At 65.1% G+C, this 227376-nt stretch carries 203 protein-coding genes, 2 tRNA genes and 2 pseudogenes (1 of these 207 only partly in view); 89 read left to right on the plus strand and 118 right to left on the minus strand.

The window, feature by feature from the left end:
• A partial coding sequence (locus C4S73_RS04420) for a DNA translocase FtsK (protein ID WP_280177570.1) occupies positions 1-213 on the plus strand: 213 nt, incomplete at its 5' end.
• Between the two features lie 128 nt (positions 214-341).
• On the opposite strand, the gene C4S73_RS04425 is transcribed toward C4S73_RS04420, so the two are convergent.
• From C4S73_RS04425 to C4S73_RS04450, 6 genes are all read right to left on the minus strand, one after another.
• Positions 342-758 carry a DUF1236 domain-containing protein gene (locus C4S73_RS04425; RefSeq protein WP_103871304.1) on the minus strand — a complete coding sequence of 139 codons (417 nt, stop codon included), beginning with the start codon at positions 756-758 and terminating at the stop codon, positions 342-344.
• Between the two features lie 133 nt (positions 759-891).
• A complete protein-coding gene (locus C4S73_RS04430; RefSeq protein ID WP_146071272.1) occupies positions 892-1143 on the minus strand; it encodes a hypothetical protein in 252 nt (83 codons plus the stop codon).
• A 166-nt stretch (positions 1144-1309) separates the two neighbouring features.
• Entirely contained in the window at positions 1310-2584 is a 1275-nt protein-coding gene (locus C4S73_RS04435; RefSeq protein ID WP_103871805.1) for an NAD(P)/FAD-dependent oxidoreductase, read from the minus strand.
• Between the two features lie 50 nt (positions 2585-2634).
• Entirely contained in the window at positions 2635-3756 is a 1122-nt protein-coding gene (locus tag C4S73_RS04440; RefSeq protein ID WP_244595436.1) for an amino acid ABC transporter permease, read from the minus strand.
• A gap of 1 nt (position 3757) precedes the next feature.
• Positions 3758-4930 (minus strand): amino acid ABC transporter permease, encoded by a 1173-nt coding sequence (locus C4S73_RS04445; RefSeq protein WP_103871306.1) that lies wholly within the window; start codon positions 4928-4930, stop codon positions 3758-3760.
• Between the two features lie 85 nt (positions 4931-5015).
• Entirely contained in the window at positions 5016-6038 is a 1023-nt protein-coding gene (locus C4S73_RS04450; RefSeq protein WP_200827949.1) for an amino acid ABC transporter substrate-binding protein, read from the minus strand.
• A gap of 321 nt (positions 6039-6359) precedes the next feature.
• On the opposite strand from C4S73_RS04450, the gene C4S73_RS04455 reads away from it, so the two are divergent.
• The 11 genes from C4S73_RS04455 (at position 6360) to C4S73_RS04500 (ending at position 16425) form a co-directional block, all read left to right on the plus strand.
• Positions 6360-7820 carry an amidohydrolase family protein gene (locus C4S73_RS04455; protein ID WP_103871807.1) on the plus strand — a complete coding sequence of 487 codons (1461 nt, stop codon included), beginning with the start codon at positions 6360-6362 and terminating at the stop codon, positions 7818-7820.
• A 117-nt stretch (positions 7821-7937) separates the two neighbouring features.
• On the plus strand, positions 7938-9119 hold the full coding sequence (locus tag C4S73_RS04460) for an acetyl-CoA C-acyltransferase family protein (protein ID WP_103871308.1): 1182 nt from the start codon (positions 7938-7940) through the stop codon (positions 9117-9119).
• A gap of 147 nt (positions 9120-9266) precedes the next feature.
• Positions 9267-10055: an enoyl-CoA hydratase/isomerase family protein gene (locus C4S73_RS04465; protein ID WP_160115664.1), complete on the plus strand. Its 789-nt coding sequence runs from the start codon at positions 9267-9269 to the stop codon at positions 10053-10055.
• A 116-nt stretch (positions 10056-10171) separates the two neighbouring features.
• Entirely contained in the window at positions 10172-10372 is a 201-nt protein-coding gene (locus C4S73_RS28125; protein WP_160115665.1) for a hypothetical protein, read from the plus strand.
• A complete protein-coding gene (locus C4S73_RS04470; RefSeq protein WP_160115666.1) occupies positions 10369-11145 on the plus strand; it encodes an SDR family NAD(P)-dependent oxidoreductase in 777 nt (258 codons plus the stop codon). The genes C4S73_RS28125 and C4S73_RS04470 overlap by 4 nt, the downstream gene beginning before the upstream one ends.
• Positions 11146-11158: 13 nt before the next feature.
• Entirely contained in the window at positions 11159-11926 is a 768-nt protein-coding gene (locus C4S73_RS04475) for an SDR family NAD(P)-dependent oxidoreductase (RefSeq protein WP_160115667.1), read from the plus strand.
• A 4-nt stretch (positions 11927-11930) separates the two neighbouring features.
• The gene (locus tag C4S73_RS04480) at positions 11931-12779 is read left to right on the plus strand and encodes a branched-chain amino acid ABC transporter permease (protein WP_103871312.1); all 849 of its coding nucleotides are present in this window, start codon (positions 11931-11933) and stop codon (positions 12777-12779) included.
• Complete coding sequence (locus C4S73_RS04485) at positions 12776-13780, plus strand: branched-chain amino acid ABC transporter permease (RefSeq protein ID WP_103871313.1); 1005 nt, start codon at positions 12776-12778, stop codon at positions 13778-13780. The genes C4S73_RS04480 and C4S73_RS04485 overlap by 4 nt, the downstream gene beginning before the upstream one ends.
• Positions 13777-14487, plus strand: a complete 711-nt coding sequence (locus tag C4S73_RS04490; protein WP_103871314.1) for an ABC transporter ATP-binding protein — start codon at positions 13777-13779, stop codon at positions 14485-14487. Before C4S73_RS04485 ends, C4S73_RS04490 begins: the two co-directional genes overlap by 4 nt.
• Positions 14487-15182: an ABC transporter ATP-binding protein gene (locus tag C4S73_RS04495; RefSeq protein WP_200827923.1), complete on the plus strand. Its 696-nt coding sequence runs from the start codon at positions 14487-14489 to the stop codon at positions 15180-15182. The genes C4S73_RS04490 and C4S73_RS04495 overlap by 1 nt, the downstream gene beginning before the upstream one ends.
• A gap of 67 nt (positions 15183-15249) precedes the next feature.
• Positions 15250-16425, plus strand: coding sequence for an ABC transporter substrate-binding protein (locus C4S73_RS04500; RefSeq protein ID WP_160115668.1), 1176 nt, complete (start codon positions 15250-15252; stop codon positions 16423-16425).
• An 81-nt stretch (positions 16426-16506) separates the two neighbouring features.
• On the opposite strand, the gene C4S73_RS04505 is transcribed toward C4S73_RS04500, so the two are convergent.
• The 3 genes from C4S73_RS04505 to C4S73_RS04515 are packed head-to-tail and all read right to left on the minus strand — an operon-like array spanning position 16507 to position 21686.
• Positions 16507-18321 carry an acyl-CoA dehydrogenase gene (locus C4S73_RS04505; protein WP_103871317.1) on the minus strand — a complete coding sequence of 605 codons (1815 nt, stop codon included), beginning with the start codon at positions 18319-18321 and terminating at the stop codon, positions 16507-16509.
• 7 nt (positions 18322-18328) lie between these two features.
• Positions 18329-20452 carry a 3-hydroxyacyl-CoA dehydrogenase NAD-binding domain-containing protein gene (locus C4S73_RS04510; protein WP_103871318.1) on the minus strand — a complete coding sequence of 708 codons (2124 nt, stop codon included), beginning with the start codon at positions 20450-20452 and terminating at the stop codon, positions 18329-18331.
• A gap of 13 nt (positions 20453-20465) precedes the next feature.
• Positions 20466-21686 (minus strand): acyl-CoA dehydrogenase family protein, encoded by a 1221-nt coding sequence (locus C4S73_RS04515; protein WP_103871319.1) that lies wholly within the window; start codon positions 21684-21686, stop codon positions 20466-20468.
• A 316-nt stretch (positions 21687-22002) separates the two neighbouring features.
• On the opposite strand from C4S73_RS04515, the gene C4S73_RS04520 reads away from it, so the two are divergent.
• The 4 genes from C4S73_RS04520 to C4S73_RS04535 all read left to right on the plus strand — a co-directional run bounded on the left by C4S73_RS04520 (position 22003) and on the right by C4S73_RS04535 (position 26134).
• A complete protein-coding gene (locus tag C4S73_RS04520) occupies positions 22003-23181 on the plus strand; it encodes a thiolase C-terminal domain-containing protein (RefSeq protein ID WP_103871320.1) in 1179 nt (392 codons plus the stop codon).
• Between the two features lie 4 nt (positions 23182-23185).
• The gene (locus C4S73_RS04525) at positions 23186-23605 is read left to right on the plus strand and encodes a Zn-ribbon domain-containing OB-fold protein (RefSeq protein WP_103871321.1); all 420 of its coding nucleotides are present in this window, start codon (positions 23186-23188) and stop codon (positions 23603-23605) included.
• A gap of 77 nt (positions 23606-23682) precedes the next feature.
• Positions 23683-25080, plus strand: a complete 1398-nt coding sequence (locus C4S73_RS04530) for a phenylacetate--CoA ligase family protein (RefSeq protein ID WP_160115669.1) — start codon at positions 23683-23685, stop codon at positions 25078-25080.
• A gap of 4 nt (positions 25081-25084) precedes the next feature.
• Positions 25085-26134: a phosphotransferase family protein gene (locus tag C4S73_RS04535; protein WP_103871323.1), complete on the plus strand. Its 1050-nt coding sequence runs from the start codon at positions 25085-25087 to the stop codon at positions 26132-26134.
• A gap of 14 nt (positions 26135-26148) precedes the next feature.
• On the opposite strand, the gene C4S73_RS04540 is transcribed toward C4S73_RS04535, so the two are convergent.
• A complete protein-coding gene (locus C4S73_RS04540; protein ID WP_103871808.1) occupies positions 26149-26934 on the minus strand; it encodes an SDR family oxidoreductase in 786 nt (261 codons plus the stop codon).
• Between the two features lie 126 nt (positions 26935-27060).
• On the opposite strand from C4S73_RS04540, the gene C4S73_RS04545 reads away from it, so the two are divergent.
• Entirely contained in the window at positions 27061-27573 is a 513-nt protein-coding gene (locus C4S73_RS04545; protein WP_160115670.1) for a MaoC family dehydratase, read from the plus strand.
• A gap of 155 nt (positions 27574-27728) precedes the next feature.
• Positions 27729-28460 carry a FadR/GntR family transcriptional regulator gene (locus C4S73_RS04550; RefSeq protein WP_200827924.1) on the plus strand — a complete coding sequence of 244 codons (732 nt, stop codon included), beginning with the start codon at positions 27729-27731 and terminating at the stop codon, positions 28458-28460.
• A 163-nt stretch (positions 28461-28623) separates the two neighbouring features.
• On the opposite strand, the gene C4S73_RS04555 is transcribed toward C4S73_RS04550, so the two are convergent.
• Positions 28624-30234 (minus strand): GMC family oxidoreductase, encoded by a 1611-nt coding sequence (locus tag C4S73_RS04555; RefSeq protein ID WP_103871326.1) that lies wholly within the window; start codon positions 30232-30234, stop codon positions 28624-28626.
• A 111-nt stretch (positions 30235-30345) separates the two neighbouring features.
• On the minus strand, positions 30346-31830 hold the full coding sequence (gene pdxR / locus C4S73_RS04560) for a MocR-like pyridoxine biosynthesis transcription factor PdxR (protein ID WP_103871327.1): 1485 nt from the start codon (positions 31828-31830) through the stop codon (positions 30346-30348).
• Between the two features lie 157 nt (positions 31831-31987).
• On the opposite strand from pdxR, the gene C4S73_RS04565 reads away from it, so the two are divergent.
• The 7 genes from C4S73_RS04565 (at position 31988) to C4S73_RS04595 (ending at position 39989) form a co-directional block, all read left to right on the plus strand.
• The gene (locus C4S73_RS04565; RefSeq protein WP_103871809.1) at positions 31988-33094 is read left to right on the plus strand and encodes a mandelate racemase/muconate lactonizing enzyme family protein; all 1107 of its coding nucleotides are present in this window, start codon (positions 31988-31990) and stop codon (positions 33092-33094) included.
• Complete coding sequence (locus C4S73_RS04570) at positions 33091-34584, plus strand: aldehyde dehydrogenase family protein (RefSeq protein WP_200827925.1); 1494 nt, start codon at positions 33091-33093, stop codon at positions 34582-34584. Before C4S73_RS04565 ends, C4S73_RS04570 begins: the two co-directional genes overlap by 4 nt.
• Before the next feature lie 23 nt (positions 34585-34607).
• A complete protein-coding gene (locus C4S73_RS04575) occupies positions 34608-35906 on the plus strand; it encodes an NAD(P)/FAD-dependent oxidoreductase (protein ID WP_103871328.1) in 1299 nt (432 codons plus the stop codon).
• A gap of 156 nt (positions 35907-36062) precedes the next feature.
• Positions 36063-37118, plus strand: a complete 1056-nt coding sequence (locus tag C4S73_RS04580) for an ABC transporter substrate-binding protein (protein WP_200827926.1) — start codon at positions 36063-36065, stop codon at positions 37116-37118.
• Entirely contained in the window at positions 37115-38260 is a 1146-nt protein-coding gene (locus tag C4S73_RS04585) for an ABC transporter ATP-binding protein (protein WP_103871330.1), read from the plus strand. Before C4S73_RS04580 ends, C4S73_RS04585 begins: the two co-directional genes overlap by 4 nt.
• Positions 38257-39171, plus strand: coding sequence for an ABC transporter permease (locus C4S73_RS04590; protein WP_103871331.1), 915 nt, complete (start codon positions 38257-38259; stop codon positions 39169-39171). The genes C4S73_RS04585 and C4S73_RS04590 overlap by 4 nt, the downstream gene beginning before the upstream one ends.
• Positions 39172-39173: 2 nt before the next feature.
• Positions 39174-39989, plus strand: coding sequence for an ABC transporter permease (locus C4S73_RS04595; RefSeq protein WP_103871332.1), 816 nt, complete (start codon positions 39174-39176; stop codon positions 39987-39989).
• A gap of 153 nt (positions 39990-40142) precedes the next feature.
• Here the strand turns inward: C4S73_RS04595 and C4S73_RS04600 are convergent, their stop codons facing one another.
• From C4S73_RS04600 to C4S73_RS04610, 3 genes are all read right to left on the minus strand, one after another.
• The gene (locus C4S73_RS04600) at positions 40143-40766 is read right to left on the minus strand and encodes a cupin domain-containing protein (protein WP_160115671.1); all 624 of its coding nucleotides are present in this window, start codon (positions 40764-40766) and stop codon (positions 40143-40145) included.
• 26 nt (positions 40767-40792) lie between these two features.
• Positions 40793-41671, minus strand: a complete 879-nt coding sequence (locus C4S73_RS04605) for an alpha/beta hydrolase (protein ID WP_160115672.1) — start codon at positions 41669-41671, stop codon at positions 40793-40795.
• Positions 41672-41759: 88 nt separating this feature from the next.
• Positions 41760-43460: a thiamine pyrophosphate-binding protein gene (locus C4S73_RS04610; protein ID WP_103871335.1), complete on the minus strand. Its 1701-nt coding sequence runs from the start codon at positions 43458-43460 to the stop codon at positions 41760-41762.
• A 165-nt stretch (positions 43461-43625) separates the two neighbouring features.
• Between C4S73_RS04610 and C4S73_RS04615 the strand changes: the two genes are divergently transcribed.
• Positions 43626-44345 carry a FadR/GntR family transcriptional regulator gene (locus C4S73_RS04615; RefSeq protein ID WP_103871336.1) on the plus strand — a complete coding sequence of 240 codons (720 nt, stop codon included), beginning with the start codon at positions 43626-43628 and terminating at the stop codon, positions 44343-44345.
• A gap of 31 nt (positions 44346-44376) precedes the next feature.
• Here C4S73_RS04615 and C4S73_RS04620 read toward each other — a convergent pair whose 3' ends face one another.
• The 9 genes from C4S73_RS04620 to C4S73_RS04660 all read right to left on the minus strand — a co-directional run bounded on the left by C4S73_RS04620 (position 44377) and on the right by C4S73_RS04660 (position 52877).
• Positions 44377-45210, minus strand: a complete 834-nt coding sequence (locus C4S73_RS04620; protein ID WP_244595437.1) for an ABC transporter permease — start codon at positions 45208-45210, stop codon at positions 44377-44379.
• 34 nt (positions 45211-45244) lie between these two features.
• Positions 45245-46189: an ABC transporter permease gene (locus tag C4S73_RS04625; protein WP_103871338.1), complete on the minus strand. Its 945-nt coding sequence runs from the start codon at positions 46187-46189 to the stop codon at positions 45245-45247.
• Positions 46190-46276: 87 nt separating this feature from the next.
• Positions 46277-47869 carry an ABC transporter substrate-binding protein gene (locus tag C4S73_RS04630; RefSeq protein WP_200827927.1) on the minus strand — a complete coding sequence of 531 codons (1593 nt, stop codon included), beginning with the start codon at positions 47867-47869 and terminating at the stop codon, positions 46277-46279.
• 89 nt (positions 47870-47958) lie between these two features.
• On the minus strand, positions 47959-48417 hold the full coding sequence (locus C4S73_RS04635; protein WP_103871340.1) for a RidA family protein: 459 nt from the start codon (positions 48415-48417) through the stop codon (positions 47959-47961).
• Positions 48410-49426, minus strand: coding sequence for an NAD-dependent epimerase/dehydratase family protein (locus C4S73_RS04640; protein ID WP_103871341.1), 1017 nt, complete (start codon positions 49424-49426; stop codon positions 48410-48412). The genes C4S73_RS04635 and C4S73_RS04640 overlap by 8 nt, the downstream gene beginning before the upstream one ends.
• Positions 49413-50546 carry a mandelate racemase/muconate lactonizing enzyme family protein gene (locus tag C4S73_RS04645; RefSeq protein ID WP_103871342.1) on the minus strand — a complete coding sequence of 378 codons (1134 nt, stop codon included), beginning with the start codon at positions 50544-50546 and terminating at the stop codon, positions 49413-49415. The genes C4S73_RS04640 and C4S73_RS04645 overlap by 14 nt, the downstream gene beginning before the upstream one ends.
• A 361-nt stretch (positions 50547-50907) precedes the next feature.
• Positions 50908-51573 (minus strand): L,D-transpeptidase, encoded by a 666-nt coding sequence (locus C4S73_RS04650; RefSeq protein WP_244595438.1) that lies wholly within the window; start codon positions 51571-51573, stop codon positions 50908-50910.
• Positions 51574-52248, minus strand: coding sequence for a DsbA family protein (locus tag C4S73_RS04655; RefSeq protein WP_425290312.1), 675 nt, complete (start codon positions 52246-52248; stop codon positions 51574-51576). It abuts the gene before it with no gap.
• A gap of 35 nt (positions 52249-52283) precedes the next feature.
• Positions 52284-52877, minus strand: a complete 594-nt coding sequence (locus C4S73_RS04660) for a thioredoxin family protein (RefSeq protein ID WP_146071274.1) — start codon at positions 52875-52877, stop codon at positions 52284-52286.
• A gap of 98 nt (positions 52878-52975) precedes the next feature.
• On the opposite strand from C4S73_RS04660, the gene C4S73_RS04665 reads away from it, so the two are divergent.
• From C4S73_RS04665 to C4S73_RS04680, 4 genes are all read left to right on the plus strand, one after another.
• A complete protein-coding gene (locus tag C4S73_RS04665) occupies positions 52976-53638 on the plus strand; it encodes a response regulator (RefSeq protein ID WP_103871345.1) in 663 nt (220 codons plus the stop codon).
• Positions 53635-54981, plus strand: a complete 1347-nt coding sequence (locus C4S73_RS04670) for an ATP-binding protein (protein WP_103871346.1) — start codon at positions 53635-53637, stop codon at positions 54979-54981. Before C4S73_RS04665 ends, C4S73_RS04670 begins: the two co-directional genes overlap by 4 nt.
• Positions 54982-55195: 214 nt before the next feature.
• Positions 55196-56413 (plus strand): MFS transporter, encoded by a 1218-nt coding sequence (locus C4S73_RS04675; RefSeq protein WP_103871347.1) that lies wholly within the window; start codon positions 55196-55198, stop codon positions 56411-56413.
• Between the two features lie 308 nt (positions 56414-56721).
• Positions 56722-56970 carry a hypothetical protein gene (locus tag C4S73_RS04680; protein ID WP_146071275.1) on the plus strand — a complete coding sequence of 83 codons (249 nt, stop codon included), beginning with the start codon at positions 56722-56724 and terminating at the stop codon, positions 56968-56970.
• A 90-nt stretch (positions 56971-57060) separates the two neighbouring features.
• Here C4S73_RS04680 and C4S73_RS04685 read toward each other — a convergent pair whose 3' ends face one another.
• The 6 genes from C4S73_RS04685 to C4S73_RS04710 form a co-directional block, all read right to left on the minus strand.
• The gene (locus C4S73_RS04685) at positions 57061-58041 is read right to left on the minus strand and encodes a peptide ABC transporter ATP-binding protein (protein WP_103871349.1); all 981 of its coding nucleotides are present in this window, start codon (positions 58039-58041) and stop codon (positions 57061-57063) included.
• Positions 58038-59063, minus strand: a complete 1026-nt coding sequence (locus C4S73_RS04690) for an ABC transporter ATP-binding protein (RefSeq protein ID WP_103871350.1) — start codon at positions 59061-59063, stop codon at positions 58038-58040. The genes C4S73_RS04685 and C4S73_RS04690 overlap by 4 nt, the downstream gene beginning before the upstream one ends.
• Before the next feature lie 4 nt (positions 59064-59067).
• Positions 59068-59979 carry an ABC transporter permease subunit gene (locus tag C4S73_RS04695; RefSeq protein ID WP_103871812.1) on the minus strand — a complete coding sequence of 304 codons (912 nt, stop codon included), beginning with the start codon at positions 59977-59979 and terminating at the stop codon, positions 59068-59070.
• Between the two features lie 13 nt (positions 59980-59992).
• On the minus strand, positions 59993-61003 hold the full coding sequence (locus tag C4S73_RS04700; protein WP_103871351.1) for an ABC transporter permease subunit: 1011 nt from the start codon (positions 61001-61003) through the stop codon (positions 59993-59995).
• Positions 61004-61152: 149 nt separating this feature from the next.
• Positions 61153-62769, minus strand: a complete 1617-nt coding sequence (locus C4S73_RS04705; RefSeq protein WP_103871352.1) for an ABC transporter substrate-binding protein — start codon at positions 62767-62769, stop codon at positions 61153-61155.
• A gap of 79 nt (positions 62770-62848) precedes the next feature.
• On the minus strand, positions 62849-64441 hold the full coding sequence (locus C4S73_RS04710; protein WP_103871353.1) for an ABC transporter substrate-binding protein: 1593 nt from the start codon (positions 64439-64441) through the stop codon (positions 62849-62851).
• Positions 64442-64862: 421 nt separating this feature from the next.
• Between C4S73_RS04710 and C4S73_RS04715 the strand changes: the two genes are divergently transcribed.
• Positions 64863-66233: a DUF1254 domain-containing protein gene (locus C4S73_RS04715; RefSeq protein ID WP_103871354.1), complete on the plus strand. Its 1371-nt coding sequence runs from the start codon at positions 64863-64865 to the stop codon at positions 66231-66233.
• Between the two features lie 32 nt (positions 66234-66265).
• On the opposite strand, the gene C4S73_RS04720 is transcribed toward C4S73_RS04715, so the two are convergent.
• The 16 genes from C4S73_RS04720 to C4S73_RS04795 all read right to left on the minus strand — a co-directional run bounded on the left by C4S73_RS04720 (position 66266) and on the right by C4S73_RS04795 (position 84474).
• Positions 66266-67582 (minus strand): hypothetical protein, encoded by a 1317-nt coding sequence (locus C4S73_RS04720; protein ID WP_103871355.1) that lies wholly within the window; start codon positions 67580-67582, stop codon positions 66266-66268.
• Positions 67583-67673: 91 nt separating this feature from the next.
• Positions 67674-68945 (minus strand): alpha/beta hydrolase, encoded by a 1272-nt coding sequence (locus C4S73_RS04725; protein ID WP_103871356.1) that lies wholly within the window; start codon positions 68943-68945, stop codon positions 67674-67676.
• Positions 68946-69201: 256 nt separating this feature from the next.
• Positions 69202-69453, minus strand: coding sequence for a hypothetical protein (locus tag C4S73_RS04730; RefSeq protein WP_103871357.1), 252 nt, complete (start codon positions 69451-69453; stop codon positions 69202-69204).
• Between the two features lie 92 nt (positions 69454-69545).
• The gene (locus tag C4S73_RS04735; protein ID WP_146071276.1) at positions 69546-69989 is read right to left on the minus strand and encodes a hypothetical protein; all 444 of its coding nucleotides are present in this window, start codon (positions 69987-69989) and stop codon (positions 69546-69548) included.
• Positions 69990-70076: 87 nt separating this feature from the next.
• On the minus strand, positions 70077-71096 hold the full coding sequence (locus tag C4S73_RS04740) for an HAD family hydrolase (RefSeq protein ID WP_103871813.1): 1020 nt from the start codon (positions 71094-71096) through the stop codon (positions 70077-70079).
• A 115-nt stretch (positions 71097-71211) separates the two neighbouring features.
• Complete coding sequence (locus C4S73_RS04745) at positions 71212-72540, minus strand: BatD family protein (RefSeq protein WP_103871359.1); 1329 nt, start codon at positions 72538-72540, stop codon at positions 71212-71214.
• Entirely contained in the window at positions 72537-74123 is a 1587-nt protein-coding gene (locus C4S73_RS04750) for a VWA domain-containing protein (RefSeq protein WP_103871360.1), read from the minus strand. Before C4S73_RS04750 ends, C4S73_RS04745 begins: the two co-directional genes overlap by 4 nt.
• Positions 74120-75133, minus strand: coding sequence for a vWA domain-containing protein (locus tag C4S73_RS04755; protein WP_103871361.1), 1014 nt, complete (start codon positions 75131-75133; stop codon positions 74120-74122). The genes C4S73_RS04750 and C4S73_RS04755 overlap by 4 nt, the downstream gene beginning before the upstream one ends.
• On the minus strand, positions 75120-75632 hold the full coding sequence (locus C4S73_RS04760; RefSeq protein WP_103871362.1) for a DUF4381 domain-containing protein: 513 nt from the start codon (positions 75630-75632) through the stop codon (positions 75120-75122). The genes C4S73_RS04755 and C4S73_RS04760 overlap by 14 nt, the downstream gene beginning before the upstream one ends.
• Positions 75633-75634: 2 nt before the next feature.
• Positions 75635-76654 (minus strand): DUF58 domain-containing protein, encoded by a 1020-nt coding sequence (locus tag C4S73_RS04765; RefSeq protein WP_103871363.1) that lies wholly within the window; start codon positions 76652-76654, stop codon positions 75635-75637.
• Positions 76651-77625, minus strand: a complete 975-nt coding sequence (locus tag C4S73_RS04770) for an AAA family ATPase (protein WP_103871364.1) — start codon at positions 77623-77625, stop codon at positions 76651-76653. Before C4S73_RS04770 ends, C4S73_RS04765 begins: the two co-directional genes overlap by 4 nt.
• Before the next feature lie 25 nt (positions 77626-77650).
• Complete coding sequence (locus C4S73_RS04775; protein WP_244595439.1) at positions 77651-80200, minus strand: fused MFS/spermidine synthase; 2550 nt, start codon at positions 80198-80200, stop codon at positions 77651-77653.
• 84 nt (positions 80201-80284) lie between these two features.
• Positions 80285-81928 carry an arylsulfatase gene (locus C4S73_RS04780; protein ID WP_103871366.1) on the minus strand — a complete coding sequence of 548 codons (1644 nt, stop codon included), beginning with the start codon at positions 81926-81928 and terminating at the stop codon, positions 80285-80287.
• 95 nt (positions 81929-82023) lie between these two features.
• Positions 82024-82956 (minus strand): formylglycine-generating enzyme family protein, encoded by a 933-nt coding sequence (locus C4S73_RS04785; protein WP_103871814.1) that lies wholly within the window; start codon positions 82954-82956, stop codon positions 82024-82026.
• A gap of 279 nt (positions 82957-83235) precedes the next feature.
• Positions 83236-83703 carry a hypothetical protein gene (locus tag C4S73_RS04790; RefSeq protein ID WP_146071277.1) on the minus strand — a complete coding sequence of 156 codons (468 nt, stop codon included), beginning with the start codon at positions 83701-83703 and terminating at the stop codon, positions 83236-83238.
• Positions 83704-83835: 132 nt separating this feature from the next.
• Positions 83836-84474: a response regulator gene (locus C4S73_RS04795; RefSeq protein WP_103871368.1), complete on the minus strand. Its 639-nt coding sequence runs from the start codon at positions 84472-84474 to the stop codon at positions 83836-83838.
• Positions 84475-84908: 434 nt separating this feature from the next.
• On the opposite strand from C4S73_RS04795, the gene C4S73_RS04800 reads away from it, so the two are divergent.
• Positions 84909-86954, plus strand: a complete 2046-nt coding sequence (locus tag C4S73_RS04800) for a histidine kinase (protein WP_146071278.1) — start codon at positions 84909-84911, stop codon at positions 86952-86954.
• Between the two features lie 24 nt (positions 86955-86978).
• Here the strand turns inward: C4S73_RS04800 and C4S73_RS04805 are convergent, their stop codons facing one another.
• Positions 86979-88367, minus strand: coding sequence for an amidase (locus tag C4S73_RS04805; protein ID WP_103871370.1), 1389 nt, complete (start codon positions 88365-88367; stop codon positions 86979-86981).
• Positions 88368-88502: 135 nt separating this feature from the next.
• Between C4S73_RS04805 and C4S73_RS04810 the strand changes: the two genes are divergently transcribed.
• Positions 88503-89501 (plus strand): NHL repeat-containing protein, encoded by a 999-nt coding sequence (locus tag C4S73_RS04810; protein WP_200827928.1) that lies wholly within the window; start codon positions 88503-88505, stop codon positions 89499-89501.
• Between the two features lie 155 nt (positions 89502-89656).
• Here C4S73_RS04810 and C4S73_RS04815 read toward each other — a convergent pair whose 3' ends face one another.
• From C4S73_RS04815 to C4S73_RS04825, 3 genes are all read right to left on the minus strand, one after another.
• Entirely contained in the window at positions 89657-90307 is a 651-nt protein-coding gene (locus C4S73_RS04815; RefSeq protein ID WP_103871816.1) for an aspartate/glutamate racemase family protein, read from the minus strand.
• Positions 90308-90417: 110 nt separating this feature from the next.
• Entirely contained in the window at positions 90418-91659 is a 1242-nt protein-coding gene (locus C4S73_RS04820) for an aminotransferase-like domain-containing protein (protein ID WP_103871371.1), read from the minus strand.
• A 73-nt stretch (positions 91660-91732) separates the two neighbouring features.
• A complete protein-coding gene (locus C4S73_RS04825; RefSeq protein ID WP_425290313.1) occupies positions 91733-92227 on the minus strand; it encodes an Lrp/AsnC family transcriptional regulator in 495 nt (164 codons plus the stop codon).
• A gap of 241 nt (positions 92228-92468) precedes the next feature.
• Between C4S73_RS04825 and C4S73_RS04830 the strand changes: the two genes are divergently transcribed.
• The 9 genes from C4S73_RS04830 to C4S73_RS04875 all read left to right on the plus strand — a co-directional run bounded on the left by C4S73_RS04830 (position 92469) and on the right by C4S73_RS04875 (position 103238).
• Positions 92469-93632, plus strand: coding sequence for an MFS transporter (locus tag C4S73_RS04830; protein WP_103871818.1), 1164 nt, complete (start codon positions 92469-92471; stop codon positions 93630-93632).
• 806 nt (positions 93633-94438) lie between these two features.
• Positions 94439-94927: a GAF domain-containing protein gene (locus C4S73_RS04840; protein WP_103871373.1), complete on the plus strand. Its 489-nt coding sequence runs from the start codon at positions 94439-94441 to the stop codon at positions 94925-94927.
• A 430-nt stretch (positions 94928-95357) separates the two neighbouring features.
• The gene (exbB, locus tag C4S73_RS04845) at positions 95358-96455 is read left to right on the plus strand and encodes a tonB-system energizer ExbB (RefSeq protein WP_425290320.1); all 1098 of its coding nucleotides are present in this window, start codon (positions 95358-95360) and stop codon (positions 96453-96455) included.
• A gap of 3 nt (positions 96456-96458) precedes the next feature.
• Positions 96459-96914: a TonB system transport protein ExbD gene (gene exbD, locus C4S73_RS04850; RefSeq protein ID WP_103871375.1), complete on the plus strand. Its 456-nt coding sequence runs from the start codon at positions 96459-96461 to the stop codon at positions 96912-96914.
• Entirely contained in the window at positions 96911-97774 is an 864-nt protein-coding gene (locus C4S73_RS04855; protein ID WP_244595440.1) for an energy transducer TonB family protein, read from the plus strand. Before exbD ends, C4S73_RS04855 begins: the two co-directional genes overlap by 4 nt.
• 479 nt (positions 97775-98253) lie before the next feature.
• Positions 98254-99465: an ABC transporter substrate-binding protein gene (locus C4S73_RS04860; RefSeq protein WP_103871377.1), complete on the plus strand. Its 1212-nt coding sequence runs from the start codon at positions 98254-98256 to the stop codon at positions 99463-99465.
• 165 nt (positions 99466-99630) lie between these two features.
• Entirely contained in the window at positions 99631-101526 is a 1896-nt protein-coding gene (locus C4S73_RS04865) for an ABC transporter permease (RefSeq protein ID WP_103871378.1), read from the plus strand.
• Positions 101523-102326 (plus strand): ABC transporter ATP-binding protein, encoded by an 804-nt coding sequence (locus C4S73_RS04870; RefSeq protein ID WP_244595441.1) that lies wholly within the window; start codon positions 101523-101525, stop codon positions 102324-102326. Before C4S73_RS04865 ends, C4S73_RS04870 begins: the two co-directional genes overlap by 4 nt.
• Positions 102327-102533: 207 nt before the next feature.
• A complete protein-coding gene (locus C4S73_RS04875) occupies positions 102534-103238 on the plus strand; it encodes an ABC transporter ATP-binding protein (protein WP_200827929.1) in 705 nt (234 codons plus the stop codon).
• 82 nt (positions 103239-103320) lie between these two features.
• On the opposite strand, the gene C4S73_RS04880 is transcribed toward C4S73_RS04875, so the two are convergent.
• The 7 genes and pseudogenes from C4S73_RS04880 to C4S73_RS04910 form a co-directional block, all read right to left on the minus strand.
• Positions 103321-104181, minus strand: coding sequence for a UPF0280 family protein (locus C4S73_RS04880; protein WP_103871380.1), 861 nt, complete (start codon positions 104179-104181; stop codon positions 103321-103323).
• A 91-nt stretch (positions 104182-104272) separates the two neighbouring features.
• Complete coding sequence (locus C4S73_RS04885) at positions 104273-105766, minus strand: 6-hydroxynicotinate reductase (protein ID WP_103871820.1); 1494 nt, start codon at positions 105764-105766, stop codon at positions 104273-104275.
• Between the two features lie 351 nt (positions 105767-106117).
• A pseudogene (locus C4S73_RS04890) lies at positions 106118-108697 on the minus strand (molybdopterin-dependent oxidoreductase); the annotation flags it as partial.
• The gene (locus C4S73_RS04895; protein ID WP_103871381.1) at positions 108694-109578 is read right to left on the minus strand and encodes an FAD binding domain-containing protein; all 885 of its coding nucleotides are present in this window, start codon (positions 109576-109578) and stop codon (positions 108694-108696) included. The pseudogene C4S73_RS04890 and the gene C4S73_RS04895, both read right to left, overlap by 4 nt.
• A 28-nt stretch (positions 109579-109606) precedes the next feature.
• The gene (locus tag C4S73_RS04900; RefSeq protein ID WP_103871382.1) at positions 109607-109921 is read right to left on the minus strand and encodes a 2Fe-2S iron-sulfur cluster-binding protein; all 315 of its coding nucleotides are present in this window, start codon (positions 109919-109921) and stop codon (positions 109607-109609) included.
• Positions 109921-110979 (minus strand): NAD(P)/FAD-dependent oxidoreductase, encoded by a 1059-nt coding sequence (locus C4S73_RS04905; protein WP_103871383.1) that lies wholly within the window; start codon positions 110977-110979, stop codon positions 109921-109923. Before C4S73_RS04905 ends, C4S73_RS04900 begins: the two co-directional genes overlap by 1 nt.
• Before the next feature lie 121 nt (positions 110980-111100).
• Positions 111101-111610, minus strand: coding sequence for a MarR family winged helix-turn-helix transcriptional regulator (locus C4S73_RS04910; RefSeq protein WP_200827930.1), 510 nt, complete (start codon positions 111608-111610; stop codon positions 111101-111103).
• Positions 111611-111770: 160 nt separating this feature from the next.
• Between C4S73_RS04910 and C4S73_RS04915 the strand changes: the two genes are divergently transcribed.
• Genes C4S73_RS04915 through C4S73_RS04925 form a run of 3 tightly spaced genes read left to right on the plus strand, consistent with a single transcriptional unit; the run spans position 111771 to position 114184 of the window.
• The gene (locus tag C4S73_RS04915; protein ID WP_103871384.1) at positions 111771-112967 is read left to right on the plus strand and encodes an amidohydrolase family protein; all 1197 of its coding nucleotides are present in this window, start codon (positions 111771-111773) and stop codon (positions 112965-112967) included.
• Positions 112968-112975: 8 nt separating this feature from the next.
• The gene (locus C4S73_RS04920; protein ID WP_200827931.1) at positions 112976-113563 is read left to right on the plus strand and encodes an amino acid synthesis family protein; all 588 of its coding nucleotides are present in this window, start codon (positions 112976-112978) and stop codon (positions 113561-113563) included.
• A 36-nt stretch (positions 113564-113599) separates the two neighbouring features.
• The gene (locus C4S73_RS04925) at positions 113600-114184 is read left to right on the plus strand and encodes an amino acid synthesis family protein (protein WP_103871385.1); all 585 of its coding nucleotides are present in this window, start codon (positions 113600-113602) and stop codon (positions 114182-114184) included.
• Positions 114185-114333: 149 nt separating this feature from the next.
• On the opposite strand, the gene C4S73_RS04930 is transcribed toward C4S73_RS04925, so the two are convergent.
• From C4S73_RS04930 to C4S73_RS04945, 4 genes are all read right to left on the minus strand, one after another.
• Positions 114334-115635, minus strand: a complete 1302-nt coding sequence (locus tag C4S73_RS04930; RefSeq protein ID WP_103871386.1) for an NAD(P)/FAD-dependent oxidoreductase — start codon at positions 115633-115635, stop codon at positions 114334-114336.
• An 11-nt stretch (positions 115636-115646) separates the two neighbouring features.
• Positions 115647-116378 carry an amino acid ABC transporter ATP-binding protein gene (locus C4S73_RS04935; protein ID WP_103871387.1) on the minus strand — a complete coding sequence of 244 codons (732 nt, stop codon included), beginning with the start codon at positions 116376-116378 and terminating at the stop codon, positions 115647-115649.
• Between the two features lie 32 nt (positions 116379-116410).
• Positions 116411-117073 (minus strand): amino acid ABC transporter permease, encoded by a 663-nt coding sequence (locus C4S73_RS04940; protein WP_103871388.1) that lies wholly within the window; start codon positions 117071-117073, stop codon positions 116411-116413.
• Positions 117074-117277: 204 nt separating this feature from the next.
• Positions 117278-118033, minus strand: coding sequence for an ABC transporter substrate-binding protein (locus C4S73_RS04945; protein ID WP_103871389.1), 756 nt, complete (start codon positions 118031-118033; stop codon positions 117278-117280).
• 137 nt (positions 118034-118170) lie between these two features.
• Between C4S73_RS04945 and C4S73_RS04950 the strand changes: the two genes are divergently transcribed.
• The gene (locus tag C4S73_RS04950) at positions 118171-118761 is read left to right on the plus strand and encodes a helix-turn-helix domain-containing protein (RefSeq protein ID WP_103871390.1); all 591 of its coding nucleotides are present in this window, start codon (positions 118171-118173) and stop codon (positions 118759-118761) included.
• 292 nt (positions 118762-119053) lie between these two features.
• Here the strand turns inward: C4S73_RS04950 and C4S73_RS04955 are convergent, their stop codons facing one another.
• The 9 genes from C4S73_RS04955 to C4S73_RS04995 all read right to left on the minus strand — a co-directional run bounded on the left by C4S73_RS04955 (position 119054) and on the right by C4S73_RS04995 (position 127826).
• Positions 119054-120475 (minus strand): M20 family metallopeptidase, encoded by a 1422-nt coding sequence (locus tag C4S73_RS04955; RefSeq protein WP_103871823.1) that lies wholly within the window; start codon positions 120473-120475, stop codon positions 119054-119056.
• Positions 120476-120578: 103 nt separating this feature from the next.
• On the minus strand, positions 120579-120968 hold the full coding sequence (locus C4S73_RS04960; protein ID WP_103871391.1) for a winged helix-turn-helix domain-containing protein: 390 nt from the start codon (positions 120966-120968) through the stop codon (positions 120579-120581).
• A 65-nt stretch (positions 120969-121033) separates the two neighbouring features.
• Positions 121034-122128: a molybdenum ABC transporter ATP-binding protein gene (modC, locus tag C4S73_RS04965; RefSeq protein WP_103871392.1), complete on the minus strand. Its 1095-nt coding sequence runs from the start codon at positions 122126-122128 to the stop codon at positions 121034-121036.
• On the minus strand, positions 122125-122823 hold the full coding sequence (modB, locus tag C4S73_RS04970) for a molybdate ABC transporter permease subunit (RefSeq protein WP_425290314.1): 699 nt from the start codon (positions 122821-122823) through the stop codon (positions 122125-122127). Before modB ends, modC begins: the two co-directional genes overlap by 4 nt.
• On the minus strand, positions 122820-123623 hold the full coding sequence (gene modA, locus C4S73_RS04975) for a molybdate ABC transporter substrate-binding protein (RefSeq protein ID WP_425290315.1): 804 nt from the start codon (positions 123621-123623) through the stop codon (positions 122820-122822). The genes modB and modA overlap by 4 nt, the downstream gene beginning before the upstream one ends.
• 181 nt (positions 123624-123804) lie before the next feature.
• Complete coding sequence (locus tag C4S73_RS04980) at positions 123805-124320, minus strand: cupin domain-containing protein (RefSeq protein WP_103871394.1); 516 nt, start codon at positions 124318-124320, stop codon at positions 123805-123807.
• Between the two features lie 90 nt (positions 124321-124410).
• Positions 124411-125940 carry an MFS transporter gene (locus C4S73_RS04985; protein WP_103871395.1) on the minus strand — a complete coding sequence of 510 codons (1530 nt, stop codon included), beginning with the start codon at positions 125938-125940 and terminating at the stop codon, positions 124411-124413.
• Positions 125941-126136: 196 nt separating this feature from the next.
• Positions 126137-126994 carry a 3-mercaptopyruvate sulfurtransferase gene (gene sseA / locus C4S73_RS04990; RefSeq protein WP_103871396.1) on the minus strand — a complete coding sequence of 286 codons (858 nt, stop codon included), beginning with the start codon at positions 126992-126994 and terminating at the stop codon, positions 126137-126139.
• A 115-nt stretch (positions 126995-127109) separates the two neighbouring features.
• A complete protein-coding gene (locus tag C4S73_RS04995) occupies positions 127110-127826 on the minus strand; it encodes an alanyl-tRNA editing protein (protein ID WP_103871397.1) in 717 nt (238 codons plus the stop codon).
• A gap of 220 nt (positions 127827-128046) precedes the next feature.
• Here C4S73_RS04995 and C4S73_RS05000 point away from each other — a divergent pair, with 220 nt between their 5' ends.
• The gene (locus C4S73_RS05000) at positions 128047-128847 is read left to right on the plus strand and encodes an SDR family NAD(P)-dependent oxidoreductase (protein ID WP_103871398.1); all 801 of its coding nucleotides are present in this window, start codon (positions 128047-128049) and stop codon (positions 128845-128847) included.
• A 7-nt stretch (positions 128848-128854) separates the two neighbouring features.
• On the opposite strand, the gene C4S73_RS05005 is transcribed toward C4S73_RS05000, so the two are convergent.
• The 3 genes from C4S73_RS05005 to C4S73_RS05015 form a co-directional block, all read right to left on the minus strand.
• Positions 128855-130303: a cryptochrome/photolyase family protein gene (locus tag C4S73_RS05005; RefSeq protein WP_103871399.1), complete on the minus strand. Its 1449-nt coding sequence runs from the start codon at positions 130301-130303 to the stop codon at positions 128855-128857.
• A gap of 110 nt (positions 130304-130413) precedes the next feature.
• Positions 130414-130788: a hypothetical protein gene (locus C4S73_RS05010; RefSeq protein ID WP_103871825.1), complete on the minus strand. Its 375-nt coding sequence runs from the start codon at positions 130786-130788 to the stop codon at positions 130414-130416.
• Between the two features lie 211 nt (positions 130789-130999).
• A tRNA-Asn gene (locus tag C4S73_RS05015) sits at positions 131000-131074 on the minus strand.
• A 169-nt stretch (positions 131075-131243) separates the two neighbouring features.
• Here C4S73_RS05015 and C4S73_RS05020 point away from each other — a divergent pair.
• The 4 genes from C4S73_RS05020 to C4S73_RS29140 all read left to right on the plus strand — a co-directional run bounded on the left by C4S73_RS05020 (position 131244) and on the right by C4S73_RS29140 (position 134505).
• Positions 131244-131317: transfer RNA gene (locus C4S73_RS05020), tRNA-Cys, on the plus strand.
• A gap of 240 nt (positions 131318-131557) precedes the next feature.
• The gene (locus C4S73_RS05025) at positions 131558-132199 is read left to right on the plus strand and encodes a protein-L-isoaspartate O-methyltransferase family protein (RefSeq protein WP_103871400.1); all 642 of its coding nucleotides are present in this window, start codon (positions 131558-131560) and stop codon (positions 132197-132199) included.
• A 160-nt stretch (positions 132200-132359) separates the two neighbouring features.
• Positions 132360-133760, plus strand: a complete 1401-nt coding sequence (locus C4S73_RS05030) for a TolC family outer membrane protein (RefSeq protein WP_244595442.1) — start codon at positions 132360-132362, stop codon at positions 133758-133760.
• A gap of 178 nt (positions 133761-133938) precedes the next feature.
• Positions 133939-134505 carry a PopZ family protein gene (locus C4S73_RS29140; RefSeq protein ID WP_483189219.1) on the plus strand — a complete coding sequence of 189 codons (567 nt, stop codon included), beginning with the start codon at positions 133939-133941 and terminating at the stop codon, positions 134503-134505.
• A 317-nt stretch (positions 134506-134822) separates the two neighbouring features.
• Here the strand turns inward: C4S73_RS29140 and C4S73_RS05045 are convergent, their stop codons facing one another.
• Entirely contained in the window at positions 134823-135308 is a 486-nt protein-coding gene (locus C4S73_RS05045) for a pyridoxamine 5'-phosphate oxidase family protein (protein WP_103871404.1), read from the minus strand.
• 175 nt (positions 135309-135483) lie between these two features.
• On the opposite strand from C4S73_RS05045, the gene dps reads away from it, so the two are divergent.
• From dps to C4S73_RS05075, 6 genes are all read left to right on the plus strand, one after another.
• Positions 135484-135963 (plus strand): DNA starvation/stationary phase protection protein Dps, encoded by a 480-nt coding sequence (gene dps, locus C4S73_RS05050; RefSeq protein ID WP_103871405.1) that lies wholly within the window; start codon positions 135484-135486, stop codon positions 135961-135963.
• A 131-nt stretch (positions 135964-136094) separates the two neighbouring features.
• Complete coding sequence (locus C4S73_RS05055; protein ID WP_103871826.1) at positions 136095-138914, plus strand: valine--tRNA ligase; 2820 nt, start codon at positions 136095-136097, stop codon at positions 138912-138914.
• A 240-nt stretch (positions 138915-139154) separates the two neighbouring features.
• Positions 139155-139709, plus strand: coding sequence for a YqaA family protein (locus C4S73_RS05060; RefSeq protein ID WP_146071279.1), 555 nt, complete (start codon positions 139155-139157; stop codon positions 139707-139709).
• Positions 139710-140003: 294 nt separating this feature from the next.
• Complete coding sequence (gene ilvD, locus C4S73_RS05065; protein ID WP_103871407.1) at positions 140004-141734, plus strand: dihydroxy-acid dehydratase; 1731 nt, start codon at positions 140004-140006, stop codon at positions 141732-141734.
• 64 nt (positions 141735-141798) lie between these two features.
• Positions 141799-142671, plus strand: coding sequence for a tetratricopeptide repeat protein (locus C4S73_RS05070; RefSeq protein WP_244595443.1), 873 nt, complete (start codon positions 141799-141801; stop codon positions 142669-142671).
• A gap of 65 nt (positions 142672-142736) precedes the next feature.
• Positions 142737-143108 carry a hypothetical protein gene (locus C4S73_RS05075; RefSeq protein ID WP_103871409.1) on the plus strand — a complete coding sequence of 124 codons (372 nt, stop codon included), beginning with the start codon at positions 142737-142739 and terminating at the stop codon, positions 143106-143108.
• Between the two features lie 30 nt (positions 143109-143138).
• Here C4S73_RS05075 and xth read toward each other — a convergent pair whose 3' ends face one another.
• Together xth and C4S73_RS05085 are read right to left on the minus strand one after the other, a co-directional pair.
• Complete coding sequence (gene xth, locus C4S73_RS05080; protein WP_103871827.1) at positions 143139-143924, minus strand: exodeoxyribonuclease III; 786 nt, start codon at positions 143922-143924, stop codon at positions 143139-143141.
• 171 nt (positions 143925-144095) lie between these two features.
• Positions 144096-144542: a BA14K family protein gene (locus C4S73_RS05085; protein ID WP_103871410.1), complete on the minus strand. Its 447-nt coding sequence runs from the start codon at positions 144540-144542 to the stop codon at positions 144096-144098.
• A 247-nt stretch (positions 144543-144789) separates the two neighbouring features.
• Here C4S73_RS05085 and C4S73_RS05090 point away from each other — a divergent pair, with 247 nt between their 5' ends.
• Positions 144790-145365: a TIGR00645 family protein gene (locus tag C4S73_RS05090; protein WP_103871411.1), complete on the plus strand. Its 576-nt coding sequence runs from the start codon at positions 144790-144792 to the stop codon at positions 145363-145365.
• Between the two features lie 64 nt (positions 145366-145429).
• Here the strand turns inward: C4S73_RS05090 and trpE are convergent, their stop codons facing one another.
• Together trpE and C4S73_RS05100 are read right to left on the minus strand one after the other, a co-directional pair.
• Positions 145430-146965, minus strand: coding sequence for an anthranilate synthase component I (gene trpE / locus C4S73_RS05095; protein ID WP_103871412.1), 1536 nt, complete (start codon positions 146963-146965; stop codon positions 145430-145432).
• Positions 146962-148887: a SurA N-terminal domain-containing protein gene (locus C4S73_RS05100; protein WP_244595444.1), complete on the minus strand. Its 1926-nt coding sequence runs from the start codon at positions 148885-148887 to the stop codon at positions 146962-146964. Before C4S73_RS05100 ends, trpE begins: the two co-directional genes overlap by 4 nt.
• 238 nt (positions 148888-149125) lie before the next feature.
• On the opposite strand from C4S73_RS05100, the gene tpiA reads away from it, so the two are divergent.
• The 8 genes from tpiA to C4S73_RS05140 all read left to right on the plus strand — a co-directional run bounded on the left by tpiA (position 149126) and on the right by C4S73_RS05140 (position 156124).
• Positions 149126-149887, plus strand: a complete 762-nt coding sequence (tpiA, locus tag C4S73_RS05105) for a triose-phosphate isomerase (protein WP_103871413.1) — start codon at positions 149126-149128, stop codon at positions 149885-149887.
• A gap of 142 nt (positions 149888-150029) precedes the next feature.
• Positions 150030-150428 carry a preprotein translocase subunit SecG gene (gene secG, locus C4S73_RS05110; protein ID WP_103871414.1) on the plus strand — a complete coding sequence of 133 codons (399 nt, stop codon included), beginning with the start codon at positions 150030-150032 and terminating at the stop codon, positions 150426-150428.
• A 221-nt stretch (positions 150429-150649) separates the two neighbouring features.
• Positions 150650-152278: a CTP synthase gene (locus C4S73_RS05115; protein ID WP_103871415.1), complete on the plus strand. Its 1629-nt coding sequence runs from the start codon at positions 150650-150652 to the stop codon at positions 152276-152278.
• Between the two features lie 245 nt (positions 152279-152523).
• Entirely contained in the window at positions 152524-152925 is a 402-nt protein-coding gene (locus C4S73_RS05120) for a DUF350 domain-containing protein (protein ID WP_103871416.1), read from the plus strand.
• Between the two features lie 16 nt (positions 152926-152941).
• Positions 152942-153547, plus strand: a complete 606-nt coding sequence (locus C4S73_RS05125) for a DUF1190 domain-containing protein (protein WP_103871417.1) — start codon at positions 152942-152944, stop codon at positions 153545-153547.
• Between the two features lies 1 nt (position 153548).
• The gene (locus tag C4S73_RS05130) at positions 153549-154718 is read left to right on the plus strand and encodes a glutathionylspermidine synthase family protein (RefSeq protein WP_103871418.1); all 1170 of its coding nucleotides are present in this window, start codon (positions 153549-153551) and stop codon (positions 154716-154718) included.
• A gap of 71 nt (positions 154719-154789) precedes the next feature.
• Complete coding sequence (locus tag C4S73_RS05135; RefSeq protein ID WP_103871419.1) at positions 154790-155677, plus strand: VOC family protein; 888 nt, start codon at positions 154790-154792, stop codon at positions 155675-155677.
• 42 nt (positions 155678-155719) lie between these two features.
• On the plus strand, positions 155720-156124 hold the full coding sequence (locus tag C4S73_RS05140) for a DUF350 domain-containing protein (protein ID WP_103871420.1): 405 nt from the start codon (positions 155720-155722) through the stop codon (positions 156122-156124).
• Between the two features lie 13 nt (positions 156125-156137).
• Here the strand turns inward: C4S73_RS05140 and mdoH are convergent, their stop codons facing one another.
• Both mdoH and C4S73_RS05150 read right to left on the minus strand, forming a co-directional pair.
• On the minus strand, positions 156138-158282 hold the full coding sequence (gene mdoH / locus C4S73_RS05145) for a glucans biosynthesis glucosyltransferase MdoH (RefSeq protein WP_103871829.1): 2145 nt from the start codon (positions 158280-158282) through the stop codon (positions 156138-156140).
• Positions 158283-158311: 29 nt separating this feature from the next.
• Complete coding sequence (locus tag C4S73_RS05150; RefSeq protein WP_103871830.1) at positions 158312-159877, minus strand: OpgD/OpgG family glucan biosynthesis protein; 1566 nt, start codon at positions 159875-159877, stop codon at positions 158312-158314.
• 324 nt (positions 159878-160201) lie between these two features.
• Here C4S73_RS05150 and glmU point away from each other — a divergent pair, with 324 nt between their 5' ends.
• Together glmU and glmS are read left to right on the plus strand one after the other, a co-directional pair.
• Entirely contained in the window at positions 160202-161617 is a 1416-nt protein-coding gene (gene glmU / locus C4S73_RS05155; RefSeq protein WP_103871831.1) for a bifunctional UDP-N-acetylglucosamine diphosphorylase/glucosamine-1-phosphate N-acetyltransferase GlmU, read from the plus strand.
• A gap of 120 nt (positions 161618-161737) precedes the next feature.
• Complete coding sequence (gene glmS / locus C4S73_RS05160; protein WP_103871421.1) at positions 161738-163564, plus strand: glutamine--fructose-6-phosphate transaminase (isomerizing); 1827 nt, start codon at positions 161738-161740, stop codon at positions 163562-163564.
• Here the strand turns inward: glmS and C4S73_RS05165 are convergent, their stop codons facing one another.
• On the minus strand, positions 163565-163963 hold the full coding sequence (locus C4S73_RS05165) for a YbaN family protein (RefSeq protein ID WP_244595445.1): 399 nt from the start codon (positions 163961-163963) through the stop codon (positions 163565-163567).
• Between the two features lie 135 nt (positions 163964-164098).
• On the opposite strand from C4S73_RS05165, the gene C4S73_RS05170 reads away from it, so the two are divergent.
• The gene (locus C4S73_RS05170; RefSeq protein WP_103871423.1) at positions 164099-164812 is read left to right on the plus strand and encodes a DUF502 domain-containing protein; all 714 of its coding nucleotides are present in this window, start codon (positions 164099-164101) and stop codon (positions 164810-164812) included.
• Between the two features lie 23 nt (positions 164813-164835).
• Here C4S73_RS05170 and C4S73_RS05175 read toward each other — a convergent pair whose 3' ends face one another.
• On the minus strand, positions 164836-165672 hold the full coding sequence (locus C4S73_RS05175; RefSeq protein ID WP_103871424.1) for an AraC family transcriptional regulator: 837 nt from the start codon (positions 165670-165672) through the stop codon (positions 164836-164838).
• A gap of 101 nt (positions 165673-165773) precedes the next feature.
• Positions 165774-167876 (minus strand): ATP-dependent DNA helicase RecG, encoded by a 2103-nt coding sequence (gene recG / locus C4S73_RS05180; protein WP_103871425.1) that lies wholly within the window; start codon positions 167874-167876, stop codon positions 165774-165776.
• 145 nt (positions 167877-168021) lie between these two features.
• Here recG and C4S73_RS05185 point away from each other — a divergent pair, with 145 nt between their 5' ends.
• From C4S73_RS05185 to C4S73_RS05195, 3 genes are all read left to right on the plus strand, one after another.
• Positions 168022-168318: an FAD assembly factor SdhE gene (locus C4S73_RS05185; protein WP_103871426.1), complete on the plus strand. Its 297-nt coding sequence runs from the start codon at positions 168022-168024 to the stop codon at positions 168316-168318.
• Positions 168319-168525: 207 nt separating this feature from the next.
• Positions 168526-172074, plus strand: a complete 3549-nt coding sequence (mfd, locus tag C4S73_RS05190; protein WP_103871427.1) for a transcription-repair coupling factor — start codon at positions 168526-168528, stop codon at positions 172072-172074.
• Between the two features lie 478 nt (positions 172075-172552).
• On the plus strand, positions 172553-173704 hold the full coding sequence (locus C4S73_RS05195; protein WP_103871428.1) for an IS4 family transposase: 1152 nt from the start codon (positions 172553-172555) through the stop codon (positions 173702-173704).
• 143 nt (positions 173705-173847) lie between these two features.
• Here the strand turns inward: C4S73_RS05195 and C4S73_RS05200 are convergent, their stop codons facing one another.
• The 16 genes from C4S73_RS05200 to C4S73_RS05275 form a co-directional block, all read right to left on the minus strand.
• Positions 173848-175509, minus strand: a complete 1662-nt coding sequence (locus tag C4S73_RS05200; protein WP_103871832.1) for a TRAP transporter large permease — start codon at positions 175507-175509, stop codon at positions 173848-173850.
• Between the two features lie 152 nt (positions 175510-175661).
• Positions 175662-176261 (minus strand): TRAP transporter small permease subunit, encoded by a 600-nt coding sequence (locus C4S73_RS05205; protein ID WP_103871833.1) that lies wholly within the window; start codon positions 176259-176261, stop codon positions 175662-175664.
• A gap of 460 nt (positions 176262-176721) precedes the next feature.
• The gene (locus C4S73_RS05210) at positions 176722-177852 is read right to left on the minus strand and encodes a 5-methyltetrahydropteroyltriglutamate--homocysteine S-methyltransferase (protein WP_244595446.1); all 1131 of its coding nucleotides are present in this window, start codon (positions 177850-177852) and stop codon (positions 176722-176724) included.
• Complete coding sequence (locus tag C4S73_RS05215) at positions 177849-178616, minus strand: ABC transporter ATP-binding protein (RefSeq protein ID WP_103871835.1); 768 nt, start codon at positions 178614-178616, stop codon at positions 177849-177851. Before C4S73_RS05215 ends, C4S73_RS05210 begins: the two co-directional genes overlap by 4 nt.
• Before the next feature lie 28 nt (positions 178617-178644).
• On the minus strand, positions 178645-179397 hold the full coding sequence (locus tag C4S73_RS05220; RefSeq protein WP_103871429.1) for an ABC transporter ATP-binding protein: 753 nt from the start codon (positions 179395-179397) through the stop codon (positions 178645-178647).
• Positions 179394-180425 carry a branched-chain amino acid ABC transporter permease gene (locus C4S73_RS05225; protein ID WP_103871430.1) on the minus strand — a complete coding sequence of 344 codons (1032 nt, stop codon included), beginning with the start codon at positions 180423-180425 and terminating at the stop codon, positions 179394-179396. The genes C4S73_RS05220 and C4S73_RS05225 overlap by 4 nt, the downstream gene beginning before the upstream one ends.
• Positions 180426-180429: 4 nt before the next feature.
• Positions 180430-181284, minus strand: a complete 855-nt coding sequence (locus C4S73_RS05230) for a branched-chain amino acid ABC transporter permease (protein ID WP_103871431.1) — start codon at positions 181282-181284, stop codon at positions 180430-180432.
• 156 nt (positions 181285-181440) lie between these two features.
• Positions 181441-182622: an ABC transporter substrate-binding protein gene (locus C4S73_RS05235; RefSeq protein ID WP_103871432.1), complete on the minus strand. Its 1182-nt coding sequence runs from the start codon at positions 182620-182622 to the stop codon at positions 181441-181443.
• A 402-nt stretch (positions 182623-183024) separates the two neighbouring features.
• A complete protein-coding gene (locus C4S73_RS05240) occupies positions 183025-183372 on the minus strand; it encodes a RidA family protein (RefSeq protein WP_103871433.1) in 348 nt (115 codons plus the stop codon).
• Positions 183373-183436: 64 nt separating this feature from the next.
• Positions 183437-184897: an NAD(P)/FAD-dependent oxidoreductase gene (locus C4S73_RS05245; RefSeq protein ID WP_103871434.1), complete on the minus strand. Its 1461-nt coding sequence runs from the start codon at positions 184895-184897 to the stop codon at positions 183437-183439.
• Positions 184894-185226: a (2Fe-2S)-binding protein gene (locus C4S73_RS05250; RefSeq protein ID WP_244595447.1), complete on the minus strand. Its 333-nt coding sequence runs from the start codon at positions 185224-185226 to the stop codon at positions 184894-184896. The genes C4S73_RS05245 and C4S73_RS05250 overlap by 4 nt, the downstream gene beginning before the upstream one ends.
• Positions 185219-186352, minus strand: coding sequence for an NAD(P)/FAD-dependent oxidoreductase (locus C4S73_RS05255; protein ID WP_103871436.1), 1134 nt, complete (start codon positions 186350-186352; stop codon positions 185219-185221). Before C4S73_RS05255 ends, C4S73_RS05250 begins: the two co-directional genes overlap by 8 nt.
• Before the next feature lie 6 nt (positions 186353-186358).
• On the minus strand, positions 186359-187159 hold the full coding sequence (locus tag C4S73_RS05260) for an ABC transporter permease (RefSeq protein ID WP_103871437.1): 801 nt from the start codon (positions 187157-187159) through the stop codon (positions 186359-186361).
• Positions 187160-187238: 79 nt separating this feature from the next.
• The gene (locus C4S73_RS05265; protein WP_103871438.1) at positions 187239-188105 is read right to left on the minus strand and encodes an ABC transporter permease; all 867 of its coding nucleotides are present in this window, start codon (positions 188103-188105) and stop codon (positions 187239-187241) included.
• On the minus strand, positions 188102-189145 hold the full coding sequence (locus C4S73_RS05270; protein WP_103871836.1) for an ABC transporter ATP-binding protein: 1044 nt from the start codon (positions 189143-189145) through the stop codon (positions 188102-188104). The genes C4S73_RS05265 and C4S73_RS05270 overlap by 4 nt, the downstream gene beginning before the upstream one ends.
• Before the next feature lie 26 nt (positions 189146-189171).
• Complete coding sequence (locus C4S73_RS05275; RefSeq protein WP_103871439.1) at positions 189172-190209, minus strand: ABC transporter substrate-binding protein; 1038 nt, start codon at positions 190207-190209, stop codon at positions 189172-189174.
• 120 nt (positions 190210-190329) lie between these two features.
• Here C4S73_RS05275 and C4S73_RS05280 point away from each other — a divergent pair, with 120 nt between their 5' ends.
• From C4S73_RS05280 to C4S73_RS05290, 3 genes and pseudogenes are all read left to right on the plus strand, one after another.
• Positions 190330-191244 (plus strand): LysR substrate-binding domain-containing protein, encoded by a 915-nt coding sequence (locus tag C4S73_RS05280; protein WP_103871837.1) that lies wholly within the window; start codon positions 190330-190332, stop codon positions 191242-191244.
• Between the two features lie 57 nt (positions 191245-191301).
• A pseudogene (locus tag C4S73_RS05285) lies at positions 191302-191454 on the plus strand (IS481 family transposase); the annotation flags it as partial.
• A gap of 106 nt (positions 191455-191560) precedes the next feature.
• Positions 191561-192880, plus strand: coding sequence for an NAD(P)/FAD-dependent oxidoreductase (locus C4S73_RS05290; RefSeq protein WP_103871440.1), 1320 nt, complete (start codon positions 191561-191563; stop codon positions 192878-192880).
• A gap of 183 nt (positions 192881-193063) precedes the next feature.
• On the opposite strand, the gene C4S73_RS05295 is transcribed toward C4S73_RS05290, so the two are convergent.
• From C4S73_RS05295 to kduI, 6 genes are all read right to left on the minus strand, one after another.
• The gene (locus tag C4S73_RS05295; protein WP_103871441.1) at positions 193064-194344 is read right to left on the minus strand and encodes a TRAP transporter large permease; all 1281 of its coding nucleotides are present in this window, start codon (positions 194342-194344) and stop codon (positions 193064-193066) included.
• Between the two features lie 4 nt (positions 194345-194348).
• Entirely contained in the window at positions 194349-194882 is a 534-nt protein-coding gene (locus tag C4S73_RS05300) for a TRAP transporter small permease (RefSeq protein ID WP_103871442.1), read from the minus strand.
• A gap of 121 nt (positions 194883-195003) precedes the next feature.
• A complete protein-coding gene (locus C4S73_RS05305) occupies positions 195004-195987 on the minus strand; it encodes a TRAP transporter substrate-binding protein (RefSeq protein WP_103871443.1) in 984 nt (327 codons plus the stop codon).
• A gap of 95 nt (positions 195988-196082) precedes the next feature.
• Positions 196083-196424 (minus strand): cupin domain-containing protein, encoded by a 342-nt coding sequence (locus C4S73_RS05310; protein ID WP_103871444.1) that lies wholly within the window; start codon positions 196422-196424, stop codon positions 196083-196085.
• A complete protein-coding gene (gene kduD / locus C4S73_RS05315) occupies positions 196421-197185 on the minus strand; it encodes a 2-dehydro-3-deoxy-D-gluconate 5-dehydrogenase KduD (protein WP_103871445.1) in 765 nt (254 codons plus the stop codon). The genes C4S73_RS05310 and kduD overlap by 4 nt, the downstream gene beginning before the upstream one ends.
• On the minus strand, positions 197185-198039 hold the full coding sequence (gene kduI, locus C4S73_RS05320; RefSeq protein WP_244595448.1) for a 5-dehydro-4-deoxy-D-glucuronate isomerase: 855 nt from the start codon (positions 198037-198039) through the stop codon (positions 197185-197187). Before kduI ends, kduD begins: the two co-directional genes overlap by 1 nt.
• A 207-nt stretch (positions 198040-198246) precedes the next feature.
• Between kduI and C4S73_RS05325 the strand changes: the two genes are divergently transcribed.
• Positions 198247-198978 (plus strand): GntR family transcriptional regulator, encoded by a 732-nt coding sequence (locus tag C4S73_RS05325; protein WP_103871447.1) that lies wholly within the window; start codon positions 198247-198249, stop codon positions 198976-198978.
• A 20-nt stretch (positions 198979-198998) separates the two neighbouring features.
• Here the strand turns inward: C4S73_RS05325 and C4S73_RS05330 are convergent, their stop codons facing one another.
• The gene (locus tag C4S73_RS05330; RefSeq protein WP_103871448.1) at positions 198999-200036 is read right to left on the minus strand and encodes a zinc-dependent alcohol dehydrogenase; all 1038 of its coding nucleotides are present in this window, start codon (positions 200034-200036) and stop codon (positions 198999-199001) included.
• Positions 200037-200252: 216 nt separating this feature from the next.
• On the opposite strand from C4S73_RS05330, the gene C4S73_RS05335 reads away from it, so the two are divergent.
• Positions 200253-201200 carry a sugar-binding transcriptional regulator gene (locus C4S73_RS05335; RefSeq protein ID WP_103871838.1) on the plus strand — a complete coding sequence of 316 codons (948 nt, stop codon included), beginning with the start codon at positions 200253-200255 and terminating at the stop codon, positions 201198-201200.
• Positions 201201-201206: 6 nt separating this feature from the next.
• Positions 201207-202658 (plus strand): xylulokinase, encoded by a 1452-nt coding sequence (gene xylB / locus C4S73_RS05340; RefSeq protein ID WP_160115673.1) that lies wholly within the window; start codon positions 201207-201209, stop codon positions 202656-202658.
• A 20-nt stretch (positions 202659-202678) separates the two neighbouring features.
• Here the strand turns inward: xylB and C4S73_RS05345 are convergent, their stop codons facing one another.
• The 12 genes from C4S73_RS05345 to C4S73_RS05400 all read right to left on the minus strand — a co-directional run bounded on the left by C4S73_RS05345 (position 202679) and on the right by C4S73_RS05400 (position 216781).
• Entirely contained in the window at positions 202679-203470 is a 792-nt protein-coding gene (locus C4S73_RS05345; RefSeq protein ID WP_160115674.1) for an inositol monophosphatase family protein, read from the minus strand.
• Positions 203471-203492: 22 nt separating this feature from the next.
• Complete coding sequence (locus C4S73_RS05350; RefSeq protein ID WP_244595449.1) at positions 203493-204365, minus strand: phosphodiesterase; 873 nt, start codon at positions 204363-204365, stop codon at positions 203493-203495.
• Between the two features lie 78 nt (positions 204366-204443).
• The gene (locus tag C4S73_RS05355) at positions 204444-205721 is read right to left on the minus strand and encodes an ABC transporter substrate-binding protein (RefSeq protein ID WP_103871452.1); all 1278 of its coding nucleotides are present in this window, start codon (positions 205719-205721) and stop codon (positions 204444-204446) included.
• A 60-nt stretch (positions 205722-205781) separates the two neighbouring features.
• On the minus strand, positions 205782-206546 hold the full coding sequence (locus tag C4S73_RS05360) for a carbohydrate ABC transporter permease (protein ID WP_244595481.1): 765 nt from the start codon (positions 206544-206546) through the stop codon (positions 205782-205784).
• Positions 206547-206671: 125 nt separating this feature from the next.
• Positions 206672-207589, minus strand: coding sequence for a carbohydrate ABC transporter permease (locus C4S73_RS05365; protein WP_200827934.1), 918 nt, complete (start codon positions 207587-207589; stop codon positions 206672-206674).
• Between the two features lie 2 nt (positions 207590-207591).
• A complete protein-coding gene (locus C4S73_RS05370; RefSeq protein ID WP_103871455.1) occupies positions 207592-208776 on the minus strand; it encodes an ABC transporter ATP-binding protein in 1185 nt (394 codons plus the stop codon).
• A gap of 77 nt (positions 208777-208853) precedes the next feature.
• The gene (locus tag C4S73_RS05375) at positions 208854-209675 is read right to left on the minus strand and encodes a metallophosphoesterase family protein (protein ID WP_103871456.1); all 822 of its coding nucleotides are present in this window, start codon (positions 209673-209675) and stop codon (positions 208854-208856) included.
• 220 nt (positions 209676-209895) lie between these two features.
• A complete protein-coding gene (locus C4S73_RS05380; protein ID WP_103871457.1) occupies positions 209896-212172 on the minus strand; it encodes a glycoside hydrolase family 31 protein in 2277 nt (758 codons plus the stop codon).
• Between the two features lie 171 nt (positions 212173-212343).
• Complete coding sequence (locus C4S73_RS05385) at positions 212344-213420, minus strand: ABC transporter ATP-binding protein (protein WP_103871458.1); 1077 nt, start codon at positions 213418-213420, stop codon at positions 212344-212346.
• 16 nt (positions 213421-213436) lie between these two features.
• On the minus strand, positions 213437-214489 hold the full coding sequence (locus tag C4S73_RS05390) for a carbohydrate ABC transporter permease (RefSeq protein WP_103871459.1): 1053 nt from the start codon (positions 214487-214489) through the stop codon (positions 213437-213439).
• Positions 214486-215496, minus strand: coding sequence for a carbohydrate ABC transporter permease (locus tag C4S73_RS05395; protein WP_425290316.1), 1011 nt, complete (start codon positions 215494-215496; stop codon positions 214486-214488). Before C4S73_RS05395 ends, C4S73_RS05390 begins: the two co-directional genes overlap by 4 nt.
• A gap of 4 nt (positions 215497-215500) precedes the next feature.
• Positions 215501-216781, minus strand: coding sequence for an ABC transporter substrate-binding protein (locus C4S73_RS05400; RefSeq protein ID WP_103871460.1), 1281 nt, complete (start codon positions 216779-216781; stop codon positions 215501-215503).
• A gap of 234 nt (positions 216782-217015) precedes the next feature.
• On the opposite strand from C4S73_RS05400, the gene C4S73_RS05405 reads away from it, so the two are divergent.
• The 11 genes from C4S73_RS05405 to C4S73_RS05455 form a co-directional block, all read left to right on the plus strand.
• Complete coding sequence (locus C4S73_RS05405; RefSeq protein ID WP_244595450.1) at positions 217016-218026, plus strand: LacI family DNA-binding transcriptional regulator; 1011 nt, start codon at positions 217016-217018, stop codon at positions 218024-218026.
• A 49-nt stretch (positions 218027-218075) separates the two neighbouring features.
• Positions 218076-218528 (plus strand): GFA family protein, encoded by a 453-nt coding sequence (locus C4S73_RS05410; RefSeq protein WP_200827935.1) that lies wholly within the window; start codon positions 218076-218078, stop codon positions 218526-218528.
• A 140-nt stretch (positions 218529-218668) separates the two neighbouring features.
• Positions 218669-220006, plus strand: a complete 1338-nt coding sequence (locus tag C4S73_RS05415) for a hemolysin family protein (RefSeq protein WP_103871462.1) — start codon at positions 218669-218671, stop codon at positions 220004-220006.
• Between the two features lie 140 nt (positions 220007-220146).
• Positions 220147-220965 (plus strand): chromate resistance protein ChrB domain-containing protein, encoded by an 819-nt coding sequence (locus tag C4S73_RS05420; RefSeq protein ID WP_103871463.1) that lies wholly within the window; start codon positions 220147-220149, stop codon positions 220963-220965.
• An 8-nt stretch (positions 220966-220973) separates the two neighbouring features.
• The gene (gene chrA / locus C4S73_RS05425; protein ID WP_103871464.1) at positions 220974-222374 is read left to right on the plus strand and encodes a chromate efflux transporter; all 1401 of its coding nucleotides are present in this window, start codon (positions 220974-220976) and stop codon (positions 222372-222374) included.
• A gap of 461 nt (positions 222375-222835) precedes the next feature.
• A complete protein-coding gene (locus C4S73_RS05430; protein ID WP_103871465.1) occupies positions 222836-223933 on the plus strand; it encodes an ABC transporter ATP-binding protein in 1098 nt (365 codons plus the stop codon).
• 11 nt (positions 223934-223944) lie between these two features.
• Positions 223945-225063 (plus strand): ABC transporter ATP-binding protein, encoded by a 1119-nt coding sequence (locus tag C4S73_RS05435; RefSeq protein WP_103871466.1) that lies wholly within the window; start codon positions 223945-223947, stop codon positions 225061-225063.
• Complete coding sequence (locus C4S73_RS05440; protein WP_103871467.1) at positions 225047-225949, plus strand: carbohydrate ABC transporter permease; 903 nt, start codon at positions 225047-225049, stop codon at positions 225947-225949. The genes C4S73_RS05435 and C4S73_RS05440 overlap by 17 nt, the downstream gene beginning before the upstream one ends.
• Positions 225950-225964: 15 nt before the next feature.
• Positions 225965-226834, plus strand: coding sequence for a carbohydrate ABC transporter permease (locus tag C4S73_RS05445; RefSeq protein ID WP_103871841.1), 870 nt, complete (start codon positions 225965-225967; stop codon positions 226832-226834).
• Positions 226834-227130: a DUF2160 domain-containing protein gene (locus C4S73_RS05450; RefSeq protein WP_103871468.1), complete on the plus strand. Its 297-nt coding sequence runs from the start codon at positions 226834-226836 to the stop codon at positions 227128-227130. Before C4S73_RS05445 ends, C4S73_RS05450 begins: the two co-directional genes overlap by 1 nt.
• A 101-nt stretch (positions 227131-227231) precedes the next feature.
• Positions 227232-227376, plus strand: partial view of an ABC transporter substrate-binding protein gene (locus C4S73_RS05455; RefSeq protein WP_200827936.1) — the 5' portion only. It continues 1583 nt past the right edge of the window; only the first 145 of its 1728 coding nucleotides appear in the window; it begins with the start codon at positions 227232-227234; its stop codon lies beyond the right edge, outside the window.

Here is a 227376-nt window from a genome sequence, read left to right on the forward strand (position 1 = left end):
AGCGAGGACCCTTACGACCAGGCGGTCGCGGTGGTCCTGCGCGACAAGAAGGCCTCGACCTCCTACATCCAGCGCCGCCTGCAGATCGGCTACAACCGCGCCGCCTCGATCATGGAGCGGATGGAGAACGAGGGCATCGTCGGCCCCGCCAACCACGCCGGCAAGCGCGGGATCCTCGTCGAGACCGGCCGCGCCCGCGAGGATGAGGATTGAGGTGCTGCGCCCTATCGCCTGCGCGTCGGCAACGCCGCCTGTCTGTGTCGTTGGCACAAGCGTCAGCGGTGATCATGGCACGCAATGGGCCCGCCCCTTGCGGAGCGGGCCCAACCGCAAATTTCAGGTCAGTTGATGATCTGAACGATCCGACGCGTCTTGGGTTCGACCAGGACGGTTCGGTTGTTGACGACGGTGTAGCGGTACTGGGTTTCGCCGAATTCGCGCGGAACTTCGCGATAAGTTACGCCCCTTTCCGGCAGCACCGCTCCCACTGCGACCGGCTCGGCGTAGGTGTAGGACGGAACGCGCTGTTCGACGACATAGCTCTGGAAGCGCGGGGTCTGATCGCCGATAATACCGCCGACAACCGCACCGCCCACGCCGCCGACCACCGCGCCTACGGGACCGCCGACGATCGCGCCGCCAACTGCGCCTGTCGCCGCGCCACCAGCTGCGCCGCCCTGCGCCCCTTGAGGGTTCTGCGCGAAGGATGTCGCCGGAATCAGTGCAAGAACGGTCACAAGAGCAAGTTTCTTCATCATGATCGGTCTCCTTTTAGATGACAGAACTTGCAGCAAAACGATATCGGCGCAAAAAGGTTCCCCGCATGAGTTTCAGGGCGCATTTCTCATTCGCCGACAGCAGTCGAGCAACCTGTCGCGGAGTTGCTTTTGCCTAGATGTCGCTTTGCGCAATACCTAGTTTTTGCCAGAGCTGCGTCTTGTCGAGGCATGAGACGTCATACGTCACTTGCTTGCCTTTCAACTCCGCGCGCGTGGCGAATTGCCTGGTCATCGCCTTCGTTATGTCATCGATCCGGGATTCGCATGATTCGAGAGTTGTAAAACCCATGTCGCTGATCCGAGAAGCCGTGCATGTCGGCTCACCTGATACGCAGGCCATAATGAGCATCGTAAAGGCATCCATGAATTCACTCCCGAAGCAGCGCTGAACCAGGGACCTCAATCCGGTCAAATGTGACGCTTCATAGTTACCCTGGGGTTACCGAAGCACCGGATGTGCTTGCGAGCAAAATCCAGGCCAGTACGCGTGAGCGGCTCCGCTGCTGGCGCGGTCGAGGAGCGACTGCGCATCAGCGCTCGCGCAGCCAATCCATCATCTGATAGCGCCAATAGGTCGCCTGCACCGCGACGGTGCCGAATACGCCACCGTTCCAGACAAGACCGAAGGGCGCGAACAGCCGATGGCGATCGCTGGTCTGCAGAATGCCCTCGGCAACGACGCGACCGCCAATCGCCGTGGTGTTCAGTCCGTGGCCGCCGAAGCCGAGGCAATGCCAGACATGCGGGCTGAGCTGGCCGATCTGCGGCATCAGATGGCGCGCATAGGACATCAGGCCCGACCATGCGATCTCGACCTTCAGCCCTTCGAGCTCGGGATAGGTCGAGATCATCGTCCGGCGCAACAGGGCGGCGAGGTCATGCGGCTCGCTCGTGCGGGTGGTGATGCGGCCACCCCAGAGCAGACGCTGCCCGCCATCGATGAGACGGTAGTAATCCCCGGCCCGGCGGTCGTCGCTGACGGCTGCGCGCGTGGCGACGGCCTTGCCGATCAGCTCGGGTGCCGCCTCGGTCGTCAGCACATAGGTCGCGATCGGCAACTGGCTCGCGCGCAGTTTTGGCACGATCGTGTCGGTGTAGCCGCCACAGGCGAACACCACCTGGCGCGCGCGCACCTCGCCCGATGCGGTGACGAGACGTTTCTGAGGACCGGCGAGTTCTGCCGAGACGACCCGCGATCCCTCGACGATACGACCGCCCCGCATTTCAATGGCGTCCGCCAGGGCGCGTGCATAGTTCAGCGGATGAATATGGAAGGAGTGCGGGTCGAACAGCGCCTGATGGTATTTCGAGGAGCGCAGGACGTCGCGAACCTGTTCCGTCGGCCAGAAATCGACGCCGTGACCGTGGTCCTCCGCCAGCCGGTCGCGGGCCCGCTTGAGGCTGTCGCCGCTGTCATATCTGACGACGCCGATCTTGCCGGGCCGCGGGTCGGCACTGCCGATATCGAGTTCGCGGATGTTGTCGGAGACGATGCGCATGCCTTCGATCGAAAGACCGTAGAGTTCGCGTGCTTTCGCTTCGCCGATGGCAGATGCGATCGAGGCATGGCTGCGCGCATAGCCCGGCCCGACAAAGCCGCCATTGCGGCCCGATGCCCCCCAGCCGACCGCCTCGGCCTCGAGTACGATGACCGAGCGCCTTGCCTGCGCAAGCTCATAGGCGCAAGTGAGGCCGGCGAGCCCGCCGCCGACGATACAGACATCGACTTCGGAGCGGCCCTGCAGCGGGAGCCTGCCCTTGGTCGTGGCGGCCGTGCGGGCATAGAAGGTATCGGGATAGGTCAGCATGGTGCCCGGCAAGGCCCTTGTCGGAAGGAGAGGCGAGGCAGCCCGGCTCAATGTGCCGGACTGCGATCATGATCGGTCTTGAGTCGTCGCTCGAGGAAGCGGCTATAGGACCCCATGCCGTAGCTGAACAGGGCATAGACCAGCGCAGCGAAGACATATCCCTCCATCACCGCGATACCCTGCCAGTTCGGGTCGCGCAGCGACGCACGGACGGTGTCGAGGAAGTCGAGCAGGCCGATGATGGTGACCAGCGTGGTGTCCTGGAAGAAGCCGATGAAAATGTTGACCAGCGGCGGAATCACGATCTTCAGCGCCTGCGGCAGGATGATCTTGCGCATCGACAGCCAGTAGCCGAGGCCAAGCGCCGCGGCCGCCTCGTGCTGGCCCTTCGGGACCGCCTGCAGCCCGCCCCTGACCGTCTCGGCGATATAGGCCCCGGCGAAGATGATGATCGCGGTCTGCGCCCGCAGGAGTTTGTCGACGGTGATGCCATCGGGCATGAACAGCGGCAGCATCACCGAGGCCATGAACAGGATCGAGACCAGCGGCACGCCGCGGACGACCTCGATGAAGATGATGGCGATGACCTGGATGGCCGGCAATTTCGAGCTGCGCGCCAGCGCCAGCACCACGCCGAGCGGAAAACCGAACGCCAAGCCGACCGAGGACAGCATGAAGGATAGCGGCAGGCCACCCCAATTGGTGGTGCTGACGACGGGCAGGCCGAACACGCCGCCATACATCAGCGCGCCGCAGATCACCGGCACGGCCAGCCAGAGCCATAACAGCCGCCGCGACCAGAAACGCGGGATCATCGAGACGATCATCGCGCCGAGGAACAGCGCGACCGCAAGCGCCGGTCGCCAATGCTCGTCGTAAGGGTAGAAGCCGAAGATCATGAAGCGCAGCTTCGCCGCCAGGAAGGGCCAGCAGGCGCCGGACCCGGCCTTGCAGGCTTGCGGCCCGCCTTCCAGCACCGCGCGCGTCACGAGCCAGCCCCAGGCGGCGGTGAGCAGGCGATACATCAGCCACAGGCAGGCGAGCGTGATCACGGCGTTCATCGGCGTGCCCAGGAAGGGCTTCACCCGGGCTGTCAGCGCGCGCCCGCGCGGCGGCGGCAGATCCTCCCGCGCCAGGTTGAGTGTCTCCATTTCCGCGACGCTGGCCATCTCAGCGCTCCACCAGCGCGACGCGGGCATTGTACCAGTTCATGAACAGGGAGATCGTGATCGACATGCTCAGATAGACCAGCATGAAGATGGCGATGCCCTCGATGGCCTGACCCGTCTGGTTCATCGTGGTGTTGGACACCATCACGAGGTCGGGATAGCCGATGGCGATGGCGAGTGACGAATTCTTGAAAGTCGACAGATAGGAACTGGTGAGCGGCGGCACGATCACGCGCAGCGCCTGCGGCAGCACGACGAGCCGCATGGTCAACCTGTCGCGCAACCCGACCGCGCGCGCGGCCTCCCATTGGCCGCGCCCGACTGAAAGAATGCCGGCCCGCACGACCTCCGCGATTCCAGCCGAGGCGGACAGGCCAAGGCCAACCAGCAGCGCCGTGAACTCCGGAGTGACCTGGACACCGCCGGTGATGCGGAACCGGCCTTTTTCCGGCCAGTTGACCACGAGATCGGGCTGAAGAAGCAGGATCGCCAGCAGGGGAGGTCCGAGAAGCGCTACGAGGATGAGCGGCCATGCAGTCTCGCTTTGCCCGGAGGCGACGCGCCTGCGGCGCAGCATCGAGGCCGTGAAGAACCCCAGTACGATGCCCAAAATCACAGCGACGAGCACGCCGGTATGCGCCGGCGACCAGCGCAGCGACGGAACGATCAGTCCGCCATTGCTGAGGAAGACCTCGGGCAAGGGCTGCCACGCCTCGCGCACGGGCGGGAACACCGCAACGATCAGCGCGTACCACAGGAACAGGTAGAGCAGCAGCGGCACGTTGCGCAGCGCCTCGACATAGATCAGCGCGAGGAAGGCCAGCAGCGGATTGCGCGACAGCCGGGCGATGCCGACAAGCAGCCCGAGCAGCGTCGAAAGCGTGACCGCGAAGATCGACACCCAGATCGTGTTGAAGATGCCGACGAGCAGTGCCCGCGCGTAAGTGTCGCTGGAATCATAGCTGATGAACGACTGGCTGATGACAAAACCAGCGGGCCGCGAGAGATAGGCAAAGCCGGTGGCGATGTTCTGCTCGGCCAGTTTGCGCGAGACGTTGCCGAACAGATAGAGCCCGACGCCGACGACGAATGCCACGGCGACGACCTGGTAGAGCACGGCGCGCACGCGCACATCGTAGAGCAGCCGCACCGGACTGGATGCAGAGGAAGCCATCGAGCTGTTCCAGGCTGGAGGGCCGCCGGCAACGGAGCGCTGCCGGCGGTCTCAGGTCAAACGAGGGAACGCACGCTGGCTATGATCACCGGAATGGTGGCGAGTAGAGCAGGCCGCCCTTGTTCCAAAGCTGGTTTGGGCCGCGGGTGAGGCCCAGCGCGGTCTTCTCGCCGAGGCTGCGCTCGAAGATCTCGCCGTAATTGCCGTTCTGCTTGATGATGTTATAGGCCCATTTGTTGTCGAGATTCAGCATCTTGCCGAGATCGCCGTTGACGCCGAGCATGCGCTGGACCTCGGGATCCTTGCTCTTCAGCTGCTCGTCGACATTGTCCTTGGTGACGCCATATTCCTCGGCCGCGATCAGCGTGTTGACCGACCAGGAGACGATGTCGCGCCAGTTGCTGTCGTTCTGGCGAACGACGGGCGCGAGCGGCTCCTTCGAGATCGTTTCCGGCAGGATGATGAACTGCTTGGGATCGTTGGCGACGGCGCGCACCGAGGCGAGGTCGGAACGGTCGGTGGTGATGACGTCGCAGCGGCCCGAGAAGAAGGCGTTGCGCCATTCATTGTTGTCCTCGAAAACCACCGCCTCGTATTTGATGTTGCGCGGCTTGAAATAGTCCTCGAGGTTCTGGAGCGTCGTCGTTCCCGGCAGCAGGCAGATCGCAGCCTGCGACAGCTCCGAGGCGTTCTTGACGCCGAGCTTGGTCGAAACCATCAGACCCTGCCCATCGTAGAAAACGATCGGCGCGAAATCGAGACCGAGCGAGTTGTCGCGCGAAAAGGTCATGGTCGTCTGGCGCGAGAGCACGTCGATCTCGCCCGATTGCAGCGCCTGGAAGCGGATATTGGTGTTGAGTGGGACGAACTCGACCTTGTCGGGGGCTCCGAAGACAGCGGACGAGACTGCACGGCAAACATCCGTGTCGAACCCCTGCCGCACGCCCTTGTCGTCGGCATAGGAATAACCGGCCGAACTCGGGGACACCCCGCAAAGCAGCTTGCCCCGCTTCTTGACGGTATCGAGCGTCGCCTGTGCCGAGGCTGGCCCCGCGAAGACGGCAAATACGGCGGCAGCGATACCAAGCGCAGCAATTTTAGTGATCATCTTCGGCATTGTTCACTCCCCTGGGCCCGCCTTTTTTCCGGCGTGTGGAAGCGAGCCTATTGACGGCCGAAAACAACTTCAAGTGTCCTGGCTTGCACGGTCGTCATGCGGTGGAACCCCGTTCCATCTACACCGGCAAGGTGCTGCAATCTTCTGTGAAGACCGGGCGCCAGCAAGGGAATCCATCGCGAGCATTGCCAAACCAGATCGTCACTGAGGATTCTCGGAATCCGCAGTAAACCGATACTTTCTTCTGCAAGGGCCGGCGACGAATGCCGTTCCGCAATAAACGAATGGGGCAGGAAACGAATGGGTCAGGACATGAACAACGACCAGGGGCAGGTCACGACGACGGTCATCCGGAATTGCGACTGGATCGTCGCTTGGGACGCCGCCACATCATCACATGTCTATCTGGAGAACGCGGATTTCGCCTTCGCCGGCAACGAGATCATCCATGTCGGGCCGGGCTACCCGGGAACGGCGGAGGTCGAGCAGGACGGCCGGGGCGTGATGCTCATGCCCGGCTTCGTCAATATTCATAGCCATCCGGGCCATGAGCCGGGCTGGAAGGGCATGCTGGAGGAGTTGGGGAGCAGGCGCCTCGGGCAGAGCTCGCTGTACGAATTCATGCCGGTGTTCAATATCGGTCCGAAATACGCACGCCATGCCTGCCGGGTGGCGATCTCGGAACTGCTGCGCAGCGGCGTGACCACCATCTGCGATCTCGCAGCGCCTCGCGAGGATTGGGTCGGCGATTACGAACCAACGGGCATTCGCGCCGTTCTCTGGGCCATGCATCGCTCGGGCGCCTGGCGGACTCGCAACGGGCATTCCGTCGAGTACGATCTGGACACCGAGCGGGGCGACCGGCTGATGCTGGAGGCCATCAAGGTGGCCGACGACGCGAGCAAGCATCCCAGCGGGCTGATCAGCGGCTATTTCGGCCCGGCACAGATCGACACCTGCACTGAGGGCCAGATCATGGGGGCTCTCGAAGCCGCGCGGGAGCGGGGCCAGCCTATCCAGATCCATGCCGCACAGAGCATCGTGGAGTTCCAGGAAATCGTCCGCCGCACCGGCTGCACGCCGATCGAATGGCTCGAGAAGATCGGCGCGCTCGGTCCCGACACGGTGATCGGGCACTGCATCTTCCTCAACGACCATCCATGGCTGCATTGGCCGCAGGGCAATGATTTCCAGCGGCTGGTCGAGAGCGGCGCGCAGGTCGCCCATTGTCCCGTCGTCTTCGCGCGCCGGGGCATCGCGCTGAATACGCTCGCCCGCTATGTCGATGCGGGGATTCCCGTCGGCATCGGCACCGACAGCTTTCCGCACAACATGCTGGATGAGCTGCGGATGGCTTGCTACGCCGGCCGCATCGTTGCGGGCAGCTTCACCGCAGCGCCGACGTCATACGCCTTCAGCGCCGCGACCCATGTCGGCGCAGACATCATTCGCCGGCCCGATCTCGGCCGCCTGGCCGTCGGCTGCAAAGCCGATTTCTCCATCGTCGATATGGGCAATCCCTATATGCAGCCGGATTACGACCCGATCCGCAGCATCGTCTATTCCGCGAATGATCGCGCGATCCGCGACGTCTACGTGGACGGTCGGCAGGTCGTCGCCAACGGCCAGCTGCTTCACTTCGACATCGGGAACGATATCGAGATGCTTCGTCAGGGGCAGCGGGACGTCATCAAGACGGCAGCTGAGCGGGATTGGGCCGGACGGCAGATCGAGGAGCTCACACCTCGCGTCTACGCGATTAAAAAGAGCTGATTGCCCTCCGCTGCGTGCGCATACAGCAAAGCTGTTGATTGTCCGACAACCCGACATTAATGTCGGCCGTGTCGCAATCGACGCGCATGCCCTTGCGCAAACGTTACGGAGTGATCGATGACCGAGGTCTTCATCCTGGCTGCCCAGCGCACCGCCATCGGCACCTTCGGTGGCGCGCTGAAGGACATCGCGCCGGCCGAACTGGCGAGCACGGTCGTGAAGGCGGCGATGGAGCGCAGCGGAATCGCATCCCAGCAGGTCCAGCATGTTGCCTGGGGTCAGGTCATCCAGACGGAGCCGCGGGACGCTTATATTGCCCGCGTGGCCGCCGTGAACGGCGGCATTCCGGTCGAAACTCCGGCATTCACGGTGAACCGGCTGTGCGGCTCGGGCCTGCAGGCCGTGATTTCGGCCGCGCAGACGATTTTGCTGGGGGATGCCGATGTCGCGCTAAGTGGAGGCTCGGAGAGCATGAGCCGGGCTCCCTTTCTGTCGCCATCCATGCGTTGGGGCGTCAAGATGGGCGACGCGCCGATGGTCGATATGCTCGACGGGGCGCTGCGAGACCCCTTCGGCCGCATCCTGATGGGCGTGACTGCGGAGAACGTCGCCGCGCGCTACAATGTCGACCGCGAGGCACAGGATGCTCTGGCGGTTGAAAGCCATCGTCGCGCCTCGCACGCGATCAGGGAAGGCCGCTTCAAGGAGCAGATCGTCGGCATCGAGATCAAGACGCGTTCCGGCCCGGTCAGCTTTGTCGAGGACGAGCACGTCAGGCATGACGTCAAGGCCTCCGATCTCGCGGGGCTGCGCACCATCTTCAGGAAGGATGGCGGCTCCGTCACGGCCGGAAACGCATCGGGCATCAATGACGGCGCGGCGGCGATCGTTCTTGCCGGGGAGGAGGCGGTTCGGCGCAACGGGGCAAGGCCACTCGCGCGGCTTGTCGCCTACGCCCATGCCGGTGTCGAGCCGGACTATATGGGCATCGGCCCGGTTCCGGCGACACGCAAGGCCTTGGCGAAGGCCCGGCTGACCGTGCGAGATCTCGACGTGATCGAGTCGAACGAGGCCTTCGCGGCCCAGGCCTGCGCGGTCGCCCGCGAGCTCGATTTCGACCCGGCTGTCGTCAATCCCAATGGCAGCGGCATCTCGCTCGGCCATCCTGTCGGTGCGACAGGCGCGATCAATGTCGTCAAGGCCGTGCACGAATTGCATCGGACGGGCGGTCGCTACGCGCTCGTCACGATGTGCATCGGCGGTGGCCAGGGCATCTCGGCCATCTTCGAACGCGTCTGAGGCCGCATCGCTCCCGCGGCGGGCGCAATAATCCCGCGACGCGCGCCTGCACTCTCTTGATCGGGGAACGGGCTGATGTTAGCGTCTTCTTTGTCGGACAAGTGGACAGTTGGTTCGAGGCGAATGCTCTCTCAGGATGATACCCTGTTGAACGAAGGCGAGAATGTCAGGCTGGAGCGATCCGGCGGCCATGTCCGCTTGTCGTTCCAGCGTGCGGAGAAGCTCAACCCGCTGGACTGGGCGACGGTCCGCGAGCTGAAGCAGGCTGTCGAAACCATCGAGGCCATGCCCGATGTCTTCGTCGTCAGCATTATCGGCAGCGGCCGCAGCTTCTCGGCGGGTGGCGATCTCGACGGCTACCTGAAGCTCTATCGCGAACCCGCGCAGTTCTCCCGCTTCCTGGAAGATTTCTTCGCGATGCTGGCTGGTATCGAGAGTTCCCGGAAAATCTATGTCGCGCTGATCAACGGCGTTTGCGTCGCCGGCGGGCTCGAATTGCTGCTGGCCTGCGATGTTGTGCTCGCGGCGGATACCGCGCGGATCGGGGACGGCCACCTCAATTTCGGCCAGCTTCCGGGTGCCGGCGGCTCGCAACGCCTGCCGCGCGCGATCGGCATGCTGCGCGCCAAGCATCTCATGCTGACCGGGCAACTGCTGAGTGCGGCAGAAGCGCGGGAGATTGGGCTCGTCAATGAGGTCGTGCCCCATGCCGAGCTTGAACAGGCGCTCGACCGGCTCATCGAGAAACTGGCGGATAAGAGCCGGGTCGGCCTGGCCTCGGCCAAGCATCTCGCCAACAAGACGCTGACAACCGACCTCGAGGCTGGTCTGCGCTACGAGATCGATTTTGTCTTGAACTACGCGACCACGGTGCCGGACGCGACAGAGGGTTTGCTTGCCTTCAAGGAGAAGCGCAAGCCGTCCTATCAGAGCTGAATATCGGGCGGTCGCGCGGCTCGCGCGGCGGGCCCTGGCGACAAAATGATGTGAGAAGGCCCGGGCGCGGTTAGAGCCGCGCGACAAGAGGCCGATGATTGGGAAGGAAGCTGCCGATGGGCGATGAGCGTCGCCATGAGAGCCGTCCTGAGGACGAGCATGCGATTCTGATCCGCATGCTCGCCGATGCAGAGCGGCTGTGCCGGACCACCGACCCGCTGCTGTGCGGGCAGGCTGCGCAATTGCGCGGCCGCATCGCCGCCATGCTCGAGATCGCAACGCCACCGGCTGTCCTGCTCGCGGAGGCGCGCTCGTGAACGGCCGACTTCAGGGCAAGGTCGCGCTGATCACCGGGGCTGGTTCCGGTCTCGGCAAGGCCGTCGCGCAGCGCTTCGCGGCAGAGGGCGCGCGGGTCGTCGTCACCGATATCGCCGACGAAGCCGGCCGTGCCGTCGCGGCCGGGATCGGCGAGGCCGCTGCCTTCATTCACTGCGACCACACCGTGAGCGAGCAGTGCAATCAGGCCGTCGCCTTCGCGCTGGACCGTTTCGGCGCGCTCGACATCCTGCACAACAATGCCGGCGGCCCCTTTACCGGCAGCTTCGAGACGATCGACGACGAGTTGATGGAACGCGTGCTGCGCGTCAATCTCGTCGGCGTGTTGAAGATGACCCGCGCCGCACTGCCGGCGCTGCGCCAGAGCGCTACAGGCAATCCCGCGGGGGCTTGCCTGCTCTTCACCTCGTCGTTGCAGGGGCTCAAGGCAAAGCCGAATTTCAGCCTCTACACGGTCGCCAAGCACGGCATTGTCGGTCTGGTGCGCAGCCTGGCGCTGGAACTCGCGCCGCAGAACATTCGCGTCAACGCGATCTGCCCGACCGTGACGGAAACGCCGATGCTCCAGGCCTTCCTGCCGGGCATGGCGAATGACCGGGACGAGGCGATGAAACGCTTCCGCTCCACCATTCCGCTCGCTCGCATGCCGGAGCCGGAGGATATCGCGGCAGCCGCCTTGTTCCTTGCCTCCGACGAGGCGCGTGTCATCACCGGCGTCGCCTTACCGGTCGATGGCGGGCAGATGGCGATGTGACCGGGCCATGTCCATGAAATCGCAACCCTTTAGCCTCGAAGGTCTCGCGGCGGTCGTCACCGGCGGTAGCGGCGGCATCGGTTCCGCCGCGGCGCAGGCCATGGCTGAGGCCGGCGCGGATATCGCCGTGATCGGCCGCAACCGGGCCAAGCTCGAACGCACGGCGAAGGCCGTCGAGGCGGCGGGCCGGCGCTGCCTCATCGTTGAAGGCGATGTGACCGACGAAAACGCCGTACAGGCCGCGCGCAAAGCGGTCGTTGCGGCCTTCGGCCGGGCCGATATCCTGTTCAACAATGCCGGCGTCACCTCTCCGAAGCTGCTCGCGGAGACGTCGCTGAGCGAATGGCGGGAGGTCGTCGACGTCAGCCTGACCGGCGCCTTTCTGTGCTCGCGCGCGTTCGCGCCGGTCATGGCTGAGAACGCCTATGGCCGCATCATCAATATGGGATCGATCCTGTCGGGGAGAGGCATGGCGAACCGCACGGCCTATTGCGCCGCCAAGGCCGGGCTCGCCAATTTCGGAGCGGCCATGGCTTTCGAGCTGGGCCACCAGGGTGTCACGGTCAACACGGTCGGCGCCACCGTGATCGTCACCGATCTCAATCGCGAGCTGATCCGCACGCAGCCCCAGCTCTACGACAAGGTGCTGTCGCGCTCAGCAATCGGGCGGCTGGGCGAGGTCGACGACGTCACCGGCCTCATCGTCTTCCTGGCGTCCCGCGCCGCTTCCTACATCACCGGCCAGACCATCTATGTCGATGGCGGCTATACCGCAGGCTAGGCGAATGGCGATCCAACTCCTCAACGGTGTCGTCTATGGCGGCTTGCTCTATCTGCTGGCGGTCGGCCTCGTGCTGATCTTCGGCTTGCGCGAGGTGGTGAATTTCGCCCATGGCGCTCTGTTCATGCTCGGGTCTTATGTCGGCTACACCTTGGCCGCTTCCGGGCAGTGGTGGCTGGGCCTGCTGGTCTCGGTCGTCTTCATGGCGGCTGTCGGCTGCGTTCTCGACGCCCTGGTCTTCCGCAGCCTGCGCAAGCACGACCATATCGTCACCGTGCTGATCACCTTCGGGCTGCTGCTCATCCTCGAGACCGTGGTCACCGTCACCTGGGGCAAGGCCTATCTGAGCTATCCCGTGCCCAAGCTGCTGGCCGGCACCGTCGAGATCGCCGGCTCGCCATTCCCGATCTACCGGCTCTTCATCATCGCCGTCAGCCTGCTGGTCGCCGCTGGTCTGGCGGCCTGGCTGCGCTTCACGCGGATGGGGCTTTATGTCCGCGCCGCCAGCACGAATGCCCATGTCACCTCGATCCAGGGCATCGACGTCGACCGGCTCAGCCTCGTCGTCGTCGGGCTCGGCACCGCGCTGGCCGGCCTTTCGGGCGTGGTCGCCGGACCGCTGCTGACCCTGTCGCCAACAATGGGCAACTACATCCTGATCGATTCCTTCATCGTCGTGGTCATCGGTGGGCTCGGCAGCTTCGGCGGCGCCTTCATCGCGGCCCTGCTGATCGGCCAGATCCACAATCTCGGCGCGATCTATCTTCCCTGGGCTGCGACCATGCTGCCCTTCCTGCTGATGATCGGCATCCTGATCTGGCGGCCAACGGGTTTTGCGGGGTCGCGGACATGACCTCTGTCGTCGACAAGGCCGCACCCGCCAAAAGGCCGGCCATGCCAGGAACGGCGCGGATTCTGGGCTTCGCCGCGCTGGCGCTCGCTCTGGGCGTCGCCATGCCCTGGCTTGTCTCATCCAAGCTGACGCTCTCCCTGACGACGCAGGCCATCGTCGACGCCCTGCTCGCGACAAGCGTCGGCTTCCTGGTCCTGCAGAACGGACGCGTCAGCTTCGGCCAAGCGGCGTTCTTCGGACTTGGCGGCTATGCCTTCGGTGTTCTCGTCGCGCGCCAACTGGTGGCGCCGGAACTTGCGCTCCTTCTCGCGCTCGCGCTGCCGACGCTGGTCGCCTTCCTGCTCGGCCTCGTCTTCGCGCGAATCGCCGGTGTGGCTCATGCCATGCTGACGCTCGCGGTTGGCCAGGCCTTCTATGAGATCGCCTTCCGTTGGCGCGAGCTGGCCAAGGGCGATGACGGCATGTCGTTCGATCTGCCGCCGCGCATCTTCGGCTTTGCTTCGAGCTCGCTGCAGGACCCCGCGGTGATGGTCGTCGTCGCTTGGTCGGCCCTGGTTCTGGCGCTCGCCGGGCTCGCTTTGTTCGTCAACAGCCGCATCGGACAGATCGCCGCCGCCGTGCGCGACAATGAGGAACGGGCGCGTTTCATCGGCCACGATACCGCCATTCCGCCTGCGGTCGTCTATGCCATCGCGGCCTTCCTGGCGGCACTCGCCGGTGTGCTGCAGGCGACCTATAACGGCTATATCGCGCCGCAGATGTTCCACTGGAGCCTGTCGGGAACGGCCTTGATCATGGCTGTCGTCGGCGGCGCCCAGTTCATCGTCGGCCCGGCGATCGGCGCCGTGTGCTTCTTCTTCCTCAAGGATTTCGCCGGTCGCTTCGCCGAATTCTGGCCGGCGATCGTCGGCACCGTCCTCGTCGCCGTCACGCTTCTGATGCCCCAGGGCATGGTCGGGCTGGCGTTCCGGCTCTGGGCCGCGCGGCGGAGCAAGCCATGAGCGCGAGCATCGCGATCCAGGGCCTCGGCGTCGAGCGGCGCTATGGTGGGTTCCGCGCCCTGAAGGGCGTCGACATCGCCGTGAAGCGCGGCGAGATCCGCGGCCTGATCGGGCCCAATGGCGCCGGCAAATCAACGCTGATCGACGTGCTGTCGGGCCGCGTGCGCGGGCAGCCGGGCAAGGTTCTGCTGGACGGCAAGGATATCTCCGCCCTGAAGCCGCAGGAGCGCCGCCGGCTTGGCCTCGCACGTTCCTTCCAGCGCACGAACATCTTCCCGGCTCTCAGCGTCGAACAGCAATTGCGCATCGCCTCCTGGGCGGTGACCGATGCCGGAATCGAGGAGGTGATGGCCGAGCTCAACCTCACGGCCCTGGCGCGGACGCCTGCCGCCGAGATCAGCTATGGCGATCAACGCCGCCTCGACCTCGCTCTCGCGCTGGTCGGACGCCCGAGCGTCCTGCTGCTCGACGAGCCGGCCGCCGGTCTCACTGTCGAGGAATCGCACGGGCTGGCGACGATCCTGCGCGATCTCGCCAATCGCTGGAACGTCACGGTGCTGCTCGTGGAGCACGACATGCAGGTCGTCTTCAGCATCTGCGACGGCATCACCGTGCTGCATCTCGGCCAGACGCTCGCCGAGGGCGGTGTCGCGGAAATTCGCGCCGACAAGCGCGTCGTCACGGCCTATCTCGGAACGGAGGCGTGATGTCGCTGCTCTCCTTTCACGACGTCCATGCGCTCTATGGGCAGGCCCGCATCCTGAACGGCGTATCGTTCGATATCGGCGCCGGCGAGCGGGTCGCGCTTGTCGGGCGCAACGGCGTCGGCAAGACCACGGTCGTCAATACGTTATGCGGCGTCACGCGCATCGAGCGCGGCCATGTCGCGATTCGCGGCAAGGCGATGCGCGATCTCCAGCGCTATACCGCCGCGCAGAACGGCATCTCGGTCGTGCTGCAGGGACGCGGCATCATCACCAACCTGACGGTCGAGGAGAACCTCCTGCTCGGCGCGGCGACCGGCCGACGTGGCCCCTGGTCGCTTGCATCGGTCAAGCAGCTGTTCCCGATCCTGGAGGAGCGCAAGGCGAGCCTCGGGCTCGCGCTCAGCGGCGGCCAGCAGCAGATGCTGGCGATCGGCCGCGCGCTGATGGCGAACCCTGACCTGCTCATCCTCGACGAGCCCAGCGAGGGGTTGGCGCCGGTCATCGTCGACGAACTCGCCGAACTCCTCGTCAGGCTCGGCAATGACGGGATGGGCATCCTGCTGATCGAGCAGAGCGTCGGGCTGATCAGGCGCGTCGCCGAGCGGTTCTATGTCCTGTCCAAGGGGGCCGTCGCCGCTTCGGGCCCGCTTGCCGATATCGGGGCGGAGGAGTTTCAGCAGCACATCGCGATCTAGCCAATCCGTCACAGAAACGGGGCGAACAACGCCGCAATCAAGTTCAATCCCAGGGAGGAACGAAGACATGTCCAGGACAATGATGATGACGGGCCTTGCTCTGGCCGCCGCACTTTCGGCTGCGGGCGCCAGAGCCGCCGATCCGCTCAAGATCGGCGTCGCGACCGATCTTTCGGGCACCTATGCGTCGCTTGGCGACGAGGTGATGCGGGCGACCCGCTTCGCCATCGACGAGGCCAATGCAGCCGGCGGCGTCGACGGGCGCAAGGTCGAATTCAAATCCTACGACACCGAAGCCAAGCCCGACCTCGCCCGCCGCCAGGTCGAGAAACTGGTGATGGAGGGCTATCCGGTCGTGACCGGCATGATCGCTTCCGGCGAGGGGCTGGCGATCGCGCCGCTGATGGAGCGCTGGGGCTCGATCTACATTTCCGTCGTCAACAAGGCCGACGAACTGACCGGCGCCAACTGCGCCAAGCGCGTCTTCCGCGTCAATACGCAATCGGCCATGGACGCCGCGACCGTGAAGCCGTGGCTGAAGGAGCGCAAGGAGAAGAAATGGGCGGTCGTCGCTATCGACATCGCCTGGGGCCGGGGCTCGGCGACGCTCTTCTCCGAAGCCGTGAAATCGACCGGCAAGGAGATGGTCGCGGAACTCTTCCCGCCGGCCAACACCAACGATTTCGCGCCCTATATCGAGCAGATCAAGAAGGCCGGTGCCGAGGGCGTCTGGGTCGTGCTCGCAGGGCGCGACGCCATCAATTTCGCGCAGCAGTCCAAGCAGTTCGGCCTGACCGACGCGATCACCGTGGCCGGCGTGAGCTTCACCACGGACGGCACGGTCAAGACCTTGGGCGACGCCGCCAAGGGTGTCTTCGGCATCATCAATTACTCGTCGACGCTCGACACGCCGGAGAACAACAGCTTCGTCAAGGCCTGGACCGAGAAGTACAAGGTGCCGCCGACCAATTTCGAGGGCGAGGCCTATCTCGGCTACCAGGTGCTGTTCCAGGCGGTGAAGGACGCCAAGAGCGTCAAGACGGACGACATCGCCAAGGCTTTGCCGGGCAAGACCTATGACACGATCATGGGCAAGCTCGTGATGCGCGCCGAAGACCGCCAGCTCCTCAAGCCGAACTATTTCGGCGTGGTGGAGATGGTGAATGGCGAATTGCGGCCTGTGGTCAAGACGACCGTCAGCGCTGCCGACGTCGCGCCGGCGGTGGCCTGCAAGGTGAATTGAGCCGGCTCACAGCAAATGAAAAGGCCGGGACGCTGTCCCGGCCTTTTTATTTGGCGCCACTGCTAATGTTGGTCTTTGTCTTCAGAATTCGTCGAGCGGCATCAGGCCCGCCGTCGTGTTGAGGCTCGCGACGAAGGCGAATTGCTGCTGTGCCTTGGGGAGTTCGGCCTCGAAGAAACAGCGGCAAGCCCTGAGCTTCCCGCGCGCGAAACTGTCCTGCTCGTCAAGTTTAGCGGTGACCGCGCAGGCCTGATCCAGCCAGAGCCAGGCGACGACGACATGGCCGAAGCCGGAGAGGAAGACCGAGGCGTTGATCAGGGCCTGAGCCGGGTCATCGAGCGAGGCGAGCACGGCGATCGTCGCGCGCGCCTCGGCCCAGCCTTCGCGCAGCCTGACGGCGAGGTCGGCGAGCCGCGCGTCATTTTCGGCTTTGGCGGCCGTCTGCTCGATTTTTGCTTCCAGCAGCTCCAGCGCCTGCTCGCGATCGCGCAGGATCTTGCGGCCCAGCAGATCGATGGCCTGGATGCCGTGCGTGCCCTCATGGATCGGGTTGAGGCGGTTGTCGCGATAGATCTGCTCGACGTCGAAATCGCGCGTATAGCCGTAGCCGCCATGGATCTGGATCGCCAGATCGTTGGCGGCAAGGCCGAATTCGGAGGGCCAGCTCTTGGCGACCGGGGTTAGCAGGCCAAGCAGCGCTGTGGCGCGAGCCTGCTCCTGGGGCGTCGTGGCGGTCGTCTCCTGATCGATCAATTCGGCACAATAGAGGATGAGCGCCAGCGCGCCCTCGGCATAGCTCTTCTGGGCCAGCAGCATCCGGCGCACATCGGCATGTTCGATGATCGGCCGCTGTTTGGCCGCCGGGTCCTTGCTCTCACCTATCAGCGGACGCCCCTGCGGCCGCTCGCGCGCATAGCCGAGCGACTGGCGATAGCCGCGCACGGCCAGCGCAGCCGCACCGAGACCGACCGAAATGCGCGCCTCGTTCATCATCTGGAACATCAGCGCGAGCCCGCTGCCGGCCTCGCCGATACGGTAGCCTATGGCGCCGGCGGCCCCGGCCGGCCGATGCCGCGTCCCCTCGCCGAAGTTCAGCAGGCAATTCGTCGTCCCGCGATAGCCCATCTTGTGGTTGAGACCGGCGACGGCGATGTCGTTGCGCGTCCCGTCCGGCAGGATTTTTGGCACGGCGAAGAGCGAGATGCCGCCGACCCCGGGCAAAAGTGCACCGGACGCGTCAGGGATTTTGGCGAGGACGAGGTGGACGATGTTCTCGGAGATGTTCTGGTCGCCGCCCGAAATCCACATCTTCGAACCCGAAAGCCGGTAGCGCGGGCCGAGCGCGTCGGCCCCATCGGGCACCGCCCGGGTCGTGATGTCGGCCAGCGACGAGCCGGCCTGCGGCTCCGACAGGCACATGGTGCCGAGCCAGCGACCTTCGATCTGGGGCAGGGCGAAGGTTTCGATCTGGGCGGGCGTGCCGAAGGCGCAGAGGAGGCGGGCATTCGCCGTGGTCAGCATGACATAGGCGGCTGTCGCGATGTTCGCCGCCATGAAATGCGCCATCGACGCTGTCTGCACGAGCTTGGGCAGTTGCAGCCCGCCGACCTCGCTGGCGAAATCGCTGGCGAAGAGGCCCATTTCGGCCGCGGCCGTCAGCGCCTGCTTGATTTCGGGGATGACACGAACCGTTTCACCGTCCAGCACCGGCTCGTTCTGGTCGGCCTTCTTGTAATGCGTCGCGAAGCGGGACGCGGCGAGCTTCGCGCTGACATCGAGGACCGCGTCGAAAGTCTCGCGCGAATGCTCCGCGAAGCGCGGATGTCGCGTCAGCCGCTCGGCATCGAGCCAGTCATAGAGCAGGAAGGCAAGGTCGCGCTCGTCGAGATAGCTCATGCAGCCCTCACGCGCCCTGGCGTTCGCGATCGAGATCGCCGAAGCTTCTGCCGCTTTCCGCCAGTGCCGCCAGCAGCGGCGCGGGCGTCCAGTTGGCGTCGCCGCCGGCATGAAGCGCCAGGATCTCCTGATGGATCGCCTTGAGCCCCACCATATCGGCCCAGAACATCGGCCCGCCGCGCGCGGCCGGGAAACCCACGCCCTGCGTATAGGCGACGTCGATATCCCCGGCTCTTTGCACGGTGCCATCGGCCAGCGCGAAAGCGCCTTCGTTGACGATGGCATAAAGGGCGCGCTTGACGATCTCTTCATCGGAAATAGCGCGCCGGGCTAGGCCCAGCCGGGCCGACTCCGCCAGGATCATCGCCTCGACGGCAGGATCGTCCTCCTTCTGCCGCCCGCCGGCGGCATAGCGATACCAGCCGGCTCCGGTCTTGGAGCCAAGGCGTCCCTGCTCGACGAGGAGGTCGGCCAGGCGCGAATAGCGCATCGCCGGGTTCCAGTCCTTGAGCTGGCGCTGGCGAACATGCCAGGCGACGTCCTGGCCGGCCATGTCGAGCATGGTGCAGGGTCCCATCGCCAAGCCGAAGCCCGTCAGGGCCTTGTCGACTTGCGCGGGCAGGGCGCCTTCCTCCAGCATCAGGTCGACCTGGCGCAGATAGGGATAAAGCAGCCGATTGGCGAGGAAGCCGTCGCAGACGCCGACGACGACAGGTGTCTTGCCGACCTGCCGGGCGAGCCGGATCACCGTCGCCAGGACCTGCGCATCGGTCTCATCGGCCCGGACGATCTCGAGCAGCCGCATGACATGCGCCGGGCTAAAGAAATGCAGGCCAACCACATCTGCAGGCCGCGAGGTCGATCGCGCGATGACATTGACGTCCAGTGCCGAGGTGTTGGTTGCGAGGATCGCGCCCTGCTTTGCCAGCTTGTCGAGTTCGGCGAAGATCGCCAGCTTGACCGCCATCTCCTCGAACGCCGCCTCGATGATGAGGTCGGCATGCGAGAGGGCCGGCATATCGGTTCGCCCGGTGATATCAGCCAGTCGCTGCTGCGCTTGCGACGTTGAGAGATCGCCCTTCGCGACGGCGCGATCGTAGACGTCCCGGATGCGTTTCAGCCCGCGCTCCAGCGCCGTCGGGTCGCGCTCGATCAGCGTCACCGGGAAACCGGCATTGGCAAAGACCATCGCGATGCCGGAGCCCATCGTGCCGGCGCCGATAACGCCGACCGTCTCGATAGCGCGCGCTCTCGTAGTCTTGTCGACGCCGGGAGCATTGGCAGCCGCGCGCTCTGCGAAGAAAAGATGTCGCAGCGCGCGCGAGGCCGTCGATGCCATCAAGCCGAGAAACAGCCTGCGCTCCTGCGCGAGCGCTTCGGGGAATGGCAGCTGGATCGCGCCGGCCATGCTGTCGAGCGCCGTCCGCGACGCTTCCGCATGCGGGCTTTTCGCCGGAATGGCGGCGCGCGCCGTCTCGATCGCCTCGGCAAGCCCCGAGAGAGGAGGGCGCTTGGCGGTCGCGGTCTGTCCGGAGGCGGCGAGCTTGGCGATCAACTCCAGCGCCGCGGCCATCACGTCCGGGCCGAGGCGGTCGACGATGCCGGCCGCCAGGGCTTCTGCCGCGGCGAGTGTCCGGCCGCTGGCGATCATGTCGGCTGCGATCATGGGCTGTGCGATGCGCGACAGGCGCTGTGTCCCACCACCGCCGGGCAGAAGCCCGAGCTTGACCTCGGGCAGGCCGATGCGGGCCGTATCATCCGCGACACGGCCATGACAGGCCAGCGCCAGTTCGAGCCCGCCGCCGAGAACGGCCCCGCGCAGCGCCGCGACCACGGGAACGGGCGAGGCCTCGATCGCGGCATGGACATCGTTCGGATCGGGGGCTGTCGGGTCGAGCCCGGAATCGAATTCCTGGATATCGGCCCCGGCCGAGAAGTTGGCGCCCTCGCCGGCAATCACCACGCCGGTGACGCCGTTGATGACGGAGCGCGACAGTGCGGCCACGAGATCGCGACGCACATTGGCGCTGAGGCTGTTCACCGGGGGATTGGCGATCGTGAGGATGGCGATGGTGCCGGCCATATCCGTGCGGACGGAGGCCGAAGAGGTGACAGAGGCGGAAGAGGTCATGCCGGTTCGTCCTTCACCAGGCCCAGAGATTGGTCTGCTTGGCCAGTTCGAGGCGGGCGATCTGGTCGATATGGACCTCGTCGGGCCCATCGGCGAGCCGCAGGGTTCGGGCGAGCGCCCAGCCTTCCGCCAACCCGAAATCGCCGCTGACGCCACCGCCGCCATGGATCTGAATCGCCCGGTCGAGCACGGCCTGTGCCATGCGCGGCGCGACGACCTTGATCATCGCAATCTCGGCGCGGGCCGCCTTGTTGCCGACAGTGTCCATCATATGGGCGGCACGCAGCGTCAGCAGCCGCGCCTGCTCGATTTCCATCCGGCTCTGGGCGACCGCCTCGCGCAGCATGCCCTGCTCCGCGATGGGCTTGCCGAAGGCCACGCGGTCGCGGGCGCGCGCTACCATCGATTCCAGCGCCCGTTCCGCCAGCCCGATCGCGCGCATGCAGTGGTGGATGCGCCCCGGCCCGAGCCGGCCCTGCGCGATCTCGAAGCCGCGCCCCTCGCCGAGCAGCATGTTGTTGGCCGGCACCCGCACATCGGTGAAGGTGATCTCGAAATGTCCGTGCGGCGCATGATCGTAGCCGAACACGGTGAGCGGGCGCACGAGTTCCACGCCGGGCGTATCGAGCGGCACGAGGATCATCGACTGGCGCCGGAACGGCTCGGCATCCGGGTGCGTCAGCCCCATGAAGATCAGGATCTTGCAGCGGCGGTCGCCCGCTCCCGAGGTCCACCATTTGCGGCCGTTGATGACGTAGTCGTCGCCATCGCGGATGATGCGCGAGGTGATGTTGCGCGCGTCGGAGGATGCGACCTGCGGCTCGGTCATCGCGAAACCGGAGCGGATTTCGCCGGCCAGGAGCGGTTCGAGCCAGCGCGCCTTCTGCTCGGGGGTGCCGTAGCGCGCGAGCACCTCCATGTTCCCGGTATCCGGCGCGCTGCAGTTGAACACTTCGGCCGCGATCGGCGAGCGCCCCATGATCTCGCAGAGCGGCGCGTATTCGAGATTGCTCAGCCCGGCGCCGCCACCGTGATCGGGCAGGAAGAGGTTCCAGAGGCCGGCTGCTTTCGCCTTCGCCTTCAACGCTTCCATGATCGGCGGCGAGGTCCAGCGGTCTTCGCTGCCGGCCGCCTGATCGAAATAGACGCGTTCATTGGGATAGACGGCCTCGCTCATGAAGGCGCGCAGCCGCGAGATCAGGTCGCTCACTTTCGGGGAATGATCGAAATCCATCGTCCTGCACTCCGCTGTGGACCTGATGTCCGCGATCATCCCTATCCGATGTCGCTTTGTCGGACAATACAACAAAGATTGGCAACGCTATTCTGGGCCGATGAGAAGCGCGAATTCTCTTTAAGTATATGAAAATGAATGATTTATTTGATGCTCTGGAAAGGTTTAAGGCCTTCCGCGTAATGGCCGCGCGGCCTGACGAGGTCTTGCTATCTGTCCGGTTGTCGGGCAAAGATCGATCAACGGAGCGCTCGCGGCGCTCTGCTCCGGCGGTGAGGCGCGAACCGTTCCGCGCCCTTTCAGACGAAGGCAAGTCATGGGATCCGCTCGCAAATCGGCTTATGCGCTCAAGGACAAATACGCGATCGTCGGCATCGGCACGACGGACTACTCGGCCAATTCCGGCCGGACGGTTCGTGCTCTCGCCATCGAGGCCTCCGCTAACGCGATCGCGGATGCGGGGCTGAAGCCCGCCGATATCGACGGCATCGTCAGCTACAACTTCAACGACTCGGCGCCCGCGATCGCGGTGGCGACCGGGCTCGACATTCCCAATGCCGGCTATGCGGTCGATTTCCTGGCCGGCGGCAATGCTGCCAACCTGATCGTCCTGTCGGCGGTCGCGGCCATCGAGGCCGGGCTGGCCGACACCGTGGTGTGTTACCGGGCCATGAACGGCCGCTCGGGCTTCCGGCTCGGCGGCGGTCGCGAGTTCCGGGCGCTGGGGCCGACCCAATTCACCGCCCCCTTCGGTTGGATCACCTACCCCCAGGCGATGGCGATGTGGTGCCGGCGCTATCAGGTTGAATATGGGCTGACGCCCGAGCAGCTCGGCAATGTCGCGGTGACGCTGCGCGAGAACGCGGTGCTCAATCCCCGTGCGATGCAGCGCAAGCCGATGAGCATGGATGACTATCTCGCCTCGCGCATGATCGTCGATCCGTTCCGCCTCTACGATATCTGCCTGGAAACAGACGGCGCCTGCGCCGTCGTCGTGACCACCGCCGAGCGCGCCAAGGACATGAAGCAGAAGCCGGTCTACATCATGGGCGGGGCCTATGGCGGCGGCCCGCAGCAGGGCGACGACCTGTTCGACTGCATTCGCTGGCCCGACCACTCCAAGAACTACAGCCACTATATCGCGGACGATCTCTGGCGCAGCGCCGGTATCGGCCCGAAAGATGTCGATGTCGCCGAGATCTACGACTGCTTCACCTACAGCATCCTGATGCAGCTCGAGGGCCTGGGCTTCTGCGGGCTCGGCGAAGCCGGCAGCTACATCGCCGACGGGCACATCCGGCGTGACGGCAAGCTGCCCGTCAACACCCATGGTGGCCTCCTCTCGGAAGGTTACATCCATGGCTTCAACCATGTGATCGAGGCGGTCGAGCAATTGCGCGGCCAGTCCGGCCCGCGGCAAATCGCCGATGCGGAGATCGCCCTCACCACCGCAGGCGCCATGACCTGCGGCAGCGCAATGATCCTGAGGAGGTAGGGTGATGTCGTCGGCCGAAACCTACGAGAAGCCGATCCCGGTTCCCGATCCCGATACCGCACCGTTCTGGGCCGGCTGCCGCGAAAACCGGCTGCTGATCCAGCATTGCGAGGCCTGCGGACACAATCAGTTCCCGCCGAGCAATCTCTGCGCCCATTGCGGCGCAGGCGGTCTGTCCTGGAAACAGGCCTCGGGGGCTGGAAAGGTCTTCAGCTGGATCGTGGTCCGGCACCCCGTGCCCAAGCCGGTCTACGCGCAGGACGTGCCTTACGTTGTTGCGCTGGTGGAGCTTGCCGAGGGCGTGCGGATGCCCTCCAACATCATCGGCTGCTCGCCCGAGGATGTGGTCGCGGACATGCCGGTCAAGGTCACCTTCAAGCAGGTGACGGACGAGGTCGTCCTGCCATTGTTCGAGCCCGCCTGAGCGGGCGAATGGATTGGGGCGATGCGAGGCAATCGCACGCCCTCGAGTTTTGCGGGAAACGTCACGGAACGAAGGCGATGAACTCCTCCTCCGCCATTATCGCGCGCATGGGCGCGCTCGGCCGCGACGAGATGCAGGCGCTGCAGCTGGCCAAGCTGCGGCGGCAGCTCGAACGGCTGCAGGCCAGCAGCGGCTTCTATCGCCATAGGTGGGAGAAGGCGGGAATGCGCCCGCAGGATATCCGCTCGTTGGCGGATCTCCGGCGGATTCCCACCATGACCAAGGCCGATTGCCTCGCCGACCAGAATGAGCACGCGCCCTTCGGCAGCCGCCTCGGCATTGCCCGCGAGGATGTCGCGCTCATCTGCATGACCGGCGGAACGTCGGGGCAGGGGCAGGAACTCTACGGCCGCTCGCAGCGCGACCTCGTCATGCAGGGCTATTTCCATCAATTGCCCTGGCATATCGTCGGCCTGCGCCAAGGCGATATCGGCCTCAACTGCGTGCCCTCGGGCGGGCTCACCACCGGTGGCTGGGGGCCGACCGAAGGCTTCCGCGCAGCCGGCGCGTTGCCGCTGACCGTCGGCGGCACGATGAGCACCGATGCCAAGATCGACCTGATGTGCCGCTTCGGCGAGATCCATTTCATCTATGCCTCCACCAATTACCTGCACACGCTGACGGAGGCCTTGCGTCGGCGCGGCATCGACCCGCGCAAGCAATTCCCGACGATGAAGGCCCTTTTCATTGCGGCGGAGGGATATCCGGTCGAATGGGCGCTGCAAGTCCAGGAATTCTGGGGCGCCAAGCTGCATGAAGGCTATGGCAGTACGCAGGGCGCGGGCTTCATCTGCTCGACCGGCGAACAGGGCGTGGTCGCACCCGACGGAAGCCGCGCGCCGATGCAGTGCTTCGACTGGCATGTTCTCGTCGAGGTGCTCGACCCCGAGACCGACGAGCCGGTCAGGGAAGGCGAGTTCGGCGAGGTGGTGCTGACCAATCTCGACATCGAGGGCTCGGCTGTCGTGCGCTTCCGCACCCGCGACCGGGTGCGGCTGCTGCCGCTGGCTTCTGCCGCCAATGGCCGCGCCTGGACCTGCATCGAGAGCGGCACGATCGGCCGCTACGACGACATGATGAAGATCCGCGGCAACAATGTCTGGCCATCGGCCGTCGATCTCGCCGTTTTCGCCCATCACGAGGTCGCCGAATACATCGGCAGTGTCTTCGTCGATGAGCGCGGACGCACCGAGGTTCTGGTGAAGATCGGGCTGAAGCCCGAACATGCCGCCGGTAGCGAGAAGGAGCGCGCCGCAACGCTCCGGCGCATTCAGGCCGCGATCAAGGAACGCACCAACGTGTTGATGAAGACGGTCGAGGTTCCGCGCGACGAGTTGCCCTTCTTCGAGAACAAGGCCAGGCGCTGGAAGGACGAACGCCCCAGCGGCTACCAGCTCGCCGACAAGGCTTCGTGAGGCCATGACCACCATGCAAGCTCCCGCAAGCGCCGAGCGGTCCTCGCTCGAGGCGGCGCTGCCGCGGCTCGAACAGGCCCTGCGCGGCAATGACGTCATCGGCGCTGCCGAGCATGTGGTGATCGAGCGCCAGTTCGAGGCGGGTCAGTCGAACCCGACCTATCTGCTGCGGGCCGGCGAGCGCCGCATCGTGCTGCGCAAACAGCCCTACGGCCAGCTATTGCCGCGCGCCCATGATGTCGTCCGTGAGCACAACATCATCAAGGCGCTCCACGGGGTGGGTTTTGCCGCGCCGCGGCCGCTCTTCGCCAGCGAGGATCGCGAGATTATCGGCACGAGCTTCTTCGTGATGGATTATGTCGCCGGCGCCGTCCATTCCGACCCGGCCTTGCCCGAACATGCCCCGGCCGAGCGCCGGGCGGTTTACCAGGCGATGGCTGGCACCATGGCGCGGCTTCACCGGGTAGATCCTGCGGTTCTGGAACAGGCCGGCATCAAGCCGCGCGGCGATTTCATCGGCCGGCAGGTCGGCGTCTGGCGTGGCGCCTATCTCGCCGCGCAGACGCAGGACGATCCGCGGATCGAGGCCGTCGGGCAATGGCTTATCGACCGCAAGCCCACGGCGGAGAACATCGGCATCGTCCATGGCGACTATCGCATCGAGAACCTGATCTTCAGGGGCAACGAGGTCGCGGCGGTGCTCGACTGGGAATTATGCACTGTCGGCGAGCCGCTGGCCGATCTCGCCTATTGCTGCATCTGGCACCACCTGCCGCAGATCGTGCTGAACGGTCTCGCCGATCAGGATCTTGCCGCGCTCGGCATCCCCGATGAGGCGGAGTTCCTTGATTTCTACGCACAGGCATCCGGGATCGATGCGGCGCCGACGCGCGGCTATTTCCTCGCCTTCGCCTTCTATCGGCTCGCCGCAATTCTGCAGGGCGTCTACAAACGGGCGCTCGACGGCAATGCGGCGTCGCCGCAAGCGCTGACGCGCGGCAGGGTCGCCGAGCTGTGCCTCACGCAGGCTGCTGCCTTCGCCGCCCGCGCCTAAGGCGGGGACGTCGCTCAGATCGCCGTGTAGCCGCCGTCGATCGCCAGCACCTGACCGCTGATATGGGCGCTTGCATCGGAAGCGAAGAGCAGAGCGGCGCCCTTGAGATCCTGCGGTCCGCCAAGCTCGCCTCGCGGCGTATGAGCGACAAGCTGCGCCTCGTGCTGACCCAGCGTTGCAGCGGTCAGCTTCGAGGGAAAGTAACCCGGCGCGAGCGCATTGACGGTAATGCCGAGCGGGCCCCATTCGGCGGCAAGGGCACGGGTGAAATTGATCAGGCCACCCTTGGCCGTGTTGTAGCCGATCGTGCCGACGAGATCGGGGTGATGGCCACGCAGCCCCTCGATCGAGGCGATGTTGATGATCCGGCCACGCTTCGACGGCACCATCCAGCGTTTCGCCACGGCCTGCGTCAGCAGGAAGATGCCGGTGAGGTTGACCGCCATGACCTTCTGCCAGCCCTCCAGCGGGTGGTCGACGGTCGGCGCGCCCCAGGACGTCCCGGCATTGTTGACGAGAATATCGACCTGGGAATGGCGATCGGCGATCCAGTCGCAAAGCTTCGCTGCGCCATCGGCCTGCGAAAGATCGCAGGGGAAGCCATCGGCCTCGATGCCTTGCGCCCTGAGCGAGGACACCGCCGTCTCCAGCTCGGAGGCCTTGCGGGCTACCAGAACGACGCGCGCACCGAATTCGCCGAGCGCCTCCGCGATTTGCAGGCCGAGTCCGCGGGAGCCACCGGTGACGATGGCGACCCGGCCGGTCAGGTCGAGCAGGGCATGCAGGGGGCTGGACGACATGGCAAGGCTTTCGGCTTCGATGCGGCCAAGGCTGCCCGCGTGTTGACCACCATTCATTTCTGTTGGACAAGTCAATAACCCGACAGATGATGAAAGCAAGCCCGAAGCGCGGGCTCCGGAATGGCGATGACGAAGGCGGAAACACAAGGGGACGGGGATATGGCGGGGGAGGTCGATCGCTGGCGCGTGCCCTTCGTCGTCGGGCAGGAACTCGCCGCCGAAATCGTCTTCACGCCTGACTCCGTCCGGGCCTTCGCGACGCTGACCAACGACACCAATCCACTCCATCACGACGCGGCGCTGGCGGCGGAGACACGGTTCGGAGGTTTAATCGCCAGCGGCACCCAGACGACCGGCCTGCTGCTCGGAAGCCTCGCCAATCACATTTTCCCAGATAACGCATCGCTCGGGCTCGGCTGCGCCTTCCAGCTCAGGAAAGCGGTGCCGGCCGATGCGGTCATGATGGCGCGGTGGATCGTCCGGACCATCACGCCGAAGCCGTCGCTGCGCGGCGTGATCATGACCCTTGAAGGTGGCCTCTTCGACAAGGCGGATATGGCGTTCGTCGAGGCGACGGCAACGATCGCGGTCATGCCGCACGAGGCCCTGAGCCGCGATGCCGGGCGCGGATCGAATTAGCCGATGCGGATCATCAACAGCGATGGCGGTGGACATTCGCATCCAAGGCCAGGCTGCCTGCAGTCTGCAGCAATCCGGCAACGCAAGACGTGCTATGGCGGTTTTTCGATTAGCCTTCCGATCTTCACCTGACCATGCCCAGCGATGGTAGTGCCGTGACAAACCAGACCTTCAAGAAGCTCGATACCGCTCCCGTCTACCGCCTGGTCTTCGACACGATCGAGCAGCAGATCGTGAAGGGCGAACTGAAGCCCGGCGTCCTGCTGCCGACCGAGACCCACCTCGCCGAGCAGTTCGGCGTCAACCGCTCGACCGTGCGAGAAGGCATCCGCATGCTTGAGGAGAGCGGCCTTGTCCAGCGCAAGTCGGGCCAGCGGCTGCAGGTCACCCTGCCGCATATCAACGCGACTGCGGCCCGCACGAGCCGCCTGCTACGCCTGCACGAAGTCACCTTCCGCGAATTGTGGGAGGCATCGATCGCCATCGAGCCGGTCGTTGCCCGCTATGCGGCCGAGCGCATCACGGCGCCGGAACTGGCTCTGCTTCAACAGAATGTCGCGGAGATGGAAAAGGCGATCAACGATCATGTCGAGGTCGTCAGGCTCGACATCGTCTTCCACGATCTGATCGCCCAGGCGGCGCGCAATCGCGCACTAGGCCTGGCGCGCGAGCCGATCAGCCAGCTCTTCATGCCCGCGGGCAAGGCCATTCTCCCGCGCCTCAAGACGCAGAAGCGCATCATCGACGCTCATCACGCCCTCCTGAAGGCTCTGAAGGAGCGCGACGCCGACGAGGCCGCTGCCTGGATGCATCGCCATATCGCCGATTTCAAGCGTGGTTTCGAACAGACCGGCCTCGATATCGACAGGCCGCTGGAGAGCTTCTGAAAAGCTGCCTGCGAAATCAGTTGGCGTCTCTTTCTCGGCGGCCGGTCCCTGAGATCGCTGGCCATGCGGAGCGGGTTGCAGTTGGCGGGCATGCCCCATCCTGCGCCGCTTCAAAGCAAGCCGGGCCTGTCATTGCGACAGCGGCGCCTACGATGCGCTCTCTTCAATGCGCGAGCATGAATTCGGCCGCGCGCTCTCCGACCATCATCGCCGGAGCGTTGGTGTTGCCTGAGGGGATCGTCGGAAAGACCGAGGCGTCCGCGATGCGCAGGCCGCTGAAACCGTGCACCCTGAGCTTGGCATCGACGACGGAATCCGCTGGATCTGGCCCCATGCGACAGGTTCCGCAGGGGTGGAAGACGGAATAGGCCTGTTGCCGGATGGCCTCGAGCTGCGCTTGGTCATCGGCGCAGTCTGGTCCCGGGCGGACTTCGCTCTCGATCAGTGCGGCGAAGGTCGGGGTCGATGCCAGGCGCCGCAGGAAGCGTGCACCGACGAGCATGTCGCGGATATCCTGTTCATCGGAGAGATAGTTCGGTTCGATTACCGGCGTGGTGTGAGGATCGGACGAGCGGATCGCGACATGGCCGCGGCTGTGCGGCCGGCAGGGCGAGACGCTGGTGCTGAAGCCGGAGAATGGATCCGGCTTCATCAAGGCGCGCACGCCGGGCAGGGCGCGCTCATAGCTCAGCGGGGAGAAATAGAGCTGCATGTCCGGGCGGTCGAGCCCCGGCCGTGTCTTGAAGAAGCCGCCGCCCTGATTGACGCTGAGCGACAGCGGGCCGCTGCGGTGAAGCACATATTTCAATGCCATCCCGACGCGGCCGGACCAGGAGAGCAGCGCTTCGTTCAGGCTCGGTTGCCGCGAGCGATAGACATGGTCGTAGCAGAGATGGTCCTGAAGATGCGCACCCACGGCTGGCAATGCGTGCACAGGCGATATTCCGTATCGCGCGAGAAGTTCGGGAGCGCCGATGCCGGAGAGCTGCAGGAGCTGGGGGGAATTGATTGCGCCGGCCGCGACGACGATCTCGCCTGTCGTACGGAAATTGACGCGCTGTCCATCGCGCCAGCCTTCCACTCCGACCGCGCGGCGCCCTTCGAACAGAATGCGCGAAGCCAGAACGTCGGTCTCGACCTTCACGCGTCCGGTCTTGCGGGCCGGGTGCAGATAGGCGCGCGCCGCCGATTCGCGCAGGCCGCCCCGCGTCGTGATCTGGTAGATGCCTGCGCCCTCACAGCTTTCGCCGTTGAGATCGGCGTTGAAGGGCAGGCCGGCTTCCTGCGCCGCCTTGACGAAGATCGGCGTCAGGGGATGGACCGCCGACGCGATGTCCTCGACATGCAGGGGGCCGCCCGCGCCATGCCAGGCCGAGGCGCCGAGCGCGTGATCCTCCATGCGGCGATAGGCGGAGAGGACCTCGCGCCAGCCCCAGCCGGGATTGCCCATGCGCTCCCAGCCGTCGAAATCCTCGGGCTGGCCGCGCATATAGACCATCGCGTTGATCGCGCTCGATCCGCCCACGACCTTGCCGCGCGGCTGGTAGATCTCACGGCCGGCGAGGCCGGGCTGGCTTTCGGTCCGGTACATCCAGTTCAGGCGCGGGTGGTAGAAGGTCCTGCCGTAGCCGATCGGCAGATGCAGCCAGGGGTTCAGGTCCCGTGGCCCGGCCTCCAGCACGAGGATGCGGCCCCGCCCGGCCAATGCGAGGCGTCCGGCCAGCGCGCAGCCGGCCGAGCCGGCGCCGATGACGATGACATCCCATTCCTCCAAGACGGACTCCCTGCCGCTTCCGGCGTTGGCTGAGCATCAGGCTCTAGGGTGAATTGGGCTTGTCGCTAAGGGCCATTCTGTTCGAAGCGCCAGTCCAATCGATATCCGAGATCAGGCCGATGCGAGATCGTCGATCGCCTGTCGCAGCCCCAGGACGCCGGCCTGGATCTGCACAGGCGTGAAGCCGCTGAAGCCGAGGACGAGCCCGTCGCGCTCCACCGGCTCCAGCCCAAAGCGACTGATCGGCGCCACCGTGATGCCGCGTCGAGCCGCAGCCTGCGTAACCGCGACGGCGTCCAGACCATTGCGCAGGAAGCCTATGGTGTGCATGCCGGTATGGGTGGGTATGACCGCGAGATCACCTGTCAGATGCTCGCCGGCGGCCTCGATCAGCGCTTGATGCCGCTCCTGATAGAGCTTGCGCATGCGCCGGACATGGGTGGCGAAATGTCCCTCGACGATGAAGTCGGCGACGATGCCCTGCAGGGCCGTCGGCACGCCCGGCGAATAGGCGTCGAGGCAGATGCCGATCTGCTCGGCGAGCTGGGGCGGAGCGACGAGGAAGCCGAGGCGCAGCGACGGAAACAGCGTCTTCGAGAACGTGCCGACATAGATCACACGGCCGGTCAGGTCGATGCTGGTCAGCGTCGCCATAGGCGCGCCCTGGAAGCAGAACTCTCCGTCCCAGTCATCCTCGATGATCCAGGCGGAACTCGCCTGCGCCGCCTCCAGCAAGGCAAGCCGCCGCTCCAGGCTCATCTTGGCGCCAAGCGGTTGCTGATGAGCCGGCGTGACGAAGGCGAGCTTGAAATCCGGCGCGCGGCGCAGGCCTTCCTCCACGACGAGTCCGGCCTCGTCGACGGGCACGGGCACAATGTCGGCGCCCGACAGGATCAGGCTGTTACGGGCGCCGATCGCGCCTGGATTCTCGAACCAGACCTTGTCGCCGGGATTGATCAGCGTCGCGGCCAGCAGCTGGAAGGCCTGCTGCGCGCCGGCGACGATGAAGATTTGCTGCCACTCGCAGGCGATGCCGCGATTGAGCCGCAGATGGGCCGCGATCGCCTGGCGCAGCACGGCTTCGCCATGGGGATCGGGATAGCCGAGGACCTGATAGCGGGGCTTGCGCCAGTGCCGGCCGGAGAGCTTGGCCCATTGCGCCATCGGGAAGGCGTCAAAGGCGGGCATTGCCGTGGTGAAGGCGCGCGGCTGGTGTGGCAGGCGTGCGCCGAACAGTTTTGAGGCCGAGTCCATGGCCTGCGCCAGCCGGACTTTCGCCGTCGGCACGGCGATCGCCGCTGTGGCAGGCGCCAGGCGTTCGCTCGCCAGCGCCTGGCTGACATAGGTGCCGGCACCCACACGGGTCTCGACAAGGCCTTCGGCGGCGAGCCGCTCGAAGCTCTCGACGATGGTGGTGCGGGCCACTCCAAATTCCTGCGCCAGCGTACGCGTTGCGGGCAGGCGCTCGCCGACCTTGAGCGCACCGGTCAGGATCAGTTCGCGCAAGCCGACGCAGATCTGGATGCTGAGCCCATACGGCCCGTCGCGATCCAGCACGATCGATTGCAGCAGGACGCCTTCTTCGCGTTTGACCATATCGTCTCCAAGTCAGCGATTCCCCATCCTTGGAGATTGGACTGCTGCTTTCGTCAGAATGGACCTTGGGCTCAGACCAATTTCAAGTCCCTTTCTGACCCGCGACGCCGCCTCGCAATCTCGCAAGGGCACGGCGATGGATTTGGCGGCGGCAGACATGAAGATCACCCGGCTCGAAAGCTTCACGACGCCCGATGTCGGCTTTGTCCGCGCCACCTGCGAGGATGGAAGCCAGGGCTGGGGGCAGTTCTCGCCCTATAACGCCGACATCACGGCGACCGTCTTCCACCGTCAGGTCGCCCGCTGGGCAATTGGCGAGGACGCCTTCGCGATCGACGACCTCATCGCGACGATCGGCGAGCGCGAGCACAAGTTTCCGGGTTCCTATCTCTGCCGGGCCATGACCGGTCTCGATACCGCGCTCTGGGACCTGCGCGGCCGGAAAGAGCGCAAGAGCGTGTGCGAACTGCTCGGCGGCACGCCGCGTCCCTTTCCCGTCTACGCGTCCAGCATGAAGCGCGGCGAGATCACGCCGGAGGCGGAGGCCGAGCGCCTCGCCCGGTTGCGCGACATCCATGGCTACCGCGCCTTCAAATTCCGGGTCGGGCGCGAATGCGGTCGCGATCAGGATGAGTGGCCCGGCCGCACCGACGCGATCGTGCCGCAGGTCCGGGCCGCACTGGGCCAGGAAGCCACGCTGCTCGTCGATGCCAATAGCGGCTATTCGCCGGCCAGGGCGATCTCTGTCGGCCGTATGCTGCAGGACCATGGCGTGGCGCATTTCGAGGAGCCGTGCCCGTATTGGGAGCATGCCTGGACGCGCGAGGTCCGGGAGGCGCTCGATATCGACGTGACCGGCGGCGAGCAGGATTGCGACCTGGCCGTCTGGCGCGCGATGATCGAAGGGCGCGTCGTCGATGTCGTGCAGCCGGACCTTTGCTATATCGGCGGTGTCGGGCGGATGCTCACTGTGGCGCGCTGGGCCGCCGAGGCCGGCCTGCCGGTGACGCCGCATTCGGCCAACCAGTCGATGGTGACGGTGTTCACGCTGCATGTCATGGGCGCGCTCGCCAATGCCGGTCCTTATGTCGAGTTCTCGATCGAGGGGCCTGACTACTACCCTTGGGAGCAGGGGCTGCTGCGCAACCCTCCCAAGGCTCGCGACGGCATGGTCGCGATTCCTTCCGAGCCGGGCTGGGGCGTCGAGATCGAACCCGACTGGCTCGATCGGGCGCAGTATCATGTGACCGAGGTCTCGGCGTGACGGGCGACCGGGCGAAACTGGTCGAGGAAGCGCAACGCACCGGCACGCTGGCGGGTCTGCCTTGCGGGCACTTCATCGGGGGCCGCTTCGTCGCATCCATGTCGGGGCAGGAGATGGAGAGCTTCGACCCGGGCCGAGGTGTTGCGTTCGCCAGGGTTGCAGCGGGTGCGGCCGGGGATGTCGAGGCAGCAGTGGCTGCAGCGCGCGCGGCATTGTCAGGCCCCTGGTCGCGCATGAAGCCTGCCGCCCGCGGCGAAATCCTGATGCGCGCGAGCCATCTGCTGCGGGAGCGGGCGGCGCGTTTCGCCGTCGTCGAGACGCTCGATTCCGGAAAGCTGCTCGCCGAATCGGAGGGCGATGTCGGCGGCGTCGTCCGCGCTTTCGCCTATTATGCCGGCGCGGCCGACAAGCTGCATGGCGACAGCGTGCCGCTCGGCCCTGACTATGTCGGGGTGACCATCGAGGAGCCGGTCGGCGTCGTCGCGCAGATCGTGCCATGGAACTATCCGCTCTCGACGGCGGCGCGCGGCATCGCGCCTGCGCTGGCCGCCGGCTGCACGCTTGTCGTCAAGCCGGCCGAGCAGACGCCCTTCACGACATTGATGCTCGCGGAGCTGCTGCACGAGGCCGGCCTGCCAGACGGTGTGCTCAACGTCGTCGTCGGCACGGGGGCCGAGGCAGGCGCGGCGCTCGTCTCCCATCCCGGCATCGACCACATCACCTTCACCGGCTCCGTCTTGACGGGCCAGCGCGTCATGCGGGCGGCGGCTGAGCATGTGACGCGGCTTCAGCTCGAACTCGGCGGCAAATCGCCCATCGCGCTGCTGGCCGATTGCGAGATCGAGCCGGCGGTCGAGGGCGTGATCGGCGCGATCTACGAGAATGCCGGCCAGATCTGCTCGGCCGGCTCGCGCCTGATCCTGGAGCAGTCGATCGCGGCGAAGGTTCTTGACCGGCTCGTCGCACGTGTCGGAGCGATGCAGCTCGGCCACGGCCTGAGCGATGCGGCTATCGGGCCGATCAACTCACCGCAGCAGCTTGAGCGCATCGAGGCTCATGTCGAGCGGGCGCGTGCGGCCGGCAACCGCATCCTCTTCGGTGGCGGCATCGTGCCGGCGGAGCAGAGCGGCGGCGGCTGGTTCTATCGGCCTACCATCATCCTCGCCCGCGACCCGGACGATCCGCTGGTGCAGGAGGAGATTTTCGGCCCGGTCCTGACGGTTCAGATCGTGGCGGACCTGGAGGAGGCCATCGCGGCTGCAAACGCGACGCCCTATGCGCTCGTCGCGGGCATCTACACTCGCGACCATGCCAAGGCCTGGCGCTTCGCGCGAGCCGTCGATGCAGGCCAGGTCTACATCAACGAGTTCTTTGCCGGCGGCATCGCCATGCCCTTCGGCGGTAACCGTAAATCCGGCTTTGGCCGGGCCAAAGGCATGGCGGGCTTGCGCAGCTACTGCAAGCTCAAGAGTGTCGTGGCGCGGCTCTGAACCGGCCGGGGGGAAACGACGGAATGTCGAGCGAGCTGTTTACCGCCGATTTCAAGGCGGCACCCTATTGGTGGGACGGGGTCCCACGGCCGGAATTGCCACGTGCGGAGCCTCCGAAACAGGCCGATGTCGTGGTCGTGGGCTCGGGTTATACCGGCCTGCATGCCGCGCTCCAGACGGCGAGGGGCGGGCGCAGCACCGTGGTGCTCGACGCCGAAGCTGCAGGCTTCGGCTGCAGCACCCGCAATGGCGGCCAGATCTCGACCAGCATCAAGCCGAGCCTGGATGTCCTGGCGCGCCGCCACGGCCAGGAGCGCGCATTCGCGATCCTGCAGGAGGGCCATCGCTCACTGCGCTGGATCGGCGAGTTCATCCGCGAGGAAGCGATCGACTGCGATTTCGGCGTGGTCGGGCGGTTTCACGCGGCTCACTCGCCCGGCCAGTACGAGGAACTCGCGCGGCGCGTCGACAAACAGCCCAAGGGCCTCGAGGTCGACTGCCATGTCGTGCCGCAGTCCGAGCAGCGCAACGAGATCGGCTCGGACCTGTACCATGGCGGTGCGGTCTATGCCGGCCATGCCTCGGTCAACCCGGCGCGCTACCATCAAGGCTTGCTGGAGCGCGTCATGGTTGCCGGCGCCGAACTCGTCCCGTTCTGTCCGGCGACCGCGATCACCCGGCAGGGCAACGGCTTCGTGGTCGAGACGCCGCGCGGCACAATCCGGGCGCGCGACGTGATCATCGCCACCAACGGCTATACCGGGCCTCCGACCGGCTGGCTGCGCCGCCGCGTCATTCCGATCGGCAGCTACATGATCGCGACCGAGGCGCTGGATCCCGCGCTGATGGACCGGCTGATCCCGAAGAATCGCATCGTCAGTGATACCCGCAAGGTCGTCTATTACTACCGCGCCTCGCCCGATCGACGCCGCATCCTGTTCGGCGGCCGCGTCTCGCTCAGCGAGACCGATCCGCGGCGGAGCGGGCCAAAGCTCCACGCCGATATGAGCGCGATCTTCCCCGAGCTGGCGACGAAGCGCATCAGCCATTCCTGGTGCGGCTTCGTCGCCTACACCTTCGATGAACTGATGCATGTCGGGCGCCATGACGGGCTCCACTACGCCATGGGCTATTGCGGGGCGGGCGTTGGCACGGCGAGCTATTTTGGCATGCGGCTCGGCCAGCAGGTCCTCGGCCTGCCGGAAGGGAAAACGGCCCTTGACGGCCTGCCGTTCCCGACGCGCCCATTCTACAGCGGCAATCCCTGGTTCCTCGCGCCTTCGGTCTTCTACTACCGCTGGCGCGATCGCCTGGCGCGATGAGGCTGCGCGGATTGGCATTCCCGAATTCTCAGAATGGACCTTATGGCCAGACCAATTTCAACAAATTCTGCATGCTCACAGCGGTGGGAAAATGGGTCGCCATGGCGACTGCGGGACCGCCGATGGACATGCGCCTTTCAGCTCAGGAGATATGACATGCCGTGCCCACCGATCCTGCCGTCGCGATCGACTCTCGCCCTTCTCCTGAGCCTGGCCGGCGCAATGCCCGCCTTCGCGCAGGAACTCACCGTCGTGTCCTTTGGCGGCTCCTATCAGGAAGCGCAGAGCAAGGCGCTGTTCGTACCCGCCGCCAAGGCGCTGGGCATCAAGCTCAAGGAAGAGACCTATAGCAGCATCGCCGACCTGCGCCTCAAGGTGAAGGCCGGCGCCGTGACCTGGGACGTGGTTGCCAGCGGCTCCGGCAGCGCGGCGCGCGCCGGCTCCGAGGGCATCCTCGAAAAGCTCGACTACAAGGTCATCGACACGTCGAGCTTCGTGCCCGGCACCGCGCAGGATTACTGCGTGGGCGGCGACGTCTTTTCGACGGTGCTGGCCTGGAACACCAAGACCTACGGCCAGAACGGCCCGCAGAACTGGGCCGATTTCTGGGACATCAAGAAATTCCCAGGCAAGCGGTCCTATCGCAAAGGTGTCGCCGGAGCGCTCGAACCCGCTTTGATGGCCGACGGTGTGCCCCCGGAGAAAGTCTACGAAGTCCTGTCGCAGCCCGGCGGCGTCGAGCGGGCGATCAAGAAAATCCGCGAATTGAAGCCGCATATCGCAGTCTGGTGGAGTTCTGGCGCCCAGCACGCCCAGCTCATGAAGGATGGCGAGGTCGACATGATCACCGGCTGGAACGGGCGCTTCGACGTCGCCGCCAAGGACGGTGCGAAGGTCGCCTATACCTTCAACCAGGCTTTGCTCGACTATGACTGTTTCGCCGTCGCCAAGGGGGCGCCGAACAAGGATCTGGCGATGAAGTTCCTGGCCGAAATCAGCAAGCCGCAATATCAGGCCGAATTCACCAAATACATCACCTACGGCCCGACGAACAAGAAAGCCTATGATCTCGGCACGATCGACGCGGCCTATGCCAGGACTCTGCCGTCCCACCCGGACAATGCCGCCAAGCAGGTGCCGATCGACCTCGACTGGTACACCAAGTTCGAGACGCAAGCCTCTGCGGCATATCAGAACATGCTGACCGAATGAGGTCGGCGGCTGACCCCGGCGAGCGGGAGGCTGCGGTCGCAGCCCCGCTCGCCTCTCCGTCGGGGAAGGCACTGCCCATCGCCGTCCGGCGATTGAGCAAGGCCTATGGCGCCGTCTCCGTGCTCGACGATGTCGATCTCGACGTCAGGCCGGGCGAGTTCCTGACCCTGCTCGGCCCGTCGGGGTCGGGCAAGACCACCCTGCTGATGGCGATCGCCGGCTTCCTGCGGCCCGACAAGGGTAGCATCCGCTTCGGCGAGCGCGAGGTCGTGCGGCTCGCGCCGCATAAACGCGAAATCGGCATGGTTTTCCAGAACTATGCGCTGTTTCCGCATATGGACGTCGCCCGCAATGTCGGCTTTCCGCTGCGGCTGCGGCGCGTGCCGGCGACCGAGATCGCCCGGCGCGTCGAGGCCGCGCTGGAGATGTTCCAGCTCGGCGGCTATGGCGGCCGCAGCATCAACCAGCTCTCGGGCGGCCAGCGCCAGCGCGTCGCGCTCGCCCGTGCCATCGTCTTCGAGCCGCGCATCATCCTGATGGACGAGCCGCTCTCGGCGCTCGACAAGCAGTTGCGCGAGCGCATGCAGATCGAGCTGCGCCAGCTGCACGATCGCCTCGGCACCACCACGGTTTATGTCACGCACGACCAGCGCGAGGCGCTGACCATGTCGGACCGCATCGCCGTGCTCGATCGCGGGCGTATTGCCCGGATCGACACACCGCGCGCGATCTACGATCAGCCCGGCAGCCGCTTCGTCGCGGAGTTCATCGGCGAGTCCTCGTTTCTCGATGTCGAGATCGTGGATGGTGTCTGCCGGGCCGCCGGCTCCGTCGTCCGGGCGCCGAAGATCCCGGCGGGGCAGGGGCGATGCGTGATGATGCTGCGGCCGGAACGGCTGCGCATCCTCGACGGCAGCGAGACCGAGGCGATGAACCGCTTCGACGGCAAGGTCCAGAGCGCGATCTATCAGGGCGACACGCTGCTCCTGCAACTCGTGCTGGCAGATGGCAGCCAGGTCGGCCTGCGCATGGCGACGCGGGGCGACGATGCCGAGCCCCCCGCTTCCGGTTCCCCGATCGCCGTAGGCATTGCCGTGGGCGACACCGTACTGCTCGCTGACGAGGGAAGGGCGCGGACATGAGCGCGCTTGGCCTGAGCGTCGCTGGCGAGGTTGTCGACGATTTCCATGCGGCCGCCCTGCGCCGCGACCACTGGCGCGAACGGCTTGGACTGGCGGCGCTCGCGGCCCCGGCGCTTCTGCTCGTCACCGTCACGGTCTTGCTGCCGGTTGGCTGGCTGTTCGGCCTGTCCTTCTTCGACGATGCGGGCGCGCCGAGCCTGGAGCACTATCGGCGCATGCTGGCCGAGCCTTCCTATGGGCGCACCTTCCGCACCACCTTCGAGATCAGCCTGGCGACCACGGCGATCTGCATCCTGCTCGGCTATCCGCTCGCCTATTTCCTGTCGCAGCTGCCGCGCCGTGCCGCCAATCTCTGCATGATCGCCGTGCTGCTGCCGTTCTGGACCTCGCTCCTGGTGCGTACCTATGCATGGCTGGTGCTGCTGCAGCGCAGCGGGCTCATCAATACATGGGGCATGCAGCTCGGCCTCTGGAGCGAGCCGCTGCAGCTCGTCCACAATGTCGGCGGCACGCTGATAGGCATGGTGCATATCATGCTGCCGTTCCTCGTCCTGCCGCTCTACGGAACGATGCGGGCGATCGACCGCGATATGCTGCGGGCGGCTTCCAGCCTCGGCTCCACCCCGGCTCATGGCTTCTGGAGCGTGTTCTTTCCGTTGTCGCTCCCGGGCCTCGCGGCCGGATCCGCGCTCGTCTTCGTGCTCTGCCTCGGTTTCTACGTGACGCCGGCGATGCTGGGCGGCGGCAAGGTGACGATGGTCTCGAACCGCATCGCCAATGATATCGAACTGTTCTTCAACTGGGGGGCGGCCAGCGCGCTGGGTGTCGTGCTGCTGGTGATCACGCTCGTCGTGCTCGTCCTGACGGCCCGGCTGTCGCGCGGCGCCGGCCTCTTCGGCGGGGGGCATTGAGCATGAGCTGGTTCGATCGCCCCGCGAGCGATACGCAGATCACGCACGGATCGAGGCTATGGCTCTACGGTCTCGGCGTTCTGGTGCTCGCCTTTCTGGCGCTGCCGACGCTGATCGTGATCCCGATGTCGTTTTCGCAGTCGCAGTATCTGGAGTTTCCGCCGAGGCAATGGTCGCTGCGCTGGTACGAGGCCTATTTCTCGTCGCAAAGCTGGATGGCGGCTACGGCAACGTCGCTCAAGGCTGGAATCTGCACCGCGCTGCTGGCGACACCGGTCGGAACGCTCGCGGCCTATGGGCTGCATGTCTCTCGGCTGCGATTCACAGGGGTCGTGATCCTGGCGCTGCTGACGCCGACGATCGTTCCGGTCATCCTCGTTGGCATCGCACTGTTCTATGCCTTCGTGCAGCTGAAAATGGTCAATTCATTTCTCGGGATCGTGCTGGCACATACGGTGCTCGCCGTGCCGATCGTGATGATGATCGTCGGCTCGGCTCTGAAGAGCTTCGATCTCGACCAGGAGCGTGTCGCGCGCAGCCTGGGCGCGACACGAACGCAGGCTTTCCTTCAGGTGACGATGCCGCAGATCAGTTTCGCCATCGTCACCTCGGCATTGCTCTCATTCCTGACCTCCTTCGACGAGGTCGTCGTCTCGCTCTTCGTCTCCGGAGGAGACAACTCGACGCTGACGCGCGCGATGTTCATGGCCCTGCGCGACCAGATCGATCCGACCATCGCGGCGATCTCGACGATCATGATCGTGCTGACGTCGGTGCTCCTGGCAGCCTCGCAGATGCTGGGCAAGGCGAAGGATTAGCGCAGAGCCGTTCAGGAGACGGGCGTCCACGACCCGCGCGGAATCGGCAACGCAGCCGAGACGAAACAGCGCGCGGGAGGCTCAAGGTCTGCAACCGGCCCGCTCCGGGGCCGTGCTATCCCTGTCGACCGATGGCTGGCTTGGCGACGCCTCTCAGATGGGCTGCTCGCCAAATAATGTCAGCGTCACGATCCGAGGCTTCGCGGCCTCGTCGGGCGTGGCTGGGACAAACGAGCTCTCTCCGCCCGCGAGCGCCATGGGCAGCACCATCACGCGGATAAACGCGTTTACGCCGCCGCTTATGTTGAGCCCCACGACCGTCTCGCATCCGCTCTCGAACCAGGCTTGGCCGGCCTCGATTCGATCGAGGTGATCGCCCACTTCCGCGAGCAGCAGACCGGATTCAAGCCTCCTGATGCCTGGCCCGCGATGATGATGGGCCGGGGTTTGGGCCCCCGCCGGCGCTTCGACGCGATCGGCGCGGATCATGCAATGGCTGTCGGGGAAAGGCGTCAGGCGAGACAGCACCGGTGACAGTCCCTCGCCGCGGCGCGCAGGCAGCGCGCCTGGCGCGATCTCGAAGATCCAGGTCAGGCCCGAAGCCGAGACGGCGGCGCCGCCTTTGGCGAAGGCGCCCTGGCCGGGCTCAACATTTCTCCCTGAAACAACCGCGCCACTCGCGGCGGCGTAGATGAAAGCATTGCCGCCCGGCGCCACGGTGCAATGAGCGCCGGCCGCGAGATCGTAAACGGTCATTCGCCAGTTCGCGCCAGTCATCGTCCTCGACCTCCTCGCTGTCGCCGTTATCGAGCGGGCCTGGCCCGCGCCATGACCGCGTCGAGGATCGCGCTGCCCCCATCCATGAACTCGTTCAGGATGTCGAAATGCCCCCAGCGCGGCAGCGTGCGAACCTCCGGATTCATGCCGCTGCGATGAAGGTGGTGCGAGTAGCGATAGGTCTGCTCGATCCAGTGCCAGGGTTCGAGCCCCCCGGCGAAGAGGGTGGTCGGGCATTTGACGCAGACGGGCCGGCGCTCGACATCGCGTTTCCGTGCGATCTCCTCGGTGAGGCGCACCTCCGCATTGACGCTGGTTCCCATCACCGGGCGGGGGTCGTAGATGCCGCTGATCAGGACCGCGCCGACGATGAATGCGGGATCGATGCCTTCCGCCTGCCAGTCATGCGCCATGCATTCGGCGACCAGATGCGCGCCGGCCGAGTGGCCGGAAAGGCTGATGCGGTGGGGATCGCCGCCGAACCGCGCCGCTTCGCGCCTGATCCAGCCCACGGCGGCAATCGCCGATTCCGCTACGCCGTCGAGGGTTGAAGCAGGGCAGAGTTCGTAATTGGCGATGACGACCGTGATGCCGGCCTGTACCAGCGGCGCGGCGACGAACGCGAAATTCTGCTTGTCCTGCGCCCGCCAGTACCCGCCGTGGAAGAAGACATGGACAGGGGCCGGCCCGCTCCGATCTCGAGCGGGATAGATGTCCAGCTTGCGCAGCGGATGGTCGCCATAGGCCTCATCCGCATGACGCTCGAGCTGCGACAGGGCTGCGGCGTTGGTCGCGGCCCTGCTGGCCTGCGCGTCCTTGAAATCGGGAAACGCCGCCTGCGGATTGTACTGGAACTCGTGCTCGGCAGGCGTGAGCGATGACCAGATGGGCTGCAGGACAGGCATGGGCTGTACGGAAGACATGGACTGTACGGAAGACATGGACTGTACCGAAGACATGGCGATCCTCGTTTTGGCAATGCGGCCGGGGACGTCAGTTCGCGGCTGCGAGACGGGCGAGCGATGTCTTGCGTAGCGTCGAGAGCGTGGTGCGGACCGACAAGGCCTCCGGGTCGGTTATCAACTCGATCAGCGCGCTGCCTGCCGCGCCCTGAGCGCGATCGAACGCTGCCGCGAAATCGGCGGTCGCCTCGACCCGTTCTGCGTGGAGGCCATAGGCTCTGGCGAGAGTTACGAAATCGGGATTGGTCAGCGCGGTGCCGCTTTCGCGCGTCGGATAGTGTCGCTCCTGATGCATGCGGATAGTGCCGTACATCCCGTTGTTCACGACGATGAAGAGGATTTTCAGCCCGTATTGTGCGGCTGTGGCCAGTTCCTGGCCGTTCATCATAAAGCAGCCGTCGCCCGCAACCGACACCACCTCCCGCTTCGGGAAAGCGAGCTTGGCGGCAATCGCCGCGGGAACGCCATAGCCCATGGCGCCCGACGTTGGCGCAAGCTGAGTGCGGTAGGTCGTGAAATGCCAGTGGCGATGCAGCCAGCCGGTATAGTTTCCCGCTCCCGAGCACATGACTGTGTCCGGGGGAAGCGCGGCCCGCAATTGCACGATGACCTCGCCGAGATTGACGCCGCCGGGCTGTTGCGTTGGGGCAAGGCTCGCCTCGTAGTCGGCGCGGCAGGCGCGCGCCCAATCGGCCCAGACCGGTGCAGCCACAGGGGGCTTTGCCGCGAGCGCCGCGATCACGGTCGGGGCGGCTGCGTTCACCGGCAGGTCGGCCTGATAGACGCGGCCGAGTTCGTTCGGGTCGGGATGGACATGGACCAGAGATTGCTGCGCAAGGCGAGGCGGCGTGAGCAGGGTGTAGCCCGCCGTCGTCATCTCGCCGAGTCGTGGCCCGAGCACGAGCAGAAGATCCGCCTCGCCGAGCCGCTTGGCCAGGCTCGGTTCGGCACCGATGCCGAAATGTCCGACGAAGCAGGGTTCCCGGTTCGGCAGGTAGTCCTGGCAACGCAGCGACACGGCGACCGGCAACTGGTTCTGGCCGGCGAAGGCGACAAGGTCGCGCCCGGCCTGTTCCGTCCAGCCACCACCGCCGGCAATGACTAACGGCCGCTTGGCTCCGGCGATCAGCGTCATGATGTCGTCGACCTGGTCGGTCCGAGGTCCTGCCGGGATCGGCTCTGCGCGGCGCCCGAGATCGACCGTCCCGTCGACCAGATCGTCGAGCATGTCCTCCGGAAGCGCCAGCACCACTGGGCCAGGGCGGCCGGCCATCGCCGTCTGGAAAGCGCGATGCAGATATTCGGGTATCCGCGCGGCATCGTCGATCTGGGCCACCCATTTCGCCAGCGGCGCGAACATGGCGCGGAAATCGACCTCCTGAAACCCCTCTCGATCGGAGAAGGAGCGCGCGACCTGACCGATGAAAAGGATCATCGGCGTGGAGTCCTGGAACGCCGTGTGGACGCCGATCGAGGCATTGGTCGCGCCCGGCCCGCGGGTGACGAAACAGATGCCGGGACGCCCGGTCAGCTTGCCATGGGCTTCCGCCATGTTGGCGGCGCCCCCTTCCTGACGACAGACAACAAGTTGTATCTGGTCGCGCGTGTCGTGGAGAGCGTCCAGAACCGCGATGTAGCTTTCACCGGGCACGCAGAACACGCGGTCGACCCCCTGGAGCTGCAGGCAGTCCACCAGAATTTGTGCGCCGGTCCGGCTCTCTCGTTTCGCCATGCGAATGTCCTCACGCTTCCTCAAGCCATTGCTGAACCAATACCATCCAATCCAAACCAATGGCTACCGATTTTCCACTCGGCTACCGCGCCACGATGACTTTTGAACATTTGGTTCAAATGCTGTATCGATAACGCGCATTGGCGGGACCAAACCAAACCAAACATGATCGATAATCTGGCCAGACATCCGGACGAGACCAGTTCGCGCCTGAAATCCGACTCCGACAGCCTGGCTATCTATGAGAGCCTGAGAAGTTCGATCGTCGATGGGCAGCTGCGCACCGGAACCCGGTTGCCTACCGAGCGCGCTCTGGCCTCGCGCTTTGGCGCGGCACGCAACACCGTGCGTAGAACGATGAACCAGCTCGCCGATGAGGGGTTGATCGAGCGTCATGTCGGGCGCGGAACCTTCGTCGCCCGCAGCAAGGCCAGCGGCGCCTCGGAGGCCGCAGCGGAGCCCAATTTCAGCCTCGGCGAGTTGCTCGAGGCGCGGCTGATGTTCGAGCCGACGCTGGCGGAATTGGTCGCGGAACGAGCGACTGATGAAGACCTCGCGGCCCTCTCGACCTATCTGGAAGCGCTGCGCAATGCCACGAGCTGGAGCGAGTTCAAGGAGGCGAAATACGCGCTCCATCTCGCCATCATCCGTGCCTCCCGCAACAGCTTTCTGATCTCTGTTTTCGAGCAGATCATCGCGTCGCGGCGCAAGGCGGGCTGGGGCCGGCCCGGAGGGCATCCGCTGCCAATCAGCGCCGTCCGTGAGGCAGCCGCACGCGACAATGCCGCGATCATCGATGCGCTGAGACTGCGCGACGCGGTCAAGGCGCGCGAGCTCATCAGCGGTTATCTCCTGCGTACGCTGATGTCGGTCAGCGAGAGCTGAGACCAGCCCCACTTCTGGGAACGGTCCCGCGTCAGCGCCGATCCATCTGCCGCTGCAGGCCGCGGCCAACCAGCATCAGCGCCAGCGCCGTCACCAGGATGGCGAGACCGGGAAAGGCCGACATCCACGGCGCCAGCAGGATGTAATCCTTGCCTTGCTGCAAGATGGCGCCCCAATCCGGCGTGGGAGGCTGCACGCCCAGACCCAGAAAGCCGAGCGCCGACTGGATCTGCAGCATAAGCGGAAACAGCACCATGCATTGGACGAGAATGACCGGCACCACGTTGCGCGCGACGTGCCGGAAAAGAACCAGGGGCTCCGACATGCCGATGCTGCGGGCCGCCTCGACATAGGTCAGGCTGGCCTCTGCCATAGCGCCCGAGCGCGCGATACGGAAGAACAACGGCACATAGACGACTGTCAGCGCCAGCACGAGATTGATGGTGTTCGGGCCGAGTATGCCGGTCACCATGACGCCGAAGATGATGGGTGGAAAGCTCAGGAGCACGTCGATCAGGCGGCCGAGCAGCATGTCGATGCGCCCGCCGATGAAGCCCGACACCAATCCAAGCGCGCCGCCGATCGCCGCCGCCGCGAACAGGGCCGAGGCACAGATCGAAAGCGTGATGCGCGCGCCGTGCACGACACGCGCGAGAACGTCGCGGCCGACATCGTCCGTGCCGAAAGGATGCGCCGAGGAAGGCGCTTCCATCGCTTTATCCACGTTGATGGCCAGCGGCGAATGAGCCGTGAACAGGCCGGGGAACAGCACGACCAGCAGCACCAATGCGAGCAGGACCAGGCCGAACGCCAGATCGGGCTGACGCCGCAAGCGGGCGGCGGCCGTCGACAAGCGGCCGAGCATGGATTTTGGCATCCCGGATTTGCTCATGACGGACCTAGCTCAGCCGAACGCGGGGATCGATGATCCGATAGGAGAGATCAACGGCAAGATTGACGAGCATGGCGATGACGACGACCGCCAGCAGGCCGGCCTGGAGAACGGGATAGTCGCGTGTCTCGATCGAGGACAGGAGCAGCCGGCCGAGGCCCGGCAAGGCAAACAGGCTTTCGATGATCACCGCACCCCCGAGGATCTGAATCAGGATCAGGCCCATGAAGGTGACCAGCGGAATCGCGATATTGCGCAGCAGATGCTTGAAGAAGATGACGCGCGTCGACACGCCTTTGGCGATCGCGGTACGCACGTAATCCTGCCCAAGGGCGGAAATGATGCTCTGCCGGACGAACTGGCTGTAGGCGGCGGCCTGCAGCAGGGCGAGGCTTAGCACCGGCAAGGCCATGATCGACAGGTTCTCGAAAAGCGATTGCGTCGGCGGCACGTACATGAGCGGCGGAGACCAGTCGAAACCGGAGGAAACGCCGACCAGCAGCATCAGCCCGATCCAGAACACGGGCGCCGCCAGCCCGAGCAGGTTGAGGGCCTGGACGGTGCGATCGATCGCGCCCCCCTCATGCATCGCGGCGAGGATACCGAGCGGGACGCCGATCAGGGTCGCCAGAAACAGCGTTGCGAAAGCAAGCTGGATGGTCACTGCCAGCGCAGCGCCGATCATGCCGAGAACGGGCTGCCCGCGTGTCCAGCTCGTGCCGAAATCAGCCGTGAGGACGCGCGCGAGCCAGCCGAAATACTGTCGCCAGATCGGCTGATCGAGACCGAAGAATTCGCGTAGCGCCTTGGCGGCGACGGGGTCGCTGGTCTGCCCGAGCATCTGCCCCACGACATCGCCCGGCACCGAGCGCACCAGCAGAAAGACCACCAGCGAGGCCAGCAACGCTGTCACCGCCGAGGCGGCCAGCCGTTTCGCGAGATAGATCGCCATAAAATCCGCAACTCCCGAACTTCGATGGCAAGGGGCATCGCCCCTTGCCGGAATTGAGACGCGGCGCCCGCCGCATGAGAGGCGCGATCAGGCGATCCAGGCGCGCGCCAGGCCGTAATACCAGCCGGTCGGGTGCTGGTCATAGTTGCGGACCTTGTCGTTCCTGACCACCATATGGTCGGCCGAGAACAGCATGATCGTCGGCACGCTTTCGGCCATGACCTGCTGATAGCGGGTGTAGATCTCACGCCGCTTGGCGGGATCGTTCTCGGTGCGTCCCTCGTCGAGCAGGGCGCTGGCCTTGTCGTTCTTCCAGTTCCGGAAATCCGCGCCTTCCGGCGCCTTGTGGAAATGCCGGTAGAACAGCAGATTCGGGTCGGGGACGGTCGCCCAGTCGTTGAAGGTGAAACCCATCTGCTTCGACTGGAAGTTTTTCACCCAGACGCCAAGTTCCACACGCTGGATCGAGAGATTGATGCCGATCTTGCCGAGTTGCTCGCGCAAGGTGACGGCGGCAGCATCCATCCAGTCATAGCCGATGATCGAGGTCAGCGTCAGCGCGAAGCCGTCGGGATGGCCGGCCTCGGCCAGAAGCTTCCTGGCGGCGGCGATATCGACTTTCTGGTTGGGCAGCTTGTCGAGCGGAACACCCCAGCTCTCCTGCATGCCGGCAACCATCGTGCCGATGACGTTGCCGAGCCCGCCAATCGAGGCGCGCATGATCTCGTCCTTGTCGACGGCAAGCGAGATGGCGCGGCGCACCCGCTCATCGTCGAGCGGCTTCAATTCGGCCCCCAGATCGATGGCCTTCTGGTTGAAGGATGGCTTGCGCTCGACCACCAGCCCGGCGACGCCCTCGACCTGCTTGACGTCCTGGGGACGGGCCAGCGTGGCAATGTCGATGCGCTTGTTGCGCAGGCCCACCAGCAGGCTCGCCGCATTCGGCACGAAGACGAAGTTGATGCGGTCGAGATAGGGGACGCCTGGCTCCCAATAATCGGCATTGCGGACAAGTGTCGCGTTGCTGTTGGGCTTGAACTCCGCAAGCTTGAAGGGGCCCGTTCCGACGCTGGCCTGATTGAGCTTGGTCTTGGCGTCGGCGGCCTCGAAATATCCGGCCGGAACCACGCCGCCATATTTGTTGCCGAGCGTCATCGGCAGCGCAGCGTTCGGCGCCGAGATGGTGATCTTGACGGTCAGCTCGTCGGTCGGCTCGATCGCGGTGATCATGGCGAAATCGCCAGCACCGGGCGAGCCGTTCTTGGCGTCGCGGATGTAGTTGTAGCTATAAGCCACGTCCTTGGCGGTCATCGCCTCGCCGGAGTGGAACTTCACCCCTTTGCGCAGGCGGATCGTGTAGACGAGCCGGTCGCTGGACAGATCGAAGCCTTCCGCAAGCAGCGGCATCGCCGTGCCGTCAGGGCTTTCATAGAATAGGCCCTGATAGATCAGCACGGTCAGCCGGATGCGGGCATCGGCGGCCTGATGAAACGGGTCGAGGCCTGGCGGCTCCACGAGCAGCCCCATATTGAGAGTGCCGCCCGATTTCGCGTCGGCCGCTTTCGGGCCATAGAGATCGGCAGCGGCAGCCGGGCGGATGATCGCAGCAGCCGCAGCCAGCCCGCCCATCGCCAGCAAAGTGCGGCGGTCGATCAAACCGAACATATCAGAACTGGACATGGTCTTTCCCCTTATCGGGCTTCGGTTCGGACCGGTGTGATCCTGGGATCGCCGGGCGCCCTTGGCCGGTCTCCCGTCAGTCGGCGGCATCAATCGCGATAAGCCACCACCATCTCGATCTCGACGGCGGCATCGCGCGGCAGTTCGGCCACGCCAACGGCAGAGCGTGCATGCCGACCCGCTTCGCCCAGGATTTCGCCCAGCAGATCGGATGCGGCATCCAGAACCTTGGGCTGATCGTTGAAGCCGGCCGCCGAAGCGACGAAGCCCGTCACCTTGAGAACGCGCTCGATCCGGTCGAGCGAGCCGAGCGCCTGCTTGAGACAGGCCAATCCCTGCAGAATACAGATGCGCGCTTCTCCGCGCGCCGTTTCCAGGGAAACGGCTCCGCCGGCCTTGCCCCGAGTCCGCACCTCGCCATCGACCTTTGGAAGCTGGCCCGCGACATAGGCGATACCCCGGTGCAAGGTCACCGGCACATAATTGAAGGAAGGGGACGCGGCCTCCGGCAGGACGATGCCGAGTTCGACGAGGCGCTGCTCAATCATGGGCCTGTTCCGCTTCCGGGGAGAGAAGATCGTCGACGAGACCGCCAAGATCGTATCGAGGCGTGAACTTCGTTTCGTTGGCAAACCGGCTGCCATCGGCCAGCGGTAGAAGCAGCGCCGGCTCGATCTGGTCGAACACGATGTCTGCCCCGGGTCGCCGGGCGCGGACAGCCTCGATGATATCGACGATGCTCGCCTCGAAGCCCTTGATGTTATAGGCCGACCTGACCGGCCCGGGCTGGCGCAGGATGGCCAGCATCGCGGCGGCGGCATCAACCACATGCATCAGGTCGATCTGCCGATCGTGAAACGTCACGCGCGCCGGACGGTTCTCGCGCGCAGCCGCAAAGACCTCGGAAATCGAGCTCGCCGCGCCCTGATACCAGAGCCCGGGGCCGAGGATCAGCGGTAGCCGCATGCTGACGATCTCGACGCCGTGCCTTCGTATCATGAAGTCGGAGAGCACCTCGGCCATCTGCTTGGTCACGCCATAGACGGTGGTCGGGGCGCAGATATCGTCTTCATCGACATGGCTCGTCGCATAGGCCGATGCCGGGCCATAGACCACTGCCGAACCGGTCCAGACGATACGACTGACGCCCGCCCGGCAGGCGGCTTCGACCAGCCTGCCATGCCCTCGGACATTGACCTCGAAGGCGGCGTCGGACTCGGCCTCTCCCGCACGCATCAGGCCTTGCCTGCCGACGCTATGCGCCACACATGAAATCACCTGCGTCGGTTTGAACTGCGAAAAAGCTGCATCAAGAGCATCGTGGTCGCTGATGGAGCCCTCGAAGACCTCGTAGCGGCCGGCCATGTCGGCAAGCCTGTCTTCCGGCATGGCAGGCCCGAACAGAACCGGCATATGACCCGCATGGATAAGAGCGCGCACGACATGGGAGCCGACGAAGCCCAGCCCACCGGCGACCAGCACGACGCCGGCCTTTGCAGGCGCCGAGACAATGGAGCGGGCCGGCAGGGCGATATCGATTGCATCAACGGAGGACATGGCGCTCCACCTCGTTCCAGTCGATTTCGATACCCAGACCTGGTGCGTCCGGGACCACGATGACGCCGCCTGCCTGCGCGAGGGGGTTGCGAAGGATCGAATCCCGCAACGGGTTGCTGCCCAGATCGTATTCGACCAGGTTCGGCCGCGGGATATTGCTGGAATGCGGGTAGACCGGCAGCGACGCGACGAAATGGACGGCTGCGGCCAGCCCGACGCCGGTGCCCCAGACATGCGGCGACAGCCGCAGATGCTCCATCATGGCGAGTTGAGCGATCTGGCGGCCTTGCCAGAATCCGCCGCAGAGCGAGAGATCGGGCTGCACGACATCGACTGCGCGACGATCGATCAACCGCTTGAAATCGAAAGCGGTGTAGAGCGCCTCGCCGGTCGCGATCGGCACCGGGCTCCAGCGCTGCAGCAGCTCATAGCCAGAAAAATCCTGAGGGGCCAAGGGCTCCTCGACCCAGCCGATATTATATGGCGCCATTCGCGTGATGCTCTCGCGCGCGACATCCAGCGTGTAGTTGGAATTGATATCGACCAGGATTTCGACGTCGGAGCCGAGGATGCGGCGGGCCGCAGCCACGCGCTCCTCGTCATTGGCTGGGGAGACGCCGATCTTGATCTTGACCGAGCGATGACCAGCCTTGGCCATGGCCTCGATCTGAGGCTCGAAATCGCGCGCGCTGTTTTCGGTGAGATAGCAACCCGAGGCATAGATCTGCACTTCGTTGGCCTGCTTGCCGCCGATCAACCGGTTCACCGGCAGACCCAGCACTTTGCCGGCCGCATCCTTGGCGGCCATGTCGATGCCGGAAATGCACCAGGTCATGGGGCCCTGCACGCCGAAGTGGTAATGCCGGGCCAGCATCAGCGAATAGGCGTGCTCGACATCGTGCACATTGGTTCCAACCAGATAGCTCTTCACGAGCGGCAGCATGGCCAGATTGACCTGCGGCATGCCCCAGCATTCGCCGATGCCTTCGGTCCCATCGGCGAGACGCAGACGAACCAGCGTCGTCGCCCGCGCCGTCGCAAGCGACTTCGCCATTCCGTAGGCGCTGCCGGCGGGAAGCTGCGCTTGCAGCGGAATGAACGAGATGTCGTCGATAACCATGCGCCCTCGCATGCCGCCACCGCAGCCAATGCAGATCAATTCAGGCCAATGTTGAACCAATTCGCGAACGAGCGCAACAGCCGCATAGGGCCGGGCTGTTAAATCCGCTCGATGTTTGGAGGCCGACCGTCAGCCGGGACGGCAACGCCCAATCCCGGCCAGTATCGATTGCCGAAGGACGTATCGGGGCGGCCGCTAGTTGTGAGCTCTCAACAGGTTGTCCATCCGGTCCTGCCATGCGCCCGAAGAGCTTCGACAGATGCGCCTGGTCGGCCAGACCGCAGAGCAGAGGACAAACGAGCGCGGTTTCCAGTCACCGGCCAATCGCCGACAGGAGTGACCGCGCCCTCCGGCCCGCTTATCAGAGAACCACCACCTTCGATCCGTCGGCGATGCGGTTATAGAGGTCGATGACGTCCTGGTTCATCATGCGGATGCAGCCCGAGGATACCGCTTCGCCGATCGTCCAGGGCTCGTTCGTGCCGTGGATGCGATAGAGCGTGTCCCGGCCGTTCTTGAACAGGTAGAGCGCGCGTGCGCCAAGCGGGTTGCTGGCTCCGCCCTCCATTCCGCCGGCCCAGCGGGCGTAGCGCTTGGGCTCGCGCCGGATCATGTCCTGCGTCGGCGTCCAGCGCGGCCATTGCCGCTTGTGATTGACGGTCGCCGTGCCGGAGAACTCAAGCCCGGCCTTGCCGACGCCGACGCCATAGCGCAGGGCCTTGCCGCCTTCCTGGACCAGATAGAGGAAGCGTTCGTGGGGATCGATGATCACGGTGCCTGGCTGGTGCTTGGTCTGGTAGTCGACGAGCTGGCGCATGTTCTGCGGCTCGAGATCGGCCAGCGAGACAGCCGGGACGCGGAATTTCTCCGTGGTCACGGCCGCATAGCGCGCGTCCTGGAGAGGCTCGGCCCTGGAAAGGGCTGCGTTACCCATGACGGCAGGAGCGGTCGTGGTGCAGCCGGCCATGAAGGCCGACACCGCGCAGGCTGCGACGATCTTCTTCACTGAAGCGAGCGGGGAGGTCATTCAGCGGGCCGCCTGCTTGCCGCGCGCATCGGCGACGACCTGCTTGAACCCTTCATAGTCCAGCGCCGATGTCCTGAAAGGTCCGACCAGATAGGCGGGCGTGCCCTGCAAGCCGATCGATTCGGCCTGGGCCAGATTGCGCTTCAGCAGGGTCGTGATCGCTTCGCTGTTGGCGGTCAGATCGGCCTGGAGCCGGGTCATGTCGATGCCGGACGCCTCGACCGCTGCCAGCATCGTCTCCTTCGTGACCCTTCGACCGGAAATGCCCATCAGCGCCTTGTGGGCGGTGTCGTAGCGGCCCTGATATTTCGCTGCGAGCGCGAGTTGCGCCCCATAGACCGAGGCGTCCGACAGGACCGGCCAATCCTTGTAGACGAGGCGGATCTTGCCGTCGGTCTTGACGATGCGCTCGAGATCCGGCGCCGATTTCTTGCAGAACGGGCAGTTGTAATCGAGGAAGGCGACGATGGTGACGTCGCCTTTCGGATTGCCGGAGACGGGCGCATCGGGATCGTTGAGGATCGCCTCGACATCCATCTCCTGCGCCTGCGCCGGCCCAAGCGACAGAGCGGCCAGCGATGTGGCGGCCAGCATCGAGACGTGAAGGAAGGAACGGCGGCTGGGAGGCGTGTAGCTGGGAGACATGGAGCCGGGAGGCATGGAGCAGGAAGACATGGGCAAGTCCTTGGTGAATGCGATGAGGCCTGGGTTCAGGCGGGTTCGGCAAAGGGCAGAAGCCGCGCGACCATGGCGTCGGCGCTGATGCGGCCGACCGAGCGGGTGTCGGGAAGCTCCCGGCCGGTTCTGGTGTCGGCGATGAACAGCGTCGGCGGCCCTTCGGCGTCGAGATGGCGCAGCAGGGTGCGGCTGTCGGCGTCCATGGCGGTCACGTCGACGCGGATGAAAGCGAGCTGGCCGAGCAGCGTCAGAACGCGAGGGTCGACGAAGACGGTGCGGTCCAGCACCTTGCAGACCGCGCACCATTCGGCGCCGATATCGATGAGCGCGACCTTGCTTCGGCGGCGCGCGAGGCGCAGTGCGTCGCGATAGTCGGAGATGCTGCGTGCCGTGGCGAGACCGGCGGTATCCGTTGCCAGGGCAGTCCCAGCTGCGAGAGCGCTGCCGGCGAGCATCGGCAGGCCGACGCATATCGCCCTTCGAAGCGCGGATATCTGCGCGGTGTCGCTGCTGCCTTCGATCGTGGTATCGGGCGCGGGTGGCTGTGAGCGTGCGGGCCACGCCGATGCCGCCCATTCGCGGCAAAGCCAGTAGAATCCGTGATGGTCTCGGGAAATCCCGTTCAATGTCGCCGTCTCCGCCGCTCTGTGGCGGGGGCTGTCGGAACTTCACCTTAAGCCAGCCTTAAGGCTGGCCCGGCAGGTCGCGATCGAAGGAGACGCCGATGCGCATTCTCGTGGTGGAGGACGACCCGGTTCTGGCCGATGGGCTCAAGGTCGGGCTCGCGCTGGCTGGGATGACGGTCGATGGCGTCGCCAACTGTGTCGACGCGCGGGCTGCGCTGGCGGCATCCGAATTCGATGCCGTGGTGCTGGACCTGATGCTGCCCGATGGTTCGGGTCTCGACGTGCTGCGCGCGCTGCGCGCCGGCGGCGACCGCACCCCGGTGCTTCTGCTGACCGCGCTCGACGAACTTCCCGACCGCATCAAGGGCCTCGACACCGGCGCCGACGATTATCTCGGCAAGCCTTTCGATCTCGACGAACTCGGCGCGCGCGTGCGTGCCATCGTCAGGCGTGGCAACGGCCGGGCGGCGCCATGTCTCGTCACGGGCGGAATTATGCTCGACCCGGCGACGATGACGGTGACGCTGCATGGCGAGCCGGTGTCGCTGTCGCGCCGGGAGTTCGCCGTGCTGGCAGCCCTGATGGAGCGACCGGGCACGATCCGCTCGAAAGGCGAGATCGAGGACCGGCTCTATGGCTGGCAGGAGGAGGTCGAGAGCAACGCGGTCGAGGTGCATGTCCATAATCTGCGCAACAAGGTCGGGCGCGAGACCATCGAGACCGTGCGCGGCATCGGCTACAAGATGAGGGCGGTGCCATGACATCCTTGCGCGGAAGGCTGTTCGCCATCCTGCTGGCGGCAACGGGGCTGATCTGGCTGAGCGCCGTGATCTGGGTCTATGCCGGCACGAAGGCCGAACTCGAACATGTGCTCGACACCCGCCTGCAAGAGGCCGCCCGCATGGTGAACTCGCTGGTGGCGACCGCGGACATGGCTGCGGGGGGCACCGTGCTGCCCAGCTTGCAACTGGACGCCGCCAATTACGAGCGCCAGCTCTCCTGCCAGATCTGGTCGATCGACGGCCGTTTGATGGCGCGCTCGAGCGGCGCTCCCGATGGCCGCCTGACCGAGGTGACGTCAGGCTTCTCGGACCGGGTCGTCGATGGTGAATCCTGGCGGGTCTACGCGATCGAGAACAGCGCAACCGGCGCGCGGGTCATGGTCGGCGACCGGCTCGGCCTGCGCGACCGCCTCGTCGCCGACCTGATCAAGGGCGTGCTGGCGCCGGCCCTGCTCACGGTCCCGCTGCTGGGCCTCATGATCTGGCTATGCCTTGGCCGGGGGCTGCTGCCGCTGCGGACGATGGCCGGGGAGCTGCGGAAACGCGACGCCGACGACATGAGCCCGATCGCGACGGGCGATGCGCCAGCGGAAGTCCGGCCGCTCATTGCCGCGCTGAACGGGCTTTTCGGCAAGGTCGACGCCGCGCGCCGGCATGAGCGGGAGGTCACCGCCTTCGCAGCCCATGAACTGCGCACGCCGCTCGCGGGGCTGAAGACGCAGGCCCAGATCGCCCTGGCCGCGCCCGATGCCGCTGTCCGGAACGGGGCGCTGCAGCAGATCATCGTCTCGGTCGATCGCACGGCACGTCTCATGCGCCAGTTGCTGGTGCTGGCAAAGCTCGATGCCGGCGAGATGCCGGACGGCGGCGAAACTGTGAATGTCGGGCATCTTCTGGACGAGATCGCGGCGGCTGCGACCTCCAATGGTGCGCATATCGAGATCGACGCCAGCCTGCATGGCCGCGACATTCGCGCCGACCGGGAACTGCTGACACTGGCGCTGCGCAATCTCCACGAGAATGCCGTGCAGCATATGTCGGCTGGCGGAACGGTGCGTTGGCGCGCTGCTTCCGGAAAAGTGGGTTTCGAGGTCGAGGATGAGGGTCCAGGCATTCCCGAGGAGGAGCTGCCATTCGTCACACGACGCTTCTTCCGGGGGCGGCACAAGAGTGCGGTTGGAACAGGGTTGGGACTGGCCATCGCGGATGCGGCGGCCAGGCGTCTGGGTGGAACGCTCGTCCTGGCGAACCGCGACGACCGAAGCGGAGTGCGGGCGACGCTCACTTTGCCTCAAACGGCTTCGGTCCCGCTGCGACCATAGGCCCGATGCGATGTCGAGATCGACCGACGCAAATCCGCTCTGCGTTCTACCTCTCTCGTCGGCTAAGCGCTGCGTGATAAGTTCGATGATGAAGCCATCCTGATTCCGTCTTCAGCACAACTATCCTGCCGGCCTTTTCGACTGTCGCATCCTGTCCGGGCAAGCCAGCCCCGGCTCATGCGCCGGGCCAACCGGCAACCGCGCGAGAAATTCGATGAATCTCAACAGCCCGGTCAGCGTCTCCCAGCGCGCCGCCATGCCCGTGCTGATCGCGCTGAGCGCGACGCATCTGCTGAACGACATGATCCAGTCGCTGATCCCGGCGATCTACCCGATCATCAAGACGGCCTATGCGCTGGATTTCGGCCAGATCGGTTTGATCACGCTGACCTTTCAGGTCACGGCGTCGTTGCTGCAGCCGGCTGTCGGCTACTACACGGACCGCAATCCGATGCCGTATTCGATGGTCGCCGGCATGGGCTTCAGCCTGGTTGGTCTGATTGGGCTCGCTTATGCCGGAAGTTACGCGCTGCTGCTGGTCGCCGCGGGCTGCGTCGGTTTGGGTTCGTCGATCTTTCATCCAGAGGCGACGCGGATGGCCCGCAATGCGTCGGGCGGGCAGCACGGACTGGCTCAGGGCATCTTTCAGGTCGGTGGTCAGACAGGCGGCGCGCTCGGCCCCTTGCTGGCCGCCTTCGTGATCGTGCCGAGGGGGCAGGGCAGTCTGGCCTGGTTCTCGTTCGCGGCGCTGGTCGCGATGATGCTGATGGTCTGGACGGCCGGACGATATGCGCTGCTTCAAAAGCAGCAGAAGGCGAAGCCAATCGCCGGTCTGTCGGCTGGGTCGACGACGCCGCACAAGCGTCCGTTGCCGGTCGTCATCCTCGCGATAACGATCCTCGTCATCCTGCTGTTCTCGAAGAACGCCTATTCGGCCAGCTTCAGCTCGTTCTACACGTTCTACCTGATCGGGAAGTTCGGGGTTTCGGTCCAGACCTCGCAAGTCATGCTGTTCCTGTTCCTGGCGTCTTCGGCTGCCGGCGCGTTGGGCGGCGGCATGCTGGGCGACAGGATCGGGCGCAACAAGATCATCTGGTTTTCGATCCTGGGGGCCCTGCCGTTCACGCTGGTGCTGCCATTCGCCGACTTGTTCTGGACGGGCGTGCTGACCGTCATCATCAACCTGATCATGTCGAGCGCCTTTGCCGCCATCCTGATCTACGCGATGGAGCTTCTGCCCGGCCGGATCGGGCTGATCGGTGGATTGTTCTACGGGCTGTCATTTGGCCTGGGCGGGATCGCCGCCGCCATCCTGGGAGAGTTCGCGGACCGGCTCGGTATCGAGGCCGTCTACCGCATCTGCTCGTTTCTCCCCGCCATCGGGCTTCTGGCCTGGTTCCTGCCGAAAATGACGGAGGAACGCGCTTCGTGAGGGCACGCTGTGTTTTCGTGGAGACGCGGGTCATCCCGGCCGGAGCGAAGCGCAGAGCCGGGATCCATGCCTGAATATCGACCGCAAGCGCTCCGGAATGGATCCCGGGTCAAGCCCGGGATGACTGCGTGTTTCCGAGTGAAATCAGCAATCTCCAAGGCCGCGCTCTGAGGGCCGGGGAGGTTTGATCGCAGACGGCTTTCCTTGACGCAAATCAACCGTCTCACGTTTGTGATCGGCGGCATCAGGCCGCCGACTTGCGAACCGCGCCTGTCTCTTGTCTGTTAGAAAAAACGCAGGAGGAGACGATGCCGGTTCCTTCCATGCGCGGCGTTCCCGGAGCGCCCGCGCTTCTCGATTCCGTCTATGAAAAGGCCTGGGCGGAGATTTGTGCCCGCGGCCGGTTCGTTTCCGACGGCGAGAGCAACCGGGAATGGCTCGGCTATATCATCATCGGGCTTTCAATCGCCGGTATTCCCGGCGATCTCGCCGGGATGGCGGTCGACCAGTTTGTCGCGACCGTGCCGCCATTGGCGCCGCTCGAACCTCGCGCATAACCGCTTGCCGCCGGGCTCGTCATGCCCGGCATGACGTCGAGCTCGCCCCCCCTGACACCATGCAACTGACCGCGCCGATGGCCAGCCATCTCAGGCCGCCTCGGCCAGAAACTGTTCGGCGTAGTGGCAGGCGATGAGGCGCTGGTCCAGTTGGCGGATCGGCGGGCGCTCCGCGCGGCAAAGATCCGTGACATGCGGGCAGCGTGTCGAGAAGACACAGCCTTTCGGCGGATCGAGCGGCGAGGGCAGTTCGCCGCGAAGCACGATGCGCTCACGCTTTTCGGTCGTCACGCGCGGTGTCGAAGCCAGCAGCGCCTGCGTATAGGGATGCAGCGGCCGTGCGAAGACCGCGTGCTTCGGGCCATGTTCGATGGCATGGCCGAGATACATCACCATGACGTCATGGGCGATGTGCCGGACGACGCCGAGATCATGCGAAATGAACAGATAGGCGAGCTGCAACTCGTCCTGGAGATCGGCGAGGAGATTGAGCACCTGCGCCTGGATCGAGACGTCGAGTGCCGAGACCGGCTCGTCGGCAACGAGCAGCTTCGGCGACAGGATCAGCGAGCGCGCGATCGCGATGCGCTGGCGCTGGCCGCCCGAGAACATGTGCGGGTAGCGACTGTAGTGCTCGGGACGCAGGCCGACCCTGGCCATCATCGCGCGGGCCTTCTCGGTGCGCTCAGGCTTGCTCAGGCTCGTATTGATCAGCAGCGGCTCTTCGAGGATCGCGCCGACGCGCTTGCGCGGGTTGAGCGAGCCATAGGGGTTCTGGAAGACCATCTGCACGGTGCGGCGCAGGCGTCGCTTCTCCGAGGAGGGCGGATGAATCGCGTCGAGCCCGTCGAGCGTCAGGGCGCCGGAGGTCGGAGCCTCGATCAGCGTCGCCATCCGGGCGAGGGTCGATTTCCCGCAGCCGGATTCACCGACGACGGCGAGCGTCTTGCCGGCCTCGACGGTGAAGGAGACATGGCTGACCGCCTGCAGGCTCGCGGGCGCGCGAAACAGGCCGCGGCGCACGGCGTAGGTCTGCGTCAGTTCTTTCGCTTCGATGACCGGATGCGTCACGGCGTGGGCTCCGTCGAAACGAGTCGGCTGTCGCCAGCGGCGCGCATGGCGTCACGCTGCGGATCGCCCAGCGGATAGTGGCAGCGGATCTGGCCGTCCTGCCAGGGACGAAGCTCCGGCTGGACCTGCCGCGAATGATCGGTGGCGTAGGCGCAGCGCGGGCCGAACAGGCAGCCCTTGGGCCGGTCGTGCAGCCCCGGCACCATGCCGGGAATGGTTGCGAGCCGGTGCTCACCCTCGCTGCGCTCCGGCAGGGCGGCGAGCAGGGCAGCCGAATAAGGATGCTGCGGGGCCTCGAAGAGCGAGGCGACCTTGCGCTCCTCCATGATCTGGCCGGCATACATCACCATGATGCGCTGGGCCGTCTCGGCAACCACGCCCATATTATGGGTGATCAGGACCAAAGCCATGCCGCGGTCGCGCTGGAGCGACATCAACAGGTCGAGGATCTGGGCCTGGATGGTGACGTCGAGTGCGGTCGTCGGCTCGTCGGCGATCAGCAGGCGCGGATTGCAGGCGATCGCCATCGCGATCATCACGCGCTGGTTCATGCCGCCAGACAGCTGGTGCGGATAGGCCTTCATCCGGCTCTCGGGCGCGGGAATGCCGACCTGCTCGAGGAGTTCGATCGCGCGGTGACGCGCCGTCTTCTTGTCCATGCCCTCATGCTTCCTGAGGGTCTCGATGATCTGGAAGCCGATGGTGAAGCAGGGATTGAGGCTGGTGCTCGGCTCCTGGAAGATCATCGCGACATCCTTGCCGGTGAGCTTGCGGCGCTCCCGGTCGGACATGGCGAGCAGGTCACGCCCGTCGAACATCAGGCGGTCGGCGGTGATCTTGCCGGGATAGGCGACGAGGCCCATCAGCGCGAGCATGGTGACCGATTTGCCGGAGCCGGATTCGCCGACGACGCCGAGGATTTCACCCTCGTCCAGAGTCATGCTGACTCGGTCGACGGCCTTCAAGGTTCCCGACGATGTCGGGAATTCGACGCTCAGATTCTTGATTTCAAGCAAGGGCATGGCGTCAACGCTTCAGTTTTGGATCGAGGGCGTCGCGCAGACCGTCGCCGAGCAGGTTGAAGGCCAGCACGGTGATCAGGATCGCCAGGCCCGGCAGCGTCACCACCCACCATGCGCGCAGCACGAATTCGCGCGCATCGGCCAGCATCGTGCCCCATTCCGGCGTTGGCGGCTGTGCGCCCAGGCCCAGGAAGCCGAGCGCGGCAGCATCAAGGATCGCGGTGGACACGCCGAGCGTCGCCTGCACGATCAGGGGAGCGGCGCAGTTGGGCAGCACTTCGCTGAACATCAATCGCAAGGTGCCGGCGCCGCTGACCTTGGCGGCGATGACATAGTCCTTCGAGGTTTCGGCGATGACGGCGGCGCGGGTGATGCGGACATAATGGGGCAGGACCACGATCGCCACTGCCAGCATCGCGTTCATCAAGCCGGGGCCGAGGATCGCGACGATGACGATGGCGAGCAGCAGGCTCGGCATCGTCAGCACGATGTCCATCAGCCGCATGATCGCGATTTCGGTGATACCCTTGAAGAAGCCGGCGACGAGGCCGAGCACGATGCCGATCGCCATCGCGATCGCGACTACGACGATGCCGATGACCAGCGACAGGCGCGCGCCGTAAAGCAGGCGCGAGAGGATGTCGCGGCCGATCGCATCGGTGCCCAGCGGGTAGCTGATAGAGCCGCCTTCCTGCCAGAAGGGCGGTTTCAGGAAGACCTTGTCATTGGTGAGATAGGGCGAGTGCGGGGCCAGCACATCGGCAAAGACCGCCGCGAGCAGGACGAGCACGATGACGATGAGGCCCGCGACCGCGCCGCGATTGGCGCTGAAATAGCTCCAGAACTCGCGCAGCGGATGCGGCGGCGTGCCGGCCGGAACAGTTGCGGATGGGGTTTCGAGTGTCTCTGCGGTCATGATCGATGCCCCCTCAGCGCGCATGTCGGATGCGGGGATTGATCAGCCCGTAGAGCAGATCGACCAGCAGGTTGACGCTCATGACGACGACGCCGATCAGCAGCGTGCCGCCCTGCAGGATCGGATAATCGCGCCGGCTGATCGCCTCGATCAGCCATTTGCCGACGCCGGGCCAGGAGAAGATCGTCTCGGTCAGGATCGCACCGGTGAACAGCGCGCCGACCTGCAGGCCGATGACCGTGATGACGGGGATGAGCGCGTTGCGCAGCGCATGGAGCGCGACCACGCGCAGCGGTGCCATGCCCTTGGCCCGGGCGGTGCGGATGTAATCCTCGCCGAGCACTTCCAGCATGGCCGAGCGCGTCATCCGGGCGATCACCGCCAGCGGCACCGTGCCGAGCACGATCGCCGGCAGCACGAGATGGGAGAGGGCGGATTTGAAGGCGTCGAAATCGCCCGCCAGCAGGCTGTCGACGGTGAGGAACCCAGTCACGGGCTCGATATAATACTGCACCGCGATCCGGCCCGAGACCGGCGTGATCCCCAGCTGCACCGAAAACAGCAGGATCAGCAGCAGGCCCCACCAGAAGATCGGCATGGAATAGCCGGTCAGAGAGATGCCCATCACGCCGTGATCGAATATCGAATTGCGTTTCACGGCGGCGATGATGCCGGCCGGCAATCCAATGATGAGGGCAAGCAGGATGGCGCAGAGCGCGAGCTCGATCGTCGCTGGAAACAGCGCGCCGAATTCCGAGATCACGCTTTCCCGCGTCACGATCGACTTGCCGAGGTCGCCGTGCAGGACGCGCTCGATATAGACGCCGTATTGCACCAGCAGCGGTCGGTCCAGCCCGAGTTCCTTGCGCAGGATTTCGTGGCGCGTTGCGTCGATGCCCCGCTCGCCCGCCATCGTCTCGATCGGATCGCCCGGGACGAGCCGGATCAGGAAGAAGGCCAGCAAGGTGATCCCGAGAAAGGTCGGGATCACCAGGCTGACGCGGGTGAGAATGAAGCGGAGCATTCTGAGCCGGACCTTGTCGGCCTGATGAAGGCGCAGGAAGCGGCGCGATCACAGGTTTTGTTTCATCCAGTTACAACGAGCTCGAATACCGGTGCAAATGCGGGCTGTGGATGAAGCGGGGCGGGCGGCCGGACGCGCGCCCGCCGCGATTATTTCACCAGCGACACGCCGACGAAGGGCTGGCCGCCGAAGAAGTGGATCTTGTAGTCCTTGACCTCCTTGCGCACCGGCGTGAAGGCCTGCGCGTTGGCGAAGAGCAAGCCGCCGACATCCTCCTGGAAGATTTCCTGCATGCGCATGAACATCTTCGTCCGCTCGGCCTGGTCGGTGATGGTGTTCGCCTTGGTCAGGAGAGCCGAGAACTCCTTGTTGCACCAGCGTGCGCGGTTGGCGCCCGATTTGACGCCGTCGCAATGCCAGCCCGACAGCAGGATCTGGCTCGGATCGGGATAGTCCCAGGTGTAGCCGAACATGCCGACCTCGTGGTCGCCGGCCCGGCCGCGCTTGAGGTACTCGCCCCATTCATAGCTCTGGATCTGCGCCTCGACGCCGACCTTGGCCCAATCCGCCTGGATCAGCTCGGCGGCGCGGCGGCCGTTGGGCATATAGGCGCGGACCACGGGGATGGCCCAGAGCACGGTCTTGAAGCCATTGGGGAAGCCGGCCTCAGTGAGCAGCGCCTTGGCCTTGGCGGGGTCATAGGGACGCGGCTTCAGCGTATCGTTATGCGACCAGAGCGAGGGCGGGACGATTGCAGCCGCCTGCTTCCCTGTGCCCTGATAGACCGCGTCGATGATCGCCGGGATATTGGTCGCGTAGACCAGCGCTTCGCGCACGCGCTTGTCGTCGAAGGGCTTCTTCTGCTGGTTGAAAGCGAGGAAGCTCTGATCGGCAATGCTGCCCGAAAGCAGGGTCAGGTTGGGGTCGGTGCGCATCGCCGGCAGGTCGCCGGGATTGGGGTAGCGCGCGATCTGGCATTCGCCGGATTTGACCTTGGCATAGCGCACCGACGCGTCCGGAGTGATCACGAAGATCAGGTCGTTGACCAGCGCCATCCTGTCCTTGTTGCCGACGGCCTTGGTCCAGTGGTCGGGCACTGCGCGGAAGCGGACCGTCGCATCCTTCTGATAGGCGAGGAGCGAGAACGGGCCGGTACCGATCGGCGCCTGATTCACCAGATCCTGCGTGTTCGCCTTCGTCATCGCGTCGGCATATTCGGCCGAGAGGATCGACATCGGCTCGACGGACAGCGCGCTCAGCAGGGGCGCATAGGGCCGCGTTAGCGTGACCTTGACGGTATAGTCGTCGACCTTCTCGATCGCCTTCAGGCTCGGCTTCACGATCTCGCCGAAGAACTGGTAGTTCGTGCCGCCGACTTTGTAATAGGGATGGTTCTCGTCGAACATCCGCATGACCGAGAACACGACGTCGTCGGCGTTGAAATCCCGGGTCGGCGTGAAGCTCTTGTTCGTATGCCACTTCACGCCATGGCGGAGCTTGAAGATATAGGTCAGCCCGTCCTCGGAGATCGTCCAGGATTCGGCGAGGCTGGGAATGATCTGCGACCCCCCGCGCTCGGTCGCGACCAGCCGGTCGTAAATCTGCGCCGCGACGTCATAGGCCGTGTTCTGCGAAGAGAATTGCGGATTGAGGAAGTCGGGGCTTGCCTCGGAGCAGACGACGAGCGTCTGCGCGCCGGCCGCGCCGGGTTGCAACAGCGCGCTCAGGCCCAAAGCCGCAGCGGCGGCCAGTATGCGAACGGACATTGATCGTCTCCCCTTGAACGAAAATAGGCGCGGCTCGGAAGCCGCGCCCAGCTGTCAATGCATCAGGCGCGCCAGCGCATCAGTTGGTGATGTCGACGCCGTAGAAGACATGCCGGCTGAAGGGCGAAAGCTTGAAGTCCTTCACCTCCTTGCGGATGGGCTTCAGCTGCACCGCATGGGCAATCGTGAACCAGGGCGACTGTTCCTTGAAGATCACCTGCGCCTGGCGATAGAGCTCGGTACGCTGGGCGGTGTCGCTGATGCTCTTGGCCTTCTGGACCAGATCCTCGAAGGGCTGGTAGCAGAACTTCGCGACGTTGCCGCCGTTGTTCTTGGAGGCGTCGCAGCCCAGCAGCGTGTGCAGGAAGTTGTCGGGGTCGCCATTGTCGCCGGTCCAGCCGAACATGCCGGTCTGGTGCTCGCCCGCCTGCAGGCGCTTGCGGTACTCGCCCCATTCGAAGGTCTTGATCTCGGCCTTGATGCCGACCTTGGCGAGGTCGGCCTGCATCAGTTCGGCGATGCGCTTGGCATTGGGGTTGTAGGGGCGCTGCACCGGCATCGCCCAGAGATCGATCTCCATCCCGTTGGGATAGCCGGCCTCGGCCAGCATTTTCTTGGAGGCCTCGGGATCGAAGGGGTCGTCCTTGACGGTCTCGTTATAGGACCACATCGACGGCGGGATCGGGTTGATCGCCGCGATGCCGCTGGACAGATAGACTGCGTCGATGATCGCCTTCTTGTTGATCGCCATGTTGACGGCATGGCGGACCTTGACGTCGTCGAAGGGTTTCTTCGCCGTGTTATAGGCGAGATAGCCGATGTTCAGGCCGGGCTGCTCGAGAATCTGGACATTGGCGTCCTTTTTCATCGCATCGAGATCGGCCGGGTTCGGATAGGGCATGACATGGCATTCGCCCTTCTGGAGCTTGGCCCAGCGAACCGAGGCGTCGGGCGTGATCGCGAAGATCAGGTCGTCGATCTTGGCCTTTCCGGCCCAGTAGTCGGGATGCGCCTTGTAGCGGATGATCGCGTCCTTCTGGTACTGCACCAGCGAGAACGGCCCGGTGCCGATCGGGTCCTGATCGATCTTCTCGGGCGTGCCGGCCTTGAGCATGGCATCGGCATATTCCTTCGACTGGATGCTGGCATATTGCATCGCGAGATCGGAGAGGAACGGGGCTTCCGGCCGGTTCAGCGTGATCCTGATCGTGTAGTCGTCGATCTTCTCGACTGATTTCAACAGCTTGGGCATGCCCATGTCGTTGAAATAGGAGTGGTTCGAGCTGGTGACCTTGTAATAGGGGTCGCTCTCCTTCCACTGCCGGTCGATCATGAAGATGAAATCATCGGCGTTGAAGTCGCGCGTCGGCTTGAAGGCGCGGGTGTTATGCCACTTCACGCCCTTGCGCAGGTTGAAGGTGTAAACGAGGCCGTCGGCCGAGATATCCCATTTTTCAGCGAGCGCCGGCACGACCTTGGTTCCGCCGCGCTCGAACTGGACGAGGGTGTCGTAGATCTGCGTATTGGCGTCGAAAGAGGTGCCGGTCGTGTTGACGCTCGGCGCGAAATTCTCGGGGCTGCCCTCCGAGCAGTAGATCAGGGTTTTGGCCGCAAGCGGCTGCGCCGCCATCAGGGCCGCCGCCGACAGCGTCGCCAACATCAGTGTCTTCATGATCAGCGTTCCTTGTCTGCGGATCGTCCGGCTAGATTGGCCAATAAGCAAGTCTGTTCAGTGCGCTAGCCGCATGCGGTGTAGTATCGGCCAGTCGCGATATCGACCTCGCCGAGAACGAGCTTATTGGAATCCACAAAGACTGTGTAGTGGATTCAACATTGGTCCAATGTCGAAGGAAACGGGTGGTGGTGGGCTGAATTTCTGTTGCAGCGCAACATGTTGGCCGCCGTTGAATTCCATTATCGGGATCACGCTTCGCGCGCCTGATGCGGTACGCGTCGCCGGCTGCGATCCGAGGGTTTTGCCCGATGCCGAACGCGAGCGTTATCGCCGATCGTTCAGGGTGGAGAGGCAGGCCTTCGCCGCATCGCGGTTGGGCAGGCCACCTCAAGATCAGTCCGACGAGGAGGCCGCGCTTATGCTGCGTCTAGCGACACTTGCTCTTTTCTCGATGCTCGCCTGGGCGGCAGCCACTCCAGAGGCCCAGGCGGCTGAGGTATCTCCGACGGAGGCTCGCGCCATCGCCAAGGACGCCTATATCTACGCCTTTGCACCGCTAGAGAGCTACAACACCTGGCACAAGCAGGCGGTCGACAAGGCGGCGCCCGAATATGTCGGCGGCTTCAATACGTTCCGCCATTACTCCGAGCCCTATACGGCCAGCAACCACGATATCGTCACGCCCAACAACGACACGCCCTATTCCTGGGCCTGGCTCGACCTGAGAGCCGAGCCGATCGTCGTGTCGGTGCCTGCCGTGCCGAAAGACCGCTACTACGTCCTGCAGTTCATCGACCTGTTCACCTTCAACTTCGCCTATGTCGGTGTGCGTTCGACCGGCTTTGAGGCCGGTAGCTATCTCGTCGCCGGCCCTCGCTGGAAGGGCAAGGTGCCCAAGGGCATCAGGAAGGTTTTTCGCGCCGAGACCGACATCGTCGGCATCCTCGGCCGTACGGCCTTGAGCGGGCCGGAGGATGTCGGCAACGTCAAGGCGATTCAGGCTCAGTTCAAGCTGCAGCCGCTCAGTACCTTCGCTGGGACGGTTGTGCCGCCCGCAGCCCCGGCCATCGCCTTTCCGGCCTATGACAAGGCCAAGGCCGGAACGCATGATTTCATCGGCTACCTGAATTTCCTGCTTCAGTTCGCGCAGCCGCCTCATCCCAGCGAGAAGGCGTTGCTGGCGCGCTTCTCGAAGATCGGCATCGCGCCCGGAAAGCCCTTCGAGGCGGCGAAGGCCGAGCCGGCGGTGCTCGCGGCGATCGATGCCGGCGTCGAGGACGGGAAGGCAGCGCTGAAGGAGAAGGGGGATCGGACGCTGAGCTCCAACGGCCTGTTCGGCAGCCGCGCCTTTCTGAAGAACGATTACTCCAAGCGCGCAGTCGCAGCTGCGTTGGGCCTTTACGGCAATTCGCTGGAGGAGGCGTGGTATGGCGGCTTCGTCGGCAAGGGCGATACGCTGGGCGTCCTGCACTTCCCGCCCGGCCAGCTTCCGCCGGCGAAGTTCTTCTGGTCTGCGACGCTCTACACGCTGCCGGATCGCTTCCTCTATGCCAACACACTCAACCGCTATTCGATCGGCGATCGCACGAAAGGCCTCGTCTACGACAAGGATGGCGGCCTGACGCTCTTCATCGGCAATACATCGCCCGGCAAGGACAAGGAGAGCAACTGGCTCCCGGCGCCGGCTGCGCCCTACAGCCTCGTGGTGCGGGCTTATGGCCCCAAGCCCGCGATGATGAAGGGGCAGTGGAAGCTGCCGGCCTTGCAGCCCGCGCCGGCTGCCAAATGAGACGACCTTCGCGGGCGCCGCCTGCGTGACGGTCAGAAGATGCGTTCCAGGAACAGCTGCACCGATGTCTGGCGGCCAGCGAGGCTCGCCGCCAGAGTGCGCCCGACCAGATCGGCCCGCTGCCAGGCTATCGAGGCCTCGATCCCCGTCCTGAAGCCCTTGACCGGTTTCCAGACGATGTTGGAGGCGAAGCGGTCGATGCTGATGCGGCCTGGCCGAATGCCGAGCTGGGGCAGGGACAGCTGGTAGCGGCTGACATAGGTGTTGGTGGACCAGGTCTCGGTCCATTCGCTACCGAGCGAGACGACGGCCGACCAGCCGCGCGTGGAGTCGTCGCCGGTGAGCAGCGCCCCGATTGCCCGGCGGTCGATCTGCGAGCCGATATAGGGAGCGGCATCGACGGCACCTGCGATCTGGCCGCTCAAGGTCATCGTTCGCCCAAGCACCTCCCGTTCCCAGGTGGCGCCGATGATCGCGGCACGGCCGAGGCGGGTGGAGCCTGTTGCCAGCAGTGCCGGCACTTCGCGCAGCGCCACGGCTCCGTGCACGGTCAGTTCGTCGCCCTCGTAGAGCAGCCGGGCGACGCCATCGGGCACGCGGCGGCCGGTGGGCACGGGCAGGCCGCTCTGGCCCAGGCTGACATCCTCGGCGGAGAGCGAGACCTTCAGCGTGGGCGTCAGCGACCGCTCATAGCCGATGATGCCTACGGTGCGACTTGGCACACGCGCGATGAAGACGAACTCGTCGCCGGCCCAGAAATCGAAGCGCGAGTCGGTGGCTCCGAAGACCCAGGGGCCAAGCGTCACGCTGGCTTCGACGAGCGTCGCGGCCTGCTGGCCGTCGGTCGTCGCATCGACCGAGAACTCGAAGGCTGACGCGACATAGAGGCCGTTCGACAGCGTCTGCGCGCTTTCGAAGCGCAGGGACATGGTGAGAGGGAAGCTCGTGGCGTCGGTCGGCACGAGGCCTGTCGCGCGGGCGAGGACATTGGCCTTGTACCAGTCGCGCTGCAGCCCGAAATTCAACGTTCCGGAGATCGCGACGCAGGTGTTCGAGCCAGGCGAGATGAAGCCGCGAGGGGTGTCCGCGTCGTCGTCATCATCGTCTTCGTCTTCGCTGTCGTCCTCGGATGACGCACTGTCCGAGGCGCTGGCCTCGGCGCTCTGTGCCGCGGGCCGGAAGCCCTTTGGGAACAGCGGTACCTGATCGGGCACTGAAATGGTGCAGGTCCGCAGGAAAGTCGGGGGCTTTGGCGCGGCCTCCGCCGTATCCGCCAGCAGGCAGCTCGACGCGACGGCCGCGAGGCCGGCAAAGGCTCCAAGCCATCCGCTGCCTGCGTATCTCAGCATCCTGCTCGCATCCGCTGCTTCGTATCTCAGGTGGGCGAGAGCGGTTCGGGAGGGGGAGATCGTGGCCAAGCCCGCCCCCTCGATCGCGCCGCTATCGGGTCTGGAGGTTCTCGGCCGGGGCCGTCAAAGCGTGGCCGGTCGAGCGCGCCGTGTCGTCGATCGATTTCCCGAGATGCTCCACGCGCCCGTTGAAGTTGCGCCGGGTGTTCGGGTCGATGACCGCAAGCGGCGCGGAAATCACCAGGCCGGCTGCCGACCCAACGGTGGCTGCGGCGCCGGTCGTGACTTCCATCAGGCGATCGCCGATGCCGACATGAGAATCGGTGAGGGGCTGCCCCGTGACCAGGCGCGTGCCGATCAACCGAACGACCTCAGGGCTCTCGGCGAATTTGCCGTGGTTGAGCTTGTCGTCGGAGCTGAGCTTGGTCAGGTTGAGTACGGTGATGCCGTCGGCCGCCAACTCGCTGCGATAGGGCTCGACCTCGGGGTCGATGGCGCCGAGGCGCGCCGTGCTTTCCCACAGGCGGCGGGAGACCGCGAGCGCGCGATCGTCCTGCGAGACGAACAGGGTGAATTTCGTTCGGCCTTTGCCGATCTCCGCGACCTGCGTGCGGAAGACGTCGACATCGACATCGGGCGAGGCCAGCATGACATTGGCGATCTTTGGCGGGAGCCCTCGATTCCGGATCGACATCTGGCTCAGCGATTCCAGCGCCAGCCAGTTTCCCATGGAGTGAGCCAGGATCGAGACTTCGCCGACCGCGGGATCGCGCGACAGCGCCTGCAGCAGGTTTTCCAGGGCGTTGCGGGAGTAGTTGGCGCTTTCACGGTCATAGCCGTAAGCGAACAGCGACCCGCGTGATGGCCAGGTGAACAGCACCGGCACGACACTGGCGTCGGAATCGTGGACGATCTGCGCGAAGCGATAGACCGCATCCTCGAAACGGTTGTTGAACCCGTGGATGAAAACGAGAACCCTTCGCTTGGGCGTTTTGGCCACAGCGTTATGCAGCCGCGCAAGCGCGCCCTCGCGCTCGAGGCGGTCGACCTTCAGTGTCACGAATTCCTTGGCGGGATCGCCGGGCAGGCGGCTGGGCCACTGCACTTCGCCGACCTTCCGGACTGCTTCGGGCGGGATCGAGACGGTGATCTCGGCGAAGGCGGGCTTGGGGCCGCGCTCGCCCGAGAACAGAACGCCGTCGTCCGGGTCACGCGCCCGCGTCGTCGCGACCAGCATGGTGACCTTGCTGGTGTCCGGCGCGCCCTGCGCGACAGGGGCGAGCACGCCTCTGACATCGCCCGCGCAGCCGCTCAGCAGCAAAGCGACAATCGCTCCGACATATCCGTTCGCTGCCAGCCTCATCTCGCGCCGTACCCCCGTACCGTGCCGTGTCCCGGCAAGATCATAGGCGGTGACGTGCGTGGAGTCTGGTGGCTTCCGCGTGACGGGCGGCAGATTTCAGATGGCCGCGGCACAATTGTACCACCTGAAGCCCGAATGCCTGTCATCCAAAGATTAGAGCGGGCATCCCAAGATTCGAGCAGGCATCCAAAGATCAGAGCAGGCCTAGTCGCGAGCAATCACAATCCGCTTTTGCCGCCTGCTCCATTCCAGCTCGTCACCAGCGTGGCAGGAGATCGCTGCCGAAGCGATCGTCGGTATTAGGCGAGCCGGCTATGTTGCTGCGAACATAGTTCGGTCCATCGCCACGCGTCGGAACCGGGCCGGGATCGAGATAGCTTCGTTGCGGCGGTACTGACGTCACGACGACCTGCGCCGGAACCTCGCTTACGGGCTGATTGGAGACGCAGCCGGTGAGCACCCCGAAAAGGGCGAAGGCGACAATTCGGGGAAGAGAGGCGCTTGTCATGCTCAATGCTCACCTATGGTTACGATACCGGCGCTGCCACCAATCAGAGGAGACGCGCCTGCGGTGAAACCGCAGGCGCTGATCGCCAATGTCTACTTGAAGCCGATCAGGACGCCATCGGCACCAAGCGACAGTTGCAGGCCCTGGCGCCGGGTGTCCAGCCGCATGGTGACACCGTTGCTGTTGCGGAGCCAGAGCCGGCCCTTGCCCTGGTCTCCCAATGCCCAACCTTCGCGAAGCTGGACATAAGCCCCGGCAAAATCCTCCCTGCGGGTCAGTCCGTAGACGGAGCCGGTAGCCGTCAGCCGCGAGGCGCCGATCCCGCCGACGCCGAGGCCGCCGGCCGTTATGCCGTAGGAGCGACCGCGAAAATTCAAGGTACCGCCGCCGAGCTGGCCCGATCCGATGAAAGCAACCTGAACCTGTTGGATGCGGACCGAAGCAGTCTTCGGACCAAGCGTGTTCTGCTGGGCCGACGCCGGAGCAGCGGCAAGGAAGAAAGCCGCAACCAGAGAGAGGGTCGATCTCGTGAACATGGCGCCGATTTCCTTTTGGCTATTTTGCGGATCGATAATCTTCACAGCGAAGAGTGCGCAGGTTTTTCTCGTCGAGGCACTGCGCAATTATTTCTGAAACGGATAAACGACTTTCCAGTCTTTCTTCATATTGACGACGAGCCAGCCGCGCTTCGGGGCCTCGTCCAATGCCTTGTCGAGCTTGCCGACATGGGAATGGCGGTCATAGGCCCATTCGCGTTCCGCATCCGTGTGATGAACGATCAGCCCGAAGCGCGGCCCTTCGTTCAGTGTGGTCCATTGCAACATCTGCAGATCGCCATCGGAATTGCCGGCCGCGAAGACGGGGCGGCGGCCGATGAAGCGGTTGATGCCGACAGGCTTGCCGGGGCCGTCATCGACGAACTCGATCTCGGCGAGCTTATCGATCACCGGCTTGTCGCCATTCAGCTTGAAGGCGGTCTTGCCGCTCGACCCGACGACCTGTTCGGGAGGAATGCCATACACCGTCTCCACCCAGGGGCGCATGAACTCGACGCCGCCGCCCGAGACGATGAAGGTCTTGAAGCCGCTCGCCCGCAAATGGGCGAGGAGTTCGAGCATCGGCTGGAAGACGAGGTCGGTATAGGGTTTGTCGAAACGGGGATGCCGCGCCGTTCGAACCCATTCGCGGACGATTGCGGAGAATTCGGCGACGCTCATGCCGGTATGCGTCGCGGCCATCAATTCGAGCAGGCCCTTTTCACCCGCGGCCGCCAGCGCTTTCATATCGCCGTCGATGACGGCCTTGTAGGGCTGCTTGCCCGCCCAGTCCGGATGGTCCTTAGCCATCGCCTTGATGCGGTCGAAGATGAAGGCCGCCTGAAAATAGACCGGCTGTTCCGACCAGAGCGTGCCGTCATTGTCGAAGGTCGCGATACGCGCCTCCATCGGGACGAAGTCCGGTCCGCCCTGAGTGGTGACCCGCTTCACGAAGTCGATGATCGAGGCCTTGGCGGCGCCCTCATTCCAGGACGGCAGCGGATCGGTCTGTGCGCTGAGCGGAAGCGGGGACAGGCTTGCGACTACGCACAGCGCGGCAAATCCAAGGAGCCGCCTTCGCGTGGCATTGAGCAAAGCAGGTGCCATCATGGATCCTCCGGTCGCAGACGCCGTCGATGATGAGGGTAGGTGCTGCGTTGGTGTTCATGCATCCGGGAAAACCCGCAAGACGGCTGTGGGTCGATCCAAAATTCGCGGGAGCTCAAGGGTTCAATGCCGGCAGCGCCGAGAGCGCCCGTGCCTGCGGGTTTTTGTGGCGCAGCCAGGTTCGGCGTGAGGCGATCAAGGCCGAGAGGAGAGGCTTCGCCTGCCATGGCTGCGTTTCGGGCGTCGATCCGAACAACTCGCGCTCGAGACCGCCGAAACTGCGCCTCAACTCATCGCTGCCATTCTGTCTGACCCAGTCAGAGGCTGAGAGCGCATGGGCCCGTCGCGCCCATGCATCGAGGGCGCGATAGACAACCTTGCGATCGTTGCCGTGGCAGGCCTCCCGAAGGCGCGCGAAATAGGCCGCCTCTGTTTCGCGCTGGCGGTCGCGCCACGCCATGACCGCCAGGCGGCAACGCGGGAACAGGAAAGCCGCCAGCGCGGTGATGCCGAGGACGCCGATCGCGGTTGCGACAAGCCTAATCCAGCCCGATGCCGTCAGACCCGGGGCAGGCTCGGCCGGAACCGGGATGTCAGGCGCGATTTCGGTCTTGAAGGCCGCGGTCATTGCGACCTTGGCGGAAACCTCGGGAGCGCTCGCCCTGGCGCGTTTGCCGGTGACGGGATCGAACCAGTCGACCGTCAGTGCCGGCAGCAGGTAGTCGCCGGATCTGTCGAAGCGGTAGACCATCTTGTCTGTGCGGGTGGCGCCGACGAGGCCGGCACGGTCGCGCGATTCATCCTGAAGGACGGGTTGCTGTGGATAGAGCGTGACGCCATCGACAGGCGCGAAAATCGGCGGGGGGATCATCATCGCCTGGATGCCGCTGGCGGCGATGACGATCGTCCGTGTGAGCGTGTCGCCGGTCTTCAAGCCGGCTGGATCGCGATCCAGCGACTGCGTCATCCTCAGATCCGATGCCAGCAGGGCGCCCTCGGCTCCCGGCGGTATCCGCACCGAAATTGCCTGCGGCGGCAACGTCACCGACCCATCGGTCCGCTGGCCCGGCGTTGCGGCATAGGTGAAGCTGATATGGGCCGGGGGCAATGTCAGCGCGCCTGCCTGCTGCGGCGTGATCACATAGGTCCGCTGGATGCCGGCGAAGCTTTCTCCACCGATCGTGTCGTTCAGATTGAGGCTGCCCTGATCCGGCAGCGTCACGATGGCGCCGGGCAGGTCGAAGAGCGGGAATTGCGGGGCCGACAGGAAATAATTCGGCACGAACACGCTGATATTGATCTTGACCTGCTGGCCAACGGCGACGGGCTGTGGCGTCTCAACCTCGACACGGACGAAAGGCTCGCCTGCTGCGCGCGCGGCGGCCAGAGGGGCGAGGCAGGCCACGACAAAAACGATGGCGTTTATGACCCAGCGCCTGATCATGGTGTTGCGCCCCGCGCTTCGATCGCGAAGCGTCGCGCCAGGAGATCGGTCGGCGTCGTCTGGATGTTGCGCATCCACATTTCGGTCGTCTGCTGGCCGGCGGGAACCTCGCCGCGCTTGCCTTGCTTGGCCTTGTCGTCGAACTGGACTTCGTCGGCCTTGAAGGTCGGGTCCTGCGCCTGCTGCTCGTCATCCTTCTTCCTCGCGTCGATCAGCGTCTGGACGATGTCGAGGTTGTGCTTCGCCTCGGTCCAGCTCGCGCGTCGCTTCAGCGCCTCGCCATAGCTCGCGGCGGCTTCCGGCAGCTTGCCGAGCTGGGCCAGCGCATTGCCCTGATTGTAATAGCTTTCGGCGCTGTCGATGCGGGCGAAGGCATCGACAGCGTCCTCGAACCGGCCGGCACGATAGGCCGCGACGCCTTTCCAGAACGGATTGGCGAAATGCGAGGCGGCGGCGTCGTAATCCTTGCGATCGAAGGCCAGTCTCCCTTGCTGGTCGGGCGTCAGCCAGAGATCGGCGAAGCGGAGTTCGGCAGCCTGCGCGCGCTCCGGTGCGGCCATCACCATGAACAGCAGCGCCAGCGCCCCCCAGCTGATTGTCCAGCCGCGTCGGAACCACAGCGCCGAGAGCACCGCTATCGGCAGCACCAGCCACCAGCCCATGTCGCGCCAGCGCTCCTGGCCATCGGGCTTGGCCTGCTGCTGTTCGAGGTGGGACTGCGCGCTGCGCGCGATCCAACGCATATCGGCATCGTCAGGCGTCACGGTTGCCAGAGCGAGCCCGGCCTCGCTCTTCAGCTTGCGGAGGTCGGCGAGGTCGAGTTTCGAAAACACCCGAGCACCGGTCGCATTCGTGAGAAACTGGTCCTGACCGGTGCGCACCGGGCCGCCCTCGGCGGTTCCAAAAGCAAGCAGCATCAGCTCGTTGCGACCGTTGCGGCCCTTGAGCGCGTCATGCGCTCTGGGCTCGACGCCGTCGGTCATCAGCAGGATCGTGCCCGGTGTCTCCTCACGCGCCAGCGCGGCCTCGACGACCGCCACCGCCTTGGCCGTGTCCTTGGCGGCTCCCGCACCTGAGACCGGCATGATGCGGGTCGCGAGCGCGTCGACATAGGTCTGGATCAGATTGGCGTCATCGGTCAGCGGCAGAACGAGATGGGCCGAGCCGCCATAGGCGAAGATCGCGGTGCGTGCGCCCGGCCTCAGCTTCAACAGGTCGCGGACCTTGAGCTTGGCCCGCTCCAGCCGACTCGGCGAGATGTCGATCGCATCCATCGTTGGCGACAGGTCGATCGCGATGGCCAGCGGGGCCTTGTCTTCGACGAATGGCGAACGCTCATGGTCCCAGGTCGGCCCGGCGGCGGCGATCGCTCCAAGGACGATCAGCGCGATCGTCAGATGGACCGGCCGGATGCGCAGGCGGCTCTGCTTCTGGACGATGAGATGGTCGAGCAGATGCGGCGCGATCAGGCCGCGCCAGCGCGACCGGGCATCCTCGATCCGCGCGACCAGCCAGGCCAGCAGGGCGGCGGCGAGAATGGGCCAGAGCCATTCCGGACGCAGGAAATGGAACGCGCCGATCATGCGACGCTCCTTTCGTGCCGGCGCGCGCGCCGCAGTTTCTGGAGCAGGCTGAGCGACGCCATGATCAGCTGATAGGCGAGCAGCAGGGCGATGGCGGCGCCGAGCGGATAATGGAAGAGCTCGTGCTTGGGCCGCCAGGACAGTGTCTTCTGGTTGGCAGGCGTGATGGCGTCGAGGGTCGCGTAGATCTCGCGCAGGGCGGCCTCGTCCTGGCCGAAGAAATAGCGGCCGCCTGTCGCCTTGGCGATGGCTTCCAGGACCGTTGCGTCGAGCCTGTCCTCGCCGCTGGCCTTGGGGTCGCCGATGCCGACGGTATGGACCAGCACGCCCGACTGTTTGGCGATATCGGCGGCGCGGGCGGGCGGCATCTTGCTGGCGGTGTCGTTGCCGTCCGTCAGCACGACGAGCACCTTTTCCTGCGCCTTGCTGTCTGAGAACATCTTGATGCCGAGGCCGACGGCATCGCCGAGCGCCGTGCGCGGGCCCGCCATGCCGGGCACCATCGCCGCGATCATGGCGAGCACCGTGTCGTGATCCAGGGTGAAAGGCGCTAGCGGGTAGGGCGCATCGCCGAAAGCGATCAGGCCGATGCGGTCGCCGCTGCGGCGTTTGACGAAGTCGGCCACAACATTCCTGACAGCTTCGACGCGTGGGATCATTGCGCCAGAGGGGCTGCGGAAATCGCGCGTATCCATGGATTGCGAAAGGTCCAACGCCAGCAGAAGGTCACGCGCCGGCTGGATCTTCTCGATCGGTGGCTCGACGAATTGCGGCCGCGCCAATGCCAGCACGACGAGGCCCCAGCAGAGCGGCGCCAGCAGCTTCTGGACCCAGTTGGTCTTCGGAATGACCGCGCCTGCCGTGGGCTTGACGCCGGCTGCCTGCGAGACCTCGCTGAAGAAGGCCAGCCTGACCGAAGCCGTCTCCTCGCGAAAAGGCGGCGTCAGCCACCAGACCAGCAAAGGCAGCGGCAGCACCAGCAGCAACCATGGGTATTCAAGCTGATACACGGTGCTCCTCGATCCAGCGTCGCAAGGCGCGGGCAAAGCCGGCCGCCTCATCCGTGGTCGTGGCAGTCGGCTGACGGTATTCGCGGTCGTCGAGGATGGCGGCGGCGTTGTCTGGGATACCGGCAGGGCCGCCGCTTTGCCGCAGGAACGCCACCCATTGCGCACCTGACAATGTGGCGACGGCGCTGCGCGGCCAGGCGGCCAGCGCGGTGCGCTTGAGCAGGGCCGCCATGGCGGTGATGGCGCCCGGCATGTCCTCGCCCAATCGGGTTTCGATCGCGGATAGTTCCGCCAGCGCCTCGCGCCGGTAGCGGTTGGCCAGGTAATGCCGCCGCCAGCGCAGCAGCGCCCAACCCGCCAGCAGCAGCAGCGCAACGGCAAGGACGGCCCAGCCCCAGGTCTGCGGCAGCCAGGAGACAGGTGCGGGTTGCACGATGTCGGACAGCCCCCGAAGGGCGGCGCGCGTTGCAGAATCGAGTTCGGGAGCGGGATCGGCCATGGTCAGCGCCTTCTCTGCTGCCAGACGGCCTGCCCGAGCAGACGCTTGATCTGCGGCGCGACCTCCTCGGCTGAGGATAGCGGCAGGACCGTGACGCCGATCTCGCGCTGATAGTTCAGGATTTCCTCGACGCGGGCATCGACAAAGGAGGCGAGGCTCTTGCGTTGCCGGCTGGTTCCGAAGCCGAGTTCGACCTGCAACTCGCCGTCGCTGACGACGATATCGCCCGTCTCGGGCAGATGCAGCAGGAAGGGATCGTAGATCAGCAGCAGCACGACATCGTTGCGCGTCGCCAGCCGCAGCAGCAGGTCGCGGGTATGGGGGCCGTTGCCCTCGAGATCGCTGACGATGATGACGAGATGATCGTGCTTTGCCGTTTGCGACGCAGCTTCGAGCACGGCGTCGAGTTGCGCGGAGCCACGGGCGGCACTTGCACCGGCGTGCAGTTCGCCGTTCTGGCGCGAAACGTTATCGAGCAGGCGCATCACGGCCTCGCGGCTGCGATGCGGGCGCTCCTCGTCGATCCTGGTGTCGTTGAAGACGAAGCCGCCGACCCTGTCGCCCTGTGCCAGCAGGCGCCAGGCGCAGAGCGCCGCGGCTTCGGCGGCCGCGACCGATTTCAAGGCTCGGCGGCTGCCGAAGAACATGTTCATGCGCTGGTCGACGACGAGCAAGGACGGGCGGTCCTTGTCTTCGGCATAGACCCTGACGAAAGGCTTGCCGGTGCGGGCGGTGACGCGCCAGTCGATGGTGCGGATATCGTCGCCGGGCAGGTACTGGCGCAGTTCCTCGAATGCGAGGCCGCGCCCCCGGATGCGCGAGCCATGTCGCCCTGCGAGCAGGCTGCGATTGGGCTGGCGGTGCAGGAAGCTAAAATCGCGCGCCGCGCTTTCCAGCGCCGCGAGCTCGCTGATCGAGCTGTAGGCGCCGCGTCGTGCTTCCGGCGCGGCTGGTGCGGTCGAGCGGACGCCGACTGCGCGGCCCAGCGCGGCGAGGCGCTGTCCGAGGCCGGCCGCGCTCATGCGACCGCCACCAGCGTGACGATGCGGTCGATCACCTGATCGGCGGTGATGCCGGCGGCGTGCGCCTCGTAGGACAGGATCAGGCGATGGCGGAAGACGTCGTGCACGATGTGCTTGATGTCATCAGGGGTGACGTAGTCGCGGCCTTCCAGCCAGGCATAGGCCCGCGAGACCTTGTCGAGCGCGAGCGAGGCGCGAGGGCTGACACCGACCTGGATCCAGCTGGCGAGTTCCTTGTCGAGCTTGTCGGGATAGCGCGTCGCGAAAACCAGCGCGACGATATAGGTCTCGACCGCCTCGGCGAGATTGACCTTGCCGATCTCGGCGCGGGCATCGAATACCGCCTGCGGCTCCAGCTTCGCGACCTTCGGGGCATCTTTGCCCTTGGCCGCCGTTTCCTCGCTCCTGACCAGCCGCATGATCGCGGCCTCGGATTTCTCGTCGGTATAGCCGACCTGCACATGCATGATGAAGCGGTCCATCTGCGCTTCCGGCAGCGGATAGGTGCCTTCCTGCTCGATCGGGTTCTGGGTTGCCATGACCAGGAAGAGATCGGGCAATTTATGGCTCGTGCCTCCGACCGTGACCTGCCGTTCCTCCATCGCTTCCAGCAGCGCCGCCTGCACCTTGGCCGGGGCACGGTTGACCTCGTCGGCCAGGACGAGATTGGCGAAGACCGGGCCGGGCTGGAACTTGAATTCGCTCTTGCCGCCGTCCGAGGCGTAGATCTCCGAGCCGGTGATATCGGAGGGCAGCAGATCCGGCGTGAACTGGATGCGCGAAAGCTGCGCATCGAGGTTCTTCGCCAGGCTCTTGATCGCGCGAGTCTTTGCCAGGCCCGGCAGGCCCTCGACGAGCAGGTTGCCGTTGCTGAGCAGGCCGAGCAGCAAGCGCTCGACCATCGCATCCTGCCCGATGATCGATTCGCCCATGCGCGCCTTGAGTTGCAGGATGTCGTCGCGTGCGCTCATGCCATTCGTCCTGCCGCCAATATTATCATTCGCGCGGGCCTCCAGTGAACCAGCGGTAGTAGGGGTTGGCGCCGTCCGCTTCGACGACGCGCCGCATCTGCCGCCCCCAGCGCGCCCGGTCGCCTTCATAGGCGGCGAGGCCGCCGCCGTAGAAAGCCAGGAGGTTGCGGCGCTCGCTCGCCAGCGCCGCACGGAACGCATCGTCGGCTCCGCGAATTGGCGGTTCGACCTGCAGTCGCAGCAGATGTGGCAGGACTCGGGTCAGTTCCAGCTTGCGGACCCAGGTCGCATATTCGATGCGTGGATCGTCGTCGGTTACGGGATCGGCCGATCCGGCATAGCGCTCCAGTCCCGGACGATCCGTGAGGAAGGTGGCAAGCAGTGCGGCCGGCGAGGTGACGCCGACATCGGCAAGCGCCTTCGCGACCTCCGGCTGTGAGAACCGCGCAGTGATCCGGGCCAGATCCAGCTCCATCGGCGCAAGCGATCCGACCAGCAGCATCTCGTGCAATTCGGTCGTCCAGAGCGAGGCATGCGGGAAGACGTCGAGGAAGCTGCGCACCAGAGAGCGCGTATCCTCGTCGTTTTGCGTGGGCAAAGGCAGCCATTGTGCGACGATCCCGCCTTCGCCGAGCCGCGACCGTGCCAGAGCGTAGAAGTCGCTGGAGTAGAGGTTCGCCACACCCGCGGCAGAGGGCGGCGGTGGTTCGAGCGTGATCAGGTCGTAGCGATCCTCGCTGCGCAGCAATTCGCGGCGGCCGTCGCGCAGGCGGATGTCGAGACGGGGATCGGAGGCCGCCGAGAAGCTCCCCGAGAATTGCGGCGCGGCACGGATGACGCCGGGCAGGAGTTCGGCGACGACACGACGCTCGAGCCCGGGATAGGTCAAAAGTGCGCCCGCTGTGATGCCGGTGCCGAAGCCGATCACCAGCGCCGATTTCGGTTCGCGATTGTGGATGATCAGCGGCAGCAGGGCCTGCAGCCGCATATAGCGGAGCGAGGGCATCGCATCGCCGGAATTGGAGACGCCCTGGATGTAGAGGCGGCGGAACTGGTTTCGGCCCGAGCTGCGCTCGACGACCGCGACCGTGCCGCCCAGCCCCTCATCGTAGAAGGCGAGCTTTGCGCCGCGCGCGCCGGGCAGCAGGGAAGCGAGCTTGTCGGAGGGCGTGAGAGCGGCGGTGGCGCAGGCGGCGAGACCGACCGCGAGCGGCGCCAGCCAGGCCCTGGAGCCATCCTGCCGATCCCGTAACGCCGCCACAGCTCCCACCAGCGCCGCGGCGATAGCTAGCACGGCGAGGCTGTTGACGAGACCCAGCGCCGGAACCAGCACGAAGCCGGTGAGGATGGTGCCGAGGATGCCGCCGAGCGTATTCAGGGCGATGATCGAGCCGAGATCGCGCCCGACATGATCGGGATCGACAATCAGCCGGAGAGCGGCAGGGAAGGCTGCGCCGAGGAACAGGGTCGTCGGCAGGACGATGCAGATCGCGGCGACGGCGAAACGGGCGCACATCCCAGCAAAGGCGCTGTCGGTCAGCTTCAGCATCAAGGCCTCCGCCAGTCCCTGAAGCTGGAATAGCCAGGGGCCGAGCGAGGCGATGGCGAGAATGGCGGATAAGCCCGCGCCGGCGATGAGCAAGCCGAACACGCTCCACGGTCGTTCGATCCGGTCTGCTGCGCGGGCAAATATCGCGGCGCCGAGCGCGAGGCCTGTGAGATAGGTTGCGAGCAGGACGGAGAAGGCGAAGCTGCGCGTGCTCATGAAGGGCACGATGGTCTGCGACCAGACGACCTCGTAGCCAAGTGCGATGCCGCCTGCGAGCGCATAGAGGACGATCGCCAGAAAAGCCGAACGCGAGAGGCTGGAGTGCTCCGGCTTGGCGGTCGTGGCCGGAGCGACCTGCTTGTTGTAGCCGATGGCAAGTGCCGCGAGCGCGGCGACGAAGCAGATTGCGGCGGCTGCGAAGGCTGAGCCACGCATGCCGGCCAGCGGAATCGCCACGAAGGACGCGAGCAGGGCGCCCGCGATGGCACCGGCCGTGTTGGCCGCGTAAAGCCTTCCGCCGATTTCGCCGACATGTCCGCGTCCGGCGGCAGCGAAGCGCGTCAGGGCCGGCAGCGTGCCGCCCATCAGGATGGCGGGAAGGCCAACCAGAACGAAGACCATGGCCCAGGCGAGCAATGGCGTTGTCAGCTCCAAACGCGCAAAGAGCGAGCCGGCATGCGCCAGGCCGATGGTTGTGGCGATCGCGAGAACGGCAACGCCGCCTTCGAGCGCCGCATAGAGGCGCAGAGGTCGGGACGTGCGGTCGGCGATGCGGCCGAAGGCGAAGCCGCCGATCGCAAGGCCGGCGAAGAAGGCGCTGATGCCGGTCGTCACGGCATAGACCTCGACGCCGACGACGAGAGAGAGCTGCCTGATCCAGATCACCTGGAAGATCAGGGCGGCGATGCCGGAGAGGAAGAGCAGGCTGGCCGGCAGTGCGAGGGTGGCCCTGGTCGCAGAGCTGGCCCGCGGCGCCAGATTTGCGCTGTGTCGGTGCCGTTTCAGGGCTCCAGTTCCCATGCTCATGCCGGTTTCCGACTGTGTGGCTTTTGGCGGGAGATACAGCCGGCGCCTTGCGGCGCCGGCTGGTGGTATGGCGGGCCTAGGCGATCACTCCAGACCGCGCTTCTTGAAGGATTCGTCGATCTTCCGGTCGACGGCCCTGCGGATGCCTTCGATGCTGAAGCTCGCCGGGCGCTGGCTGGGCGGATACTCGACGAAGGTCTCGAGGAATGCTCCGGCCTTCATCTGCGCCAGGCCGATCACATAAGCGTTCTCGACCCGCCATTGATCGTAGCCGCTGCCGGAAATCTCGGCATGCTCGTAGGGGTCCATCCGCAGGTTGAACATCTTGGGCACGCGCAGAGGCGTGAACGGATGCGCCCAGATATCCATCTGGCCCTGCTGATCCTGTTTCTCGAAGACGAACTTGAAGTTGCCTTGACGCATCGCGACGAGCCCGCCGTCGTCATTGAAGTAAAAATACTCGTTACGCGCGCTCTTGTCGGTCTTGCCCGTAATGAAATCGAGCTGGTTGAAGCCATCGAGATGGTTGCGGAAGGTGACGGCGTTGCCCTGCGGCTGCCAGCCCTTGAGCAGGCGTTCCTTCACATCCTTGTCGCCGGCGGCAGCGAGCAGCGTCGGGAACCAGTCGAGGCCGGAGACGATGCCGTTGTTGATCTCGCCGGGCTTAACCTGGCCGGGCCAGCGGATCATCGCGGGCACGCGGAAGGCACCTTCCCAGTTGGTGTCCTTCTCCGAGCGGAAGGGCGTCGTCGCCGCGTCCGGCCAGGTGAACAGGTTGGGACCATTGTCGGTGGTGAAGATGACGATCGTGTTGTTGGCGATGCCGAGATCCTCGAGCATCTTCAGCAACTTGCCGACATTCTGGTCCATTTCCCACATGCCATCGGCATATTCGTTGCCCGGCATACCGCTCTTGCCGCGAAACTCCGGCCGCACATGCGTAAAGATGTGCATGCGGGTGAAGTTCATCCAGGTGTAGAAGGGCTTGTTGGCCCGCGCCTGGCGCTGCATGAAGTCGATCGCAGCGCTGGTGGTCTCGTCGTCGACCGTTTCCATGCGCTTGCGGTTCAGCGGCCCGGTATCCTCGATCTTTCCGTCAGCCGAAGCCTTGAGCACGCCACGCGGCGACATTGCCTTGATGAAGGCTGGATCGTCCTTCGGCCAATAGGGCCGTTCCGGCTCCTCCTCCGCATTGAGATGGTAGAGGTTGCCGAAAAATTCGTCGAAGCCATGATTGGTCGGGAGATACTCGTCCTTGTCACCGAGATGATTCTTACCGAACTGGCCGGTGGCGTAGCCGAGCGGCTTGAGAGCTTGGGCGATGGTGATGTCGCCCTTCTGCAGTCCGACCGGAGCCCCGGGAATGCCGACCTTGCACAGGCCTGTGCGCAGGCAGGACTGTCCGGTGATGAAGGTCGAACGCCCCGCGGTGCAACTGTTCTCGGCGTAATAGTCCGTGAACAGCATGCCTTCCTTGGCGATGCGGTCGATATTGGGCGTCTTGTAGCCGACCAGCCCATGCGTGTAGGCGCTGATATTCGACTGGCCGACGTCATCGCCGAATATCACGAGAATATTGGGCTTGCCCGCCGGTGCCGGGGTGGTTTGCGCGTAGGCAGGTGTAGAGAGGTCGAGCGCCCCGGCCGTCACCACCGCAGCCAAGGCGGCGCAGGCTAGCAACAGACGCCGTCGCAACGATTGCTGAGGCACAGGTGGCGGCCCCTCCATGCGGTCGAGACTTGGCTGCACTATCATGGCAGGCTCCTCTTCAGCTGCGGGCGACTTGCGCCCAGTTGGACTTGCGCCCAGTTCCAAGACGCGGCTCAGGTTTTCTCGGCTTCGGCTGGCCTCACGACGCAGCGAAAGCCCAGATGGCAGGTTGAGGTGTCGACCGGCTCGGCATGGCGAGCCGCCGGCCGGTAGCGCCGGCAGTAATTCGGGGCACAGAGAAACGAGCCGCCCTTGATCACGCGGCGCGGAATCCGGATCTGCGGTTGCCGTGGGTCGAAGCTCGCAGCCTCGGCCGCGCCGCGCGGGTTTTTCGGGATGCAGCAGGCCTTGGCCGGCTCGTCGGTATGGCGCGGCGCGAAGAAATCGCTCGTCCACTCCCAGACATTGCCGATCATGTCGTAAAGGCCGTAGCCATTGGCGGGGAACGAGCCGACCGGCGAGGTCCGCTCATAGCCGTCCAGCGTCAGATTCTCGTTGGGGAACTGGCCCTGCCAGATATTGGCCATCTCGCGGCCGTCGGGGTTCAGCCCGGTGTCACCCCAGGCGAACTCCGCCTCGTCGAGGCCGCCGCGCGCCGCGAACTCCCATTCCGCCTCGGTGGCGAGATCGGCACCGATCCAGTTGGCGTAAGCGAGGGCGTCCCGATAGGCGACATGGACGACCGGGTGGTCGTCAAGGCCGCGATTGGTCGAGTTCCGGCCATAGGGGCGGCGCCAGTTCGTGCCGAATTCGAAGTTCCACCAATTGCTCCAGTCGCGCAGATCGACAGGCCGACCGGGGGGACGAAAGACGAGCGATCCCGCCTTGAGCATCTGGGGCTTGGCGCCTGGATAATCCTTTGGGTCGGGCGCGATTTCGGCGAAGGTTTCGTGGCCGGTCGCCTCGACGAAGGCGCGGAACTGGCGGTTCGTCACCGGCGTCGGCTGAATCCAGAAGCCGTCGACGCTGACGCGATGGGCCGGCGCTTCTTCCGGGTAGTGCTTGTCGGAGCCCATCCTGAAGGTTCCGCCGGGAATCCAGACCATGGTGTCGGTCTGCGCGGCGAGCTTCTGTGCCGGCTCTTCTATTGCTTGCGAGGCAAGATCGGTCGGTGACATGCCGAGAGCCTATGGCGTTGATGGACGCTCCTCTATCCGGCAAAACCCGGACGGTCTCAGTGTTTTATTCTCAGGAGCGGCAAGACAGTCGCGTCATTCCGAAATCACCCAGAAAACAACGTTGTCGAGCCGGCTCCTCATCTGTTGAATCATGATCTTGGGCATAGCCATTCGATGCCCGCGCGGGCTGATGCCCAGCGCTGCCCGTCAGCGGTCACAGCGGTTGTATGTCGTCTCGACCTCGGGAAAATCGGGGCTGAAGCGCACGAGCGTGTTATCGTCCTTGAAGCGGAGCGAGACGCTCATCGTGTCGAAGATGACCCCCTCGTCGCAGCCGAGGAGAAATGTCCAGACATCGCCGCTCTGCTTGGATGAGATCAGGTCGCAGGACGCGCCGGTTCCGCGCACATGCTTTCCGCTTACCAGGAAACCCGGCAATGAATCGCCGACATTCTTGTTGAGGGTCAACCGGCCATTGCGTTTGACGAAGGCCTTGTCGCAGGAAATCCCGCTATTCACCCAGGCTCCCTGCAGCCGTTCGGGGGAGGCCGAAGCGGGAGACGCGACCGCGAGAAGCGGCAGAATAGAAAGGGCGGCAATGGCTGTGGTGCGGGCTCCAGTTTTCATCGTCGGCCATCCATGTTTTGAGCGGTTGAAGAACTGAAGCGCCTGCACGCAGGCAGTGCGCGCCAGACGGCCGGTCGAGAACGGCAGCCAAGCGTTTTCGATTGTCGGAAAGGGCGCCGCGGAGCGGTATCGGGGGAAACCCTGGGGCATCACCGGCGAACCCCGCAGGCGTGCTCGAAGTCAGGCCTCGACGAGCTTGTTGCGGATGGCGTAGCGCACCAGCGCGGCGGTGGTTTCGAGATTGAGCTTGTGCATCACCGAGGCGCGATGCGTTTCGACGGTCTTGAGGCTGATATTCAGGACGCGGCTGGCCTCCTTGCTGGAGTTGCCCTCGGCGATGAGCTGTACGACCTCGCGCTCGCGCGGCGTGAGAATGCCGACCTCGCCCTGTTCGGCGGGTTGGGCCAGATAGAGCTTCAGCAGCGACTCGTTGATCTGGCCGGTAAAATAGGGTTGGCGGCGCGCCAATGCGTCAAGCGCTGCCAGCAACTGGCGGTCAGCATCTGATTTCAGGAGGAACCCGCGCGCGCCGGCCGTCAAAACCTCACGCACCAGCACATCGCTGTCATGCATGGTGAAGATCAGGATTTGCGTAGCGGGGGACTCGGTCCGGATTCGGCGCGTCAGCTGCGCACCGTTCATGGTGGGGAGCGAATAGTCGAGAATGGCGATGTCGGGCTTGTGCTCGACTGCGAGGCCAAGGGCTTCGCGACCGTCATTGGCTTCGGCGACGACCTGCCAGCCCGAGCGGCTTTCCACGACGGAGCGTACGCCGCGCCGCACGATCTCATGATCGTCCACTATCAAGACGCGCGTCACGGTTGCGTTTCCCAGGCGAGAGCCATTTTCATGACCAGTGGGTGAGGCTATCACACTAGGTACCCCTCGCTGGGTGGCGATCTGCGCCGATCCTCAATGCCGGGCTTGCATGGCCATTTTAAACGTCCAGCCGGTTCTGGCCACCTGCCGAAACCCCTAGGTGAGGCCGGGAGACCGTGTAGGACGGGCCGCAGGCGGCATCGGCTGCTCCATTTGAGGCGATATTGGTCGACGGCGTAGCCGAGCAGTCGAGCGGAGCGAACTTTCAGGAACCCTCAGTCATTTGAATGACGCCGGCTCAGGTGAAATCTGCGGCAGTCCGAGGGGTTTCGCTGAGACGCGTTCTGCAATAGGCTTCCGCCCGACAGCAATCGTCAAGCAGATATTTCACAATGTACCTGTAGCCGCACCTGTTTCAATTTGAGTGAACTCTCTTGGCAGACACGTTTCGCGGTCCGACACAGGGAAGTCTCGCAGAGCGCGGGCGGCTGGCGCTGACACTTCGTGTTGCGCTGATTTTGGCGGTCATTGTTCCTGCGGTTATTTCTATTGCGATTGTTCTGTCGAGTTACCGCCGGGCGATCGACGAAACTCGCCAGAGGCTTGCCCGGACGGCAGCGATGGCCGCGGAGCAAAGCCTTAAAATCCTGCAGGGCAGCGAGGCGATACTGTCTGAGATTTCGGAATATACGTTAAATTATACCGAATCTGATAAATTAAAGTATATTAAAAGAATAACAAAAATAGAAGAGACTTTGTCATTCAGTGATATTGTCGCTCTGTCTGATAAAAACGGCGATGTTTTTATTGCTTCGAACTACCGGGGCGCTTCGATAAATATCAAGAATAGGGATTATTTTTCTTATCACGCTTCTGGTGGTGGTAATGATTTTTATCTTGGAGAGCCGATCGTATTCAAGATCAACAATAAACTTACGATTCCGGTCAGCAAGAAAATAACCGATGGCCGCGGTCAGTTTATGGGTGTCGCGTTCCTGTCTCTCGACCGGGGAGATATTCTCAAGTCCCTGCGAATGGTGTCACAGTCCAATGCCGAGAAGATTGGTCTGATCAAATATTCCGACAAGATGCTGGTCATGAGCAACGCCGTGCCTTCCAGCGAAATGAACGAGACCGAACTCGGGATGCGCTTGCGGCATGCCGTCAAGGAGGCCAGGAGCGGCGGATATGTCGAGGTGCCGGATTCGTCCGGACAGATCCAGATGGTGGCCTTCAGTTCAGTGGGAGATTATGAGGTCTATGCATTCGCCGCCCACGGATTTTCTTCCGTGTACAGGGATTGGATCGGCCGCATTTCGCCTCTTCTGGCGCTGATACTGCTCGGCTCGACTGCTCTGTTCATCGTTTTGCGTCTGGCGCAGACGAAAGTATCGGAGCTCGGAGCTGCCGTAACGGAGCTGGCAAGAAGCAATGTCCGCTATAAAAGCCTGTTCCAGAATACACCTGATTGTATATTCCTGCTTTCAGAGAATGCCGATGGGGACGTATATTTTGCCGATATCAATCTGAATAGCGAGTTTCTTTTTGGAATTAAGAACGATTTGATGATCGGAAAATGTGTTCGTTGCATTTTTAATGCTGAAGAGGCCGAATTTCTGATCAAAAGTTACCGGCGCGCCGTGTTGTCCGCAGAGTTGCTGAAAGCCGAGCACCAGGTCGGGCCGCTCGGGAATTCGGGCAGCTACTGGGATCTGCGAATGATTGCCGTGTCAGGCGCGGGAGGCGACCCCAAGGCCGTGATCGGCAGCGTGCGCAACACCGCCAGACAGCGGCACATGATGATGTCCCTGCGCGATCTGACGGCGCGGCTGCTGCAAAGGCAGGATCAGGAGCGGCGCCATATGGCACGCGAACTTCATGATTCCGCTGCGCAGAATCTTCTGGCGGCCAGCCTCGAGATCAAGCTGGCCGCCGACGCCTTGTCGCCCATGAAGGGGGCCTGGCACGGTCATCTGCAGAGAAGCCGGGACTTCATCGAAAGCACGCAGAAGGAGATCAGAGGGGTTTCCTACCTGCTTCATCCGCCCATGCTCGACGAGGCAGGGCTGCCAAATGCGCTGCGCTGGCTCGTCGACGGCTTCCAGCGCCGGACCAATGTCAGGCTATGCCTGACGATCGCAACCGAGATCGAAGAGCGGCGCTTTGCGCCTGAGACTGAGCTTGCGTTCTTCCGCATCGCCCAGGAAGCGCTCACCAATGTGCATCGTCACGCCAGCGCCCAGAATGTCGCGTTGTATCTTGGCATGGACGATAAGGGGGTCCTTGAATTTCGCGTGGAGGATGACGGGATAGGCACGGGCCGAACCGTCGGATCCATGCGCCGCGACATCCGTGAGGGGGTCGGAATATCCGGCATGCGCGAGCGGCTGAGAGCCCTGGACGGAGCTCTCACGCTGCATTTGACCGAAGCTGGCACGGTCATCGTTGCCCGGCTGCCGGTGCTCTCGGACGCGGCATAGCGCTGCACAGAGGGCGGCGCTTTCTCAATGGGACAGCACCGCCTCTATCGCTGCCGCCAAGGCGAGAAGCCTCCGGTCCTTCAATCGCGGCATGACGATCTGGAGGCCGATGGGCAGGCCTGCACTGTCGATGCCGCAGGGGATCGAGATCGCCGGCTGGCGCGAATGGTTGAACAGCGGCGTGAAGACAGCGTGGCCGCGCGGGCCGACCTTGACGCCGTCGATCATCTCGGGACCGAGCCTGTCGACCGGCCACGCCGTGCAGGGCGTGGTCGGGCCGATCAGCGCATCGATCGCGGTTTCCGAGAAGAAGCGCGCGGCGTGCCAGGCGACGGCCTCCGACAGCAGGAGCGCCTTCGCCACGTCCAGTCCGGTATAGTCGAAGCCTGCCGCGATCTGAGCACCGAGATCGGGATCGATCAGGGCAGGGGCCTGGCGCCAGGCCTCGCCGTAAAGAGCGGCGAGCCCGGCATGCTGGAGAGGGTTGAGCCCAGCCTCCGCCGCGCAGGCGGGCCATAGCGGATCGCGCTCGACGATGCGAAATCCTGCGTCGCGCAGGGTTGCGACACAGCGCGCCATGCTGGCTGACACCTCGCCGTCGACGGGCACGTCGAGCCCCCATTTCGGGCTGTAGGCGAGGGTCAGGGAGGCGCGGTCGATCGGTCCCGCCGCCTCGACGATGGCGGAGTGGGGATCGCCAGCCGCGGAGCCTGCCATGGTCTCGAATGCCAGTGCTGCGTCTTCGACAGTGCGGGCGATCGGGCAGCTGCAGGAGATGCCGAAGAAGGGTTCTTCAAAGCCCGGCCCATAGGGGAGTGCGCCGAAGGAGGGTTTGAAGCCGACGAGGCCGGTATGAGCCGGCGGGCGACGGCTCGATCCGCCTGCATCGGTTCCAAGCGCGAAGGGGACCATGCCGCTCGCGACCGCAGCGACCGGTCCGCCTGACGAGCCTCCCGGTGTCAGCGCAGGGTTCAGCGGATGGCGCGTCGCACCGTGCAGCAGATTGGTCGTCTGGCCCTTCGCCGCGAATTCCGAGGTGTTGGCGATTCCGACGATGACTGCGCCCGCAGCGACGAGGCGAGCCACCGCGATCGCATCCTCCGGCGCGATGAAATCCTTGAACAGGTTCGAGCCTTGCGTGATCCGCCGGCCCTTGACCCAGATATTGTCCTTGATGGCGACCGGCACTCCCGCGAGCGGCAGGGATTCGCCGTTCGCAACGCGAGCGTCCACGGCCCTGGCGCGGGCGGCGACGTCTGCCGGATCGACCGAGACGAAGGCGTTGAGCGGACCGTCGAGCCTGTCGATGCGGCGCAGAGCTTCGTCGGCCAGCGCCTTGGCCGTGGTCCGGCCCGAGCGGACGGACTCGGCGATTTCGGCCAAAGCGGGCCAGGGCGTGAAGGTTTCGGGCATGGCTCTGGTTTCCATCGCGGCGGGCGCAAAGGCGGAGAACGGGCATCAGCCATAGCAAACCGCGGGCCTGGCTGTCAGACGCCGGGCGTCATGTGATGAGATGGTGGAGCGAGAAGGGGAGCGCAGGCCCATCATGTGGAAACGCCTCCCTCGCGGCAACGACCGGATGGCGGGCGCGTCGCCGATTATTTGCCATGGCTCAAGGACAGCTTCGGCCTGCTCTATGCGGAGGGTTCAAAGCGGTCGAAGATGATGCCGGACAGCTGGCATGGGGGACAGGTTTTGGCTTTGCATGAACTCATCGTCGCGCTGGGAGGCAGGCGCTATCGCGTGGAGCGCCCTTTTGGCTCCTGGCCTGAGAACAGCGGGTTCGTCACCGATGTCGCGATAGATCCGCGCGGCCATGTCTTCGTGATGCTGCGGCACGACCCGCTGACGCAGTCCAATGATCCGCGAATCGTCGAGCTGTCGCCTGATGGTGCTTATCTCCGCGGCTGGGGCGGCACGACCATCGCCGATTCCCATATGCTGACCCTCGACGCGGCGGGGCGGGTCCTCGCGGTCGACCGCGATATGCACGAGGTCATCATCTTTTCCGCCGGTGGCGAACGTTTGTCTGGCCTTGGCAAGCGGGGCGAACCGCTGTCGCCCTTCAACCATCCGACCGATGTCCATGTTTCGGCCTGGGGCGAAATCTATGTCTGCGACGGTTATGCTGCGAGCCGGGTTCATCGCTTTTCCGCTGATGGCGTGCTGCTCGGTGGCTGGGGCAGTCATGGCTCGGACGATGGACAGTTTGGTTGGCCGCACGCGATCTGGACTTTTGCGGATGGCCGCGTCGTCGTGGTCGACCGCACGCTGAACCGGGTTCAGGTCTTCGATCGCGAGGGTCGGCACCTCCAGAGCTGGGGCGATTTCTATCAGCCGGTTGCGTTGTGGGGCGATGCCGAGGGCAACGCCTATGTCACCGACATGGTGCCGAGCCTGCAGAAAATCGGGCCCAATGGCGAGCGGCTCGGCCGCTGCCGGCCGTTCCTCAACGGCGCGCACGGCATCTTCGGTACGCCGGAAGGCGATATCCTGCTGGCAGAGACCAATCCGAGCCGGATCACGCGGCTGCGGCTGCTGGGTTGAGGGCTGCCGGCATCTCCGACCAGCCGTTCAGATCAGGGCCTTGCGAATTCCAGGTCTTGCAAATTTCGCGAGTCTTACGAATCCAACATGCAGAGTTCGCCGACGAGGGCCAGCAGCGGCATGCATGCGCCCAATGACCGAGGCACAGCCTTGGGTCAAGCCAGCCGGTGCAAGGCCAGTCGCATGGCCGCAGGGATGGGCGCGATGACGGACACGGGGAAGCGTCCCGCCAGCGCCTGGGCGGCTTGACCCAGAGGCCCGCCGCCGATGACGAGCGCCTTGGCGCCGAGCCTGTCGATCGCGTCGGTACAGGCCTTTGCGAGCGCCTCGACCAGCAGGTCGTGATCGGCCATGAGGGCGTGGACGTCGCCCTCGGTCAGGGCGACGCCGCGCATCGTGTCGCCATGCCCATAGGCGCGCGCCGTCGCCATGATCGAACCGACCAGATCCGGCGTGGTGGTGACGATGGCGAAGGGGCGCCCGCCGGCCCCGGCCTCCCGCATGGCGGCCTCGGCGATGCCGGTGACGGGGCAGGACAGGCGAAGCCGCAGGGCCGCGAGGCCGGGATCGCCGAAGGCCGAGACGATGACGCCGTCAGGGGGCGTGGCCGCGATCGCTCCCGCCAGCGCCTGCACGGCCTTGGCCGCTGCCGAAAGCGCATCTTCCGTTGTGATCAGCGGGACGCCATAAGGCGCGCTCATGGCCTCGACGATAACGTTCTTGGGAGCGGCGGCCTGCGCGATGGCGCGCATCGTCGCCGTCGTCGCTGCATTCGTGTTCGGGTTGATCAGGAGCAGGCGCGTCATGGTCGGCGTGGCACCTTTGCGATGAAAGCGCGGAACGATCTCGGCAGGCACTCGCCACAGCCATTGAGATCGCGCTCGGTCATGGCTTGAACGTCGATTGCCTGCGCCGATCAGCTTCTTTGCCGTGACATCATCTGGACCGCCCCGGCCAAGCGCCTGACGCCTTCGGCGAGGCGGTCCGGCGGGTTGAGGGTGAAGTTGATGCGTATGGCGCGGCGATATTGTCCCGACGCGTCGAACACGCTGCTCGGCGTGATGCAGACGCCCGCCTCTATGGCGAGCGGCAACAGCCGATCGGTGTCGAGCAGGGGATCGCGTGCCACCGCCCAGACGAACATGCCGCCGACGGGCACCTCCCACGCGAACCAGTCCTCCAGATGTTCCGCGAGGGCGGTGCAGAGCGCGTCGCGGCGTTCGCGATAGAGGTTCACGATGACGGGCTGCATGCGCTCGACGAGCCCGCTTTCCAGCGCCGCCAGCGCAATGCGCTGGGTGACGCCGCTGGTGCACATATCCGAGCCCTGCTTGGCCATGGTCAGCGCGCCGATCATCTCGGGCGCGGCGATCACCCAGCCGATACGTAGTCCCGGCGCGATCTCCTTCGAGAGCGTACCCATATAGACGATCGGTCCATCGTAGCTCGCGCCGTGCCCTTTCAGGCCGGAGAGTTCGATCATGCGGGGCAGAGGCGCGGCGTCGTAATGCAGGGTGCCGTAGGGATCGTCCTCGACCAGCCAGGTTCCGGTGGCATGCGCGGCATCGACGAGCGCGTGGCGCATCGGCAGGCCCACGAGCCTGCCCGTCGGGTTCGAGAAATTCGGAACCGTGTAGGCGAACTGCGCGCCCGCCAGCGCTGCGAGAGGATCGAAATCCGGCTCGTCGAAGCGGAGGTTGCGGAAGCGCGGGCTGTGCGGCTTCCAGGCGTCAAGCGCGCCGAGATAGGTCGGGAACTGCCCGGCGATCAGTCCGCCTTGTTCGAGGAGAACCTTGCCGATCAGGTCCAGCCCCTGCATCCCGCTTGTCGTGATCAGGACATTGTCGCGGCTGAGCCGGAGCGTCGGCGTGCTGAAACGAGCCGCCAGCGCATCGCGCAGGTCAGGCAATCCTTCGATCGGACCGTAGCCCAATGTATCTTGAGGGTGCTGCGCGATGGCCTGCTGTGCAAGCGCGGCGAGTTCGGCGGCGGGATAGGTTTCGGGCGCCGGCAGGCCGCCGGCCATGTTGATCAGCCCCGGAATCCGCCCGGCCGACAGGAACGTGCGCGTGACGTCGTTGGTCGTGGCGAGCCAGCGCGCGAAAGCCGGCCGGGTGGCAGGGGCGCTGGCTGAGCGGATCGGTGAGGCGTCGTTCATCTGCTATATCCTGTCCGTCACGATAGTCCGACCACCGCAAGGGCTATTCGTCGATGGTGGTCCGCTGATGCAATCAGCGCTCCAATGGCACCGTCAGCCCGACCTTGACTCGATCCATCGCGACGAAGGTGCGGAATTTCTTGACGTTGTTGTTGCCGAAGAACAGGCGCCGGGTCAGCGCCTCATAGTCGGCCATGGTCGCGACCATGACGACAAGGACGAAATCGGCCTCGCCGGTCACGTAATAGCATTGCTGAATCTCGCGCGCGGCCAGGAATTCGCGCTTTGCAGCGTCGATCTCGTCGGCCGTCTCGCTGATCATCTCGACCTGGACGAAGATGGTGATCGATTGCCCGACCCGGTCGGGGTCGACCAGCGCGACATTGGCCCTGATGACGCCGTCCTCCTCCATTCGCTTGATCCGACGCTGGACGGCCGGAGCCGAGAGATTGACGGCCTCGCCGATCACGCGCTGGGGCGTCGTGTTGTCGCGCTGCAGGATCTCGAGAATGGCCAGATCGAAGCTGTCGAGCGGGCTTCTCTGGGGCGGGAAGGGCTTGGGCATCATGTCTCGCGAAGCAAACTTGCATATCTGCCCGCATTCGGCGGCAGTTCTTCGCGGAGCAGTGCAATATGTTTTCACCGCGAAGTCCAGCGGCGATGACATGCGTCCTCGCCCGCCATTCCGCTGATCACTCCCTGGCGTCATCGATATGCAAGGCGCCACTGCGTCACCGCGCTATGCGGGGCGGGCTTGCGCTGCCACAACCGCAGCCCGAGTACGCATGCGAGTACAGATGGATCAATCGATGAGCTTGGCGGAGACGATCGCGACATCGGAGCCTGGCCGGCCCGAACAGGTTTCGACGCGCATAGCCTTCTTCATCGCCGGCTTCGGCACGGCGGCATGGGCGCCGCTGGTGCCATTCGCCAAGGCCCGCGCCGGCATCGAGGACGGAGCGCTGGGCCTGCTTCTGCTGTGCCTCGGCGCGGGCTCGATAATCGCCATGCCCGTGGCCGGCGGGCTCGCGGCGCGCTTCGGCTGCCGGCGCGTACTGGTGGTCGCCACGTTGGTGATCTGCCTGACTCTGCCGCTGCTGGCGGTCGTCTCGGACCTTGTCCTGCTGGGTCTGGTGCTTTTCGTCTTCGGCGCTGGCGTCGGCTCGCTCGACTGCACGGTCAACATCCAGGCTGTGATCGTCGAGCGTGCGAGCGGGCGCGCCATGATGTCGGGTTTCCACGGGTTGTTCAGTGTCGGCGGCATTGCCGGTGCGGGCGGTGTCAGCGTCGCGCTGATGCTGGGCGCTTCGCCGCTGCTGGCCTCGCTGGGCGTCGTCGTGCTCATCCTTGCGGCGCTGTTTCGAGCGGCGCCCGATCTTCTCCCTTACGGCGCGACCGGAGATGGGCCGGCCTTTGCCGTGCCGCACGGCATCGTTCTGTTCATCGGCATCCTTTGCTTCGTGATGTTCCTGACGGAAGGCGCCGTGCTCGACTGGAGCGCCGTGTTTCTCAACTCCGTGCATGGCGTCGATCCGGCCTATGCCGGCCTCGGCTACGCAGCCTTTGCGACGACCATGACGATCGGGCGATTGACCGGGGACCGCTTGGTTCGGAGCATCAGGCCGAGCACCGTGATCGCGCTGGGCGCGCTCTGCGCCGCGGCGGGTCTCGCGCTCGCAACGCTGGGCCAATCGTGGATCGTCGGACTTGCCGGTTATGCGCTTGTCGGGGCCGGCTGCGCGAATATCGTGCCGGTGCTCTACAGCGCGGTCGGCCGGCAGAAGGTCATGCCGGAGCATGTCGCCGTGCCCGCGATCTCTACGCTCGGCTATGCCGGCATTCTGGCCGGCCCGGCCGCGATCGGCTTCGTGGCTCATGGCAGCAGCCTGTCGATCGCCTTCCTGATTGTCGCATTACTGCTCGTCGGTGTCGCCGCAAGCGGCCGGCTGCTGAACGAGGGAGGCGATCGCTGAAGCGAAAAGGGAAGGGGTCTTTCAGCGCCGCCGAGCAAAAATCGCAGCCTGGTTATGAAACCGAACCCATGGTCGATGCGTAGAGGATCTGACGCAATGATCGTGAGTTGTCGCACTTGCCGGATCAGAATGAACGCCGGACGAAGCTTGGCACCTTCGAGGTGGTTGCGGCTGACTCGGGGTGGCCCGGAGGTCAACCGTAGGGCGAGGAACTGTTGTCGGATATATTCTCACCGAAGTTTTCGATGTCGCTCTTCGATTGGTGATTTGATTAAATACTGGGCGAGCGTAACGTGCCCCGCAGAGAGATGGCGGTGCCGGAAGGTATTTCTCTCTTTCCGCTACGCGAAATCTTCGAGGATTGCGAGGCGGCGAAGAGTATCGCCATGCGAAGTCTGATGCCCACGCGTGGCGTGGGCATTAGGGTCCAGTGGGGCATAGCGAGCCGTTCCCGACCGAGTTTGAGGAGCGCGTCATGCAAAAGGCTAACCAGGACGCTCCGCTCCTGCCGTTGCTGCTGGCCTGGGCCAGGTATCGGTTGGCGCGTTTCATGATATCGCTCAGGCCCGCGCATAGCGCGGCTGGAATCGCAGTGCTGGTTGCGAAAGACGGTAATCCGCCGGGCGGATAGGCAGTCGCCTGCATTCAACAGCCGCTGTTGCGCTTCGTCGTCCGGCTGCAATTCAACGCGATCGATCTTGACCCCGTTTGGATCATGGCGACACGGCGGCGGCGCGATGGGCGTCATCCGGAAGGGGTGCTAAGAGCGGGCAGGCCCGCAGGGCGGTTTGCAGTTGGGAGCGACGATGTTTCAGGCTCAAGTGATCGAGAGCGCCGACAAGGTGGAGTTCTACCGCCAATTGTCGTCGCAGCTGGAGGCCTTGCTGGCGGGAGAGCGCGATTCGATCGCCAACGCCGCCAACACGTCGGCGCTGCTGTTCCAGATGATGCCCGACCTCAACTGGGCGGGATTCTATATCCTGCGTGAGGGTGAACTCGTGCTCGGACCGTTTCAGGGCCAGCCGGCCTGCGTGCGTATTCCCGTCGGGCGCGGTGTGTGCGGGGCAGCCGCTGCGCGCAAGCAGTCGGTCCTCGTCGAGGATGTCCATGCCTTTCCGGGGCATATCGCCTGCGATGCGGCGTCGCGCTCCGAACTCGTCGTGCCTTTGATCCGAGATGGCGAAGTCATCGGCGTCATCGATCTCGACAGCCCGAAGGTGGCCCGCTTCGATGCCGCCGATCTCGCCGGGGTCGAAAAGATAGCGGCGATCTATCTGGCGGCGAGCGCCGACTGAGCCGCACCAGGCTTCGCATTGTTGATCTTGTCATCGGCCGCGCAATGCGCGGCCGATCTGCGTTGGGGGCAAGGCTGCCCTCCGCGCAGCACCGGCGCGATCTATTTTTGCATGCCCAGCGCCCTGCTGGAGCTGACATTTCCGCCGCTCGATCACTGATGAGAGCGTGACGCTGGAAAGTCCGCCCGGGCGCGATCGCCATCGCCGCGATGTCCTGTTGGCCTTGACATGGCGGGGCAGTTGGAAGAGGCGTATCGCACATGCAGCAAGGCGGTTGCAAGCTGTTTTTTGTAATGATTCCAAGGAGGAAGCCATGGTGCCCCGCAAGCTCGCAGCTTTGCCGCAAGCCATGCCGGTAGGGCTCCGGGCCGACGCTAGCAGCGAGTGCCCGGTATCGGCGCCGCGCAGGCAAGCCGGGCTGGACGGAGCGATGATGCGCGCGCTGCGCTCCGCTGTGCTGGCCATGAGCCTGCTCTTGCTCGGCCAGGCTGCCGTGCTCGTTCCGGCACAGGCTCAAACCGCGCCGCCTCAATCCGTGGCTCCAGCCGAGCCGAGCCAGCCAGCGTCGCCACCTGCCGGCACGGCGGCTCCCTCCAATGGTGCCGCTCCGGCGCAAGGCAATGGCCCTGCGCTGGTTGCGCCGATGAATGCGCTTCCTCCGGCGCTGCCCCAGCTCGGCATCGCGCCGCCCTCGGCTGCACATCCGACCGCGGCAACGACGCTGCCCGCGACGACGACCGGCCTGCCGCATGATCTCTCGCCATGGGGGATGTTCATGGCTGCCGACATCGTCGTGAAGGTGGTGATGGTGGGGTTGGCGTTCGCCTCTGTGGTGACCTGGACGATCTGGCTGGCCAAGGTTCTGGAGTTGGGCGCCGCGAAGACCGGGGCGGTGCGGGCTTTGCGCCGGCTTGAGGCGGCCGACAGCCTGAGCGAGGCCGCGGCTGCAATCGGTGGCAAGGGCGGCAAGCTGCGCGGCTCCGTCGGCGTGCTGCTCGGCGCGGCGCTCGCCGAAACCCGCCGCTCGATCGACCTCGGCGATGACGGCATCAAGGAGCGCGTCTCCATTGCCCTGTCGCGGATCGAGGCGCGGGCAGGGCGCTCGATGGCGCGCGGTACCGGCCTTCTCGCTACGATCGGCTCGACTGCGCCCTTCGTCGGCCTGTTCGGCACGGTCTGGGGCATCATGAATTCATTCATCGGCATCAGCCAGGCCAAGACGACGAATCTCGCGGTCGTCGCGCCCGGCATCGCCGAAGCGCTGCTGGCGACCGCCATCGGCCTGGTCGCGGCGATCCCGGCCGTGATCATCTATAATGTCTTTGCCCGCGCGATCACCGGTTACCGTGCGACGCTTTCGGATGCCTCGGGCGAAATCCTGCAGCATCTTTCGCGCGATCTCGAGCGCCGCCAGCGTGGCGCTGCGCAGGCAGCCCGAGGGGCGCCGCCAGCTGCCGTCCGTGCCGCACCGGCCCAGCCGGGCCCGAGCCAACTCAGCGCGGCGATGCCGCGCGTGCCCGCGGAGTAGGTCATGGCCGTATCGCTCAAGGACCCGCAGGACGGCGATCTCAGCGAGGTCAGCGACATCAATGTCACGCCCTTCATCGACGTGATCCTGGTGCTGCTGATCATCTTCATGGTCGCAGCCCCGCTCTCAACCGTGGATGTCGCGGTCGACCTGCCGGTGTCGAATGCGCAACCGCAGCCGCGTCCGGACACGCCCGTATTCCTGACGGTCAAAGGCGATCTCTCGCTGGCTCTGGGCAATGACGGCGTGCCGCGCGAGGCCTTGCAGGCGACGCTCGACCGTCAGACCAACAATGATCGCGAGCAGCGCGTCTTCCTCCGCGCCGATGGAGCCGTGGCCTATCGCGAGCTGATGGATGTGATGAACCTCCTGCGCAATGCCGGCTATCTCAAGATCGCGCTCGTCGGGCTCGAGGATACCGGGCAGAGCCCGGCGCCTGCGACAGGTCCCAAGCCGTGAGTACGCGCGCGCAAAGCATCGGCTCGCGGCTGTGGCCCGCGATGTTGCGCTGGGGGCTGGCGGCGCTGGTCGTGGCCGGCGTCCATGCCGGCGCGGGCTGGGTGATCGTGACCTGGCAGCGGGCGGAGGCTGCCATGGGCGCGCCGCCGGCCGCCGTGATGATAGAGCTTGCCCCAATCGCGGTCGCGCCGGAAGCGCCGGCCCAGGAGGTCGCGCCCGGGCCCGAAATGGTCGAGGCCCAGCCCGAGCCTCCACCGGAACCGATCGAGCAGCCCAAGCCGATCGAGCCGCCGCCGATCGAAGAGCCGGAACCTGTGGCGTTGCCGGAGCCGGAGATCAAGATTCCAGAGCTGCCGTCGCTTCCCGATGCCGCTGCCGTGCTCAGTCCTCCGCCGCCGCCGCAACCCAAGCCGAAGCCTGAGGTCGTCAAGCGCAAGCCGCCGCCGAAGCCGCGCGTGGTCGAGCGCCGCAAGCCGGTCAATCCCGACAAGCCGCGCGCAGAGCAGACCACGGCGCCCACAGCGCAGGCTCAGGCAGCTCCGACCGCGGCAGCGCCCCGGTCGGGCGCATCTTCCGCCTCTCCGGCCTCGTCAGCGAGCTGGCGCGGCACCCTGATCGCGCATCTCAACCGTTACAAGCGCTTCCCCGGCGGGGCGAGCCCCGGCACGGTGCAGGTAGCCTTCAGCATCGACCGGTCCGGCCGGGTGTTGTCGGCCCGCCTCGTGCGCGGCTCGGGAGATGCCGCGCTGGATGAAGAGGCGGTCTCGATGATCCGCCGCGCCAGCCCCGTGCCGGCGCCACCGGACGGGCTTGGCGGCGGGACCATCGCATTGGCGGTACCGGTGAGGTTCTCGCGCTAGTTCCGGATTGAACCGGCTCATCACGTGCCTTGGCGCATTGCGCAGGCATCGCTTCAAGAAAAGCATGGCTCCCAAGAAAAAAGGGCCGCGCGTGAGCGCAGCCCAAGTCTAGGGAGGAAACGCCCAAGGAGGGCGACGCAGCATCGCTGCTACGGTGCAAGATACATAGGGTGGGCCTGCCCTCGTCACAAGCATAAAAGGGCAGCACTCTTGTCCTAATTTTGAGCATGTCGCTTTCTTGAGCAGGCGACGGCTGGCGCTTCCCGCCCAATCACGGCCGAAACGGGCGAAATCACGCAAAAACGGCACGAAAATCCGGTTCCGGCCTGCATGTTTTTAGGCATTGACAAGCAATTTAGGGCTCTTCAAATTCGTAGGTACACAAATGAATTTGCCGGCTGACGCAAAGTCTCCGGCATGCGACATCTGTCCAAGAGCACCGGGGCGTACCGCCAACGGGCCTGACATGGGGAATCGGGATGACGATCGACCGTCGGAGTTTTCTGGGTGTGGCCTCCATGGCTGCGATCGCCGCGCCGTCCCTCGTGCGGGCGCAGGGCGCCGGCCCGATCAAGGTGGGCGAGATCAACAGCTATACGGCCCAGCCCGCCTTCCTGAAGCCCTACCGCCAGGGCTGGGAACTGGCGCTGGAGCAGATCAACGCGGCCGGCGGTGTGATGGGGCGCAAGATCGAGACGATTTTCCGCGACGATGGCGGCAAGCCCGAAGATGCCGTCCGCCACGCCGGCGACCTGGTCAATGCCGAGAAGGTCGACCTGCTCTCGGGTGGCTTCCTGTCGAATGTCGGTCTTGCGATCGCTGATTTCGCCAAGCAGAACAAGAAGCTCTATGTCGCATCCGAGCCATTGTCGGACGCGGTCGTCTGGGCGAACGGCAACCGCTACACCTTCCGGCTGCGGCCCTCGACCTATATGCAGGCCGCCATGCTCGTGGAGGAAGCGGCGAAGCTTCCGGCCAAGAAATGGGCGCTGGTGGCGCCGAACTACGAATACGGCCAGTCCGGCGTTCGCTGGTTCAAGGAGCTGCTGAAGAAGGCGAAGCCCGACGTCGAATTCGTGGCGGAACAGTTCCCGGCGCTGGGCCGCATCGATGCCGGCGCCACCGTGCAGGCGCTGGAGGCCTCCAAGCCCGATGCGATCTTCAACGTGACCTTCGGCGCAGATCTCTCGAACTTCGTGCGCCAGGGCAATACGCGCGGTCTGTTCGAGGGCCGGTCGGTCGTGTCCATGCTGACCGGCGAACCTGAATATCTCGATCCGCTCGGCGCAGAGGCTCCCGTGGGATGGATCGTCACCGGCTACCCCCATGCCGATATCCAGACGCCCGAGCACGTGAAATTCCGGGATGCCTACAAGGCGAAATACAACGACTATCCAAGGTTGGGTTCCGTCGTCGGCTTCGACACGATGAACTCGATCGCCGCCGCGCTCGCCAAGGCAGGATCAACGGATACCGAGAAGCTGGTCGATGCTCTGGAAGGGCTGAAATTCCCCTCCGCCTTCGGTTCGGCCGAATATCGCGCCATCGACCACCAGTCGACGCTCGGAGCCTATGTCGGCAAGACGGCGGTGAAGGACGGCAAGGGCACGATGGTCGACTGGACCTATCGCGACGGCGCCAAATATCTGCCTGATGATGCCGAGGTGAAGAAGCTTCGCCCGGCAGGGTAGCGGCCCTGCCTGCTCGAACATGAACCTCCGTCATCCCGGACAGGCAGCGTCAGCTGCGCCGCTCCGGGATCGATCGGAGGGCTGTGGAGCTCCAAGATGGATCCAGGGCGTTCGCTGCGCTGCGCCCCGGATGACGGCTGAGCTTTGGCCCCAGGCGGTTTCCTCATGATCGATCTCATCCTCACGCAGACATTGAACGGGCTGGCTTCGGCCTCGTCGCTCTTCCTCGTCGCTTCGGGGCTGTCGATCATCTTCGGCGTCACGCGGATCGTGAATTTCGCGCATGGCTCGCTCTATATGCTGGGAGCCTATCTCGCCTGGACGCTGGTGAGTTATCTCGGGCCTGCCGATACGTTCGGGTTCTGGGGCGGCGTGCTCCTGGCGGCGCTGCTGGTCGGGCTGGCAGGCGTGCTGATCGAGGTGCTGATCTTGCGCCGGATCTATCAGGCACCGGAGCTGTTCCAGCTGCTCGCGACCTTCGGCGTCGTGCTGATGCTGCAGGATCTGGCGCTGGCGACCTGGGGGCCGGAAGACAAGCTCGGGCCGCGCGCGCCGGGCTTCAAGAGCTTCGTCATCCTGTTCGACAACCGTTTCCCGACCTATGAGCTCTTCCTGATCGCGGTCGGGCCGCTCGTGCTCGGCCTGCTCTGGTTCCTGTTCCAGAAGACGCGCTGGGGTACGCTGGTCCGCGCCGCAACGCAGGATCGCGAGATGGTCGGAGCGCTCGGCGTCAATCAGCGCCTGCTTTTCACCTCGGTCTTCGCTTTCGGCTCGATGCTGGCCGGGCTTGGTGGCGCATTGCAGCTGCCGCGCGAGGCGGTGAACCTGCATATGGACCTCGCCATGATCTCGGAGGCCTTCGTCGTGGTCGTCGTCGGCGGTCTCGGCAGCGTGACGGGCGCCTACCTTGCCGCCGTTCTGATCGGCATCCTCCATGCCTTCGGCATCCTGATCTTTCCCAAGATCACGCTGGTTCTGGTCTTCCTGGTGATGGCGGTGGTGCTGGTGGTGAAGCCCTATGGCTTGATGGGCCGGGCGCCCGTCGGCCATGCGCGCGGCCATGGGCCAGCCGAGCCCCTGCTGCTGCCCGCCGACAGGCTGACGAAGCTCGCGGGCCTGCTCGCCCTGGCATTGCTGGCGCTCACGCCGATCTTCGCGCCCGACTATCTCCTGTCGACGCTGACCGAGCTGATCATTTTCGCGCTGTTTGCCGCCAGCCTGCATTTCATGATGGGGCCGGGCGGGATGGCCTCGTTCGGGCACGCCGCCTATTTCGGGCTCGGCGCTTATGGCGCGGCGCTCGCCGTCAAATGGCTGGGCGCGCCGATGGAGCCGGCGCTCGTCTTCGCGCCCTTCCTGGCGGGCATCGCAGGCGTCGTCTTCGGCTGGTTCTGCGTTCGGCTGTCGGGTGTCTATCTGGCCATGCTGACGCTCGCCTTTGCCCAGATCGCCTGGGCGACGGCGTTCCAGTGGGTCGAGCTGACCGGCGGCGACAACGGCATTCTCGGCGTCTGGCCCTCGGCCTGGGCATCGTCGAAGACCGCCTATTTCTATCTGACGCTCGGCGTCTGCGCCGTTTCGATCGTGGCGCTGCGCCTGACGATCTTTTCGCCGCTCGGCTATGGGCTGCGCGCGGCGCGCGACAATCCATTGCGGGCAGAGGCGATCGGGCTCGATGTCATGCGCATCCAATGGGTCGCCTTCATCGTCGCGGCTTTCGCCGCCGGTATTGCCGGCGCGCTCTTCGCCTTTTCGAAGGGCTCGGTCTTCCCGACCTATATGGCGATCCCGCGCTCGGTCGATGCGCTGCTGATGGTGCTGCTCGGTGGTGTCCAGACCGTATCGGGCCCGATCATCGGCGCCTTCGCCTATGCCGGCCTGAGCGAGCAATTGATGAAGGCGACGATGTACTGGCGCTTCGGGCTGGGACTGTCGATCGTTCTGCTGGTCATCCTATTTCCGCGCGGGCTGGTGGGCGGCTCGCTCCTGCTGGTCGAGCGCTGGTGCAGGCGGCCTGAAGCCGCAGCGACAGCCAGGCTCGCAGCGGAGGGCGGCCGATGAGCGTGGTTCTCCAGCAGAGCAGGGCTCCCGCTATGGCCGGAGACCCAGTCCTCGTTGTACGCGACCTCGCAAAATCCTTCGGCGGCGTGCGCGCGGTCGACGGTGTCTCCTTTTCGGTCGAGGCCGGGACCATGCTGGCGCTGATCGGTCCCAACGGAGCCGGCAAAACGACTTGCTTCAACATGCTCAATGGCCAGCTCAGGCCGGACAAGGGCGAGGTGCTGCTTGGCGGCCGCCCGATCACCGGCATGAAGCCCCGCGCCGTCTGGCGGATGGGGGTGGGGCGCACCTTCCAGATCACCGCGACCTTCACCTCGATGACGGTGCGCGAGAACGTCCAGATGGCGCTGATCTCGCATGCCGGCGAAATCTGGAGCCCCTTCGGCCGGGCGCGCGATCGGCACAAGGCGGCTGCCGATGCCTTGCTGGCGCAGGTCGGCATGGTCGAGCAGGCGGAGCGCGCCTGCGGGGTGCTGGCCTATGGCGATCTCAAGCGCGTCGAGCTCGCGGTCGCGCTCGCCAATCAACCCAAGCTCTTGCTGATGGACGAGCCGACCGCTGGAATGGCGCCGCGCGAGCGTATCGAGCTGATGGCGCTGACGGCGGAGATCGCCGCCGCAAAGGGCATCGCGGTGCTTTTCACCGAGCACGACATGGATGTCGTCTTCACCCATTCCGACAGTGTCATCGTGCTCGATCGTGGCCTGCTGATCGCCCATGGCACGGCCGAGGAGGTGCGGCGCGACCCAAATGTGCGCGCGGTCTATCTCGGCTCCGGCGCCACTTCGGGAGGGCATTGACGTGATCGTTGCAAGCAAAGCCGCGCCGTCATTCCGGGGCGTGCCGCAGGCGCGAGCCCGGAACCCAGAACCGCCGAGGCTCGCGGCAACGAAGGCTACCGGCGCTGCGTCATCCGGATCGAGTTCCGCGGTTCTGGGTTCCGGGCTCGATGCTGCGCATCGCCCCGGAATGACGGCGTGGTGCGAGAGCCTGCTCAAGGTGGTCGTATGATGCTCGAAATCACGGCGCTCGATGCCTATTACGGCCGCGCGCATATCCTGCAGGGCTTGAGCTTCTCGATGAGTCGCGGCGAGGTTCTGGCCTTGATGGGCCGCAATGGTGCGGGCAAATCCACCACCATGAAGGCGATCATGGGCCTGGTGCCGCCGGCCGGGGGGACGGTGTCGTTCGAGGATCAACGGGTGGATGGTCGCGAGCCGTTCGAGATCGCGCGCATGGGCATCGGCTATGTGCCGGAGGATCGGCGTGTCTTCTCCGAACTCAGCGTGATGGAAAACCTGTCAGTGGCGCAGCGACCGCCGCGCGCCGACGTGCCGCATTGGACGCCGGAGCGGCTCTTCGCGCTCTTTCCCAATCTTGGGCGCATGCGCGACCGGCCGGGCGGCGCGATGTCGGGCGGCGAACAGCAGATGCTCACCATCGCGCGCACGCTGATGGGCAATCCCAAGCTCGTCCTGCTGGATGAACCCTCGGAAGGGCTGGCGCCCGTTATCGTCGAGGAGATGGCCAGGACCATCCTGGCGCTGAAAGGCGAGGGGCTGAGCGTGCTGATCTCGGAGCAGAACCTGCATTTCGCCGGCAATGTCGCCGACCGCGCCGCGATCATCGAGAAAGGCATGATCCGCTTCACCGGCACGATGGATGAGCTGAAGGCGAACGAGGCGGTCAGGTCGCAATATTTGTCTGTCTGAGCAGCGTCATTCTCGGGCGGCGCGAAGCGCAGACCCGAGAAACTCTCGCGAAAGGACGCTGCTTCTGCCTGAGATGGTCGGGTCAAGCCCGACCATGACGGGGGAGGATCGCTCCGCCGACACTGCGCCATTCTTTGGCAAGCGCCAGCAACGCGCCTTCGATCAGGCCTTCTTTCAAGAGCGCGTCGGCGCGCCTGACGCCATTGTCGAGCGCTTCCGCCACCGCCTGCGGCGACAAAGGCCCCACATCGACAGTCACGGCCAAACCCCTCAGGTCGCTGTCGGGATCGAGATCGCGTGCCGGCCTGCGGATGATCACGGTGTCCTCGACAGTCACTGCATTGGCGATGACGGTCGCGGCGGCGTCGGCTTCGGCCGCGCTGCGCGCCAGCACGGTGACCGCATCGGCAATGCCCAGCGAGAAGGAGCGGCCATGGCGCCCGCTGGTGGCGATGCCGCGCACCGGGCTCTTCGCATCGAGCCGCAGGAAGCCCTCCGGTCGCGCCATTGCCAGCGAGGGCACGACACCGATGTCGAGCGGGTGGTCGGCCGTCAGATGGATGGCGATGTCGCCGCCATTATTGACATAGGCGCGCTCCAGGCCGGGCTCGTGCGCGATCATCGCTGAGAGGATGGTGTCGGCGACGGCGCCCGCGACGGCCGCCATCGGGGTGATATAGCTGCTCCGGAACGGCCAGCAGGCCCTGGCCATCTGCTGCGCCGTGGCGCCCTTGAGCGAGGGGGGCTGATGGTCGAGCGGTTGGCGCAGCAGGCGCAGCTCGCGCGTGAGTTCGGTCAGAAGTCCCGTGAAGCGTTCTTCGGCTGCGCCATAAGCGCGCTGGACCTGTCGCGGGCCACCAAAGGCGGCGATCACCAGATCGATCGGACCTTCCTGCAGATGCAGGCGGCCGCCGCTCAAGCGCGCGCTCCGGTGGGTTTTCATGTCGTGTCCGCCTGCGAGAGCGGCCACTCTAGAGCGCAGCGCTGTGACGAAGGAAAGTCGGCATCGTGCTCAGGGACATGTGGGCTGCAGATTAGCCGCTATCGCGGCGCAGCGGCCACGGATTGTCCGCGAAACCGGTCTCTATCCGGGCCTGCCCGCCATGCGCGCGCAGCACCTCCTCGATCGGAACGATCTCGTCGGCATGGCCGCCCGAGGCCAGGTAGAGTTCCCGTGGCAAAGTAAACTCGATCGGAGCAACGATGGCCGGCGTCGGCACATAGCCGAATGCGTTTCTGGGCATGCGGAGAACGTCGACCATCACGGTGATTCCACCACCCGGCCAGACATAGACCGGCGCGCCGCCCATGGTCACCCGCGTCGTGCCGGCCTGCACGGAACGCGTCAGCAGCACGGGGTTTTCGGTGACGCCTGCTCTCAACGAACCGCCCGCACCGGCCATGAAGGTCACGGTGCACAAGGACGGTTCGCAGTTCTCGCCGATGCGTTCGACCACCTGTCGCACTGCGGCCGGCATCTCGGCTTCGACCGGCAAAAGATTCTCGTCGAGCACGCAGTAAAGCGAATCCTCGCCGGTGGTCGAGGTCATCAGCAGGCGCATGCCTGGCCAGGCCAGGCCTGCATCGATCTTCTGGATGATCGAGAGCGGTTCCGTGATGTCGGTGCCGCCCCAGCCGAGGCCGGGTTCGGCTACCTGGAAATAGCGGCCCGGCGTCGATTTGCGCCCGCGCACGCGGATGCCGGCGGGGCGCATGTCGAGCACGCGGCCGGCCTGATGCTCGGTCAGCACGCCGGTGATGTGATCGTCGACGACGATGACCTCATCGACATGGCCAAGCCATTGCCGGGCGAAGATACCGACCGTCGCAGAGCCGCAGCCGACGCGCATGCGCGTCTCCGGCTTGCCGTCGACGATGGGGGCCTGGCCGGCCTGAACGATGACGCCATGACCGCCGTCGATCGTCAGTTCCACCGCCTCGCCATTGCTGAGCTTCAGCATCGTGTCGCAGGTGGCGTTGCCCTCTTTCTTGGAACCGCCGGTGAGGTGGCGAACGCCGCCGAGCGAGAGCATCTGCGAGCCGTATTCGGCGGTCGTGACATGGCCGACCTGCTCGCCATTCGCGCGCACGGCGGCCGTCTCCGGGCCGAGATGACGATCGGTGTCGATCTTCACCTTGACGCCGCAATAGGAAAAGATGCCCTCGGTCACGACCGTGACCGTGTCGACGCCGTCATGCTGCGAGGAGACGATGAACGGGGCCGGCTTGTAGTCGGGATAAGTCGTGCCCGAGCCGATGCCGGTCACGAATGCGCGGTTTGCCGGCAGGATCTTGCCGTCCCAATCCTCGGCATTTTCCGCGAAGGGCACGACATGGCTGCCGCCTTCGACCGCCTGCGCCAGCAGCACGACCGGATCGGTGCGCACCAGCAGGCCGTTGTCATTGGCATAGCGCGAGCAGGCGCCGGCGCGGCCGGGCCTGATCCGGCACAGCACCGGGCAGGCGTCGCAGCGGACAATGCCGTCGACACCTTCCGAGGCGCCGAACTTGCGCGAGCGCTCGGCCAGTGCGGAGGTTGCCGCGCCCTCACGCGAGCCCTCATCCTGAGGAGCAGGCGAAGCCTGCGTCTCGAAGGATGGTCCAACGCCCTGTGGAGCATCCTTCGAGACGGCCGCGGGCGCGACCTCCTCAGGATGAGGGCTGTGTTTGGTTTTCGAGTCTTGCTCCCGCAGCAGCTCCCACAGCCGATGTGGCAGCACGGGCACCTGGCGCGGCGTGACGCCGGTTGCGTGCCGGATCGCGCCGAGGATCGCCGGTGCGGTCGGCACCAGAGCCGGCTCGCCGATCCCCTTGGCGCCCGATGGCCCCAGCGGCTCGGCATCCTCGATCAGGATGATGTCGATCGGCGGCACGTCACCGGTGGTCGGGATCAGATAATCATGCAGGTTTTCGGTGCGGCCGGGCAGGTACTCCTCCAGCAGCGCGAGCCCGATACCCTGCGCGATCCCGCCATGGATCTGGCCCTCGACCAGCATCGGATTGATCGCCTTGCCGACATCATGGGCGGCGACGATGCGGTTGAGCTTGATCGTGCCGAGGTCGAGATCGACGTCGAGCGAAGCGATCTGCGCCGCAAAGCCATAGGTGGCATAGGGGATGCCCTGGCCCTTTTCGTCGAGCGGCACGGTCGGTGGGTCGAAGGAGCCCACGCCTTCCAGCACGGTTCCGTCCGCCCTGGCGGGGAGGGCGGAAAGGTCGATGCGCGTCGTGACCCCGCGCTCCTCGACCAGCAGTTCAGGTCCCATGAGGGTCAGACGCGCTGCCGGGCCGGCATTGGTCAGCCGCAGGATCTCGGCTCGAAGGGCGCCGGCCGCCCGTTCCGAGGCCTTGCCCGAAACGAAGGTCTGGCGCGAGGCGGAGGTCTTGCCGGCGTCGAAAGTCTTGAAGGTGTCGCCGATGACCAGTTCGAACTGTTCGACCGGCACGCCCAGCGCATCGGCGGCGATCTGCGTCAGCACCGTGGTCGAGCCCTGGCCGATATCGACCGCGCCGTTCCAGAAGGTCAGCCGCCCATCCTTCGCCAGCGTGATCCGCATGGTCGAGGGGTTCGACATCCCGGTATTGCCGATGCCGTACCACATGCAGCCGACGCCGACGCCGCGCCGCGTGCGGCCTTCGCCCGCGTTGAACGCGGCTGCCTCTGCGAGCAGGGCCTGCCAATGCGGTTTCAGCGCCTCGAGACATTCGGCCAATCCGGCGCTTGCCTCCAGCACCTGCCCGCACGGCGTCGTGTCGCCGGCCCGGATGGCGTTGAGAAGGCGGAATTCAAGCCGGTCCAGCCCTGTCGCTTCGGCCAGATCATCGAACAGGGTTTCCTGCGCGATCGCGGCCTGGGGGACGCCGAAGCCGCGAAAAGCGCCCGAGGGCGGGCCATTGGTGTAGATCGCGCAGGAGAGGTTGCGGACATTGGGCACCTTATAGGGGCCGGTCGCATGGACCGGGACCCGGCCCGCGACCGTAGGACCCCAGGAGGAGTAGGCACCGGTGTCGAAATCGCCGTCCATCGCATAGGCGACGAGCCGACCATCGCTATCGCAGGCCGCCTTCGCCTGGATCGTCGAAGGGTGGCGCTTAGTCGAGGAGATCATCGACTCGATCCGCCCGAAGACGCAGCGCACAGGCCGGTCCAGCAACCAGGCCGCGACCGCCAGCATCGGTTGGAGCGAGACGTCGAGCTTGCCGCCAAAGCCGCCACCACAGGCGGAGGGGATGATCCGGACATCGTCCAGGCCTAAGCCGAGCACTCGCGCGACCTCGTCGCGGTCCATATAGGGCGCCTGGGTGCAGGCGAAGATCTCGATCGTGTCGCCGATGCGCCGGGCATAGCCGGCCTCGGGCTCGATATAGGCATGCTCGACGAAGCCGGTCTCGAAGGCGCCCGAGGCGATGTGGGCTGCACCGGCAAAGCCGGCCTCGACGTCGCCGCGCTCGACCCGGCCCCGCGTCAAGACATTGTCGGGCGCGAAATCATGCAGGGCAAAGGCGTCCTCGCCCAGCGCCGCCTTCGGGCCGATCATCGGGGCGAGCTTCTCCCAGACGATCGGCAACTCGTCCGCGCGCACGGCTTCGACTGCCGCTCTCTCGCCGACAATGGCGAGCACGCATTCGCCGCGATAGCGGGTCTCGCCGGTCGAGAAGACCGGCTGGTCCTTGAGATGCGGGTAGATGCCGAAGGAGTTCTCGCCCGGCACGTCGCCGGCCGTGAAAATCCGGACAAGGCCGGGCCGCGCCGCGACGAAGGCGTCGAGATCGCCGAGCGTGAAGCGCGCACGGGGATGAGGCGAGCGCAAGGCACGTAGCCAGAGAGCGCCATCGGGAGCGGTGTCGGCACCATAAATTTCGGTTCCGGCCACCTTGGGCTCTCCGTCGAGGCGGGCGATGCGGCTTCCGATCGAAGCGCCGTCGGGCGCTGGCGCAATGGGAAGCGCGTTCGCGAGGTGGCTGTGCGCTCCGCGCACGGCCTCGACGATCTTGAGATAGCCGGTGCAGCGGCAGAGCACGCCCCCCAGCGCGTCGAGCGTCTCGCGCTCGCTCGGCTGCGGGTTTCGTTGCAGCAGGTCGTAACCCGCCATCAGCATGCCGGGCGTGCAGATGCCGCATTGTGCCGCGCCATGGGCGTGGAAAGCCCGCTGCAGGGCCGCCCCCAGCGCGTCATCGGCCAGTCCTTCCACCGTCGTGACATCACGGCCTTCGAGCTGGCCGATCGGGACGAGGCAGGCACAGGCCTGCGCCTTGTCGATCAGCACGGTGCAGGCTCCGCAATCGCCGGCGTCGCAGCCGACCTTGGTTCCCGTGGCGCCAAGGCTGGTGCGCAGCGCCTCGCTGAGGCGCGTATCGGCTGCGTCGCGGAGGGCTACGTCGCTGCCATTCAGGCGAAAGCTGATGCAGCCCTGGCGCAGCGGGTCGGTCGTCAAGGTGGAGCGGTCATGCACGTTCATGCGGCGACTTCCAGCGGCGATGAGAATAGCTCCGACAGCGCCCGGCGCACCAGCACGAGCGCGGCCTCGCGACGATAGGCGGTGCTGGCGCGGACATCGTCGATCGGCGCGAGCGACGCGAGATCGGCGGCGGAGATGTCGGCTGCCAGCACTGGCGAAGCGGCCTGGCCGGTCAGGCGTTGTTCCAAGGCGTGCAGCCGTTGCGGCGCGGCCGAGCAGGCGCCGAGCGCGATCCGGGCGTCGTCGATCCGGCCCTGGCCGTCGAGCGCGACCATGGCTGCGACGGAGGCGATCGAGATCACGAGATAAGCGCGCGCGCCGAGCTTCAGGAAGGTCGAGCGGGCCTGTTCCGGCTGCGCCGGAATATGCACGGCGACCAGCAATTCATCGGGCGCCAGGGCCGTCTTGCGATTGCCGAGCACGAAATCGGCCAGTTTCAGGCGACGGCGGCCGCGCCCACTGGCGAGTTCGACTTCCGCATCCAGCGCCAGCAAGGGGGGCACGCCATCCGCTGCAGGTGAGGCATTGCAGAGATTGCCCCCGACTGTACCGCGGTTCTGGATCTGGACGCCGCCGACCTGGCGGCTTGCCTGCTTCAGCATCGCAAAACCGGTGGGCAGTTCTGCTTCGGCGATGGCGCTCCATGTCGCCATGGCACCCAGCCGGATGCCGCTTGCTTCGCGGGTGATGCCGCCCAGTTCGGGGATGAGGCTGAGATCCAGCACATCGCGGCTATAGGCCTCGAACCAGGCGGAGCGCTGGGTCCGGACCGGGTAGACGTCGGTGCCACCCGCCAGAAGGGTCAGCGGTGCCCCGGCGGCGGTGTCCGCCCTGAGCGCGAGGGCTTCATCGAGAGTTCGGGGTCGAAGATAGCGCGGCACTGCTTCGGCTCCTTGTCGGCGGGGTCGCTCAGGCCAGCTCGGGCGCCAGTACGACGGTCAGCCCGTCGAGTTCCGGCGAGAACAGGATCTGGCAGGCGAGACGCGAATTAGGACGCACATCATAGGCTTCGTCGAGGCGGTCCAACTCGTCTTCGCGCGGCGGATGCAATTTCTCGACCCAGTCCTGCGCGACATAGACATGGCAGGTGGCGCAGGCACAGGCGCCGCCGCATTCGGCCTTGATCGGCAGGCCCCAGTCGCGGATGATTTCCATCAGCCGCCAGCCTTCGAGCGCTTCAAGCTCGCGTTCCTCGCCTTCGCGATCGACGACGCGCACATGCATCAGGCGACCCCGAGCTTTTTCTGGAGGGATGTCGAGGAGGTCGTGTACTGGAAGGTCAGGCGCTTGTCGGGATAGACGTAGCGATGGACCTTCTGGGCGGCGAGCGCGGCCTCGTGGAAGCCCGAGAGGATGAGCTTGAGCTTGCCGGGATAGGTGTTGATGTCGCCGATGGCGAAGATGCCCGGTGTCGAGGTCTCGAATTTCTCGGTATCGGCCGGGATCAGGTTCTCGTTGAGGTTGAGGCCCCAATCGGCGATCGGGCCGAGCTTCATGGTCAGGCCGAAGAAGGGCAGCAGCGTATCGCAGGCGATCTCGAAGGTCTCGCCCGCAGCATCGCGGCAGATCGCGGCTTCGAGCGTCGCGCCCTCGCCTCGGAGGCCGGTGACCTGGCCGAGCTTCATGTCCATCTGGCCTGACGCGACCAGCGCGCGCATCTGCTCGACCGAATGGGGGGCGGCGCGGAAATCGTCGCGGCGATGCATCAGCGTGACGCGGCGCGCGATCGGCTGCAGGTTCAAGGTCCAGTCGAGCGCGGAATCGCCGCCGCCGACGATCAGCACGTCGCGACCGCGAAACGCCTCCATCTTGCGTACGGCATAGAAGACCCCAGCTCCGCCGCCGGACTTGCCCTCATAGGCATCGATGCCGGGGATCGGCGGCTTCTTGGGCTGGAACGAGCCGCCGCCGGCGGCGATCAACACGGTCTTGGTGTCGAAGACGGTGCCGGCGTCGGTCACGACGCGGAAGCGCGGGGCCTCGGCCGTGCCGGTCGGCTCCAGCGCCTGGATCATCTGGTTGAGATGGAAGGTCGGGCCGAACGGCTTGATCTGCTCGATCAGGTTGTCGACCAGGCCCTGGCCGGTGACGACGGGGAAACCGGGAATGTCGTAGATCGGCTTTTCCGGATAAAGCTCGGCGCACTGCCCGCCGACCTTGGGCAGGATGTCGACCAGATGCGCCCGGATGTCGAGCAGGCCCAGCTCGAACACCGCAAACAACCCGCACGGACCCGCCCCCACAATCACGACATCCGTGGTGATGATGTTGTCGTTTGTCATCGTGGCTCCCGGTGTCGGTGCCGTCCTCCGCGTGATCATGCGGAGGCGGTGCAGAACTCCTGTGCATTATTGTTAGTACACAAACAAAATACCGCAAGTGGATTTTGCATGTGGGACCCGCTCAATCCAGACGCGCCAGCAAGGAGAGAAGGCGCTCGGCCTCTTCGCGCGACAGGGGAGAGAGTGTGGCGGCAGTGATCGCCTTGGCCTTTTCGATCAGGCCGGGAATAGCGGCCAGTCCCTTCGGACTGAGGCGGACGCGGACGCGGCGCTGATCGTCGGGGTCGGGCAGGCGCTCGACCATGCCGCGTTCCTCCAGCCGGGCGATGACACCCTTGATCGTGGCAGGGTCCATCGCGGTCATCCGGCCGAGATGATTCTGCGAAATCTCTTCGCCTGCGCTGAGTTTGACCATTGCGGCGAACTGGGTCGGCGTCGGGCCATCATCACCCATGATGCGCTGGAAGATCGTGATATGGCGCTGCTGCGCCCGGCGCATCAGGAAGCCGACCTGCTCGTCCAGGACATAGGCAGGTTGCATCGACGGGGCCGCGGCTGCTTTGCGTGAACGTGCACCGGACTTGCCGTCCGGCGAGGAGGCGAGCTCGGCACTATCGTTCTCGCTGCTCATCATCGTCTCCAACCGCTTTCGCGTTACCGCTTTTCGCGCGACGCCCGCTTTCCGCAAAGCGCCTCTTGCCAGCCGCCGAAACGCTGTCCATGATCGTTATTACACGTTCAATCCTTGCTTGTCCCGAGCAGGTTGAAGACGCGAAGCTTTGGAGGAACGGATGGCTCACGACGTCGTGGCGGGCCCGGCCAAGGGCAAGCTCGTCATCCGCAATCTCGGCCTCGTCCTCTCGGGCGATCTCGACCGACCGATCCTCGACGCAGACACGATCGTGGTCGTGGATGGGCGGATTTCCGCGATAGGGAAAGCAGCGGGACTCGATCTCGAACAGGCCGACATGGTGATCGATGCCAAGGGCTCGGCGGTTTCGCCCGGGCTGATCGATTCCCACTGCCATCCCGTCTTCGGTGACTGGACGCCGCGCCAGAACCAACTCGGCTGGATCGAGATGGGCGTGAATGGCGGTGTCACCACGCTGGTCTCGGCGGGCGAAGTGCATCTGCCGGGGCGGCCGAAGGATGCCGTCGGCGTCAAGGCGCTCGCCATCACGGCACAGCGCTGCTTCCAGAACTTCCGCCCGGCCGGCGCCAAGGTGATCGCGGGCGCGCCTGTCGCGGAGCTCGATTTCGGCCGTGAGCTTTTCGAGGAATTGAAGGCGAACGGTATCCGCCATATCGGCGAGATCGGTCTCGGCACCGTGGCGAAGGGGCGCGATGCGAAGCGCGTCGTCGATTGGTGCCGCGAGATCGGGCTCGAAACCATCATGCACACCGGCGGCCCCTCTATCGCCGGCTCGCATTTCGTCGATCGGGACGATGTGCTCGAAGCCCAGCCCGATGTTGTCAGCCACATCAATGGCGGGCCGACATCGATTGCTCATGCCGATGTTCGCATCCTGTGTGAGCAAGCGAAGGGCGCGCTCGAAGTCGTCCATAACGGCAATGAACGCTCGGCGCTCGTGGCGCTGGAAGCCGCGCAGGAGGCCGGGCGGCTCGCCGATCTGCTGATCGGTACGGATGCGCCGGCCGGTTCCGGCGTCCAGCCCAATGGCGTGCTGCGCATGATCACGCTGCTGTCGAGCCTCGGTAACCTCCCGGCCGAGCAGGCCTTCTGTCTCGCGACCGGCAATATCGCCAAAACGCGCAAGCTCGATGCCGGGTTGATCGCGGTCGGCATGCCCGCCGATTTCGTTTTCCTCGACAAGCCCCAGCATTCCTCGGGCAAGGACCTGCTCGAAGCGGTGTCGTTCGGCGACATTCCCGGCATCGGGATGGTGATGATCGACGGAATCGTGCGCACCGGCCGCTCGCGCTCGACGCCGCCGTCGAACACCGCGCCGATCGTCGTTGGACATTGAGGCCTGTCATGACCGACCTGATCGATATTCGCCGGGTTCAGACCAGCGTCGAGGAGATCTTCCACGAATTCGGACCGCTTCCCGGGCGGACCGAACGCATCGCTTCGGTCTGCGCCGTGCTGACCAACCCCTATGCCGGGCGCTACGAACCCGACATCCTGCCGATGATGGAGGCGCTGAAGGGGGCAGGGCTCGACATGGCGACCCGCTGCCTGAAAGCGCTTGGCGGCGATCCGGCGACAGTCGAGGGCTATGGCAAGGGCGCGATCGTCGGCTCGGCTGGCGAGCTCGAGCATGGCGCGCTCTGGCATGTCCCGGGCGGCTATGCGATGCGCGAAATCCTCGGCAACGCCAAGGCGATCGTGGCCTCGACCAAGAAGGTCGCGGGGCCCGGTGCACGCATCGATATCCCGGTCACGCATATCAACGCGTCTTACGTGCGCAGCCATTTCGGCGCGGTCGAGATCGGCGTGCCCGGCTCGCCCCAATCGGACGAACTCGTCTTCATCCTGGTGATGACCACCGGCGCGCGCATTCACGAGCGTGTGGGTGGCCTGCGCGCCGACCAGATCAGCGTTGGCGACGGCCAGCGCTGAGGCCCGCGCCCGACCATCCGGAACAAGGGAACAGTCATGGCTGCCGATATCCGCAAGATCCTCACGCAAGTCGATGAAACTCTTGTCGAAATGGGCAAGCCGGTGACGCCGCCGACGCGGCGCGCCGTCGCCTGTGCCGTCATCGCCAATCCCTTCGCTGGCCGGTATCAGCAGGACCTGTCGGAGCTGACCGAGATCGGCGTGGAGCTTGGCGATCTTCTGACGAAGCGCTGCCTGGCGGCACTTGGCATCGCGCCCGAGCAGGCCGAAAGCTTCGGCAAGGCTGCGATCGTCGGCGAGGCCGGCGAGTTGGAGCACGCCGCTGCGATCCTGCACCCCAAGCTCGGCACGCCGGTTCGCGCCGCGCTCGGCAAGGGACCCGCGCTGATTCCGTCTGCGAAGAAGCGTGGCGGGTTGGGCACGCCGATCGATGTGCCGCTCGGCCACAAGGATGCGGCCTTCGTGCGCTCGCATTTCGACGCGGTCGAGGTGCGAGTGACCGATGCCCCGCGCGCCGGGGAAATCCTGGTGGCGATCGCGGTGACGGATTCAGGCAGGCCGCTGCCTCGTATCGGCGGCCTGCAGAAGCATGAGATCAAGGGCGAGGACGGGCTGCGCTGACGCCGATTCCAACCGCTACGTCATCCTGGACAAGCCGCGCAGCGGTGCAGCTCCGGGATCCATCGGAGGGCTCGGCGCTCTCCGATGGATCCCGAGACGCCCTTCGGGCGCTCAGGATGACGCCGTGTCTTTGAACCCGGGCTCCCCGCTCAGGCCGCCTTGTCCTTCATGCCGCCATCGGTCATGCGGTACCAGGCGATGATGGCCGAGACATAGAGTTCGTTAAGCGCATGCAGCGGCAGCGGCTTGATCGGCACGACCGGGAAGGGCAGGCGGCTCTTGTCGCCCGTCACCAGATAATCCGCCATCGCCTTGCCCATGGCGCTTTGCAGGCCGACGCCGCGGCCCATGCAGCCGATGTCGACGAGCAGGCCGGGTTCCGGCTCATGCAGATGCGGCAGGAAATCGCGTGTCAGCGCCACGCGGCCGCACCAGCGGAAATCGAAACCGATGCCCTTGGCCTGCGGATAGACCTTGCCGATGACGCGCTCCAGATGAGCCCAGTCTGAGGCGTCGCGCGGCTCCCGGAAGGGGCCGCGTCCGCCCATCAGCAGGCGGTTGGTGTGGTCCTTGCGGAAATAGAGCAGCAATTGCCTGGTATCCGAGGTGACCTGGCCCTCCGGCAGGATGGTGCCGGCGAGGTTGTCCGAGAGCGGCTGCGTCGCGACGATGAAGGAGTTGGGCCGGATCACGGTCTGGCGCAGTTTCGGGATCAGATCGCCGGTATAGCCGTTGGTGGCGACGACGACGCGCGGCGCGGTGACGCTCGCGCCCTGTGCGGTTTTGATCGTCCAGCTTGTGCCCTCGCGCTTCAGCGAGACGACCTTGCTGCCGCCATGGATGGTTGCGCCGGCAGCGATAGCCGCCTTGGCGAGACCGCGCGCATAGGCCAGCGGCTGCACTGCGCCGGCGCGACGATCGATCCAACCGCCGAGATAGCGGTCGGTGCCCAGCAGCCGGGCAACGGCGCCGGCATCCAGGTATGATGCATCCACGCCGCGTCCCGTCCACTCCGCACTGCGCCGCTTCACGGTCTCGACCATGGCTGGCGAATGCGCACCTTGAATCCAGCCGGCGCGCTTATGCGGCACGTCCATCGCGTGCTTGCCGATCAGGTCGAAGACCAGATCGGCGGTCGAGCTGACGAATCGGATCAGCGCCTCGCCGGCGACGGGCCCGAATTTCGCGACGATCTCGCTGGGGTCGTATTTGATGCCGGGAATGACCTGCCCGCCATTGCGGCCCGAGCCGCCCCAGCCGGGCTCATGCGTTTCCAGCACGATGACCGAAACGCCGGACTCGGCCAGATGCAGTGCTGTCGACAGGCCCGCATAGCCGGCGCCGATGACGCAGACATCGGCTCGGCTGTCGGTGGCGAGCGGCGGCGTCGGCGCGGCGGCGGGCGCGGTGGCATGCCAGAGCGAGGGTTGCAGGGGGAATGGCTCGGCCATGACGGCCTCCTTCAGATCGGGCGCAGCACGCGCCGCAGGAAGTCCTGGGTGCGCGGATGGGTTGGTGCGCCGAGCACCTCGCGGGCAGGGCCCTGCTCGACGATGACGCCGCCATCGAGGAAGAGCACGCGGTCGGCGACCTCGCGCGCGAAGCCCATCTCATGGGTGACGACGAGCATGGTCATGCCATCCTCGGCGAGGCTCTTCATCACCGAGAGGACCTCGCCGACGAGTTCCGGGTCGAGCGCCGAAGTCGGCTCGTCGAACAGGATCGCCTTGGGCTGCATGGCGAGCGCCCGCGCGATCGCGACACGCTGCATCTGCCCGCCCGAGAGCTGGGCCGGATAGGCATCGACCTTGTCTCCTAGGCCGACCCGCGCGAGCAGTTCGCGGCCGCGCTCGCGCGCCTGCGCAGCTGGCTCCTTCTTCACGAAGATCGGGCCTTCGACCACGTTCTCGAGCGCCGTGCGGTGCGGGAACAGATTGAAGCGCTGGAACACCATCGCCATGGCGGTGCGAATGCCGATGATCGACGGCTTGTCGCGTTCGACGCGGGTGCCGTCGATGGTGACTGCGCCGCCATCATAGGATTCGAGGCCGTTGATGCAGCGCAGGATGGTCGATTTGCCCGAGCCTGACGGGCCGATCAGGCAGACGACCTCGCCCTTGTTCACGTTGGCGGTGATGCCCTTGAGCACGGGAAAGGCACCGAAGCTCTTGGTGACGCCGGCGATCTCGATCATGGCGTGACTCGTGGCTTGGTCAGTCGCTTGACTCATCGCCTTGCTCCTTTGCCGAAGCGCCGTTCGAGCCAGCTGACGAAACCCATCAGAGGCAGGCACATGGCCAGGTAGAGCAGGGCGACGAGCGAATAGACGGTCATGTTCTTGAAGGTCGATGATGCGATCAGTGTGCCCTGCAGCGTCAGCTCGGCCACCGTGATCGTCGAGGCCTGTGATGAATCCTTGAGCATCATCACCATGATGTTGCCGTAGGGTGGCAGCACGATCCGGATCGCCTGGGGCAGGATCACGCGGCGCATCGTCATGCCCCAGCTCATGCCGATCGACTGCGCCGCCTCAACCTGACCGTGGTCGATCGCCTCGATGCCGGCGCGGAAATTCTCCGATTGATAGGCCGAATAGGCAATGCCCAGGCCAATGATCGCTGCCTGCAGGGCCGTGAGCGCAATGCCGAATTCGGGCAGCACGAAATAGATGTAGAATAGCTGCACCAGGATCGGGATGCCGCGCAGCGTGTTGACCACGATTTTGGCGATGGTCGAGAGCCAGCCGATGCCGGAGACCCGCATCAGCGCCCAGCCTACGCCGAGCACGGTCGAGATTGCGAGCGACCCGACCGTGACGAGCAGGGTGAACTTCAGCCCCTGGAGCAGCAGGGGCAGGAACTGGGTCGCGTCGCGCAGGAAGGTCTGCATGATGTCCTGGCGGTGGATGGTCGGTGGAAAAAGAGGCTTGCAGAATTCAGGCCGTCATCCCGGACAAGCCGCGAAGCGGCGCAGATCCGGGATCCATCTGATGGGCCAAGTCCTTGCAAGAATTGGCGCTCTACGATGGATCCCGGATCTCCGCTTTGCTGCGTCCGGGATGACGGCACACTTCATCCGCGGTTGCGCTGGCGCTTAGACGAGGCCCCACTTGGCCAGGATCTTGTCGACCGTGCCATCCGCCTTGAGCTTGGCGAGCCCGGTATTGATCTTCTTCAGCAGTTCGCCGTCGCTCTTGCGCACGCCGATGCCGACAGAGCCGGAGATCACAGGCTTGTAGGACTTGACGATCCGGACTTTGGGGAACTGCCCCTGCGACAGGTTGTAGCCGATGATCGGCAGGTCGAAGACGGCGGCCTGGACACGGCCCGCGTTCACGTCGGCGAGAATGTCGGGCAGCGTCTTGTAGAGTTTGACCTCAGAGAACAGGTTGGATTTCTGCAGCACGTCGACATAGGCCGTGCCGATCTGCACGCCGATCGTCATGCCCTTCATGTCCTCGAAGGTAACGTAGTCCTTCGTGTCGGTGGCCGGCACGATCAGGCCTTCGCCATAGGTGTAGATCGGGTCCGAGAAGTCGATCACCTCCTTGCGGGGCGGGGTGATGTACATCGCTGCGGCGACGATATCGACCTTGTTGCTGGTCAGCGAGGCGACCAGCGTCGAAAACGGCATGCCCTCGACCTCGACCTTGAAATCGGAGGTTGCGGCGATCGCCTTGATCAGGTCGACCATCACGCCCTCGATCGTGTTGGTCTTGGTGTCCAGGAAGGTGAAGGGGCTGCCCGTCGGCGTGGAGCCGACCTTGAGCACGGCCTGAGCCTGGGCGGGCAGGATGCCCGCGGCCATGGCGCTGCCGACCAGCATGGACAGGAAGGTCCGACGTTCCATCGCGATATCCCCTCGCTTACGGCGCGCGTGCTGCGCGTCCGACCATGATTTTCATGTGCGTGAAGATACGAGCATAGGACGATCTTGCCCGCAAGCGATTTTCATGTGCATGAAATACCGTCAGCGCAGGAGACATCATGAGCGTGTCAGCAGACGGGACGCCGCACCAGCCTGTCGACCAGGAGATCGGTGCCGGCTTGCGCAAGCTCCGGCGCAGCCGCGCGCTGTCTCTCGAGGAGCTGGGCGCCAAGACCAACCTGTCGATCGGCTTCCTCAGCCAGATCGAGCGCGGGCTGTCCTCGCCGACCTTGCGTGTCCTGGCGGGCGTTGCCGACGCGCTCGGTGTCGGTCTTGCCGACCTCTTTCCCAGCAATGGCGATGCCAGATCCGAGCAGGCCGCGACAATCGTCAGGGGCGCCGGCCGCAGCGAGTTGCAGCTCTGGCGCTCGGGTATTCGCAAACAGCTGCTGACGCCGAATGCGGAGGGCTCGAAGCTCAATCTCTACGTGGTCGAGATGGAGCCCGGCGCCAGTACCGGCGACGAACTCTACACCCATCAGGGCGAGGAGGCCGGTCTGATCATGAGCGGCACGATGCTGCTCAGCGTGGAGGCCGAGAGCTGGACGCTGCAGGAGGGCGACAGCTTCAGGTTCCTGTCCTCGCGCCCGCACCGTTTCGCCAATGCGGCGGCGGGGCAGACGCGGGTGTTGTGGGTGAATTCGCTGTAAATTCCGGTCGATCCTCGCCGTCATCCCGGGCAAGCGCAGCGCAGACCCGGGATCCATCGGAGAGTTCGCCGCCCTTCGACGGATCCCGGATCTGCACCGCTGCGCGGCTTGTCCGGGATGACGTGGAGCTCGGGGAGCGTGCTGATTTCACTCGGAAACACGCCGTCGTCCCGGGCTTGACCCGGGATCCATTCCGGAAGCGCATGCTGTCATCGTTCAGGCATGGATCCCGGATCGGCGCCGCTGCGCGGCTTGTCCGGGATGACGGCTAGGTTCGAGCGTATTGCGCCCCTCAGCCGCCCAGCGACATTGTCAGCGGCGGCTTGACCTCGGCAGGCAGCGGCGAGGTGTAGCCTTCCTTGCCGAGGCGCTTCTTGTGGTCGGCTTTGGCCGCAGCCATCAGAGCGGGGTCCGACAAGACAGCGGCGCCCGCCGCCGCCATGGCCTTGGCGACATGGACCATCGCCTTGTGAGCGGCTGGCTGCTTGCCCTGCGCCACGATCTGCCAGGTGTGGAAGGGGGTGCCGATCGCGACGGTCGGGGCATGGGCCTGAACGGTCGGCACTGCCCAGCTGACATCGCCGACATCGGTCGAGCCGATGGCCGGGTTGCGCTTGGCATCGAGCGGCACGATGAAGTCTGCGAGCGGCGCGCCGGTATCGTCCATGCCGATGGTGCGCCAGATCGAGGCGATCTCCTGTGGCGACAGTGTCTTGCGGATATCCTCGGCGAAAGCGCGGTCCGTCTCGTCGAAATGCGGCGGGCCGAGTTCTTCCATGATGCCATGCAGGGCCTGTTCCAAGGGGGGATTGGCCAGCAGATCGGAGACGGCGCTGACGATGCGCATCTCCATCTTGGTTTCGGTCATCAACGCAGCGCCTTCCGCGATCTTCTTCACGCGCTGGACGAGTTCGAGCATGCCGCGCAGATCGCGCGCGCGGATCGAGTAGCGGACGCGGGCATGGGCCTGGACGACGTTGGGAGCGATGCCGCCGGTGTCGAGCAGGGCGTAGTGCACGCGGGCGTCGCTGGGCATGTGCTCCCGCATGTAGTTGACGCCGACATTCATCAGTTCGACGGCGTCGAGCGCGCTGCGGCCGAGATGCGGGCTCGCAGCGGCATGGGCCGCGCGGCCGGTGAAGACGAAATCGGCGCGGGTGTTGGCGAGCGCCAGCGGCGGAGCGACCTCCCAGAAGCTCGACGGATGCCAGGTGATGGCGACATCGGCATCGTCGAAGGCTCCGGCTCGGACCATGAAGGCCTTGGCGGCGCCGCCTTCCTCGGCCGGGCAGCCGTAATAGCGCACGCGGCCTGGAATCTTGTTTTCGGCGAGCCAGTTCTTCATCGCGGTCGCCGCGAGCAGCGCAGCCGAGCCGAGCAGGTTGTGGCCGCAGCCATGGCCGTGGCCGCCCGACTCGATCTCGCTATGCGCGGCGACGCCGGCTTCCTGGCTCAGGCCGGGCAGGGCATCGTATTCGCCGAGGAACGCGATGACAGGGCCGCCTTCGCCGGCCTCGCCGATCACGGCGGTCGGGATATCGGCGACATTTTCGGTGATCCGGAAGCCCTGATGCTTCAGCTCCGCGACATGCTCGGCGACGGAGCGCTGCTCGGTGTAGCAGACTTCGGGCATCCCCCAGACGCGGTCGCTGAGTTCGATGAGACGCTGCTTGCTCGCGTCGACATGGCGCCAGAGGTCGTTTCGGTTGTCCATGATGATCCTGCCTTCAAAAAGTGCCGGCATTTGAGCAAGGGCGACCGGCCACGTCCAGCCTTCACACGCATGGCGGACGAGAGTTGAGCACGATTGCATGCAATCAGAGAGGCAGGGGTTCGCTGCACGTCTCCCGTGCGTCGACCATGCCGCGCAGGGCATCGATATGGGCGGCATTGACCGCGATCGTCGCGGCTTCGATGGCGCGGTAATGAGCGACGACGTCGCGGCCGAGCGGCGTCAGATTCGCGCCGCCGCCTTTGGCGCCGCCGGGCTGCGCTTCGACCAGCGGTTGCGTGAACATGCGATTGAGATCGTCGACAAGCAGCCAGGCGCGGCGATAGGACATCTTCATGGCGCGGCCGGCGCCCGAAATGGAGCCCGTACTCGCAATCCCCTCAAGCAGTTCGATCTTGCCGGGGCCTAGCCTGCCGCCGGGCACGAAATCGAGCCGCAGGCTGAGTTTGGTCGAGGGAGGCGGGCGCGCCGGCATCGTGGCATCCTTAGCGTGGTCCAGGCGATGCTAGACGGCTTTCAGGCGCGCTGCACCGCATTCCATCAGGGGGTCTCGACCGACACGCTCTTGATCACGGCGTGGACCGGGTTGCCAACGGCCAGGCCCAACGCCGCAACCGATTTCGCGGTCAGGAGCACGGTCAAGGCGTCGCCGCTGCAGTCGATCCGCAAGTGCAGGGTGCTCGCATCCTGACCCGAGCGCTCGCCGATCTCGGTGATGGTGCCCGATAGGGTGTTGAGCGCGCTGATACCCGTCAGGGGTGCGAGGCTGACGAGCACGTCGCTTGCCAAGATGCGGACGCGCAGGTGCTGGCCGAGGGCGAGGCTTCCACGCGCCACCTGCAAGGAGCCGCCGCGCGTTTCGAGCTTTGCCAGCCCGAATTCGGCATCGAAGCCGATGACCCGCGCCTCGATCAGCGAACTGGCCTCCGGCGCACCCGGTCGCATGGCCAGATCGAGCCGCGACAGGATTTCGGCCGTGGGGCCGCAGGCCGTGATGCGCCCTTGTTCGACGAGCGCGACCGTCGTCGCCAGCCGCGCGACCTCGGCGACCGAGTGCGAGACATAGACGATGGGGATGCCGACCTTGTCGCGAAGCCGCTCGATATAGGGCAGGATTTCGGCCTTGCGGGCCTCGTCGAGCGCGGCCAGCGGCTCGTCCATCAGCAGTAGGCGTGGGCTGGACAGCAGCGCCCGGCCGATCGCGACCCGTTGCTTTTCGCCTCCGGAAAGCCCACCGGGCCGCCGGTCGAGCAGATGGCCGATGCCGAGCAGATCGAGCACCGCGTCGAGATCGCTGCTGTGGCGGGCCTCGCGCGGCGCGAACCAGTGCCCGAACATCAGGTTCTGCCGCACTGTCAGATGCGGAAACAGCCGCGCCTCCTGAAAGACATAGCCGATGCGGCGGCGATGCTTTGGCAGGATGATGCCGCGTGCGGTGTCGACCAGGACCTCGCCATCGACGAGTACGCGGCCCGATTGTGGCCGGATCAGCCCGCCGATGACATTGACCAGCGAGGTCTTGCCCGATCCGGATTGGCCGAACAGCGCTGTCAGCCGGCCATTCGAGGTGAAGGCGGCGGCGAGTACGAACTCGCCCAGCCGATGCCGGACGGCGATATCGAGCACTGGATTCATGCCGCGGCGATCCGGCGCGCGACGAGCCGGGCCATCGCTTCGGAGATGAACAGCGCGGCGACGGAAATCGCGATCGAGATCAGGGTCAGGCGCAGAGCGCCCGCCTCGCCGCCCGGCACCTGCGTGAAGGTGTAGATCGCCGAGGGCAGGGTCTGCGTCTCTCCGGGGATGTTAGAAACGAAAGTGATGGTTGCGCCGAATTCGCCCATCGCCTTGGCGAAGCTCAGGATCATGCCCACGATGATGCCGGGCAGGCAGAGTGGCAGCGTCACTGCAGCAAAGACCCAGGCCGGGCTGGCGCCCAGCGTGCCGGCGGCGTCCTCCAGCTTGCGGTCGACGGCCTCGATCGAGAGCCGCATCGCCCGCACCATCAGCGGAAAGCCCATCACGGCGCTCGCAAGGGCAGCGCCGGTCCAGCGGAAGGACAGCACGATGCCGAAATACTCATACAGGACCTGGCCGACAGGTCCGCGCCGGCCGAACCAGATCAACAGCAGGTAGCCGGTGACGACTGGCGGCAGGATCAGCGGCAGGTGAACGGCCGCGTCGAGGACGGATTTGCCCCAGAAGCGACCGCGCGCCAGCACGAAAGCGATTGCGAGCCCGAAGGGCAGGCTCGCGATCATGGCAGTGGTGGCGACGATCAGGCTCAGGCGAACCGCCGTCCACTCCTCGGGCGAAAGCCAGTCGATCACGAAGAGGAGGCAGGCTTGTTCAGCACCGTGAAGCCCTGCTTCTCGAAGGCGGCCTTGGGGCCGGCGCTACGCAGATAGGTCAGGAAACCCAGCGCGTCGGAATTTGCGGAATCCTTCGTCACCGCAACGGGATAGATGATCGGCGGGTGCGAATCCTCGGGGAAGGTGGCGATGACCTTGACCTTCGGCTCGGCGGCCGCGTCCGTGGTGTAGACGATGCCGAGCGGTGCTTCGCCGCGCGAGACGAGCAGTAGAGCGGCGCGGACATTGTCGGCCTGTGCCACCTTGTCCTTCACCTTGTCCCAGCCGCCGAGCTTTTCCAGCGCGGCCTTGCCGTATTTTCCGGCAGGCACCGATTCGACATTGCCCATGGCGAGCCGCCCGGCACCGAGCGCGGCGCTCAGGTCGACGCCTGGGGCCAACGTCAACTGTGCGGTCGAGTCCGCTGGCGCGATCAGGGCGATCCGGTTGGCGAGCAGGCTGACCCGCGTCTCCGGCTTGATCAGGTTCTTGCTGGCCGCATAATCCATCCAGTCGAGATCGGCAGAGAGAAACAGATCTGCCGGCGCGCCGTGCTCAAGCTGCTTGGCGAGCGCGTTGCTGGCTGCATAGGAGATCTTGGGCGCCGGCTTGCCGGTTTCCTTGACCCAGTTCGCCGTGGCCTCGTCGAGCGCGTTCTTCAGGCTCGCGGCCGCGAAGATCACCAGTTCTTTCCTCTGGGCCTGGGCCGTTCCGATCATCGGGCCTACGCCCATCGCAAACGCCAGGCCGAAGCCCAGCATCATCCGCCGCTTGATCATCGCGTTACCCACCATTGTCCGTTGTGCTTGGACGAATATAACGATGGTGGCAGCGGCAAGCGCGCCGAGTCAAGATACATCGGATGCCGGCTGATCCGGCGCAGCGGCTCGCATTCAGCAGAGACAGGATGAAGATCGCACCGGCGCAGCCGGGCGATTTCAAGATCGGCGCCTAGGGGGCTCAGCCCTTGTGGTCGTCAGGATGCTTGTGCGTCGGATCGACCCAATAGACGGATTCGGGCGCCTCTACGGGGTCGACATCGGTGATGTTGACCACCACCGCTTCGTTGTCGGAGCGAACCAGCACGCATTCCAGCGCTTCGTCGGGATTGGCGTTGATCTCCTGATGCGGCACATAGGGCGGCACGTAGATGAAGTCGCCCGGGCCGGCCTCGGCCACGAATTCCAACCGCTCGCCCCAGCGCAGGCGCGCGCGGCCCCGCACCACATAGATCACGCTTTCCAGCGCGCCGTGATGGTGCACGCCGGTCTTGGCGTTGGGCTGGATCGAAACCGTGCCGGCCCAGATTTTCTGTGCGCCGACGCGGGCGTGGTTGATGGCGGCCTGCCGGAACATGCCCGGTGTCTGGGCGGTGTTGGGATCGAGCTTGTCGCCGGTGATGACGCGGACGCCGTCATGTTTCCAGCGCGGTTCATGATCGTGATCATGGTCATGCGGGTGATGATGGTCGGCCATGGGACGCTCCTGCTCCGGTCAGGCTAAAGCAGGACGGCTTCCTCTGGAATAGCCACCTCTCGAATGGCCACGGCGACATGGCGCCGCGCATCATGAATGCGTCGCCGGCGCGGCTCCGCGCAGGAAGGCGAGGGCGGCCAGCGCAGTCGCGATCATGCCGAGCGTGGCAATCAACGCGGTCAGCTGCATGCCGTTCACGAAGACTTCGCGCGCCAGTGCAAGCAGGCTCTTCGCGAGTTCCAGTGGCAGCTGGCCTGCTTCCGCGACTGCGCCGCCAAGCGTGGCGCTGGCGACCCGGGCGGCATCGGCGGGAATGCCGGCGGGGACGGCCGTTGCCATGCCGCCGCGATAAATCGCAGTGGCGATGCTGCCGAGAATGGCGATGCCGAGCGCTCCGCCGAATTCGGCGCTCGTCTCGGAGATTGCGGCTGCGGAGCCCGCGCGCTCGGGCGGCGCGCTGCCGACGATCATATCGGTCGTCAGCGTGACCGCTGGCGTGAAGCCCAGGGACAGGATGATCGAGGCCGGAACGACCACGGCGAGGCTTGTGCCGGCGTCGATCTGCGTCAGCAACGCGAAGCCGACCGCAGCCAGGACAAGGCCGCCGGCCATCACGACGGCCGGCCTTGCGCGGCTTGTCAGCGCAGGGAGAAGCATCGAGCCGACGATGAAGGCGAGGGCCGAAGGCACGCTCCACAGGCCGGCCTGAAGCGGTGAAAGGCCGGCCACCAGCTGGAGATATTGCGCGATGAACAGGAAGCTGCCGAACAGGAAGAAGAAGCCGAACAGGTTGATCGCCAGCGACGCGCTGAAGACCGCGTTCGCGAACAGGCGCAGGTCGAGCAGCGGGTCCGCCAGCGCGCGTTGCCGGCGTAGGAAGATGGCGCCGAGCGCAAGGCCAGCGAGGATCGCCAGGCCTGCAAGCCAGCTGGCTCCATATTCGGCCATGTGCTTGATGCCATAGATCGCCGCCAGCACGGCCGAGAGCGAGAGGGCGGCGCTGACGAGATCGATCCGGCCGGCATCGGGATCCTTGAACTCGGGCAGCAGGATCGGTCCCAGGATCAGCAGCAGCACCATGACGGGCACGCCGACGAGAAAGACCGATCCCCACCAGAAATGTTCGAGAAGCAGGCCTCCGACGAGCGGGCCGATCGCGCCGCCGGCCGAGAAGCTGGAGATCCAGATGCCGATCGCGAAGGTGCGCTCCTGCGGGTCGAGAAACATGCTGCGGATCAGCGAAAGCGTCGATGGCGCAAGCGTCGCGCCCGCAATGCCCAGCAGGGCTCGCGTCGCGATCAGCATTTCGGCGCTGGTGGAGAAAGCCGCGAGCACGGAGGCCAGTCCGAAGGCGAGCGCGCCGATCATCAGCAGCTTGCGCCGGCCGATGCGGTCGCCGAGCGTGCCCATCGTGATCAGCGAGCCCGCGATCATGAAGCCGTAGATATCGACGATCCAGAGCAGCTGCGCTGCGCTCGGCTTCAGATCGGCAGTCAGGTGCGGGACGGCCAGATTGAGGACGGTCAGATCCATCGAATAGAGCAGGCAGGGCAGGGCGATGACCGAGAGACCCAGCCAATCCCGTCTCGTGGCCTTCGGGCCTGTATCAGCAATCGTCATAGGGCTCACCCCGGGCGCGTCGCTGCCGCTCCTGCTGGCTTAGGGCAGCCATGTGACGATGCCTGGCAGCATCGCGCTGGCCTCCAAGATGCGGTGATAATACTTAACCGTATGGTTTTGTTTTAGGGCGTAGTCGATCTGCCGTCAACCCATAGCGGGACGGCAGATTGACTGCGTCAGGGCCTGAATGCCGGGCTCAGCTTTTCTTGGCCGGGCCTGTCGCCAGCGGGCGATCGCTTGCGCCCCATTCGGCCCAGGAGCCGTCATAGATCGCACGCGCCGGCTTGCCGATCGTCTCCAGGGCGGCGGACAGGATCGCCGCGGATACGCCCGAGCCGCAGCTGGTGATCAATGGCTTGTCGAGATCGACGCCGGCCTCGACAAAGGCGGCCGCGATCGCGTCAGCCGATTTCAGCTGGCCATCCTGCATGATCGCGGGGAAGGGCAGGTTGAGCGAGCCCGGCATGTGGCCAGCGCGCACGCCCGCGCGCGGCTCTGGCGCTTCGCCGCGGAAGCGGTCGCCCGGGCGGGCGTCGACAACCTGAATGGCGCCGTTTGAGAGGGCGCGTTCGACATCACCGGCGTCGGCGACGGCGGAGTGATCGAGCCGTGCCGTGAAGGTGCGGGCGGCGCGGGAACGGGGCGGGCCATGTTCGATCGCCCGGCCTTCCGCCTGCCATTTCGGGAAGCCGCCATCGAGGATGACGACGTCCTTGGCCCCGAAAGTCCGGAAGGTCCAGCGCACGCGCGGCGCCGAGAACAGGCCCAGCCCGTCATAGACGACAATGCGCATGCCATCGCCGATGCCCATGGCGCCGACCGCGGCGGCAAAAACCTCCGGGCGGGGCAGCATGTGCGGCAGGCTGGAGCCTGTCTCCTTGACCGTATCGATGTCGAAGCGCAGCGCGCCGGGGATGCGGCGTTCGGCATATTCGGCATGCGGGTCACGGGCATGGACGGGCAGGTACCAGGAGCCGTCGACGACCACGACGTCGGGGGCGTTCAGGCGTTCGGCCAGCCAGTCGGTCGAGACGAAAACATCTTCGCGGGCCATGTCGGCATTTCCTCGAAAGTGGCGGCCGCTTCATCGCAGCCGCAGCAGATCTGTTGGAGCCTGATGCTGTCCGAAAACCGGTTCCCGTTTTTCGGCATCATGTTCGATAGCAATTTCAGGCCAGCGCGATGCGCACACGCCGGTTCTGCTTGCCCTTCTTCTCGATATCGGTGACGGCGACAAGGCCGATCTCCCGGGTGTTGCGGACATGGGTTCCGCCGCAGGGCTGAAGGTCGATATCGCCGATGGCCACGAGCCGGACGCGGCCCGAGCCGCGCGGCGGCTTCACCGACATCGTCTTGACGAGGCCGGGATTGGCATCGAGTTCGGCGTCGGTGATCCAGCTTTCGGTGACGTCGGCATTGCGGGCGATGAGCGCGTTGAGCTTCTCGTTGATCTCGGCCTTGTCGAGCCCGCCTTCGGGGATGTCGAAGTCGAGCCTGCCGTCACCATCGCCGATCGAGCCGCCGGTGACGGGATAGGAGAGCACGACGCTGAGCAGGTGCAGCGCGGTGTGAATGCGCATCCGCTTCAGCCGCTTCTCCCAATCCAGCACAACCGTGACGGCGTCGCCGGCTTGCGGCAGAGACTGGCCTTCCAGCGGGACATGGAGGACGCGGCTCTTGTCCTCGGGATCGTAGATCGCGGTGCCGATCGCGATCACGCTGCCGTCGGCGCGCTTGAGGTTGCCGGAATCGCCGGGCTGGCCGCCGCCGGTCGCGTAGAGGACGGTGCGGTCGAGCACGATGCCGCCGCGTTCGTTCACGGAGATCACGGTGGCGGGGGTCTCGGCGAGGTACGCATCCTCGCGGAAGAGCAGTTCGGTCGGCATCGTCTGGTCATCCCGTCGTCAGGTCGGTCGTCGTGTCGTCGCGGCCATGGCAGGGCCTCGTCGACGCAAGCTCTGGAACTTGCACGGGCGGAACTTGCACTGATTGGCCGCGCCGCGCCACAGCCCATTCGTCACCAGCCATCGGCGTCGGCCTCTTCCGCCAGCCCGTGACAGGGCCTAGATAGCGCACCGACCGGCCAGCCGCCGCACTGGAGTTTCCATGGCATTGCCACGCATGAGACCGCAGGACGGTGTGGCCTGGATCACGGGCGCGAGCTCCGGAATCGGCGAGGCGGTGGCGCTGGAACTTGCCCGGCGGGGCTGGACCGTCGCGATCACGGCCCGTCGCCTCGAGCAGCTCGAGGGCATTGCCAGAGCCGCCGAGGGGCTGGCGGGCCGTATCGTCGCCCATGCCGGTGACGTTACCGACATAAGCTCTATGCAGGCGGTGGTCGACGGCATCGAAAGAGTGCATGGGCCGATCGCGCTGGCCTTCCTCAATGCGGGCGTCGCACCGGGGACAAGAGGAGGCGCGCTCGATATCGAGACTTTGGAGAGGACCTTCGCCGTCAACCTGTTTGGCGTGGCCAGGGGGTTAGCGGCCGTGCTCGAGCGGATGAAGCCGCGAAAGCAGGGGCAAATCGCCGTCAACGCCTCCATAGCGGGCTATCGCGGGATACCCAACGCTGCGGCCTATGGCTCGTCGAAGGCTGCTGCGATCCATCTTTGCGAGTCGATGAAGTTCGAATGCGACGGGCTCGGCATCCGCCTGCAGGTTGTGAACCCGGGCTTCGTCGATACGCCGTTGACGCGCAGGAACGCCTTTCCGATGCCGTTCCTGATGGCGGGGGACGAGGCCGCCAGACGAATCGTCGATGGCTTCGAGCGCGGCGGCTTCGTGATCAGCTTCCCGCGCCGGCTCGACTGGTTGATGACGGCGGCCAGACTCCTGCCTTACCCGGTCTATTTCTGGCTGATCGCCAGAGCGACCCGCGGAAGGCCATACGAGAAGCGCGATTGATTCCGGCTCAATCGCCGCGAATGGTCGCAAGCGCATCGAGAGCGCGCTGCCGCCCGAAAGCGAGATCGATGATGGGCCGAGGGTAGGTTTCGCCGAGCTTGATTCCTGCGCTTTGCAGCTCTTCGGGGCTGGCGGTCCAGGGCCGGTGAATCAGCTTGTCGTCGAGACCTGCGAGTTCGGGGACCCAGCGACGCACATAGCCGCCTCGGGAATCGAATTTCTCGCCCTGCGTCACCGGATTGAAGATGCGGTAGTAGGGAGCGGCATCGGCGCCCGAGCCTGCGACCCATTGCCAGCTGGCCGGATTATTAGCCGGATCGGCATCGACCAGCGTATCCCAGAACCACGATTCGCCCGCTCGCCAGTCGAGCAGCAGATGCTTGATCAGGAAGGACGCCACGATCATCCGGACACGATTATGCATCCAGCCCGTGCTCCACAGCTCGCGCATGCCGGCATCGACGATCGGATAGCCGGTGAGGCCACGCTGCCAGCGCTTCAGCGCGCGCTCGTCTGTGTCCCAGGGCAACGAATCGAAGCGGCTGTTGTAATTTTTCGTCGCGAGATCGGGGTTGTAGAACAGCAGGTGGTAGGAAAATTCACGCCAGCCCAGCTCCGACAGGAATTTTTCGGCATCGGACGCCGTGCCGGCCGCCTCGCCGCTGTGCAAAGCAGATTGCGCGGCGTACCAGATCTGGCGCGGGCCGATCTCGCCGAAACGCAGATGGGGCGAAAGGCGGGAGGTCGAGAGAAAATCGGGCCGATTCCGACCCTCGCCATAGCCGGATAGCTGGTCAGACAAGAAATCGCTCAACCGTGCAGCGGCGCCATCCTCGCCCGGCGTCCATTCGGCCCGCATGCCGCTGGCCCAATCAGGCTTGCTTGGTTCGAGGCCGAGATCGACGACGGTCAGCGCACCGACGCCGGCCGAGAGCGGGTGCGACACGATTCGTTCCGGAGCAGGCATCGGCGCAGCCGGCTCGCCCTTGGCGCGGGCGGCACGCCAATAGGGCGTGAAGACCTTCATCGGATCGCCGGTTTTCGTGGCGACCTGCCAGGGTTCGTTCAGGAGGTGGCTGTTGAAACTTCGGACGGTGACGCCTGCAGCGGTCAGCGTCTCCTTGAGCCCGCTGTCGAGCCGAATCGCAGCGCCGTCATAGCGGCGATTCCAGGTGACCAGCGCGATCCCGGCTGCCGCGACGATCTCGGGGAGGATGTCGGCGGGGTCGCCACTGATGATGACGAGCTCGCCGCCTTTTGCCTTGATTGCCGCCGCCAGCGCCTGAAGCGAGCGCGACAACCACCAGCGCGCGGCGCCGCCAAGCTGGCGACGCTCGGGGCTGTCGTCGAAAATGTACAGGCAAAGCGTCGGGCCATTGGCTGCCGCCGCCGCAAGCCCCGGATTGTCCGCAAGCCGGAGATCGTCGCGGAACCAGTGAAGGGATGGCGTCGTCATGCGTTCTGGCTAAAGCGCTTATGCCGCCGCCGCCAGCGACGATCGACCGGCGGCGGATTTCGATTGAACAAATCGAGGCGGACGCGCTCCGCGCAGCCCGGATATTCCGGTCAGCCGGTCTTTCTCGTGACGAGCGTCAAGGCTCCGTCGGGATTCATCTGGGCTATGATGACATTTCGCGATGTCAGCCCCTTTGCTTCGAGCGCGGAGCGAATCGTCGGAGCGGCTTCGATCGTATCGCGCAGCTTGCCGAGTTCGTCTTCGCCCCGCTTGGCGACGATCTCGTTCACCTGCGACTGCGTCGCTGCAGGCAACTCATCGATGTCGACGACATTGACCGTCTGAATCGTCGGAGCCGCTGAAGGCGCTTGCGGAGCCGCAGCCGGTGGTCGCGAGGGGGCCTGTTGCGGGGACGGAGACTGTGCGTTCGCGGCCGTAGCCATGGCGAGAGCGGTACCTGCCGCCAGGATCGTGATCATGCGCATGGATTTTCCTTCCATAGGTTCGCGGATGATCGACGTAGTTCACACCGGCAATGCGGGCAGAAGCTGAAGGGAGCCTGATCATTCCGTGACGATGTCGTGGCAGCAATGCGTCGCGGTGTTTCCCGGCTAGATCCCACTCGTGCCGGAATGATCCCGTTTGGGTCCAAACAGAAAGGGCCTGGACGCTTTACGTCCAAGCCCTTGAAACTGCTGGCTCCCGGAGCAGGATTCGAACCTGCGACCAATCGATTAACAGTCGATTGCTCTACCGCTGAGCTATCCGGGATCGATGGCCGCCGTATAGCGAGGCGCCTCGGGGGGCGCAAGCCCTTTACGACATGTCGTCGTTCATTCACGGAACAATCGTACTCGTGGTCGATGGCGGGTTGCGGCCGGGCGCGGCATGTGGTTATAGCGCCCCTCAAGGATTTTTGCTCTGGCTTGATCCTTCGGAAGGCCTCGTGGCGGAGTGGTTACGCAGAGGACTGCAAATCCTTGCACCCCGGTTCGATTCCGGGCGAGGCCTCCAGAATTTCCCTGACCATCAATTTCCCTGAACATCACCAGAGACCGGCGACCGTGGGTCGCAGGCTCGTCGCTCGGGCCGGCTGGTCCTGCCGCCTTGCCTTTTGCGGCGGGCTCGAACAGAAAGCTGTCATGGGCGGCCGATAGTGGTCGGTGCCGGTTCAGGGCAGGGCGCGCCGGTTGCGTCCCGCTCGTTCAGGCCCGCGGCTTGCGGCCCCGGTGTCGCAGACGGAGATTTCGGGACATGGACAGCTTCACCGGGCTGCGCCGCATGATGGTCGACTGCCAGTTGCGGACCTATGACATTACCAACCGCGCTGTGCTCGCGGCTGCCGACGAGGTGCCGCGCGAGGCGTTTGTGCCCGAGGCGTTGTCGCATCTGGCCTATCTGGATCAGGCGGTCCCGCTGCCCGGCACGGGGCGGGCGCTGATGGCGCCTATGGTGATCGCGAGGATGATCCAGACGCTCGAGCTGCAGCCCGGCGAGGAGGCTCTCGAATACGGCGGAGGCACCGGCTATGGCGCGGCGCTGATGGCGCGAATTGGCCTGCGGGCGACATTGTGGGAGCCAGACGCGGCAGCTCTTGCACTGGCCGAATCTGCGCTTCGGACGGCCGCCGCGACCGATGTCACGACCACTGCGAAGCGCCCGGCCAACGATTCCTTCGACGCGATTCTGGTCAGCGGCGCCTGCGAGATCGTTCCCGAGGAGCTTTTTTCGCTTTTGCGTCAAAACGGCCGGCTCATCGCAGTCGATGGGTTTGGACGGTCCGCACGGGTCAAACTCTATCAGAAATCAGGGTCGACCGTCTCGGGAAGGCCGGTATTTGATGCTGCGGCGCCAGTTTTGGCTGAGTTCCGCCGTCCGCCAGCTTTCGTGTTTTGAATCGAAAGTGTCGCATTTTTGCGGCACTGCGACGAGGAAACCCGGTCGCCAGCCATCTCCGCGTTGGCGTGCGGCCTGGATAGAGGTATGAGAGATTTCGATTTATGCCGAGGCTGGGGCGATGCCTAGGCGTGACTACAGTCCGCACATGAGGCGTCCAGTGATACGACGGAACTATAATACGAAGTCGGTTGGAGGCGGTCTTGCCGCCATTCTGGCCGTAGCGCTTGCAGGTGGTTGGACCACGGCCGTCAGTGCACAGACGATGGAGTCCGCGCTTTCGCGGGCCTATTCCGGCAATCCCACGCTCAATGCTCAGCGGGCCTCCGTTCGGGTGACGAACGAGAACGTGCCGCAGGCGCTTTCCGGATATCGCCCCAGGATCACCGCCTCGGCGGATATCGGCGCCAGCATCACCGATACGAACCTCCCCAGCCTCGGCAACTCGACAGCCCGGCTCGGTCCTCGTGGCGCCGGCGTGCAGATCGACCAGAACATCTTCGACAGCGGCAAGACCCGCAGCTCGGTCAGCCAGGCCGAATCCCAGGTGCTCGGCGCCCGCGCCACGCTGCGCAACACCGAGCAGAACGTCCTGCTCGATGCCGCGACGTCCTATATGAACGTGCTGCGCGACACCGCGATCCTGAGCCTCAACCGCAACAACGTCGAAGTGCTTGAGGAGCAGCTGCGCCAGACGCGGGATCGATTTCAAGTCGGCGAAGTGACCCGCACCGACGTTGCGCAGGCCGAAGCCCGTTTGTCCTCGGCGCAGTCGCAGGCAATTCTGGCCGAATCAAATCTCAAGACCAGCATTGCGCGCTATCGCCAGAATGTCGGTGCTGAGCCCAAGCAACTCGCTCCCGGCCGGCCGATCGAGAATCTTCTGCCGAAATCACTGCCTGCAGCGCTGACCACCGCTTTGACCGGCCATCCGGCGATCATCGCGTCGCTGCACGGCGTCGACGCAGCGGAGCTTCAGGTCAAGGTCACCGAGGCGGATCTGTATCCCGTCCTCGGGGTCCGGGGTATTGTTCAGCAGCGTTACGACACCCAGCAATTCGGCGACAACCGCTTCTCGGCCAGCGTCGTCGGCTCGCTGACGATCCCGATCTACGAGGGTGGCCAGGTCTATTCGCGGACCCGGCAGGCCAAGGAGACGGCAGGTCAGCGTCGCATCGAGGTCGATACCCAGCGCGATACCGTTCGTGCAGCGGTCGTTTCGGCATGGGGCGGACTGGATGCAGCCAAAGCGCAGATCATTGCTGCCCAGGCGCAGGTCCAGGCAGCCTCGACCGCTCTGGCAGGCGTGCGCGAAGAGGCCAAGGTCGGCCAGCGCACGACGCTCGACGTCCTCAATGCGCAGCAGGAACTCGTTCTCGCCCGCTCCACATTGGTTACGGCTCAGCGCGACCGCGTCGTTGCGTCCTATGCCGTGCTTTCCGCAGTTGGGCGACTCTCGGCCGAAACGCTGAAGCTCAAGACCGAGAGCTATGATGCACGCCGGCATTACGACCAGGTCAAGGGATTGCTTTGGGGCACCCAGACGCCTGACGGTCGCTGAACGCCGGGGTTTTCGCGCAACAGCCGGGATTTCTCCTGTGGGCGGCAGGTTTGCCGCCTTGCCTGGACTTGGCTGCGTGAAATACTCGATTGCGGAGCAGCGTTGATTCTATCGGCGTGCCCGGTGTCGAGTGGTGCGGATTCCCATGAACGCGCAAGCCAAGCCCAACGAACCGTCGATGGAGGAGATTCTCGCCTCCATTCGCCGGATCATCGCGGATGACGAGGTCAAGCCCGCAGAGGATGCGGCGCCTGAACCCGCGCCGGCTGCCGTCGTCGAACCGGCGGCTCCGGATGTCGACGAGGACGTGCTGGACCTGGGCGCCGAGGCGGCACTCGTCACGGCTCCTGCGCTGCAGCCGGAGGCCCCTCCGCCAGAGCCTGAGCACATCGATAGCGACATCGATTTCCTGGATATTCCCGGGCCAGCAGCCGCACAAGCGCCTGCGGCTGCGCCCGTTCAGGCTTTCACGCCCCCGGAATTTGCTCCCAATCAGCCGGCCTTCGTCGCACCCTCATTCGACATGGCCCAGTTGCTGTCGGACCAGACGAGTTCGGCCGTCACCAGCGCCTTTGGGCAGCTGGCGCATACGGTGCTGAGCAATAATGCCCGCACGCTCGAGGACCTCGTCAAGGACATGTTGAAGCCCATGCTCAAGACATGGCTCGACGACAATCTCCCGACGATGGTCGAACGGCTCGTACGCGCCGAAATCGAACGTGTCGCGCGCGGCGGGCGCCACTAGGCGCTTCCTACGAAGCGCGGCGGTTTCGAATAGCGCGGCGCCTGGCGGTGGGCGCTGCTCGCAGGCTGTCGAAGGCTCCTGCCTCATTAAGCTGCTTCAAGACAAAGCCGGCCAGAGTCAGCGCGGCAGTCGGGGCGCCGAGTCGCGACACCAGCATCGCCAGGCCAATCGCGACGGGACGGGGATATCGTCCGGATGCGGCTTCCGTTGCGACCCAGGCGCCGAGCGCGTGAACGAGAAAATTCATCGGGATCTTTCCTGTCATGAAGCAAGGTACTTGCGTGGGCAGAGAACTCTGAGCAGATCAATCACGACGCTCAGAGAACGACTTTCCGGTTGTCGCCGAGATTGGGCTTCGAGCCACTGAGCGCTGCCGCAGCCATTTTCACGGTCGTGACGATCTTGCCGGGATTGTCCCAGAACTCGGCGAGCGCAGGGCGAACCCTGAGAACGCGGATGTTTGGATCGTCCTTGCTCTTCCAGAACGCCCTGGCGGAGGTCGACCACAGCTCGTCGATCTTCTGGCGGTCGTCGACGACATTGGCAGTGCCGGTCACCGATACGTAGCGATATCCGCTGTTGTCGGCGAAGGTCAGGCAGACATTGTCGTTGATCTCGACCTCGTCGTCCTTGTGGTCGCGGATGTCGATGAGGAAAGAGATCGTGTCGTCCTCTTGCGAGGCGTGCGCGCTCATCGGCCTTGCGCGCAGCTCATCGCCGGTGCCGTCATGGGTGACCAGCATGCATATGCCGATCTCCTCAATGAGCTTCCAAGCGCGCGCCTGATCCGTATGATGTGTCATGAAGGTTCTCCCTGTGCTCGCTATCAACGGGCCGGAGAGGCGAGGGTTCCGAAATCCGGCTCGCGGACGTGGCAACTCTCGCCGCCAGCGATGGGATCGCATCGCCGGCTTCAGCGTATCCGTGAGACGGCTTCATGCCGGAGTTCAACCACGCGATGGAAACGGGAAATCTGCCATGACGAAGCCTTCCTCCAGGATCGACCTGAAATCCAACATCCGGACGCAGGTGATCGGCCTGCTCAACGAACGGCTTGCCGACGGCATCGATCTCGCGCTGGTGACAAAACAGGCGCACTGGAATCTGCGCGGCCCGAACTTCATCGCCGTGCACGAGATGCTCGACGGTTTTCGCGCCGAACTCGACACCCATGTCGACACTGTCGCCGAACGCGTGGCGCAGCTTGGAGGGATCGCTCTCGGCACGACGCAGGCTGTGGCCTCGACCACCAAGCTTCCCGCCTATCCGACCGACATCGTCGCCGTGAAGGATCATCTGGCAGCGCTGATCGACCGCTATGCCGCCACGGCGAATTCGGTCCGCAGCGCCATCGACCAGGCGGATGAGGCGGGTGACGCCGATAGTGCCGATATCCTGACCGGATATTCCCGTGCCCTGGACAAGGCGCTCTGGTTTTTGGAGGCCAGCGCGGCCTGATCGTTGGCAGCCTGCAATCGAAAACGTTGACGCGGAGCCCGTGCATGGGCTCTTAAGGCTCTCCAGACCTTTTGGCCTTTGATTTTGCGGCCGGGGCAGGTTCCCCGGCCGCCTTGCGTTCGAGCGAAGCGATGATGGACAAGACATTCGAGCCCGCAGCCGTCGAGGCGCGGGTCAGCAAGGCGTGGGAAGAGGCGCAGGCCTTCAAGGCCGGGCGCGGCGCTGCGCCGGGCGCAGAGCCCTATTGCATCGTCATCCCGCCGCCCAACGTCACCGGCTCGCTGCATATGGGCCATGCGCTCAACAACACCCTGCAGGATGCGCTGTGCCGCTTTGAGCGCATGCGCGGCAAGGATGTGCTCTGGCAGCCGGGCACCGACCATGCGGGCATCGCGACGCAGATGGTCGTCGAGCGCAAGCTCGCCGCCGAGAACAAGACCGATCGCCGCACGATGGGTCGCGAGGCTTTCCTCGAGGAGGTCTGGCGCTGGAAGGAAGAGTCCGGCGGCACGATCGTCAACCAGCTCAAGCGGCTGGGCGCGTCGTGCGACTGGTCGCGTGAGCGCTTCACCATGGATGAGGGCCTGAGCAAGGCCGTGCTCAAGGTCTTCGTCGGCCTGCATCAGCAGGGGCTGATCTACCGCGCCAAGCGGCTGGTGAACTGGGACCCGAAATTCCAGACCGCGATCTCGGACCTCGAGGTCCTGCAGATCGAGAAGTCCGGGTCGTTCAAATGGCAGCGCGGCGGCGAGGACGGCTTCGACGCCGCCAAGCTCGACAAGGTCCTGAGCAAGGATCCGAGCGGTCACCTGTATTATTTCAACTACCCGCTCGAAGGCGTGACCTATGACGCCGACGACGCTTCGACCTTCATCACCGTCGCCACGACGCGGCCGGAAACGATGCTGGGCGACACCGGCGTCGCGGTTCATCCGGAGAACGAGACGCTCGGCCATCTCATCGGCAAGAACGTGGTGCTGCCGTTGGTCGGGCGCATCATCCCGATCTTCGGCGACGATTATGCCGATCCCGAGAAGGGTACCGGCGCGGTCAAGATCACGCCCGCCCACGACTTCAACGATTTCGAGGTCGGCAAGCGCCACAAGCTCGACGTCGTCAACATCCTCGATGGCGAGGCCAGGATGCTTCTGGCCGACAATGCCGATTTCCTCGCCGGGGCCTCGCCGGAAAGCGAGACGCTGGCGCTGCACGGGCTCGACCGTTTTGCGGCGCGTAAACGCGTCGTCGCCATGATGGAAGCGCGCGGATATCTGGCCAAGATCGAGCCGCACGGCCATACGGTGCCGCATGGCGATCGCTCCGATGTCGTGATCGAGCCGTGGCTGACCGACCAATGGTATGTCGACGTCAAGCCGCTGGCGCAGCGCTCGCTGAAGGCGGTTCGCGACGGCCGGACCAAGTTCACGCCGGAAAGCTGGACCAAGGTCTATTACGACTGGCTGGAGAATATCGAGCCCTGGTGCGTCTCGCGCCAGCTCTGGTGGGGCCACCAGATTCCGGCCTGGTACGGCCCGGACGGCGAGGTTTTCGTCGCGGAATCCGAGACGGCGGCACAGGCATTGGCGATGGGCCATTATGGCGGCCCGGTCCAGCTTACGCGCGACGAGGACGTGCTCGATACCTGGTTCTCCTCGGCGCTATGGCCGTTCTCGACGCTGGGCTGGCCCGACGATACCGCCGAACTGAAGCGCTACTACCCGACTGCTACGCTGGTCACAGCCTTCGACATCATCTTCTTCTGGGTCGCCCGGATGATGATGATGGGCCTCAACTTCATGGACGAGGTGCCGTTCAAGGACGTCTACATCCACGCCATCGTTCGCGACGAGAAGGGCGCGAAGATGTCGAAGTCGAAGGGCAACGTCATCGACCCGCTGACGATCGTCGATCAGTATGGGGCCGATGCGCTGCGCTTCACGCTGGCGGCCATGGCGGCGCAGGGACGCGACATCAAGCTCTCGACCGCGCGCGTCGAGGGCTACCGCAATTTCGCGACCAAGATCTGGAATGCGGCGCGCTTTGCCGAGCTGAACGGCTGTGCCCGCACTGAGGGCTTCGATCCGGCTGCGGTGAAGCAGCCGCTCAATCGCTGGATCCTGAGCGAGGCCGCGCGCGCGGCCGAGGATATCGCGGCCGGCATTCCAAGCTTCAGGTTCAACGAGGCGGCGGGCGCGGCCTATCGCTTCGTCTGGAACCAGTTCTGCGACTGGTATCTCGAACTGGCCAAGCCGGTGCTGCAGGGCGAGGGTGTCGATGCAGCCGAGAAGGCCGAGACGCAGGCGACCGTCGCGCATGTCATCGACCTGATCTGCCAGCTCCTGCACCCGTTCATGCCGTTCCTGACGGAGGAGCTCTGGGCGCAGAAGGCAGGCGAGGGCGCTCCCCGCAAGCTCGCGGCCGGTGATGACGCTCTGGTCTGCCTGACGCGCTGGCCCGATCTGGAGATGTTGAAGGATGAGGCGGCCGAGGCCGAGATCGGCTTCGTCGTCGACCTGATCTCCGACATTCGCTCGGTTCGCTCCGAGGTCAATGTTCCCGCGGGCACGCAGGCGCCGCTGGTGCTGGTCAATGCCTCGGCGGCGACGCGGGCGACCATCGAAAGCTGGCGTCCGATGATCGAGCGGCTGGCGCGGGTTTCGGAGATCGCCTTCGCGGATGCGTCCCCGGCCCAGTCGGCCCAGATCATCGTGCGCGGCGAGGTCGCGGCCCTGCCGCTGGCCGGCATCATCGATCTCGATGTCGAGCGGACCCGCCTGACCAAGGAGATGGCCAAGCTCGACCAGGATATCGCCGTGGTCGACAAGAAGCTCGGCAATCCCGATTTCATGGCGCGTGCGCCCGAGGAGATCGTCGAGGAAAACCGCGATCGCCGATCCGCCGCCGAGGCGCGCAAGATCAAGATCGCGGAGGCGCTTACACGCCTGTCCTGAACGCCTTGGCCGGGTCGATCGCGGAGCACAGGCGCTCTGCGATCGACCCGTTCGGGCGACGGTCCTTGCCCGCGTCTTGTCACGACTCCGTCTTCAAATTGACCCTAGCGTAAGAGAGCGTTGGCATTCTCCAGCAGACCCGCTTAAATGCGCGGAACGCAGCTCCGCCATGCGTCCTCATTGCGGCCAGACAGGACCGGTTGTTCAGATACGATGCTCAAGCGAGCTTATGACTGGTGCGTGTCCTACGCATCTCACCCCGGAGCCCCCTGGCTGCTCTTCGCGCTGACCTTCGTCGAAAGTTCGGTCAGCCCGCTTCCGCCGCTTCCGCTGCTTCTGCCGATGTGCCTGGCGAGGCCGGATCGCGCCTGGTTCTATGCCGGCGTATGCTCGCTCGGCGCGGTTTCGGGCGGCTATCTCGGTTATGCGATCGGCGCGCTGCTCTATGAGTCGGTCGGCGCCTGGCTCATCGGCATCTACGGCTTGCAGGAAAAGGCCGCGCATCTGATCGCGACCTCGCAGGATTACTGGTTCTGGGTGCTGGTCACCAAGGGATTGACGCCGATCCCCTTCAAGATCGTCACGATCATGTCCGGCTTCCTGCATTTCGACATCTGGAAGTTCACGATCGGCATGGTCGTCTCGCGCGTCACCTTCTTCATGATGATCGCGGTCGCCCTGCGCTATTATGGCGACGACATCCGCATCTTCATCGAGAAGCATCTGCCGATGACGGCCCTGGCGCTGGTCGTCGTCGTGGTCGGCGGCTTCTTCGTGCTGCCGATGGTGCTCTAGCAGCGGTCGCTCGCTGCTCCCGGCCTGTCCAATTGTGACATCGCCGCAACATCCCTCCGGCATCGCGCTACTGGAGCCCGTCACCTGGCGAACCGCCGCGATGCCGCCACAAAGCGCGCCCAGCAGAGAGAGGCGATAAGTCTCTGACATATAGAAGAATTAAAGTCTGCCGTGCGAGGAGAAGGGTAAATCTTCTCCGCGAGGCGGTGGGGTGCAGATGTTGCACCCGGCTCGGCCTGCGTGGCACACCTGCCGCGCGCTCGCCAGGCGCAGGGTGGAACAGGAAAAAAGACGATGGATACGCGTGTGTTCGATAAGTCGAAGCTTCCCAGCCGGCACGTCAGCGTAGGCCCGGCACGCGCGCCGCATCGTTCCTACTACTATGCCATGGGCATGACCGCGAAGCAGATCGCGCAGCCCTTCGTCGGCGTCGCCTCGTGCTGGAACGAGGCTGCGCCCTGCAATATCTCGCTGATGCGCCAGGCTCAGGCCGTCAAGAAGGGCGTGGCATCGGCCAGCGGCACGCCGCGCGAATTCTGCACCATTTCCGTGACTGACGGCATCGCCATGGGCCATCAGGGCATGAAGTCGTCGCTCGCCTCGCGCGAGTGCATCGCCGACTCTGTCGAACTCACCATGCGCGGCCATTGCTATGACGCGCTCGTCGGTCTCGCCGGCTGCGACAAGTCGCTGCCGGGCATGATGATGGCGATGGTGCGCCTGAACGTGCCCTCGATCTTCATCTATGGCGGTTCGATCCTGCCCGGCAATTTCAAGGGCAACCCCGTCACCGTGCAGGACGTCTTCGAGGCTGTCGGCAAGCACTCGGTCGGCGCGATGTCGGACGAGGATCTGCAGGAGCTTGAAGAGGTCGCATGCCCGTCCTCGGGCTCGTGCGGAGCGCAGTTCACCGCCAATACCATGGCCACCGTCGCCGAAGCGATCGGTCTGGCGCTGCCCTATTCCTGCGGCGCGCCGGCGCCCTACGATATGCGCGACACCTTCTGCTACACCGCCGGCGAGATGGTGATGGAGCTGATCGCCCGGAACATCCGCCCGCGCGACATCGTCACCCTCAAGGCGCTGGAGAATGCCGCGACCGTCGTTGCGGCCTCCGGCGGCTCGACCAATGGCGCGCTGCACCTGCCTGCGATCGCGCATGAATGCGGCATCGATTTCGATCTCTTCGCCGTCGCCGAGATCTTCAAGAAGACGCCCTACATCGCGGACCTCAAGCCGGGCGGGAAATACGTCGCCAAGGACATGTTCGAGGTCGGCGGCATCCCGCTGCTGATGAAGACACTGCTCGACCATGGCTACCTGCATGGCGACTGCATGACCGTGACCGGCCGCACCATCGCCGAGAACCTCGCCTCGGTGAAATGGAACGACAAGCAGGACGTCGTGCGCGCCGCCGACAAGCCCCTGTCGCCCAATGGCGGTGTCGTTGGTCTCGAAGGCAATCTGGCGCCTGAAGGGGCGATCGTGAAGATCGCCGGCATGACCGCCGAGCAGCTCGTCTTCTCCGGTCCGGCCCGCTGCTTCGACCGCGAGGAGGACGCTTTCAAGGCGGTCAGCAATCGCGACTACAATGTCGGCGACGTCATCGTCATCCGCTATGAGGGCCCCAAGGGCGGGCCTGGCATGCGCGAGATGCTCTCGACCACCGCAGCCCTCTATGGCCAGGGCATGGGCGACAAGGTCGCCCTGATCACGGACGGGCGTTTCTCGGGCGCGACGCGCGGTTTCTGCGTCGGCCATGTCGGGCCGGAAGCGGCTGTCGGCGGCCCGATCGCGCTCATCCGCGACGGCGATATCATCGAGCTCGACGCCATCACAGGAAAGCTCGCTTGTCGCCTTTCTGATGCCGAACTTGAGGAGCGTCGTAAGGCCTGGACGCCGCGCAAGACCGACTACAACTCCGGTGCGCTGTGGAAATACGCGCAGACGGTCGGTTCCGCCAAAGGAGGGGCCGTCACCCACCCCGGAGGCGCGGCCGAGACCCATTGTTATGCGGATATCTGACGCAATCATTGCAGCACTCTTCCTGATCCTGGGCGGCCAACAGGCTGTTTGGGCTCAGGATGTCGTGAACGGACGCGCGCCGCCGATCCCGCCGCGCCCGATTCCCGGCATTGCTCTGCCCGAGCCCGAGGATGCGCCAGCACGCGCGCCCGGGGGCGCGACGATTGCTCCTTCGCCAAGCGGCCCAGCCGCCCATACGGCGCTGCCGCTGGTTCCCTTCAGCAGCGCGCGCGACGCGATCCGCGCCTGGATGCGCGATTCCTCAGCCGGCGATCAGGTCGGGGCGGTGCGAGCGCTGGAATATGCCGCCTCGCAGGGACATCTGACCGCACAGTTCAAGCTGGGGCGGATGTATGCCGGTGGCGAGGGTGTCTCCACCAACGATCTCAAGGCGTTCGAATACTTCTCGAAGATCGCGGACGAGAACGCCGACGCCATTCCCGGCACGGCCGATGGCCGTATCGTCGGCAGTGCCTTCGTGGCGCTCGGCGGCTATTTCATCGACGGCATCAAGGGCAGCTATGTTCAGCCCAATGCCGATCGTGCCTTCGACATGTTCCACTATGCAGCCTCCTATTTCGGCGACCCGGAAGGCCAGTACAATCTGGGCCGTCTCTACATGAAGGGGCAGGGCACGCGCCGCGATGCGCGTCAGGCCGCTCGTTGGATGAAGCTGGCCGCCGAGAAGGGCCATGCGCCCGCAAGGGCCGTCTTCGGCGACATGCTGCTGCGTGGTGGCGAAGGCGTGCCGCGCCAGCCGGTGCTTGGCCTGATGTGGCTGTCGCTGGCGCGCGAAGGCGCCGATCCGGGCCGGGAAAGCTGGATCATCGAGCGGCATGATGCAGCTTTTGCCGCTGCCTCCGCCCCCGACCGCACGGCCGCGCTCGCTCTGGTCGAACGCCAGCAGGTTGCCGGAAGCCGCAGCCCCGAGCGCTGAGCGCCACTGCATCCACCTTATCATGCCACGCGTAGTCCCGAGCAGATCCACAGGGACTGTCCGCGATGCGCAATGCCAATCTTGTCCGACTGCTCAGCGCTCTGCTGGCCGGGCTCGCCGTTTCAACGGTCGGTGCTCAGGAGAATTATGAAACCTGGGCGCCACTCGCCGATCCGTTTCCCAGCACTGGTGGCAACGGAATCATGATTCACGACTACGATCCGGTCGTGACCGACGGCACATGCACGACAAAGTTCCGTGCGGTCGAGCCCAATGGCACGACCTATCACAACAGCATCACGTTCGAGGCGGTCGAGGTGCAGGGCGGGGTGCTCTGCACCCACGGCAAATGGCGTTCGGCTGATGGCAGCGCGACGGGCACGACGCCGTTTCGCGTCTTCATCAAAGGCGGGTTGAAACGGGGCTCTGCCGACTAGGGACGCGCAGATGGCGAAGGCCCCGCTGCCTCAGGCGGCGCGCAACTCCACCATCACCGGCACATGATCAGATGGCTTGTCCCAGCCGCGGACGTGCTTGACGATCGACACGCCGTCCAGCCTGTCGGCCGCCTGCGGCGAGAGCAGGAGATGGTCGATGCGGATGCCGTTGTTTCGCTGCCAGGCGCCGGCCTGATAGTCCCAGAAGGTGTAGAGACCGCCATCATCGGTCGTCGAGCGCAGGGCTTCGGTCAGGCCGAGATTGAGCAGGCCGCGAAACGCCGTGCGCGTCTGGGGCAGGAACAGCGCATCATGGACCCAGGCGGCGGGGTCGCGGGCATCGCGCGCCTCGGGGATGACGTTGTAATCGCCCGCCAGCACCAGCGGCTCCTCCTGTGCGAGCAACATGCGCGCATGGGCGGTCAGCCGTCGCATCCAGCCGAGCTTGTAGGGATATTTCTCGGTATTCGGCGGGTTGCCGTTGGGCAGATAGATCGTGGCCAGCCGCACCACGCCATTGCCGAGCGGCAGGATGCCTTCGAGGTAACGTGCCTGCTCATCGGCCTCATCACCCGGCAGCCCGCGCCTGACATCCTCGAGCTTGACGCGGCTGATGATGGCGACGCCGTTGAAGGTCTTCTGGCCGTGGGTCTCCACATGCCAGCCGGCCTCCTCGATCTCGCTGCGGGGAAAGTCCGCATCGACGCATTTGATCTCCTGCAGGCAGAGCGCATCGGGCTCAGCCTCCTTCAGGAAATCCAGGAGGTGGCCGAGCCGCTGGCGGACGGAGTTGACGTTCCAGGTGGCGATGCGCACGGGCGGCTCCGATTCAGACGAAGCTGAGATAAGCGGCAGGATCGCTGCCATGGCAACCCCGTTCAAGCCAAAGGTTGGCAGGAGCAGGCTGGCAGGAGCGGGTCTGCAGTTACAAAAAACCTCCCCGCATCGCTGCGGGGAGGCTGTCGGTCGCGAGGACAGTGCCCGGTCTCAGGGGCAGGCGCGGACCACGCCGCCATTACCGATATAGGTGCCGGTTTCCGGGTCGTAGCTGCGGAAGCGGCGCGAGCAATAGGCGATCGCATCTGCGTCAGGCGAGGCATAGACCGGGGCGGGGGCCGGATAGACCGGGACCGGATCGTAGTAGCGCGGCTGCGCTGCGAGAGCGCCAACGGCAAGCGCGCCAAGCGCGCCTGCCGCGATGCCGGCGCCGACGGCCGCGCCGCGGCCGCCACGATAATAACCGCCGCGATAGCCGTAACGCGGGCCATAGCCGTAGCCATAGCGGCGATACTGCACGGTCTCGACGAGATCAGTCCCGCCCTGAGCGAGCGCAACGGCAGATCCGGCCGTTGCCGCAATCGGCGCGGCCGAAGCCGGCGCGGCGATCAGGGTGCCCGCTGCGAGAGCCGCCGCGATGGTCAGGGTCTTGATCATGAGAAATCTCCTCCTCTCCGAGGTGAGAGGAACGCCGGATGTTCCTCTATTGTGACATAACCTACGCAGTCCGGACGTATCAGGGAAGCGTGACGTACGATATCGGCGAAATTTCGGCCCTCAATCGCGCCGGAGCCCAATCTATCCGTAGACTCATGCCCGTGCTTGCGCGTTTCGCACTTGCACCCCATTTAGCCTGCTCGCAATTTTTCGTCGCATCATTCATTCGAAGGACCCCGAACAGCCCATGTCGCACCCTGGCGAAACTCCCCGGATACCTGCCATCGCTCAGGCCATGCGGCCGTTGCCCTTTCTGATCTTCAGTTCACGCTGGCTGCAGCTGCCGCTTTATCTCGGCCTGATCGTGGCTCAGTGCGTCTATGTCTTCCTGTTCCTCAAGGAGCTCTGGCATCTCGTCACCCATGCCACGTCCTTCGGCGAGCAGCAGATCATGCTTGTGGTGCTGGGCCTGATCGATGTGGTGATGATCTCGAACCTGCTGATCATGGTCATCATCGGCGGCTACGAGACCTTCGTCTCGCGGCTTGGCCTGCAGGATCATCCCGACCAGCCGGAATGGCTGAGCCACGTCAATGCCAGCGTTCTCAAGATCAAGCTCGCCATGGCGATCATCGGCATCTCGTCGATCCACCTGCTGCGGACCTTCATCGAGGCCGGCAATATCGGCAGTGCCGGCCGCACGACGGACTATACCGAGACGGGAATCATCCTGCAGACGGTGATCCATGTCGTCTTCATCTTTTCGGCCATCGGCATCGCCTGGGTCGACAAGATGACCGTGCCGACCGGCAAGGGGCATTGAGGCGCCGCTGATCCGGAGATGCGCTCCCGTCCGCGAAGGGGCGGGAGCCGATCTTCAGGAGAGGTTACTGGCCTCGGCCAGCCCGCGCCGCGAAACGGATCGCTTCTTCGGCTGCCCTGAACAGGGCCTTGGCCTTGTTGACGCATTCGGTCTGCTCGGAGGCTGGGTTCGAATCGTAGACGATGCCGGCGCCGGCCTGGACATGCATGCGCCCGTCCTTGACGATAGCGGTGCGCAGGACGATGCAGGTGTCCATCTCGCCACTGGCGCCGAAATACCCGATGCAGCCGCCATAGGCGCCCCGCGCATCGCGCTCCAGCTCGTCGATGATCTCCATCGCCCGGACTTTCGGCGCGCCCGAGACCGTGCCGGCGGGGAAACCGGCCGATAGCGCCGCCAGTGCATCATTCTGCGGATCGATCTCGCCTTCGACATTCGAGACGATGTGCATGACCTGGCTGTAGCGCTCGACGAAGAAGGAATCCGTCACCTTCACCGTGCCGATCTTGGCCACGCGGCCGACATCGTTGCGGCCGAGATCGAGCAGCATCAGGTGCTCGGCGCGCTCCTTGGGATCGGCCAGCAGCTCCTCAGCAAGCGCGTTGTCTTCGCCCACCGTCGCCCCGCGCCGGCGCGTGCCGGCGATCGGGCGGATGGTGACGGTGTCGTCACGCAGGCGCACCAGGATTTCCGGGCTGGAGCAGACGATCTGGTAGTCGGTGAAATCGAGATAGCAGAGGAAGGGCGCCGGATTGACCCGCCTCAACGCCCGGTAGAGCGCGAAGGGTGACAAGGCGAAGGGCGCCTCGAAACGCTGCGAGAGCACGACCTGGAAGATGTCCCCGGCGCGGATGTAGTCCTGCGCCGTCGCGACCATGTCGTGGAATTCGGCCTCGCTCGTATTCGAGACGATAGCCGGCTCGGGCAGGTTGGCGACGTCGATGGCGGCTTCCAGGGGCAGGGAGCCCTCCAGGGCCCGCACGACCGCCTCCAGCCGCTCCTGGGCGCTCTCATAGGCCGCGCGTGCCGCTATGCCCGGCTGGTGGCGCACGGGCGTCACCACATGGATCTCGTCGCGGATCGAATCGAACACGACCATCAGCGTCGGCCGGGTGAGAATGGCGTCGGGCACGCCGGTGCCCGTCTCCTTCGGCTCCGGCAGGCGCTCCATCAGGCGCACCATGTCGTAGCCGAGATAGCCGAAGACGCCGGCCGCCATAGGCGGCAGGATCTCGCCCGTCGGTTGCGCGCCATCGGGAATGGCGCTTTCGTCCAGAAGCGCCCGCAGGCTCTCGAAAGCCGGGCGCGGATCGGCCAGGAAGCTGTCGCCCAAAGCGGGGCGGCAGAGCGAGGCTTCGCCATGATGGCAGCGCCAGATCAGGTCGGGCTCAAGGCCGATCATCGAATAGCGCCCGCGTACCGCACCGCCCTCGACGGATTCCAGCAGGAAGGCCGGCCCCGTCGTGGCATGGCGCAGTTTCAGGAAGGCCGCGACCGGCGTTTCGCAATCGCCAACCAGGACCTGGCGCAGCAGTTGCGGCGTGCGGGCCTCATAGCCTTGCGCGAACTGCTCGAACTCCTGAAAGGGCTGAGCCGTCAATTCTGCGCGCCTCCGGTGGCATTGCGGAAGGCCGTCTCGTTGATGCTGACGCCGAGCTCGGACTGACGCTTGCCGACATATTGGGTCAGGATGTCCTCGCTGACGCTCGAACCGAGCAGGCGGGCGAAATTCTCGGCCTCCTGCGTGGTGCGGGCGTAGCTCGGCACAGTCGCCGAATCGACCTTGAACAGGATGCGCCCGCCATCGGCGCCGGCGGCGGAGTTGCCCGCGGAGTTGCTCTGGCCGACAACGGTGCCGAAAATCAGGCTCACCACATTGCTCGGGAGTTCGGGGCGCTGATCCTGGCGGCCAAGATCGGCCGCCTGCTCGATGGTCAGCCCGGCCGAGGCCGCGACAGCGTCGAACGCTTCGCCCTTGTCGAGCCGCTCGACCAGTTCGCGGGTCTTCGCCGACAGCCGCGACGCGACTTCGTCGGCACGCCATTGCGCCTCGACCTGCGTCTTGACCTCGTCAAAGGTCCGCTCGCGGGCCGGGTCGATCTTGGTGACATCGAACCAGACATAGCCATTGTCGCGAGCTACGCGGATGGCCTCGTTGTCGACGCCGATATCGGAGCGGAAAATCGCCTGAACGGTCGCCTCGGCGCCGGGCAGGGCCGGCTCCTGCGAGCCATTGGCGTTGCGCAGGGCGGCATCGACAGGGCCTAGCGTGCGCAGCGGCAGGTTGAACTCCCTTGCGATCTCCGCCAACGGCTTGGCCGACGCGCGCTGATCCTCGATCTTGTCGTGCAGTTCGGTGATCTGGCTCGATGCCCGGCTGGTCGCGAGTTCCGTCCGGACCTCGGCCGCGACCTCTTCGAACGGCCGCACGTGTTCCGGCGTGATCGTCGTGACACGGAGCAGAACGGGCCCGAACGCGCTCGTCACAGGCGCGCTGACGGCTCCCTGCGCCAGCGCGAAGGCGGCTTCGCGCACGATGGGGTCGAATACCTGGCTGCGCGTGAAGGTGCCGAGCGTCAGGTCGGCGGCCGCGACATTGCGCGCGGTCGCGATTGCGTCGAAGGTTTCGCCGGCATCGATCCTGGCCTTGGCGGCCTGCGCCTCCTCGGCATTGGGGAAGGTGATCTGCTGGATGGTGCGCTGCTCGGGCGTTGTAAAACGCTGCGCCTTGATCTCCTCATAGCGCGCCTTGGCATCGGCATCGCCGATCTTGCCGGGATCGGCGAGGGTTTCCGCCGAGATCGCGAGCACGTTGGCCGTGCGGTATTCGGGCGCGCGGAACGCGGTCTTGCGCTCGTCGAAGAACGTCTTGAGCTGCGCTTCGGTGGGCGCCGCGATCTCGCCGACGGCGCTGGCGGGAACATGAGCGAAAGTGATCGCACGCTTCTCGTTGCGCAGGCGATGACCGAGTTCCTGTAGGGCGCCGGGCGCTGCGACGGCGCCGACGACCATTTCGGCGATCTGCTGGCGCAGAATGGTGGCGCGCTGCTCGCGCACATAGACCTGCTCGGTGAAGCCGTTCGAGCGCAGCAATTCGTTGAAGCGGGCCGCGGAAAAATTGCCGGACGCGTCACGGAAGACCGGGTCGTCGAAAATCAGATTGCGGATGGTCTCGTCCGAGACCGCCAGACGCATGTTGCGGGCCGTCTGGTCGAGCGTCGCCTCGGTCACGAGCCGCGAGAGCACCTGCCGGTCGAGGCCCAGCGCACGCGCCATGTCGGGCGTGATCTGGCGGCGCTGCTGGCGCGTCAGATTCTGGATCTCGTTTTGATAGGCGGTGCGCATCTGCTCCAGCCCGATCTCGGTCTTGCCGACCCGGGCAACGGAATTGCGGCCATAGCCCTGGAAAATATCGCCGATGCCCCAGATCGCAAAGGAGAGGATCAGGAAGCCGAACATAACGGTGATGATGAGCTTGCCTATGAAGCTCTGCCCCGCTTTGCGGATGCCCTGCATCATCATTGAAGCTGTCTTTCCCTGATCCTGATGCGCGACGGATCTCCCCGTCCACGCTTTTTGTCGGCGCTGCTTATAGGAACCGACGGCGCAAGCCGCAATCACCGCTGTGAAATCGTCTCCAACTGGCTGGTGACGATCGCGAGATCGGCCTTTCCGTGCCGATCGCTTCCGACGGAAAAACCGGTTTCCACTTTGCGGTATCATGCTCTAGAGCCGACGCATCACTTTTTGGAGGTGCGACGTGACGCGCAGCATCAGGCCCCTCGTGGCCGGCAACTGGAAGATGAACGGGCTGAAAGCCGACCTCGCCATCGCGGTCGAGGTTGCCAAGGGCTATGATGCCGGGCTGAAGGCCGCGGTCGATCTCGCGATCTGTCCACCCTCGACGCTGCTCTATCCCGCGACTGCAGCGCTGATCGGTTCGCGCATCGCGACCGGCGGCCAGGATTGCAGCGTGCAAGTCAGCGGCGCTTTCACCGGCGAGGTTGCCGCCGCGATGCTCGCCGATTCCGGCGCGGCTTTCGCGATCGTCGGGCATTCGGAGCGGCGCACGCTGCATGGCGAGAGCAATGCCACGGTCAAGGCGAAGGCCGAGGCCGCACAGAAGGCTTTGCTCGTGCCGATTGTCTGCGTCGGCGAGACGAAGGACGAGCGCGAGGCCGGCAAGGCACTGGCTATCGTCAAGAAGCAGCTTCGTGGATCGGTTCCCGAAGGCTCTACGGCCGCCACGCTGGTCGTCGCGTATGAGCCTGTCTGGGCGATCGGCACAGGGCTGACGCCGACGGCAGCGGATGTGGCGGAAATGCATGAGGCGATCCGCGCCGAGCTGGGCCGGTTGCTGGGCAAGGCGGCCGCCGCGGGCGTGCGCCTGCTCTATGGCGGCTCGGTCAAGCCCTCCAATGCGGCCGAGCTGATGAATGTCGCCCATGTCGACGGCGCGCTTGTCGGCGGCGCCAGCCTCAAGCCCGACGAGTTTCTGGCGATCGCGCGCGCTTGCGTCTGACCTCGCGCCGTGACGATGATGCAATTGCCGGGTGGTGTGTCCGGCAAGCGCGTGTTATGTGCCGCGCCGAGTTCGCCGAGAGCGAGCAAGAGGAGCGGGCAGCCCTTGGCGGAGGCCCGCGCCGTACCCATTTCGTGAGACTATGCAAAACGTCCTCATCGTCATCCATCTGATCATCGTGGTCGCGCTCGTCGGCGTGGTCTTACTGCAGCGCTCCGAAGGCGGCGGCCTCGGCATGGGCTCGGGCGGCGGCGGGGCCGGCGGCTTCATGACCGGTCGAGGCCAGGCCAATGCCCTGACCCGCGCCACCGCGATCCTGGCGGGCGCCTTTTTCCTGACTTCGATCGTGCTCGCCGTCATGGCGAATCGCGGCCGCGTGCAGCGCTCGATCATCGATGGCGCGCCGGGCACGAGCGCTCCTGCCAATCCGGGCGGGCCGAGCGCTCCCAACGCGGGCGGCGTACTCGACCAGCTTCGCCAGATGCAGGCGCCAGCGGGGGGCGCGCAGCCGCCGACACCGCCGGCAGCGCCGCAACAGTGACGAAAAGGGCAGGGGCCGGGAAACCGGCCCTTCTCTTTTAGGAAGGTTGCCGGGAAACCGGCCGTTCTTTTTTGAGAGGTGCGCCGGGCAACCGGCCCTTCTCTTTTAGGGAGGTCGCCGGGCAACCGGCGCTCTTTCTATGTGGACAAGCGCTGACAGCGGGGCACACCTGCGTGGATGCGCTTAGCGAATCGAAACCCTAGCGTTAAAGGTGGCGTCCCATGACGCGGTATGTTTTCATCACCGGCGGCGTGGTGTCCTCGCTCGGCAAAGGCCTGGCGTCGGCGGCTCTCGCAGCCCTCCTGCAGGCGCGTGGCCACACGGTCCGCCTGCGCAAGCTCGACCCCTATCTCAATGTCGATCCGGGCACGATGAGCCCGTATCAGCATGGCGAGGTCTTCGTCACCGACGATGGCGCCGAGACGGATCTCGATCTCGGCCATTACGAGCGCTTCACCGGCAGGCCCTGCAACCGGGGTGACAACATCACCACCGGCCGCATCTACATGGACATCCTGACCAAGGAGCGTCGCGGCGACTATCTCGGCGCGACGATCCAGGTCGTTCCCCATGTCACCAATGCCATCAAGGAATTCATCCTCACAGGCAATGAGGGCTATGATTTCGTCCTGATGGAAGTCGGCGGCACGGTCGGCGACATCGAAAGCCTGCCCTTCCTCGAAGCGATCCGCCAGACCGGCCAGCAATTGCCGCGCGGCCAGTGCATCTTCGTGCATCTGACGCTGCTGCCCTATATCCCCACCGCCGGCGAGCTCAAGACCAAGCCGACACAGCATTCGGTGGCCGAGCTGCGCTCCATCGGCATCCAGCCCGACATCCTGCTCTGCCGCACCGATCGCGAGATTCCCCGCGAGGAGCGCCGCAAGCTGGCGCTGTTCTGCAATGTCCGCGAGAGCGCGGTGATCGAGGCCCGCGACGTCGCGTCGATCTATGACGTGCCGCTGTCCTATCACGCCGAGGGCCTCGACAACGAAGTCCTGGCCGCCTTTGGCATGGATGCCAGCGCCGAGCCGGATGTCTCGAACTGGCGGCGCATTTCCGAGCGCGTCAAAAATCCCGAGGGCGAAGTCACCATCGCCATCGTCGGGAAATATACCGGCATGAAGGACGCCTATAAGTCCCTCATCGAGGCGCTGATGCATGGCGGCATCGCCAATCGCGTGAAGGTCAACCTCGACTGGATCGAGTCCGAGGTCTTCGAGAAGGAAGACCCGACGCCGTTCCTGGAACATGTCCACGGCATCCTCGTGCCCGGCGGCTTCGGCCATCGCGGTGCCGAGGGCAAGATCAAGGCGGCGACCTTCGCCAGGCAGCGCAAGGTGCCGTATTTCGGCATCTGCTTCGGCATGCAGATGGCCGTGATCGAGGCGGCGCGCTCGCTCGCCGGCATCGCCGACGCCAACTCGACCGAATTCGGCCCGACCGACGAGCCCGTCGTCGGCCTGATGACCGAATGGATGCGTGGCAACGAGCTGGAACAGCGCGCCGCGGACGGCAATCTCGGCGGCACGATGCGGCTTGGCGCTTACGCCTCGACGCTGGCTCCCGGCTCGAAGATCGCCAAGATCTACGGCACGACGGAGATCTCCGAGCGCCATCGCCACCGTTACGAAGTCAATATGGGCTATCGCGAGCGGCTGGAAGCGCAGGGGATGAGCTTCTGCGGGCTCTCGCCGGACGGGCTGCTGCCGGAAACGGTCGAGTATCCAGACCACCCCTGGTTCATCGGCGTGCAATATCACCCCGAGCTGAAGTCGCGCCCCTTCGAGCCGCACCCGCTCTTTGCGAGCTTCGTCGAGGCCGCGGTGGTTCAGAGCCGGCTGGTCTGAGAACTGTTCGAAGAATTCGGTTCTCATCCCGAGAAGCCGCGAAACGGCGTCTCGAAGGATGGTTCAGGAGGCTCCCGAACCATCTGGATCGTCCTTCGAGACGCCATTTCCGTCGAAATGGCTCCTCAGGATGAGGCTCCGAGAATTTTCAAGCGGTCTTTGAATGCAGGGGCGCTCTGGCGCCCGATCGCATGTGACGTATAGTGATCCCCGACAGGCATCAGGGCAGCTTGGGGGCAGGCAGCATGGCGATCTCAATGGCGGGCCTGCCCGCCTTTCTGCTTTATTTCGTCGTCGGCTGCGCGCTGATCGCGGCATTCGCGGCGATCTATCTGCGCATGACCGCACATGACGAGATTGCCCTGATTCGCGGTGGCAATCTCTCGGCGGCGATCGCATTCGGAGGCAATCTCGTCGGTTTTGCCGTTCCATTGGAAAAGGCGATCGCGCAGGCCAGCAGCATTCCCGACTGCGTGCTCTGGGCGATAGCTGCCATGATCATCCAGTTCGGCGCTTACGGCCTCGCCCGCATCCTGATTCCCGATCTCTCGCGCAAGATCGAGGAGGATCGCCTGCCGTCGGCCGCGATGCTCGCGGTGGTCGCGGTGATCTCCGGCACGTTGGCCGCAGCCAGCATGACCGTCTGAGCTGGGGAGGCATGGCATGAAACGCTCGACCCAGATCGGATTGGCCGCGGCAGGAGTGGTGTTGGTCGCGACGGTGTGGTCGCTCTCGGGCGACAATGCCCAGGACGATCTCGTCTACGCCAGCCCGGCCGAATGCAAGGCGGGTGGCCAACTCAGCGCGGAAGCCTGCGAGGCCGCCTTCGCCGACGCATCCGCCAAACGCCTGAGCGAGGCGCCCAAATTCCAGCGACAGAGCGATTGCGAGGCGCAATATGGCGCCAGCGGCTGCAGTTCAGCCAGCATAGGCGGCGCGCAGTACTTCATCCCCGCGCTCGCCGGCTTCATGTTGGCGCGCAGCCTCTCAGGGAGCGGCACACCACAGGCCCAGCCGCTGCTGCCGCCGACCCGGGCCGCCTGTCCGCCAGGTTCGGCCCAGCCTGAGTGCCAGTCGCAATCGCGCTCATCCTCATCGACCAGCGGCGGGGGCGGCGGTGGCAGCCGCTCGCGCGCCTATTCGACGGCGTCCGGCCAGAATTTCACCGCGACTGGCGATTCGACGAGCGGCATGAAAGCGCCGAGCACGAGTTCGCGCGGCGGCTTCGGTTCGACCTCGCGCTCCTACAGCTCGTCCTCCTCGTCCTGAGATGCGCCGCGTCGGATTGGGTGCCCGTCCCGATTGGCAGGAGCAGGTCGAGCGCCTGGGCTTCGCCTTTCACAGCATCGATGGCGAGACCTATTGGGACGAGCGGACGGCCTATGCCTTCACGCTGGAGCAGATCGAGCGCGACATCGAGGCGCCCAGCGAGGCGATCGAACAGCTCTGCTTCGCCTTCATCGAAAAGGCGATCGGCGATGCGGAAATCCTCTCGCGACTGGCTATTCCCGAAGCGCATTGGAATTTCATCGCGGAGAGCTGGCAGCGCGGCGACCGCAATCTCTATGGCCGGCTCGACCTCGCCTATGATGGAAGAGGGCCGGCCAAGCTGTTGGAATATAATGCGGATACGCCGACCGCGCTGTTCGAATCAAGCGTCGTGCAGTGGGATTGGCTCGAGCAGTCGATGGCGCGCGGCGCGCTCCCTCCAGGCTGCGACCAGTTCAATTCCCTGCATGAGCGCCTGATCGCGGCCTTTGCGGCTCTGCGCACGCCATCGCCCTACCGGCTTCACCTGACCTGCGTCCGGAACAGCGCCGAGGACAAGGGCACCGTCGATTATCTCGAGGATTGCGCGAAGCAGGCCGGGCTCGACACCCGCTTCACCTTCATCGAGGAAATCGGCCTGTTGTCGGATGGACGTTTCTGCGATGGCGCGAATGTGCCGATCGAGACGCTGTTCAAGCTTTATCCATGGGAGTGGCTGTTCAGGGAGGGGTATGCCAGCGCGCTTGCCGGCTCACGCTGTCAGTTCGTCGAGCCGCCATGGAAGGCGTTGCTTTCGAACAAGGGCTTGCTTGCCTGTCTCTGGGAGATGGAACCCGGACACCCCAATCTGTTGCCCGCCTTCTTCGAAGGCGATCCACGTTGCGCAACCCTCTCGGCGCGCCGGGTGCGCAAGCCGCTCTATTCGCGCGAGGGGGCCAACATCACCCTGCTGGAGCGCGACAAGGTGCTGGCTGGCGACGATGGCCCCTATGGCGCGGAGGGGTTCATTCTGCAGGATGCCGCAAGCAATCTGTTCGAGGCGGATGGCAACCATGCCGTGCTGGGCTCGTGGCTCGTCGCCTCGCAGGCCTGCGGCCTGTGCGTGCGCGAGGATGTTTCGCCCATCACCAGGAACACGTCGCGCTTCGTGCCGCATCACATCGAGCCCTGAACGATTTCGCGTCATGACCGCGTGCTGAATCCTTGCTAGAACTAGGGTCCAGTCGCGCACGAGAGCTTGCCATGCCTGAAACCGCCTCCGCCTCCAATCCGCGCGGCCTCGACCATCTCGTCATCGGAGTTCGTGATCTCGATGCGGCGGGCGCGCTCTACAGCAAGCTTGGTTTCAAGGTCGGCGCACGCAATCGCCACCCTTGGGGTACCGAGAACAGAATCGTCCAGTTTCCCGGCGCCTTCCTCGAACTGGTCACGGTCGGCGATGCGGATTTGATTCCGGCGCACGGGCCACGCCAGTTCTCCTTCGGCGCCTTTGTTCGCGATGCGCTGGCGGCCCAGGGCGAAGGGCTGTCCATGCTGGTTCTGGAAAGCGTCGATGCCCAGGCCGATGCAGCGGCGTTCAAGACGGCGGGAATCGGTGATTTCGAGCCCTTCTTCTTCGAGCGACAGGCCAAGCGGCCTGATGGTTCCGAGGTTCGCGTCGCCTTCCAGCTTGCTTTCGCCGAGGACCGCAAGGCGCCGGAATGCGGCTTCTTCGTCTGCCAGCAACTGGAGCCGCAGAATTTCTGGAACCCGGCCTTCCAGCAGCATGAGAATGGCGTGACGGGGTTGGCCTCCGCGATCATCGTGACCGACGAGCCGGCAGCGCACCGGGCGTTTCTCACCGCCTTCACGGGCGGTGCCGAGGTGCTCGAGGGCAATGCGGATCTGGTGCTGACGCTGCCGCGCGGGCGCATCGATGTGCTCGATCCGGAAGCTGCCCAGGCGATCTACCATATCGAGCCCGACACCACGCCCGCGCGGTTCCTGGGATTTTGCGTGTCCGTACCGGATATCGAAGTCGTCGCGCAGCGCCTTTCAGCGGCGGCTATCCCGTTTGCACATGGCGATGAGCGCCTCGTCGTCCCACCAGAAGCCGCATTCGGTTGCGTGATTGCTTTCGAGCAGGCTTAAGGGCCAGGATCGAAGCAGGACGCGGCAGGGATTCGACACGACATGATTTCGCAGACGCTGGAGAAGCTTCCGGACTTCGCCCTTTTCTTCTCCGTGTCGCTTGCTCTCGTCGGCGTCTACCTGCTGATCTACACGCTGGCGACTTCGCATAATGAGTTCGGCCTGATCCGGCAGAACAACGTTGCCGCGGCCCTGTCGCTGGGCTTGAGCCTGACAGGCTTCGCCTTGCCGCTGTCAAGCGCGGTGGTGCACTCGAACACCATCCTCGACCTGACGATCTGGGGCATCGTCGCGATCTTCGTCCAGCTGGTCGTCTATGTGCTCGTCAGGTTCGTGCTGCCGAACCTGTCGGCGCGGATCGCTTCAGGCGAACTCGCCGCGGCACTGTTCCTGGGCGCGGCCTCTCTGGCGGCGGGCGTCATCAACGCCGCCGCCATGAGCTTCTGAAACATCGGATCTTTCAGGCGTCGGCGCGTTCTGCCGGCAGCGAAGCAAGGAGCGCGACGAGCGCCCTGTCGTGCAGAACGACCATGCGCTCTTTCGGCTTCAGCCAGATCGCCGCATCCTCGATCGTCTCGGCATCGACCAGCTTCGCCTGTGCCACCGCCCGGTCGGGCTCGATCTCACCGCGGCGGCGCGGCGAGCTCTCTGGCAGCATGAGTTCGTGCGCCTCGCGCAGGTCGGGATCGGCGTGCAGCGCCCGCAACCCGTCGGCGTCGTCGAAGCCGGCCGCGTCGAACTCGGCCTGAAGCGCATTGGCGCGCAGCGCGATCGCCGGCGGATCGCCTTCCTCGGGCGTCACGAGCAGCCGGTGCCGCTTGAGCCAGAGCCCCAGCGCCAGTTGACCGGACGCCCATGACAGCGGGATCGCCAGCACGAGGCCGACGATCGTCGGAGACATCCAGGCGAACAGCGACGTCGCGATCATGAAGGCCGAGACGCCGGCGACAAGCCCGAGCACGGTATGGGTCCGGTGACGGCGGATGATGTCCTTCATCGGAATCGAGCCGTCGTCGCGGCGCTGCGGATTCCAGCCGGTGTCGCGTCCCAGCAGGATCTGGAAAACCGAGCCCGACTGGATCAGCATCATGATCGGCGCGAAGAAGGCGGAGAACAGGATCTCCAGCAGGGCCGAGAGGACGAGCCGGATCGCGCCGCCGCCGGCGCGCCGCAGCTTGCCGTTGAACAGCGTCAGCAAGAGCCCGAAGAGTTTTGGCGCGAGCAGGATCGCCATGGTCAGGGCGAAGAGGTTCAAGGCGCGCTCGGGATCGAAGCGCGGCCAGATCGGGAACAGCGTGAAGTCCTGCGTGAAATATTCCGGGCGTGCGTAATTGACCTGCAGGACGATCAGGATGCCGACCACCAGCTGCATCAACCAGAAGGGCGAGGCGAGGTAGCCCATGATGCCGGTGGCAAAATGCTGGCGCGTCGACCAGACGAAGCCCTTGGCGCCGATGATGCGCGAGTGCTGCAGGTTGCCCTGGCACCAGCGCCGGTCGCGGACCGAGACGTCGATCAGCGAGGGCGGGCTTTCCTCATAGGACCCCGTCAGGTCCGGCAGCATGTAGACCGACCAGCCGGCGCGGCGCATGAGTGCGGCCTCGACGAAATCATGGCTCAGCACATGGCCACCGAAGGGCGGTTTGCCCTTGAGGTCCGGCAGGCCGCAATGGTCCGCGAAGGCCTTCGTGCGGATGATGGCGTTATGGCCCCAGTAATTGCCGTCGCGGCCCGACCACATGGCGAGGCCGGTCGCGATCACCGGGCCATAGACCCGGGCGGCGAACTGCTGCAGGCGGGCGAAGAAGGTGTTGCGGTTGATGATCAGGGGCAGCGACTGGATGATGCCGGAATCCGGATCGGCCTCCATCGCGGCGGCGAGCCTGACGATGCAGGTGCCGGTCATCAGGCTGTCGGCATCGAGCACGAGCATGTGCGCGTAATGCCCGCCCCAGCGCGTCACGAAATCGGCGATGTTGCCGGCCTTGCGGTGATGGTTCTTCGGGCGATGGCGGTAGTAGACGCGCGAATCCGGACCAAGCCGCTCGCGCAGGGCCAGGAAAGCGCGCTCCTCGGAAATCCAGACATCGGGATTGGTGGTGTCCGAGACGATGAAATAGTCGAAATGCGCGCCAAGGCCCGTTGCCTCGACCGATTCCCGTATCGCGGCCAGCGCTGCGAATGTGCGCGCCGAGGATTCGTTGTAGATCGGCATCACCACGACGGTGCGGTGCTGCAGACTATCTGCCCGGTCGGTGCGCCCGGCCCCGAACAGCAATCCGAAGAAGCCGAGCACGGAACTCGTGAAAGCCAGCGCGATCCACGAGAAGTTGACCGTGAACAGCACCAGCAAGGCGTACTGCAGCGAGGTCGTGCGGCTGACCGACACGACATGGTACATTTCCCAAGCGCCGTAGCCGGTGAGCAGTAACCCGCCGCCGAAAACGAAGAGCCGCTTCAGCCAGGGCGTCTTCCAGTCCTTCGGAGCCGCCGGCTTGCGCCTGTCGGAATCCTGCCAGCTGCGGAAGGACTGAACCGGCATGACCAGGCGGTTCTCGGGCGGCGTTGCCGGCTCGCGACAGGCCGCGTAAGCGCGCGTTTCCATCCCGACTGCCGGGTTCGGGCGGGTCACGGTCACCACGTCCATCGATTCAACCAGGTTTCGGAGACCGGCTGCCCGCCGGCCTGCAGTACGAGCCTGAGCTCGCAGAGATTATCGGTGCCAGGATCGACCTCGAATCCGACGCGCATCAGCTTGCGCTCGGGGAAGGGCCAGATCCGGACGTTATGGATCGCGCCGGGCTGCGAGGTGATGTTGGCGCGGGTCGAGGCGACGATGCCGGCATCGGCCAGCTTGTCGCCGGTGAAGTCGACCATGAAACGCCGGCGGCGGCCTTGCGTGCCGCGTCCCTGGCGGACCCGTGTGGCGACCGCGAGAGGGGGCCGTTCGGGCGGTTGCCAGCACCAGGCCTGACGGTAGGCGATCGTGGTCTCGCTGCCGGCGGCGAGCGGCTGCCGCGGCCGCCAGTACATGATCACATTGTCATTGATGTCGGAATCGCTGGGTATCTCGATCAGTTGGACCGAGCCCTGTCCCCAGTCGCCGAGAGGCTCCATCCAGACGCTCGGACGGAGTTCGAAGCGCTGGTCGTCGTCCAGGAACGCAGCCGGGTCGCGCTCGCGCTGGACGAGACCGAAGCCCTTGGGATTCTCGTCCATGAAGGAGGAGACCTGCAAGGTCGCGGGATTGCTGACCGGCCGGTAGATCCACTCGCCCTTGCCCGACAGCATCTGGATGCCGCTGATCTCATGCACGGCAGGGCGGATATCGTCGAAGGTTCGCCGGCTCTGCGGGCCAGAGAGAAAGGTGCCCATGGTGCAGCCGAAGCCGATATGCTCCAGCGCCTGACGGGCGAACAAGGTCATCTCGACATCGATCAGAGTGACGTCGCCGGGGCGCAGGGTCATGCGCAGCGCACCGGCAAGGCTTTCGGAATCGAGCAACGCATGAATTACGAGTGCGCCGGAAGCCGGGCTCGGGCGTTCGATCCAGAACGCGCGGAAGAACGGAATCTCCTCGCCGCGCGTCTCGCCTGGCCGCAGGATGAGCGCGCGCGACAGCGCCCCCAGATTCTGCCCGCGTGCCAGCGAGCGGAAGAAGGTCGCGCCCTGAAATATCGCGACTTCGAAGGGGCGCTCGAGCCCGGTCGCGATCCGCATGCCGGAGAACTGCAGATCGACATTGGCCGGAGGCGGGGTGACGCGGCCATAGTCGAACTTGCCACGATCGAAGGCGACACGGCGAACGACGTCGTCTTCCACCGTGAACAGGCTCACCGGGTTGGCAAAGACATAGCCGCGATGCAACGGCTCGACCGTGAAGCCGCGATTCTCGCCAGACCAGATCAAGCCACCGGGTTGCGCCCGAATCCCCGAAAACTGGTCGAAGGGCAGGGTGGCGTATCCCTCCGGCAGATCGGTCGCCGTGAGCGGTATCAACGGACGCTGTGCCAGGGTGCGCGCGGTCTCGACCACAAGGGCCGGATCGAATCGCTGACCCTCGGCGAGAGCCGGTATATTGAACGCTGCGGCGCCGGTCGGCGTCTGAGCCTGAGCCGACGTCACGCCCAGAAGCGAAACGGAGGCCACGCCACTTGCAGCGCTTTCGAGAAACTGCCTACGATTCAAGGGTTTCGACATCATATCCAACATGCGCGGGCGCTTCGCTCGCCCTCTCGCGCTTCTAGAGCATTTCCCCGCGACCTGAAAAGCATTTGCTAGGGAATTTACGGGTGAGTGATCCTCTTTTGCTACCGCCGCCGTTCAGGCGGCAGCAGTGCGGGCGGTTCCCTCATCTCATTCCCTGATGCCTTCAGTCGCGAAAGCGATTTTGGCAAATGCCGAGAGGATCGGCTATCCACGGCGCCTGCAACACCAGCATGCGCCAAAACGACCACGGCAGACCAGGCGGTCACCGCAACAGGTCGAGCTTCGCCCGCAAAGGAAACGACAATCATGACCGAAATGCAGTCCGGCCGGTCCTGCCTTGCGATTATCCTGGCCGCCGGGGAAGGCACCCGGATGAAATCGCAGCGTCCGAAGGTGCTGCACGAGGTGGCCGGGCGGTCGTTGCTTGCCCATGCGCTGGCATCGGTCGCCGGGGCCGGGGCCGGCGCTGTCGTGGTGGTGGTTGGGCCGGATCGGCCCGAGGTCGCGCGGGAAGCTCAGGCCCTGCTGCCGTCGGTGCAGATCGCGATTCAGCATGAGCGGCGCGGCACGGCTCATGCCGTTCTGGCGGCAGGGGCTGCGTTGGCCGGCGGCTATGACGACATCCTCGTAGCTTTCGCCGACACGCCTCTGGTCCGGCCGGAGACGTTTCGGTTGCTGCGCGGCGGGCTTGCCGGGGGAGCGGCCGTCGTTGCGCTGGGCTTCGAGGCGCGCGACCCGACCGGCTATGGCAGGCTGGTCATCAAGGATGGCGTGCTGGAGGCGATCGTCGAGCACAAGGACGCGACGCCAGAGCAGAGGGCGGTCCGCCTTTGCAATGCGGGGCTGATGGCGCTCGACGGCAAGCACGCGCTCGCGATCCTCGAAGCAATCGGAAACGACAATGCACAAGGCGAGTTCTACCTGACCGATGCGGTTGCGACCGGGCTGTCGCGGGGCCTGTCGGCTGTTGCGCAGCAGGCGCCGGAAAGCGAAGTGCAGGGTGTGAACGATCGTGCGCAACTTGCTGCCGCAGAAGCGGAATTCCAGCGCCGCAAGCGCATCGAGATCATGGTTGAAGGGGCAACGCTGATTGCGCCGGAGACCGTGTTCTTCAGCCACGATACGCGGATCGGCCGCGACGTGGTGATCGAGCCCAATGTCGTCTTTGGCCCCGGCGTCAGTGTCGCGGATGGAGCGATCATCCACGCCTTCTCGCATCTGGAGGGGGCGGAGGTCGGTCCCGGGGCAACCGTCGGGCCTTATGGCCGTCTGCGCCCCGGCGCGAAGCTCGCGGCGAAGGCCAAGGTCGGCAACTTCGTCGAGATCAAGGCTGCCGAGATCGGCGCCGGCGCCAAGGTCAGCCATCTCACCTATATCGGCGACGCCACTATCGGCGCTGACGCGAATATCGGCGCGGGCACCATCACCTGCAATTATGACGGCTTCTTCAAGTACCGGACCGTCATCGGCGCCGGCGCCTTTGTCGGCTCGAACTCCTCATTGGTCGCTCCCGTTACGATCGGCGACGGGGCCTATGTCGGCTCGGGCTCCGTGGTGACGCGGGACGTCCCTGCCGATGGGCTGGCGGTCGGGCGCGCGCGGCAGATCGAGCGCGAGGGCTGGGCGAAGGCTTTTCGCGAGAACTCGATCGCCAGAAAATCAGGTGCGGAGAAATCAGGCGGGGCAAAGTTCGGCGAAGCGAAGTCCGGGGCCGCAAAAACGCCGGATTAACTCCGGAGAGCCCTCATAGCGGCAAGCCGCCGTTCATAGTTCGACATTCATAGTGATTGGGCATGTTTGCCGTTCACCGCTATGCGCTTTCCCAACGGCAACGTCTGAAGAGGTATTGGCATGTGCGGCATCGTGGGGATTCTGGGCAAGGAAGCGGTCGCGACGCAGGTGATCGAGGCCCTTAGGCGGCTTGAATATCGCGGCTATGACTCGGCGGGCGTCGCCACGCTCGAAGGCGGGCTGCTGACGCGCCGCCGCGCCGAGGGCAAGCTCAAGAACCTCGAGATCCGCCTGTCCAATGAGCCCCTCGAAGGCCTGATCGGCATCGGCCACACCCGCTGGGCGACGCATGGCAAGCCCAACGAGACCAATGCCCATCCGCATGCGACGGAAAAGCTTGCCGTCGTCCATAATGGAATCATCGAGAATTTCCGCGAGCTGCGCGCCGAGCTTCAGGCCGACGGCTATGTTTTCGCGACCGAGACCGACACCGAGATCGTGGCCCATCTCGTCACGCGCGAACTCGATCGCGACAGGACGCCGGTCGAGGCCGTGGCTGCATCCTTGCCGCTGCTGCGCGGCGCCTTCGCGCTCGCCTTCCTGTTCCAGGGCGAGGAAGACCTGCTGATCGGCGCGCGCAAGGGCTCGCCGCTGGCAGTCGGCGTTGGCGATGGCGAGATGTATCTCGGCTCGGACGCGCTCGCGCTCGCCCCTTTCACCAATCTCATCGCCTATCTCGACGAGGGCGACTGGGTCGTCCTCAACCGCAAGGGCGCAACCTTCTACGACAAGACGAATGCGATCGTCGAACGCCGCGCCCAGCGCGTCGCCGCCGGTGCGTTCCTGGTCGAGAAGGGCAACCATCGCCACTTCATGGCGAAGGAAATCTACGAGCAGCCCGAGGTCGTCGGCCATACGCTGACGCAATATCTCGACATGGCCAATGGCACGGTGCGTCTGCCTTTCGCCGATAAAATCGACTGGAAGGCTTTGTCTCGCCTTTCGGTTTCGGCTTGCGGCACGGCCTATTATGCCGGGCTGACGGCGAAATACTGGTTCGAGAAGCTCGCCCGCCTGCCGGTCGAGATCGATGTCGCCTCCGAGTTCCGCTACCGCGAAGCGCCGATGCCGGAAAACGGCCTCGCGCTCTTCGTCTCTCAATCGGGAGAGACCGCCGATACGCTGGCCTGCCTGCGCTACGCCCGGCAGGAGAAACAGACGATCCTGTCGGTCGTCAATGTGCCGACCTCGACCATCGCGCGCGAAAGCGACGCGGTCGCGCCGACGCTGGCCGGGCCGGAGATCGGGGTCGCCTCGACCAAGGCCTTCACCTGCCAGCTGACTGCGCTTGCCTGCCTCGCATTGGCTGCGGCGCGGGCGCGCGGGACGCTGTCGACGGCAGACGAGGCGCGACATGTCCAGAGCCTGATCGCGCTGCCGGGGCTGATCGCGAAGGCGCTCGAGCTGGAGCCGGCGATCGAGAAGCTCGCCCGCGAACTCTCCAAGGCGAAAGACGTGCTGTATCTCGGGCGCGGCACGAGCTTCCCGATGGCATTGGAAGGCGCGCTGAAGCTGAAGGAAATCAGCTACATCCACGCAGAAGGTTACCCGGCTGGCGAACTCAAGCATGGTCCGATCGCGCTGATCGACGAGGACATGCCGGTCATCGTCATTGCGCCTCATGACGCGTTGTTCGAGAAGACGGCGTCCAACATGCAGGAAGTTGCCGCGCGCGGCGGGCGGATCATCCTGATCACCGACGCCAGGGGCGCTGCCGAATGCGGCATCGTGCCCGAGGCGACCATCATCATGCCGGAGATGGACCCGCTGTTCGCGCCGATCGTCTATGCCTTGCCGGTCCAGATGATCGCCTATCAAACGGCCGTCTTCATGGGCAAGGACGTCGACCAGCCGCGCAACCTGGCGAAATCCGTCACCGTGGAGTGACTATGGCTCGCGTGCCGGCTCCGGCCGGCTCGCGACATAGCTTCCCGCCGCTATCAACCCAGCGCCGGCCGTCCACAATGCGATGGGCGGCGCATCGGTCACCGCAAGCAAGGCGAAGCTTGCCGCCATCGAGCCGCATGCCGTCAGCTTGGCCCTGCGGCTGATCGCGCCGGTCTCGCGCCAGCGGCGCACATGCGGGCCGAGATGCGGATGGCCGAGCAGCCAGGCCTCGAAACGCGGCGATGATCGCGAAAAGCACCAGGCCGCCAGAATCAGGAAAACGGTGCCCGGCATCAGCGGCAGGATCAGCCCGATCACGCCGAGCGCCGTGAAAATCCATCCTGCCGCGAGCAGAAGCGGGCGGCGCCAAAGGCGAAATCGCCCGTTTTCTTCCGCCACGGCCTCATCCTTGCTTGGTTGGACGCGATACGGGGCTGGCATGTGCCGGCGTCTCGCTTATCTTGACCATATCGCGGCGCAACGCCGCTTGGGCAAGCAGGGTCTTCTTCGGAGGTCGCCTTTTCAGGATGAGACATGACCGCCGGCCCACCTGATCCCCGCCTCATCATTCACACCGACCTGCTGCGCCCGACCTTCGGTACGCGGCTGCGGCGCTATTTCCTGACCGGGCTGGTCATCGCCGCGCCTCTGGCGATCACGGCCTCGGTGACCTGGTGGTTCATCAATTTCATCGACGGCCTGGTCAAGCCGTTCATTCCCAACTCCTATTTGCCCGATTCCTACCTGCCTTACCCAATTCCCGGCTTCGGGCTGGTGATCGGGCTGATCGGGTTGACCCTGCTCGGATTCCTGACGGCCAATCTCGTCGGCCGGTCGCTGATCAACGCGGGAGAGGCGATCCTTGACCGCATGCCGGTGGTGCGCAGCCTCTACAAGGGGATCAAACAGGTCTTCGAGACGATCTTCTCGCAGTCGGGCACCTCGTTTCGCAAGGTCGGGATGGTGCAGTTCCCGCAGCCCGGCATGTGGTCGATCGTCTTCATCGCGCAGGAAGCCGCGCCCGACATCGCGGGCAAGCTGCCCAATGGCGAGGAACAGATCGGCGTGTTCCTGCCGTGCACGCCGAACCCGACGACCGGCTTCTTCTTCTATCTGCCGCGCAAGGAGGTCGTCGAGTTGACGATTTCCGTGGAGGATGGCGCCAAGCTGATCATGTCGGCTGGGTTGATCCAGCCTGGCGAAGCGGCACCGAAGCTGATGCCGGGCAATGGCAAGCCACAGGACTGAGCCTGCGGCCTGGGCAGGTATTTTCAGGGCTTCAGGGGAACCCAGATTTCGGTGACGCCGGTTCCCGTGCGTGGATCGAAGCGTTCGTCATAGCGCTCGAAGCCCGGTGTTTCCGCGAGGCTGCGGCCGGATTTCGGTAGCCAGTCCCGGAAAATCGCCTCGAAACTCGCCTTGATCGTCGAGATATGGTGGCGATGGCTGAAGACGGCATAGGTTTGGGCTGGAATGCGGACCCGGACAAAATCGTCGGGCAGATCGTCGAAGGACGAGACCTCGACGCCGGCGATATAGTCGAAATGGCCGGCATCGTCCGGGTTCACGCAGACGCCATAGCCGGTCGATCCCGTCTGCTTGGGTACATGGCCGATATGGGGCGCGAAGCGCTGCCAAAGCGAGGGAATGCCGGCGCTGCTGTTCTCATAGGTGAAATGCCCGCCAAGCCCGGCGATGAGCAGGCTGTTGCCGTCGACGAGGCGCGGCGCTTCAAGTGTGACGGTCGGTGTCTTGTCCATGATGATGGGCTCCACGAGCATGAGGCTGTCGAGATCGCCTTTTTCGCGCAAAGCTTCCGGCGTCAGGCCGAACTGCTCGCGAAAGGCGCGGGTGAAGGCCTCGTGAGAGCCATAGCCCCAGTCGAGTGCGACGGAGAGGATGTCCGGCGCGCCGGCCGCCAGCGTGCGGGCGGCTTCGGTCAGGCGGCGGCCGCGCACATAGCGCATCACCGACTGCCCGGTCGCGACCCCGAAGGCGCGGCACAGATGGAAGCGCGAGACACCGCTGACCTCGGCGATCTCATCGAGCGAGATCCCGGAGGCGAAGCGGCTTTCGACGCACCAGATGGCTTTGACGACCGGGTCCATGGCGTTCTCACAAAGGCGCGGACGAAGCATGCCGGGATCAGGCCACAGGCCGCTTGATCGGGATTGATCTTGCCCCGGAAAGACGCTGGTGGCGACTGCTGCTAACCTGCTCTCAGCAGCCTGATCGCGACATCGCGCTCGAACAGATAGAGCAGCGCCCTCACAGCCTCGCCGCGCGGGCTTTCCAGTTGCGGGTCGCGCTCGATCAGGAGGCGCGCGTCGTCGCGTGCGGCCGCCAGCAGGTCGCCGTCGGTTTCTGGCCGGGCGAGGCGCCAATCGGGCGAGCCCGACTGCTTCGTGCCCAGCACCTCGCCTTCGCCGCGCAGGCGCAGGTCTTCCTCGGCAATGCGGAAGCCGTCCTCGGTCTCGCGCATGATGGTCAGGCGGGCCTCCGCCACCGGCCCGAGCGGACCCTTGTAGAGCAGCAGGCAGGTCGAGGCGGCCGAGCCGCGCCCGATGCGCCCGCGCAACTGGTGAAGCTGCGCCAGCCCGAAGCGTTCGGCATGTTCGATCACCATGACGCTGGCATTGGGGACATCGACACCGACCTCGATCACCGTGGTCGAAACCAGTATACGCGTCTGGCCCGCCACGAAGGCCGCCATAGCGGCGTCCTTGTCGCGGCCGGGCATCTGGCCATGCAGCAGCCCGACGCGGTCGCCGAAGAGGTCCCGCAGCGCCTCCGCGCGCTCCTGCGCGGCGGCTACATCGAGCGTGTCGGATTCCTGTACCAGCGGGCAAACCCAATAGACCTGCGCGCCGGTCTCGATCGCGCGGTCGATACCGCCGACGACCTCGTCATAACGATCGAGCGAGAGGGCTTTCGTCGCGATCGGCTTGCGGCCCGCCGGTTTCTCGGCCAGCACGGAAATGTCCATGTCGCCGAACCAGGTCAGGGAGAGCGTGCGCGGGATCGGCGTCGCGGTCATCACGAGGATGTCGACGGCCTCGCCCTTGGAGCCGAGCAGCAGGCGCTGATGCACGCCGAAACGGTGCTGCTCGTCGACGATGGCGAGCGCGAGGTCCTGGAACGCAACGCCCTCCTGGAACAGCGCATGCGTTCCAACCGCGATCGCGATCTCGCCATTTGCCAGCCCCTCCAGCACGCGGGCCCGGCCGGGGCCCTTCTCGCGGCCGGTCAGGAGCGCGAGCTTGAGGCCTGCGGCTTCGGCGAGAGGCGCCAGGCGCTCGGCATGCTGACGGGCGAGAATTTCTGTGGGCGCCATCAGCACGGATTGGCGGCCGGCTTCGGCTGCGGCGGCCATTGCGAGCAGCGCGACGACCGTCTTTCCCGAGCCGACATCGCCTTGCAGCAGGCGCAGCATCCGCTCGGGCTTTTCCATGTCGTCATGGATGTCGCTGAGGGCCTGCCGCTGGCCGTCTGTCAATGTGAAGGGCAGGGCGGCTTCGATCCTGCGCCGCAAGGCGCCGTCGCCCGCTGTTGCGCGGCCGGCGATCTTCTTCTGCTGCCTGCGCACCAGAGCGAGCGCGATCTGGCTCGCCAGCAGTTCGTCATAGGCGACGCGCCGCCTGACGATGGTGTCGCCTTCGACGGCTTTCAGATCGGGCGGGTGGTGCAGCGCCTGCATCGCCGTGGAGAATGACGGAAAGTCGCTCTTGGCCAGGAAGCCGGGATCCTGCCATTCCGCCAGATCCGGGCAGCGCTCGGCGGCAGCGGCCGCGATGCGCGTCATGACGCGCGGGCCGACGCCCTCGGTCAGGCCATAGACCGGCTCGATTGCCGGCATCGTCGCGGCGAGCTTGGGGTCGAGGATGCGATCTGGATGTACCATCTGGCGCATGCCGTCCCAGAGTTCGAGCTTGCCCGAGATGATGCGATAGGCGCCGACCGGCATGGTCTGGAGGAGATGGCGCACATCGGCGTGGAAGAACACGAGCGTCACGTCGCCGGTCTCGTCCTCGACGACGATACGGTAGGGCGCCTTCGCCTTCGTCGCCGGGGCGGGGCGATGTTCGCTCACGCGCGCGCTGAAGGTCGCGACATCGCCGATCGGCGCGTCGGCGATCGAGGCGCTCGGGCGCCGGTCGATCGCGCCTGTCGGCAGGTGGAACAGCAGGTCGATGACGCGCGCGCCGCGCGTCTCGTCGCCCAGCAGCTTGTCGAGCGCCTTGGCCGTCTTGGGGCCGACGCCCGACAGCGTCGTGACAGGTGCGAAGAGCGGATCGAGGAGGGACGGGCGCAAGCTGGCTCTCGGAACATGTCAGGAGTGCGAAGATCGCGGTGCTTCTGCCGCTGACTTCGTGGGGTTGCAACGCTATATAGCGCGCGACGGCAGGCTCCGCGACGGGGCCGGCCCGATCGTCATTGCATCGTCCCGAGGTTTTCACATGAGTGGCTCGACGAGGACCAGCGCCGATCTCGACCCGCGCCGGCGAAAGATCCTGTTTCGCGCCTGGCATCGCGGCATGCGCGAGACCGATCTGATCATGGGCCGCTTCGCCGATGCCGAGATCGGCAAGTTGACGGATGCGGAGCTCGACGTGTTCGAGCAGCTGATCGAGGTTCTGGACCGCGACCTGCTGTCATGGATCACCGGCGAGGCGCAGGTTCCGTCGAATTACGACACGGATGTGTTTCGGCGGCTGAAGGCCTTCCACAATCACACCAAGCCGATTCATGTTTGAGCCGATGATGATGCGCGCGAACCGCTTTCCCTCCCCCCGCTTGCGGTGGGGAGGGTTGGGGTGGGGGGCCGGAAAGCCCGAGCGCCATCCTTCGACGTCGTGCCGAGCGGCGCTGCCCCCCACCCCAACCCTCCCCACCGCAAGCGGGGGGAGGGAGTTCGTTTGCGCATCAGGCGCCCTTTTTTTCACGCGGTATCACCTTTCCCCATGAGCATTCCGCCTCCCGCCCAACTCGCCAAGCTGCAGATCGACCGCATCCTCGACGCGCTCAACCGCGGCGACAAGCCGACGCTTGCCAGCGTGCCCGATGGGTTTGACGCCGTCGTCCTTGCCGATCTCGTCCGTGCGCGGGCCAAGAAGGCCGAAGGCACGGCGCTGCTGGTCTTCATCGCCCGTGACGGCCAGCGCCTGCAGGTGATCGAGAACGCGCTGCAATTCGTTGCGCCCGATCTCGAGGTCATGTCCTTCCCGGCCTGGGATTGCCAGCCTTACGATCGCGTCTCGCCGGCGCCCTCGATCGTCGCGCATCGCATGACGACGCTGTCGCGGCTTGCCAAGACCAAGTCCGGCGACAAGCCGCGCCTGCTGCTGACCACCGTCAACGCCGCGCTCCAGCGTGTGCCGGCCTTCTCGAAGGTCGCTTCGGAAAGCTTTTCGGCCGCGCCGGGCAACATGGTCGATACAGACCAGCTCGCGCGCTGGCTCGACATGAACGGCTATCTGCGGACCTCGACCGTGCGCGAGACCGGCGAGTTTGCCGTGCGCGGCGGCATCGTCGATCTCTATCCGCCGGGCATGCCGGCGCCGATCCGGCTCGACTTCTTCGGCGACACGCTGGAATCGATCCGCACCTTCGATCCGGAGACGCAGCGCACCACGGGACAGCTGCGCGGGCTCGATCTCGTGCCGATGTCCGAGGCGCAGATGACCAGCGAAAGCATCAAGCGCTTTCGCCAGAGCTACATCACGAATTTCGGCACGCCCGGTCGCGACGACACGCTCTATGAAGCGGTCAGCGAGGGCCGTCGCCCCGCCGGTCTGGAGCACTGGCTGCCGCTGCTGGCCGACAGGCTCGACACGCTCTTCGCCTATCTGCCCGACGTGCCGATGGTGCTCGATGCCCAGGCCGAGGATGCGGTCGGCGAGCGCATCAGCCTGATCAAGGACTATTACGACGCCCGCAAGGCGGCGATGGACCAGCCCAGCGCCGGCGGCATGCCCTACAAGCCGCTGAAGCCTGACGCGCTTTATCTCTCGCCGGCCGAATGGCGCGGCATCGTCGACCATGCCGGGGCAGCCTCGTTCACGCCCTTCCAGCTGCCCGATAGCGACGGCAAGCTGATCATCGATCTCGGCGCGCGCCAGGGCCGCAGCTTCGCCGCCGAGCGCGCCGACAATGCCGGCAGCGTGTTCGATGCTGCGGTTGCGCATGTGAAGGCGCTGCAGGCCGATGGCCGTCGCGTCATCCTCGCGGCCTGGTCGGAAGGCTCGCGCGAGCGGCTGGCGCATGTGCTGGCCGATCACGGCCTGAAGACCGTGCAGACCACAGGCTCGCTTCGCGCGGCTTTCGATCTCAAGCCCGGCACGACGGCGCTCGCGGTCTGGGGTTTCGAGGCCGGCTTCGAGGCCGGCAAGCTCGCGGTGGTCGGCGAGCAGGACATTCTCGGCGACCGGCTGGTGCGCCCGCGCAAGAAGACGCGGCGTCCGCAGGATTTCATCGCGGAGCTGTCATCGCTCAGCCCTGGCGATCTCGTCGTCCATGTCGATCACGGCATTGGCCGCTTCATCGGCCTGCGCACCATCACGGCGGTCGGCGCGCCGCATGACTGCCTCGAAATCCACTACGCAGCCGATTCCAAGCTCTTCCTGCCGGTCGAGAACATCGAGCTTTTGTCGCGCTATGGCTCGGAGGATACCGAGGTCGCGCTTGACCGGCTCGGTGGTGGCGGCTGGCAGGCGCGCAAGGCCAAGCTGAAGCAACGCATCCGCGAAATGGCGGGCAAGCTGATCGCGATTGCAGCTGCGCGCGCGCTCAAGGAAGCTCCGCGCCTGATCCCGCAGGAGGGACTCTATGACGAGTTCCGCGCCCGTTTTCCGTTCGAGGAGACGGAGGATCAGCAGAACACGATCGATGCGGTGCTCGACGACATGGCGGCCGGCCGCCCGATGGACCGGCTGGTCTGCGGCGATGTCGGGTTCGGCAAGACCGAGGTCGCGCTGCGGGCCGCCTTCGCTTGCGCATTGAACGGCAAGCAGGTCGCGGTCGTGGTGCCCACCACGCTGCTGGCGCGGCAGCACTACCGCAATTTCGCCGAGCGCTTCAAAGGGCTGCCGGTCAATGTCGGTCAGGCCTCGCGCTTTGTCCCGGCTGCCGATCTCAAGGCGGTGAAGGCCGGCATCAAGGACGGCACGATGGACATCGTCGTCGGCACTCATGCGCTGCTCGGCAAGGCGATCGAGTTCAAGGATCTCGGCCTCGTCATCGTCGACGAGGAGCAGCATTTCGGCGTCAATCACAAGGAGCGGCTGAAGGAGTTCCGCGCTGAGGTGCATATGCTGACGCTGACGGCGACGCCGATCCCGCGCACGCTGCAGCTCGCCATGACCGGCGTGCGCGAGCTCTCGATCATCGCGACGCCGCCGGTCGACCGGCTCGCCGTCCGCACCTTCGTCACGCCTTTCGATCCGCTGATCGTGCGCGAGGCGCTGCTTCGCGAACGCTACCGGGGAGGGCGCTCCTTCTATGTCGTGCCGCGCATCGAGGACATCTCCGACGTCAAGGACTTCCTGGACAAGCAGGTGCCCGAGGCCAAGGTCGGCATCGCGCATGGCCAGATGGCCGCCGGTCAGCTCGAAGACGTGATGACGGCCTTCTATGAGGGCCAGTACGATGTCCTGCTATCGACCACGATCGTCGAATCGGGTCTCGATATCCCGACCGCCAACACCTTGATCGTGCATCGCGCCGACATGTTCGGCCTAGCCCAGCTCTACCAGCTGCGTGGCCGCGTCGGCCGCTCGAAGGTGCGCGCCTACGCCCTCTTCACCTTGCCGGCCAACCGCAAGCTGACCGAGCAGGCCGAGCGGCGGCTGAAGGTGCTGCAGTCGCTCGACACGCTCGGCGCCGGCTTCCAGCTCGCCAGCCACGATCTCGACATCCGCGGCGCCGGCAACCTGCTCGGCGACGAGCAGTCCGGCCATATCAAGGAAGTCGGCTACGAGCTCTACCAGCAGATGCTGGAGGAGGCGGTCGCGGCGCTGAAGTCCGGCGTCGAGTTCGAGAGCGACGCGCAATGGTCGCCGTCGATCCAGATCGGCGCGCCGGTGATGATCCCCGAGCATTACGTCACAGACCTGACGCTCAGGCTGACGCTCTACAAGCGCCTCTCGACGCTGGACGACGATGGCGACATCCAGTCCTTCGGGGCAGAGCTGGTCGACCGTTTCGGACCGCTGCCCGACGAGGTGCAGCAGCTGCTCGAGATCGTCGCGATCAAGGCTTTGTGCAAGCGCGCCAATGTCGAGAAGGTCGAGGCGGGCCCCAAGGGCATCATTGTCGCCTTCCGCGACAACGAGTTCGCCAATCCCGAGGGGCTCGTCTCCTATGTCGCGAAGATCGGCACATTGGCGAAGGTGCGCCCCGACATGCGCGTCGTCTTCATCGACGATTTCGACACGGTGGAGCAGAGGCTCAAGGGCACGCGCCGCCTGCTGACCGACCTCGCGCGCATTGCGGAGCGCAAGAAGGCAGCCTGAGCTTCGACGGGCGAGCGGCACCGCCTTCCAGAGTCCGCTGTTAACGCTCGCGCTCCGTCATCCTGAGCTTCGCACAGCGAAGTCCGGGATCCATCGGAGGGGTCCGAAGCTCTACGATGGATCCCGGAGCTGCGCGGCTTCGCCGCTTGTCCAGGATGACGCGGTGGTTCCGCACCAGAATAGTAAGCTTTAGGCGATGCTCCCTGCTCTGAGGTGCCAAGTCGATAATCTGCTGCGTTTTCGAGGAAGCACGGGTCATCCCGGCCGGAGCCCTCGGGTCCGACCTTCGGTCGGCTCAAGGATAACTTCGCGCAGAGCCGGGATTCCCGCCCGAACGATGACTGCAAGCGCTCTGGCATGGATCCCGGGTCAAGCCCACTGGTGTCCGGTTTAGATTTGTAGACAAGGTGCATGACATTGATTCTACTCGTTTTCCAGCGTTTGGCGACGTTTTGGACACGGGCAGGGGATCGATGTCATGCGGCACGACAATAGCGTCTTTCACGGCCTGCAGCGCCAGATTCCGTGGTGCGTGTTCGATCGGCTTGTGGAGAAGCATGGGACCGACCGGCGGGTGCGGCGTCTGGATACCAAGAGCCAGTTCCTGGCCTTGCTGTTTGGGCAGTTGTCGGGCGCGGCGAGCCTGCGCGAGATCGAGGCGGGCCTCCAGAGCCACGCGGCCCGCCTGTACCATCTGGGCGCACGCCGCCCGGCGCGCTCGACCTTGGCCGACGCCAATCAGCGCCGCTCCTGGCAGGTGTTCGGCGAACTCTTCGCTCATATGGCGAAAGCGGCCGGCCGCCGCACGCGCCGCCACCTGGCGGATGCGACCTGCCTGCTCGACGCGACGCGCCTTGAGGTCGGTTCGCTCAGCGCGGGCTGGCTCGAAGCCCAGCAGGGCCGTCATGCCCTGAAGCTGCACATGGCCTACGATCCAGCCGGGCAAAGCCCCGGCGAGGCCAGCGTCACGGGGCAGGCCGTCAACGACATCACGCCGGCCAAGGCCATGCCGATCACGCCGGGCATGACCTATGTCTTCGACCTGGGCTATTACGATTTCGGCTGGTGGACGCGGCTCGATGCGCAGGGATGTCGCTTCGTCACCCGCTTGAAGGCCAATACCCGACTGGACGCGACGCAACCGCAGCCCGTGCCCGCAGGCTCGAACATCCTCTCCGACGAGATCGGCCTGCTGCCCCGGCAGCCGGCGCGGCGGCAGACCTTCCCCGATCCCCTTCGGCAGCTCGTTATCCGCATCGCAACGGGCAAGACCATCCGCATCGTCACCAACGATCTCGACGCTCCCGCACAGGACATCGCCGATCTCTACAAGACTCGCTGGAAAATCGAGCTGTTCTTCAAATGGATCAAGCAGAACCTGAAGATCGCCCGCTTCCTGGGAACCTCCGAAAACCCCATCCGGACCCAGATATTCGTCGCGCTCATCGCATATCTCGTGCTGCGCGCCGCTCACGCCGCGCAAGACGCCGTCGAAACACCCCTCACCTTCGCCCGCCTCGTCCGTCTCAACATCATGCAAAGGCGGCGTCTCGACAGGCTCATCAACCCCGAAAACACCCGAAAACACATCAATCCAAACCAGATGACCTTCGCATTCAAACTAAACTAAACCGGACAGCAGTGGGTCAAGCCCGGGATGACCCAGTTTCCAAGAACAATCCGCGCGCTAAAACGCGCTAACCGACCATAAAAAAGGGCCTCCAAACGGAGGCCCTTTTTCTTTTGCTGCAGTGCTGTTGCCGTCCGGCGCAGCTATGGCTTTGGCATCGTCGGCGGGGCGTTGAGGTCGAAGCCTCCCGGCAGTCCGCCGCCCAGACCCGGGATCTGGATCGAGTCGAACTGCTTGTCGATCGACTTCTGGTCGAGCTGAATCGCCGATGCTTTGTAGTGCATCACCATCTGCGGGAAGATCACCACCATCGCCACCATGATGCACTGGATCACCACGAAGGGCACGGCGCCCCAGTAGATCTGCGCGGTGGTCACCGGCTCCATCATCCGGCCCGTGACCTTGTCGCGGTAGGGGTTCTTCGGGGCGACCGAGCGCAGGAAGAACAGCGCGAAGCCGAAGGGCGGGTGCATGAAGCTGGTCTGCATGTTCACGCCGAGAATGACGCCGAACCAGATCAGATCGATGCCGAGCTTCTCCGCAGCCGGTCCCAGCAGCGGCACGATGATGAAGGCCAGCTCGAAGAAGTCCAGGAAGAAGGCGAGCAGGAACACCATCACGTTGACGACGATCAGGAAGCCCGTCGCGCCGCCGGGCAGGCCGACCAGCAGGTGCTCGACCCAGACATGGCCGTTGACGCCGTAGAAGGTCAGCGAGAACACGCGCGCGCCGACCAGGATGAAGAGCACGAAGGCCGAGAGCTTGGCGGTCGATTCCGTCGCCTGCTTGAGTAGGTCGAAGGTCAGGCGCTTCTTGCCGAAAGCCAGCAGGATCGCGCCTGCAGCGCCCATCGCTCCGCCTTCGGTCGGGGTGGCGAGGCCGATGAAGATCGTGCCCAGCACCAGGAAGATCAGCGCCAGCGGCGGCACCATCACGAAGACGACCTGCTCGGTCATCCGCGAGAGCAGGTTCAGCTTGAGAGCCTTGTTGATCAGGGCGAGCACGAAGGAGACGCCGACCGCGATCGACATCGTCAGGACCACGAAATCCGCGCCGGCGGACACGTTGGTATAGAGCTTCATATAGGCGTAGGCCGTGCCAAAGGAGATGATCGTGATCACCAGCAGCGACAGGCGCCGGGTCTGGCCATCCGCGTCGCGCAGGGTCTGAGCTTCCGGCGGCAGGCCGGGCGCGCGCTTGGGGTAGATCATCGTGACGAGGAAGACGTAGCCCGCATAGAGGCCGGCCAGCACGAGGCCGGGAATGAAGGCGCCCTCATACATGTCGCCGACCGAGCGGCCGAGCTGGTCGGCCAGCACGATCAGGACCAGTGACGGCGGAATGATCTGGGCCAGGGTTCCCGAGGCTGCGATAACGCCGGATGCAAGGCGGCGATCATAGCCGTAGCGCAGCATGATCGGCAGCGAGATCAGGCCCATCGAGATCACGGAGGCCGCGACCACGCCGGTCGTGGCCGCCAGCAGCGCACCGACGAAAATGACGGCATAGGCTAGTCCGCCACGGATCGGCCCGAAAAGCTGGCCGATGGTGTCGAGCAGGTCCTCAGCCATGCCGGAGCGTTCCAGCACCAGCCCCATGAAGGTGAAGAACGGGATCGCCAGCAGCACGTCGTTGTTCATCGTGCCGTAGATGCGTTCCGGCAGGGCCTGCAGGAAGTTCTCCTGGAACATGCCGAGATCGATGCCGATCAGCGCGAAGAGCAGGCCGTTGGCAGCCAGCGCAAAGGCGACGGGATAGCCGAGCAGCAGGAATACGACGAGCGCCGCGAACATCACCGGCGCCATGTTGACGCGCAGGAAATCGCCAAGGCCGGCTGCGTGGGCGTCGCCCGTATGCAGGCTGAAGAAGGCGAGCGTGGTGAGCGTGAGCAGGAGGCCGGCAAAGCGCGGGAGGCGGGAGGCGGTCATCTTGAATGTCCGGTCGTTTTTTGAAGTGCTCACGAAGCCAGACCCTGTTCCTTGGCCTGATCGAGCAGGCGCTGCGCCTCGGCTTCCGCCGCCGCGGCGTGGCCGCGCAGGGCCTCGGCGTCTTCGAGATCGCCACGCATGATCGCGATCTGCTTGATGATTTCCGAGACGCCCTGGAAGGCCAGCATGACGAAACCGATGACGACAAGTCCCTTCGCCGGCCATTGCGCGAGGCCGCCGGCTGAAAGCGACTGTTCATTGATCGCATAGGAGCGCGTGAAGAACGGCCAGGAGTGGTAGATCATCAGCAGGCAGAACGGCATCAGGAACAGGGTGTGGCCGATCAGGTCGATCCAGCGCTGCACGCTTTTGGGCAGCATGCTGTTCACGATGTCGATGCGGATATGTTCCTTCACCTGCAGCGTCCAGGAGGCGCACATCAGGAAGACGGCGCCGAATAACATCCACTGCAGTTCGAGCCAGGCATTCGACGAGACGTTGAACAGCTTGCGGATGATCGCATTGACCGTCGCGACAATGACCGCGAGCAGGATAAGCCACGCTACTTTCTTGCCGATCTGGCCGTTTATGGCGTCGATCACACGGCTGATTTTCAGCAATCCCTGCACATCGTGCTCCACATTGCCATGCATGAACCAAGGGGCTGACCAGACGCCAGCGCGCACCCCGGTTACAGGAGCACGATGCCGAGCACAATACCGCCGATATTCATCCATTCGGCGTGGAAAGAGCAGAGATAGGCAGATTTATGCCTATTTTATCGGCATATCGGCCGGACAGGACAGCTAATCACTCTCGACAGTCATGTCTCCGTGACCAATCCAGGCACGTGTTTGCGTCAGCACTTCATCGGACAGCGTCTGGTCGTCGCTGAGTCGCGCCAGGACGATGGCGCCAAGCATGGCCGCCCAATTTCGCCCAAACCCACGCCGCCGCCCGCTATCAGTCGGCCGCATGAGCCGGGCGACGCGATGAGGCGGAGCCAGAGCGCGAGTCAGCGTTAGGCCAAGAGCGTTGCGGACCCAAGGCCCGCGACGCTCATCTCATCGATGTGAGAGCGGCCCTGGCTCAGCCCCAGACTTCGCGCGCCGTCTCGACGATCAATTCCAGCTTCCTCCACTGCTCGTCTTCGGCCAGCGTGTTGCCTTCCTCCGTCGAAGCGAAGCCGCATTGCGGGGAGAGGCAGAGCTGTTCGATGTCGGTATATTTCGATGCCTCCTCGATGCGACGCTTGAGATCGTCCTTGCTTTCCAGCACGCCGGTCTTGGAGGTGACGAGGCCGAGCACGACATGCTTGCCCTTGGGCAGGAAGCGCAGTGGCTCGAAGCCGCCCGAGCGGTCGTTGTCCCACTCCATGAAATAGCCGTCGACCGGCATGGTGTTGAACAGCAGGTCGGCGATCGGCTCGTAGCCGCCCGATGCGATGAAGGTCGAGCGGAAATTGCCACGGCAGAGATGCATGGTGATGGTCAGGTCGCGCGGCTTGTCCTTCAGCGCGGCCTGGACCATGCCGGCATAGATCTCGGGCTGATGGGCGGGGTCGTCGCCCCGAGCCCGCAGCATCTCGCGCTGGTCGGGGTCGCAGAGATAGGCGAAGGAGATGTCGTCGAGCTGGAGATAGCGGCAGCCGGCATCGTAGAAGGCGTGCACCGCCTTGTTATAGGCGTTGCCGACATCGGCGTAGAACGCCTCCATCTGCGGGTAGACGCCCATGTTGATCATCTTCCGGCCGCCGCGATAATGCAGCATGCTCGGGCCGGGAATGGTCATCTTGGCCGTCGAGTTCGGGCCGATAGCATCGCGCAGGACCTTGAAATGCTCGATCATCGGGTGGCCGCTGAAGCCGACCTTGCCGACGATGCGCAGCGATTTGGCGATGCCGACGCCGCCCTTGAAGTTCATGCCTGAATCGGCCGTGATCGCCTCGACGCCGTCGAGTTCCTCCATGAAATCGAAATGCCAGTAGGCACGGCGGAACTCGCCGTCGGTGATGCCCTTCAGCCCGATCGCTTCCTGCCTGGCGATCAGCTTGCGGATTTCGGCATCCTCCACCGCCTTGAAGGCCGCATCGTCGAGCGTGCCGGCTGCGTGCTTCTCGCGGGCCTGCTTCAGCGGGGCGCTGCGCAGCAGGCTGCCGACCATGTCGGCGCGGAACGGGGGCTTGGTCATGGGGGAATCGGTCATAGGGGAATCGGTCATGGGCTTGTCCTCGGTTCAGTCGTGGTATCGGCCTGCGAGCGCCGCCTGGCGCGGGCAGGGCGCTCGGTGACGGCGAGATGGGCGGCCATGGCCGCCTCATCCGCCAGCAGGATGTCGGAGCGAGCGGCGTGGACGATCGCGCCCCGGTCCAGGATTATCGCCCGATCGGTGAAGGGCAGGATCTTGCGCGCCTTCTGCTCGACGAGGATGACGGTCAGTCCTTCCTCGCGGTTGAGCCTTGCGATCGCCGCGAGCAACTCGTCGACGATGATCGGGGCGAGGCCTTCCAGCGGCTCGTCGAGCAACAGGAGTTTTGGGTCGAGCATCAGCGCGCGCGCCACCGCCAGCATCTGCTGCTCGCCGCCGGAGAGTTGGTTGCCGAAATTGCGCCGGCGCTCGCCCAGGCGCGGAAACAGCTGATAGGCACGTGCGACCGTCCAGGCCCCGCCGCGCTGCACGGCGGTCAGGTTCTCCTCGACCGTAAGCGAGCGGAAGATGTTGCGCTCCTGAGGCACCCAGCCGATGCCGCCCGTCGCGCGCTTCTCCGGTGGCAGCCGCGTGATGTCCTGCCCGGCAAAGCGAATGCGGCCGGAGACATGGTGGGTCAGTCCCATGATCGTGTCGATCAGGGTGGTCTTGCCGGTGCCATTGCGGCCGAGCAGAGCGAGCGCCGACCCTTCCGCCAGCGCCAGCGACAGGCCGTTGATGACGATGGCGTCGCGGTAGCCGGCGACCAGGTTCTCGATCTCGAGGAGAGCAGGGATTCCCGGGAGATCAGGAAGTCCCGAGAGATCAGACATGGGTGTCCTCCCCGAGATAGACGGCTTTCACGTGCGGGTCGGTCGAAATCTCTTCGACGGAACCCTCGGCATAGAGCGCGCCCTGGACCAGAACGGAGATCTTGTCGGCGAAGGAGAACACCAGTTCCATGTCGTGTTCGATGAGCAGCACGGTCACGTCGTCGGGTAGCGCCTCGACGCTGTCGAGCACGTCATGGCGCTCGTCTTCCGGCACGCCGGCGGCCGGTTCGTCGAGCAGGAGCAGCTTCGGCTTGCAGGCCATGGCGAGCGCGATCTCAAGCAGGCGCTGCTTGCCATAGGGCAGCGTCGCGGTGCGCCGTGTCATCATCGCGCCGAGCTTCATGCGCCGGAGCAGGGCCTCGCTTTCGTCGATGACGGCGCTGTCCTTGCCGACGCGGTTCCACCAGCGGGCACCCGAGCCTTCGCGCTCGGCAATGGCGAGGCTGATCGTCTCGATCGGGCTCAAATCGGCGAAGAGCTGGTTGATCTGGTAGGTGCGCGCCATGCCGCGCCGGACGCGGCCCTGCTGGCTGACACGGGTCACGTCCTCGCCCATCATTCGGATCGAGCCGGAGGTCGGCGGCAGCACGCCGGTCAGCAGGTTGATGAAGGTGGTCTTGCCGGCGCCGTTGGGGCCGATCAGCGCGTGGCGCGCGCCTTTCGCGACCGATAGCGACACATCGGCATTCGCCTCGAATCCGCCGAAGGACTTGCTCAGTCCGGTTGTCTCGAGTGCGAATGTCATGGCCGGCGCACTCCCAGCAGCCGGAGCAGCGGGACGAAGGGTTTGGCCAGCATGGCCATCAGCCGGTCGCGGCCGATCAGCACCAGGATCACCAGGATGAAGCCCATCCAGAAGATCCAGTAGGCCGGCGTCATCGCAGAGAGCACATCCTTCATCAGCTTGAAGGCGACCGCGCCGATCAGCCCGCCATAGAGATAGCCGGAGCCCCCGATGACCAGCACCAGCAGCGCATCGGCCGAACGGGCGAAATCGAGCACCTCCAGCGAGACGAACTGCGTCGTCTGGGTCAGGAGCGCTCCGGCCATGCCGGCATAGACCGCCGCCAGCGTATAGATCGCGATGAGGCGCCGGTTCGGCGCGATGCCGATCGTGCTGGCGCGCAGGCGATTGTCCTTCAATGCCTTCAGCGAGAGGCCGAAGGGCGATTGCACGACATGCCGCGCCAACAGGAAAAGCAGGAAGGTTGTGGTGAGGCTGTAGACATAGGCCGTGGTACCCGCGAAATCGAAGTCGAAACGTCCGAAGATCGGGCCGATCGTGACGCCAAGCAGCCCGTCCGCCCCGCCGGTGATCCAGTCGAGCCGGTTCGCCAGTTCGTGCAGGATCAGCGCCACGCCGAGCGTCACCATCAATCGCGTCAGGTCGCTGCCGCGCAGGATCATGAAGCTGGCGAGGAAGCCGGTCAGGCCCGCGATCGCGCCCGAAAGCACGAGCCCGGTGACCGGTTCCGAGATGCCATGTTTGGAGAGAAGGCCCGCCGCATAGGCGCCGACGCCGAAGAAGGCGGCATGGCCGAGCGAGACGATGCCGGCATAGCCGAGGATGAGATCGAGCGAGAGCGCAAACAGCCCGAGAATGGCGATCTCATTGAGCAGGAGATGGCGGTTCGGCAGCAGAAGAATCAAGCCGAAGGCGCTGATCCAGAACAGGATTTCCGGCCAGCGCCAAGCGGCTTTGGCCTGCAGGAAGGCGGCAGGAGACAAGGCCTCCGTGGTGGAGGCCGGCTGTTCGGGGAGCTTGTTCAGCATGGCGTCAACGCCCCCGTGCGAACAGGCCCTGGGGCCTGATCATGAGCACGGCGAGCATCATCGCATAGATGATGAAGGCGCCCAATTGCGGCACGAGATATTTGCCCATGACATCGGCAACGCCGAGCAGCAGCGCCGCCAGCAAGGGGCCGGTGAGGCTCGACGTGCCGCCGACCGTGACCACGATCAGGAAGTAGAGCATGAACTTGAGCGGGAAGGTCGGGTCGAGCCCGACGATCTCGGCGCCGAGCGCGCCGCCTAAGCCCGCCAGTCCGGAGCCGAAGGCGAAGGTGATGGCGAAGACCTTGACCACGGGGATGCCGAGGCCGCGCGCCACTCGCCGGTCGTCGACTGCCGCGCGCAGCTGGCTGCCGAAGCGCGTCTTCGCCAGCACCCATTGCAGGCCGAGCGCCATCAGGCCGCAAACCACGACGATGAAGAGCCGGTAGAGGCCGATGGTGACGTCGCCCATAGCGATGCGCCCCTGGAGCCAGGCCGGCAGGCGGATGTTCTGCTGCTGGGAGCCCATCAGATAGTCGGTCGCGGCGATCGCCATGAAGACGAGGCCGATCGAGAACAGGACCTGATCCAGATGGCTGCGCTCATACATGTGTCGGTAGAGCGTGCGTTCGGCGATGAATCCCAGCGCGGCGCTGAAGAGGAAGGCGAGCGGCAGGCAGGCCAGGAACGGCACACCGAAGCGGTTCATCAACACGACGGTCGCATAGCCGCCAGCCATCGCGAAGGCGCCATGCGCGAGGTTGACGAAGTTCATCAGCCCCAGCGTCACCGCAAGTCCCGCTGCCAGCACGAACAGCAGCATGCCATAGGCGATCCCGTCGAACAGGATGGTCAGCAAAGGGCGCTCCACTCTCGTGTTTGGGTATGCTGTTCTGCCCCGTCATTGCGAGGAGCGCAGCGACGAAGCAATCCAGGAGGATGTCGAGCGTGGCTGCTCTGGATTGCTTCGCTTTGCTCGCAATGACGGCTAGGCCGTCTGCGTGTTCTCAGGCCTTCACTTGGCCGCCTTGACCGGATCGGGCACGGCCTCGAACGTTGAAAACTCAACGTTGTACAGCTCGCCATTCACCTTCTCGACCTTGCGGACATAGACGTTCTGGACGATGTCGCGGGTCTTGGGATCGATCGAGACCGGGCCGCGCGGGCTGACCCAGCTCATGCCCTTCATCGCCTCGACCAGCGCGGTGCCGTCGGTCGCGCCATTGGTCTTTTTCAGCGCCTCGTAGATCAGGTGCATGCCGTCCCAGCCGCCGACCGCCATGAAGTTGGGGCGGGTGTTGGCAGCCTTGCGGAAGGCCTCGACGAAGGCCTTGTTCTCGGGCGAGGGATGGGCGGCGGAGTAGTGATGCGTGGTGATGGTGCCGAGCGCGACATCGCCCATGCTGTCGACGATGTCGTCATCGGTGACATCGCCGGTCGCGATCAGCTTGATGCCGGATTTGTCGAGCCCGCGCTCGACGAACTGCTTCATGAACTGCGAACCGGCCCCCGAAGGCACGAAGACGAAGAGCGCATCCGGCTTGGCGTCGCTGACGCGCTGCAGGAAGGGCGAGAAATCAGGGTTGCGCAAGGGCACGCGGACATCGCCGACGACCTCGCCGCCGGCCGCCGTCAGCCGCTCCTTGAAGGCCTTCTCGGCGTCGATGCCGGGGCCGTAATCGGAGACCAGCGTCATGGCCTTCTTGATACCGTTCTTGGAGGCCCAATCGGCAATGCCGATCGTGATCTGGGGCAGGGTGAAGCTGCTGCGCACGACGAAGGGCGACTGCTCGGTGATCGAGGACGTCGCGGCAGCCATCACGATCAGCGGTGTCTTCGACTGCGTCGCCAGCGGCGCGGCGGCGAAGGCGAGCGGCGTCAGGCCGAAGCCGGCGAGGAAGGAGACCTTGTCGTTGACCAGAAGTTCCTGCGCGATGCGGCGGGTCACATCGGGCGTTCCGGTGTCGTCCTTGATGACGAGCTCGATGGTCTTGCCGGCGACGGTTGCACCGTTTTGAGCAATGTAGAGCTTGGCTGCGGCTTCGATCTGCCGGCCGGTCGAGGCGAAGGGGCCGGTCATCGGCAGGATCAATCCAACCTTGACCGTTTGCGCCTGCGCGAGCGCCGGGCCAACCAGCATGGCCGCACCACCAATCGCGATGAGCGCGCGGCGCGAGAATCCGGACTTGGTCTTCATGAGCGGCAACCTCCCAATTGTGCGATTATCGCACTATTATTCTCATTTCGCACAGTTTTCCGTTTGCTAGGCTGCCTGTCAATCGAGCCGATGGGCTGAGTTGTGTGTTGGCTGGCTGGGGGCTGATTTCACTCGGAAACAGGCCGTCATCCCGGGCTTGACCCGGGATCCATTCCGGAGCGCTTCCGATCAAGGTTCAGGCATGGATCCCGGCTCTTCGCTTCGCTCCGGCCGGGATGACCCGCATTTTCCACGAAAGCGCAGCACGGTAATGATGGCAAATGGGGACGCAGCCTTCCAGCCGAGGCTGCACGATACCAAAAAAGGCGTCATGCTGCGGTCGGCCTGACGCCTGACGCCTGATGCCGGAGTTGGAGGGAGGCTGCAGCGCGCCTCCTCGGCTCAAGACTTCGCGGCGGTCACCACGACCTCGATCAGCGCTCCGCCGCCGAGATCGGCGACGCCGACAGTGGCGCGGGTCGGCAGTTCGTCGCCGAAGAACGCGGTCCAGACGGCGTCCATCTCCTTCTTCTGCGAGAGGTCTGTAACGAAGATGCTCGAGGCGACGATCGCCTTGCGATCGAGGCCGACCTCGCCGAGATAGCTTTCGATCTTCGTCAGGATGTTTTGCGTCTGCGGCCCCATCGACTGGGTTGTGTCATCGGCGATGGTGCCGCCGACGAAAACCAGCCCGCCGGTCTGGACGACGCGGTTCTGGATGGGTGTGCGGATGGAACGGGTGATCGTCATGGTCTTTCTCCTGGTTTGAAAAGGGTGAAGGCGCGGCTGATGGCGCAAGGCGCGCGATCGCCGCTCACCGAACCACCGCTTTGACCGCCGCTTCGCTCGGCGGCAGCGATGCGAGCTCGGCGAGCGTGACCGGCTTCACCGGCGGCCGCAGGCGATAATAGCCGACCTCGGCTGGCGTCGTGCCGCGCGCCTGGGCGATCAGCTCGACGACAGTGGGGCCGCAAAGCCGGCCCTGACAGGGACCCATGCCGCAGCGCAGGAAGGCCTTCATCTGATTGGGGCCGGTGACGCCGAGGCGTTTTGCGGCATCGCGCACCTGGCCGGCGGTCACCTCCTCGCAGCGGCAGATGATGGTCTCGTCGACCGGCGGTGCCAGGAACTGCATTGCCGGCTTGTAGAGCAGATCGAGGAAGCGTCGGCCGCGCAGGCTCCGTTCCAGCTGAGCGCGGATCGGCGCAGCCTGCGCGTCGCGCTCGGGAATCGTGATGCGCCCGAGCCGCCTTGCGGCGTCGAGCGCAGCGATCTCGCCGCGCAAGGCTGCACTTTCGGCGCCGCCGATACCAGCGCCGTCGCCGGCGATCGCGATGCCCGGCACGGATGAAGCGAACCAATCATCGAGTTGCGGCACCCAGCCATGCTGGGTCTCGTCGAAATCATGGAGACAGCCGGCGGCGTTCGAGAGGTTGACGCTCGGGATGACGCCATGATGCAGCAGCAGCGTGTCGCAGGCGATGCTCTGCGTGGCATTGCCGCGTTCGACACGGACCGAGGAGACGCGGCCTGTCCCTTCGGCGGTCAGATTGGTGACGCCGCCGATGAAGCGCAGGTTGCGGCGCGCCTTCGCCATCAGCCTGAGGCCCTTGGCGAGATAGGGCGAGCGCAGGAAACCTGGCAGTGCGCCAAGAGCGGCAGACCAGTTGCGCCGCGGCGTGGTGTCGAGCACGGCGACGATCTCGGCACCGGCCGCCGCAAGCTGGCCAGCGAGCAGATAGAGCAGCGGCCCGCAGCCTGCGATCACGATGCGGCCCTTGGGGACGATCGCCGAGCTTTTCAGCGCGATCTGGGCGGCGCCTGCCGTCATCACGCCCGGAAGCGTCCAGCCGGGGATCGGGAAAGGGCGCTCCTGTGCGCCGGTTGCGAGAATGACCTGACCCGCCATGATCAGCCGGGCATGGCCGTCGAGCGAGAGGCCGATTTCGAAAGCTGCTCCCGGCAAGTCGCTGTCTTCAGGCGCGATCGACCAGACCGTGCAGCGCGCGGCGTAGGATGCAGCCGAGCGCTCGAAGCGCGCGACGATGGCCGAGCCACGCCAGTAATCCTCGCCGAGCACGGTGCGATCGGAAACCGGCGTCGTCGTGATCGAGCGATAGATCTGGCCGCCCGGGGCCGGGTTTTCATCGACCAGCAGGACCGAGAGGCCGTGCTCGCCTGCGCGGCTGGCTGCCGAGAGGCCGGCGGGGCCGGCTCCGACAATAACGAGGTCGTAATGATCGGCGATCTCGCCGATTTCGGCCACGGCCTTCATGCTTGCGTCTCCTCGGGCTGACGCCGGCCGTGCTGGGTCTCGATCGCCATGCCCTCGCGCAGCGGCACCATGCAGCCCTGCCGGTTGCCGACGCCGTCGATGACGACGAGGCATTCGAAGCAGACGCCCATCATGCAATAGGGGCCGCGCGGAGCGCCGGAGACGGGCGTCTCGCGGCACGCATCGATGCCGTTGGCCAGCAAGGTCGCCGCAACCGTGTCGCCATCGCGGCCGGTGAGCGGGCGGCCGTCGAAGCTGAAGCTGAGCCTGGGCGCGCGCGTCGCATCGTGCTCCGCCTTGCCGTCAGAGGCGAGCCTGAGCTCAGACATGGGCCGGAACATGGAACCTCCGTGCGGAAAAGCTCGCGACTGCATTCGGCAGCACACCGGAGAGAATGGCCGGGGCAAGCGTCAGGACATGGTTGGCGGCCAGCGTCACGCCGGAATGGCAGGTGACGACGAAGGCGCCGGGGCAGCTCTGCGACTGTTCGTAGATCGGGAAACCGTCGGGGCTCATAACGCGCAGTGCCGACCATGTCCTGACCACGTTGAGGCCGGCGAGGCGCGGGAACATCCTCACCGCGCGGTCGGCCATCACGGAGAGGACCGGTTGGCCGACGATCGTGTCGAAGCCGCGATCCTCCTGGCTGTCGCCGATCATCACGCCGCCCTCGTCGGTCTGGCGGATCGTCACCATCGGGTTGTCGAGGAACGGCGCAGTTTTCTCGGTGACGATGATCTGGCCTTTGCTCGGCTTCACCGGGGCATGCAGACCGACCCTCGGAGCAAGGCGCGCATTGCCGAGCCCGGCTGCGAGCACGATCTTGCCGGCACCGAGTTCGCCCCATGGCCCGCTGATGCGAAAGCCGCCGTCGCGCGGTGTGATGGTCTCGACCGCATGATTGGGGCGGTAATCCACGCCGCGGCGGATGGTCGCTTCGCGGAGCGCGCGGAACAGCTTCAGCGAGTTCACATGGCCGTCGAGCGGGCTGTAGAGCGAGCCGACGACCTCCTTGCCGATATCGGGCAGGCGGCGTTTGGTTTCAGCGTGATCGAGCACCTCATACGGAAAATCGGTCATCGTCTCCTGATTGTGCAGCCGGCGCATCGCATCGACGCGCTTGCCGAGTTCCTGCTCGGAGAGGCAGAGCATGAAACCGCCCGGCTGGCTGTGGGCGACGTCGATGCCGGTCTCCTCGCTGAGAATGGTGGCAAGCCCGTGCCAGGCATCGGCCGAGCGGCGCGACCACTTCGCGTATTCGGGCATGCCAAAACCCTTCGACTGGACCCAGACCAGCGCGAAATTGCCGCGCGATGCCCGAAAGGCGACATCGCCTTCGTCGAGGATGGTAACGCTTGCGCCGCTGCGCGAGAGGCCCAGCGCGATGGCGCCGCCAACCACGCCACCGCCGATCACGACGACGTCAGGCTCTGTCTGGTTGATTTTGGATGACACGGCCGTTCAGCCCTTTCCGCTTCCGACGAACAGCCGGTCCAGCCCGTAGATCCTGTCCAGCGCGATCAGAAGTCCGGCGGTCATGGCGATCAGGCAGGCGGAAACGGCTGCGATGAGGGGGTCGATATTGTCCTGGATGTAGAGGAACATGCGCACCGGCAAGGTCACTGTGGCCGGCGAGGCGATGAAGACCGTCATCGTCACCTCGTCGAAGGAGTTGATGGCGGCCAGCAGCCAGCCCGAGACCACGCCGGGCAGGATGAGCGGGAGCGTGACCCGGCGGAACACCGTGGCATTGCCGGCCCCGAGCGAGATCGCGGCGTGCTCGATGCGCTGGTCGATGCCGTAGGAGGCGGCGAGCACGAGCCGGAGCGCGAAGGGCAGCACCACGATGATGTGGCTCAGCAGCAGGCCAAGGAAGGTGCCGGACAGGCCGATCTGCGAGAAGAAGCGCAGGAAGGCGATGCCAAGCACGACATGGGGCACCATAAGCGGAGACATGAACAGCGTCGTCAGCGCCTCGCGGCCTCGGAAGCGATAGCGCGCAATGGCGAGTGCGGCGGGCACTGCGAGCGTGATGGCGAAGGTCGAGGACAGCGCCGCGAGCCAGAGCGAGTCGCGAAAGGCGCGCACGAATTCGGGATAGTCGAAGATCGCCTTGAACCAGCGCAGGCTCGGACCCCGCGTCGGCAGCGAGAGATAACCTTCGGGCGTGAAGGCGACGACGCAGACGATCAAAAGCGGCGCCAGCATGAAGATGACGAAAAGCAGGTTGAAGCAGAGCGCGAGCGGGCCGTTCTTCCTCATGTGAACGACCTCGCCGCTCTGCGCCGAGAAAATCTCCCCGTGCCTCTCAGGACGAGGGCTGAAGCTTTCGAGCGATTCATCATTCGAACACCTGCGAATAACGGCGCTCGATCAGCCGGTTCGAGCCGACGGTGATGGCGACGAGTGCGAGCAGGAGCAGGCTCGCCACGGCTGCGCCGAGCGGCCAGTTCAGTGTGTTCAGGAACTCGTCATAGGCCAGCGTCGCGGCGACCTTGAGCCTGCGGCCGCCGATGATCGCGGGGGATGCGAAGGCGCTCGCGGCCAGCGAGAAGACGATGATGGCGCCCGACAGGATGCCCGGCACGATCTGCGGCAGGATCACCCTCAGCCAGATCGTGGTCTGGCCGGCGCCGAGCGACAGCGCGGCGTTCTCGATCTGCGGGTCGAGCCGCTGCAGCGAGGCCCAGACGGCCAGGATCATGAAGGGGATCAGCACGTGGATGAGCACGATGACGATGCCCGTCTCGGTGAACATGAAGGCGAGGGGCTCGGCGATGAGGCCGAGTGCGATCAGCCCCTGGTTCACCAGCCCGGTCGAGCCGAGCAACAGCGCCCAGCCGAGCGTGCGCGCCACGACCGAAACCAGAAGCGGGCCGATGACCACGAGCAGAATGGCGCTGCGCCAGCCCGGCGACATGCGGTTGAGGATGTAGGCTTGGGGCACGCCGATGAGCATCGTTGCCAGCGTGACCAGGATCGCGATCCGGAAGGTGCGCAGGAAGATCTCGAAGAAATAGGAATCGGTGAAAACCTCGATCCAGTTCTTCAGCGTGAATTCCGGGACGATGCCCTTGTACTGGCCCCAATCGTAGAAGGAGAGCAGCACGGTCATGCCCAGCGGGATGATGACCAGGCCGAGGAAGACGAGCAGAGCGGGGCCCGTCAGATAATAGGGGGTGGCGCGGCTGGAGATGGCGAGGCTCATCCTGCCGCTCCCTCGCGCAGCAGCGAGGCATCAGCCGGGGCAAAGCTGAGGCGGATGGCCTCGCCCTCGGCCGGCACCGGGTGCCCGTCATTATGGCGCATCAGAGTGAGTGCGCCGGCTGCGCTCTCGGCTGTCAGCAGCCAATGCGTGCCCTGGAACACGCGGCTCAAGACGCGTGCATCGAGCCCGGCCGCTCCGACTGCCGCAAAAGCCAGCCGCTCAGGCCGGATCGCAATCTGCACCGGGCCGGAAGCGGCGCCCGCCATCGCAAGCGACAGGGAGCCAAGGCTTACCTTGCCGTGGCCGTCGCTCGTGCCGCGCAGCACGTTGGTCTTGCCGAGGAAGCTCGCGACGAAGGCGCTGGCCGGCCGGCCATAGACGGTATCGGGAGCGCCGACCTGCTCGACGCGCCCGTGGTTCATCACCACGATCCGGTCCGAGAGAGCCATCGCCTCGTGCTGATCGTGAGTGACGAGGATCGTCGTCGTCCCGATCGAACGCTGGATCTGCCGCAACTCGCTTTGCATCTCCTCGCGCAGCTTGGCGTCGAGATTGGAGAGCGGCTCGTCCAGCAGCAGGAGCGCCGGCTTGATCACCAGCGCTCGCGCCAGCGCGACACGCTGCTGCTGCCCGCCCGACATGCGCCTGGGATAGCGATCGGCAAAACCCTTGAGGCCGACGAGCGCCATGGCCTCCAGCGTCCGCGTCTCGCGTTCGGCCTTGTCGATGCCGCGCATTTCAAGCCCGAAGGCGATGTTCTGCGCCACCGTCATATGCGGAAACAGCGCATAGCTCTGGAAGACGATGCCCAGGCCGCGCTTGTTCGGCGCGACCGAGACGAGATCGTTGCCGTCGAGCAGGATGTTGCCGCGATCGACGGCAACGAAGCCGGCGATCATCTGCAAGGTCGTGGTCTTGCCGCAGCCCGACGGCCCGAGCAGGGAGACGAACTCTCCCCGCTCGACCGCAAGATCGAGCGATTGGACGGCCGTGACCCCGCCATAGGACTTGCTCAGCCCGTTGAGGACGAGATGCGACATGGTGCGAATCCGCTCGTCTTTTGCCGTCAGCGCTCGATCTCGCGGTTCCAGCGCTTGGTCCATTCCTCGCGCTTGGCGTTGGCGATGTCCCAGTCGACGGCCTTGAGGGATTTCACCTCATCGCCATAGGGCAGGCCCTTCTGCTCGTCCTTGGTCAGGGTCACCGTGACGTTGGCGGGGCCGAAGCCGGCGCTCTTGGCCATGATCTTCTGGATATCCGGCGAGAGCATGAACTGGATGAAGGCGTTGGCCTCGGCTGCCACTTTCGAGCCCTCGATCGGGCAGGCTGCGACGCCGAGCGCATAGCCGCCTTCCTTGGGATAGACGAACTCGACGGGGAATCCGGTATCGGCGAAGGCCTTGGCACGGCCCGAACCCCAGACCGCAAACACCGCCTGCCCGTTCTGGAAGAGCTCGGTCATCTTCGCCGGCGACGGCTCATAGGCCAGGACATTGGCGTTGATCTCGTCCTTGAAGGCCTTGAAACCCGGCTCGATATTGCTCTCGCCGCCGCCGGCAAGCTGCGCTTCCGCGATCAGGGCATGCAGGCCATAGGTGTTGTTGATCGGCGGCAGGACGATCTTCTTGCCGTATTTCTTGTCCTTCAGATCGGCCCAGGAGGTGGGGGCGGGCCACTTGTTCTCCTCGAAAGCCTTCTTGGAATACATGAAGCCCGTGCCGACCAGACCCAGACCCACCGCCTTGTTCGACTTGAACAGCATCACCGGCGCGACATCCTTGTAGATGGGCGCTGCGGTCAGCGTGCCGCAGAAGCCGAGCGCCACCGCCTGATAGGCCGGCCCGTCATCGACGATGGCGACATCGATCTGCTGATTGCCCTTCTGCGCCTGCAGCTTGGCGAGCGTGTCGGTGGAATTGCCGGCGACGTATTCGATCTTGACGTTGGCCTGCTTCTCGAACGCGGGGATGACCTCCTTGCGCATCGACTGCTCGTAGGAGCCACCGTAGCCGGCAACAAATATCGTCTTCTGCTGTGCCAGGGCCGCGGTGCTCGCACCGAGCGCCGTCGTCGTCATCAATAGTCCAACCCACGCGAATTTCATGAACCCCTCCTCATTTTTGAGTGTGACGAGAGGGTCTGCGACAGTTTGGACTTGGTCAAATCGAATGATTCGTCCAATCCATGTCCAAATGTTATGGCTTGCCGCGAGGGAGCCGATGCCATGCTAAATCCGCGCCAGATCGAGGCTTTCCGCACGGTGATCGTGACCGGCGGCGTGACGGCGGCGGCTCGCGCGCTCCATATCACCCAGCCGGCGGTGACCAGGCTGATCCACGATCTGCAATATGCGCTCGGGCTGAAACTATTCGAGCGGCGTGGTACGCGGCTGGTTCCGACCAATGAGGCCTTGTCGCTCTACCGCGAGGTCGAGCGGCAATTCGTCGGCCTGGATCGCATCCAGAGTGCGGCGAGAAACCTGCGCGAGGGGCTTTCCGGCAGCCTGCGGGTCGCCGCGCTGCCGACCTTCAATGTCGGCTTCCTGCCGCGTCTGGTCGGGCATTATCTCACGGAAAAGCCGGGTCTCGAACTCGCGCTCTATGGCAGCATCTCGTCGCAAGTGGTGGACTGGGTCACGACCGGCTTCTGCGATCTCGGCTTCGCGCAATACCCGCTCGACTTTCCCAATATCGACGTCGAGCTGCTGCCGCCGGTTCCCAGCGTCGCAGTTTTGCCGGAAGGGCACCGTCTGGCCGCGAAATCGATCCTCGAACCGGCCGATTTCATCGACGAGCCCTTCGTCTCGCTCGAACAGACCACGCAGTTGCGCTACCGGATCGATGCGCTTTTTCAGGCCGCGAGGGTCACGCGGCAGACCCGGGTCGAGACGCCGCTGTCGATGATCGCCTGTTCGTTGGTCGCGGCCGGCGCAGGCGTCAGCATCGTCGACCCATATACCGCGGCTGAATATAGCGGGCGGGGCATCGTGGTGCGCCCCTTTCGGCCTGCGATCCTCTACGATATCGGCGTGGTCTGGTCGAGCGGGCGGTTCCGCTCGGCGCTGGCGCTAGGCCTCGTCGAGAAGGTTCGCGCGGCGATCGCCCAACTCGCTATCGAGGCCGAAGCGGCGCAGGCCTAGTTGTTTGATCCCGGGCTTTGATGGTGCAATCTCGACGCAGGAATCGAGGGATGCGCTATGGGCCAGGTTCTTCACGGGAGCGCCACGACGACTGAGGCGGTCCGTCGAGCGATACAGCATAGTCAAGAGAGCCTGAGGGCGCTGTCGAAGCGCTACGGGATCAACCAGAAGACGGTCGCCAAGTGGAAGAAGCGGAGTTCGGTGGCCGATGGCTGCGTCGTCGAGCAGGGGCCGCCGGCCGAATTCTTCGGCAATCCACGACATGAGCGCACCCGCGCCTTCCTGTCGAATATCAGATCCTTCGGGGAGGCGAGCCATGCCTGATGATTCCAGCATTCTGTCGCCGGATTTCACGACCAATCCCTATTGGTGGGACGCAGCCCCGCCGGAAAGCGCGCGTGAGCCGCTGCCGGCGCAGACCGACGTGCTCGTCGTCGGTTCCGGCTATTGCGGGCTGTCGGCGGCGGCCGAACTCGCCCGCAACGGCGTCGACGTCACCGTCGTCGATGCCGAGGAGCTTGGGGCCGGTGCCAGCACCCGCTCCGGCGGCATGGTGTCCAGCGGCCAGAAGCTGGTGATCGGCGGCGCGATCAAGGGCGTCGATGCCGGCCGGATGACGCGGTTGCTGGAGGATTCGCTGGCCTCCTACGACCATCTCAAGACCTTGATCCGCGAACAGGGCCTCGATGCCGATCTTGCGGTGCTCGGGCGCTATTTCGGCGCGCATGTGCCTGGTCATTACGACCGCTTGCGCCGCCAGGGCGAGCTTCTGGCGGAGCATACCGGCGTTACCGTCCACGACATCCCGAAATCCCGCCAGCATGAGGTCACGGGGACCGATTTCTACCATGGCGGTATCGTGATCGATGAGTATGGCGGGCTGCATCCGGCGAAATATCATAGCGCGCTGCGCAGGCTCGCCGCCGCCAATGGCGCGACGCTGCGCTCGCATGCGCCGGTCCTCAAGGTCGGTCCGGCCGAAGCTGGTTTCCATACGGTCGAGACCGGACGCGGCACGATCCGGGCGCGCAACGTCTTCTTCGGCACCAATGGCTATACCGACAAGGCCCAGCCCTATCTCCAGCGCCGCATCGTGCCGGTGCGCAGCTACCAGATCGCCACTGAGCCGCTGCCGCCCGAATTGATGGCGCAGATCAATCCCGGCAAGCGCATGATCACCGACAGCAAGCGCGAGCTGATCTACAGCCGGCCTTCGCCGGATGGGACGCGCGTTCTGTTCGGCAGCCGGCCCGGCGCCTTCTACATGCCCGAGCGCGAGGCCGCACCGAAACTGCATGCGATGATGCTGAAGGTCTGGCCGCAGCTTGCGGGTTATCGCGTGACCCATTGCTGGAGCGGCAAGGTCGGCATGACCTTCGACAAGATCGCTCATATGGGCCGGCATGACGGAGTCGATTTCGCCATCGGCTGCAACGGCAACGGCGTCGCGCTGATGACCTATCTCGGCCATCAATCGGCTTTGAAGCTGCTGGGCCGGCAGAACCGGGCGAGCGCTTTCGACGATCCGGCCTTTCCCGACAACCCGCTCTACCGCGGCACGCCATGGTACCTGCCGATCGTCAGCGGCTGGTATCATCTGCAGGACGCGATCGACCGGCGCATGGCGCGCTTCTAGGAGCATCGGCCCGAGATCGAAGCTCGAAATCCGACCATCGTTGGAACCCAGGCGCTCATGCCTGCCTCGAAACCTGAGCCCGCCGGCCCTGCCGTCCTCACCGGCACCGCCAGACCTCGGCGCGATAGCTGACTTCGCGCCGGAGGCGGCGGAACTCCGGCCGCCCGGCTCCCGGCTGTACCGTCACCGGAACACGCTCGGCAGCCAGAGCGAGACCGCCGGGACATAGGTGACGAGCAGCAGCACGGCGATGCTTGCGCCGTAGAAGGGCCAGATCGTCTTCATCGATTGACCGATCGAGATCCGCCCGATCGCACAGGCGACGAACTGGACGGAGCCGACCGGCGGCGTGTTCAGGCCGATGCCGGCGTTGAGGATCAGGATCACGCCGAAATGGACGGGATCGACGCCAAAAGCCTTGACCACCGGCAGGAAGATCGGCGTACAGATGATGATCATCGGCGCCATGTCCATGAAGGTGCCGAGCACCAGCAGGATGACGTTGATCATCAGGAGCACGACGATCGGGTTGTCGGAGACCGCCTTCATCGCTCCGATCGTCGCCTGCGGCACCTGCAGGAAGGCCATCAGCCAGCCGAAGGAGCCGGCAGTGCCGATGACGAGCAGGACCATGGCGGTGGTGCGAACCGCGCCGAGCGTCGCTTCGACGAAGCCTTCCCAGGTGAGCTGCCGATAGACGAATACCGTGACAAGGAGGGCGTAGACTACCGCCACGCAGGATGATTCAGTGGCTGTGAAGACACCGGAGCGCACGCCACCGAAAATGATACCGATCAGCAGGATGCCCGGCAGAGCCAGCACCACATAGCGCCCGACCGCCGCGAAGCCGGGAAAGGCCTCGGCCGGATATCCGCGTTTCACCGCGACAGCCCAGGCTGCGCCCATCAAGGCGAGGCAGAGCAGCAGACCGGGAATGACGCCGGCTGTGAAGAGATCGGCGATGGAGAGATTGCCGCCTGCCGAGAGCGCATAGATGATCATGTTGTGCGAGGGCGGGATCAGCAGGGCGATGATCGCTGCGTTCGCGGTCACGTTGACCGCGTAATCCGCGTCGTAGCCACGCTTGACCATCTGCGGGATCATCAGGCCGCCGATGGCCGATGCATCGGCGACGGCCGAGCCGGAGATGCCGCCGAAGAGCGTGCAGGTCACGACATTGACCTGGCCGAGGCCTCCGCGCAGATGCCCGACCATGCTGGCCGCCATCTGGACCAGCTTCTCCGCGATGCCGCCGCGGATCATCAGATCCCCGGCGAAGATGAAGAACGGTATCGCCATCATCGCGAAGGCGCCCATGCCCGAGCTCATCTGCTGGAACACGACCACCGGAGGCAGGCCCATATAGATGACGGTTGAGACCGAAGCGATGCCGAGGCTGAAGGCGACAGGGGTGCCGATCAGGAGGAACAGCGCGAAAACGCCGAAGAGAATCCACAATTCCATCGGCTCAGACCTCGTCGACGACAGCGAAATGGGCAAAACCGATCGAGGCGCGCCGCTCTCCGGTCAGGAAGAGCATCAGCTTTTCGAGTGAGAAATAGGCGATCAGCGCTCCGCCGGCGGCGATCGGGACATAGTCCCAGCCGCGCGAAATACCGATGATCGGCATGCGGTCGCTCCAGGTGCCGGCGGCGAGCTGCCAGCCATAGCCGAGCATGGCGAGACCGAAGAGAAGCACCGTGACCTCGGTGATGATGATGAGCGCCTTGCGCAGCGGCGGCGGCGAGAGCGCCAGCCCGACCTCGAAGCCGAGATGGTCGCTTTCGCGCACGCCGACGGCCGAGCCCAGCAGGATGAACCAGGCCATCAGGAAGAGCGAGCCGGCCTCGACCCAGATCGGCGTGTCATTGAGGACGTAGCGCCCGAAGACGCCCCAGGCGACCATCACGGTCATCAGGACCAGGCCTGTGCCGGCGATGAGAAGGGAGGCGAGACAGAGCTTGGCTCCGATCCGCGTCAGGATTTGTGCGAGAGCATGCATGGGGCACTTCCGGTGCGGATATCGGCTTGAACGTATTCATCCTTTCCGCGCCATCCCGGGTGACGGCAGGCAGACCCGGGATGACGCGGAGGATGTCGTCAGGAAACGGCGTAGCGCCGGTTCACTTCACCGCCTGGATCGAGGCGACCATGTCCTTGAGCTTCGCGTCGGTGACGAACTTGTCGTAGACCGGCTTCATTGCGTCGATGAAGGGCTGCTTCTGAACTGCATTGATCTGCGCGCCGCCGGCCTTGACCTTGGCTTCGGATTCCTTCTCGCGCGCATCCCAGAGTTCGCGCATCTTGGCGACGGACTCCTTGGCAGCGGTGCGGATCAGCTTCTGATCCTCGGGCGAGAATTTGGCGAAGCTGCGCTTCGACATCACCAGCACTTCCGGCGAAAGCGAGTGCTCGGTCACCGAATAGAACTTCGAGACCTCGAAATGGCGGGTCGATTCATAGGACGGCCAGTTGTTCTCGGCCCCGTCGATGACGCCGGTCTGGAGCGCCGAATAGACCTCGCCGAAGGGCATCGGCGTGGCGTTGGCGCCGAGCGCCGAGACCAGAGCGACGAACATGTCGGACTGCTGGACGCGGATCTTCATGCCCTTCATGTCGGCGGGCGAGTTGATCGCTTTCTTCGAGTTGTAGAAGGAACGCGAGCCGGAATCGTAGAAGGCAAGGCCGATCAGGTCATGCTTGTCGAATTCGCCAAGCAGATTGTCGCCGATCGGGCCGTCCATGACCTTCCGCATATGATCGACCGAGCGGAAGATGAAGGGCAGGGACGGCACGTTGGTCGCCGGGATCAGGTTGTTGAACGGCGCCATGTTGATGCGGTTCAGGTCGATGACGCCGAAGCGCGTCTGGTCGATCGTGTCCTTCTCCTGGCCGAGCTGGCCGGAGTGGAAGACGTTGATCTTGATGCGGCCATTTGTGCTCTTCTCGAGCTGCTGGCCCATATATTTGACGGCCTCGATCGTCGGATAGCCGTCGGGGTGGATGTCGGTCGAGCGCAGGGTGACGTTCTGGGCCTGTGCCGAGGTCGTGGCGGCGGCGATGAAGGCTGCGCCCGCGAGCGCGGCAAAACTGCGTTTGGTCAGCATGATGATAATCCTCCCGTTTTAAGTTCGCCGGTTTTTTCCGGTCGTTCTTGCCCCGTGATTGGGAACCCGACCCGCAAGCGCGGGCAGGGTGGTTGCTAGAGAAATTCCTCCCGCATCGGCGTGAAGGAATCGACGAGCTGGCCGGCCTCGATGGCGATGACGCCGTGGACGAGGTTCGAGGGCACGAAGAAGCTGTCGCCGGCCTTGAGGCGCGCCGTTCGGCCGTCGATGGTGACGTCGAAGACCCCGCTTTCGATGAAGCAGGCCTGGCGATGGATGTGCTGGTGCGGCTTGCCGATCGCGCCGGCCTCGAAGAGCACCCGCACGACCATCAGATCAGGCCCATAGGCCATGATCTTGCGCTTGACGCCGGGGTCGGTGGCTTCCCAGGCGAGATCGTCCGCATGCTGGAAGAAGGAGTCGAGATGATCCGTCATCGGGCCAGCCAACCTCCATCGACAGGGATGATCGCGCCATGGATATAGGCGGCGGCGTCGCTCGCCAGGAACACCGCGGCACCGCCGATATCCGACGGCTTGCCCCAGCGGCCGGCGGGAATGCGGGCAAGGATCGCGGTGTTGCGGTCGGCGTCGGCGCGCAGCGCCTGGGTGTTGTTGCTCTCGATATAGCCGGGAGCGATCGCGTTGACGTTGATGCCCCTGGCCGCCCATTCGCAGGCGAGCAGCCGGGTCAACCCGGCCAACCCGCTCTTGCTCGCCGTGTAGGAGGCGACGCGGATGCCGCCCTGGAAGGAGAGCAGCGAGGCGATATTGACGATGCGGCCCGAGCGCCCGGCTGCCAACGCCGTCTTGGCGAAGGCCTGTGACAGAAAGAATGTCGCCTTGAGGTTGAGGTTCATCACCTCGTCCCAGTCAGCTTCGCTGAAATCCAGCGCGTCGGCACGGCGAATGATGCCGGCATTATTGACGAGGATATCGAGCGGCCCAGCGACCGCTATCGCCTCGGACACGACCTCGGCCGCAATGCCGGGCTTCTGAAGATCGACGGAAAGGGGGATCGCCGCTCCGCCCGCGTCCGCGATCAACGCGAGCGTTTCATCCATCGAGGAGCGGCCGGCGACCACGACCCTTGCACCGGCCTGGGCCAGGGCCAGCGCAATGCCCTGGCCGATACCGGTATTGGCGCCCGTCACGAGCGCTGTGCGCCCGCCGAGATCGAAGGGCGCGTGCGCGCCCATCAGCGCAAGGTCTCGACGGGAGCCGGGTCCATGTCGGTGAACTCCACATTGTCGCCGGCCATGGCCCACACGAAGCTGTAATTGGAGGTGCCGCAGCCGCAATGCACCGACCAGTTCGGTGCGATGATTGCCTGCTCGTTGGCCACCAGCAGGTGGCGGGTCTCGGTCGGTTCGCCCATGAAATGGAAGACGCGATGGGCGGGATCGAGATTGAAGTAGAGATAGGCCTCCATGCGCCGCGTATGGGTATGGCAGGGCATCGAGTTCCAGACCGAGCCGGTGTCCAGCGCCGTCATGCCCATCACGAGCTGGTTGGTGCCGGTCGTATTCGGCATGATGTACTGGCGGATGGTGCGCTTGTTCGAGGTCTCGCTGCTGCCGAGATGCAAGGTGTTGGCATCCGACTGGCGAATGATCTGATGGGGCGCCTCGCGATGGGCTGGCGCGCTCGTCAGATAGAATTTCGCTGGGTTGGCGGCGTCCGCACTGGTGAAGGACACGTCCTTCGCACCGAGCCCGACATAAAGGGCGTCCAGCGTGGGCAGATCGAAGCGCTCGCCATCGACCGTGACATGGCCTGCGCCGCCGATATTGATCACGCCGAGTTCGCGGCGCGCCAGGAAGAACGGCGTGCCCGTGGGAGCAAACGGAGCGAGTGTCAGCGGCTTGGCGGCGGGGGTCGCTCCACCCACGATCATGCGGTCGTAGTGGCTATAGGTCAGCGTCACCTCGCCGGGCACGAAGATGCGCTCGATCAGGAAATCCTCGCGCAGCGTTTGCGTGTCGTAGCGCTTCACATCGCGCGGATGTGCGGCCTGGCGCTCGTCGATGGTTTTCGTGGCGGTGCTGGTCACAGGGATAGGCCTCCTTGGCCAGGCGCGGGACGGGCATGTCATGCCCCGCGACCGGATCGGCTGGGACCATAACGGCAGTATCGTCGCCGGGTCAATATACTAATATACTAGTATGTCAAAGCATCCCGTGCTATCGGCTCACTCAATGCGCTAGAAGCATTGGCGGCAGCGTTCGGCTGATTCCGCAGGCGAAGGCAGGGCAGGGCGATGTCGGAAATCGCGAGGGATGCAGGCGACGATCGCGGACGGCGCCGCCCGCAGCGCGGCGGGGTCTCGCCGGCCGGACGGTCGACTGCCGCCTCGCTGGTTCAGGACGAGCTAAGGCGCGCGATTCTCGCCATGCAGCTGGAGCCCGGTGCTCCGCTGGTCGAGAAAGATCTGACCGCGCGCTTCGGCATCAGCCGGACACCTGTGCGCGAGGCGTTGATCAGGCTGAAGGAAGAAGGGCTCGTCGAGGTTTTTCCGCAAGCCGGCACCTTCGTGGCGCGGATTCCGACAGGGGCAATCCCAGAGGCCGTCTTCATCAGGCAGGCGCTCGAATGCGCCACCGTCGAGCTTTTGGCGGGGATCGCAACCCGTGCCACGGCGAGCGGGCTCGAAGCCATTATCGCGCGGCATCGCGAAGCGCTGGATGCCGGCGATCAGGAGGGCTTCCATCTCGCAGATGAGGAGTTTCACGAGGCGCTGGCTTTTGCGGCCGGTTATCCCGGAATCTGGAAGATCGCCCAGGCCGCCAAAGGGCAGATCGACCGATGCCGTCGGATGACCTTGCCCGTGCCCGGCCGCATGGAAATGGTGATCCGCGAGCATCTCTCGATCGTTGACGCCCTCCGCAGGCAGGATGCCCCGGCGGCGGGTGCCGCCATGCGCCAGCATCTGGGCACGTTGCTGCCCGATCTTCTGCGTCTCCAGGCGGAACATCCCGACTATTTCGTCTGAGGCGAGGCGCCTCGCGAGCGTCAGCCTCGGGCGGATTGGCCCGATGGGTAGATGATGCTCTTGACCATGCCGGGTTCGTTGACCGCCAGCCGGCGAAAGGCGTCGGGGCCTTCCTCCAGCGAGAAGCGGTGACTGACCACCGCATTCACATCGACCTTGCCCAGTGCCACGAGTTCGATCGCGCGGGGATAGACATGCCCCATGCGCCGCGAAAACTTGATCGACAGGCCGCGCCGCCGCGCTTCCGAAGCCGGCAGAACATAGGTGTCGCCATCGGGTATGCCGACGAGCACCACCCGGCCGCCGATGCGCGCAGCCCTCACCGCATCGCGAAATCCCTCGGGCGCGTTCGTGGCCTCGATGACCAGCGGCAGGCCTTCGCCCTGCGTCCATTCGGCGATGTCGTCGACGCTGGCGCCCGCCCGCGTCGCGCCCAGTTTCAGCGCGAGCGCGCGGCGGTGCGGCAGCGGATCGCAGGCGAGAATCTCGCCGGCTCCCACGCTTTTAAGGACCTGAAGGATGAGCAGCCCGATCGGCCCGCAACCGATCAGCGCGACCCGCTCGAGAAGTTTGGGCTTGGCGAGGTCGACGGCATGGATGGCAACGCCGAGCGGCTCCAGCATCACGGCATCCGTCGGCGTGAAATCCTGGGGCACGGGCACGATGAGAGATTTCGGCACCCAGATGCGCTCGGTCATGGCGCCGTGATGGGGCGGCGCGCCGATGAACGCCACGTTGGGACAAAGATTGGGGTGGCCGGCGTGGCAGTGCTCGCAATGGCCGCAGGCGTGGTTGGGGTCGACGGCGACGAGTGCACCGCGCGCCAGTCCGAGCTCCGGCAGATCCTCCGTCAGCCAACCGCCGAATTCATGGCCGGGCACGAAGGGCTCGACGATCGACGCGGCGCCGATGCCGCCATCCTTGTAATAATGCAGGTCGCTGCCGCAAAGGCCGACCGCCGCGACATCGAGAAGCGTCTCGCCCGGCGCGCCTTCCCGGAGATTGAAGGGCGCAACGCGCGCATCGCCTGCGGCGTAGAGAAACACGGCTCGCGACATGTCGGGATCAGGGCTCCAAAAAAAGCTTTCTACAGATGTATTTTGTATCTTACATTAGTTTCGGTCAAGGCCGTGTTTGACGATGCCGGCCCGGTTCCGGCGGCGTTTGGCACTGACGCGAATTGCGTTGTGATGCGGTCCGGGACCGATGTATTCCAGCCAGGGTGACCGAGCGCCAGCCGCTCGCGCACGAAATGGTCGCCCATGGGAGCCACGATGCCGGACGATGCACAAACCCAGGTCCGAGCCGCGTGGCTCTATTACATGGAAGGGCTCACCCAGGCGGAGATCGCGGACCGCCTGAAGATGACGCGCCTGCGGGTCAACCGCCTGCTCGTCGAGGCCCGCGGCAACGGCCTCGTCAACATCACCATCAACTCCCGCCTCGAAGGCTGCGTGCGGCTTGAGCGCGCGCTTGTCGAGGAACTGGGCCTGCGCGAGGCCGTGGTGGTGCCCACGCCCGCCAAGGCCGAGCAGGTGCATCCGCTGATCGGCCAGGCGGCCGGCGAGTTCATCTCGCGACTGATCGAGGAGCAGCCGTCCGGCGTGTTCGGCGTCGGCTGGGGCGGCACGCTGCGGGAGACGATCCGGCATGTGCGCTCCGGCCAGTATCCGGGCATGAAGGTGACTTCGATGATGGGTGGCCTGACCTATGGCATCGAGCTCAACACTTTCGAGATCGCCAGCCAGCTGGCCCGCCGCTGGCAGGCCGAATGCCATTATCTCGCGGCGCCGATCTATGCCGGCACGCCGGAATCGCGCGACACGATCGTGGCGCAGGACGTGTTCGAGGAGGCCTTCGCCCGGATCCGCGCCACGGATGTGGCTGTCCTGAGTGCCGGCGACCTGACGGATCGGTCGCTGCTGATCCGCTACGGCCTGCCGCGCGACGTGGCGGTCGAGGATCTCGCCGCTTCCGGCGCTGTCGGCGACATGCTCGGGCAATTCATCGATGCGCAGGGCCAGCCGGTCGATCATCCGATCAACCGTCGTGCCATCGCCTTGCCGCATGATGCCCTGCGCCTGATCCCGACGGTCATTCTCGCTTCGGGAGGGATCAACAAGGCCGCCATCATCGCCGCCGCGCTGCGTGCCAAGCTTGCCTCCGTTCTGATCACCGACGAACGCGCGGCTTCGGCCGTGCTGAAGCTGATGCGGGGCTGATTGCCGGTGGCGCCTGTTCTCGGCATCGATTTGGGTACGTCGGGCGTCAAATCGGTGCTCGTCGATGCGCATGACCAGGTGATCGCGCAAGCCATGGCGCCGCTGAGCGTGTCGCGGCCACGGCCCTTGTGGTGCGAGCAGCATCCGGAGGATTGGTGGCGTGCCGTCGAGGCGACGCTCGATGCTTTGGCTGCGGCCGAACCCACGCAGATGCGCGCGGTCGCTGCGATCGGCCTGTCCGGTCAGATGCTCGGTGTTGCCTCCCTGGACGATGCAGAGCGCGCCTTGCGCCCGGCCATGCTGTGGAATGACGGGCGCGCCACGCGCGAATGCGCGGAGATTGAAGCGGCGCTTCCCGATTTCGCCGGTCTCGTCGGGTGCCGCGCGATGCCGGGCTTTCCGGCGCCGAAACTGCTCTGGCTCGCCCGGCACGAGCCGGACGTCCTGGCCAGGACGCGGCGCATCCTGCTGCCGAAGGACTATATCCGCCTGAAACTCACTGGCGCTGCCGTCAGCGACCATGCCGATGCCAGTGCGACCTTGTTGATGGACACGGTCGCCTGCGAGTGGAATGCCGAACTCTTGGCGGCTTGCGGCGTCGATCGCGAGCAATTGCCCGCGCTCATCGCCTCGGATGCGATCGGAGGCGGTTTGCGGCCGGCGCTTGCGACGCGATGGGGCATGGCCGCAGACACGCCCGTAGTGGGGGGCGCCGGCGACAACATGTGCGGTGCGGTCGGTGCCGGCATCATCGAGGCCGGAGCGGGCTCGATCAGCCTGGGCACATCCGGCGTCTACTTCCTCGCCAATGACCGTTTCCTGCCGGCGCGCGGGCAGGGCATGCATACGCATCGCCATGCGGTCGGCGGCCTTTTCGCTCAGAACGGCTGTGTGCTCAGCGCCGGAGCGGCATTGAACTGGGTGGCCGCGCTCGTCGGCGCAAGCGACGTTCCTCGGCTGGTGGACGAGGTGGAGGCTGCCAACATCGCCATTGCCGACACGCCGGTCTTCACGCCCTATCTGGCGGGTGAGCGCACGCCTCATGACGATGCGAATCTCACCGGCGGGTTCTCGGGGCTGACGTTGGCGACGACGCCGCTGCATCTGGTGCAGGCCGTGCTCGAGGGCGTCGCGATGGCGCTTGGGGATTGCCACAATGCACTGCTCTCGACGGGGGCTGGCATCGAGCGCCTGGCACTTGTTGGTGGCGGGTCCCGCAGCCGGCTCTGGGCCAGCCTCGTTGCCAGCGCTGTCGGCATGAAGCTGTCGGTGGCGCAAAGCGCGTCGGTCGGACCGGCGCTTGGCGCAGCGCGGCTGGCGCGCCAAGGGATTGGTGGTCCGCTGCTGGCAAAGACCGACGGCGGCCATGTGGACTCGGAGGTCTTGCCGGATGCCGCGATGGCTGACGCGCTCGCCAGCAAGCGCGCGCGCTTCGAGCGGCATCTCGCGCTTCGCTGATCGGCGATGCATGCGAGCGATCACGCGCTGCGGATCGCCTCCAGAAGCTCTTCATGCAGATGGCCGTTGGATGCGATCTTCTCGAGGTCGTCATCGCCGGAATCGCGTCCGTTCACGGTGGTGACGCGGCCGCCGGCAGCACGCACCAGCGGCAGGGCGGCCGCATGCGAGACGATGTCAGCCTTGAGCCCGACGAAAGCATCCAGTTTTCCGGCGGCCACCAGCGACATTTCGAGAGCGCCGGAGACGACGATGCGGACGCCGCGGCTGATGCCGGCCAGCCGCCGGATGACATCTGTGGTGCGCTCCACCTCCTCGGTCGAATAATGCGAGGTGAGCACGACGGAGATCACGGCATCGGCAAGGTCTGTTGTCACCGAGACTGCGGCAGGGCGGTCGTTGACGGTGGCCACGCCGTCCGCCGTATAGCGCGCGATGAGGCCGGCAAGGGGGGCGTGGGTCAGGCCGAGCAGGGTTCGGCCCTGTTCCTGATAAGCCATCGTCACGGAGAACCAGGGCAGGCCGCTGGCATAGTTCACCGTTCCGTCGAGCGGGTCGATGATCCAGCGCGCGCCATCGGCAGAACCGAAAAATCCCGCCTCCTCCGAGAGGATGGCGGCATCGGGCGTCAGGGCGCGCAGACCCTCGATGACGAGGGCTTCCGAGGCGAGATCGGCTGCCGTCACGACGTCGCGCAGTTCCTTGCGCGTGACGGAGAGCGGGTCGTCCTGCATGCGGACGAGCAGTTCGGCCGCGCGGCGCGCGAGCGCGTCAGCGGGGCCGAGCAATGAGGAGGCTCGCTGCTCAGACATGCGCTGCTTAGACATGCGCTGCTCAGACATGGATCACGTCCTGCCGCGCCTGGCCGGGATAGGCGGGGTCGAGTACGAAATCGCGGCGCGGCCCGAAATCGCCGATCGGCTGCAGATGGCTGACGAGGCCGGCTTCGCGATCCCAGACATGCAGCGCAAAAGCCGGCGGCTCCAGGATGAAGCGGTTTTCCTGGCCACGGCGCAGGTCGAGCGCGACCTGATGAGCGGTTCCGGGCGCGACATAGCCGATCGTACCGGCGAATCTGAGCTGGATCGGCCGGTGATAATGGCCGCAGGCGATCCGCTCGATTTCGGGATGGCGGGCGATGAGCTGCGCAAAACCGGGCGAGACCCGGCAGGGCATCACATCCATGCCGTCGACGGCGACCCTGAAGGGCGGGTGGTGCATGAAGATCAGGGTGGGGCGTCCCTGGCCTTCCGCCAAGCGCTCGGCGAGCCAGGCTTCGCGCTCCGCGCAAATCTCGCCGCCATCCTGACCCGCAATCACCGTGTCGAGGCCGATCAGACGGACGGGGAAATCCTCGACGACATAATGCTGGAAGCCCGTCGCCTGGAGATGCGGATAATGGGGGTGCAGAGCGGCCGCGAAGGCCTCGCGCCGGTCATGGTTGCCGGGCACGGCATAGACCGGCATCGGCAGGGCGCCGAGCGCGTCGCGCACGATGGCGTATTCCTCGGGCAGGCCGCAATCGGCGAGATCGCCCGTGACCAGGACGCAGTCGGGTTGCGGATCGAGCGCCATGACCGCCGCCACGGCCTTGTGGATTGCGGCGTTGGTATCGACGTCGCCATAGGCCGGGCGGCCATGCGGACGGGCGTGGAAATCGCTGAGCTGGGCGATGATCATCGGGGTTAGACCTGTCGGGCGCGGCATTCAGGGGTAATCGGAACGTCGCCCGGTCCCAAGGGACCGGGCGACGGAATTAACTGCGTATCGGATGGTCCGATCCGGTTACTTCATCAGCGCTTCGGTTTCGGAGACGATGCGCTCGATCGCCGCCTTCGGCGCGGTTTCGCCGCGCATCACGCTGTTGATGATCTCGCGCTGAGTGCGCCAGATGCGGACGGAGTTGCCGCCCGGATAACCCTGCCACGGCGCGGCGCGGGCGACCTGGCCGTTGATGGTGCGGAAGTTGGGATTGGCCTTGTAGAACGGGCCGAGGAACTCATCGCTTCCTGCCCGCAGGTTTGTGGGCATGTATCCGGCTGTCTCCACGACGATCTTCTGCGCCTCGGGGCCGGTGACGAATTTAATGAATTCCCAGGCGGCCTTCTGCTTGGCTGCGTCCTTGGCGGTGATCAGCGCGGCGTTGCCGCCGGTCGGCAGCGTGCCTTTGGCCTTGTCGTCGACCGGGAAGAGGCCGGTCTTCAGCGTGAACCTGTCGCCGATCAGGTCGGTGACCTGACGCAGGCGGGCGGGGGTGTCGAAGAAGATGCCGATCTTGCCGGCGATGAATTGCTGGCGCGACTGGTCCCAGTCGATCAGCGGCATGCCGCCATCCGAGACGAAGCTGCGCAGGGTCTGCAGAGCCTTCTCACCGACGGCGCCGCCGAACGCGACCTTCTTGCCGCTGGCATCCAGCAGCGGCACGCCGGCCTGCAGGATCATGCCGCGCCACAGCCAGTCGTCGGGCCAGTCATGGATGTTGTAGGCGAGGCCCGCGACATCGCTGTTGCCTTCGCGGATCTTCTTGGCGAGCGCGACGAGATCGCTCCAGTTGTCGGGCATCTTGTCGGGGTCGCCGCCGGCCTTCTTGACCAGCTCGGCATTGAAATACATCAGCGGCGTCGAGGCATTGAAGGCCAGGCCCGACTGCTTGCCATTGACCTGTCCGAGCGAGAGCAGGGCATCGGAGTAGTTGGCCTTGCGCCAGGCTTCGGGCTCGGCCGCCAGCATCGGGCCGAGATCGACGAGCTGCTTGCGCTTGTCGAGCGATTCCACCAATTCGGTCAGCAGATGGAAGCCGGAGTAATAGACGTCCGGCAGCTGGTTGGTGACCGACTGACGCAGCATCGCCTGATGCCCCTCGTCATAGCTCGCCGCCGGCGCGCGGAAGTTGATCTTGATCTTCGGGTTGGCCTTCATGAACTCCTGAGCGATCGGCTCGTGGAACTTCGCGAAAGCGGGGAAGGCGTAGAAGACGTCGAGCGTGACGTCCTGGGCCCGGGCCGCCGTGCTGGCGACGAGGGCGAGGGCCGCGGCTGCGACCGCTCTGCCGATACGTTTCATGGTGGATCTCTCCATTGGGATCGGAACTGGATTGGATCGGTTGGCTTGTGGTCGGGTGGGCTACTTCACTCCGGTCATCGTGATGCCGTCGATGAACCTCCGTCTTGCGATGAGGAAAGCGATGACGAGGGGGGCTGTCAGCACGGTGGCAGCGGCTGTCAGGGCGCCGTAATTCGAGCCGGTCTCGGCATCCGCGAAGAACATCATTCCGAGCGGCGGCGGCGCCAGTTTCGCGTCGGAAATGACGATCAGAGGCCAGTAGAGGTCGTTCCAGTGAGCGACCGCCGAGAACACCGAAAAGGCGGCGATCGCGGGCCAGGCGCTGGGCGTGACGATGCGCCAGACGATCTCGAACTCGCTCATCCCGTCGAGCCTTGCCGCGTGGATGATGTCGTCGGGGAAGCTGCGGAAGAACTGGCGGAACAGGAAGATGGCGAAGACCGAGAGAAAGAACGGCACCATCATCGCGAAATAGGTGTTCAGCAGCCCAAGCTCGGCCAGCGCGATGTAGAGCGGCATGGCCGGAACCTGCACCGGGATGCACAGGCCGAGCAGCACCAGCACGAACAGCAGGTTGCGCCCAGGAAAACGCAACTTGGCCAGCGCATAGGCGCAGGGAATGGCGACGAGGAGCTGCACCACGAGAATGCCGGCGCAGAGGATGACGCCGTTCAGGGCAAAGCGCAGCAGAGGGGCCTGCGACAGCGCGAAGCTGTAATTCTCCACGCCGTAGAACTGTTTGGGCCAGAGCGAGATCTGGGCGGTGAAGATTTCCGCCGGCGGCTTGATCGAGGTGATCAGCATCCAGACGAAGGGCAGCAGCATGAAGATGGCCCCGGCGAGCAATATGCCGTGCACGACCACGAGCGACAGGAGCCGCTTGGCGATGGCGCCTGACGGCGTGATCGGTGCAGCGGCCCGGGCCGCGACGGGAAGGGTGACGCTTGCCATCAGTAGTGGACCTTTCGATCGAGCGTGAAGGTCTGCGCCACCGAGAAGACAAGGATGAAGGCAAGGAAGATGAAGCTCAGCGCGGCCGCATAGCCGGTATGGAAGTACTGAAAGCCTTCGAGATAGATGTTGTAGAGCAGGACCTCGGTCCGCCCCATCGGGCCGCCGCGCGTCATCACCGCGACCGTGTCGAAGATCTTGAAGGCGGTGATCATCGTCGTGACGATGACGAACATCGTCGTCGGGCCCAGCAGCGGCCAGGTGATGGTGAGGAAACGGTCGATGCCGTTGGAGCAACCGTCGATCTCGGAGGCCTCGTAGAGGTCGCGCGGTATCGCCGAGAGGCCCGCCAGGAACAGGATCATATTGAAGCCGAGCAGTTGCCAGATGCCGATGACGGCAAGGGTCGCAAGCGCCGTCGAGGGCTCGCTGAGGAAGGCGATCTCGCCAAAGCCGAGCCATTTCAGCATGGCATTGACGGGCCCCAGCGCCGGGTGGAGCAGGAACTGCCAGACGGTTGCCATGGCGATGAGGGTCGAGGTGACCGGCAGGAAGTAGATGACCTCGTAGAGCGAGCGCGTCCTGCGCCGACCATGGACGAGAATGGCGATGAGCAGCGCGCCGAAAACTCCGCCGGGTACGACGATCGCCACATAGATCAATGTGTTGATCACGGAGCGGCGAATGATCGGATCGGCCAGCGCCTTGCTGAAATTGGCAAGGCCGACCCAATCGGCGCTGATCGCGCCGAACTCGTAGTTGGTCAGGCTCAGATAGAGCAGGACAGCCAGCGGCAACAGGATGGTGAGGATGAGCAAGGCAAGCGCCGGGAGGGCGAAGCTCGCGCCGGTGATTTGTTCGATCCAGAGCCGTCTGCGGGAGCGGGGCGGAGTTCCAAAGGCGGGTATGGCTGTCATGGTCATGCCCGCAGCGGAACGACGGAGCTGACGGCGCCGCCATTGCGCGGCTCAAGGCGCTCTCCTCCGACGTCGAAGACGTGACAGGCGGTTTCATCGAAGGTCAGCGCGACCTCGGCGGTCTCGTTGACGGTTGCGGCTGTCGCCGCCGTGGCGCGCGTCGTGACGCCCGGAGCATCGCGGCCGGCGAGATCGAAATGCAGGATATATTCAGAGCCTAGGTTCTCCTTGCGGCGCAGCCGCGCGGAGAACCAGGCTCGCCCGCCTTGGCCCGGCTCGCCCTGAGCGAGCGAAAGCGCCTCGGCCCTGATGCCGAGCGTGATGGACGCACCGGCGGTGCCGTTGACTGCCAGCGAAAGCGGGCGGCCGAACAGTTCGATGCGACCCGACCCGGCAAGGGTTGCCGGCAAAAGATTAATGGCGGGGCTGCCGATGAACTGCGCCACCTTGATCGAAGCGGGTCTCTCATAGAGTTCCGATGGCGTTCCGAGCTGCAGGACATCGCCCGCATCCATCATCGCCACGCGGTCCGACATGGTCATCGCTTCGATCTGGTCGTGAGTGACATAGATGAAGGTGGCGCCGAGGCGTTTGTGCAGCTCGGCAAGCTCGGTGCGCATGTGCACGCGCAGTTTCGCGTCGAGATTGGATAGCGGCTCGTCCATCAGGAAGACGTCGGGACTGCGCACCATCGCCCGGCCGAGAGCCACGCGCTGACGCTGGCCGCCGGAGAGCTGGGCGGGGCGGCGATCGAGCAGATGTTCGAGCTGGAGCTGGGCAGCGACCGCGCCGACATCGGCCTCGATGCCGCGCAGGATCTCGCGGCGCTGACGCGACAGCAGGCGCAACAGGGGCAGGCGCTGGCGCAGTGTCATCCGCGACATCGTCAGCGGCAGCCCGATATTGGCGCCTACCGTCATGTGCGGATAAAGCGCGTAGCTCTGGAACACCATCGCGACCCGTCGCTCATGCGCCCGCAGATGATCGACGGAGGCACCGCCAATGGCGACGCCGCCGCTGTCCTGCGCTTCGAGACCGGCGATGATGCGGATCAGGGTGGATTTTCCGCAGCCGGACGGACCGACCAGCGTCAGGAATTCACCGTCGGCGATCGAGAGATCGACGCCGCCGAGCACCTTCGTCGGTCCGAATGATTTCGCGATGGACGTGAGATCGACAGTTGCCACGTAATCTTCCCCTTGCTGGAGCCGGGTCCATTCGGCCGGGCTCTTCTTGTCGAGGGCGCCTTGTTATGGGGCGCGTTTCAGGCGGCGCGCGGCGGGTAGACTTCGTGGATGACATCGTCGATCCACAGGGTTTCCAGCGCATCGACCACATGGATCGCGGCCGTAAATTCGGTGCCGGCGAAGTGGTAGACGACCGCGCCGAGGCTGCAGGTGCCGGCCATGTCGGGCTGCAGCTCCGGCCCCACCACGAAGCCGGAGGAGGGACCCCAGATGTAGCGCGTGCCGTCGAGCTGGCTGTCATGGGCCCGGTGCAGATGCCCGCTGGCGACGATCGCGACCTGATGACGCCGGACCAATTCCATCAGGCGGGCGCGCGGCTCGGGGCTGACGCTCCAGTAGCCCTTGTCGCCTTCGTCCGGCGTCTCGATGAAAAGGGGCCGGTGCAGGAACCAGGCAAGCCTGCGGCCGCCCGCTTCGGCCAGCTGCTGCTCAAGCCAGTGGAGCTGAAGCTCTTCCTCCGGATCGCCGCTGCCGAAGAGCATCGAGTCGAGCCCGAGCAGCCGCCAGCCTTCGATGTCGCGCGACCAGAAGTCCTCGCCGAAATGTCGGCGCCAGCGCGCGATGCGTTCGGGATTGACCGGTTGATGGGGGTGGTGGGCCTCGCCGACATCATGATTGCCGGGGATGCTCAGCACGGGCACGCCGAGGTCGCGCATCAGCTCGGCACAGTGCAGCATGTCGCCGTCCTGGTCGGCGCCATCGACGGTGACGTCTCCGGTGTGGATGATCAGATCGGGCCGCTGCGCTGCGATCCACGCTTTCAGCGGCTGCCAGTTGCGCTCGAAATGGCGCTTGGTCGGGCTGAGATGGGTGTCCGAAATCTGAAGGACACGATGCATGCGGCTTCCCTCCTTGGCGCCTCCGTGGATGGGAGGTCGTGCCGCGCACATGCAGTGCGAGCGGCTTTTGCCATGGAACATACAGATGAATGTTTGATGACACAAATGTATTTCAAGGGCGCACGAAGTGCCATCGGGCGACGTCGCGAAACGTCGCCCGATGGCGATCCCGCCAGCGAAAAGGCTGGCTAGTTCAGCAATATTGGGCGGCCCAGTGGCTCTAGCCGCCGATGTGCCGGATCGGGAGCGTGTCGAAACCGGGGTAGTAATCGCCCTCGGTCCGAACCGACAGGGCGCCGTCCTTCACCGAGAATGTCATCAGAAGTCCGTCGCCGTTTCGCCAGCCGGCGGTGTCGCCGTCATCCTCGTAGAGTTCGCCGGTCGCCGCCGCTTCCGGCCCGAAAACCAGAAGCTCCCGCGCATCCTCGCGGCCGGACGGGTCGCCGACCGGTACAAGCGCGCCCGAGCGGACGAAGACGGGCAACCGACCGAGCGGCGCCTCGACCGTCGCAACGCTGCCGCCGGGGAAGTGCCGGCTGCTATGCCAGTCGTACCAGCCGCCAGGATGGGCGGGCAGGGTAACGCTGCGCTGCGTCGCGCCTTCCTCCAGCACAGGGGCGACCAGAAGATCGGGGCCGAGCATGAAGGCGTCCTCGACGGTGCGGGCAACCGGATCGTCGGGGAAATCGTAGAACAACGGCCGCACCGCCGGCTGATTGTCGCGGCTGGCGCGCCACATCTGCGTGTAGAGATAGGGCATCAGCCGGTAGCGCAGGGCGATCGCCTCGCGGACCTGCGGAATCACGGCTTCATGCATCCAGGGCAGGTTGACGACGCCGTCATCGTTCCATGAGTTCATCACCATGCGCGGCCAGAGCGCGCAGAATTCGTTGAAGCGGCAGAACAGCTCCGGCCCGGGGGTCGGACCATGGAATCCGCCGACATCGTGGCCGATGCTGAACATTCCCGACAAGCTCATGTTGAGCCCCTGCGTCAGGTTGAAGCGCAGCGTCTTCCATGCCGTCTCGTTGTCGCCGGACCAGGTCTGGGCGTAGCGCGAGATGCCGGCGCAGCCGCCGCGCGTCACCGAATATTGCCGCTTGCCGGGCTCGCGCGCGGCTTGCGCCTCATAGGAGAGCTTGGTCATCAGCAGCGCCTGCACCGGCCGCGCCAGAGCCTGTGAGAACGGCCTGCCATCGCCATGGCAGAGCGCGTCCTCGTCCCAGATCTCGTATTCGTTGTTGTCGTTCCAGACGGTTACGAACCCATAGTCGAGCAGCGCCGTCTCGATGCCGTCGCGCCACCAGGCGCGGCCATCGGGATGGGTGAAGTCGAGATGGAAGCCGAGCCCATCCCAGAACTGCGCGACGGCCGGCTTGCCGGTGTCGCCGTCCTGCACCAGGAACCCGCCGTCAAGCGCTTCGCTCAGCCGCGGATGGTCATCGAGCAGGCATGGCTTGAGATTGGCGACCGGCTGCAGGCCGGCCTCCTTCAGCCGCGCCATCGTCGCCGCGGGGTCCGGGAATTTGTCGCGGTTCCAGTTGAAGGCGTAGCGGCGATTGCCGATCTGCGTGTAGCCCGAGCCGAAATGGAAGCTGTCGCAGGGGATTTCATGCTGACGGCATTTGGCGACGAAGTCGCTGATGCGGGCGTCGGCGTCGGGCGCATCCGCGATCGCCATCGAGGTGACGCCGAAGCCGAAGCTCCAGCGCGGCGCAAAGGCCTGCCCGCCGGTGAGCCAGGAGAAGCGGCGCACCACATCGGGCACGCTCGGGCCGGCCATGACGTAATAATCCAGATCGCCATCGTCGCCTTTCCACGAGCGGAACAGGCCGTGATAATTGTCCAGCGTGCAGCCGAGATCGACGCTGCCGGTGGCGAGGTTGTCATAGAACACGCCATGGGCGCCGCGCGCGCCATCGACGATGAAGAAGGGCAGCATTTTGTAGAGGGGGTCGCTGAGTTCGGCATCGAAGCCGCAGGGGTCGACGGCGTCGATGGCGAAACGTCGGCCGGTACGGTCGAGCGGGCCGGCCTTGTCGCCGAGGCCGTAATGCCGCTCCTCATAGTCGCGCGCCATGAAATGGGCGACGGCATTGGTCCGGTTCGAGACGAGATAGGCCTGGGTCGGCCGGTCGCGCAGGAATGGCTCCTGGTCACCGGCCCGGCGCCAGGCGATGCCGAAGGGCGACAGCGTGACCTCTGCAGTGAGCCCCTCGCTGGCGAGCACGACCTTGTCGCCGTTCTCGCTCACGGTGGCGGCAGGGCAGGCGAAGCCCGAGAGATCGTCGCGAGGGCGGCCCTCATAGGGCGGCTCGATGCCATCCGGCGAGATCGACCAGCCGCGATCCAAGCGATAGCCGTCCCGGCGGCGCAAGGTGACGCGGCCGATATCGTGCTCGACGATGCGGATGACGATCGTAGCGCCTTCGCCGGCATCGAACAGGGCGGCTTCGCCATCGCGGCCGATATAGCGGCCTTGCGTGAGGGCTTTCATCGATCAGTCTCCAAGAATGCAGGCGGAACCGAACCGATGTCCCTGGCCGCCGTTTCAATCACATCTGCGACGTCATCCTCGGGGCGAAGCGCAGGACCCGGGATCCATTCCTGAAGCGTTCCGGAATGGATTCCGGGTCTGCGCTGCGCTCTGCCCAGGATGACGTCGCGCTTATTGTCTGCCCATCGCTTTGCCGGCCTCGTTGAACACATGCTGGTGCGCGATCGGCAGGCGGATCGTTACGCTGTCGCCGCGTCCATGGCTGGTCTGGCCGTCGAGCCGCACGGTGATCTGCGGGAGACCGGGCGCCGAGCCGTAGAGATAGCTTTCGCCGCCCAGCCGTTCGACGAGATCGATCGTCATGGTGAGGCCGGCCTCCCCGTTTTTGGCCAGAGCGATGTGCTCGGGCCGGATGCCAAGGGTGACAGTGGCTCCGGGCTTGAGCGGTGCAACGATGCCGGTCTCGACGACCTGTCCGTCTTCGCCCACGGCAACGGTGCCGGGGCCTGAGATACGGGCAGGCAGCAGGTTCATGCGTGGCGAACCGATGAAGCCGGCGACGAACAGGTTGTCGGGCGCATTGTAGAGGTCGAGCGGCGTGCCGATCTGCTCGATCCGGCCGCCCTGCAGTACGACGATCCGGTCGGCGAGCGTCATCGCCTCGACCTGGTCATGCGTGACATAGATCATCGTTCCGCCGAGTTCGGCATGCAGGCCTGCAAGCTCCTTGCGGGTGGCGACGCGCAACTCCGCATCGAGATTCGACAGGGGCTCGTCGAACAGGAAGATCTTTGGATCGCGCACGATGGCGCGGCCGATCGCGACCCGCTGGCGCTGGCCGCCCGAGAGGGCCTTGGGCTTGCGGTCGAGATAGTCGGTGAGGCGCAGCATCGTCGCGGCGCGGCGGACGCGCTGGTCGATGTCGGGCGTCTTCAGGCCCATGTTCTCCAGCGCGAAGGCCATGTTCTTGTAGACGCTCATATGCGGATAGAGCGCATAGGACTGGAACACCATGGCGAGCCCGCGCTCCGAGGCGGGCAGCCTCGAGACGTCCTCGCCATCGATGGCGATCATGCCGGAGGTGACCTCCTCGAGCCCCGCGATGATGCGAAGCAAAGTCGACTTCCCGCAGCCCGACGGGCCGACGAAGACGACGAATTCGCCGTCCTCGACTTTCAGGTCGACGCCATGGATCACGGTCGTCGTGCCGAAGGATTTGGTGATGCCGCTCAGCGTCAGTTGCGCCATGGAGAACCCGTTCCGGTCATTTCATTCCCGTATTGGCGATGCCGGTTGTGATGAAGCGTTGCAGGAAGACGAAGACGAGCGCGACCGGCAGCAGCGTCACCACGGTCATGGCGAGCAGATAGTGCCACTGCGTCTGCAACTCGCCCTGGAAGGCGTTCAGGCCGATCTGCAGCGTGTAGGATTCGGTCTTGGTCAGCACGGCCAGCGGCCAGAGGAACTCGTTCCAGCGCCACATGATCGAGAAGATCGCGAGCACGGCGAGCGCCGGCATGGCGAGCGGCATGACGATGCGCCAGTAGATCTGCCACTCCGAGGCCTTGTCCATGCGCGCAGCCTCGATGAGGTCGCGTGGCAGGGTCAGCATGTACTGCCTGAGCAGGAAGACGCCCGTCGGCGTCGCTGCGCCCGGCAGGATCACAGCCCAGAGCGAGTTGACCAGCCCGAGATGGGTGATGACCAGATAGACCGGCACCAGAATGATCGTGATCGGGATCATCAGCGTGCCGATGACCATCAGCATCGCGGTGTTCTTGCCGCGGAACTCGTAGATCGACAGCGCATAGGCCGCCATCGAGTTGATCAGCAAAGTGATCAGCGTCGCGACCACCGTCACGAAGACCGAATTGCTCAGGAACCGGGTGAAGGCGAAGCGCTCCAGCGGCTCCGTGTAGTTCTCGGTCGCGAGCTTGAACTGCCGCACCGGGACGCGCTTGTCGATCGGCACGCGGAACTGCTGGGTCGGATCCTTCGGATCGACCATCTGAGCCTGAATGCCGATGCGCCTGACCTGGGCGAGGACGCGCTTGGAGCCATCCTCCATCGTGACTTCGAAGAGCGGCAGGGGCTGCGGATTACCTGGTACCATCACCTCCTGCTGCGACATCGGCAGCAGCGAAGGCGGGAATTCGAGCAGTCCGGCCTGCGTCTTGAACGATGAGAGCACGAGCCATGCAACGGGGCCGAACATCAGCACGACGCCGAAAGCGAGATAGGTGTAGGCGGCGATATCGGTCCAGTGCCAGCGCCCGGCCTTGCGGCGCGCGAGCATGAGTTGTGAGGCGCGGCTCATGCGTCCTTCCTCCTGCTGGCGGCGAGCTGGGCCAGCGTCAGGGTGAACAGCACGACGCCGAGCACGACGGAGGCAGCCGCCGCCAGGCCAAAATTCTGCACCTGATTGGAGAAGGCGGTCTCGTAGATGTACTGCACCACCATCAATGTCGCCGTGCCCGGCCCGCCGCCGGTCAGCACGAAGACCTCGTCGAAGGTCTGCACGCCCTTGATCAGGGCGAGAACGATCACCACGACCATATTGGGCCAGAGCAGCGGCAAGGTGATGCACCAGAAGGCGCGCCAGCGCGGCGTCGCGTCCATTTCGGCAGCTTCATAGAGATCGGCCGGGATCGCCTGCAAGCCTGCCAGCAGGATGAGCGTGTAAAACCCCATATGGGCCCAGATCGAGACGAAGACCGCCCAGAACATCGCCCAGCTCGGATCGACGAAGAACAGGATCCGCTCGCCGCCGAGCGCGGTGATGCCGGCATTGAGCAGGCCGTCGCGCTGGAGGATCCATTTCCAGGTCAGCGCCACGACGACGGGCGAAAGCAGAACCGGGAAGAAATAGACGGCGCGGAAGAAGCCGCGCGCCTTGATGCGCATGTTGAGTACGACCGCCGTCACCAGCGAGAACAGCACCATGGCGACGACCTGGAAGAGCGTGAAGCGCGCGGTATTGGCGACGCCGCGCCAGAAATGGTCTTCGCGGCAGGAGTTGGGATCGAGGAACGAGCCGCAATCGAACAGATAGGCATATTGGCCGGTGCCGACGAAAGGCCGCTCGGAGGGGAACAGCGCCGCACCGCCCGTCACCGAGAAGACGACATTGACGATCAGCGGGACGAAGACGAAGAGCGAAAAGAACAGCAGGTTCGGCAGCAGGAAGACATAGGCCATCCTGCGCTCGCCGATCAGCCGCTGCACGGCGCGCATCGGCAGGTCGATGAGCTTGATGAGCGCGGCGAAAGGCGTCCAGAGGAGGCCTGCCGCCGTGCGGCGTTCCGTGGAGGGCGAGGTGGCCACCGGGCTACTTCTTGTTGCGCTCGGCGATCTGCTGCTCGACGTCCGAGGCGATCCGCTTATAGGCCTCGTCCAGCGTGGTTTCGCCCGAGATCGCCTGGCCGACACGGCTGATCGCCGCATTGAAGATGATGCGGTTGTTGACGTAGCCCTGCAGCTTGTAGGCGATCGGCGACAAGCCCGCGACCTGATCGGAGAAGACCTTCAGCGAGGCCTTCGCCAGCGGGCTTGCGTCCTTGTAATCCAGTCCCTTGGCGGCGATGCCGAGATGGCCCGGGACAGCCAGGGAACGGCTGTAGAGCTCGCTCAGCACCGGCTCGCTGGCGAGGTATTCCATCACCTTGGCGACGGCTTCGGGGTTCTTGGTCGTCTTGATCGCGACGAGGCCGGCGCCGCCGGGCATGCCCGTGCAGGCGGCCGGGCCGCAGGGCATCGGCACCGCGACCCAGTCGAAGGCGTTGCCGATCGTCTTGTCGAACTGGGCGATCTGCCAGGAGCCCGACATGTACATCGCGACCTGGGCGTTCTTGAACTCGTCATTGGCGCCGCGATAGGCCGCGCCGGAGACCGAGCCCCAGAGCTCTTTGCCCATGACGCCGTTCTTGTGCCAGTCGAACACCATCTGGGCTGCGCGCTTGAAGCCGTCGTCGATCACGGCGGGCTCGCCCTTGGCGTCGAACACTTTCGCGCCTTCGGAGATCGCGATGCCGAAAAAGCGATGGCCGGAGCGGTCGATGGCGATCGGGAAGGGCGCCTGCACCTTGGCGGCGACGTCCTTGCTCGCCTTGGCCCACTCTTCCCAGGTCGCCTTGGCGCCGGGCATGGCGATGCCGGCCTGCTCGAACAGCGTCTTGTTGACGAAGGGGCCGGTCACGGTGAGCTGGGTCATGAAGCCGGGGATCGAGGTGGTGTCACCCTGCGGGCGCATCCATTCGAGGAACGGCCCGAAATTCTTGTCCCAGTAGCCAGCGTCCTTCAGATAGGGCCGCAGATCGAGCGCATAGCGCGCGACGCCGCCGAGATCGACGACGCGGGCGATGTCGGGACCCTGGCCCGAGGCGAGCTGGACCGGCAGGTTCTCGGTGATGGCCTTGTAGGGCACCTGGTCGAGGACGACCTTGATGTCCTTGTTCTGCGCCTCGAAGCGCTTCAGCAGGTCAGTGACAACCTCGCCCTCATTGCCGTCGGAATACCAGGTCATGCGCACGGTCGTCTGCGCCTGGGCGATGCCGCCCGCCAGCAGGCTGCCGGTCAATGCCAGTGCCGAAATCCAGCGTGTCCTCGTCATGTCCGCTCCATCCCTTGGCGATCTTCGCGGGCACCTCATGCGGATGCCTTGAATTGATTTAGGCAAACGTTTGCCTAACTTGTCAACTGGCGCGATAGTGGCCATGCAAACAGCTGTGGAATTTTGCCGGCTAGGCCACGCAAGCGAAGGGCGGACATTGCTTCGCCTGAGAGGGCCGACGCTGCAAAACAGGAGGTCTCGTAGCCGGGACAGCCTTCGAGGGTGAGGGATCGCTTGACCAAAAGGTTGGCATCGCCACGGGCAGCTTCGCTGGCGACGGTGGCGCGAGAGGCGGGAGTTTCGGTCGCGACCGTCTCCCGGATCGTGAACGGCAAGACGGGCCGTGCTTCCGTCCAGACGATTGCGCGCGTCAACGCGGCCGTCGTCGAACTCGGCTATCAACCCAACCATGTCGGGCGCGCGCTGCGCCGGCGCGAGAGCCGCGTCGTGGCGATGCTCGCGCCCAATCTCGACAATCCCGCGATGGCGGCGATCGCCGTCTCGACTGAGGCCGCACTGCGCGCTGCCGGCTATGTCATGATCCTGTGCGACACCCATGACCGGGCCGATCTGCAGGACGAGTACCTGCGCGCGATGCGTTCCCAGTTCGTGCAGGGCTATGTGCTGGTCAGCGCGGTCAAGAGCGCCGCGTTGAGCGATGCGCTCGCGCGAGGCGAGGCGATCGTCTTCGTCAGCCGCCGCAACCCCGATGGCGGCGGCGCCTATGTCGGCATCGACAACAGGGGAGCCGGTGCCGACGCTGCCGACCACCTGCTCGCGCGCGGGATCGAGGACCTAGCGGTGATCTACCCGGCGCAGGGGTCGTCGAGCACCGCTGAACGGGTCGATGGCTTCATCGAACGGCTCGTGGCGCGCGGCGTTCCCACTGAGCGCATCGCTCAGGCTTCGGCGCCGGGCCTGTCGCATCTGCAGGTGGGATATGATGCGGCGCGGGCGCTTGTCGACGGGGCAGGCGGAACCTGGCCCCGGGGCCTGCTCTGCGTCAGTGACTTGATGGCCTACGGTGCCTATCGGCTTGCCACGGAGCAGGGCGTTGCGATCCCGTCGGAATGTCTGGTCGTCGGCATCGACGCCAATCCGCTCAACGCCTGGATCGCACCCTGGCTGACATCGGTCCATATCCCCTATCGCGACTTCGGCGCGAAAGTCGTCGAGCAACTCAGCTCGCTGTGGAGCGGCACCGTGCCGGACGACTGCCTGCTGCCGCACTCGCTCGATTCCTGAGCGGGGCGGCCAGGCCAACCGGTGGAAACCCGTCGAGGGATCAGGCAGATTGGCCGTTCCCAAGCGGGAGATTGCGACGACGATGAGCAAAAGCCCGACACGCTATTCCGGCGGTTGCCTCTGTGGCAGGCTGCGTTACGAAGCCGAAGGCGACCCTCTGCTCTCAGGTCATTGTTATTGCTCGGATTGTCGCAAGGCTTCCGGCTCCGGATTCATTCCCTTCATGGGGTTTGCCAGTACGGCCATGCGTTTCAGCGGTGAAGCTCGACAGTTCCGGTCGACATCCTTCCGGGGCAGCGATGCCGTGCGCAATTTCTGCCCTGCTTGCGGTGGTCTGGTCTTCGGCGGCGAAGTCGGGAAGGACGTGTCGCACACGATTTATGCCGGTTCGCTGGATGATCCGTCGCTGTTCCATCCGACAATCGCGATCTTCGCCCGCAACCGGCCGGACTGGGCCGTCATGCCATTGGGACTCACGGTCTTCGACACCTTGCCGGCCTGATGCGGGATCTTCGCCTGCAGGATCTTCGCCTGCAGGATCCTGGCCTAAAGGAACTTGGCCTACAGGACCTTGGCCAAGGCATGTTATGGCTGGCTGCCCATCAATGATCCGCAGCGGCATCGATCGCGCGAGAGGAGACCATGTCCAGTTCCGATGGCAGTATGTACGATCTGATCGGGATACTCGCCGTATTGTTTCTCGTTGCGGCGAATGGCTTCTTCGTCGCGGCTGAATTTTCGCTTGTGGCTGTTCGCCGGAGCCGGGTTACCGAACTCGTTGCGGCGGGGCGGATGAACGCCAGAGCCCTGAAATTCGCCGTCGACAATCTCGACGCGAATCTGGCTGCGACCCAGTTGGGCATTACGATCTCGTCGCTGGCTCTGGGCTGGGTCGGAGAGCCGGCATTGGCGCATCTCGTCGAGCCGCTGCTCGTGTGGCTGCCGGGGTCTTTGACGACCGTCACATCTCATGCGATCGCGGTCGCGCTGTCCTTCATCATCATCACGGCGTTGCACATCGTTCTGGGCGAGCTTGCGCCCAAGAGCCTGGCCCTCCAGCGCAGCGAGGGCACGGCACTCTGGGTCGTGCGCCCGCTCGGCCTCTTCCTGTTCCTGCTGCGCCCCGCGATCACCTCCCTGAACGGGCTCGGCAATCTCGTGCTTCGCCTCTGCGGCCTGAAGCCGGGCACCGGGGAGGAATCGCTGCACTCGCCCGAGGAGCTGAAGCTCCTGATCCAGGCGAGCCAGGAGGCGGGCATCCTTCAGCAGGCGCAGCAGCAGGTGGTCGAACGCGTCCTCAATATCGGGGACCGCCGCATCTCGGACATCATGACGCCCCGTCGCGACATCGACTGGATCGACGCGAATGACAGCGCGGAAGACATGATGAAGACCATTCGCGAATGCCGCTACGAACAGCTGCTGATCGGTCGCGGCGGCATCGACGAGCCGCTCGGGATGGTTCTCAAGAAGGATCTTCTCGATCAGCTGCTGGACGGAAAGCCGCTCGATCCCCTGGCGGTGATTTGCGACCCCATGGTCGTGCATGAGACGACACGCATTTTCCGCGTACTCGATCAGTTCAAGAGCGCGCCGGTCCGGCTTGCCATCGTCGTCGACGAATATGGCATTCTCGACGGCATCGTCACCCAGACCGACCTTCTCGAAGCCCTTGCCGGCGACCTGCCGGATGAAGAGGGCGAGGAGCGCGACATCGTCGAGCGCGAGGATGGCTCGCTGCTGATCGACGGCATGATGCCGGCCCATGATGCCTTCGCCCGGCTGGGCTTCCGGCTGCGGTCGGCCGATGGCGACTTCCATACGATCGCTGGCTTCGCGCTGGCCCAACTCGGGCACCTGCCGGATGCCGGCGAGCAGTTCGACTATGAAGGCTGGCGTTTCGAGATCGTCGATATGGATGGCAGACGGATCGACAAATTGCTTGCTCGCAGGCTGGAGGAAAGCGGCTCTCCCGAGTAGCGACAGGCTTCAAGTAACGACAGGCTTGCAGACGGAATGGCTTTGCGGCTAATTTGAGCCAAGGGGTTCTTCGCGACGACCCCGTGAGGCGTCAGCCCAATGTTCGCGTCCATTGTCCTCATTTTTTGGGATGGACGCTCATGTCTTCCACCATACAGATCACCGCTGCCCAACTGTCCCGGCTCGTCGGCCTGCCCGGCGCGCCGACCCTTATCGATGTCCGTATTCCCGACGACCTCAATGCCGATCCACGCATCCTGCCTGGCGCCGACCAGCGCTCGCACAAAACAGTCGCCGAATGGGCGGGGGACTATATCGGCCGCAGCGTCGTGGTCATCTGCCAGCGCGGCCAGAAGCTCAGCGAAGGTGTCGCGGCCTGGCTGCGGTACAAGGGCGTCACGGCCGAGAATCTCGAAGGCGGGTTCGAGGCCTGGCGCGCGGCCGGTGCCCTGCTGGTCGCGACCGGCAAGCTGCCGCCGCGCGATTCCGCCGGGCGCACGCTTTGGGTTACGCGGGCGCGTCCCAAAATCGACCGCATCGCCTGCCCCTGGCTGATCCGGCGCTTCGTCGACCCGAAGGCCGTATTCCTGTTCGTGAGCGCTGCCGAAGTCCCGGATGTGGCTGATCGCTTCGGGGCGACGCCTTTCGACATCGATGGCGTTTTCTGGAGCCATCGCGGCGAACGCTGCACCTTCGACATCATGATCGAGGAGTTCGGACTCGCATCGCCTGCGCTCAACCAGTTGGCGACGATCGTGCGCGCCGCCGATACCGCCCGGCTCGACCTCGTGCCGCAAGCGGCCGGGTTTCTTGCGGCGTCGCTGGGGCTCTCGCGCATGTTCAGGGACGATCTCGAGCAGCTGGAGGCCGGCATGCTGCTCTACGACGCATTCTACCGCTGGTGCCGCGATGCGACCGACGAGACGCATAACTGGCCTGCCGGCCAGAAGCGGATTTGAGGCTGATCATGTCGCTAGCAACCTCCACTGACACCGCGCTGCCGGCGCCGACCGTTCCCACCTTCGCCCAGGCCTTCAAGGTCTGGGCGCGGATCGGCTGCCTGAGCTTCGGCGGACCCGCCGGCCAGATCGCCCTGATGCACAAGGAACTGGTCGAGGAGCGCCGCTGGATCGGCGAGCAGCGTTTCCTGCACGCGCTGAACTACTGCATGCTGCTGCCTGGACCCGAAGCCCAGCAGCTTGCCGTCTATATCGGCTGGCTGATGCACCGGACGGCGGGCGGTCTCGTCGCGGGCCTGCTCTTCATCATCCCCGGCATGCTGGTGATGCTGGGGCTGAGCCTGCTCTATGTGCTTTACCGCCATGTGCCGCTGGTCGATGCCGTCTTCTTCGGGGTCAAGGCGGCGGTGCTTGCTGTCGTCGTCGAGGCCGGCCTGCGGATCAGCCGACGCGCACTGAAGAACCGTGCGATGGTCGTGATCGCGATCGCGGCCTTCATCTGCATCTACCTGTTCAGGATCCCGTTCCCGATCATCATCCTCGCTGCTGGCCTGATCGGCTGGCTCGGCAGCCGCTACGCGCCTGGCGTCTTCGCCGGCGGGGGGCATGGTGGCGGGGCAGGCGCGCCCGAGTTCAAGGGCGTGGTCGACCTGATGTTCGAGCGCGGGGAGCTGACGCATGCGACGCCTTCAGGCGCGAAGGCGCTGCGTACCGCCGCGATATGGCTGCCGCTCTGGCTCGGGCCGGTTGCCGTACTCTGGCTCCTGACCGGGCAGGCCAGCGTCTGGACGCATATCGGCGGCTTCTTCAGCACGATGGCGGTGGTCACCTTCGGCGGAGCCTATGCCGTGCTCGCCTATGTCGCGCAGGCGGCGGTCGAGACCTTCGGCTGGCTTGCGCCGGGCGAGATGGTCGATGGGCTCGGCCTTGCCGAAACCACCCCGGGCCCGCTGATCCTGGTCCTGCAGTTCGTCGGCTTCCTCGCGGCCTATCGGGCGCCGGGCGGGCTGGAACCATGGCTGGCGGGCAGCCTCGGCGCATTGCTTACCGTATGGGTCACCTTCGCGCCCTGCTTCTTCTGGATCTTCCTCGGCGCGCCCTATGTCGAGGCGCTGCGCGGCAACAGGGCGCTCTCGGCCGCCCTGACCGCGATCACCGCTGCCGTGGTCGGCGTGATCATGAACCTGGCGCTCTGGTTTGCGCTTCACGTCGTCTTCCGCGAGGTGAGGGCGATCAATGTGCTCGGCCTTGCGCCCGACCTTCCAGTCCTGTCGTCGCTGGACTGGCGCGCGGCGGTGCTGGCGATAGCGGCCATGATCGCCATGCTGCGCTTCAAGATCGGGATGATCCCGACGCTCGCTGCTTCGGCGCTTGCCGGCGTGCTGATCACGCAAATGCTGGCGGGCTGAGCAAAGACTTGAACATCAGCGAAAAGCGCGCCGTCATCCCGGGTCTCCCTACGGTCGCCCGGGATGACGGCGCTTTTCGATGCGAAATGCCAAACGACTGAAATCGTTCACGACATTCTCGGCCAACCTCTCAGGATGTTTTTGCGGCAACCGGCCTCGAAGCTCTCGTGGAGAAGGCCGATTGGCGCTATTCTTCGCTTGCGCGCAACTGTCACCTGCCTAGTGCGCACCTGTGACACGAGGGTTCGTGACATGCTGGCTGGTGTCGAGAGGATATCGAGTCCGGTCCGGTGTTCGACACCGATCCTGCGCGGCCGAGCCAGCCATCTCCCGCAAACGGGCCATGAGCGCCGGACGAATTCGGGTCAGCGTCGGTCGGACGAACCGCGGCAAATGCTTGATGCACCGATGCATGAGATCGTTCACATTCCGGAAACCCGGAGGGTTTGAAGGAGGCTGGAGTGGGTCTTGTCCTCGATAAGGTGCGTCGCGACGTCGGAGCGCAGACGCATGTTCACGAGACGACGCTGCGGCTTCCACCGGGGACGATGACCGTGTTGCTCGGCGCGACGCTGGCGGGAAAAACCTCGCTGATGCGGCTGATGGCCGGTCTCGACAGGCCGACATCGGGGCGCATCCTGGTCGTCGAGGGTGGTCGGGAGAGGGATGTGACCGGCCTGGCCGTTCGCGAGCGCTCGGTCGCAATGGTCTACCAGCAATTCATCAACTACCCGAACCTCAACGTTTTCGAGAATATCGCCTCGCCGCTGCGGGTCAAAGGGCTACCCAAGGCGGAAATCGAGAGCAAGGTGCGAGCAATGGCGCGCCTGATGCAGCTCGACCCCTTTCTCGAGCGGATGCCGCTCAACCTCTCCGGCGGGCAGCAGCAGCGTACCGCCATGGCCCGCGCGCTGATCAAGGGCGCCGATCTTGTCCTGCTCGACGAGCCGCTCGCCAATCTCGACTACAAATTGCGCGAGGAACTGCGCGAGGAATTGCCGAAGATCGTCCGCATGTCGAACGCGACCGTTGTCTACGCCACCACCGAACCGCAGGAAGCGCTGCTGCTGGGCGACCATACCGCCACGCTCTGGCAAGGCCGGGTGACGCAGCATGGGCCGAGCGCGGCGGTGTATCGCCGGCCACAGGATCTGATCACGGCGCGCATTTTCTCTGATCCGCCGCTCAACATTTTGGCCGTCACCAAAAGGGGGGCGGAAATCCTGCTGCCCGGCGGCGCGAGCGCCCCCGCGACGGGGGCGTTCACCGGGCTGGCCGACGGAGATTATCAGGTCGGCTTCCGGGCGCATCATCTGGGATTGGGAGCCGCCGGGCCTGGCCTGCGCTTCGATGGCACGGTGATCGTGGCTGAGATCGCCGGCTCCGAAAGCTTCGTTCATGTCGAATGCGCTGGTTCGCGTTGGGTGGCGCTTGTGCCCGGCGTGCACGAGCTGGAGCCCGGCGCGACGATCTCGGTGCATGTCGACCTGACGACTGTCTTCGTCTTCGATCCCGACGGGCGGCTCGCTCACGCCCCAGCCTTCCTCTCGGCTGCCTGAGGAGACGCACCATGGCGCGCATCGAGCTTTCCGATCTCGCGCATTCCTATAGGCGGGGCGCCTCGGCACCGGGCGATTTCGCTCTGAAGCCGATGACGCTGACATGGCGCCAGGGTGGCGCCTACGCCTTGCTCGGTCCCTCCGGCTGCGGCAAGACGACGTTGCTCAACATCATCTCGGGTCTTCTCGTCCCATCGCATGGCCGCGTGCTGTTCGACGGCCGGGATGTCGCGCACCTTCCAACGGAAGAGCGCAACATCGCCCAGGTGTTTCAGTTCCCGGTCGTCTACGACACGATGACCGTCTACGAGAATCTGGCTTTCCCGCTGCGCAATCGCGGCATGGAGGCCAGAGCCGTCGATGGCCGCGTGCGCGAGATCGCGACGCTTCTGGAACTGACCGGCGAGCTCGACCGCAAGGCGAGAGGACTCACCGCCGACGCCAAGCAGAAGATCTCGCTCGGTCGCGGTCTTGTGCGCCCCGATGTTGCAGCCATCCTCTTCGACGAGCCTTTGACCGTTATCGACCCGCAACTGAAGTGGGAGTTGCGTTCCAAGCTCAAGGCGCTTCACAGAGCGCTCGATGTCACCATGATCTATGTGACGCACGACCAGACCGAGGCGCTGACCTTCGCTGACACCGTGGTTGTGATGCATGATGGAAGGGTCGTGCAGACCGGGCGGCCGGACGAGCTGTTCGAGAAGCCGGCCCATACCTTCGTCGGCTATTTTATCGGCTCGCCGGGCATGAACGTGATTCCGGCCTCGGTGGCGGGCAACCGCGTCCATGTCGCGGGAGCGACGATCGAGTTGCCGCAGAGCTACGACATTCCGTCCGGCAAGCGGATCGAGATCGGGGTCAGGCCCGAATTCGCAACGCTGGCCCGGGCCGGCGAGGGGGTTCCTGTCACGGTCGAGCGCATCGACGATCTCGGCCGCTCGCGGTTGGCGCGACTGCGCCTGCAGGAACACCCGGTTGCCGCCGGTGTGCCGGACGGGCTCAGCGACATCGGCGAGACCGCCGGGCTCATCCTTCAGCCCGATCATATTCATGTCTATGCCGACGGCGAACGCATAGAGCCGGTTCCGGCATCAGGCTCTAAGGGAGGGCGTGATGGACAAGCCCTATGACAACCGCGCCTGGTTCCTTGTCCTGCCGGTCCTCGCAATCGTCGCCTTCTCGGCGGTGATCCCGCTGATGACGGTGGTGAACTACTCGGTCCAGGACACCTTCGGCAACAACCAGTTCTTCTGGAACGGCACCGGCTGGTTCAAGGAGTTGCTCGACCCGTCGAGCGACCTGGGTGGCCGCGTGCGCGACTCGCTTTGGCGCAACCTGCTGTTCTCCGCGATCATCCTCGCGATCGAGGTGCCGCTCGGCATCGCGGTCGCGCTCGCCATGCCGCGCGAGGGTTGGAAGGTGGCGGCCACGCTGGTGCTGATGGCGATGCCGCTGCTCGTGCCCTGGAATGTGGTCGGCACGATCTGGCAGGTTTTCGCGCGCGGCGATATCGGGCTGCTCGGCTACACGGTCAATCGGCTCGGCATCGACTACAACTATGTCGCCGATCCGCTGGCCGCATGGATCACCATCATCGTAATGGATGTCTGGCACTGGACCTCGCTGGTGGCGCTGCTCTGCTACGCCGGCCTGAAATCGATCCCGGACGCTTATTATCAGGCCGCACGCATCGACGGCGCCAGCCGCTGGGCGGTGTTCCGTTTCATCCAGCTGCCGAAGATGCGGCGCGTGCTGATCATCGCTGTCCTGCTGCGCTTCATGGACTCGTTCATGATCTATACCGAGCCCTTCGTCGTCACCGGCGGGGGGCCGGGCAATTCGACGACCTTCCTCTCGATCGAGCTGGTGAAGCTCGCGCTTGGCCAGTTCGATCTCGGCAAGGCGGCGGCCATGTCGATTGTCTACAACCTGATCATCCTCGCCGTGTGCTGGGTGTTCTACACGGTGATGACCAATCTCGATGTCGAGCGTCGGCGCCCGCCGGCGGATGCGTGAGGGCGGCCGATGACGATGGACAGGCTCGGTTCCACCGCAGCGCTCGCCACCGCGAAGGCGACGCCGAAGGCGCGTTCGGCTTTCCGGTTCAATGGCGGCGCGCTGACGCTCGGCCTTTACCTGATCTTCCTGATCCTGCCGATCTATTGGCTCATCGTGATGAGCCTGAAGACCAATGCCGAAATCAATTCCGGCATGACGCTCTGGCCCCGCGAGATCACGTTCGAGAACTACCGGACGATCTTTACCGATCCGTCCTGGTACTCCGGCTACATCAACTCGCTGACCTATGTGGTCATGAACACGGTGATCTCGATCACGCTGGCGCTTCCTGCGGCCTATGCCTTCTCGCGCTACCGCTTCCTCGGCGACAAACACCTGTTCTTCTGGCTGCTCTCGAACCGGATGGCGCCGCCCGCTATCTTCGCGCTGCCCTTCTTCAATCTCTATTCGGCGATCGGTCTGTTCGACACGCCGCTCGCGGTGGCGCTGGCCCATTGCCTGTTCAATGTGCCGCTCGCGGTGTGGATCCTCGAAGGCTTCATGTCCGGCGTGCCGCGCGAGATCGACGAGACCGCCTATCTCGACGGTTATTCCTTCCCGCGCTTCTTCGTGAGGATATTCACTCCGATCATCGCCAACGGCATCGGCGTCACCGCCTTCTTCTGCTTCATGTTCTCCTGGGTCGAACTCCTGCTTGCGCGCACCCTGACCACGGTCAACGCCAAGCCGATCGCCGCCACGATGACGCGCACGGTCTCGGCGGCAGGCATGGACTGGGGACTGCTCGCGGCGGCCGGCGTGCTGACGCTGATCCCCGGTGCGCTCGTGATCTGGTTCGTCCGAAATTACATCGCCAAGGGCTTTGCCCTGGGGAGGGTTTGATGCCCGACTTTGCCTCGATCGATCTGGCATGGATGGCGTGGACACCGCAGACCGGGCTGTTCTTCGCCTTGCTCTTCGGCCTGCTCGGCGTGATGACGGCGCTGGCGGTCTGGCGGCCTGAACTCGAACGCGTCGGCGTGCTCGGCATCCCGACGACGCGCGGCGACCGGCTCTTCCTGAGCCTGCTCGGCTCGGCCTTCATCCATCTCGTCTGGCTTGGCCTCGCGGCCGCTGATCTTTGGTGGGCGTCCGGCCTTTCGCTTCTCTATGCCGCGGCGGTCTTCCGCTTCGTCTAACGGCCACGGAGGTGTTCTCGCACGACCCACCGCCTTCGCAACAAGAAGCCAAAAAAGGCTCGCAAGAACAATCATCCATGGAGGAAACGATGAGAAAGCAGATGCTAGCAGCTACCGCGCTCAGCTCTTTGCTCAGCGCCGTGCCCGCCTTCGCCGATATCGACGCAGCGCGACGCTGGATCGACAGCGAATTCCAGCCTTCGACGCTGGCCAAGGATGCGCAGCTCAAGGAAATGGAGTGGTTCA

Origin of the sequence: Allobosea lathyri (genome assembly GCF_900108245.1) — a bacterium.
GTDB lineage: Bacteria > Pseudomonadota > Alphaproteobacteria > Rhizobiales > Beijerinckiaceae > Allobosea > Allobosea lathyri.

What these genes read in the sequence shown, in the direction of transcription:
- C4S73_RS05295 (WP_103871441.1), bottom strand. Translation starts at nt 194,344, where the DNA reads ATGGAATTGTGGATTCTCTTCGGCGTTTTCGCGCTGTTCCTCCTGATC.
- glmS (WP_103871421.1), top strand. Translation starts at nt 161,738, where the DNA reads ATGTGCGGCATCGTGGGGATTCTGGGCAAGGAAGCGGTCGCGACGCAG.
- C4S73_RS05350 (WP_244595449.1), bottom strand. Translation starts at nt 204,365, where the DNA reads ATGCCGCGCCCGACAGGTCTAACCCCGATGATCATCGCCCAGCTCAGC.
- C4S73_RS05435 (WP_103871466.1), top strand. Translation starts at nt 223,945, where the DNA reads ATGGCGCGCATCGAGCTTTCCGATCTCGCGCATTCCTATAGGCGGGGC.
- C4S73_RS29140 (WP_483189219.1), top strand. Translation starts at nt 133,939, where the DNA reads ATGGAGGAGATTCTCGCCTCCATTCGCCGGATCATCGCGGATGACGAG.
- C4S73_RS04495 (WP_200827923.1), top strand. Translation starts at nt 14,487, where the DNA reads ATGTCGCTGCTCTCCTTTCACGACGTCCATGCGCTCTATGGGCAGGCC.
- C4S73_RS04530 (WP_160115669.1), top strand. Translation starts at nt 23,683, where the DNA reads ATGAACTCCTCCTCCGCCATTATCGCGCGCATGGGCGCGCTCGGCCGC.
- C4S73_RS04590 (WP_103871331.1), top strand. Translation starts at nt 38,257, where the DNA reads ATGAGCGCGCTTGGCCTGAGCGTCGCTGGCGAGGTTGTCGACGATTTC.
- C4S73_RS04610 (WP_103871335.1), bottom strand. Translation starts at nt 43,460, where the DNA reads ATGGCGAAACGAGAGAGCCGGACCGGCGCACAAATTCTGGTGGACTGC.
- C4S73_RS04780 (WP_103871366.1), bottom strand. Translation starts at nt 81,928, where the DNA reads ATGGAGGGGCCGCCACCTGTGCCTCAGCAATCGTTGCGACGGCGTCTG.
- C4S73_RS04735 (WP_146071276.1), bottom strand. Translation starts at nt 69,989, where the DNA reads ATGTTCACGAGATCGACCCTCTCTCTGGTTGCGGCTTTCTTCCTTGCC.
- C4S73_RS05150 (WP_103871830.1), bottom strand. Translation starts at nt 159,877, where the DNA reads ATGTCGAAACCCTTGAATCGTAGGCAGTTTCTCGAAAGCGCTGCAAGT.
- C4S73_RS04985 (WP_103871395.1), bottom strand. Translation starts at nt 125,940, where the DNA reads ATGACGATTGCTGATACAGGCCCGAAGGCCACGAGACGGGATTGGCTG.
- C4S73_RS05250 (WP_244595447.1), bottom strand. Translation starts at nt 185,226, where the DNA reads ATGTCTGAGCTCAGGCTCGCCTCTGACGGCAAGGCGGAGCACGATGCG.
- C4S73_RS05375 (WP_103871456.1), bottom strand. Translation starts at nt 209,675, where the DNA reads ATGCATCGTGTCCTTCAGATTTCGGACACCCATCTCAGCCCGACCAAG.
- C4S73_RS04695 (WP_103871812.1), bottom strand. Translation starts at nt 59,979, where the DNA reads ATGACCGCAGAGACACTCGAAACCCCATCCGCAACTGTTCCGGCCGGC.
- C4S73_RS04750 (WP_103871360.1), bottom strand. Translation starts at nt 74,123, where the DNA reads ATGATCGGCGCGTTCCATTTCCTGCGTCCGGAATGGCTCTGGCCCATT.
- C4S73_RS05010 (WP_103871825.1), bottom strand. Translation starts at nt 130,788, where the DNA reads ATGCGCATGATCACGATCCTGGCGGCAGGTACCGCTCTCGCCATGGCT.
- C4S73_RS05140 (WP_103871420.1), top strand. Translation starts at nt 155,720, where the DNA reads ATGATTTCGCAGACGCTGGAGAAGCTTCCGGACTTCGCCCTTTTCTTC.
- C4S73_RS04830 (WP_103871818.1), top strand. Translation starts at nt 92,469, where the DNA reads ATGAGCTTGGCGGAGACGATCGCGACATCGGAGCCTGGCCGGCCCGAA.
- C4S73_RS04980 (WP_103871394.1), bottom strand. Translation starts at nt 124,320, where the DNA reads ATGGCCGACCATCATCACCCGCATGACCATGATCACGATCATGAACCG.
- mdoH (WP_103871829.1), bottom strand. Translation starts at nt 158,282, where the DNA reads ATGGAAACGCGCGCTTACGCGGCCTGTCGCGAGCCGGCAACGCCGCCC.
- C4S73_RS05270 (WP_103871836.1), bottom strand. Translation starts at nt 189,145, where the DNA reads ATGTCGCATCTCGTCCTCAACGGGCTGAGCAAGTCCTATGGCGGGGTC.
- C4S73_RS04915 (WP_103871384.1), top strand. Translation starts at nt 111,771, where the DNA reads ATGGCTCACGACGTCGTGGCGGGCCCGGCCAAGGGCAAGCTCGTCATC.
- C4S73_RS04485 (WP_103871313.1), top strand. Translation starts at nt 12,776, where the DNA reads ATGACCTCTGTCGTCGACAAGGCCGCACCCGCCAAAAGGCCGGCCATG.
- C4S73_RS04720 (WP_103871355.1), bottom strand. Translation starts at nt 67,582, where the DNA reads ATGCTGAGATACGCAGGCAGCGGATGGCTTGGAGCCTTTGCCGGCCTC.
- C4S73_RS05100 (WP_244595444.1), bottom strand. Translation starts at nt 148,887, where the DNA reads ATGATGATGCAGGGCATCCGCAAAGCGGGGCAGAGCTTCATAGGCAAG.
- C4S73_RS05220 (WP_103871429.1), bottom strand. Translation starts at nt 179,397, where the DNA reads ATGACATTCGCACTCGAGACAACCGGACTGAGCAAGTCCTTCGGCGGA.
- C4S73_RS05290 (WP_103871440.1), top strand. Translation starts at nt 191,561, where the DNA reads ATGCCTGATGATTCCAGCATTCTGTCGCCGGATTTCACGACCAATCCC.
- C4S73_RS04630 (WP_200827927.1), bottom strand. Translation starts at nt 47,869, where the DNA reads ATGTCCAGTTCTGATATGTTCGGTTTGATCGACCGCCGCACTTTGCTG.
- ilvD (WP_103871407.1), top strand. Translation starts at nt 140,004, where the DNA reads ATGGATACGCGTGTGTTCGATAAGTCGAAGCTTCCCAGCCGGCACGTC.
- dps (WP_103871405.1), top strand. Translation starts at nt 135,484, where the DNA reads ATGACGAAGCCTTCCTCCAGGATCGACCTGAAATCCAACATCCGGACG.
- C4S73_RS04450 (WP_200827949.1), bottom strand. Translation starts at nt 6,038, where the DNA reads ATGATCACTAAAATTGCTGCGCTTGGTATCGCTGCCGCCGTATTTGCC.
- C4S73_RS04860 (WP_103871377.1), top strand. Translation starts at nt 98,254, where the DNA reads ATGACGATCGACCGTCGGAGTTTTCTGGGTGTGGCCTCCATGGCTGCG.
- C4S73_RS05440 (WP_103871467.1), top strand. Translation starts at nt 225,047, where the DNA reads ATGGACAAGCCCTATGACAACCGCGCCTGGTTCCTTGTCCTGCCGGTC.
- secG (WP_103871414.1), top strand. Translation starts at nt 150,030, where the DNA reads ATGCAAAACGTCCTCATCGTCATCCATCTGATCATCGTGGTCGCGCTC.
- C4S73_RS05450 (WP_103871468.1), top strand. Translation starts at nt 226,834, where the DNA reads ATGCCCGACTTTGCCTCGATCGATCTGGCATGGATGGCGTGGACACCG.
- C4S73_RS04700 (WP_103871351.1), bottom strand. Translation starts at nt 61,003, where the DNA reads ATGCTCCGCTTCATTCTCACCCGCGTCAGCCTGGTGATCCCGACCTTT.
- C4S73_RS04625 (WP_103871338.1), bottom strand. Translation starts at nt 46,189, where the DNA reads ATGGCGATCTATCTCGCGAAACGGCTGGCCGCCTCGGCGGTGACAGCG.
- C4S73_RS04995 (WP_103871397.1), bottom strand. Translation starts at nt 127,826, where the DNA reads ATGCCGACCGAACTGCTCTTCCGCGAGGATGCGTACCTCGCCGAGACC.
- C4S73_RS05090 (WP_103871411.1), top strand. Translation starts at nt 144,790, where the DNA reads ATGTCGCACCCTGGCGAAACTCCCCGGATACCTGCCATCGCTCAGGCC.
- modC (WP_103871392.1), bottom strand. Translation starts at nt 122,128, where the DNA reads ATGAATCCAGTGCTCGATATCGCCGTCCGGCATCGGCTGGGCGAGTTC.
- exbD (WP_103871375.1), top strand. Translation starts at nt 96,459, where the DNA reads ATGGCCGTATCGCTCAAGGACCCGCAGGACGGCGATCTCAGCGAGGTC.
- C4S73_RS05075 (WP_103871409.1), top strand. Translation starts at nt 142,737, where the DNA reads ATGCGCAATGCCAATCTTGTCCGACTGCTCAGCGCTCTGCTGGCCGGG.
- C4S73_RS04825 (WP_425290313.1), bottom strand. Translation starts at nt 92,227, where the DNA reads ATGATGCCCAAGCCCTTCCCGCCCCAGAGAAGCCCGCTCGACAGCTTC.
- C4S73_RS04945 (WP_103871389.1), bottom strand. Translation starts at nt 118,033, where the DNA reads ATGGAACGTCGGACCTTCCTGTCCATGCTGGTCGGCAGCGCCATGGCC.
- C4S73_RS05260 (WP_103871437.1), bottom strand. Translation starts at nt 187,159, where the DNA reads ATGAGGAAGAACGGCCCGCTCGCGCTCTGCTTCAACCTGCTTTTCGTC.
- C4S73_RS05120 (WP_103871416.1), top strand. Translation starts at nt 152,524, where the DNA reads ATGGCGATCTCAATGGCGGGCCTGCCCGCCTTTCTGCTTTATTTCGTC.
- C4S73_RS04635 (WP_103871340.1), bottom strand. Translation starts at nt 48,417, where the DNA reads ATGATTGAGCAGCGCCTCGTCGAACTCGGCATCGTCCTGCCGGAGGCC.
- C4S73_RS04505 (WP_103871317.1), bottom strand. Translation starts at nt 18,321, where the DNA reads ATGAGCTATCTCGACGAGCGCGACCTTGCCTTCCTGCTCTATGACTGG.
- C4S73_RS04445 (WP_103871306.1), bottom strand. Translation starts at nt 4,930, where the DNA reads ATGGCTTCCTCTGCATCCAGTCCGGTGCGGCTGCTCTACGATGTGCGC.
- C4S73_RS04490 (WP_103871314.1), top strand. Translation starts at nt 13,777, where the DNA reads ATGAGCGCGAGCATCGCGATCCAGGGCCTCGGCGTCGAGCGGCGCTAT.
- C4S73_RS04935 (WP_103871387.1), bottom strand. Translation starts at nt 116,378, where the DNA reads ATGATCGAGATCGCCGGCGTCACCAAGAGCTTCGGTGCCTTTCCCGTG.
- C4S73_RS05300 (WP_103871442.1), bottom strand. Translation starts at nt 194,882, where the DNA reads ATGCATGCTCTCGCACAAATCCTGACGCGGATCGGAGCCAAGCTCTGT.
- C4S73_RS05005 (WP_103871399.1), bottom strand. Translation starts at nt 130,303, where the DNA reads ATGACGACGCCATCCCTTCACTGGTTCCGCGACGATCTCCGGCTTGCG.
- C4S73_RS05135 (WP_103871419.1), top strand. Translation starts at nt 154,790, where the DNA reads ATGCCTGAAACCGCCTCCGCCTCCAATCCGCGCGGCCTCGACCATCTC.
- C4S73_RS04690 (WP_103871350.1), bottom strand. Translation starts at nt 59,063, where the DNA reads ATGCCCTTGCTTGAAATCAAGAATCTGAGCGTCGAATTCCCGACATCG.
- C4S73_RS04905 (WP_103871383.1), bottom strand. Translation starts at nt 110,979, where the DNA reads ATGACAAACGACAACATCATCACCACGGATGTCGTGATTGTGGGGGCG.
- C4S73_RS04910 (WP_200827930.1), bottom strand. Translation starts at nt 111,610, where the DNA reads ATGAGCAGCGAGAACGATAGTGCCGAGCTCGCCTCCTCGCCGGACGGC.
- C4S73_RS04535 (WP_103871323.1), top strand. Translation starts at nt 25,085, where the DNA reads ATGACCACCATGCAAGCTCCCGCAAGCGCCGAGCGGTCCTCGCTCGAG.
- C4S73_RS04840 (WP_103871373.1), top strand. Translation starts at nt 94,439, where the DNA reads ATGTTTCAGGCTCAAGTGATCGAGAGCGCCGACAAGGTGGAGTTCTAC.
- C4S73_RS05085 (WP_103871410.1), bottom strand. Translation starts at nt 144,542, where the DNA reads ATGATCAAGACCCTGACCATCGCGGCGGCTCTCGCAGCGGGCACCCTG.
- C4S73_RS05175 (WP_103871424.1), bottom strand. Translation starts at nt 165,672, where the DNA reads ATGGACCCGGTCGTCAAAGCCATCTGGTGCGTCGAAAGCCGCTTCGCC.
- C4S73_RS05200 (WP_103871832.1), bottom strand. Translation starts at nt 175,509, where the DNA reads ATGGCGCCGGTGATGTTCGCGGCGCTCGTCGTATTCCTGCTGCTCGGC.
- C4S73_RS04545 (WP_160115670.1), top strand. Translation starts at nt 27,061, where the DNA reads ATGACGAAGGCGGAAACACAAGGGGACGGGGATATGGCGGGGGAGGTC.
- C4S73_RS04510 (WP_103871318.1), bottom strand. Translation starts at nt 20,452, where the DNA reads ATGACCTCTTCCGCCTCTGTCACCTCTTCGGCCTCCGTCCGCACGGAT.
- C4S73_RS05055 (WP_103871826.1), top strand. Translation starts at nt 136,095, where the DNA reads ATGATGGACAAGACATTCGAGCCCGCAGCCGTCGAGGCGCGGGTCAGC.
- pdxR (WP_103871327.1), bottom strand. Translation starts at nt 31,830, where the DNA reads ATGGTCAAACGCGAAGAAGGCGTCCTGCTGCAATCGATCGTGCTGGAT.
- C4S73_RS05385 (WP_103871458.1), bottom strand. Translation starts at nt 213,420, where the DNA reads ATGGCGCAACTGACGCTGAGCGGCATCACCAAATCCTTCGGCACGACG.
- C4S73_RS05280 (WP_103871837.1), top strand. Translation starts at nt 190,330, where the DNA reads ATGCTAAATCCGCGCCAGATCGAGGCTTTCCGCACGGTGATCGTGACC.
- C4S73_RS05355 (WP_103871452.1), bottom strand. Translation starts at nt 205,721, where the DNA reads ATGAAACGTATCGGCAGAGCGGTCGCAGCCGCGGCCCTCGCCCTCGTC.
- C4S73_RS04440 (WP_244595436.1), bottom strand. Translation starts at nt 3,756, where the DNA reads ATGGCCAGCGTCGCGGAAATGGAGACACTCAACCTGGCGCGGGAGGAT.
- C4S73_RS28125 (WP_160115665.1), top strand. Translation starts at nt 10,172, where the DNA reads ATGGGCGATGAGCGTCGCCATGAGAGCCGTCCTGAGGACGAGCATGCG.
- C4S73_RS04815 (WP_103871816.1), bottom strand. Translation starts at nt 90,307, where the DNA reads ATGACGCGCCTGCTCCTGATCAACCCGAACACGAATGCAGCGACGACG.
- C4S73_RS05045 (WP_103871404.1), bottom strand. Translation starts at nt 135,308, where the DNA reads ATGACACATCATACGGATCAGGCGCGCGCTTGGAAGCTCATTGAGGAG.
- C4S73_RS04460 (WP_103871308.1), top strand. Translation starts at nt 7,938, where the DNA reads ATGACCGAGGTCTTCATCCTGGCTGCCCAGCGCACCGCCATCGGCACC.
- C4S73_RS04930 (WP_103871386.1), bottom strand. Translation starts at nt 115,635, where the DNA reads ATGGCCGAGCCATTCCCCCTGCAACCCTCGCTCTGGCATGCCACCGCG.
- C4S73_RS04540 (WP_103871808.1), bottom strand. Translation starts at nt 26,934, where the DNA reads ATGTCGTCCAGCCCCCTGCATGCCCTGCTCGACCTGACCGGCCGGGTC.
- C4S73_RS04960 (WP_103871391.1), bottom strand. Translation starts at nt 120,968, where the DNA reads ATGCCGGCGCGCCCGCCTCCCTCGACCAAACTCAGCCTGCGGCTCGAT.
- chrA (WP_103871464.1), top strand. Translation starts at nt 220,974, where the DNA reads ATGTCGCTAGCAACCTCCACTGACACCGCGCTGCCGGCGCCGACCGTT.
- C4S73_RS04515 (WP_103871319.1), bottom strand. Translation starts at nt 21,686, where the DNA reads ATGGATTTCGATCATTCCCCGAAAGTGAGCGACCTGATCTCGCGGCTG.
- C4S73_RS05420 (WP_103871463.1), top strand. Translation starts at nt 220,147, where the DNA reads ATGTCTTCCACCATACAGATCACCGCTGCCCAACTGTCCCGGCTCGTC.
- C4S73_RS05245 (WP_103871434.1), bottom strand. Translation starts at nt 184,897, where the DNA reads ATGAAGGCCGTGGCCGAAATCGGCGAGATCGCCGATCATTACGACCTC.
- C4S73_RS04900 (WP_103871382.1), bottom strand. Translation starts at nt 109,921, where the DNA reads ATGCATGTGCGCGTCGTCGATCGCGAAGGCGAGGAACGCGAGCTTGAA.
- C4S73_RS05235 (WP_103871432.1), bottom strand. Translation starts at nt 182,622, where the DNA reads ATGAAGACCAAGTCCGGATTCTCGCGCCGCGCGCTCATCGCGATTGGT.
- C4S73_RS04650 (WP_244595438.1), bottom strand. Translation starts at nt 51,573, where the DNA reads ATGACCTCCCCGCTCGCTTCAGTGAAGAAGATCGTCGCAGCCTGCGCG.
- modA (WP_425290315.1), bottom strand. Translation starts at nt 123,623, where the DNA reads ATGATCAAGCGGCGGATGATGCTGGGCTTCGGCCTGGCGTTTGCGATG.
- C4S73_RS04675 (WP_103871347.1), top strand. Translation starts at nt 55,196, where the DNA reads ATGAATCTCAACAGCCCGGTCAGCGTCTCCCAGCGCGCCGCCATGCCC.
- C4S73_RS05390 (WP_103871459.1), bottom strand. Translation starts at nt 214,489, where the DNA reads ATGAGCCGCGCCTCACAACTCATGCTCGCGCGCCGCAAGGCCGGGCGC.
- C4S73_RS04455 (WP_103871807.1), top strand. Translation starts at nt 6,360, where the DNA reads ATGAACAACGACCAGGGGCAGGTCACGACGACGGTCATCCGGAATTGC.
- C4S73_RS04725 (WP_103871356.1), bottom strand. Translation starts at nt 68,945, where the DNA reads ATGAGGCTGGCAGCGAACGGATATGTCGGAGCGATTGTCGCTTTGCTG.
- C4S73_RS05275 (WP_103871439.1), bottom strand. Translation starts at nt 190,209, where the DNA reads ATGAAATTCGCGTGGGTTGGACTATTGATGACGACGACGGCGCTCGGT.
- C4S73_RS05330 (WP_103871448.1), bottom strand. Translation starts at nt 200,036, where the DNA reads ATGTCGCGAGCCGTGTTTCTCTACGCCGCAGGCGATGCGCGCGTTGCG.
- C4S73_RS05345 (WP_160115674.1), bottom strand. Translation starts at nt 203,470, where the DNA reads ATGTCTGAGCAGCGAGCCTCCTCATTGCTCGGCCCCGCTGACGCGCTC.
- C4S73_RS04680 (WP_146071275.1), top strand. Translation starts at nt 56,722, where the DNA reads ATGCCGGTTCCTTCCATGCGCGGCGTTCCCGGAGCGCCCGCGCTTCTC.
- C4S73_RS04655 (WP_425290312.1), bottom strand. Translation starts at nt 52,248, where the DNA reads ATGTCTTCCTGCTCCATGCCTCCCGGCTCCATGTCTCCCAGCTACACG.
- C4S73_RS04520 (WP_103871320.1), top strand. Translation starts at nt 22,003, where the DNA reads ATGGGATCCGCTCGCAAATCGGCTTATGCGCTCAAGGACAAATACGCG.
- C4S73_RS04785 (WP_103871814.1), bottom strand. Translation starts at nt 82,956, where the DNA reads ATGGTCTGGATTCCCGGCGGAACCTTCAGGATGGGCTCCGACAAGCAC.
- C4S73_RS04745 (WP_103871359.1), bottom strand. Translation starts at nt 72,540, where the DNA reads ATGATCAGGCGCTGGGTCATAAACGCCATCGTTTTTGTCGTGGCCTGC.
- C4S73_RS05360 (WP_244595481.1), bottom strand. Translation starts at nt 206,546, where the DNA reads ATGCTGCTGCCCTTCGTCTGGATGCTGATCACCTCGATCAAGCCGCCG.
- sseA (WP_103871396.1), bottom strand. Translation starts at nt 126,994, where the DNA reads ATGGCCCGCGAAGATGTTTTCGTCTCGACCGACTGGCTGGCCGAACGC.
- C4S73_RS05310 (WP_103871444.1), bottom strand. Translation starts at nt 196,424, where the DNA reads ATGACGGATCATCTCGACTCCTTCTTCCAGCATGCGGACGATCTCGCC.
- C4S73_RS04950 (WP_103871390.1), top strand. Translation starts at nt 118,171, where the DNA reads ATGAGCGTGTCAGCAGACGGGACGCCGCACCAGCCTGTCGACCAGGAG.
- C4S73_RS04575 (WP_103871328.1), top strand. Translation starts at nt 34,608, where the DNA reads ATGTCGAGCGAGCTGTTTACCGCCGATTTCAAGGCGGCACCCTATTGG.
- C4S73_RS05025 (WP_103871400.1), top strand. Translation starts at nt 131,558, where the DNA reads ATGGACAGCTTCACCGGGCTGCGCCGCATGATGGTCGACTGCCAGTTG.
- C4S73_RS04705 (WP_103871352.1), bottom strand. Translation starts at nt 62,769, where the DNA reads ATGTCCGTTCGCATACTGGCCGCCGCTGCGGCTTTGGGCCTGAGCGCG.
- C4S73_RS04880 (WP_103871380.1), bottom strand. Translation starts at nt 104,181, where the DNA reads ATGAAAACCCACCGGAGCGCGCGCTTGAGCGGCGGCCGCCTGCATCTG.
- C4S73_RS04730 (WP_103871357.1), bottom strand. Translation starts at nt 69,453, where the DNA reads ATGACAAGCGCCTCTCTTCCCCGAATTGTCGCCTTCGCCCTTTTCGGG.
- C4S73_RS04665 (WP_103871345.1), top strand. Translation starts at nt 52,976, where the DNA reads ATGCGCATTCTCGTGGTGGAGGACGACCCGGTTCTGGCCGATGGGCTC.
- C4S73_RS04870 (WP_244595441.1), top strand. Translation starts at nt 101,523, where the DNA reads ATGAGCGTGGTTCTCCAGCAGAGCAGGGCTCCCGCTATGGCCGGAGAC.
- C4S73_RS04605 (WP_160115672.1), bottom strand. Translation starts at nt 41,671, where the DNA reads ATGCCTGTCCTGCAGCCCATCTGGTCATCGCTCACGCCTGCCGAGCAC.
- C4S73_RS04770 (WP_103871364.1), bottom strand. Translation starts at nt 77,625, where the DNA reads ATGAGCGCACGCGACGACATCCTGCAACTCAAGGCGCGCATGGGCGAA.
- C4S73_RS04585 (WP_103871330.1), top strand. Translation starts at nt 37,115, where the DNA reads ATGAGGTCGGCGGCTGACCCCGGCGAGCGGGAGGCTGCGGTCGCAGCC.
- C4S73_RS05415 (WP_103871462.1), top strand. Translation starts at nt 218,669, where the DNA reads ATGTCCAGTTCCGATGGCAGTATGTACGATCTGATCGGGATACTCGCC.
- C4S73_RS05265 (WP_103871438.1), bottom strand. Translation starts at nt 188,105, where the DNA reads ATGAGCCTCGCCATCTCCAGCCGCGCCACCCCCTATTATCTGACGGGC.
- C4S73_RS04715 (WP_103871354.1), top strand. Translation starts at nt 64,863, where the DNA reads ATGCTGCGTCTAGCGACACTTGCTCTTTTCTCGATGCTCGCCTGGGCG.
- C4S73_RS04525 (WP_103871321.1), top strand. Translation starts at nt 23,186, where the DNA reads ATGTCGTCGGCCGAAACCTACGAGAAGCCGATCCCGGTTCCCGATCCC.
- C4S73_RS05000 (WP_103871398.1), top strand. Translation starts at nt 128,047, where the DNA reads ATGGCATTGCCACGCATGAGACCGCAGGACGGTGTGGCCTGGATCACG.
- glmU (WP_103871831.1), top strand. Translation starts at nt 160,202, where the DNA reads ATGCAGTCCGGCCGGTCCTGCCTTGCGATTATCCTGGCCGCCGGGGAA.
- C4S73_RS04645 (WP_103871342.1), bottom strand. Translation starts at nt 50,546, where the DNA reads ATGGTTATCGACGACATCTCGTTCATTCCGCTGCAAGCGCAGCTTCCC.
- C4S73_RS05195 (WP_103871428.1), top strand. Translation starts at nt 172,553, where the DNA reads ATGCGGCACGACAATAGCGTCTTTCACGGCCTGCAGCGCCAGATTCCG.
- C4S73_RS04670 (WP_103871346.1), top strand. Translation starts at nt 53,635, where the DNA reads ATGACATCCTTGCGCGGAAGGCTGTTCGCCATCCTGCTGGCGGCAACG.
- C4S73_RS05210 (WP_244595446.1), bottom strand. Translation starts at nt 177,852, where the DNA reads ATGACCGATTCCCCTATGACCGATTCCCCCATGACCAAGCCCCCGTTC.
- C4S73_RS04475 (WP_160115667.1), top strand. Translation starts at nt 11,159, where the DNA reads ATGAAATCGCAACCCTTTAGCCTCGAAGGTCTCGCGGCGGTCGTCACC.
- C4S73_RS04595 (WP_103871332.1), top strand. Translation starts at nt 39,174, where the DNA reads ATGAGCTGGTTCGATCGCCCCGCGAGCGATACGCAGATCACGCACGGA.
- C4S73_RS04820 (WP_103871371.1), bottom strand. Translation starts at nt 91,659, where the DNA reads ATGAACGACGCCTCACCGATCCGCTCAGCCAGCGCCCCTGCCACCCGG.
- C4S73_RS05400 (WP_103871460.1), bottom strand. Translation starts at nt 216,781, where the DNA reads ATGACGAGGACACGCTGGATTTCGGCACTGGCATTGACCGGCAGCCTG.
- C4S73_RS05445 (WP_103871841.1), top strand. Translation starts at nt 225,965, where the DNA reads ATGGACAGGCTCGGTTCCACCGCAGCGCTCGCCACCGCGAAGGCGACG.
- C4S73_RS04565 (WP_103871809.1), top strand. Translation starts at nt 31,988, where the DNA reads ATGAAGATCACCCGGCTCGAAAGCTTCACGACGCCCGATGTCGGCTTT.
- C4S73_RS04710 (WP_103871353.1), bottom strand. Translation starts at nt 64,441, where the DNA reads ATGAAGACACTGATGTTGGCGACGCTGTCGGCGGCGGCCCTGATGGCG.
- C4S73_RS04805 (WP_103871370.1), bottom strand. Translation starts at nt 88,367, where the DNA reads ATGCCCGAAACCTTCACGCCCTGGCCCGCTTTGGCCGAAATCGCCGAG.
- C4S73_RS04940 (WP_103871388.1), bottom strand. Translation starts at nt 117,073, where the DNA reads ATGCAGACCTTCCTGCGCGACGCGACCCAGTTCCTGCCCCTGCTGCTC.
- C4S73_RS04615 (WP_103871336.1), top strand. Translation starts at nt 43,626, where the DNA reads ATGATCGATAATCTGGCCAGACATCCGGACGAGACCAGTTCGCGCCTG.
- kduD (WP_103871445.1), bottom strand. Translation starts at nt 197,185, where the DNA reads ATGGGCGCGCACGCGCCCTTCGATCTCGGCGGGCGCACAGCGCTCGTG.
- C4S73_RS05225 (WP_103871430.1), bottom strand. Translation starts at nt 180,425, where the DNA reads ATGCTGAACAAGCTCCCCGAACAGCCGGCCTCCACCACGGAGGCCTTG.
- C4S73_RS05115 (WP_103871415.1), top strand. Translation starts at nt 150,650, where the DNA reads ATGACGCGGTATGTTTTCATCACCGGCGGCGTGGTGTCCTCGCTCGGC.
- C4S73_RS05365 (WP_200827934.1), bottom strand. Translation starts at nt 207,589, where the DNA reads ATGACAGCCATACCCGCCTTTGGAACTCCGCCCCGCTCCCGCAGACGG.
- C4S73_RS04480 (WP_103871312.1), top strand. Translation starts at nt 11,931, where the DNA reads ATGGCGATCCAACTCCTCAACGGTGTCGTCTATGGCGGCTTGCTCTAT.
- C4S73_RS04640 (WP_103871341.1), bottom strand. Translation starts at nt 49,426, where the DNA reads ATGTCCTCCGTTGATGCAATCGATATCGCCCTGCCGGCCCGCTCCATT.
- C4S73_RS04430 (WP_146071272.1), bottom strand. Translation starts at nt 1,143, where the DNA reads ATGGATGCCTTTACGATGCTCATTATGGCCTGCGTATCAGGTGAGCCG.
- C4S73_RS04580 (WP_200827926.1), top strand. Translation starts at nt 36,063, where the DNA reads ATGCCGTGCCCACCGATCCTGCCGTCGCGATCGACTCTCGCCCTTCTC.
- C4S73_RS05335 (WP_103871838.1), top strand. Translation starts at nt 200,253, where the DNA reads ATGCCGGACGATGCACAAACCCAGGTCCGAGCCGCGTGGCTCTATTAC.
- C4S73_RS05325 (WP_103871447.1), top strand. Translation starts at nt 198,247, where the DNA reads ATGTCGGAAATCGCGAGGGATGCAGGCGACGATCGCGGACGGCGCCGC.
- C4S73_RS04925 (WP_103871385.1), top strand. Translation starts at nt 113,600, where the DNA reads ATGGCTGCCGATATCCGCAAGATCCTCACGCAAGTCGATGAAACTCTT.
- C4S73_RS04760 (WP_103871362.1), bottom strand. Translation starts at nt 75,632, where the DNA reads ATGGCCGATCCCGCTCCCGAACTCGATTCTGCAACGCGCGCCGCCCTT.
- C4S73_RS04765 (WP_103871363.1), bottom strand. Translation starts at nt 76,654, where the DNA reads ATGAGCGCGGCCGGCCTCGGACAGCGCCTCGCCGCGCTGGGCCGCGCA.
- C4S73_RS05185 (WP_103871426.1), top strand. Translation starts at nt 168,022, where the DNA reads ATGAGTGGCTCGACGAGGACCAGCGCCGATCTCGACCCGCGCCGGCGA.
- C4S73_RS05170 (WP_103871423.1), top strand. Translation starts at nt 164,099, where the DNA reads ATGACCGCCGGCCCACCTGATCCCCGCCTCATCATTCACACCGACCTG.
- C4S73_RS05125 (WP_103871417.1), top strand. Translation starts at nt 152,942, where the DNA reads ATGAAACGCTCGACCCAGATCGGATTGGCCGCGGCAGGAGTGGTGTTG.
- mfd (WP_103871427.1), top strand. Translation starts at nt 168,526, where the DNA reads ATGAGCATTCCGCCTCCCGCCCAACTCGCCAAGCTGCAGATCGACCGC.
- C4S73_RS04425 (WP_103871304.1), bottom strand. Translation starts at nt 758, where the DNA reads ATGATGAAGAAACTTGCTCTTGTGACCGTTCTTGCACTGATTCCGGCG.
- C4S73_RS04775 (WP_244595439.1), bottom strand. Translation starts at nt 80,200, where the DNA reads ATGAGCATGGGAACTGGAGCCCTGAAACGGCACCGACACAGCGCAAAT.
- C4S73_RS04875 (WP_200827929.1), top strand. Translation starts at nt 102,534, where the DNA reads ATGATGCTCGAAATCACGGCGCTCGATGCCTATTACGGCCGCGCGCAT.
- C4S73_RS04740 (WP_103871813.1), bottom strand. Translation starts at nt 71,096, where the DNA reads ATGGCACCTGCTTTGCTCAATGCCACGCGAAGGCGGCTCCTTGGATTT.
- C4S73_RS05305 (WP_103871443.1), bottom strand. Translation starts at nt 195,987, where the DNA reads ATGCTGACCAAACGCAGTTTTGCCGCGCTCGCGGGCGCAGCCTTCATC.
- C4S73_RS04920 (WP_200827931.1), top strand. Translation starts at nt 112,976, where the DNA reads ATGACCGACCTGATCGATATTCGCCGGGTTCAGACCAGCGTCGAGGAG.
- C4S73_RS04600 (WP_160115671.1), bottom strand. Translation starts at nt 40,766, where the DNA reads ATGACTGGCGCGAACTGGCGAATGACCGTTTACGATCTCGCGGCCGGC.
- exbB (WP_425290320.1), top strand. Translation starts at nt 95,358, where the DNA reads ATGATGCGCGCGCTGCGCTCCGCTGTGCTGGCCATGAGCCTGCTCTTG.
- C4S73_RS05240 (WP_103871433.1), bottom strand. Translation starts at nt 183,372, where the DNA reads ATGACGATCACCCGTTCCATCCGCACACCCATCCAGAACCGCGTCGTC.
- C4S73_RS04865 (WP_103871378.1), top strand. Translation starts at nt 99,631, where the DNA reads ATGATCGATCTCATCCTCACGCAGACATTGAACGGGCTGGCTTCGGCC.
- C4S73_RS04500 (WP_160115668.1), top strand. Translation starts at nt 15,250, where the DNA reads ATGTCCAGGACAATGATGATGACGGGCCTTGCTCTGGCCGCCGCACTT.
- C4S73_RS05130 (WP_103871418.1), top strand. Translation starts at nt 153,549, where the DNA reads ATGCGCCGCGTCGGATTGGGTGCCCGTCCCGATTGGCAGGAGCAGGTC.
- C4S73_RS04620 (WP_244595437.1), bottom strand. Translation starts at nt 45,210, where the DNA reads ATGCTCGGCCGCTTGTCGACGGCCGCCGCCCGCTTGCGGCGTCAGCCC.
- C4S73_RS05380 (WP_103871457.1), bottom strand. Translation starts at nt 212,172, where the DNA reads ATGAAAGCCCTCACGCAAGGCCGCTATATCGGCCGCGATGGCGAAGCC.
- C4S73_RS04955 (WP_103871823.1), bottom strand. Translation starts at nt 120,475, where the DNA reads ATGGACAACCGAAACGACCTCTGGCGCCATGTCGACGCGAGCAAGCAG.